The following is a 230686-nucleotide window of genomic DNA, read 5'->3' as shown; positions in this document are numbered from 1 at the left end:
AGTATAAGGTTAACTAATACATTCACGGAAGGACGAGTGAATGCGAGTTTTTCTACTAGTGCTCTATCTTTTGGAGCTCAATTCTTTGTTGTCATTATTGTCTTACCATCCTGTTGGATAACTTTGTTTTCCTTCATTAATTTTCCGAGTGCCCGTTTAAAAGCAGCCTTGCTGATATGAAAGGTACCACGTATATCATCTGGATCACTTTTGTCGGAAAAAGGAATTTCGCCTCCAGCTTCTTCTAAATATTCCATAATTAAATCAGCATCGTCAATCATACTCTCCTGTTTAAGAGGAAGAAGGGAGACATTTATGGTGCCATCATCTTTTACATCAATGACTCGGCCCTGAATAGTTTCACCGAGCCGTGGTTCACGTTTCCGTTCATTCGGGTGGATAAAAGCACGATACCCTTCTTCGGTAAGAGCAAATGACCCTGCCTTGGCAGCCCTGTATACCCTGGCCGTTATATTTTTCTTTAACAGAGATACAGGAGCCCGTTCAATGTCTTCCGTCACTTCTCCTTCTGTTATCGGCTTCGCCAGCAGCCGTCCTTTCTTATCTAATTCCAGGCTAACAAACAAATAGTCCCCTACAGTTGGCCAAACCCGTTCCATGACAGGAAGGTCATCTTTAGAAACAAGTATTTCTTTATCGATTCCGATATCAACAAAAACCCCGAGGTTTTTTACTACTTCAACGACTACTGCCCAACCGAATGATTCCAACGTTATATCCGGGAGCTGCATGGTTGCTATCTTTTCTCCTTTCTTATCAAAATAAAGAAATACTTCTATGGAGTCATCAAGCTCTATCCTTTCATCCGCATCTTCGTTTGGAAGCATGACCACTTCCTTACCTTTTGTCAGGACAAAGCCTTCTGTTTTCTTTTTCAGAACTGTTAATTTTTGTATCGTACCGATCTGCAATTCATTCATGTTCTTACCTACTTTCCATTTAAAAACTTGATACCTATTATAGCTTACCCTGATAATAGTGCAAAATAGCATCCCTAATTAAATCAGCAAAGTTCTAAGGGAGCCATCCCCTTAATTAAGTGGATGACTCCCTTTTTTCAGATAGGTTAAGTAAATTGGAGATTCCTGGTTTTATCTAATGCGATACCGGCTTCGATGTAACTTCTCACCAACTTCCAGTTTCGCTTATGATCGAGTTTAAAGGTTTCAAAAAAAAGATTACCCGTTTTCATGATATTTCCTTTTATTCGCAAAGTCGCTGTCAAAATAGACATAAATTCATCTTCCTGTATTGGAATCAGTGCCACTTCTTCAATTTCCCAATGAGCTTCATTCTCTCTGACAAACTTAAACCCTTGCTCCCAGCCTTCCAAAGATTCTTTGTAACCAAAATCAACGATCTGCCCATTTCTAACTTCCCTGGCCTGGTAATCTTCCGAAATCGTTTCCTTAAACCCTTGCAAAGAAGAATTTCGCCACATGGTAAGGAAGGATTCGTGGAATTTGGCATAGTCTTCCATTGGGGACCTCCTTAAATCAATCTACATGAATAATTCGATAAAGGCTGGCCAATTCCTTTTTTAAAGAAGAGATTCAGCTCCATCAATATAAATTTCTGTTCCTGTAATATGACTGGAATGCTCTGAGGCAAGGAAATACACCAAGTCTGCTATTTGCTCAGGATTTCCGGGAGCGTTTTCAAGTGGTTTGTCCCCATTTGGAAATTCAACCGGTATACGTACTTTATCAAGATTCCCTTTTTCCTCGGTGTTTTGCCCGATATTAGTGTCAACTGCTCCGGGACAAATGGCATTTACCCTAATCTTATATCTGGCAAGCTCTAAAGCTGCCATTTTCATAAAGGTTATTTGTCCTGCCTTAGAGCTGCTGTACGCAGAAAAACCAATATTAGAAAAGGTACGACTCCCATTAATGGAACTAGTAATAATGATACTTCCTCCAACTTCTTTCATATAGGGAATGGCATGCTTGACTAACAAGAAAGTACTTTTCAAATTGGTTTGGATAGTATGGTCCCAATCGGAAGCTTCCATTTCTTCAATAGGAGCGATGGTACCATTAATACCTGCATTGTCAAATAATACATCGATGCGCCCCCATTTTTCAAAAACGTGTCTGATTCCAGAGGCAACCTTTTCCTCATTCGACACATCAACATTTTCTATCATGTAAGTACCGCCACTACTGTCAATGAATTCTCCTACTTCCCTTGCTCTTTCTTCCTTTAATTCAAATAGTGCAACCCGGTATCCTTGTTCAGCAAGCTTTAAAGCAGCAGCTTTACCGATACCTGACCCCCCACCTGTTACGATTGCAGTTTTTTGTTCTCCCATTTGTAACCCTCCTTCTTTCTAGTTATGGTAGTTTTTCAGTGGTTTTGTAGCAGGTCCTTCAATGACTTCCCCACTTGGTGTAAATCTCGAACCATGACATGGGCAATCCCATGAACATTCAGCTGTGTTCCATTGAAGGTCACAGCCCATATGGGTACAAGTAGTGTCCACCAGGCTTACACCCCCGTTTGAAGCCTTGTATGCCCCTAGCTTTTTTCCACGGTAGTTGACGATTCCGCCTTCATTCGGCTGTAAATTTTCCATATCTGTTTCCTTACGATGCAATTTACCTTTGAAGAGCTCTTTGGCAACATCCATATTTTCTTTTGTGAAATTCTTAACATCCTGGGAGGCATTAAAACGGGATGGAGAAAAAAGTTTTTCATAAGGACTCCCATTTCCTGTTATCAAATCACTTATCACTTTTCCTGCCACTGTCCCATTACTCATTCCCCACTTAGCAAAACCTGTAGCGACATAGATATTCGGGTTATTTCTAGTAATTGGACCGATATAAGGAATCCGATCCAAAGTGCTGATATCCTGTGAGGACCATCTATAAGGAATATCCTTTACAGAAAAATTTTTTTCAGCGAATTCCTTAAGCTTTTCATAATGGTTATACGTATTTTCACTTTGACCACTGGTATGTCCTTCCCCACCAATCAGAAGTAACTCTTCTCCATTACTTCCTAGAGCATGCCGAAGTGACTTCTTTGGTTCTTCTGTACTTAAATACATACCTTTTGGGGGTGGCCCGTTTGTCTTTACTGCTATTGTGTAGGATCGTTCTACATGCAGACGTGCAAAGTACATTCCATTTAAATCTTTAAAAGGAAAATGGGACGCAATCACGACATGGTCGGATAAAACAGAATGGCCTTTTCTTGTTTTAACTTCAGGTAAAGTTCCTTTTTTAATATCAACGGCCCTGGTGTTCTCAAAAATATGCGTATCCTTTTGCTTCAAGTAAATAAGTAAGGACTTCAGGTATTTTAATGGGTGAAACTGTGCCTGTTGATTCATTTTGACAGCAGATTGTATTGGGAATGGTAAAACACTGTTATCAGCCAGCCCTCCATCTATCCCAAGATCCTTATATGCTTCTGCTTCTTTTTCAATTTTTCTGTTACCAGATGGGGCTGCTGAGTAGACAATGGAAGGCTGATAGGAAAAATCACAGTCAATCTTAAGATCTGTACGGATATCGTCAATATAGTGCAAACCTTCCTGGTTAGCGAGATAGTACTTCTTTGCTGTTTCCTTTCCGAATGTTCTAATCAGATGATCATAGATAAGTCCGTGCTGCGCACTTAACTTCGCTGTAGTATATCCGGTAGTACCATTGATAACTTTACCAGCCTCCAAAAGCACAACCTTAAAACCTTTCTTAACGAGAAAATAGGCAGTTGTTATTCCTGTAATACCAGAACCGATGACAGTAACATCGGTCTCCATGTCCCTGTCTAATTGCGGAAAGCTGTCTATTGTTGTATCCCTCCATAAAGGCTGGGGGGAATTTGGAATGCCATTCATGTCCATCCTCCTTGGGTAATTTATTATTACATACCCAATTGATGGAAATCTCACGCCATGATTTTTAAATATAATCGACATGAGAGTTAAACATGGTATAACTGATCACTTATAAATCTCTTTCATGATTTTATTTAGAATTTCTATTTGTTCTTCAAATAATAGGTGGTACCTTTTCTTCAAAATATCAAATTCTTCTTTCCCTGTATCTGTAAGAGAATACCAATATACCTTCTGTCTTTTTTTATCATGAGATTTATAATCTTCTTTCCGCCTGAGGAGTCCTTCTTCTGTCATGTCATGCAGGGTATCGAGTAAAGTAGATGGAGCAGGAATCCAGTTTTTTGTAAGCTTTTGAAATTCCTTCTTAAAATGTTCACTGATCATCGGCGGGTTAACTTGTAAAAGATGCATAATATAAAATTTGGTAAACTGTGCTGCAGTCATATTCAACGCAAATTTTTTCGGGTTATTTTTATGGGACATCCTTCTACCTCCTCCAATGTTAACTAATAAATAAATTAGAAATATTTACATATCTCCAGTATAAAAGCTTGCAATTCATTTAGATATTGATAAGCTTATTGCTGGAGATTTTTTTATTTAAAGTTCGGAGTTGCTACTAAGTTTGAAGTAGAATTATATAGTGATTGTGATTGCAATGAGATTAGGTTGTTGGTATGTGATCTAGTGAGCAATTCGAGGCGTATTAAAAGCTGGGTGAAAACCCAGCTTTTCTTTATAACTTCTGTTCGAACCATCTCAAAATATGATACAGTCTTTCCATTCGCAACGAGGGTTTTCCGGTTCTTGATAAATTATGATCCGCATCAGGTATACGTATGAATTCCGTTTCTTTCTCCTGACGTTTTAATGCAATGAATAGCTGCTCTGCCTGCTCAATCGGACAACGTAAATCGTCTTCGCTGTGCATAATAAGAAGTGGTGTAGTTATCCTGTCAGCATATGCAAGGGGTGATTGTTTCCATAGCTTGTCAAAATCCCTTAAATCGGCTTGTAATTGCCATTCACAGAAATAATAACCAATGTCGCTTACCCCATAGAAGCTGATCCAATTAGAGATGCACCTCTGTGTCACTGCTGCATTGAATTTGTTTGTATGACTGACAATCCAGTTGGCCATAAACCCTCCATAACTTCCACCGGACAGACCAAGGCGCTCCCTGTCAATAAAATCATAGGAATCCAGTATGTATTCCAATCCATTCATGATATCCATATAATCGTTCCCGCCATAATCACCACGTACTGCATCGACAAATTCCTGGTTATAGCCGTGTGAACCTCGCGGATTAATATAGCCTACGACATACCCTTTTGCAGCAAGCAGCTGCATTTCATGGAAAAACGTATTTCCATACATAGCGTGCGGTCCTCCGTGGACTTGATAGATAAACGGATATCTACTATTTTCATCGAAATTTACTGGCTTTAAGATCCAGCCATGTACCTCCCAACTGTCCGTACTCAGGAAAGTGAATTCTTCCGGGGTGGATAAGGTCATTTCGTTGAACCAATGGTCGTGATGATGTGTCACTTGTATCTTTTCATTCGAATTTTCTTTCCATAAATAGAGCTCTCCTGGTTTAACAGACGTTGTTATCGCAAAAATAAATTGACCAGAAGTACGATTGAAATCAAATCCATAAATGTGTTGCTTTTCGGACCAAAATAATTTAGTGTTTCCATCGGAAGTACCACTATAAATCACTACGTTCCCTTCAACACTTACTGCAAAATAAAGCAAATCGTCATTCTGCCATTTTATCCCTGGCATTCTGCTCCCCTGCTGTATGTCTGCGATGGTAAAATCACCAACTGGAAGATCCAAGTCAGCTGTTATGTTTTCCATACTTTTCGTTTCTGTACTATACAAAAGAATATCGGCATGGGTTGCATTTTTATAGGACACGCCTTCGAAGACAATTCCCAGCTTGCTTCCACCAGGGGACCAGCAGGCATAAGATACATATCCCTTTTCTGTTGGAATGGTTTCCCACTCATTCGCTGTCAAATGATATAAATAAAGCTCTGTATTAAATGAAAAGTCTTTGTTTTCAGCTTGATCTCCCGACATGGCAATTGATCTGCCATCAGGTGACCAGCAGTGTAGTTGAAAGCTGTGTTTCTCATTCGTGATCGGATGTATCATTTCCGTAGATAAATCAAGGATTCCTATCTGTTGTTCCACCCCCCTTAACAAACCTGAACCATCTGCTTTATATTTCATATCAGTGACTACTATTGCTGCTGGGTTCTTTTCTTCCTTATCTAATTCAACTGTTTTGTGAAAGGACTCATTCTTCTTTAAACCAGCCTGTAAGGCAATCGATTTCCCGTCTGGAGACCATTCAAATGTGGTGATGCCATTTGGACAGGCTGTCATCTGCTTTGCTTCTCCGCCGACAGATGACATAATAAATAATTGGCTTTGTTCATTCCTGTCTGATAGAAATCCAAGTTTTTTTCCATCCGGAGACCATTTTGGTAAAGTGTTTCGATTATTTCCGAATGTCCACTGACAGTTCTCTCTAGTATTGGAATCATAATAATAGAGATTGGATATGTATTTGTCCTCTTCTTCATCCAAATCGGTTTTGACATATATAACACCTTTGCCATCAGGTGACCATTGAGGGTCCGTTACTGATGACAGATTAAAAAGATCTTTCTCCGATATGAATCTATTGTCCGCTTCCATCGTCATTCCTCCCTTGTTTTCTTTTACATTGAATTCGCTAACAACGAGTAAACTCCTTCAAATGTTTCCCTTTTATGTAAATATACTTAAAACGTTAAAATTGCCGCTACTTCAAAACGCATCTTTTTATAAAAATCAATGCTTTTATAATCATTAAAACCCCATGGCAATTAGCCATGGGGGCGCCTCATTCATTTAGAAAGCCGATTTTTCCGAAGTTTTTTGTTTCTTTCAGATAATCAAATGCTTCTTTATACTGGGACAGTTTGAACATACGGTCGAGCTCTGGCTTAATATCATTTTTTTTGATAAATGCCAGCATATCCCGGAATTCTTCCCTGCTGCCCATTGTAGAGCCCAACAGGTTATACTGGCCGTAGAAAAACTTGCGGATATCAATTTTTACTTCATCCTCAGTCGTCGCACCGAATGTGACAATCGTTCCGCCTTTACGAATAATACCAAGTGATTTATCAAACGTTGCTCTCCCTATGCTTTCAACTAACACATCAACTGCTTCATTCTTTAATTCTTCCTGCCAGTCCGATTGTGTCAAAATCCCCACATCCGCGCCAAGTGCTTTAGCTGCTTCCAATTTTTGTTCGCTCCTTGACGTGACAATCACTCTTGCACCTGCTGCCTTGGCAAATTTCAATGCAAATGTTAAGACACCGCTCCCTATTCCAGGTAGCATGACCGTGTCATTCTGCTTGATTTTCGCTCGAGTGAACAACACACGATATGCTGTCAAAGCAGCAAGTGGCAATACTCCAGCTTCCTCCCAGGAAAGATGTTCCGGTTTCGTTTCTATATTCTCAGCAGGCACAACGATGTATTCCGCAAATGTTCCATGGTCAGGGAGTCCAAGAATCTCAAATCCTTCCGGCGGCGCCTCACTATTTTTCAACCATCCAAGTCCTGGATTAATGATTACCTCGTCGCCAGCTTGCCACCCGTTTACATCGTTTCCTACATCTGCAATTACCCCAGCCCCGTCAGAACCCAGGATGAGCGGAGGCTGGTCAGCCTTATGCCTTGTGGTAACGGCAACGTCCCGCCTGTTCATTCCAGAAGTTTTTAATTTAACTTTGACCGTTCCCGGTTTCGTTTCTAAATCATAGATATCCCGGAAACTTAGTCCGGGTATTCCTTCTGTTTTTTCATGCACGATAGCTTTCATGGTGACTCCTCCTTCATTAAATACTGTAAATGATCTGCGAATCGCTGCAATTTGTCCAAGTCGGAAACATCCTCTTCAAATAAAGGCACCCGCACAAGCTGCTTTTGTGAAAATATATCCTCTATCTGAGTAAGATAATCTAGTTCCTGTTTACGTCTTTTTGCGAGGAATTCCCCATCTGCGTGAGCAGGAAGCACTTTATTGACGATCAATGTTTCGATATGAAGATCGTGGCTGTCCAGTTGTTTTATTGCCTGCTTTGTTTCAAGAATTGGCAGCCGTTCAGGAATCAGAACAAATATGAACCCTGTCTTTTCCCCATCGAGGATTATTTCTCTTACTGCTGTAAACTTTTCCTTCCTTTTTTGCAGAATCTCATATATTGGATCATCAACCGGCTCCCCGTCATTAAGCAGCTGAGTATAATTATCATTGATTTTTTTTCTTTTTTCCAGCATGCCATCGATCCAAACACTCATCAATTCTGGTAAGGTTAACAGCCTGATTGTATGTCCGGTTGGAGCTGTATCAAAAATAATCTTGTCAAAGGAGGCAGCTTCTTCCAATATGATTGAAATAAGGCGGTCAAAGAGAGCTGCTTCGTCTGCACCTGGGGATGCGCTTGCCATATCAATCTGTCTGTGTACCTCTTCCACCATCCGTGAATGGACTAGTCCCTGAAGATTTTCCTTTACACCTTGGATATAACGTTTCGATTCTTTATGGGGGTCCACTTCGATACCATAAAGGTCGTTGGCAAGTTTAGTTTTTTCATGCTTTACTTGTTTATGGAATATATCACCAAGGTTGTGGGCAGGGTCGGTCGATACAATCAGTGTCTTATACCCGGCGTTGGCAAAAGCCATCGCAAGTGCAGCAGACGAAGTAGACTTGCCAACTCCTCCCTTGCCCCCTACGAATATGATTTTTTTGTTGTTTAAACCTTGCATAAATGTAATCCTTTCTTATTCGACTAACAGCACCTGATTCCGTCAAGAGGCGATTTTTCCATGCCCATGCGCAGATGCCAATCGTGAAATTTCTCAATGATAAATGGATAGAGTTCCAAGGTATAATAGAAAGCCGGGTTTGGTATCCCTAACATATCAGAGTAAACAAGCAGTAGAAATAAATCGTCTTCATCTCTAAGTTCCCTTGCTACTTCTGTTTTGTGAGGAAGGCTTAGCACTTCATCATACCATTCAATCAAACGCTTCAGGGAAAATTTCTTTTCATTCATATAAGCTCACTCCCTGCTGTTTATCTTTTTATTAATCAGTTTATCATAATCATTGAAATTTTTAATATATTCTCCATCAACGAAAATAGCGTTGAGTTTCATATGACAGCAGATATACTTGAGAGCTTCAGTGATGGATATATTAGATTTCCTGACATGTTTAAAGAAATAGGCTGCGAATGCGAATACATTTCTCGGGTCAAGAAAGGTGACATCAACTTGGCCCTCATATTTTTCCATTGTCCTGCAATATATTTCCCCCATTTTCTGCCGGTCTGATTCCTGGTGTTTGAATTCTTCATTCATTGTGATGAACCCGTCACCACTAATGCCTCCGCATCATCCTAAGCCAATTTCATTTTCACTGCGAATAATGATAATATCCACCATGGTCTAACCCTCCTTTAAAAAGAAAAACCGCACTGTTTCCATGCGGTTTTTCTTTCTTAGAATTTCAATGAAAGGATTTAAGCACTTTTTTCAATTTTACCGTCTTTATTCGACATGATAGCGGAGAACGCAGTCAATAAAATCCAGAAGGTAAATATTAGAATAATCGCACCAAAAGTGAACAGCATCCAGTCACTGCCCTCCACCCAAGGTGCCCATTGCGTAAATACCTGGTCGATCATCGCATATAGCGTCATAAACATGACAAAGATCATTGGAATGATAGTCGGAAGGTAATTCCTTCCAAGTCTTTTCAGCCATATAGATATCAACAACAGGCTGATACCCGCAAGAAGCTGGTTGGAAGTACCGAATAACGGCCATAACAGATAACCACCTGAGCCGAAGCCTTTTGGTCCTTGAGGAATTAATGTTAAAGCGGCACTGGAAACAACGGCAACAGTTGTAGCAACGTGCATTTTGGTAAGTGGTGTTACCTTATATTCCGCACCAAGCTCAGAAATGATATAGCGCATCAGACGGACAGAAGAATCGAGCGTCGTTGCTGCAAAGCTTACAACAATAACTGAAACAATGGTAGCTGCAACGGTCGCCGGAATTCCAAGTCCTGCTGCCAGTTGAGATGCACCCTGGATAAAGACATTAAGTCCGGAACCACTTGATGCAGTAAAGCTGCTGTAGGTGGCAGTAAACTCCCCTGCTGTCGGGAAGAATGTGACAACAGCTATAATGGCAATAAGTGCGAGCGCACCTTCCCCAATGGAACCCAGATATCCAACAAAGCGGGCATCTGTCTCCTTGTCCAGCTGCTTAGATGAAGTTCCTGAAGAAACCAAGCCATGAAAGCCGGAAATTGCCCCACAGGCAACGGTGATAAATAAAAGCGGGAACCAGGAAACATCATTTGCACTTGGATTAGTAACAGGTGCTGTCACTTCAGGGTTTGTGAATAATAATCCGAGGTACAGCAGTCCCAAACCGACTACAAGCTGATGGGAATTAATATAATCCCGCGGCTGAAGCAGTTTCCAAACAGGCAGTGTTGATGCAATATACACATATACCATTAAGACGATAATCCAAACGAGAAATGCCATAGAAGTGGCATTCAGGCCAAATAATGTTGTAGCACCTTCGCCTCCGAAGTAACTGACCAGGTCAATTTGCAAAGCTGGGACGTAGGTGGCTATGATTGCTGCAAGGTACATTACTGCAAGAGCAATAATGGATGGTAGCAGCATATTTCCTTTTTTCTTATATACGTTGTACCCAATCCAGACGGCCAACGGAATTTGAATGAATACAGACAGCACGCTTGCCGGGAAAGAAATAAACAGGTTGGCAATAACCCAGGCAAATACTGCATTGACCATCAGAACTAATAACAAGATAATGAATAAAAACAATATTTTGGCTCTTTGACCGATCAATTTACTTGCTAACGTACCTACTGATTGTCCTTTATTCCTGACAGATAACACCAGTGTACCGAAATCATGGACACCTGCAGCAAATACTGTTCCTAATAAGACCCATACCAATGCCGGGAGCCATCCCCAATAAACAGCTATAGCTGGTCCCACGATGGGGGCAGCGCCTGCGACAGAGGTGAAGTGATGTCCCCATAGGACGAACTTATTGGTAGGAACAAAGTCCACCCCATCCCTGTATTGATGGGCAGGTGTCTTATAGTTTGGATCAAGACGATATATTTTTTCAGCTATAAATTTCGAATAATATTTATAGCCAAGGAAAAAGACAATACCGCCTACTAACGCTAGCCAAATACCACTCATAAAACCCCTCCTTGATCATTTTCTGCAAGCATTGTACACGCTTACAATCATGTTCATTATACACTGGTAGTTTTCTCAATTTCAAGATAATTGACTGACTAATCCAAAAATTACCGCAATTTGAAATTCAGTCAAAAGTATTAGTTTTATGTAATGCTTCAACGGTTATAACTTTTGTAAGAAACAGCGAGAGACATCCTCTTGTTATCGAAAAATAAAAAAGAGACCGCCCTTTGAAAGGCAGTCTCTGAAACAATTAGTCTAGTATTTTAACGTCAACAGTTTGTACACCCCAGTCAAGGGCATCTTCACGATTTGGAATGAATACGTCGATTTTGTTTCCTTGGATTGCTCCACCCACATCACCAGCTACTGCATAACCGTAGCCTTCAACATAAACTTCTGTACCTAGCGGGATAACGTCAGGGTCAACTGCGATTACTTTTTTATCAGGATTAGCATTCAAATCGATACCTGTTGCTGTAACACCGGAACAGCCAGTGCAGTCAGCAGTATAAGCAGTAGCAGTTACAGTAATTTCTCTAGCTTCACTTGTATCATCTGAAGCAGTCTGCTCTACATCAGACTCAGTTGCTGTTGTCTCTTTATTCGTTTCTGTTTTCGTTTCTTTCGTGGTTTCTTTTGCTTCTTTTTTCATAGATCCATTTTCTGCAACTTTCAAGCTTAATTCATCACCAGGATAAATCAAGGTAGAAGACAGGTTATTTGCTTTTTGCAACTGATTAACTGTAATTCCGTAATTCTGGGAAATGCTCCACAGCGTGTCCCCGGATTTTACGGTATAGAAATCTGCACTTGAAACTGCAGGAGTAGAGTTATCTTTAGATACTGCCAATTTATCATTAGGGAAAATCAGATTAGAATTAAGATCATTCCAATCTTTCAATTCATTTACTGTAACGTTATATTTTTGAGAGATTCCCCAAAGCGTGTCGCCTTTGTTCACCACATATTCATCTGTGTGTGCATGGGCCTGAGCTGCTAGACCACCAGAGATTGTGGTAACGGCCGCTAATGATACTACTGTTTTCTTCACAGGAAAACCTCCTTGGTAAAATTGGATTAATTTTTCTTACAGACCCTAATTTAACACATGAGGAAAATTTGTTAAGAACAATCCGTTGACATTTATATTTCAGTATTGACATTCATATATCAAAAAGATTACAAAGTACCAATAATAACATTATTTGTTAATTTCAATTGATAATATCATGTCGAAAAAAACCATATAGCTCCAATTATTGTCGATTTTATAAAAAACTGGAGAAAAACAATTATTGTCAATAAAAATTAAAAAATAAAAAAACTGCTATTATAAAAAAGAGTCAACTGAAAAAGTCCTTTATAATCGATAGGAGTTGTTAAAGTTTGTTGTTGATTCTCGCGAATCGCTTGCCGGCGGATGCTTGCCGCGGGCACGGCCTCAGCTAACTTGGTCAAGAAGTTCGCTTGACCAAGTGGATCTTCGGCACGCGCTGTTCCCGCAGGCGTCACCGCCTCTCGCTCCTAGTGGAATCAACCGTAATATAACCGCTTATCATTATAAACTTTAACAGCGGCCAATTTAAAAAGGATGATTTTCTTTTATTTCAAAGAAAATCATCCTTTTTTCTAGTGCAAAAATCTATATAATATCTCATGAAGGTATAGAGGGTATAGAATCCCTTAAAAGTAAATCAAAAGCGGAACCGCCTTGCCCACCCCTGACAAGCTTAAGCTGATCCCCGTCGTGACGCTCTTATAACAGCGAGGCTCGACCGCTTTTTTTAAACCATATCTTTTCTAAATCTTCCGTTTTTCAGTGGACGATAAAAAAGGCAGTTTTTTTGATGGCTGACTTGTTGTCGTTTGCGAGAAAACCAGAAAGTGAGAGAACAGGCATTACTGCCAGCTGCCTGTCAGAAAATATTGCCATTCACCTAGACAGGGTTGGCTAGGTGAAGGAGCGTCTTTTTCGGTTATGGGCGGGCGAATACCTCGAGGCTCCCTTCGGAAAAACGGGCAATCCGAGACCCCGCAGTGTGAGTTACACGAGAAGGCTCGGGCGTTCGTCTGCGGAAAGCGAGTGGTATTCACCCGCACACACAAAAAAAGCTTGCAGAAAAACACATGGTTTCTCTGCAAGCTTGCTGCCTTTATAAAGAGGGCGGTTATTATTATTTCAATGCTTTTAATTGTTGTTCTACTTTTGGGTCTTCTAAATACTCATCATAGGTCATTTCTTTATCTATGATACCTTTAGGTGTCAGCTCGATGATCCTGTTGGCAATTGTTTCGATAAACTGATGGTCGTGGGAAGCGAACAATACGGATCCTTTGAATTTAATCAACCCATTGTTTAAAGCCGTGATGGATTCCAAATCCAAATGGTTAGTAGGTTCATCTAAAATAAGAACATTGGAACCGCTGAGCATCATTTTCGAAAGCATGCACCTGACTTTTTCTCCTCCGGAAAGAACACTTGCTTTCTTCAGTGCTTCCTCACCGGAAAATAACATTCTTCCTAAGAAACCTCTGAGGAAGGTTTCTGTTTCATCTTCCGGTGAATACTGGCGGAGCCATTCCACAAGGGTCAAATCACAGCCTTCAAAATAAGCTGAGTTATCTTTAGGGAAATAGCTATGGGAGGTTGTAATCCCCCATTTGTAGGTCCCTTCATCTGGTTCCAATTCTCCTGTCAGAATTTGAAACAGTGTCGTCTTGGCAATTTCATTGTCACCGACAAAGGCAACCTTGTCATCTTTATTTAAAGTGAAGCTGACTTTATCCAGAACTTTTTCTCCATCGATCGTTTTGGAAAGACCATCGACTGTTAACAGGTCATTTCCGATTTCACGATCAGCATTAAAAGCAATATAAGGATAACGCCGTGAAGAAGGCTGGATATCATCAAGGGTGATTTTATCCAAAAGTTTTTTACGGGATGTTGCCTGTTTTGACTTTGAAGCATTAGCACTGAAACGAGCAATGAATTCCTTTAAGTCTTTAATTTTTTCTTCTTTTTTCTTATTTTGTTCAGCGGCCATTTTTTGAGCCAACTGACTGGATTCATACCAGAAATCATAGTTACCTACATAAATTTGGATTTTACCAAAATCTAGATCTGCAATATGAGTACATACATTGTTCAGGAAATGTCTGTCGTGTGATACAACGATGACGGTATTTTCGAAGTTAATCAAAAAATCCTCCAGCCATTGGATCGCTTTAATATCCAGATGGTTCGTCGGCTCATCAAGAAGCAACACGTCTGGATTGCCGAACAGCGCCTGAGCAAGGAGCACCTTCACTTTTTCAGAGCCGCTTAAATCTTTCAATTGCTTCCCATGAAGTTCTTCTGAAATACCAAGCCCTTTCAATAGCCTGGCAGCATCCGAATCTGCCTCCCAGCCGTTCATTTCCGCAAATTCGCCTTCCAGTTCAGCCGCTCTGATTCCATCCTCATCAGAAAAATCAGGCTTCATATAGATGGCGTTCTTTTCTTCCATCACTTCATAAAGGCGCGTGTGCCCCATCATTACAACCTGAAGTACTTCCTGCTCATCATACTCGAAATGGTTCTGTTTCAGAACAGCCATGCGCTGTCCTGGCTTCATGGAAACATCACCAGTCTGGGGTTCAATTTCCCCGCTTAATATTTTTAAAAATGTCGACTTCCCGGCTCCATTAGCTCCGATCAAGCCATAACAGTTACCAGGGGTGAATTTTATATTGACGTCTTCAAACAGCTTCTGATCACCGAAGCGAAGACCAACATTATGCACGTTAATCATTTAGAATCCTCCATCTATCATAATTTCATCCAGGGAAAGTATATCATTATTGCTCGTAAGAAGATATATTTCCCGACAACAAAAAATCACGCCTGGAATCCAAGCGTGATCATAACTTATTTATAATAAATGCTGTTATTATCTACAACTTGCAAAACTTTCGTGGAAATACTCATTTCACTCCCGCACATCGGGCAGGTCGGTGTCTCTTCAATTTTAAAATTATCACGCATCCAGCACTTACAATCATCAGAGTTGCATTCCCACACCTTTGTTTCTTCTTTTATGATCTCTTCTTGATTCTTTTTTCCAAATGCCATTCCCGTACCTCCTCTGAAAAATGGGTAAAACTATGTAAAAGAGACTGACTTCCAAAAAGCCAGTCCCTTTTCCCGATTATAGTTTTACTACAATTATAGTTTAACTACATTTGCAGCTTGCGGTCCGCGGTTGCCTTCAGTGATTTCAAATTCAACTGCCTGGCCTTCTTCAAGAGTTTTGAACCCTTCACCTTGGATTGCACTGAAATGTACGAATACGTCGTCTTCGCCTTGCACTTCGATGAATCCGAAGCCTTTTTCTGCGTTAAACCATTTTACTGTACCATTTTTCATTCTTTGGTCCTCCAATGTTTCATAAAAATTAATATATGATTATAAAAAAATCACATATTATAAAAAGTATCAAATGAATTAATGATCACTCTTTATAATAGGTGATTTCCGGTCATTCATACTTCAAAGAAATAGCGGTCAAAATACAGTGACCTATATTAAAATTATGTGTTAATATTACTATGCAATAAAGAAAAAGTCAAGATAGAAGCATTCATCACCCCACTTCTTCCATTATACACATTTTAAGGAAAATTATTCGTGTTTTTACATCATTTGTATCACTCCACAGGCTAATCGCTTTCCGGCAGCTCCTGCAGGCTGGGACTTATAGTCGTCCGGTCCCTGATGGATGATGACTGCTTTACCTATTATATCTTTAACCTTGAAGCGATTGGTGAAAAACAGCATTTGACTGAAGCCATTATTTGAGAACAGCACTGGAAAATCACCGGCATGATTTCCATGAGGCTGTTGATCTGGATTCCAGTGCTCCCCTGCACTTTGGAAAGGATCCTTTTTATCTCCAACCGAACAAACACCTTTTTCATGGATATGAAATCCATGGGGACCCACCTGCTGGCCATCTTTCGTCCCTTTTTTAAATTCGGGAAGTCCCTGCACCTGGACAAATACTTCTACACCGTTAGGCAGCTCATAAAAATACACATCTCCTGACAGCCGTTCCGCTAAGGGACCTCCTGTAATTTTTGCATGAGCCCTTTTGCCATGCTGCTGTTGGCGATATTGAGCTGGATATGACCAACAAAGATTTGGCGGATAAGCGTAATAATACATTTCCTTCCTCCCCTCCTGTTATTTAAACTTATTCACAAAAAGTTCATTATATGAGCTAGAGGTTCTATTCGTTTATTTACATCCGAATTCTGGTATGCTACACTCCGAATATGCTTCATCATGTTCAATCAAAGGAGAGATGACACATGAACAAAAAAATGCTGTCAATGGTCTTCGGACTATTACTAGTACTAGCACTAGCCGCGTGTAGTGGTAATGGTGAGGAGGCAAAGCAGGAGGACAAGAAGTCTGATGCAGGCAAGGAACAAGCAACCGCTACGGAGGACCTGCCGGAAGTCGTTGCAGTCGTTAATGGAGAAAAGATTTCAAAAGACGAATTTACACAACGGTACAATACAATTAAGAAACAATATGAACAAATGGGCATGAATATAGATAAAAATAAGGGTAAAGTCCAGAAAAGTGTAGTTGATTTACTCGTAAATTCAGAGCTTTTAGTCCAATACGCCGAAAAATCAGGCATTAAGGTCGACGAAAAGAAAGTAGATGAAGAATACAAAAAGATTACCGACAAGATTAAGTCAGAAGATGAAATGAAAAAGTTTCTAGAAGCGAACAATATGTCATCAAAAGAAGAGCTGCGACCACGCATTAAGGAAAGCCTGGTAGTACAAAAATATATTGAAGAGAACACAGAAACACCTGAAGTTACAGAAAAAGAAATGAAAAAACAATACGATACCATGGTCGCTCAAATGGAAAAGCAAGGAAAGAACAGTGAACAGAAACCGGAAATACCTGCATACGAAGAAGCCAAACCTCGCATCAAACAGCAGCTGCAAAATTCAAAGCAGCAGGAACAAGTGAAGCAATTACTTGAAAAACTGCGTAAAGATAGTGAAGTAGAAGTCAAAATTTAATTTCACTTAAAAAGAGGATGCCTTAAAAAAGGCATCCTCTCAGCTTGTGGAGAAACCCCTGTTTCTTCGCAAGCTTTTTTCTTGCCGCCAGGAGCGAAAGCCCCTTGGAATTTCTAGAAAAAGACTCTCCTTCACCTAGCTCACCCTGGCTAGATAAAGGACAATCTTTTTCATGTTCTGGCAGGCAGTCGTCATCAACGCCTGTTCCTTCACTTACTCTTTTCCACGCAAGCGGCAATAGCGCAGTCCATACAGTTCTTTTGAATCTGCGAAGCTACGCTCGACTTTCTCTTTTCTCATACAGTATATCCACTTTCCTTCATTGAAAAGTCGGTTTAAGCTCGATTTCCATCTCATTTTGCCGTCTTTTTTTGATTGAATCAAAAAATCACCGCCTAAACAGATTCTTATCCATAGGATAACAAATGAGCGGGATGAAAAATGAAAGAAATCAAAAAAAATCAGGCTGTCGAGAGTTTCTCGACAGCCTTTTGTTTCGTTGTTATTCATACTCATTTAAAACCGAATCAAGCTGTTGACTTTTCCGTTTTATCATGCCGACATCAATAGGATTATCCAGACTATATCGCAAGCTTCGGTAAAATTCATCAATCTCCCTATCCCAATTTTTTCTTACCCCGCTTATCAAATCCTTCCATTCTGTAAGGTAAATTTGTTGATATTCTTGATGAGAGCTTTCCAGACATTTTTTTAATAAAGGATCGATTTGTCCTGCTAAAGTCTCTTTTAAATGTTCTTTCTCATTATTTTCAAAAAACCTCTTTGTCCCTCTGAAAAGTGGAAAGATTTCCCCCATATTCACTTCTTCATAGGAAATGTACCGTTGAAAAGAAGGCTCATTAAAATTCCTTTCTTCCATGGTTGCCAATTCAAAGTCATTTCTAACTTTATGAAGCTCTATGCCTGCCTCTTCTTTTACTTTGGAAGCAGTTTTATTCAGGTAGGCTTCCATACGCAAGGATACGGCACGAAGTTCCTGGTTTAACTCATAGGTAACGTCGGTTAACAGAGCATTTGTTGCTTGTATGATTTGCGTCTTACCTGCCTTTCCACTTGCTGTTATGGTGGCAGGGTTGAAATGCTGCTTGAACATATCATGTAAATTCAGCATCATCCGTTGATGAATATAATGAATTTGTTTTTTTATTTTCTGATCAATATCAGTTTCATATTTTTCAACTGCTAACTCATTAATGACCTGATGCATTTGCTGTTCCTGCTCTTGGAACTGGTCTTTCATCTTTTCACGTTCTTCTTGCTTTAATGATGCATTTTGTACGAAGTCTGTCATCATGTTCTTTGCCCTGCTAAAATCATGGTAGATTGATCTGACCAGTACTTCCGTCGCTTCTTCTTCTATAAAGGTATAAAAATGACGTTTTACTGCTTCGATTCCAGAAGATCCAATATTTTGCAAAGCCTGCAGGCTTGATACTGGAAATATGCGAGGGTTCCTGATCTGAAACTTGAGCAGCTGCTGCTCGATATAATCCCTAACCTGCTTCAATTCGCTTTCTGATTCAGCAAGATCACTTGCATTAATAATAAAAAACATCTTGTCCATACTGAAGACGTCTTTCACCCTTCCAAGCTGGGTAAGAAAGCTTTCATCTGCTTTGGAGAATGGGTGATTGTAGTATGTCACAAATAATATCGCATCAGCATTTTTGATATATTCAAAGGAAACATTGGTATGGCGTGCATTCACTGAATCGGCTCCTGGGGTATCTACCAGGGTAATGCCCTTTCTCGTCCACTCACAATCATAGTGCACCTGCATCCATTCCACGTAACAGGATTTCTTCTCATCGGCTACGTAATAAGGAAATTCTTCCAGAGTGATTGTCAATGTCTTGCCAATTTGCTCACGACTTTCTTCATAACCGGCGATTAACGCATGGAGGAATGCATGCTGCTTGTGTTCAAGCTGTTGTATATCTTTTTCATTCAAGTCGGATAGCTTCTGAAGCAAATCTCGAAAATTCTCGCCTTCTATGCCTAATACATCGCAAGCTTCGTTAACATCTTCGATCAGTTCCTCTTCCGATTTCATTTTTACCTGGATGGTTCCATGAGCATAGTTCTCGTCAGGCGGTGCGATTTTATTAATAGTTGCCGTAGTAGGATTAGGGGAAACAGGCAGCAGCTTTTGTTTTAACAATGCATTCGCAAACGAAGATTTACCCGCACTGAATGCACCAAACAAAGCAACAGTGAACTCTCTGTCACGGAGCCGCTCTTTTTTCAGTTCCAGCTGTTGAATGATCGATTGAAAACCTGGTACCTCCTGCAGACTGTCGACCACTTCGTCAACTGCAGCAAGTGCAGCTTTCCCCGACTGTCCTCGATGTCCACTGGTAGTTAGTAGTGCAGTATCCTCAGTTATGGTCGTATGGCTGGGCTGATTATTTTCAATGGCCCCGCCATGATACTTCACCTTTTTCTTTCTTGCCTCCAGCATCTTCTCCGCTGAAGCGGTGTATATAGCATGATCACCGGCGCTCTCGAATAAAGCTTTATTTAAAGTTTGGTAATGGGCATCCTTTTTTGTCTCCAGTTCTGATAACCTTGTTTCACTCTTTTCCAATTCATCCAACCATAATTGTGCATTTTCAAATTCTGCCATTTGTTCTGCTGTTTCAGCTTCAATAGTAGATTTCATTTTCTCCCATAATTCTTTGGTCAAGTGACGATATGAATCTTTTACATCTTTTGCCACCCTGTCCGTATAAACAAGAATATATTGTCCCGTTACTTCAGCTCCTGATTCTATCAGCTTTATCAGATTTTCGGGTGGATATTCTGCTTTCATGTTTTGTATTTCATCTACTATTTCCGGATGGAATATCTGATAACTTTCCATCAATTCTGTAAGACGATCACGTAGTGGCCAGATTAGATTCTTTTCAATAACTTGAAGAAGATGCTTGTGAAATTCCTGTTTACGAGCTTCTCTTTCCTCGTTGGTCTTGTTTTTCGTGAACATCCATCCAACCTTGAACCCTGGCTGCATAGCGATTAAAAATCGCTCAGCATCTTCTCTTAATGCGCTCGGCATCAAATAAGCATTTTTAAAGAAAGACAAGACCCGTTCCTGAAACATCCGTTCGGCATATTCCGACCGATTAGCTAATTCTTCTACAAGCTTCTTTGCATCTTCTCCTCTTGCTTCTTGTTCTATTTTGTCTTTAAGTTCTTTTATTCTGCTAGTAATTTCTTCTTCTTCTGCTATGAATGTTTCGGCAAAACTTTCTACACTATCTGTAAGAATGGTTTCCGCACTTGCCAGGATTTTAGCCATTTTTTCTTCATCTGCAATCTGGTAGATACTGTACATATCTTTTTTAAGTTTCCCTATATCATTCCATGACAGGTTTTCTTGTTTCATCGAGGTGTAATAAATGTTTTCTGGATGGATGCCCCAATTAGCCAGCGCCCGCTCGACGCTTTCTTTAAAATCCTTGATCGTTAACTCGTTATCTTGATGCTTGTCAACTTGATTAATGACAATCGAAAAAGCAATGTTTTTCCGTTGCATTTCCCGTAAAAAAGTGAGATTCACTTCAGATTGGACGTGATTATAATCCATTACATAATACATGTAATCCATTAAATGAATAGAGGATTCTGTTATCACTCGGTCTGCGTCATTCGTTGAATCGACTCCCGGCGTATCGAGCAAGGACACATTATGAGGAAGCTTGGCATCAGATTGACTGATTTCCAGGGACAGTATTTCGTCACCTTCACGGCAAAGTGCTTTGATGGTTTCTATATCGTGCTTACCATCAAAATGGGCAGGGTTTTCATTACGGTAAAAAACCCGCACATAATCATTCCCGCCTCTAAGTTTGACAACATTAGCACTGGTGGGTATTGGACTCGACGGAAGAATTTCTTCCTCGACCAATTTATTGATCATCGTTGACTTGCCGGCAGAAAAGTGCCCGGCGAAGCCGATCATTAATTCCTTGGATTCCCATTTTTCTATCAGATCAAGCACCTTGTCTGCCTGTACCTCCTGGTCATGCTGCCGGAGGGTTTCGTGAAATATACTGAGTTGTTCTTTCAAGCTAATTTCCGTAATAACGCTCATCTCAGGTGCTCCTTTTCAAAATTCTTTTCCATATGATGGCCATTCTATTATTTTAGCAGGTAAGCCTGAGGATGAACAGGCGCCGGGATTGCCGCAAATTTTACTACTGCTGTTTTTTGTTCCTGTTAGTCCCCTGGATATATTCTTTAAAGCCGTTTACATTGAATTTTTCCAGGAATTTCTTCTCAAGGCGTCCCATGTACGATTCAGATAAATAAGGAGCAGCTCCACGGTGGATCTCCCGTGCATAATGAAAAGGTGGAGATAAATCTTCCTTTTTATCAAGGACATAAAAGGTCATGACATTATTCAGGCACTGGTCTCCCAGTTTGACATCGACAACAGTAGGGCGGTAATGACCTGAATAGACCCCTTCTCGTTGAAAAAGATAATCCACTGCGTCTAGTGGAGTCTTGTACAGGATACCTTCTACTGTATCATCTGCTTCCACGATGTCAGCCCTCCCCCCATCTTCGACATGGTGGGAAAAGATCAATTTATACCCTTCCAATTCCCCTCTCCCCAGCTTTTCATGGAATAACGTTTCTACTCCTGCCAATTTAAACCTCTCATCGTCCATACACGAACCGAAGGCGAAGTAAATTACCTGGTCTTTTTTCAATAGTTGATGAACCCGCCAGTCCCCCTGCTCTATTGAATGCACAGCCATTTCTTTGTTCTCAGGGGAAAGGTAATAGACATATCCTTCGTAAGTGCCATGGTCCGTATATATGTTCCGGATAGACCGTTCGTACAGATTATCATGACCATTTTCGGTAAAACCCTCTAGCATATCAACTTCCTTAAGGATTTCACTGTTTACTTCGTAGAGTTCTCCATAAACAGTATCATCCTCGTCCAATAGCACAGGGTAATAACTTGGTCCTTCATATATTCTCCCTTTCGTCCAGGCCTGCTCGGAAATTAGTTTGGAATTCTCCATATAAAAGTGGTTAGCTTCATGTTTTCTTATTGTCCCATAGACGAAAAGATATTTATTCATAAATTTTTCTGATCCTCCTTCTTCAAGTCATTGTATCCTAACAGTCCATATGCACTGTCTGCTGATTTTACCGCGCACAGAACTGCTTGTTCTATTGTATTTGCGGCCAGAGATGATAAGGAGATCATATTCACTCGCTTTTCATTTGTGCTCATCGTAAAAACGGCATCTCCATCCACTTGAGAATGGGAAGGACGCATCGTACGAGCAAAACCATCGTGTGAGATTTCAGCCAGCTTATTGGCTTCAGCTTTTGTTATAGCGGCATTCGTCACTATCACAGCAAGGGAAGTATTCTCTGCTGGAAAGGATCGGCTTCTTTCAAGCATTCGCTCTGAGACTATCCTTTCTGTCTTTAACAGATGGTGGGTGTCCGAATCGTGAACACCAGCTACTATTTTTCCTGTGGTTGGATCAAAAATATCACCAAAACTGTTTACCACAGCTATTGCTCCGACCTGGAGCCCGTCAATCTGAATGGCATAGGCACCTATACCACCTTTCATAGCATGGGAACCTCCTAAAATCTTCCCGATGGATGCACCTGTTCCGGCTCCTGCATTACCTAAAGTAAAGTTATGATTACGATAGGCATTCAGACAGGCCTGATATCCCATGGTTTTATCAGGCCGAATTTGTGATTGAGAAACGGAGAGGTCATATAAAATTGCCCCTGGCACGATCGGTACCTTCCCCGCCAGCGTTTCGAAACCGATTGATTTTTCCTCAAGAAATTTCATTATCCCTCCTGCAGTGTCCAATCCAAAAGCACTGCCTCCTGCAAGAAATACTGCATGAATTCGTTCGACAAGGTTTTCGGAACGCAATAAGTCTGTTTCCCTTGTACCAGGCGCTCCACCTTTTATACTTACCCCAGCAACTGCTCCACGTTCACAAATAACGACCGAACACCCGGTTGCAGCGTCTTTATTTTGCGCTTGGCCTAATCGGAATCCATGAATATCTGTAATGCTGATTTCTTCCATAAAATGTAGCCTCCCCACATATGAATGGCTGTTCTAGGCATATTAAGGCATATACATCACATACTATCGATAAATAATATTGGAGGTAATCTCATGGACAATATGGTCGATCCGACTGAAGTAAATATCGGGGATGAAGTCTACGTCATCTATCGTAACCCCCACACACCAACTGTTGCGAATATTAAACAGGCTGAGGTGGTCCCGCACCCTCATCAGCCTGATAACAAGGCATTATTTCTGCATGATTCCTTCCATCTAATCGAAGAAAACGATGCCCTATTCAGTAATCAGCAGGAAGCACAGGCGTTCTTTAATGAAATGTTCCAAGATTGATGTTTCCCTTGTGGTCCTTCAGGTTATGGTATAACCAAGGACCATAGGAGGAAGGTGAGGAAATATTATGGCGTTTGCTCATATAATCGTACACGGCAGGGTTCAAGGTGTAGGGTTTCGTTTTTCCACGCAACAAGTCGCCAGCCAATATGATATCAATGGCTGGGTAAAAAACAACCCTGATGGTACTGTTGAAATTGAAGCGGAAGGAAAGAAACAGGATTTAGACGATTTCGTAAATAAAATCCAAAATGGCCCAAACCCTTATGCCAAAGTGGAGCATGTCGATATCTCTACTGATAATAATGAAAAAGGCCATAGCAAGTTTAAGATCATATGACCAGCCTGCCATTACGTATACTTAAGTAGGAAAAGCCGCTGATATCCAGCGGCTTTTTTTATTATTCCTTACGCTGCATAGGGCGTACTGTGACTTCGTTTACATTCACATAATCCGGCTGTGTCACTGCATAAGTAACTGCCTTGGCGATATCTTCTGCTGCAAGTGGACTCATACTCCGGTTTTTAAACATATCAAGTACTTCATCATCTGTGATATGGTCGGTCAACTCGGTATCGACAGCACCCGGGGAAATGTTGGTTACCCTTACGCCGGTACGGGAAAGTTCTTTCTCCATTCCGATTGATAACGCCCTTACCGCAAATTTCGTTGCACTGTAGACGGTACTGGATGGAAATACTTCCTGCCCAGCCACAGAAGAGATATTAATGATGTGTCCGCTATTTTGTTCAAGCATCTCAGGGAGAACAGCGTGAATGCCATAGAGGACACCTTTGATATTAACATCCACCATTTGCTCCCATTCTTCTACTTTATCGTTTTTCAAAAAAGATAAAAGCATCACACCAGCATTGTTGACAAAGAAATCAACGCTGCCAAAAGATTCTTTTGTTTCTTTGACAAGTCTTTCCACTTCTGTTCTGCTTGTGACATCCGTTTCGACTACTTTGATATGCACTGAGTGCTTCTGCTGTATTTTGAGAGCAATCTCATCGAGCCGGCCAGACCTTCTTGCAGCCAGGACAACATTCGCCCCTTCATTGGCAAAATGAAATGCAATAGCCTCTCCGATTCCACTGCTCGCCCCTGTAACTATGGCTGTTTTATTGTGTAACTTAGCCAATATTCATACCCTCCTTCAAAACTATCTGTAGAGGGTTTACCCACTAATCGTTAAAAATATGCCTATCTTCTATCTGTCTGATGGAATAAAAAAGCCATGCTGGGCAGCATGGCTTTTTTGAGAATATAATTATGCTATTTTAATCTTCAAAGAACTTCCTGTTCAATTCGATGTATTCCTTTTCTTCTTCCGGTACCTCATCCTCCATATAGATGGCTTCTACCGGGCAGACGGCTTCGCATGCACCGCAATCGATGCAGATATCCGGATCGATATAGAACATATCTTTTCCTTCATCTATGCAATCAACCGGGCATACATCGACACATTCAGCCGCTTTTTCATCTTTACAAGGTGATGTAATGACAAATGCCAAGTGAATCTCCTCCTTCTCATGTAGTGATTGGTTACTATTATTATAAAATACGGTGTGAATAGATCACTCCCATATAATATCTATTAGATAAGAAGAGCGTTAATTCCTGCCTTTTGAATAAAATACTCAAAAAAGGTTAACAGCATCAATCTCTCCAAATTCGCTGTACGACATATTTCCCTGCATGTTTTTCGACAAGATAAACATCAGGGTTAGTAATGTTTTTCCATTGGTCAAAATCAGCCTCTACCCCAAAAGTCTGTAAAAGGAGAGCCAGTAAATTACCATGGGTAACGAGGCAAATCGTATCATTATTTTCATCCTGTTCAAGCTCTGCCACTAATTCACTGACCCGTGTTTTGGCTTCATTGGAAGATTCCCCTCCAGGCATCTTGAAATCCAAGTCCTTAAAGGTATCTTCCAAATATTCAAGAAAGTCATCCAGTGGTTCTTTACTCAAAATCCGTTCTTTTAGCCGGTCGTCTATTTCAATAGTCAAACCTCTACTTTCTGCATATGGTTTGATTGTCTCAATAGCACGCAAATAGGGGCTTGATATGACACGGTCAATCGGATAAGAACCTTTATCAAGGAATACCGAGATTGCCTGTGATTGTCTGACCCCAAGCTTTGTCAACGGAGAATCCTGATGCTGTCCTTCTGTGGCACTGTGGCGGATGAGAAACAATTTCTTCAAATTATGACCACTCCTCTTATTACCTGCTTACATCTATTATGGGGCATATCCCCACCATTGACAAGCATCGTATTATGAGGAGTTTTTTTGAAAAACCTGTTTTCCACGAAACCAAGTTTCTTCTACCACTATGTCCTTTACCTGCTCAGGCGGAGTTTCTTTTGGATTACGATCAAGCAAAACAAAATCGGCTTGGTATCCTTCTGCAATTTTGCCTTTTTTATAATGGGAAGATTCTAATTCAGCAGGAATTACTGTAAAGCTGTTGTAAGCGTCATCCAAGGATATTTTTTCCTGTGGCATCCATCCCCCTTCTGGAGTTTCCTTTAAATCCATCCGAGTAACAGCAGCATATATGCTTTCCATCGGGTTAATCGATCCGATCGGGAGGTCAGAGCTTAAAGTAATAGGTATATGACTTTTCAGCATACTTTCATATGCATCACAATATGGCAGCAGGTCCTCCGGTGTCCATTTACCCTTATCCTGCCATTCTTCCATTAAAAAGGAAGGCTGGGTTTCAACAAAGGGCTTAAGTTTTTCCATTCGGGCAATAAGGTCCGGTGCCAAACATTGAGCATGAATAATGCGGTGCCTTAATGCTTTTGTTCGGGCTTCCGGCTGTTCTAATGCGGTAATAGCTTCCTCGACAGCCCTGTCACCGATAGCATGCATCGCCACCTGCATGTCATTTTCAGAGGCAGTCCGGATCATCTCATTTAGTTCATCCTGACTATAAACCAGCGTACCTTCTGTTGACGGATTAACAGGATAAGGATTTCTCATTGCGGAGGTGAACAGACGCTGGGTACCATCAAGGAAAATCTTGATTGCACCAACTTTTACCTGCTCGGTCCCATCTCCTGTTCTTTTATTGTCCCGCTCAATAAACCTGTCGAGGTCCTGTCTGTCAAAAATATAATGATGAAGGTGGACATCAATTGGCAATTCATTTTCTTTCTCAAGTTCTGTATATGCCTGCCATAGATTATCAAAAGACTTGATGAAATTAAGGTCATCAGTATGCACAGAAGTAATCCCATATTCAAGCAGGTAAGGGAACGCCTGTTTCAGAGCTTCTTTTGCATCCTTTACTGACCGTCCCCAAAAGTGCCGCTTGATATAATGGACGGCAGTATCCTTGAACCTTCCATTCCAATTCCCATCCTCGTCAGTTTCCTTAAAAAAATCAGGCTCTTTTTCAAACTCTTTTTCTTTTCTGACCAGGTTCAGTGCCTTCCTGCTGATAACACATTCGTGACCGTCCTGATGTAAAAAAAACATATATTTGTCAGGGAAAATCTCCTCTAAAGTATCAGCAGTCAGCAGGTTATCAATGTCATCGAAAGCGCCGTCATCGAAACCCTTACCAAAAATCCAGTCTCCTTCCTCCATTTCTTTATAATGATTTCGAACGGCATCTTTCATTTCGTCCCAGGAAGTCACTTCAGTCAAATCAAGCTCTTTTTTCAAGAGGCCATAACGAAGTAAATGCATATGGCTGTCATTAAATGAGGCGGTAAGTGTTCTTTCATGTCCATTCTTAACTTCTTGTCCGCTGCCTGTGAACCTCCCTTGATAGATTCCAATTATTTTACCGTCTTCTATTTCTACATGGTGAATACCTGTTCTTTCCGAGTCATATGGCTGGTATATATAAACATTATCTAAAATCACTACCATCAACCTGCCTTTTCTGTTATATATCTCTATGAAGTTACCCTAAGTAAATTGGACTAAAACATTCCCTTTAAATAGTTGGAATTCTGTATTTCAGGCATCCATACTGATAACTTTCTCGATTACAAAAAAACGGCCGGGACATGTGCCCGACCGCTGTTTTTTACTAGTTTTATGAGATTTCTTTGAAATAGAATTTATAGAATCCGCCGATTCTTCCGCTATTATCAATAAGGAAATAAAATTCTTCGGTTTCGTTCTTAACATCATATACTTTTCCGGGTGTCAGTACATATTCGACAACGAATTTTTTTGCTTCGTTATGAATGCATTCGACTTTTTTAATCGTAGCACCTGTTTCCCATTGTTTGTGAATCATAACACTCATCCTTTTTCCTTTTGTGTTTTCAATCATATCTGTTTTATTGGAACAACACAAATGATGCCTATCCTTGAGAAAAAACAATTTCGCCTTTATAACGAATTCCACTTGGATCCAATTTGCAGCCGATGGCTCTTATGTTTACACCGGCTTTCCTGGCAAGCTTGATTGCCGCTGCAAAGTCTGGATCAATCTCATCTGCAACAGTGACCGCGCAGATATCTTCCCGCTGGGCTACAAACAAAATGGCAGTATCCATATTATTATTTTTTTGGATAGCTGTTAATTTTTCCACATGCTTTTTCCCACGATCTGTTACTGCATCCGGAAATCTTCCTTCATCCTTGGTCTTCCATGTTACACTTTTCACCTCCAGCACCAGTTCCCGCCCATCCTTTTCCAAAAGAAAGTCGAAGCGTGAGCCTTCATACTGAAATTCTTTTCTTATAAAGTTCCAATCACGAAAAGATGGAATTTGTTTACCTTTCAAAAGTACCTCAACAAGTTGGTTGGCAACAAGGGTATTTAAGGATACCAACGCTCCTGAAGCAGGGTCTTCTGCCATAACAGCAGACCAGTTTGTTTTCCTGCCAGGATCGTTGTGGTGAGTTAAATATACTATCGTTCCTTTTATCAACAATTTCTTTAGTCGGCCCGGATCTGGCAAGTGCACCCTTACCTGTTTGTCAGCATCAATTAGTTGACAGTGAATGATAAATCGGTTGGGCCGTTCAACGAATATTGACTGGTAAAGCTTTTTATGTGCAAATGAAATACCTGTCATTCACCCACCCCTTTTTCTAAAGAAAGCTGTCTTTCCTGTTTGGTAAGACAGCTGAATCATAGCTAAACTTAAAACTTATCTTTATACCACACTTTAGCTTCATTTACTTCTTTTTCTGTCAGTTGATGCCCCCTATTCTCCCATAAAACCCGGACATCTGCCCCGGCATCCTGAAGAATTCGTTTAAGTTCTTCTGTTTCTTCTGGGGGACAAATCGGATCATTTTTTCCTGCCCCAATAAAAACAGGAGTATCGCCCAAATCTGGAAGTTCAATTCCGCGTCTTGGTACCATTGGGTGAAATAACACTGCCCCGTTTAGAACATCCCTATAATGGAATAACAAACTACCTGCAATATTTGCGCCATTTGAATAACCGACGGCAATTACATTGCTTCTATTGAACCCATATTCGTCGGCAGCTTCGTCCAAAAATTGATGCAGCTCATCCGTACGTTCAATCAAGTCTTCTTCATCGAAAACACCTTCACGAAGACGTTTAAAAAATCGCGGCATGCCATTTTCCAATACATTACCACGGACAGATAATACAGCTGCATCAGGATCAATCATTTCTGCAACGGGAATTAAGTCACGCTCGGTTCCTCCTGTTCCGTGCAGCATAAGGAATACCTTGTCATTATTTCCCTTTCCTTTATGAAATACATGTTTCAATTTCATCCTTCTACCTCCTTGTAATATCAGGGAGTAATTTTTCAATCATAGGTCGCTTCGGCTCTAACCATGCTGGCAGCTTCAAACGGTTACCCAATTCCTCTAAGGCTTCATCTGCTGTGAATCCAGGAGGATCTGTTGCTATTTCGAATAAAATCCCCCCGAATTCATGAAAATAGACCGATTTAAAATAGTCTCGATCCATGACAGGAGTTACCCTCAGGCCTAATGTAATTAAATATTGCTGCCATTTCTCCTGTTCAGCTTCATTTTTTGTACGAAAAGCTATATGATGAACAGTCCCTGCACCACTTTTAGCAGGCTTTCCACTTTCATTTTTAACCCATATAAAGGAACCGACGCTGCTTGATTCGGTAACTAATAAAGTCACATCATCATTTTTCATTTGCACCTGGTATCCCATTTTTGTCAATACATCTATTGTGCTGCCTGGAGATCGGCTATCCAGTACAGCTCCCTTGATGCCAAGAATATTATGCTGTTTAGGGAGAATGCTCGCATGCCTATCTTCAGTAGGATAATCTATTTCCGATACGGCCAGCTTCACCCCTTCTGGATCTTCGAACAATAAATCTTCTTTATATATATCTATTTCGACATTATTTTTGTGTAAATGATCTTTCCAAAAAGGCATGGATCCATTCGGAACAGCAAAGACGATACGATCCACCTGCCCTGTACCAGCTTTCCCCTTCACAGCCTGTGTAATCGGGAAAAATGTCATTATTGTGCCAGGATTTCCAAAATAATCACCAAAATATAAATGATAAACACCCGGGTCGTCAAAATTGACTGTCTTTTTAACCAGTCTTAACCCTAGGACATTTTCATAGAAGTCAATATTGTGTTGCGGATCTTTCACGATAGCTGTAATATGGTGGATTCCTGCTGTTTTCATACTCACCTTTCCACCTCCATTATATTTTCTATCAATATAAGCATAAATGTCTCAGTTTCAAACTTTATATTATCTTTAAATCAAGATAATGTCAAAGAGAATTGCTTTCTCTCATGAGTGTGCTGAAGCGCCTTTTGTCAGCTTAAAAACCAGCCAGGGCAACACTAGTGGTATCAGAAGAACAATGACCAGGAGCCTGATTATTTGGAGAGAACTGACAATAGATGGGTCACCACCTGCTTCTTTCGCCGTCAGAGCCATTTCAATCAAACCTCCCGGGGCAAGACTTAAAATCGCTGTAGGCAAAGACATGCCCGTCCAAATACTTAGTAGATATCCAAATCCAAAAGATATCCCAATTAGAAAGATAGACAGCGCAAAGTAATAGAGACAATAACTCCCAGCTTTCCATAAATCGATTATGGATACGGAATTTCCTAGATATACACCGAGACACAACTGTGCAAAAACAAATATGATATTCGGTACTTCAAATAATGGAAGTCCTGCCGTTTCGCAGCCACCGACAATCAGCATTGGGACAATTACTAGGGAGGCCGGAATCCTTTTCTGCAGGTAATAACCTACTATAATAGAGGTTAAATATATGGCAATAGTATACCATTCACCGTTTGGTTCTGGTGGTTGAGCTATATTTCCCTGGCTACTTTGGCCGAAAAACTCCGTTGCCACAAAAGGGATCGCAAACAGTACTGTGACCAGACGGATGGTATGCAATATAGTGACCAGGACTGTATTTCCACTCAGTGAATCACTCAAGGCTAGCATTGCGGACAGTCCTCCCGGCACACTCCCAAGCATACTCGTTTTCGCATCTATTTTTATCCATTTTGTAATCAGGTAAGCGTTTAATAGACTTACAAATATTAGTGTCAATGTAAGTATCGTGTAAGGCAATAGATATGGAGTTACGTTTGCAAAAGTGTGAGTAGTAAAAGTACCGCCAATCTGAATCCCGAGTAAACCAAAACTAACATTCCTTAGCTTTAGAGAGGCTTCAGTCTTGTATTTTGTTGTAAGTTTATAAAACAGTAAAAAAGTAACTGGTCCTAAGATCCATGGAAGTGGAAGCTTCATGATTTGGAAGGCCAGTCCACCTAAAACCGAAATTACATAAGACAAAATATAACGTTCAACTTTCATAGGTCCTATCCCTCTTTGAATTCTGCAAATGATTACTTCGTGTCCTTCCCCATCCCGTTATGAATCAGGCTGAAAAGCTGGTCAGCTAACAACTGCTCACCTATACCTTTCTGGCGGAAAAGAATAGAATGGAAGATCAAATCAGCTATTACGACAGTATGTATATCTGTCCTCCACCTTTCTTGATCCTTTGCTTCTTCAATCCAGGCGGTCATTTTTTTATAGGCATATTGATGCTGTTGAAACAGTTCCTTACGGTAATTGATGATGGAGGATTCCTCCTGGCATCTAACCTGTGCGATAATTTCATTTATATGATGGATCTGGGTGAATTCCAAAAAGATATGCAATAATTGATGCAACTTTTTTTCAGGTGGCTGATTATCCTCTATTTCATCTATTCGGTCATTGATTTTAACCATAAGATCTTTCATATACGACAGAATTAATTCATGTTTATTTGTATAATACTCATAAATGGTGCTTCTACTGACATTCAGCATCTCAGCTAAATCTTTGAAATGGAATGCGTGTATTCCATTTTCCACGAGTAATTCTTCTGTGGCCTGGAACAGTTCATCATTGGACAGTGCTTTTTTTCGACCCATTTTCTTATTCCTCCAAAACGAATACTGCTTTAAGTATAGCAGAAGCTTTTATGACATTGAAAAAAGGAACCCATATTTCAGGGTTCCTTTTTATCATCTTTATTTCTATCTGAGGAATAGAACCAGCCAACTAATGCGATAGCTGCCAGTATTACCCAAAATATCACTTTCCACCATACGGACTCTGGAAAATGTTTCGGGATGATTTTCAGATTAGGATGAGCGAGCACGTGCACCGCTAATTTGACACCCACCCAAGCAATGATTACATAGGCAGCATTTTCTAACCCGGGTTTACGTTCCAACAGCCTGATGAAATAAGATGCTGCAAAACGGATTAAAACTACACCTGTCATACCAGCAACAAATATTACCATAAATTTGGCACCATCCATTCCTCCTATTGAGGTAAAACCGGTATCAGGAAGCGTTGTAGCAAGTGCTACAGCAGCTAAAATTGAATCGATGGCAAAGGCGATATCCGCTAACTCCACTTTTAAAACCGACATCCAAAAACCCGAACCTTCATTCTTTTGTTTCTTCCCTGATCCATCTGAATCCTTTGATTTCTTTTTCTTATTTTTCCATAGGTTACGAACGGCTATATAAATCAAATAGGCAGCTCCAAGCGCCTGGATCTGCCAGATATCAACCAGGAACGAAATTAAAAATAAGGAAGCAAAGCGAAAAACTACTGCTCCCCCAAGCCCGTAAAGCAGTGCTTTTTTATGCTGGTCCTCAGGCAGATGTTTGACCATCATCGCCATAACCAGCGCATTATCTGCTGCAAGGACTCCTTCCAGCCCAATCAGAACCAAAAAAACCCAAGCATATTCAAGTATTATTCCAGAAATAGTAATCACTCCCTCCACTACTCCCTATATATCCCGAAGAGAACTCAAGTTAAACAAAAAAATCCTGCCAGCTTTTCTACTGACAGGTTAAAGGCAGGGTTAACGGAATAAATACTTATAGTCTTCATAGCCTTCTTTGTCTAATTCCTCTTTCGGGATAAACTTTAAGGCTGCAGAATTTATGCAATATCTTATACCGCCTTTATCTTCAGGTCCATCCTCGAACACATGACCAAGATGTGAATCAGCCTGTTTGCTTCGTACTTCCGTCCTGATCATCCCATGGCTTGTATCTGTATTTTCAGCGATTTGTTGTTTTTCAATCGGTCTGGTAAAGCTTGGCCAGCCACAGCCAGCATCATATTTATCCTTAGAACTGAATAGAGGCTCCCCGGAAACGATGTCAACATAGATCCCTTCTTCTTCATGATCATGGAAGTCATTTCTAAATGGAGGTTCTGTTCCATTTTCCTGGGTTACTTTATATTGCATATCTGTCAATGTCTCGCGTAATTTTTCTTTATTTTTTTTAATTCCCCAATTTTCTTTAATGAAATCTGCTCGCCCAGACCCTTTTTTATACAGTTTATAATGAAAGGACTGTTTTTTATAATAATCCTGATGTTTTTCTTCAGCAGGATAAAAGGGTTTTGCCGGCAATATTTTTGTAACAATAGGTTTTTTGAATTTTCCACTTAATTCCAATTCATGCTTGCTTTTTTCAGCTGTCATTTTCTGTTCTTCATCATGATAAAAAATAGCCGTCGTATAATGCTCGCCACGGTCGTTGAATTGGCCCCCGGCATCTGTAGGATCTATCTGCTGCCAAAATATTTCGACTAAGCGCTTATAAGGAAAGACCGATGGATTGTACGTAATTTCAACGGCTTCTACATGACCTGTATCTTTAGTGAAAATATCTTCATACGTAGGATTTTCCAGATCGCCGCCAGTATATCCAGAAAAGATGGCTTCAATCCCTGGAAGTTCATCAAAAGGTTCCACCATACACCAGAAACATCCGCCGGCAAATGTCGCCTTTTTTAGTTCATTCAGTGCCATAGCTAAGGCCTCCCTGTAGAAAGTTGTTGGGTTATTGTTCTTATTCTTCCTCCTTTATGAAAAAAAATCAAGTCACATGCACAGCTCAAATATATAACTTGGGCTGTGATGTACCTTGATTGTTTCGTCTGGATGATGCGGATACTTTTTCTGCACCTTCTGATTGGCTATTGTTTTTATACACTTTTGGACGATTGTCAGCAGGCTGGATAGATACTGGTTCACCTTTATCTTTTTCAACACCATTGTTAGGCGTACTATCTTCTTCTTGGTCTTCCTCATCAGGTTCACGCATAATTTTCCAGAGATTAAACAACATCGGCAAATTTTTGACCATCGGCCCATACTGCTGAATCATTGGTGTTGCTGTTTGCGCTACTTTCATAACCTGCTGCATATTGCCGAGCATAGAAGCAAAATCGGTTCCTCCTCGGGTCACTCCTGCACCAAGTCCCCCCTGGGCACCTCTTCCCGCTGCACCGGAGAAAAGTTTAGTTAAAAAGCCTTGTTTAGGTACAGCGCCATATGGATTCATTCCCTGCCCGATTTGAAAAGGAGTCCGCCCGAAAAATCCAGGACCACCGCCCATCGGAGTTCTACCAGGTGGAAACATAAACACCCCTCCGTACTAGTCATTATAGAATACTATATGCAACTGATATCGAATGGCATGGGCGTTCAATCAGGATTCTCTGGCAAGCGCCAATCAATCGGGTGTTCTCCGCTTTCAACAAGGAAGCGGTTGGCCTTCGTAAACGGTCGGCTCCCGAAAAAACCTCTGTGTGCTGATAATGGGCTGGGGTGAGGCGATTTGATAACAAAATGTTTTCTCTCATCTACAAAAGAAGCTTTCTTCTGTGCATGACGTCCCCAAAGTATGAAAACTACTGGCTTTTCTCGTTCATTAAGTACTTCTATTACTTTGTCCGTAAACTGTTCCCACCCTTTTCCCTGGTGGGAATGTGCCTGGTGGGCCCTGACAGTAAGCACATTGTTTAAGAGCAAAACACCTTGTTCTGCCCATGATTTTAAAAACCCATGATTCGGTGCAGTGATTCCCTGATCAGCCTCCAGCTCTTTAAAAATATTTTTTAAAGAAGGAGGAATATCAATGCCAGGTTGGACCGAAAAGCTGAAGCCATGAGCCTGCTCAGGTCCATGATAAGGATCTTGCCCAAGGATGACTACTTTTGTTTCTGCAAAAGGTGTTGAATGAAAAGCTTCATAAATATTATGCATGTCAGGAAAAACGGTCTGATTGTTATATTCTCTTTTTAAAAATTCTCTTAACCGCTGGTAATACGGCAGCTGAAATTGATCATTTAGTAAAGGTGCCCAATCATTATGTAGAATTTCCATTCCAATACATCCTTTCTATCCTGGAAATGGAAGGGGCTGTCCCATTAGTCTTAAATAGACATATGGGCAGCCCATTGTTTTTTACACTTTTAAAAAAGTTTAACTTTGTTAAATGATTAAAGTATAAGTAAAACTAAGGCTTTCGCCATAAGAATTTGGCGATAAGCCAAGTTTTTCTAATTGTTGATACCGGGAAAGTATGACAAGGAAACGATCCCTCTCCACAGGGAAGTAGAAAAGGCTCCTCGTCTGCCAAGACTCTCTGCCAAAGCCAGCAATCAACAATGCAAAAATTCTTCTACTTTCACATGCGAAAAAACTACAAAGAATAGTAATTCTTTGTGGTTTTTCATTCAGGATCTCATTGAAATAATGCTTTCAAAAACTATCAATATTTCCCGGGCAACCGCAGGATATGACCCATTTTGCCTAGTCTGTCAGAATTAATTGACACTATATAGCGAAATAAGTTGATATTTGCAAATGGTCCGTCCATCACGGAAGATGATTTCGACAATTTTCCCTATTCCAATTAAATCAGCCTTGTCATTTCGCTTTATTTCTATATTTTCTCCCATGGGAAATATACGGTATCCTTCAAAATCCATTTCAAAGATGTTATCAGCCTGATCAATGCGTTTTTCTTTCCCGTGGGTAATCAAATTCCATTCCATCGTAAATGGGGATGGCATGAGATGATTCCTCCATTCACATCTATTATTATCCTAGCCAAAACCTTTATAGGATACAAGTGTTTAGTGATGACCATAAGAATTTTCGTTAGGAAAATCAAAAACTGCTGTATCAAAGGGAAATGATAAACCGTGGGATTCTAATATCTGCTTGTTTTCATGGAATAATTTTTCTGACTGCAGCGACACATTCTGTCCGGGGAGTAACAGGTGAATGAGTGTCTGGAGGGCGATTGTCATTGAAATGATATCCCCCTGATCCTTAGCTTCAAGCTCTGGTAACAAAAAAATATCGGCTTGATCCAACTTCTCCATATAAGCTTGGGAAAAATAAGCAGGCAGAATGTTTTCTTGAAAATACGTCCATAGACTGGTTAATTCCTCAATTTGTTTATCTGTTGCACCATTAATCACTTTCATTGGAAACGTCCTCTCTGAATCTATCATTGCATCTAATAATATATCATGAGAAAGGGACCTGAATAAAAAGTAATTAATGGAATACGAATTTCACAGATGACCCTTCAGGGCTCGGAGTAATTTGAAGTTTTGCCCTTATTTCCTCTTTTAATTGCGGCACATGGGAAATAATACCGAGCAGCCGGTTTCCATCCTGGAGTTCTTTAAGACACCCAATCGCCTGCTCAAGTGACAATTCATCTAAAGTTCCGAAACCTTCATCAATAAACAACGTATCCAATTGGACACCTCCTGCATGAGCCTGCACGACATCCGCCATTCCCAGAGCCAGACATAACGCGGCCTTGAAACCCTCTCCTCCAGACAGTGTTTTTACAGATCGCTGTAAGCCTGTATGATGGTCCATCACTTCCAGATCCAAGCCACTTTGTGCTCCGCGCTTTGCTACCTGGTCACTCCTGATCAGTTGGTAGCGATGATCCGTCATTTGATCAAGTCGGATGTTTGCCTGCATAAGAATTTCATCGAGAAAAGAACTCAATACATACCTTTCAAACGATAACCTTAAATGATTTTCACCCTTTGCAAGATCTGCAAGCTCTCCTATGTCATAGTATTCCTCCTGAAGGTCTTTTATTTCCTCCCAGAGCATATGGACTTCCGAATGGACATTTTTAAGAGATTGAAGCTCCATTTGCACGGCATTTATATGTTTGCTCATATTCTCTTTCACTTGTTCAGCCTCTGCCCAATTTCTTTTTGAATCCTCAAGGTCAGGCTCTTCCCGATCTTGAACTAGAGTTTCCAATTCAGCCGCCTGGTCGGTTACTGCTCCCAGCCGTTGCTTATAATTATCAATTTTCTCTTTCATCTCTGAAACATTTTCCTTAGGCATCTTGCTTTGCTGATAATCATCTGGCGTCATGAATCCGTACTCTTTTAACAATTGTATAAATGTACCTTTGGTTTCCTCCACAGCATTATTAATGTCTGTCAGATGTGAAGTAGATTCTGAAACTTCTGCATCCATCCGCTGGACCTGTTCTTTCAACTTCTCATGCTGTGCCTGTGTCTCTTCCCATTGTTTTACTTGATTAATATAGTCTTTTTCCAACTCAACAACCTCTTTAGAAAGTTGCTCTTTCGATTCAAGTTCGTGGCTCAGACCCTCTTTCAATTGTTCCATCAGCGCTTCTAGCTTAATAGTTTCCTTTTGTAATAGGTGCTGCTTCTCTGTTTGCCGATTTATTTCCTTTTCTGTCTCTTCCATATCTTTTTCTAGTTTCTCAGCTTCCTCTGCCGCCTTGAAAATGTATGTCAGTTTTCTTTCAATACTTGCTTGCTCTTCTTTTATTGCCTTCACTTTTTCGCGCTGTTTCGCCAGTGCTTTTTTTATTGCTTCTTCCGTCAACTCTGGTAGAAGGTCTGCTACCTCCTCAAAGGCCGATTCTGTCAGCTGTTTATGGGAGCTACCGTCCGATTTTATTTGGATATAATCGTTTTCTTCCTGTTTGACAGCCTCTTCCTTCCATTTAACTTTGCTTTGCAGCTCCTCCACTTTCTCCAAAGTAGCAATTCCTTCTGGTCTATTAGCTGGAAATGGGTGATCGGTTGAGCCACACACAGGACAGGGCTCGTTCTTGTGGAGCGAATGACTTAATAAATAAGCATGATGTTCATTTAAACCGGCCTGCTCCTTCTCCAGCTGATGCTTTGCTTCTTCAAGTTCTGATTTATTCCGTTCATACCTGTTCTTAAAAACTTGGTAATCTCTTCTTAAGCGAACAAGCTTATCATGGAGTTTTTCAACCTTCTCTAACCCCGCCCGCTTTCTCTGTTCCTCTTGGAGCAACTCTTTTATTTCATAAAGAGATTTGTTGGCCTCGTTCGCCTGCTTAGCAATGGATTCTTTTTGGTTTTTTTCTTCTGTCAGGGCAGCTTTATTTTTTTCCATCTGTTCGAGTAATTTATCCTGTCTGGACAGTTCGTCAGTCTTTTGCACTGATTGCTTATATAAACTGCCAATTCGTTCTAACTTCTCTAACTCCCCTTTCTTCACCCTGATTTTTTCTTTTTGTTGTTCTCTTTCTTCTTCCTTGTCCGCTTCTTGCTTATAGTTGGAGCTGACAAGTTCAAAGTGTTCCCGTTTATTCTTCAAATCTCTTTTCTTTTCTTCGAGGTTTTTATTCAGCTTCTCGTATTCTTCCTGGCGCTTTCTCCAAAGTTCTTCATATGGGGCTATTTCCAATGCTTTCTGGGCATTTGTCCATTGTTTTTCGATATGTTGTATACTTTCTCTTCTTTCAAGAAGATTCTGTTTTTCTTTCTGGTATTCTCTTAAAAGGTTGAATTTTTCCTTGAGCTGTCTATCCTGATAAAATGCTTCCTGAGCTGATTCCACCGTTTTCGCCTGCTGTTTATATTCAGCTTCCAGCTTCGTAAGGTCTTTCAAATATCGCTCCATTATATTTGAGATTTTCTCCATCAGTTCTTTGTTATCACATTCTTCTATGTTCACTTCTTCCTGCTGCCAGTCTATTCGCCCTGCTGCCTGGGAAATTTTCCATTCGTGATTTTCAATATTCCCTTTTAATTCTTTTGCCTGGCGTTTCAAAGATTCCGTCAACTGCTCATAAAAATGAGTATGGAAAATACGCTGGAGAATTTCCTCCCGCTCCTTACTGTTCTCTGATATGAGTTTGCGGAACTCTCCTTGAGGGATCATTATCATTTTACGAAACTGTTCATAATCCAGGCTGATCATTTCTTCCAGCGATTCATTTACATCTTTGATTCGGGAAGCAACCAGTTTCTCCCCAGTTTCTTCAAGAATATATAACTCTGCCCGTGAAGGTTCTTCTGTAAAACCTTCTCCCCGGTCCTTTTTCTTTTGCTGCCTCGGGGATCGGATGACACGGTAGGTTTTCCCTCGAAGCTGAAAAACGAACTCCACCATTGTCTGTATTTGTATAGGGGCAAAGTGACTCCTTAACGTATCCTGATCCCGATCGCTTCCGCTTGCTTTCCCGTATAAAGCAAAACACATCGCATCGAAAATAGTTGTCTTTCCTGCACCTGTCGGACCTGTAACAAGGAATATAGACTCGTCTTTCAATTGATTAAAGTCCACTATCTGTTCATTACGATATGGGCCGAACGCAGCCACTTTCAGTTTCACTGCTTTCATACTATTTCACCCGCTCTTCTTGCATAAGATTGGAAATCAATTCTTGCATCTGCAATTTCCGTTTTTCAGGTATTGCTTCCCCTTTCATTTCTTCATAAAAGGAAGCAAATAATTCTGTATGAGACATTTCTTGCCTTTCTTTAATTTTCTTCAAGTCCTTTAATTGATTTTGGGAAACATTTACTTTTCTCTCCAACCGGAGAATATTAGGGTATTTTTTGCGGAGCTTTCCCATCGGATCTACTAATTGTCCATCATCCAACAAGCGAATATGAAGGTAATTTTCGTGATTTCCGGCGAGATTTTTTTCAAGCAATTCATCGAAATAACCTTCTACAATTTCCAGATCGCGTCTTGGTGTAAGGGGAATCTGACGCTGGTACTGTCCTTGTTCATCCAATTCAACAACCGTTACCCCTTTTTTCTGGTCAGCCTCTGAAAACGAATACTTCAAAAGTGAACCACTGTAACGTATGTGGTCATGTTTAACTCGCTGGGGCTGATGAAGGTGTCCTAAAGCCACATAAGAAAAATTCTTAAACAGCGAAGCATCCACATAGGGACTCCCACCAACCATAGTAAGCCTTTCCTCTGATTCCGTTTCCATTCCACCTGCTAAGAAACTGTGGCCCACCCACACATGACGGTCGTTCATATCATAATTAGATTCTATGTATTTCACAATGGCTTCCATGGCCTGATGATGTGTTTGAATAGTATCATCATCCATGAACTCCCTTACTTCTGCGGGTTCTATATAAGGGATAAGATGAAAGTGCACGGGGCCGTAATCATCTTCTAGAGTGACCGGACTGTACCCAGACCTTAACCTGGTATTAATATACAAATGATTGGCTCGGAATAGACTGGAACCGAATTCGAGCCTATCAGGGCTATCGTGATTTCCAGATATCGCCAAAACCGGTATTTTAAGCTCAAGCGTGAGCTTTGTCAATGTAGAATTCAGAAGCTCAACTGCTTCCCGCGGGGGGATAGAGCGGTCATATAAATCCCCTGCTATGATTATTGCATCCGGCTTTTCCTCTTCTACAACATTCAGGAATTGATTCAGGATAAAACGCTGATCTTCTGTCATATGTAAGTTATTTACAATTTTCCCCAAATGCCAATCTGCCGTATGTATCAGTTTCATGCTATCCCTCTTTTCTATATATAGAGCTGTCTATATACCATTATATACGAACATGCGCTCTGTTTCATTAGGCACCCTTACAAAAAAACGCACAGATTAGTCTCTGTGCGATCATAATTAAAATAAACTCTATTCCTCATCTATAATATAATCATCCCAAAGTCTGTCGAAAGCTTTTAAAGCATCAGGAAATGGGGCATTCCATTCCAGATACCTGCTTACTTCGTCATACGTTGTAGCCTGCTTAGGAAAGCTATGGTCTTCAAACATCCAGTCAGCAAGCTTTTTTTCATCATTCAGTTGCTTATTCCCTCGAAAGCGCATCATATAATGATAGAAAGAGCGCATGTAATGTTCCTCCTCGTTTAATGTATGCTATTATATTTATCACGCTACCCATATAAAATCAATGCCAGGAGTGATATATCTCACAGCGTAACTGTTGGAGAGTTGGTATATTTTAAATGCGCAAAGTGATACTCCTATGTTTTTAGCTTATCCTTAATGTTTGGGATAAGCTTTTTTATATAAAAGGTGCGGGACAAAAGATTTTATCTAAAGGAAAACCCGAACAATGAATTGAACAATTTGTCCGGGTATTTTTGTTCAGTAATTATTGTAATCACCGCTTCGTCAATATCCTTCGCTTACCTTGGGCACGGACTCTGCTACCTCAGAAAGCAAAAACTGTACTTTCCGGGTTCTTCGGCCCGTGCTGTTCCCACAGGAGTCTGCGGATATTGACTACGCACTAAATTCCCTACTGAATCCTCTTTATTTTATTGTTGGTCATTCGTCTGCTTTGAATTGTTCCAGCCTCTAAGCATCTTCTTCTGTTTCCATAAATTCTCTTTGCCGTTGTAATTTCTTTCGATAAACAATCCTGGATAGTATAATGCTGATTTCATACAAAATAATCAATGGTATGGCAACTACCAATTGCAGGACAAAATCAGGCGGAGAGATCATCGTTCCAATGATCACCAATATAAAATAGGCATATTTCCTGACCTTCACAAGAAATACCGGGTTAACAACACCAAGGCTGGTTAAAAACATCGTAATAACTGGTAATTCAAATAAAACAGCAAATGGTATGGTCACCTGGAATAGAAAATTGAAATATCGTTCCACCGTGAAAATCTCAGTAAACATGCCATCATTCAAAGATAACAGAAATGGCAGGATCATCTTAACGAAAATGAAATATCCGAAGGCAAGACCCCCAATGAACAGAAGAAAAATAGCTGGTATGTATGAAAGGGAAACTTTTGTTTCTTTCGGAGTCAAAGCAGGTTTGATGAACAACCAAATCTGCAGGCATAGCACTGGTAAAGAGCCGACTATTGCAATGATGCCCGCCATGGTAAAATAAATCCAGATGATTTCGCCAGGACTGGTTACATGAAGATCAAATGGCAGGTCTGTAACGAAAAACGCATAAATATCTTTTACGTAAACAAATCCGAGAATGAAAAAGCCTACAAACGCGATTAGCGTCCAAATTATCCTTTTCCTAAGCTCGCTCAAATGGTCCGTCAAATTCATTTCCATATCCTGTCTCTCCGACATACTCATCACCTCCTGCACACAGACCAAACCTATAGCATGAAGAAAGATGTAAGGTTATCCCTTACACCTTTCTATTTTACTTATTTAGCATTTCGATCATTTTCATCATTTTTTTTATCTTTATCGTCATCAGACATCATGTCATTTGTCGCTTTTTTAAATTCTTTTAAAGAGGAACCCACAGCTTTACCAATTTCCGGTAGTTTTGAGGGCCCAAAAATGACAAGCGCAATCACTAAAATCAATATAAGTCCGGGGACGCCAATGTTGCTCAACATTGTCTATCACCTCATTCATAAGTAGTAAATAACAAATTATTTATTATTGGTAACTGTATTCTTCACTTCTTTTACCTCTTCGGTCACATCTCCGGTCATTTCTTTGGTAGATTTTTTAAACTCACGCAGTGTTTGACCAGCTGCCTTTCCGATCTCTGGCAATTTCGAAGGTCCGAAAACAACTAAAGCAACTATCAGAATTAAAATCAACCCTGGTACGCCAATACTTGATAGCATTCTTTCACCATCCTTCTAATCAAAAAGGTCCGGTATGTTCCACCCTTGACCCATATCTTAATTATAACCACTGAGGGTAAGAAAAGACAGGCGGAAATCCGTTTTGTCAAAAAAAAGACGAATTTGCTTTTCAACATGCTCATTTTATCATGTCACGTACAACTTGTCTTTATTTACTTCTATCCTTAAGCATTTTCTTAGCCAGCTCATAATCCTTTTGTTCATTCATGTTAAAAAAATGTCTGCGCTGTTCTTCATGTGAACTGCCCGGATATTCGTAAATGTAAATAGTGTTGATAGTATCCAGCAGCGCCTTCATGCTATTGTTTCCTTCATGAAGTAAGTTTTCCAAGTGCGGAAAAACTTTCCTGCTGTAAATCCCGGACAAAGGATGAAATCTCCCATCAAAAACAGGAACAGCAGCATCATAACCATTTTTCTGTCTGAGAATGTCTTTATAAACTTGCGCTGATATAAAAGGTGTATCACAAGCGGATACAATGTAATTATCCGCTTCTATTAGGTTTATTACCGCATGCAGCCCGGCAAGAGGGCCTTGTGATTTGTAGATATCGGAAATTACTTTCCTACCCAAAAATGAATAATCATAAGGAGGATTCGAAACAACAGCAACCTGATCGGCAATGTTATCAAGGGTTTCGTCAACCCAATTGATTACATAACGACCATCCAGTATCAGATAGGCTTTGTTAGTTCCCATACGCCTCGACTCCCCGCCTGCGAGCAGAACGCCACAATTTTTCTCCATTAATTCCTCACTCGTTCATACGTTCGGAAATAGTAATCATATGGGTTATTCTTATCTTTCACACCTTTTTCTTCTTCCACCAGCTTCCATTCATGCTCAGAAATTGCTGGGAAAAAGGTGTCTCCTTCAAAAGAATCGTCAATGTATGTCACATACATCCTGTCTGCATCCTTCAGAATTTGCTCGAATAATACACTCCCGCCGATGACAAACCACTCTTTCTCCGGTTCCCGTTCATTCCATTTAAGGATTGTTTCGATATCATGGATAATCGTGCATCCTTGCTGCTGATAACTTTCGTTTTTCGTCAGGATGACATTCTCCCTTTTGGGTAGGGGGCGGTTAAAAGACTCAAACGTCTTTCTCCCCATGATTATCGTATTTCCCATCGTTTTTTCCTTGAAATATTTCAAATCATTGGGCAAATGCCAGGGCAGATCATTATCTTTTCCGATGACCCTGTTGCGATCCATAGCAAACATCAATGAAATCATGCTGACACTCCTTTCTAAACGGCTACAGGTGCTTTAATGGAAGGGTGGGGATCATAGCCCTCGAGTTTCATATCTTCCATATCAAATTCAAACAGGGAGTTTTTCTCAGAGTTGAGCCAAAGTTCCGGAAAATTTCTTTGTTCCCTGTTCAGCTGTGTATTCACTTGGTCCACATGATTTTTATAAATATGAGCATCCCCTAACGTATGGATGAATTCACCCGGCTCCAGGCTGCAGCTATGAGCCACCAGATATGTCAGAAGAGCATAACTAGCAATATTGAATGGCACACCTAGGAAAACATCACCACTTCGCTGATACAGCTGGCAGGAGAGTTTTCCATCCGCAACATAAAACTGGAACATTGTATGACAGGGAGGTAATGCCATATTGGAAGGGACATCTTCAGGATTCCACGCGGTCACGATATGACGCCTTGAATCAGGATTATTCTTTATATTTTCCACAACCTCTTTGAGCTGATCAATTGTCTCGCCTTGTGATGTTCTCCAGGCACGCCACTGTTTCCCATATACCGAACCCAAATTACCATAAGTCCCGGCAAAAGCATCATCCGTCAGAATGAGCTCTTTGAAGCGGGCCATCTGCTGTTGATAGCTTTGATTAAAACTTTCATCTGTCAAGCTGCGATTTCCAAAATCGGTCATGTCAGGCCCTTCATACTCGTCACTTTCCACCCATTTTTTGAATGCCCATTCGTTCCAGATGTTATTGTTATGTTCAAGCAAGTACCTGATATTTGTATCACCTTTAATGAACCATAGCAATTCGCTGGCGATCAGGCGAAATGGCACCCGTTTTGTCGTCAGTAACGGAAACCCTTCCTGAAGGTCAAAACGTAATTGTTTACCAAAGGTGGAAAAAGTGCCAGTCCCAGTCCTGTCTCCCTTTTCCGTGCCATGATTCAAAATATCTCGGCACATTTGAAGATATTGTTTCTCTCCATTTGCCATTTATTCTCACTCCTTGTAATTCTTTGTTGCAAGGGTATCTCTTAATAACGCTTGAGATTATGTAAAATTACTGTTTCGTTTCTTTATCAAAATAAAGATGATAATGATTTCTGCACCTTTCATTGAAAAGATTATTACATTTCGGGCATTTTTTGCTCTTCATATATACCGAAATTTCCATTTCACAACCACATACCCCACACAAAACCCCTTTTTCTCTCCAGCATTCTTGCGGCCATGTTTTAATAGGATGATCTGCGATTTCATCGTGGCAGCGATGACAGGAGTAGTATTCTCCACAGCAATAGAACTTGATCGCGATGATGTCTTCTAGCTTGTTATAATGCTTACACCTTGTATTTCCATCTAGATCACCAAGGACTTTGGGTTCATTCGGATCAATCATGCTGTTCGCCCACCTCCCATTCGGCTAAAAACTCAGCGAGATACTGTTTCAGAAAAAGGTGACGGTGGATAGCTTTCCGCTTTGCTTCTTCCGTATTCATCATCCCTTTTAACTTTAACAGCTTATCATAAAAATGCTTAATCGAAGTATTTTCCTTAGTATTTGTGTGTATCAGTTGATTCTTTGCTCCCCCAAAAGCAAAAGTTCTTGCGATTCCAATGGCACCTATCGCATCGAGGCGGTCTGCATCCTGTACTATCCTGCCTTCCAGCGAGTCGGGCAACTTACCCTTAGAAAAAGATACGTCGGCAACAATCTTCCTGATTTCTTGAATAAAAGATTTTGATAAACCAAGTTCTGTAAGCTTGGCTGTTACCATTTCCCAGGCAGAACCTGAGTCGGTGAATAGCTTTCTGTCTCCAATATCGTGCAGCCAGCCAGCTGCTTCAGACAGAAAAGGGTCTGCGCCTTCTGCGATTGCTATTTCTTTTGCCTGGAAAGCCACTCTTTTCATATGGTAGTAATCATGACCCGTCGCATCGCGCTCGAAAATTTCTTTGACTATTCCTTCAATTCCCTCTATTATGCGGCTTTCTTCCATGGTGCTCATTCCTTTTTAAAAATTAAATAGATCCATTTGCCGAGGGTTCAGCTCTGTATACTCAATTCCAAGCATTTCGATGAGCTGTTTAGCATTATGAGCGGCATCCCCACCAGAATTGTTATTGAAAAATACGGTGATTTCCGGAGTCTTTCTTTCTAATTCATGCAGATTATCTGCCCACTCCTTTAATTCCTGTTCATTATAACGATATAGGAACCGGACTTTCCGCCAATCCCGGCCATCTCTTCCATTCCTGTTCCACCCCTGGGTGTTTCTGCCATGCAAACGGATAAGCGTCTTATTCGGATGCGTTGGTTCAAGAACCGTAGGTACAGAGTTCTCCCCTGCCTGTGGTTCATCACAAATGGTATGGATCCAGCCTTCCTCTTTCATGAACTTGAGTGTTTGTTCCTTGTACTTTTCGTCAAACCAGGAACGGTTTCTGAACTCCAAAGCCAGCGGGAGATCCGGAAGCCACTCCCTCAGTGATTTCAATTTTTGAATATGTTCTTTCTTTACATCAAACCAAGGCGGAAACTGAAATAAAACTGAGTCAAGTTTTCCAGCCTGGATTACTGGCTCAATGGATTCCCGGTAATCTTTGATGAGTTGCTTCGCGTCATGGACGGAAAGTTTCGACCTGTCATGCCCTGTCAGCTGTTGGTAAGCTTTGATAACAAAAGAGAAGTTTTCCGGGGTTTGACTTACCCATTTCTGATAATTTTTTTGCGGCTGGATGGCATAAAAAGCAGTATCCACTTCAACTGCTGGAAAGTGAGAGGCGTAGACAGCGAGCTTTTCCCCAGGAGGAATCCCTTTTTCATAGAGAAGCTCGTGATCTCCCCAGCCGGTTACACCGATTTTGACAGCCACTCCGATTCACCTCACTTGTCTTTCTCTTATTTTTTCATTGTAGCAAAAAGCGATCTCCGCATGCCAATGGAAAGGGAGATCGCCTCATTTCTTAATTTGAGAAAGTGAACGGAACTATTCCTAAAATAAACCAGTTATATTCCCATCTTCCGTAACATCCATTTTTAAGGCCGCCGGCTTTTTCGGCAATCCTGGCATCGTCATAACGTCACCAGTCAATACAACTATGAATCCCGCTCCTACTGATGGCCGAAGTTCCCTTATGGTAATCGTAAAGTCTTTCGGGCGGCCGAGAAGAGTAGGATCGTCCGATAGAGAATACTGCGTCTTTGCCATGCAGACAGGCAGGGAACCAAAACCTAATTTCTCGTATTGGATCAATTGCTTCTTTGCCTTTGGAGTTAATTCGATTCCATTTGCTCCGTAAACTTTTTTCGCTATCTTAGTGATTTTCAGTTCGAGATTATCTTCAAGCTCATATACCCGTTGAAGTTCTCCTCTTTCAGCTTTACTAGCTTGTACAATTTTATCAGCAAGGTCAAGGCCGCCTTCTCCGCCTTTTGAAAAGACATCTACTAAGGATACTTTTGCGTTTCTTGATTCACACCAGTGATTGACGAAATTGATTTCTTCCTGGGTATCCGTAGGAAATTTATTTATCGCTATCACAAACGGCAGCCCAAAGTTTTCAATCGTTTCCATATGCTTTTTCAAATTTTCCATCCCACTTTTTAATGCATCCAGATCTTCCACTTCTAAATCCTTTTTATCTCTGCCACCATGCATCTTCAATGCTCTTATAGTAGCAACGATGACAACCGCATCCGGTTCAAACTCTCCAGCACGTGTCTTGATGTCAAGGAACTTTTCCGCCCCTAGATCCGCACCAAATCCTGCTTCAGTGACCACATAATCACCTAATTTTGCAGCGATTTTAGTGGCCATCACACTGTTACATCCATGTGCAATATTGGCGAAAGGACCGCCATGGATAATTGCAGGAGTATTCTCGAGGGTCTGGACGAGGTTCGGCTTGATTGCATCCTTTAACAGAAGTGTGAGCGCCCCTTCATAGCCAAGTTGGCCGACAGTTACCGGTTGTTTATCATATGTATATCCTATCAATATACGGGAAAGTCGTTCCTTTAGATCATCAAGACTCTTAGCAAGACATAAGATTGCCATTATTTCAGAGGCAACGGTAATATTAAAGCCGTCTTCCCGCGGCACCCCTCTTACCGGCCCGCCAAGTCCAACCACTATTTGTCTTAATGCACGGTCATTGATATCCATTACTCGTTTCCACTCTACTCTTCTTGGGTCAATATTCAACTCATTCCCCTGGTGTATATGGTTGTCAATGAAAGCAGACAAGGCATTGTTGGCAGTAGTAATTGCATGGATGTCACCTGTAAAATGAAGATTGATATCCTGCATCGGAACCACTTGGGAATAACCGCCTCCTGCAGCCCCGCCTTTCATCCCCATAGTCGGGCCGAGGGATGGTTCGCGCAATGCGATGATCGCTTTTTCACCCAACTTATTCAACGCCTGTCCTAAGCCGACGGTTACTGTGGACTTTCCTTCTCCTGCAGGAGTTGGACTAATCGCTGTCGTCAAGATGATTTTTCCATCAGGCCGGTCCTTCAATTTATCCAGCAGCTTATTGGATAACTTAGCCTTGTAGTGTCCATAGGGTTCCCAATCTTCCTTTGAAATCGCTAACATTTTTGTGATTTTTTCAATTGGCTTCATTTTAGCAGCCTGTGCTATTTCAATATCTGTTTTCATCATGATGCCTCCTTTTATATGTATCTCGTTATATTTTAACCTAAGGCAGTGTCTTTCGTTGACTAATATTAGAAAAAGCTCTGAAGTTTTAATTTTCAGAAAATATTAAAAACGAAAACCATCGCTTTGATTGGTGTATTTCTGTGAGACCTGCTTTTGATTTATTGATTATATAAAGAATTTCAGCAGTTTCTTGACAAATAACGCATAAATAAGCTATATTAAATGCAGGCAAAAAAGATGAGTATTTTCAGTGAAAAGGCATTTCAATTTTACTTGAATTTTAGCCTTCGATTGCTTTTATTCATCGGATTTGTAATTTTAACACGTGTTACGTGCAAGTTTTTAGGAGGATTTTTATCATGCAAAACGGTACAGTAAAATGGTTTAACGCAGAAAAAGGTTATGGTTTCATTCAAGTTGAAGGTGGCGACGATGTATTCGTACACTTCTCTGCAATCAATGAAGAAGGTTTCAAATCCCTTGAAGAAGGTCAATCTGTAACTTTCGAAATCGTCGAAGGCGACCGTGGCCCTCAAGCTGCAAACGTAGAAAAAAACTAATTTAAATGTCTAACCAAGCGGCAATCATTGTGATTGCCGCTTTTTTATTTTTTATAAAAGATACAGCTGTAGGTTAAAGTGCATATCTAACAGTCATTTCTCCTATTTCTTGTTTATGGAGAAGCAGGACAAGTATAATATAAAACGATGTAAAAAGTACCGCGGTTCGCAAACTCCCGCGTTATCAAAACTAAGGAGGAAAATGAATGAGTAACGAATGGATCTGGGTTCTTTTTGCCCTGGTAAATTTCAGCATGCTGCTGATTATCTATCGGATTTTTGGAAAGCCGGGCTTATTTGTTTGGATAGGTATGGCCACAGTAGTCGCAAATATCCAGGTGTTAAAAACAATAGAACTTTTTGGTATGACAGCGACTTTAGGAAATATCATCTATGGAACAATATTCTTAGCGACAGACATTTTAAACGAAAGATATGGTAAAAATGAAGCAAGAAAAGCGGTCTGGATGGGTTTCTCGACACTTATTGGTATGTCAATCATGATGCAGATAGCTTTAACATTCACTCCAGCAAGTGGCGATGTGGCACAAAAAGCTCTTTCCACTCTCTTCGGAATTGTCCCACAAATTGCAGTGGGCAGCCTTGCAGCATACATTGTCAGCCAATATATCGATGTTTGGATATATGCCATGCTAAAAAATCGTTTCAATGACCACAAGTGGCTTTGGTTGAGGAATAATGTCAGTACTATGACGAGTCAGCTCATAGACACGGCCATATTTTGCAGTATTGCCTTTTATGGTGTGTTTCCTTTTCATATTTGGTGGGAAGTGTTTCTCACTACCTATTTTATTAAATTCCTAGTGGCAGCGATTGACACTCCGTTCCTATATGCAGCTAGAAAATTCCCTAAGTAAATAAGTGGTGGATGGTGATTAGATGATAGAGATTTATACAGATGGCGCTGCAGCTGGAGATCCTGGTCCTAGCAGTGCAGGCGTCTATATAAAAAATGGAACAGACCATTATGAATACGCTTTTCCACTTGGTAATTTATCAAATCATGAAGCTGAATTTCATGCCGTTATTAAAGCACTGGAAATCTGCCGGGAAAAGTTTTCGGGAGAAATTCTGTCGTTTCGAAGTGACTCTAAATTAGTAGTGGAAACGATTGAAAAAAACCATAGTAAAAACAGTAAATACATTCCTTTACTAGCTGAAATCAACCGACTACAAACCGGCTTTCCATATGTGTTTTTTAAATGGATTCCTGAAAAAAATAATGGAAAGGCAGATAAGCTGGCACGACGCGAACTGAAAAAGCATCTATGACAGTACAAAAGCGGAAGCGCCTGTTTACCCCGACAAGCTTAAGCCAAGTCTCGCCGTGACGTTCTTTGTCACAGAGAGGACTGGCTTAAGACCTCTAGGGGGTAGGCGCTGGAGCTGGACGAAACAAAAGCGGATGCGCCTTGCACCCCGACAAGCTTAAGCCAAGCCTCGCCGTGACGTTCTTTGTCAAGAGCGCGAGGAGCTGCATACAATCATCTATAATTGTTAGACGGTAAAAAAGCCATTTCCTGCTTAGGACATGGCTTTACTTATGTTCTTTTATTCTATTGTAATCTCCGCGGATCGAACCGATTTCCCTGTCCAGGTACTTTTTTGATAATCCCTTTGTCTCTAATGCGCACCAAGCTTTTCTTCTTGTATCAATTTTCTCTCTGGTAATTAGCTCCAGTACGCTCATATAAAAACTGCCATCGAATTTATGTTGAAATTGCAATGTCGCTTTCAAAGCAAGGATAACTTTCCAAACGGGGGCATTTGTTGAATTCATCCCGAAATAAATGAAAACCACATCCTCGTCTGACAGCTTGAAACCTTTTGACCAGAGGTCCTCAAGATAGTAAGCCAGTGTGTATGTTTGTTTCATGCTCTGCCACCTTTTTACAACAGGGTTGAATATCTATATCAGACAATTCATCAGTCTGACACGGCTACCTCATTATCCGGATAAGAAATCCAGTCACTGAAACTTCCCACATAAAGTTTCACATTTAGAAAACCGGCTTCCCATAAACCAATAACGTTCGAAGCCGCTGTCACACCGGAACCACAATAAACAATCACTTCATTGGATGAGGAAATATCAGCATATAAAGCAGTTAATTCTGCTTTTGATTTCCAAGTCCCGTTCTCCCGATAGACATTCATCCATTCAAATTGTATTGCACCTGGTATATGCCCGCTTTTTACGTCAATCGGCTCCTCTTGACCCGAAAATCTTTTATAATTTCGAGAATCCACAAGAACGGCTTTCCCTTCCCCGCTTTTTCTCTTTACATAAGCTGCACCACATGCCATTTCGTGATGGATATTAAATTCAGGAAGTACTTCTTTTTTTGGAGTAGTTTCTCCTGGCTGTGTAGGATATCCGGCTTCCTTCCAGGCATCAAGACCGCCATCAAGTATGTATGCCATATCAAGACCACAGAATTTCAACATCCATAGAAGTCTTGCGCTCATTGCACTTTTGTTCTGATCATAAGCAATGACAATTTTATGTTGACTTATTCCTGCCTCTGCCAGGACATTCTGAAAATAGCCCAATTCCGGAAGCGGATGTCTCCCGCCATGTGTTATGACCGGTCCACTGAGATGTTTCTCTAAATCGAAATAAACTGCTTCAGGAAGATGTTCTTTAAGGTACGATTCCCTGCCGGCTTCTTTATCAGCTAAGTCAAATCGGCAATCAACAAAAACAACGTCTTTTTGATCACTCAGTTCTTTTGCCTTGGTTACTGAAATTATATTCGACATTATTCCACACCTTTCATCTCCTTTATTATAGCAGAAACAAAGAGCCAGGTGGGATGCCTGGCTCAAGGTGTTTGAATTTCTATTCAGTTCAGCAATTTTCAGGTGTATATCCGTTGGCTGATAGTTCCTCCAATGCTTTTTCTTCGGCAGGTATTCTAATTCCCATTAACAGAAGATGCAATGCCGGAAATATTATTGCTGTTGCGTAAGCCTGGAATATTAGCGGTATAACTATAAATTCACCTAGGACGATAAGATAATTCGGATGTTTCAAGTATTTATATGGGCCTTTGTTAACCAGTGTGTGCCCTGGGATCACAATGATCCTGGTGTTCCAGTACCTTCCCAGCGAAACGAGACACCATACCCTTAATACCTGAAAGGACAAGAAAATACATAGGAGGATCGTTTTTATAGTGGTCCAGCCTGTAAAGGAAAGATAGGATTCGATGATAAGCATGATAAAAAAAGCCCCATGGACAAGGATAAACCATTTATAGTGTTCCTCACCTATTTCTACACCGCCTTGTTTCATTGCCCATTCCTTGTTTGACTTTGCGATAATTAACTCAAGTATACGCTGGAGGACGATGAACATAAGAAGAAACGGCCAAATAATCAGCATCACACCCACTCCAGACTGATCAGTTCTGAACTAAAACCTGGGCCGAGAGCACCCATTAAAGATATCGTTCCTTTATCCGGGAAGCCTTTCATATATCGCTCCAAAACGTAACAAACTGTAACCGAGGACATGTTGCCGTGATCTTCGAGAACCCCATAAGAATGCTGCAATTTATCTTTTTTTATCTTGAGTACTTCTTCATAAGCTTCCAGTACTTTTTTGCCACCTGGATGGGCTACCAAGAATGGCAGAGCTTCGGATTTTATATCCTGTAACGCCGTGAATTGTTCTATGTGTTCTTTCCAGAAACTTTTCACCAAATGAGGAATACTTTTGTTAAAGATTACTTCGAACCCCTGGTCAGTAACATCCCACCCCATTACTGAAATGGAATCCTTTTTTGTTTTTGACCCCGTATCTGTAATAACAGGGGCAGTTCTTCTCTTTTTAGCAAAATGCCTGGATGACTGACCACACAGAAGAGTTGCGCTGATTCCATCTCCAAACAGGGCAGTCCCGACAAAATTGCTTTTTTTCGAATCTGTTTTTTGGAAAGTCAAGCCGCACAGCTCTACATTGACAACCAGTACACAAGATTCATCATGGGCTTTTAACCATTCATGTGCCCTGGCCATCCCACTAACCCCACCGGCACAGCCAAGTCCAAAAAGCGGCATTCGTCTGACATCTTCCCTGAAATCGCGATGATTCATAATGCGTGCTTCAATAGAAGGGGTAGCCATTCCTGTTGTAGAAACAAAAATAATCATATCAATATCATTATATTGTACAGGTGAGTCCAGGAAAACTTCATTATTTAAACAGTGATCAATAGCAGTAAGACCATGGTTTACGGCATGGTCAATATATATGTCATTCCTTTCCTTCAACCCGTGATTTTTTAGAAACCAGGAAGGGTTTACTACAAATTGTCTCTTTTTAATCAGCGAATTATCAAAAATAGGCATGTATCTTTCCTTTTCCCTGTCCGTAAGCGGAAACAGCTGTTCCACCAGAGAACTTACTTCTTTTTGATCCATTTCAAATGGAGGAATACTTTTACCGATAGATAGGATGCAGCTCATAAGCGACTCCTTTTTTCATTAGTGTGTCTTATAGGAGTAATAATATAAATAAATCGCTGATCCTAAATTTCAATCATCCATGAATTTAAGTAAATACGAAATGACCTGCAATCGTAAAAGCGAAGCCGATAAGATGTTAAGCAGTATAATAGCAATGAATACAATCACTGTCTCGGTAAAGAAGTTCAATTATTAATGATCCCCATGAACTGAAAACAGGATGTCGAATCTTCCTCGACATCCTGAAGTATGAATGCTTTTTCTTTTTTGTGCTTTGGATATCCCATTAAGTAATCCCATTGTTCATCGTAACATCTTTAAAATTGATAGATTTTCTTATACTTATCGGTCAAATACTTGATTAAATAATCAGGATTCAAACTCTCATTAGTTACATCTTTCAAAATCTCAAGCGGTTTTTTCATGGACCCGTGTTTGTGGATATGTTCCGTAAGCCAATTCTTGATTTTTGTAAAATCTCCGGCCCGGATGACTGCATCCATATCAATGTCGCGCTGCATCGTGTGATGGAATTGTGCTGCATACATAAACCCTAATGCATAAGACGGAAAGTAACCAAAACTTCCACCAGACCAATGGACATCCTGTAATACCCCTTCTGCGTTGTTTCGTGGACGGATGCCTAAATATTCTTCCATCTTATCATTCCACAATTCAGGAATATCTTTCACCTTAATTTCGCCGTTGATCAACGCCTTCTCCAGTTCATAACGAACCATGATGTGAAGGGGATATGTCAATTCATCCGCTTCAATTCGAATAAACGAAGGTTTGACTTCATTTATAGCACGATAAAAAGTATTCAATGGTAGGTCTGTGAATGAGGAAGGTGCATAGCTCTTAAACAAGTTGTAATGATTTTCCCAAAAGGCTTCACTACGGGAGATGAAATTTTCCCAAAACAAGGATTGCGACTCATGAATCCCCATCGAAGTCCCACCCGCAAGCGGGGTAAAAGACAATTCAGGATTGATGTTTTGTTCATACAAAGCATGCCCGCCTTCATGAATGGTACCAAATACTGCCGTACGGAAGTCTGCTTCATCATATTTTGTCGTCACTCTTACATCCTTGACATTCATCCCGATGGCGAATGGGTGTACTGTTTCATCCAGTCTGCCTGCTTGAAAGTCATATCCCATCCGTTCAAGAATTTCCAGACTGAATTTTCCCTGCATTTCTTTCGGAAAGTGCCCATGAAGTACGGAAGGATCAGGTTTGTTGGGAGAAAGCTCGATTTTGTCTACCAGATTGGTGAGGGAAGAACGGACTTTTGGAAAGACGTTATCCAGTACTTCCACCGTCACTCCAGGCTCATAATTATCGAGCAGAGCGTCGTAGATATGGTTTTCATAACCCCAATAACCTGCAAATTTTTTATTGTACTCGACCAGCTTTTCAAGATAAGGCTGGAAGGTATCAAAATCATCGTCTCCCTTAGCATCTTCCCAGATGGATTCAGCTTTTGAACGGAGCATTACATACTCTTTGTATTCCTCGTCAGGAATTTTGGCACTACGATCGTAGCTTTCTTCTGACTTTTCCACAGCTTTTTTAATCATTTCATTTTCCGAGACGCTTTTTAATTCATCAATGTAATGCTTCATGCGTTCGGAAGTAGTAATTTGATGTACTTTTTGAGATAACATTCCAATTACCTCTGTCCGGTTCTCTACAGCTTTTTTGGGAGCTTTTGTCCGTAAGTCCCAAAACATTAATGCCAGTGCTTCCTCATAGGATGCCTTTTCCTTTAATAAATCCAGAAAATCCCTTTCAATCGCTTTGCTCATAGCCCTTCCCCCTAATTAATTTCAGCGCTTCCCAAAAAATTGATAGTAATCAGTCCGGATGAACCCGTTAAAGAGTTTCCGTTTTTTAGAAGCTTTTTGACCATAAATGGTCTCAAAATCGGAGTGGGAAGTCAGTATATAAACACTCCAGGTCGGGTTATCTCTCATAATCATCCCGAGATCCCGATACATTGTTTCTACTTCCTTCCGCTCCCCAATTCGCTCTCCATAGGGAGGATTTGACACAAGATAGCCATTTTCCTGCTTAGGCCGTAAATCTTTCACCTGCATTTGTTTCCACTGAACAAGCTCGCCAAGTCCTGCCTCAAGGGCATTCGCCTGCGCTATTTCTATCATCCGATGATCGATGTCATAGCCAGTGATATTCAGCGGCTGATCATAATTCGCGAGGTCTTCTGCTTCTTCAAATGCTTTATCCCAAGCACTCTGCGGAATCCATCCCCAAGATTCTGATGCAAATTCACGATTGAAGCCAGGGGCAATATTCTGCCCTATAAGTGCGGCTTCAATCGCAATTGTACCGGACCCGCAAAAAGGATCAACGAAAGGCTTATCTCCTGTCCAATTTGTCAGTTGAATAAGAGCAGCAGCCAAAGTTTCCTTTAGAGGGGCTTCTCCTTGCCCTGTTCGATAACCGCGTTTATGAAGACCCTGGCCAGAGGTGTCAATAGTCAACAACGCCGTATCCTTATGAATAGCAATTTCCACCCTGAAAAAATCTCCACTCTCCTTAAGCCATGAAGCTACTCCGTGTTTTTGCTTCAGGCGTTCCACAATAGCTTTCTTTACAATCGACTGACAATCCGGAACACTATACAGTTTTGATTTGACCGATTTCCCGACAACAGGAAATTCACCATCTTCCGGTATGTACGTCTCCCAAGGAAGCGCTTTCGTCTGCTCAAATAATTCATCAAACGTTAAAGCCTTAAATTTTCCAACCTGCAGTTTGACGCGATCAGCGGTTCTTAACCATAAATTCAGCCTGGGGATCGCAGAAACATCCGCATCAAAAGTCACTCTTCCATTATCAACTTCCACATCTTCATATCCGAGATTCCTTACTTCATTCGCAACGATGGATTCGAGCCCCATTGCTGCCGTTGCAATCAATGTCACATTTCGTTTCATGGGCAGATGACAATCCTTTCCGTCATATAATAAAAAAACCTTTCTAACGCAATGCTGCATTTAGAAAGGGTTTATCACAATAATTGCGACCTTTGAATACTCTATAAGCCATGTTCTGTTCCATCGTACTGCAAGCGGTGGTCAACCTCGTACTCCGGTGATAATCATCTATCTACAAGTGTACTTGTCTCTTCTCCGGTTGAGTTCCCGTCAAAGAGTGCCCCTACCTTCATTTGGGTTGCTCGCTCATGGGGTTTACCGCGTTCCACTCAAAGCATTTCTGCTTTGACTACGTCACTGTGGCACTTTCAAGGTTGGGATACCATATCTGTTTAAGACTTAGGTATCTTCCCTGCCGTTAGCCATAAGGCTACCCTGACTTATGGTTTCGTCAGGCATGAACACTACAGGCGTCTCAGCCTGTGCGAGCATGGACTTTCCTCTGCATGGTGTTGCAGCGATTATCCGAGTATTCAAACATGCTCTATTATTGTAGCTATTTCATTTGTCTCCGTCAACGGAAAATTCATTATATCATACTTCTCTGTTATTGATAACTGGTAAATAAATGTAATAATCAGGAGTCGGCATACTTCTTGCCAAATACAGCTTTTTCCAAATTAGATAGTCGTTTCAATACATCGTAATTCACCTGATGATTCTGAACTGGTTCCGGCTGTGAGGTACGTGTTCTACTTGTTTCTCTTGTGGAATTTCTCCTTAAACGGTCGTTCTCCTGTTTCAGCCTGTCTAATTCCTGTTGGAACATATCATAGTCTTGAATAATCAAATCCAGGAACTCGTCCACTTCTTCCTGATTGTAACCGCGCATGGATGTCTTGAAGTCTTTTTCCAGAATCTTCTTACCGTCTAAATGAATTTTATCATTTGCCATTATTATTCACCTCTACTTAGACACCTTATAGTTTATTTTTCCAAAACATCTGGGGAATGTCAATTTTTTAAATACCATCACTGGCTCCAAAAGTCAGGCCTCGACATTTCTATTTCTTCCACAGTTTCCTGAAGATCGATAGGGGTGATGTAAAGTAAAAGATATTCAGTTTTTTCCTTAGCAGCAATTGCTTCTTTCCTGAAAAAATCCGGACTTCCTGGAGTGTCTTCGTCATATAAGAGTAATGCCCCGTCCGAATGCTCAACAAGAAATTTGTCTTTAGCCTTAAACTGGAATGGTCCTTCGTAGTCCTTTTCATAGATAGGTTTAAAGAAGTCAGCCATCATCGTCAATTCTTCATATTGCAGCTTCACTTCTTCCGGCCATCGTTCCTCCTGGTTAGTAAATGGCGGAAGAAATCCCAATTGGATATCGTAATGCTCCTTTAAATCAAGAACAACCTCGCCTGTCCATAATTCAACCCCCATTTGACCGGATATCAGCACCCACTCAAGTCCTTCTTCAATCAATCCTGTTAATTTCTTCTGTATGGCTTGTTTAATATAGTATACACGCTGGTCATCATTTTTATATATGCCTAATTCCATCGGTTTATATCCAGTGACAACCATCGTTTTCATAACATGCTCCTTCACTACTGTTATTCCCTTTTGATTATATCTTATTATACTGCCTGTATCCACTCTATAAGTAGAAAGTTAATTCTATGTAAAAACGGGCATTTTCTGTATGCCCGCTTACCTGGAGAGTGTTCAGTCCCGCCAGCATGGTTTGTGATAACCCATAACTCCCGGACGTGGACCTTTGCCATATGGTCCCATTTGTGGCTGTCCGTTGTACTGGGCTCCTGCAACCTGCGGCCCCATTCCCATCGGCCCTGGTCCATTACCATTATATTGAGCCCCTGCAACCTGGTTAGGCCCCATTGGTGGTCTAGGTCCCATTTGAGGAGACATTCCTTGCGGAGGCATCATGACATCTTCTGATCCGAAAGTATCGACAACTGACTGTGTTTGAGGGAAAAAATGTTTGTTCTGGGTCATATGATGATTATAAACCGTAGTGTGTGTAGGATGAATAAAGTCTACTTCCTTCTGGTAGAAGTTATGCTGGACACAATGTTTGGTCGGACAAACCACTTGCTGAGCAGGGCTTACTTGGTTCGGACCCATACAATGCTTGTGACGCATCTTCCATTACCCCTTTCTTTTGAAATTTCACCTTTCCCTAATAACCTATGTATGCAAAGGGGTACATGTACTAAGACAAATAACTATTTTGTATGATCAATGTCGCATGGTGTGCTTTTTTGCAAAAAAAATGCCTGACCGGCTAAGCCAGTCGGGCATTTTATGTACAGCCCTAATCCTTTGTAAGATCAGATTGGTTGAAAGAAAAAGGCAGCAGTTCCTCCATGGTCATCGACTTTATTTCTCCGGACAAGTTGCTCGTATAAATCGTCAAGTCGCTCGGAAAAAATTCACTCATAACCTGACGGCAGGAACCACAAGGAGGAACCGGGCGTGTGGTATCTGCAACCACTGCCAGTTCTGAAAAATCCCTTTCACCATCCGATACTGCTTTAAAAATAGCTACACGTTCAGCGCAACATGTTACAGGATACGCTGCATTTTCTATATTACAGCCTTCATAAATGACTCCTGATTTTGTCTTTAATGCTGCTCCTACCGGGAATTTCGAATAGGGAGTGTACGCTTTCTCACGTATTTGTTTCGCTCTTTCAATAAGTTCCTTATTTGGCACTATTATTTCCTCCCTTAACTTTGGGAAATTAATTATAAGCGATATAGTTCTTACTGTAAAGCGGTTTCAATAGCTTACCATATCAAAACTTTCGTACGCATATTGAAAATTGACAAAAGTGTCAAATAAACGTTTATAGTAATAATAGAATGGAAAAACATTACTTATTATAGATACGGGAGGTCATTTATTTGCGAACCATTATTCGATACCGCAAAATTGTCTGGGTATTTATTCTATTATTAATCCTTACAGGAGTTTTCACTTATTTTCAATTGCCAAAGAGGGAACTTCCTGAAATCAACGTCAACCTTGCTTCTATATCCACAGTGTTCCCGGGAGCATCTCCAGAGGAAGTGGAGGGAATGATAACCAACCCTTTAGAAGAAAGGTTACTTGATATTAATGGTATAGAAAAAGTGACCTCTGCATCAACCACTGGATTTTCATCAATAACAGCTACTATTTCCGACAAAGCAGATACCAGTTCGGTTCAGTCTAAAATCAGACAAACGATTACAGATGTCTCTAGGAGCTTTCCTGAAGGTGTACAGGACCCTGAAGTGGACACAGATTTAAGGGGGTCTGCTGTCGCTTCCTACCACTTGACAGCCAGCAATTACGACAACTTACAACAACTTCACGGAACAATAGATGATTGGAAATCAACACTTACATCCATACCTGAAGTGAAATCAGTGCTAGTCAAAGGTTTGCCAGATCCAGAAGTAAGACTGACACTAAATAATCAGCAGCTTAATGAAGCGAAATTGTCTTCATTTTCGGTACTGGAGGCGGTACGTAAGGAACTTTCCCCAGCCGCTATCGGAACGGAAAAACAAGATAATACCAGTTACCAGCTAGAGCTGAACAAATATAAGGAACTGGATGAATTGATAAAAACGCCAGTTGGCCAATCCTCCACAGGCGTGCCGATCACCCTTAGCGATGTGGGAACGATAGAAATCGTTAACCAGGAAGTAAAAGATTTGATTGCTTCTAATGGGAAGCCCGCTTTATCCTTGACTGTCTTTGCAAAAGAAGGAGCAGATATTTCCAAACTGCAGAACCAACTGACAGAACATATTAAAGACCACGAGAATACGCTGCCTTCTGGGGTTAAAATTGATCGTTTTTATACGCAAAGTACAATTATCGAAGAGGTCTTCACCAGTCTGATAACTTCTTTCGGTATATCTCTGGCGGCAGTATTAATCATCATTATGCTTGGTCTGCCATTTTTATCAGCCCTGCTCGTTGGATTAGCTGTACCTATTTCGATTGTTATAGGTCTTATCCCATTACCCTACGCAGGAGTAGACCTTAACCAGATTTCAATTATCGGAATGATCATTGCAATTGGAATCCTGGTAGATGACGCCATTGTCGTTAATGATAATATCCAACGCCGCTTTCAGCTTGGTGATAGCGCATTGGAAGGAACTATCAGAGGTGTAAAAGAAGTCTCAGTTTCTATTATCACTTCTACTCTGATGATCATATTCAGCTTTTTTCCGCTTACTTTCTTATCAGGAAGTAACGGGGAATTCATCAGAGCATTGCCCACTGTTTTGATCATGACCATACTGGCTTCGACAATTATGGCTCTTACCTTGATACCGACAGTCCAATACGTTAGGAAAAAGTACTCCAAAAAAGTTTCTAAAAAGAAGGTTGGGTTGCTTGGGGGCTCCTTCCATCGTCTGGAGAAAACATATGCGGATATCCTGCTGCCTAAAGTGACTAAATGGCCGTGGATAACTGGAATCGCCGGTTTACTAGTATGTTTGCTGCTTTCCCTACTGGTATTTAAAATTCCTTTTGAATTTTTCCCTCCGGCCGATCGGCAGGAAGTGACTGTATCCGTAAAGTACCCCCAGGGTACTCCTCTTAAAGAAACAAAGGATCAACTAGATCTGATGAAGAGTTTTTTGAAGGACAATGAGAGTGATATAACTGAGACAGCAGTTTATACGGGCAGTGGATTACCAAACCTTTTTAGTTCCAGTTTAAAGCGCTCAGGCGAAAACACCGGTCAACTGCTGGTAAGGATAGATAAAGAGGATACCAGCGCCACTGAATTTATGAACGAATGGGAAACAAAACTGAGGAACAAATTCCAGAATGCTGAAATATTTATGGATACAATTGTATCTGGACCGCCACCTTCTCCGCCAATCGAGTTAAAAATCCAGGGGACCGACTTGAAAAAACTTGTTGATATATCACAGCAATTCAAAGAACAGATGGAGAACATTAAAGGCGCTGAAATAGTTACATTGAACGCCGGAAACGGGCAGCCGTTTCTCAAATATAACATTGATCGGAAATTACTTGCAGAGAAGGGAATCCCAATCGACCAGGTTTCATCCCAGATCCAAATTGCGAATATAGGCATTCCAATCGGTAAATATAATAACGGTGGAAAGCAACTTCCAATTACCGCTGTTGTCGATGATGGTGACCATAACGGAATTAACTTACAAGCACTTAAATTAGCTTCCAGCAATCCAGGTAATTCTCAGGGAACCCCATCCTTCATTACACTGGATGAATTGATTACAGTTGAACAAACAGAACTTATCGGCGTGATACCCCATCAGGATGGCGAGCGGACGATAACCCTGGAAGCATACCCCAAGCAAAATATGTCTGCTTCTTTTACGCGTGCTGCCAACGAGTTAATTTCAGACGCAAAAGAAGATCTCCCTGATGGTTACACGCTATCAAAATCGGGAGAGACAAACGAACGCACAGAATTTTTCATAGAAGCATCGAAAATATTTGTTATCGTTTTGTTCCTCATTTACATGACCATTGCGATCCAATTTAATTCGTTAACGATGCCGCTATTGATTACCAGTTCCGTATTTCTGGCGATTACCGGCGCGATCATAGGCCTTTTCCTCACTGGGCAGCCCTTGAGCTTTCTTGCAGTGCTTGGAATAGTATCATTATCAGGGGTGGCAGTCAGAAACTCGGTAATCATCATTGAATTTATAGAAAAGAACCGAAGTAAATACAGCACATTGAAAAAAGCAGTGGTAGAAGCAGGAAGGGCCAGGCTGAGGCCAATCATTTTAACTTCCCTGACTTCAATCGCAGCACTTCTGCCGATTATCTTTACCGGTGACGTTCTGTTCCGGCCATTAGCGATTTCCATAGTGTCCGGACTGATTTTTTCCACTGTACTGACTTTATTACTGGTTCCCGCTTTCTATCTGATTTTGAAAAAGGGGATACGAAAAGTTTAAAATAACCAGGGGCTGTCCCATAAGTCTGAAAAATACTTACGGGCAGCCTCTTGTTTATTAGTTGATACCAGAAAGGGAAGTTTTTATGAGTAATTCATCAGCTACTATCATTAATTAAAACATGGGCGGTTGGCTCAACTAATGTCATTGATTTATATCTAATATGTTTTATCTCTCCAAAAAACATAGCGGAACAGCAAAAAAACTAAGGTCGGGAGAGGAAATTGAATTAAACCGATAACTCCCCATATCCAAGGGTTTCTTCCTGCTCTTCGTGCTGCCAGAAATAGCAAAGTGCTTTGTGTTAACAAGGTGAATATTATCAATATCCACGTCCAGACAGGCAGTTCATGTGGTTGTATATTGTTCATGCTCAGTCACCCTTTTCTTCTCCTGACAATACAGGAAGCAGAATACAAACAGCACGGCTACCTGTACCAGTATAAAGAAAACGGGCAAAAGAAACACACTGACAGTTAATCCAGTAAAAATGATTAGAGCAATTGCCCATAACAGCATTAAATCCTTCCACAACTGTTGACGGTGTTTTTTTTGCTCTCTTCTTACCAGGTCTTCGAACCACTCCCTTTCCGGAACATCAACCGATTGTTTTTGGTCCGCCTGAAAGGTTGTATTCTGGATTTTTTCTACGATTGGTTTTTTCCAATACTCTTTAGAGTCCCGGGGATCCTTATTTTTCATCAATTTGCTCCTCTCTTATCATCTGTAATGCATAATGGACCCTTGACTTGACTGTTCCTTCTTTTATTTGAAGCATTTCTCCGATTTCCCCATAGGAGTAACCATAATAATGCTTTAATAATAAGGGTATTTTCTGCTCTTCCTTCAATATTTTTAACAATTCATATAAATCCAGTAATTCCTCTTGCTGATTGACAAACCAATTATCACTTGATGCAGCCCGCTCCTTTTCCCAGTAGGTGTTAGCCGTCTTCTCTTTTCTTTTTAAATCAAAAAATAAATTTGTGGCAATGGTAATCAGCCAGGAAGAAAATTTCGATTTTTCTTTATACAAGTGTATCTTTTGAATTGCTTTCACCATCGTATCCTGAGTCAGATCCATAGCAGTTTGTTCATTCCAGGTAATTTTCAACAAATATTTATATATAAAGCTGTAATTTTCTTCTAATACCATGGCCAAGGCTCTAGGATCACCTCTTGTAGCAAGCTTCAAGGTTTGGCTATCCATATTTTTACCCCACCCTTATCTCTATTTCATTAGACGGTCATCCCAGCTGATTCGTTCATTTCCTCTCCTAAATTGAGGTCATTTAAGCCTTATTATAATTATATTCGAATGGAGATACTAACAGAAAAGGAGGTGAACCATATGGGCAGAGGGAAAGGATACCGTGTAAAAAGACAAGACCACGAGCACGAAAAACCTAAAACAGCAAAACGTTTTTCGGAAGCAGGAGAACAAACAAAAACCTATCCTGAAGGAACAGCCGCTAAAGAATAGAAAAAACAAAGGCAGCATTCCTCCTTCCATTCAGATATATCATTTAACCACCTAAAAAAGGGTCCCTGTTTAATGGGACCCCTCCTGTTCAGATAAACTTGTAAGAATCATATCCAGCACATAATGGACAGAGTGATGAAGTTCATTATAACGTTTCTTCTTTACGTCAAGATAGAAACTGTGCAGGATAAGCAACTCTATATTTTCATGTGTCGACTGCACCTGGTTAGGATGAACCTTCACTTCCCGGTCTTTGACAAATGCAGAGGCAGTATCCAGCCATTTATCATTTTTTTCGAACAATGGCATGGTTTCCTTTTTCACCATTTGAAAAAAATCATGATCTTTTCGATCAACCGGTCCTTCACCAGCAGCATAACGTTCTGCAAGGTGGTCGCTCAACCTTTTTAATTCCATAGTCTGAGCATACAAGTCAGTCATTCACTTTCTCCCCTTTCCCTTCTACAACCATAACATGGAGAAGGGACTTACGCATTGACATGTCAGTTGTTCAGGAATTTATTTGTAGATAATAAAAGGGTATTTTTATAATGAAGTTCTTTTTGAGTTCTTTTTAACTGTCTGACTTCCTCGTGTAATTCAATGATTTCATCCTGCAACCGGTCGATTTCTTTCCGATGGGATACAGCCATGGTGAAAACTACCTCATCAGCTTTTAGAGAAATCTTTTGCTCTAACCTTCTCATGTCCTCCATCATATCGACCAAAGCATCCTCCAAACACTGCCGCGGAACTCCTCCTGCATCTTTCACTCTTACGGGTATACCCATGAAAAGAACCTCCCCTTGTTCATTTATATCCTAATTCTCTGTCCCTTTCTCCCTCCCCTTCCCCCATGACAAAACTAGAAGCTATCCAACAAAAAAAGCTAATTACGGGAAAATAATATTGTCATTTCGACAAACACTAATATAAAAGGAGGGTAAGAATCATGAGCCGTAAAGAACAAAGAAGAAATAAAGAGCAAAACAGACAAAACAGTAAAAGTCGTCCCACTCAAACAGGAAACCCTAAGACGGATGGAGAAAACCGTCCATCGACCTAATAGCAACGGGGCAGGTTGATAAGTTAATTCTTAACCTCCCCCGTTCTATCATTTCTTCCTATTTCCAATTATGTCGATCAGCCGCTTTTTGACATAGTAATGTGAAATATCCTTCCTGGTATCTCTTTCATATTTCACAAGCCACCACTTCTGTTTGCACCCCCTGAATTTCAGCCAGTCCTGACGAATGATATCCTGATGGTCGACTTTGGGAAAAATGCTTCTTAAGGGTAGTGCTTGCTGTCCATTGATTGTTAAAAAATTTTCATACTCTTCCCTTGAACCCGTCGGTGGAACCATTAAAATGAAATTAATGAATTTCTGAAAGAGTTCTGGATTAAATAATATATCTGTAAGAGTATGCCCGACGGCAATTCTTTCGTCTAAGTGGGTGAAACGGTGAATTTCGATTCCGTAAAGTTCTCCTTCAACTGTTGGAAAAATAACAGCATTTAATTTTAGTATTGTTTCAAGCAGATAAGGGATGCTTTTAAACACCTGTTCACTGAAAAAATGCTGCCTTATGACAGGATTTTCAATAACGTTTTGTTCATTAATGATCAGTGCTTGAGTCAGCCTGTTCACATCTTTCGTTTCCCAAAATCGCTGCCATTCCCTGATCATAAAATAGGAAACATGATATTTCCTAAGCAGGTGAAACAAGGGCTGATTATTCTCTTTAGAGAGTTCATACATGAGCAGCTGCGGATAAGCATCTGAAAAAATCAGCCAATTCGCCCGTTCATATGTCATAAATAATCGCTGCCTAACCTTTTTGGTCAGTATTTTTTGAAAAGGCAAAAGGGAAAGATCAGTCATGTTCCACCCGGCATTACGGGATACCATGGAAGCAAGCAAGGCCCACCTGATTTCAGGATGCTTGAAGTAGAAGTTTTGATAAGCGACCGTTCGGGTAATGTTATCGGAGTTATGGCGTATTGTTATTTCAGCGATTCCATTTAAATCGAAGCTGTCTCTCAGGGACACCAGTTACCCCCTCCTCTGCTGATACTTAGTATGTGATTTGAGGTAACTTTCATTACTATTCAGCAACTTTAGTTCTCATAGAAGGCTGAAATTTGGTATGATACTTTCATGGTGATAGGGAGGTATGCATATGAATTATCCCAATGGCAGGAGGTCTTCGAGTTCCAGACCCGCAAGTAAATCCACGAGAAAACGGACAAATTTCAGTAACAGAGGAATGACTCTCGAAGAAGATATCAACACTACGAATGAATACTACCTGGCATCTGATACGGCGGTCATCCATAAAAAACCGACACCAGTCCAAATCGTAAAAGTAGATTATCCGAAAAGAAGTGCAGCTGTCATAAAAGAAGGTTACTTCAAACAAGCTTCCACGACTGATTACAATGGAATCTACAGAGGCCAATATATAGATTTTGAAGCAAAGGAAACGAGAAATAAAACGTCATTTCCTTTAGCAAATATTCATCAGCACCAGATCGATCATATGAAAGCTGTTCATTATCACGGAGGGATATGCTTTATGATCATACGATTCACCCCCCATGAAGAAACATTTTTTCTCTCTGCGGTGAAACTTTTTCATTGGTGGGACGAACAATATGAGGGAGGCAGGAAATCTATCCCCTATTCTTTTATTAAAAGAAATGGGCAGCACATCCCCTTCCACTATCAGGCACGAGTAGATTATTTAAAAGTACTTGATAAGCTTTTTTTCTAGAAATGGAGGATTAGAGTTATGGCAAACGAAAGCCAATCTCGCACAGCAAGAAGAAAACAACTGCAACAAAAGCAAAGCAAACGCAAAAAAAATAGCGGCAGTAAAAAACCGACGATCAAGAAAATAATCATGATCATGTTAATTGTTGGCCTAGTAATGATGATCGGTATTGGCGGATTATTCGCTTATTATATCTCCAACGCACCTAAAATTGATGAATCGCAATTATCTGATCCTATTTCATCGAAGATATATGATAGAAATGGAGATTTGTTCGCAGAATTAGGGTCCCAGGACAGAACGAAAATCAGTTACGATGAATTACCTCAAGTCATGATTGACGCGGTAATAGCAACCGAAGACGCGCGATTTTTTGAACATTCTGGTATTGACTTCAAACGGATACTAGCTGCAATCTGGGCAAATATCACTGAAGGATTCGGTTCAGAAGGGGCGAGTACGATTACCCAGCAGGTTGTCAAACGTTCGTTCCTTTCTCCAGAGAAAACATTAGAGAGGAAGGTCCAGGAGCAATGGCTAGCAATTAAACTGGATCAACAATACTCTAAAGAAGAAATCCTGGAAATGTATTTGAACAAGATTTATTATGATGCCGGTGCTTATGGCGTGGCAGAGGCAGCTCAAACGTACTTCGGCATCAGTGACTTGAGCAAACTGACATTATCTCAGTCCGCCCTTTTGGCAGGTCTTCCTCAGCGTCCTGCTGCCTATAACCCTTTCGAGCATCCTGAGAATGCAAAACACCGCAGAAATGTGGTTTTGAACTTGATGGTTCAACATAATAAAATTACCGAAGAGCAAGCGAAAAAAGCGAAACAGGTAAAAATTGAAGACATGCTTGCTCCAAAGCAAGAAGAAACGAATAAATATCAAGCATTTATCGACAAGGTCCAAAAGGAAGTCGAAAAAAAATTGGATGGCGCAAACATTTATAAAGATGGCCTCCGCATTTACACTACTCTTGATCCAAAAGCACAGGAACATGTGGAAATGCTATTAAGCAAAGAAAGCTCCCTCTCTTTCCCAGATAAGGAGCTGGAAACGGCAATATCAGTTGTGGATACACAATCCGGAGCCATCCGTGCTATCGGCGGAGGACGTAATAAGGCAGAAAATCCTGCAAGTTATAATTATGCCATACAAGGAGGCCGTCAAGCGGGGTCAACGTTCAAGCCAATCATGGCTTATGGGCCTGCCATTGAGAATATGAAGTGGTCAACTTATCACCAGTTCAACGATGATGGCCCGACAAAAGTAGGTAAATATACAATCGGAAACTATAATGAACAATATTACGGCTGGGTAACCATGCGTGAAGCTTTGTATCGTTCCTTGAATGGTCCTGCCATACAAACCATTCAGGAGGTTGGCCTTGAAAAAGCAGCTGAATTCGCAAGTGGCCTTGGATTCAATACGGAAGATGTAAATGTAGTGCCAGTAGATGCAATCGGCGGAGGACAAATTACGGTTAATCCAGTACAAATGGCAGGTGCTTATGCAGCATTTGGTAATGAGGGTATTTACAATGAGCCTTATGCCGTGAAAATGGTAAAGCTTCAAAATGGAGAGGAACTTGACCTAACTCCAGAACCACATGCAGCTATGAGCGAATATACAGCTTATATGATTACGGATATGCTGAAAAGTGTTATGAAAAATGAAAATGGTACAGGCAATTCTGCAAATATTCCTGGTTTACCAGTGGCCGGTAAAACCGGTACTACCAACAGGGGTGAAGAAATTGCTCCTGACTCATGGTTTACAGGTTATACAACGAATTACACAATTTCAGTCTGGACTGGCTATGGGGAAGGTAATGCCAGAGACATTCCTGATGCCGGAAAAAGAATACCACGAGAAGCATTCCAGTCGACAATGAGCACGTTATCAGAAGGTGAAGAAACCAAGGACTGGACCAAGCCTGATACGGTTAAAGAAGTAAAAGTCGAACAAGGTACGCGTCCTGCTAAGCTCCCGAGCGAGTACACACCAGAATCTAAAGTCATCACTGAACTGTTCCATGTTGACAACCTCCCAACAAAACAGTCAGAGGTATATGACCAGTTGGATCCGGTGACAGACTTAACTGCTAAATATAATAAAGGTAAGCATATCATTGAGTTGTCATGGAAACACAAAGAAGATGTGAACTTTGAAGTAGCAGTTTCCGTAAATGGTTCTGAGCCGAGGTCTATCACTACGATGAGTGATAAAAAATTAGAAGTTACTCAAATCAAGCCTGGTTATGACTATACTTTCTATGTCACAGCGGTCGGAGAGGACAGTAAAAGTGAAACAGCTTCTGCCCAAGTAACTGTCCCTGGCGGTGAACAGGAGAAACCAGAAGATGGTGAAGGCAGCGGAGGCGAAGGAAATAACGGAGAAGACGATCAAGGTCAAGGCGAAGGTAATGGCCAGGACGGTGGCAATGAAGGCAATGGTAACGGGCAAGATGGCCAGGGAAATGGGAATAACCCCCCTGAAGATGGTAGTGGTAGTGAAGGTGGTGGAGGCGAAGACGGTAGTAATTCCGGTGACGATGAACAGGGCGGTGACGGCGCTGGAACAGGTGATGGCGGCGCTGGCGGATCGGAAGATGGAACCGGAGATGGAACCGGATCGGGTGATGACACCGATGGCAATACCGGTGGCAGCTCCGATCAAGGCGATTCCGATCAAGGCGGCCAGAATGATGACGAGGCATCCACAAGTGATACTACCGCTTCCTCTGCCAATACTAAAGATGGACAAAGATCTTCCAGTAATGGAGGGTCTTCCCCTAGTGGCGGATCCGATAACGGATCTTCCCCTAGTGGTGGATCCTCCGATAAGAAAAAAACCAAGGATAAAGATAACCTTGATAAGAAAAAACAATCTAACTGATTCTAAAAAAACCCGGACGGGCTGTGCTATAGCACTTTCCGTCCGGGTTTTACATTTATTAACCGCTTACTTTTCGCATCCGTTTTTTCCCTTCCCTGCACAAAGCCAATAACTTACATTGCTCACAATTTGGCCGCTGTGATTTACAGTGGTATCTCCCAAAAAAAATCATACGGTGATGAGACTCACTCCATCTTTCTTCAGGGATCTTACGCATCAAGGTCTTTTCCACTTCCAATACAGAATCCTTCCATCGGCAGATACCCAGCCTTTTGGAAACTCGTTCGACATGGGTGTCCACCGCGATAGCAGGCTCATCAAAAGCGACAGATGCGACAACATTAGCCGTCTTTCTGCCCACACCCGCAAGACTCTCCAATTCTTTTTTGGTGTTAGGTACTTCCCCATCGAATTTATCAATCAATGTTTGACAAAGCTTCCTGATATTTTTTGATTTATTCCTATACAATCCGATCGACCGGATATCCTCCTGTAGCTCTTCCAGAGGGACTGCTAAATAATCTTCAGGTGTCCTGTATTTCTGAAAAAGGTTTTTAGTGACCTTATTGACAAGGGCGTCTGTACACTGGGCCGACAAGACAACTGCAATTAACAAATCGAAAGCATTTCTGTGATTTAATTCACATTCAGCATCAGGAAACATTTCTTCAAACACATCTAGACAAAAAGCCACTTGTTTCTTATTCAGCAATTGCTCCCCTCCTTTCTCCTCAATCATCCTCCAGCCAATTATAATAAAGGGAAATATCCCTTTTATTCTCCTGGCTAGGGCGGTCCGCTTTTTTCTGACCACGAAATTGCTTTCCAGCTTTTCTTGCCTGATCCACACTCATTATCCCTTTTTTCTTCCACTCACGCAGAATCCGGTCAATATATTTGAAATTTAATTTTCCCATAAGTACGGCCTCTCTTAGGGCAGCTTTGATTAGTGAAGGCTGCTGTTCTTCCTGATCCAGCCATATATTGATCGTTTCAATTTCAAACGGGGATAAAAGACGACCGAATTCCTGTTCAAACAAAACAAAAATATTTTCGTGTGAATCATTTCCGCTCGGAACATTCTCCTTTACTTCACCATTATAAATAGTCTCCCATAAGGGTTCTAAGGAATAATATTCGTTTATGATACCATCTTCGTTGTGTTTTTGCTCTATCACCAAAAACTTTTTTTGGATAAGGCAGCGCAGCAATTTGGAACATTCCTGCTCCGTGCAGCATAGATACTCAGCGATTTCCGTCGGGGTCGGGAAGGTATTACCTTCGTGGAAAAAACGCTGGATTTGGAGTAACAGCACTAATTCCGATTCATTCAGACCAAGTGTTTTATAACACTGAAGCAGGCGTTTTGATACAGTCATCTGATCGTTTACAATTCTTTGGTATTGCTGATAATTGCTCATACGTTCACACCTTAATTGTCATCATTCTCCTGTTGCATGATTCCGAAAAACAGACCATGCTCTTCTCCTAAAAGAACATGGTCCGGCCATCACTTTCGGTTATGGGTATAGTCGATTAAGAAGACGTGGGAATGGAATGGTTTCTCTAACATGTTCCACGCCGGAAATCCAGGCTACTGTACGTTCAAGCCCTAACCCGAACCCAGAATGCGGAACACTGCCATACTGGCGGAGCTGCAGGTACCATTCATAGGCTGGTCCAGTAAGCTCATGTTCCTCATATCTCTGTTTCATCAGCTCTAAATCATCTATTCTCTGGGATCCTCCAATAATTTCTCCGTAACCTTCAGGAGCAATTAAATCGGCGCATAAGACTACTTCTGGTCGTTTAGGATCAGGCTTCATATAGAAAGCTTTGATTTCAGCCGGCCAGTTTATGATAAATACTGGTTTGTCGAAGCTTTCTGCTATAGCTGTTTCGTGCGGAGCACCGAAATCATCTCCCCATTCCACATCATCAAACCCTTTTTCTTTCAGGAGCTGGATAGCTTCATCATAAGTTATGCGCGGGAATGGCGCTGCAATTTTTTCCAATTGGGTGATGTCTCTGTCCAAGGCTTGTAATTCAAGCTTGCAATTGGACAGGACAGACTGCACCACATGTGCAACATACCGCTCCTGAACCTCCAGACTGTCATCATGATCCATAAAAGCCATTTCTGGTTCAATCATCCAGAACTCAATCAAGTGGCGACGTGTTTTTGATTTTTCAGCCCGGAAGGTGGGCCCAAAGCTGAACACTTTTCCAAATGCCATTGCTGCAGCTTCCATATAAAGCTGGCCAGATTGTGATAGATAAGCATCTTCGTCAAAATATTTCGTGTGGAAAAGTTCAGTTGTACCTTCTGCTGATGCCCCTGTCAATATTGGAGGATCGATTTTAACATATCCTTGTTCATTAAAAAATTCATATGTCGCGCGTATGATTTCATTACGGATTTTCATGACGGCATGCTGTTTTTTGGAACGTAGCCATAAATGTCTGTGATCCATCAAAAATTCTGTGCCATGGTTTTTAGGGGTGATCGGGTACTCTACTGCTTCTTGAATCAATTCAAAATCTGTTACTTGAATTTCAAAGCCTACCGGAGAGCGTGCATCCTCCACTACCTTCCCAGTTACGTATATGGATGATTCCTGAGTCAGAGCCTTAGCTTCCTGAAACTTTTCTTCGCCAATATCCGCTTTTACTACAACTCCCTGGATAAACCCAGTCCCGTCACGAAGCTGAAGAAAAGCGATTTTACCGCTTGATCGTTTATTCGCGAGCCAGGCTCCAATCGTCACCTCTTCCCCTATATGCTTATGGACTTCTGTTATCGTCGTTTTCACAATGTTCCCTCCAACTACTTGGTATGATTTTCTACGAAACGCTTGATTCTTCTCGCTGCTTCTTCCAAATGGTCAAGTGATGTTGCGTAAGAAAGACGCACATTATCAGGCGCACCAAAGCCAGATCCCGGTACAAGTGCAACTTTTTCTTCTTCCAGCAAGGCTTCGACCCAGTCGTCGACATTTTCAAAGCCATTAAGCCGGCTTGCTTCTTTAACATTAGGGAATAAGTAGAATGCTCCCTTCGGCTTAACGCAATCGACACCTGGAATATCAACCAGCCAGTCATATAGCTTTTCCAGACGTTCTTCGAAAGCCTCTCTCATTTTTTCCACTTCATTCTCATCCGTAGTATAAGCAGCAAGTGCTGCATATTGAGCAATAGAGGTTGGATTGGATGTGGAATGAGATGCCATATTGGTCATCGCTTTGATAATCTCGGGATTTCCCGCAGCAAATCCGATCCTCCATCCTGTCATGGAATGAGATTTCGAAACTCCATTGATAATGACTGTATTGTTATAAAGCTCTTCTGATAAAGAAGCGATGGAAACATGATCCTGCTCAGTATAGATTAATTTTTCATAAATTTCATCGGAAACGACCAGCACACCATGCTCCAGACAAACTTTCCCCAACTCATTTAATTCTTCTCGTGAATACATCATACCAGTCGGGTTATTCGGAGAATTAATGATGACTGCTTTTGTTTTAGAAGTGATCGCCTTTTCAAGCTGTTCTGGCGTCAATTTGAAATCATTCTCTTCTTTCGCCTGCGTCAGGACCGGGTTCCCTCCGGCAAGTTTAACTTGTTCCGGATAGCTTACCCAGTAGGGAGCAGGGATGATTACCTCTTCCCCCGGATTTAACAAGACCTGAAAAAGTGTATATAATGCATGTTTAGCTCCGGTAGTAACAATGATTTGAGTATCCTTATATACAAGATTCTGATCTTTTTGCATTTTTTCGATGATTGCCTGTTTCAAGTCCGGAATTCCACCAGAGGGGGTATATTTGGTCAACCCCTTTTTCATGGCGTAGGATGCGGCTTCGAGGATATACTCCGGAGTATTGAAATCCGGTTCACCAGCTCCCAGGCCTATAACGTCATGTCCGTCTGCCTTTAAAGCTTTAGCCTTTGCAGTAATGGCTAATGTGCTTGAAGGTGTCAATGCTTGTACTCTTTTTGCTAATTCCACTTTCTCCACTCCTTTTTATGAACGCTTAAAAGCAAACAGCTGCTTCCGTTTTCCTGATTTCACATCAAAATAAGCAAATACGTAACGCCCCTGGTCATCTATGTACGTGATTTCCCATAAAGGTACTTCGTTCTCCATACCCAACTGTACCTCAATCATCTGACAATTTTCACAGCTGCTTTGCCACGCTTTTTTCATATCTGCTTTATTCAGAATTTCACTCTGTTGTATAAATTTGATTATCTTATCCTTTTCTGGATTGACGAAGGCGTAGCCTTTAATATTCTTTTCTGTTTTCCCTGTCACAATATGTACAGCACGATCGCCATTATAGTTCTGGACGGATATAGCTTGTGTAAGTGAAGTTTCTGCAAGAGCCAGCTCTTTTGCTTTTTGAAATCCGGCTGTTTTTTCTTCCATGATACCGGTGTAAACCCAATACGAAAAACCGAAAACCAGAAGTCCGCATAATGCCAAACCTGCCAGTAACCATTTCACCCAATCAGGTACGGTAAATCGTGAAGATCGCGGTGTCCTTATCATCTTCATCAAGTGCCAATCCGAACATTAAATTTTCTTCTTTCAATGTCCTGTTTAGAGTATCGACAATCTTATACAGATCATCTGCATGTTTGACTTTGACCGTGGAAAGTGTCTCAATTTTGTTCCCCATTTTTATCCCCCCAATAATATCAGTTCATCTCAAAATTTGCTATACATACAGGCAGGGTTTTGACGAATAATATCAATTAAGAACCAAGTATCACCTTTTCCATTATAACAGTTTGGCCTACAATTTTTGATGGTGAATTGAATTAAAATAAAAACCTAACCCACAACCATTCCTGTGCCCTTGATGGGCACAGGTTTTTTTCTTACTTTAATCAGAAGGTACTGAATATTGTTCCTCATTTATTTCAATGGTTGTCGTTCCTGTTTGTTTCAGCCGATAAAGGTCCATCCAATACCCTTGCAACCTTTCCATTAAGCCATCGTTGACCGCTATGCCTCTTCTTGAAAATACAATTCCCAGATGGGGATCTGTTTCATCCAAAAACTGTCCGCTTGGTGATTGTCCAGAACCATAGGCACCGACTTTTAGGATTTCAAAAGGCAGATTCTTTTTTAAAATGTGCAGTTCTTCCTCGATATTACCCTTTGTCAGAAATAAAACCCCGGTGTTATAAATAGTCAGGAGTACATCCATTACCTGTTCATCTGTATAGACAACTTGTACATGAACTTCTCCCCACTGTACTTGGTCGTTTTCAGACCATCTAATATGTTTTATACTTGCACCTTTGGTACATTCCCTCTCCCATTTACCAGTATGAAAAACGGTTTTCACCTTGTAAGTTTCAATCAGTTTGGCTAAATTCCCACAATAATCGTCCGTTTCCCCGGTAAGGATAATACCATTAATCTTCTTGACACCTAGTTCATCTAATTCTGCAGTCAGATTATGGTAACTTTCTTCATCGCCTGTATTGATCAAATAATTATCCTGCTGATCAGTTTCCAGTAAAGTGGCTTCTCCGTCAGGCAGACCGAAAAAAGTAATTCTGGCTTCGTTGCCTACATACGGTTCAAGCAGAGACTGAGAGTTCGGACTAGTCCCGATAATCAGGATAAGAAGGGAAAGTATTGTATTTTTTAGCATCTGCATCCCTGCCATCAGTCATTTATTTTTCATTTATTGATAGCATGTGCAGCTGATAAAATCATAACCATTCCTGCGCTTTTTGCATTAAATTTGTTGTACTATCGACCGTAATAGGCACCTCAGGAATGGATTCGATGAAGTACTTTCCATACCGGGCATTAATCAGGCGTTGATCACAAACGAATACGATTCCTCTGTCAGTGCTGGAACGGATCAATCTTCCGAAACCTTGTTTGAACCGGATGACAGCTGGAGGCAATGCCTGCTCCATAAAAGCATTCTTTCCATTTCTTTTCATATAATGCGTTCGTGCCTGATAAACTGGGTGATTAGGCGGCTGAAATGGGAGACGAACAATTACCAGGCATGAAAGATCCTGACCCGGAATGTCTACACCTTCCCAGAATGAACTTGTTCCGAGCAATATCGATTGATCAAACGCCTGAAAATTCTTCTTCAAACGCTCCCTGCTTCCGCTTGAAATACCTTGGGCGAAAAGCATAAATTCCTCCGGAAGGATTATCTCCTTTAACAGATCATAGGATTTCTTCAGCATATCATAAGAAGTAAACAAGACAAGCATACGCCCATCTGTAATATGAGCTAGAGAATAGATGGCTTCACAGGTTGCCGATATGAAATCTTCCTGATTTGTTTTAATGTCAGGAAAATCATTCGGAACCATCAGCTGCACTTGCTGGTCAAACGGATAAGGTGAGGGTATTTTTGTTTTTAACAAGTCCTCGCCTGTTACCCCAAGTCGATCTGTGATGTATTTGAAAGAGTGTTTCATCGTTAAAGTTGCGCTGGTTAACACTACGCTTTTCTTTTGGTTGAAAAGCGATTGCCGAAGGTTTTCAGAAATATCTATCGGTTCACTGTAAAGATAAACAGCATTATGTGCGCCATTCGCATCAATCTCCAGCCACTTTACCTCGCTGTCATCATCATTTAGTAAATAATCTTCCATTTCATTTTTCATGCTCTCAAGCTTTTCCATATGATTGGTCAATTCTTTATGATCCGATTCAAGCATATTCCTATCTGCAGCATTCGTTTCGATTAAAAATTGCGCATTAAATATTTCCATTGTCCTGACCATTTTATTAATTCGTGATTTAAGCCTGAAAAACATTTCCCGTATCGTAGAAATTTGCTTGTTTTTCATATAATCGTGCCGGAAAGTGAATTGGACTCTTCCAATATCGTTTTTGTCCACATTATTTTTGTTGTAAGAAATTACTACATGGAATAAATAGCGGAATAACCCATCCAATTCTTCTTTCATTTCTTGTAAGATAGGATCACAGCGCTTGATCTCAGAAATTAACTTTTCAGGCCATACTTTTTCCTTGGCAGCATAAAACGATTCAAGCTGAGTAAAGAAGTTCTGCCACTGAATATAATCCATCTGCAACCCGAAATATCTGCTTGCAGTGGAGTCCAAATGATGAGCTTCATCTACAACTATATAATCGTAGTCGGGTAAAAAGGCGTGTTCAAGTGTCAGGTCCGTACATAATAAAGAGTGATTCGTAATAATGATATGGGCATTTTCCGCACTTTCCCGGGCACGACGATAAAATGATGCCCTGTTAGCGGATGACCACGTTTCTTCAATATCTTCCTGATCTGTAGAAATGCGGTTCCATAGCACTTTGCCACTAGGTGGTAACTGGATTTCATCGATATCACCTGTTACTGTTTCAGTCAGCCAGACAAGCAGCATGCCCTTTGATAAAACTATATCGTAATTATCAAGGGAACGTTCTTCCATTTCTTTGCTGAATCTCAGTGTGCTTATATAATGTTCTTTCCCTTTTAGAATTGCTGTTTTTAACGGAAAATCAAACAGTCTTTCAACCTGAGGTATTTCTTTTTCCAGTAATTGTCGCTGCAATTGTGTAGTAAACGTACTAATAACAACCTTGGCTTTATTTTTGACTGCAAAATATGCAGAGGGAATCAGGTATGCCAAAGATTTACCCGTGCCTGTTTCCGCTTCGATCATTGCATGATGATTAGCATTAAATGCATCATAAACAGATTCTGACATAACCCTTTGCCCTTCGCGAAATTCATACCCAGGTACAACCGAAGCAAGACCGTTTTTAGTGCCGAACAGTCTGTCTAAATAGGAACCGAAGGACTTGGATGGCACATTTGGCTCAGAAGCAGGCTGAACAGGGGCCTTAACAGCTAGTCCGTGAATAATATCTATTCCTTTGCTGAGCTCCCCGCCGTAAAATTTTCGATGGATTTCGTCATTCAATAATCCATCCAGGTCACTTTTAAGGTTATGTTCCAGTGTCCGCAATTGTTGGAGAGTATGTAATGGCAGTTCAGTGAACTTGTTCAGAAGCTTTTCCAGCAAACTAAGGGTGACCTTGGTGTCAGATAAAGCACGATGGGGCTCATCATGCTTTATATCCAGCTGCTCGGCAAGATGACCTAATTTAAAACTGTTCGCCTGGGGAAACAGAATCCTGGATAATTCTACTGTATCAATAACGGGATTTCGCAAAGCTTTTAAGCCGCAAGCGTGAAATTCATGATTGAGGAACCTTAGGTCAAATTGAATGTTATGCGCTACAATATAGGCATCTTGAAAAAAGCTATGCACATCTTCAGCAATTTCGGAAAAAAGAGGAGCGTTCACTACCGCTTCTTCTGTAATACCTGTCAAGTTTGAGATAAAAGCCGGGATAAAGACTTCCGGATAAATGAGAGATGAAAATTCATGAGTGACTTCCCCGTCCTCCCATACCATCAGGCCTATCTCGATTATCCTGTCCCCTTTTGCCGGGGCATTACCAGTTGTTTCTAAATCAACTACTGTAAACTTAGCCATGAAGCTACCCTCTTTTCCTTATAACCTACGAAAAATAAAGGATTCCGCTTCTTAGCAGCGTGAATCCTTTCCAAATACGAATTTTGATTACCAGTCCATTTATGAAGGGATGACAGTCAACGGCGGTTCTTGTTCCATTATCTCTGTGATGTTATTATTCTCATCCATCAAAGCAACCCTTGGCTTAAATTCGCTCAATTCTTCTCTGGACACCAATGCATAAGCAACAATAATTACTATATCATCTGGTTGAACAAGCCTTGCAGCTGCACCATTCAAGCAGACAACGCCGCTACCCCTTTCACCGGGTATAACATATGTTTCCAAGCGTGCACCGTTATTGTTATTGACAATCTGAACTTTTTCATGGGGAAGGATATCCACTTGCTCCATGATGTCTTCGTCTATTGTTATACTTCCAACGTAGTTCAGGTTTGCTTCCGTTACCCTTGCGCGGTGAATTTTTGATTTCATCATGGTGCGAAACATGATTCTCCTCCTATACGTTACCCTATCTGCTCAGTCGCCTGCCTCCATAACTAGATTGTCGATCAGCCTTGCTTTATTAAACTTTACAGCAGCAGCCAGAATGATCCGCCCCTTGATGGAAGCAACTGATTCTAATTCAGGATAGGATAGTATTTCTATATAATCTATTTTACCATGAGTATGTTTTTCAATAAAACTTTTAACCGCATTGTTTACTTTTTCAGGATTCCTGCAGCCATCCTGGATTAACACCTTACCATGTACAAGCCCTTTATGGATAAACGGCGCTTCTTTCCTTTCGGCAGCAGACAGGTTCACATTCCTGCTGCTCTTCGCAAGGCCATCGGGCTCCCTGACCGTCGGAACAGGCACTAATTCTACAGGAAAATGAAAGTCCTTTATCAACCCATCCACCACTGCAACCTGCTGGGCATCTTTCATTCCAAAATAAACACGTGTGGGCAGCCCTAGATGAAACAGTTTGGCAAGAACCGTGACAACACCGTCAAAGTGTCCAGGTCTGCTTCTCCCGCATAATACATCCGTTCTTCGTATCACTGTCAGTTTTATTGCAGGTTCATGCGGATACATGGACTCCACATCAGGATGAAAAAGTAAGTCTACCCCTAAACGACTGGCTACTTTACGATCATGCTGCTCATCCCTGGGATAATGATCAAGATCATCATGTGGCCCAAATTGTAAAGGGTTAACAAAAATACTCAATAATACTATATCATTTTCTTTTCGGGCTTCTTCTATTAATTTTTCATGACCTTCATGCAAAAAACCCATCGTAGGGACAAAGCCAATTGTTTTTCCTTCATTTTTATAAGATATAGCTACTTCTTGCAATTCGTCAGGGGAATGTATAACCTTCACGTTTTATCCCCTTCCTTTTTTGGCAAAAGACCTTTATCCATAGTGAATGAATGTTTTTCTTCAGGGAAGATGCCCGATTTTACATCTTGGACATATCCGCTTAGCCCAGCAGAGAACGATTCATTACCATCAAGATAACTCTTCACGAATTTCGGCAGGCGATTCACTCCATAACGGAGGATATCATGATAAACAAGGACTTGACCATCACAGAAAGGCCCAGCCCCGATACCGATTGTTGGAATCGACAGTTTTTCAGAAACAAGTTCCGCCAATTCTTTTGGAACACATTCCAGTACCAGCGCAATAGCTCCGCTTTCCTCTATTGCAACAGCATCCTCGATGAGCTGTTTAGCGGTTTCCTGGTTTTTACCCTGGACTTTATACCCGCCAAGGACATTGACCGTCTGGGGGGTCAAACCTAAATGTCCGATCACCGGGATTCCTGCCACCTTTAGTCTTCGGATCGACTTAAGGACTTCACCGCCCCCTTCTAATTTCAAAGCTTGTGCACCTGTCGATTGAAAGATTTCTGCCGCATTCCTCATTGTCTCTTCCATGGATACATGGTACGACATAAACGGCATATCCACGACTAAATAAGTATCTGTTGCTCCCCGTTGCACTGCCTTTCCATGGTGGACCATATCTGCAACGGTCACTGGCACTGTCGAGTCGTATCCCAGTACAACCATTCCCAATGAGTCTCCCACCAATATCATATCAGCACCTGCCTGCTCGGCAAGTTTTGCCGAAGGATAGTCGTATGCCGTAATCATTGCAATTTTTTCATTGCTGTTCTTCATCTCCATCATCCGTTTAAGCGTCAGCATTATAACCCCCCTCTCCCCAATGGATTTCAGCAGAATAAAGCTTTTCTTCCCGTCCATCAATCCCTTTTACCAGCAGCGCACCATCCGCTTCTATGCCAAGTAATGTTGCCTCCCAGGTTTTTCTCATTGTGGAAATGGTTACTTGCTCACCGATTTTATAACCATATTGCTCCCAAGTTTTTTTTACTGTTCCAAAACCTTCGTGTACAAATTGCTCATATGTATTCTCAAAGGTTTCTAAAATCAATTGAATCAGCCAGGTGATATTCCATGTTTCCCCTGTTTCCTGACGCAGGGAAGTCGCTTTTTTCTTAATCTCATCCGGAAATTTTCCTGGATCCTGGTTGATATTGATTCCCATACCAAGGACGACATACTGAATCTGATCTTGTTCAGCCTGCATTTCAGTAAGTATCCCCGCCATTTTCTTATGGTTGATTAACAGATCATTCGGCCATTTAATTTGTGGCTCTACCTGTGATGCGGACGCAATTGCTTTTGCAAGTACAGTGGCAGCCAATAAGGTGATTTGGGGAGCCTGGACCGGGGGAAGATCCGGCCGTAACAGCAGACTCATCCAAATGCCGTCTTTCTTCTGGGAATGCCAAGGTCGCGCCATCCTTCCTTTTCCTTTGACTTGCTCATCTGCTACCACTAGTGTTCCATGGGGATGACCTTCAGCAGCAAGCTTGTGAGCGATTTCCTGTGTTGATGCCACCTGATTATAATGAAACAGCTCCTGACCTGCCCACGTAGTGTTCAACCCCCATCTCAGCGTGTTCTGGCTGACTTTATCGGGAAAGTCGATAATGCGGTAACCCTTCTTAGGAGCGGCTTCTATAATATAGCCATCTTTCTCTAATTCTTTCATATGCTTCCATATAGCAGTTCTTGATACGGATAACTGTCTGGAAAGCTCCTGGCCGGAAATGTAACCAGTACGGTTATTTGCCAGTAACTTTATCATTTTCTGCCGGGTGGATTCCATTTGATCAGCCACTCCTTTATTTCATTATAATCATTCCGAAGTTCTTTGGATACCACCTTCTCTTCCACCTTATCCAGTATTTCCGCCATCCATGGACCGGGTTTCTCATCTGGATAGAGTGCCAACAGGTCTCCCCCTTGGAACTCCAGCTCATTCCGCTTTTGAATTGGCAGGCTAAGTTTTGCTGCACTCACTCGATCACTCAAACTGTAAAATTCTTCATCAAAAATCATTGCTGCGAGCCTGGAAAAACCCTCTGTCAGATGTTCTGGCAATGAATAGAGCACTATGTTGCGTAACCCCATCTTTTTGTATTGATCAAGGGCGATCATCAGTGCTTGAGCATCGTTCTTTGTCCTTTTAGACAACTTCCACAGTTTCGCCCATTCCCCTGTCGAAAAAGAGTCAAATGTATAGCAGTAGTACGCCACAATTTCAGCGAAACTTTTAAGGGGATGCTTGAAGTTTCCAGACTGCTCTAACCAATTTGGATATTCCTGAAAAACAGGAAGGCTTTCATGAATCCGAGCATGCAGACAGCAGTCAATGGCCTGTGTTACATGGAGACCGGCGTACATCTTCTCAAATTCGATGGCAATCCGCTCGACAGCGATTTTTTTTAGCCAGCCTGCCTGCTTTTTGATAGCTGTATATGTTTCCTTTTCAATCTCATATCCTAACTGACTGACAAAACGGACTGCACGCATCATGCGTAGAGGATCTTCTTCAAACCTTTCCAGGGGATCACCTACAGCCTTAATCACTTTATTTTCAATTGCTTTCTGCCCTTCGAAAGGATCTACCAGATCTCCGTTTTTATCCATCGCTATAGCGTTAATGGTGAAATCACGCCGTGACAGATCCTCTTTCACATCGTTTATAAATTCAACTTTATCCGGGTGTCTATGATCCTGGTAGTCTTCTTCCGTACGAAAGGTTGTTATTTCGTAGGACTCCCCCTTATGTCTTACCATCACTGTGCCATGGTCAATACCGATAGGAATGACTTTATCAAACAAGGAAATGATTTCTTCTGGTTTGGCTGAGCTTGCAATATCAATATCTCCGATAGGTCTTCCGATCAGTAAGTCTCGTACCGAACCACCGACAAAAAAAGCATCGTGACCATTCTCAACTATTTTATCAATTATCGGGATCGCCTTTTTGAACTCTTCATACGAATTAATATCATACTTCATGGCCCAACACCCTGTCGTATAAAGCTTCATATTGCTTCAATATCTGCTTTGACTGAAACTCTTGTTTCACTCTATCTTCTCCACTCCTGGAAAAACGGAGCCAGAGATCACGGTCAGTTAATAATTGAATTGCTTTTTGACTTGTAGCTTTTACATCACCAACTTCAGTGATGAAACCTGTTTCACCATCACTGATGACTTCTGGTATGCCCCCAGCATTTGTCCCGATGCATGGTACACCACATGCCATTGCTTCCAAAAGTACAAGACCAAAACTTTCCTTCTCAGACAATAATAGCTTTAAATCTGAAATAGACAGCAGCTCGGATACATTTTCTTGCTTTCCTAAAAACCTGACGTTCTCCTCCATACCATACTCCTGAACCATTTGATAACAGGTTGAGAATTCAGGCCCATCTCCGACGAGAAGTAATTTCGCAGGTAAATTTTCCTGAATTTCTTTAAAGGTCAATATCACATCCTGCACGCGTTTTACTTTTCTGAAATTGGAAATGTGAATAATGACTTTTTCGTGCTCTTCGATATGGTATTGCTTTTTTAAATCCTGATTACAGTGCCGATAATATTCTCTCTCATCAACAAAGTTATAAATGACTTCCATATTTTTATCAATTGTAAGCATTTCCTGAGTTTGATCAACCAGGCTTTTGGAAACAGCAGTGACACTATCTGATTGTTCAATTCCGAACTTGATTAAATTTTTCATGCTCGGGTCAATTCCGAGCACAGTGATATCGGTTCCATGAAGTGTAGTAATAATTTTCACATCATGATCTGCCATTTGCTTAGCTAAAATAGCACAGACCGCATGAGGCATAGCGTAATGCACATGCAGTATATCTAACTTTTGCCTGTTGATGACCTCCGCCATCTTATTGGCAAGGGCAAGATCATAAGGAGGATGCTTGAAGACTGGGTAGCTGGTTACCTCCACTTCGTGATAAAAAATATTAGAATAAATGCGGTTTAACCGGAAGGGGAGCTGGGAGGTAATAAAATGTATTTCATTACCTTCTTCAGCGAGAAGTTTTCCCAGTTCTGTCGCGATCACTCCTGAACCTCCGACGGTTGGATAACAGGTAATTCCTATTCTTTTCACCATATCACCCTTGCTCTTTTCTGTCCTTAATAATTTTTCTCCAATCAAGGTCCCCTCGGTCCATAGCCCTGACCAGAATTTCAGCTGCTGCAATGTTTGTCGCTAAAGGGACCTGATAGACATCACATAGCCGCATTAGTGCACTGATATCAGGTTCATGAGGCTGGGCTGTAAGAGGATCCCTGAAGAAAATGACGATATCCATGTCGTTTTCAGCAATTTTTGCACCAATCTGCTGATCGCCGCCTAGCGGGCCAGATTGAAATCGGATAACTTTCACCCCGGTTGCTTCCTGAATCCGACTTCCAGTCGTGCCTGTGGCAAATAGTTTATGTTTTTTAAAAATAGGCTCATAGGCTTGCACGAACTGGAGCATTTCAGCTTTCTTTTCATCATGTGCAATCATTGCGATATTCATGTATTTTACTCCCCTACTCTAAAATGTTTTCCAATCCATATGCGAGAACATCCATTCCCATTACTGTCTCCACTGACAACTTCACACCAGTCATAAAGGATTCACGGTTAATGGAATCATGACGAATTGTCAGTGTTTCTCCAGTACCACCAAATACAACCTCCTGATGTGCTACAAGTCCAGGAAGACGGACACTATGGATTTTTATACCATCCTTATCTGCTCCTCTGGCGCCCTGTAAGGTTTCTTTTTCGTCTGGATGTCCCTGTTGTCTTGGTTCCCTCTCTTCACGGATCAGTTCAGCTGTCTTATAGGCGGTTCCTGAGGGAGCATCCAACTTTTGGTCATGATGCCGTTCAATTATTTCAACATTTGGGAAATGCTTCGCAGCCCATTTGGAAAATTGCATCATTAATACTGCCCCGACAGCAAAATTCGGAGCAATCACACCTCCAAGCCGTTTCTCTTCGGACATCCGTGTAAGTTCTGTTAATTGTTCCTCTGTAAAACCGGTCGTACCAATAACTGGCCTTATATGATGTTCAAGAGCAAGCTTCGTATGTTTGTAACCGACTTCTGGTGTAGTCAAGTCAATCAATACATCCGCATCCACTTCTGAAAAACATACAGCAGGGTCTTCATAGATGAGTGCATCTAAGGTTGGCATATCCTCCAAATCCAATACCCTGTGACCTCCGAACTTCCTGTCAAGACAAGCAGCAAGCTGCAGATTATCGGATCCTGCAATCATATTTAAAGCAGCTCGTCCCATTTTCCCACGAGGTCCGGCTACAATTACTTTTATTATTTCCATTAATTATCCCTCTCCTTCTTCTTTTGGAGTCCAGCGATTCTTATCCCTCGTTTCTATCTTTCCCATTGAGCGTTCAAATGCATCAGATAGATCAATATCAACGGAATTGGCAAAGCAGGTTAATACAAACAGGACATCACCCAGCTCTTCCTCAAGTGCTTTTTCCTGTTCCGTATTTTTCTTAGGCTTTTCACCATAATGATGATTGACTTCACGAGCCATCTCACCAACTTCCTCTGTCAGCCTTGCCAGCATACTTAATGGAGAAAAATAGCCTTCTTTAAATTGTGATATGTAACGATCGACGCGCTGCTGAATTTCCATTGTCGTATATTCAAGTTTATCAGTCATTATACCAATCCACTCCTATCGTTCATTCTGTCTTCCTAAATGGTAGCCAAAACAATCTGCTTTGACAAATTATTTACTCGAAATAACAAGTGTATTGTCGCCTGGTCGGCGGTTGATTATAATGGAATACATGCGTGGACTATTCGGGGAGGGATCACCTGTGAAAATGTTAAGATTAAAATTCAAAAATATATGTTTCATACTGATAGGGTCAGCCATTTTTTCTTTCGGGCTTGTTCACTTTAATATCCAGAACCATCTGGGCGAAGGTGGATTTACTGGAATTACACTGCTATTACTTTTCCTGTTTGATTGGGATCCTGGTGTGATGAACATCGTGTTGAATGTTCCTGTGCTAATAATCGGCTGGAGGATGCTTGGCCGGAGTACCTTTTTTTATTCATTAATTGGCATCTTCGCTGTTTCCCTTTTCCTATGGGTTTTTCAGATTTACACATTTGATATTGGTCTTCAAAATGATATGACACTTGCAGCATTATTTGCCGGAGTTTTCGTTGGAGTGGGATTGGGCATTATCTTCCGTTATGGAGGGACAACCGGAGGAATCGACATTATTGCACGCCTGATCCATAAATATTGGGGATGGTCAATGGGCAGGGCTATGTTTCTGTTTGATGCAGCGGTTATATTCACCTCCATCATTACTTATTTAAACTACATTCAAGGTATGTATACCCTGGTCGCTGTGTTCATTGCTGCTAGAGTAATCGATTTCATTCAGGAAGGGGCCTATGCTGCCAGGGGTGCTACTATCATCTCGGAAAAAAGTGAGGCCATTTCGGCAAGAATCATGGAGGAAATGGACCGTGGGGTTACCGTCCTTCAAGGAAAAGGATCCTATACAGGAAAGAGAAGAGACGTTTTGTACTGTGTAGTAGGCAAGAACGAAATAGTCCGTTTGAAAACAGTCATCGATTCAATTGATCCCCACGCTTTCGTTGCCATGAGTACAGTCCATGATGTACTGGGCGAAGGGTTTACCCTTGACGAAAATAAAAACCCACTGCACGAATAAATCTAGCAAGCAGAACAATTGTGGAAGCGCCTTGCTCACCCCCCGCCAGCTTAAGCCAAGCCTCGCCTTGATGGTCTTCGTCACAGAGAGGATGGCTTAAGAGCTCGAGGGGGGAAGTGCTGGAGCTGAAAGTAACCTGCTGTCGAGGTCAATTCACAACCTTCATTTTTTAGAACAAAAAAAGCTGTCGAGAACTTTCCCGACAGCTTTAAACAACCTATAAAAGGCGACTATTGCTTTGTTTAATCCTCATTCATACCGACAAACATCAGAATGAAACGGATCAATTCAGCTAATGCAACTAGTGCAGCTGCTACGTAAGTCAAAGCGGCAGCGTTCAGAACTTTCTTTGTTGACCGTTCTTCATTATTTCGAATTACTCCTGAAGAAACCATTTGCGCCATAGCGCGGTTAGAGGCATCAAATTCAACAGGCAAGGTGATCAATTGGAACAATACTGCAGCTGCAAAGAAAATGATACCCAGAAGGAATAATCCGGAATAACCTAAAAGTGCTCCTCCAATAATCAGGAAAATTGAAGCATTTGAACCAAAACTTGCTACAGGCACCAGCGCATGTCGAAATCGAAGGAAGGCATAATCCTGTGCATCCTGGATCGCATGTCCTACCTCATGGGCGGCTACTGCGGAAGCAGCCATTGAATGTCCATGATAGTTATCAGTAGATAAGCGGACAACTTTTTTTCTGGGATCGTAGTGATCAGACAGCTTTCCTCGAGTCTCTTCAATGCTAACATTATATAAACCGTTCTCATCAAGGATTTTGCGAGCAACCTCGGCTCCTGTCATATAGGAAGATGTCGCTACCTTTGAATACTTCTTATAGGTACTTTTCACTCTTGACTGGGCCCAGAGTGGAATAATCAACAAGAGGGCAATATAAACCAAATATGAACCTAAACCCATTTTCCATTCCTCCGTCTATGTTGTTTAAAATACTCTTTCTTAAGGTCAATTTTAGTCAATCTTCCCTCAAAAATCAACTATTTAATTTTTTGTAAAGGGCTTTTTGCTTTTCAGCTTGGTATTTCTTATAACCTACATAAGATAACGTAACTATGATGCATCCGCCTACAATTATAATTGTCCATAGCAATGCATCCAGCTCGAAAACTTTCGAATCCGGTGCATTTTTAGACATCAACTCCAGGGATAAACTCAGTGTTCTTTCGATTTCTGCGGGAGTATCGGATTTTACGAGCATCTGATAATAGGTTTCAAATTGATCGTAAACTTCCTTTGTGAATACAATTTCCGCAGCTGGAAGCATAATTTCCCAATTACTAATAATGGAAGTTACATCCAGGGAAGCACTTGGGACTATGCTGTTATGATATTGGTCGATCACTTCTGCCAGTCGATTTTTTTCATGTTGGAAATAACGTGCGTCTTCATGTATCAGGACATCGAGCAGCAACACCATTTGTGAGTGGCCTGTACCTGTTTTTCCCTTTAAACTTCCCTTCTGCCTGACTATTTTGTTCTTTAGCTCTAAGAACTTCTCCATATACATTGGCTGGTGCTCTTGTATATATTCTTCCAAACCCTTTTCATTGTATCGAAGTAAATTATAGGAAAGTGTCAAATCGCCATCTTTCACTGCCGAATAATACTCCTCTACAAATTGTGTCAGATAGCCGGGAACCGGCTTGGCTTCCACCCGATGCCAGGAAACCATGAAAAGGAAGACAAGCATCAAGATGGTAATTCTGCGCAACATAATGTCACCTCTCCCCTATGTTCTCTAACCATTTTATGAGGAGAAGGACAAGTTTAGACCTATGAAGGCGTATACTTGATGTGGAGTCTGGGACGGATAGCAAGGTAATAGGTAACTGCAATACTTACCATACTCAGCCAGAAAGTAAAATACCCAATGGGATTCAGGTATTCCATTAACGGACCGTAAATCGGCATCTGTTCGAAAACGTAATCAATAACATCATTATGGAGGGTCCAGACAGCAGCGAAAACCAGATGCCGAAGTTGTAAACGATAATAGGGAGCGTACAATAAACCCTGGATGGCCATGGCACCATGGGAAATAATCAGCATATAGCCGGTCCAATGTAAACTGCCCTCAACTATTAAAGTCAGAATATTCATAGCCACAGCCCATGTGCCATATTTGAACAAGGTTACCATAGCCAAAGCACTGATATAAGGTACATGCTTTCCGAAAAGGTAGAAACCTAAAAATATGGTGAAAAAAAGGCTCGCAGTCGGACTGTCAGGGACAAAAATAAGATATTTCGCTTCAGTTATCTCCAATTGATATCCATACCAGATATATCCGTAAACACTGCCAGCGAGATTGATGATGAAAAGCATCATCAGAATTATACGGCTATTCAAAAAATAAGATAACATGATCCCACCTCATCAATAAAAAATACAAGAGAAGCCGCGCTACTTTTAGCGCGGCTTCCTGAATGGATATATAGTAACGGATTAATGGCCTGAACCTGAATCAGATCCACCTTCACCCTCGCCTCCAGAGCCTTTTTCTCCACCTTTACCGCCGCCTGTGGCAGCACTGTGAATAAATTCGGCAAGCTTCTGTAATTCTTCCTCAGAGCCATTAAATACACCTGAAGGCATATTACCAATACCATTTTTTGCAATATGTTTAATTTCTTCGACTGATTTTTCGGTTTTCAATAGTGACGGGTTGCTGCCTTGTCCTTGTAATGTATCCCCATGACAACTCAAACAGTTTGCTTCATAGACGGCGTAACCAGGATGGTCCGTGTTAATATCCGGTCCTTCTCCTTCTTCTTTTACACCGTACTGCTCAGAACGTTGTTCGTAATCCACATGGGAAACGGATTCATACGTAAGCCAGAAAGTAGCAATAACACCCAAAAGCATCAAGCCAGTTGCGATTGGTCGGCGTGTCGGGCGACGTTCAGGGCCTCTGTCCAAAAATGGAGCCAAAAGCAATGCACCGAATGCCAGACCAGGCATTACAATCGCTCCAAGCACAATAAAATCGCCACCAGCATATTGATATTTCAAAAATTGATATAAAAATAGGAAATACCAGTCCGGCAACGGGATATATGATGCGTTTGTCGGATCAGCCTGCTGCTCTAACGGAGACGGGTGAGCGGCCGTAGCGACGAGGAAACCGATCAAAAACACGGCTCCAACAAGCCATTCCTTTAACAGGAAGTTTGGCCAGAAGGCTTCCGTACGTCCCGGGTATTCAGAATAGTCCTTAGGTATGTTAGGTTTGCGTTCGGCCGGTATACGTGAGTCTCCGACGAACTTCATGCCTTTTCCCCTATGCACAGCGTTCCCTCCTTTTCAAATGCATGTTCTTATAGTGGTCCAGAAATACCTTGCTTACGAATCATGATGAAGTGGGCAGCCATCAGGCCGAACAATGCAGCTGGCAGGAAAAAGACGTGGATGGCGAAGAAACGAGCCAGTGTCTGTGCCCCTACAATTTCAGGGTCTCCAGCTAATAGAGTACGGATCTGATCACCAATAAATGGCGTTGCGGCTGCAATCTCAAGACCTACCTGAGTTGCAAAGTAAGCTTTGTTGTCCCAAGGAAGCAAGTATCCAGTAAAACCAAGACCGAGCATGACGAAAAATAATAGCACACCAACGACCCAGTTCAGTTCACGTGGTTTCTTATAGGCTCCCTGGAAAAATACGCGCAATGTATGTAGGAACAACATTACTATTACCAGGCTTGCACCCCAGTGGTGCATCCCACGTACAATTTGTCCATGGGCAACTTCTTTCTGCAGATAGTAAACAGACTTCCATGCATTTTCGATATCAGGCACGTAATACATAGTCAAGAACATGCCGGATAAAACCTGGATGACTGTTACAAAAAATGTCAAACCGCCGAAACAGTACACGAATGCTGAAAAGTGATGTGCGGGGTTGACATGTTCTGGGACTTCGTGATCAGCGATATCACGCCATAATGGTGTGATATCCATGCGCTCATCTACCCAATCATAAATTTTCTGAAGCATGATTAAACCCCTCCTCCTCTGTCATGGGCTCTCCCCAGGTAAAGCATGTCTTCCTCCACTTTATGCTCATAAATCGGCAATGGAGCAGTTGGAGGAGTTCCAGGGACATTCACCCCGTCTTTTGTGTAACGGCCACCGTGGCATGGGCAATAGAACTGGTCTGGATACTGTTCATTCGAACTCCAGTCAACTACACAACCGAGGTGGGTACAGATTGGTGATAGGGCTACGATTTCATCATTTTTATCGACATAAACCCAGGCACTCTTCTGAACCATGGATTCATACCATGCATCTTGCTGTTTGACTTCCCATTCGAACCGTTGAGGGGTGTTTGTAATTTTACTTACTTCCACCACAGGGTGCATTTCCCCTGATGCTGAGGGCTTCAACACAGGATCAATTGCAAATCGGACCATCGGAGCAAGCATGCCGGCAGCCATGAAACCGCCTACACCAGTCAATGTGTAGTTCAAAAATTGACGACGGGATACTTGTTTTTTACTCATTATTTTCCCCCCTCTATGCTGTAATCCATAGGATATGGATGATTTACACACAGTTTACTAGGACATTACCATGATAGCGCAAACTGTTTGTCCGGTCAATAAAATATCGAGTAAACGACAAACTTTTAAATTACCAATAAGACCTTATCATTTCAGTGATTTGTGAAGTTTGTTCCTTGACAAAAGATATCGTTTCTGAGGACTGCAAGCTTCCGTTCTTCCTGCCGGGAAGCCAGATTAATTCTCCTGTAAGATCTTTGTCCAGTCGCTTCCATTTTACATCGAAGGTGAAGAGAAAGAGGTGTTCGAATGGCTGCTGCTGGAATTTTTCACACCAGCTGTTGATTCGAGGGATTTCCTGTTCTCTATTGTCCTCTATGTAATAGTATTCTGGTGAAAGCAGCACCCGTCCTTTGAACTCTTTATCGATTTCTCTCATGAACAATCCGAGCAGTTCACTTTGGAACGCCTGCTCTTTTAGCCCATGCTCGACAGATGGATCAAAGGGGATCAAAGGTACGATCAGAGTGTCGATGTATTCCTTAGCACCCATAAATAAAGAAATGTCTTCTTTGTTCCATTGCACGTCACATCACTATCCTTTCCATAACATACCCATTTTACTAGAAAAGAATGCTTTTTGAATAGTAAAAAGAATAAGAGCATGTCCCAAAAATGAAACTTATAGGTAAGAATCATGACTTTACGCATTCGGCAATTCCTGATAAGTGCTGCTTTCTAATAGTGTCAGCGGGAATCGATTGGTTTTTCTGAAGATCTTATCACAATTGGAGGAGTTGGAAATCAGCGCTTATCATTACAGCTCTACTAGTGTACCAACGAAAAAAATACCTCTGAGAAATGATTGTTTTCTCGAAGGTATTTTTCCATTATCAAGGGCATATAGAAACTTTAATGATTCATAATTCCATCCAATTCCTCTTTCACGTGCTGCAAAAGTCCGGAAAGACGCACAAATGATTTCCGATCCCCTGTATCCAGTGCTTCATCGATCTCTCTTTCCAACTGCTGCCGCTGATGCTCTAACAAACTAATGTCCAAAAGCCGTCTGGCCAACCGTCTGTCCTTGGATGTAAGGTAATGGTTGACAGGGACAAATGGGTTTTCTTCCAGAACTCCTGCATACCTTGCACTTTGGTTGGATTGATCGAAATTCAATTGGATATACAGTGGTTCGTTCTGGTTAAGACGGATATCATGAAAAGACTTTTCTGCATCAGTAGTCATCACTTTATCTTTATAAAACCTGAAAGGCGGAGCTTTGACACCTTGCGCGCTGATTAGAATGCCCCGAGGGCAAAATTCAACTTCATCCACAAAATGAGCATATTGTAATATGGCCTCGTGGTTGATCAAATAATTCAATATCCAGACACTTTCCCTTTTCTTTAACTGGTAATGATTAAGAAACCACCGGACAAAATCCTTTTTATCTTGAACGGATATAGGTGTTTCCATCTACACTCCTCCCGCACCGTGTTATGTGATTTCATCTTCCCTATTCTTCAGACGATGAATGAATTCCTCTACTTCACTGTCAGTCGGTTCGAGTTCCAGATAATCGTGCAGCACACTTTCGGCTTGCTCCATCCTCCCTTCTTCTACTAAAAAGTAGCCATATTCCTTAAGGAAATCGCTATCCTCTTTAAAGGAATTATATGCAAGTTCATAGTGTTTTATAGCATCAGAATACTTTTCTAATGAATCATAAGCTTTTGCCAGTTCCCAGTGGTAGCTGGGATCCTCTTCGCCAAGGTCCAGAACATGCTCGAGAAGGTCAACAACAGCTTCTTCATCCTTATCTAGCTTATAATTTTCAATCAAAAACAAAATAGCTTCCTTGTAACCTGGATCGAGGCTGACAGCTTCTTTCATAGATTGGTAAGCCTCTTCTTTTTTGCCCTGTCTGAACGCAAGCATTCCCACCAGGTGATGAAGCTCTTTGTTAAATTCATCCTTGGCTAGTCCACGCTTAGCCATTTCGTAGGCTTCTTCCACCATACCCTCTGCTTCATAAACCTGTGCCAATAAAGGATATACAGATTGATAATATGGATCCTTTTCAATAAGGTCTTCCCATACTTTTATGGCAATATCACTACGGTTCGCCTGGTATGCCACAAAACCATATCTGAATTTAATGTCTGGATTCTCTTCTTCTACTTTCTGGAACTGTGTAAGGGATTGTTCGAAATCTCCAGTAGCTGCATAAGCTTCTCCAAGTCTGGCTGCCACTTCGATATCACCTATAATCGGTTCACGCTGGTAAGCATTTTCATAAAACGGGATACTTTTATTATATTCACCATTAGAAAAAGATAATTCACCTAAAGCAAAATCGATAATCGCTTCGTTGGGAGCCGCCTGCTTGGCAGCTAAAAGTTTTTGTTCGGCTACCTCAAACAGACCCTGTGACTGATAGAGATCTGCTAGCTGCATCAATGATGGCAAATAGTCTTCATCTTCAGGTTCAAATTGATTCAAAATGCTGATAGCTTCATCATCTTCTTCCAGATCAATGTGAATTTCTGCAAGCATGATCTTCAATTCATTTTCCTTAGGATAACGTTGCAGCAACTCTGTAAGAATCATTTTCGCTTCTTCTAGCATCCCCCATTGGATATACAATTCCGTAATAGTGAAGCGTTCTTCTTCATCAGCTTCAGGAAGGTAGTTTTGTAGTGTTTTCAATGCTTCATCCGTCCGGTTGGCCTCCATCAGCCGGACTGCTTCTTGTATTTCCTCCATAAGGACACCCTTTCTGAATCTATAAAAAATGTTTCGGTATGGAAACTTTCAAATGTGTTCCTTTCATTTCTTTACCTGTAAGCTTTTGACTGGCTTGGACTACACGTCCACGCAGAATTGTTGCATTTGGAACAGACCCATGATAACTGAATTCTTCCGGATCATCAATCACCTTGCTTCCATCATGCAGAAAGAGGTTGAAATCTCCGAACCCCCCCGGAACTAACGCCCCTTTGGCCGGATATATCCCACTTATACGGAGGTTTCTAGAAGAAAGTGGAAGGTCAGTGATTGGATCGTTCAACGTTATCATACCACAATGGTCCACTATCTTTTTCCAAATCATGTCCATTTTTTGAAAATCTTCTGCTTCAGGTGAGAAAAGCGGAGCGATTGGTATTCTCGAATACCCTTGGGCCTGGGCTAGCCATTCCCAGGCTACTTCTTTAAGTTCTCTTGCTTTATCAGCCTCAAAGAGGATAAATGGACATTTCATCAGACCAAAATAACGTACCATAGCAGGCTGGAGAATTTGCGGGGGAATGACAGGAGCTACCATATAATCGACTGGTAATTCTTTTAACTGCTGTAAAAAAGCTTCATATTTATTCTTATATTGAAGACTCGATCGTATGGGCAGCTGTACAATGAGCAAAGTACACCCTCGTTTCATATATTCCTCCCCCAATTGCACTTTTGCCAAAGAGGTATAGAGGGGATAAGCAATATCGACGAAGACAAAGCCTGGTGCTACGTGGAAGGCGTCCAGATTCAGCTCGAATGGGCTCTGTGCAGGACGAAATCGCCTTACAAATAAGCCCTCTTCGACCATCAATTCCTTTTTCCGCCAATTTTCATTGTTCCATGTATGCTGGTAAAAATAGTAAGCTCCCATACTCGTCCACCTCCAACTGGGTTTCTATAAGGTATGAGAACTTACAGGCATGTATGAATGAAACTCATTTTTTGATGATATATTCCAGATCTTTAAAAAAATCAGGGTAGGAAATTGCAATGCATTCACTGTTAGTCAATTGAATATTTCCCTCTGCTAATAAAGAGGCTATGGCGACCATCATTCCGATACGATGATCCATATAAGAGTCTACTTCCGCGCTTCTCAAAACAGATTTACCATGAATTATAAGTCCATCAGGCTGTTCTGTTACATCCGCCCCAAGTTTGGTCAGCACATCTGCAACAGCAGCAATCCTGTCAGTTTCTTTTACACGCAGCTCTTCTGCATCTTTAATGATCGTTTTTCCTTCTGCTTGTGTGGCAGCCAGGGCTAAGATAGGAAGTTCGTCTATTAATGCAGGAATTAAGTCTCCTTCCATTATACTTCCTTTAAGTGGGGCATACTTCACTTCAATATCTCCCACCGGCTCCGAACCAATCGTTCTTGTAACAGTAGTTTGGATGTTGGCTCCCATTTTTTCAAGAGCCGTGATAATACCTGTCCTGGTCTCATTCAAGCCTACATCCTTAACTGTGATATGGCTTCCAGGAATAACAGCAGCCGCAACCAGGAAAAATGCCGCCGAAGATATATCTCCCGGCACGGCAATATCAGCTGAATGCGGACGCTGCCCACCTTTAATCGTAATTTTTAATCCTTCCACTTCAACACCTACACCAAAACGGGGCAGCATTTGTTCCGTATGATCCCTCGTTTTGACCTGCTCAATTACAGTTGTTTCGCCTTCTCCAAGCATTCCAGCAAGTAAAATGGCAGACTTGACTTGAGCACTTTTTACTGGCATTTCATATGTTATACCTTTTAGTGTTTTTCCACTTATCGCTATAGGAAGCAGCCTGTTGTTGTCCCTCCCTTGAATATTGGCACCCATTTTTGATAACGGGGTAATCACTCGATCCATTGGCCGATTAGATAAAGAGGGGTCGCCATAACATGTAGTGAATAATGGGAGTGACGCCAGCACACCTGTAACCAGCCGGGCAGTAGTCCCGGAATTACCGAAATATACAGGACATTCAGCTTCTTTCAGTCGCCCTACACCGTCGCTTTTGATAGATACTTTCGTACCATCCTGATCTATGTTGACACCCAAGGAGCGAAAAACATTTATGGTACGAAGACAGTCCTCCCCTGCCAGAAAATTTGTTATGGTTGATGTTCCTGAAGCAAGTGATGCAAAAATTACAGAACGGTGGGAAATCGATTTGTCCCCTGGAACAGTAATTTCTCCCGTAATGCCCTGGTCAATTGGTCTTAAGGTCATAGACTTCACTATCATTTCCCCCTTATTGTTGGATGGTAACTTCATAGTTTTCTGCTTCCAGAATAAGCTTACTTGCTTTTTGCTCACGACTAGATTGGAAACTAATTCGAAGGACACCGGTAATTCCTTCCCGAACCTCCAGAATCTCTATGTTTTTTATCGAAATTTCCCGTTCTGCCAAGTGCCCCATTACATGAAGTAATGCACCTGGCTGGTCTGTGATATCCACATAAATGTCATAAAAAGAAGGAATGGCCCCCCGCTTCTTGACCGGAAGACCATCTCGGTATTGTTTGGCAGTTGAAAGGTATTCTTGTGTAGCCTCATGATTTTCCGAGGAAAGTAATTGTTTTACTTCTTCCATTTCCTTCACCCAGTCATCAATCATACTTAATAGAATACTGCGATTTTGAAAGAAAATGTCTTTCCATAAAACAGGGTTGCTTGAAGCTATTCTCGTAATATCACGAAAACCTCCTGCCGCAAGATCTTCTAAATAAGGATGCGTCTCCTGCCAATGCCTTGCTTGATGGACCAAGGAAGATGCTATTAAATGTGGAAAATGGGAGACCACCGCAGTCATTTCATCATGCTCTTCCCGATTAAAAGTTAGAAACCTGGCCTTCGTAGATATAAGTATCTTTTTGATATATTCAACATCTCGGTCGGATGCATTCCTGGATGGTGTCAAAACATATATGGCATTTTCAAATAAATGGCTTTTAGCAGCTGTAAATCCTTGTTTATGAGACCCAGCCATCGGATGTCCGCCGACAAATGATACATGTGGATTCGTAATGCTGTCTGCCGTTTCCATTACTTTCTCTTTTACAGATGATACATCCGTTACAATCAGTTTTTTGGTTAATTTCAGCTTATCAAGCTTTTTTAAATAATCAATGGTTATGGGGATAGGAGTGGCAAGGATTAGGTAATCTGCCTGTTTAACTCCTGATTCAAAGTCAGTTGATTCCGATATGGCACCTTGCTCTTTTGCCAATTCCTTGGAGGAAATGTCGGAATCACATCCTATAATATGATATTTTTTTTGCTTGCTTAAACCCAGGGCCAGGGAACCACCGATTAAACCCAGCCCAACTATCATGACTGACTCTTTCATTACTCTACACCCGTTTTTGTCGATTCAAGGAAATTGAGCATCTCTTGCTGGATTTCTTTCATGACCTCTTTACTGCCAATAGTTAGACGGATGCTGTTCGGAATGCCAAGTGCTTCCCCTGATCTGACAATGAAACCTTTTCTTATTAAGTGTTGAAAAAGGGAGTCACCGCTAACAGGCAGATGTATAAGCATGAAGTTCGCCTGGGTATCATAAAATCCCAAATCATTCACCTTACAAAACTTCATCATCATTTCCCTGTTTTCTTTGTTTCTTGCTATAGAATCGTTTAAGAATTCTTTATCATCAAGCGCAAGGATAGCAGCTGCTTGCGCAATCGTCGAAGTGTTAAAAGGCTCACGCGCAGGGTCAAGTGTTGCGATCAATTCTTTAGCAGCAATTCCATAACCGATTCTGAGTCCTGCCAATCCGTATGCTTTGGAAAAGGTACGCAAGACTATTAAATTAGGATGTTTGCCAATAGCACCTACAGCATCAAAGGCATCCGATGCATCCATATACTCGTAGTAAGCTTCATCGATTACAATTAGTACATGTTCTGGACATTCAGAAAGCACCTTTTCCATTTCATCAGAGGAGATGTGAGCCCCTGTCGGATTGTTAGGAGTACAGAGCCAAAGAACTCGTGTATTGTTGTCCACTTGATGAAGCATTTCATCCAGATCATGGTACCCTTCCTTTGTAGGTACTTCCCTCAATTCAGCTCCTTCTATCAATGCATTATGCTTATATTGAGGAAATGTCGGAGTTGCCATGACTGTGTTGGTACCAGGCTCTAGAAACGTACGACAGATTATTTGCACAATTTCATCTGAACCGTTACCGAAAATGAGCTCTTCTTCTTTAATATTCAATTCTTGACTTAATTTCTTGCGTAATTCAGTACCGTAACCATCTGGATATTTTTCCAATCCAGTAATTAAATTAGGTAATTCTTTTTTTACTTGAGGAGAAAAACCGAACGGATTTTCGTTCGAAGCAAGTTTTACAATCTTCTCCAGACCAAATTCTTTTTTCACTTCATCGATTTGCTTCCCTGGCTTATATGGACTCATTGATTTCAAAATCTCTTTTGCCTTCATGCTTTCTCTCCTCCCAATACCTTCAAATCAGGTCGTAATTTCCTTGCTTCATGATGATAAATGTGCTCTATTTCTTCTTGGCCAGCCTTCGTTTGGACTGTCATCATAACCCTTATACACTTGCCAAGAGAATCTGGAACATCTATTTCCTGCATACACATAACAGGCACAAACGTCCAGCCTTTTAACTTCCTCAATGATTTAGCCGGAAATGCCTGATTTAAATCAGGCGTTGCTGAAAATAATACAGATACTACATCTTCCGCCTTTACATCATTAGCATCGATCATTTCTTTAATTAAGTTATAGGAATGATCGATGATCTCCTCACTGTCGTTATCCCTAACTGTGGTTGCACCTCTTATCCCTCTGATCATCGATTCATCACCTCACTGATAAAACTCGAGAGCATGGATTGAATATCTTCTTCCTCTAATTCTAACACTATCGGGGATCCTAACTCCCGTAATAGCACCATATGCACATTACCATTGATTGCCTTTTTATCTTGTTTCATTTTTTTCATTAAGCCTGTAACCGAAACTTTCGGGAGAGTATGAACAGGATAGCCGTTATTTACCAGCCATTCCGTTAATTCTTTATATGGTAAATCAGCCTCGAGCTTCCTTTCGCTTACATACATGGCAAACAGCATGCCGACTGCCACTGCTTCTCCGTGAGTAACTTTACCATACCCCAATTCAGCCTCTATAGCATGACCTAGCGTATGACCAAAGTTTAAGTGCTTCCGCACCCCGTTTTCTTTTTCGTCCAATTCCACTATTTCCGCTTTGATCGATATCCCTTTGATCAGATGACCTGTCAGTATATCCGGGTCCATCATACCTTTTAAATCCTTAGTGAGAATATCGTAAAAAAGTTGGGGGGATGAAAGACATCCGTGTTTGATTACTTCTGCGTATCCAGAGCGAATTTCATGCTCTGGCAGAGTACGCAATGTTTCTACGTCATAAATGACCGCTTTTGGACTATGGAAGCTCCCGATCATATTCTTGCCTTGCGGATGATTTACAGCTACTTTTCCACCAACACTGCTGTCATGAGCAAGGATTGTTGTCGGAAGCTGAACATAATCGATACCCCTCATAAAAGTCGCAGCAACAAAACCAGCCAAATCTCCGACTACTCCCCCTCCGAGGGCGATTATCAGTGACTGCCGATCCAATCCGTACTCAAGACATTTTGTTATAAGCTGTTCATATTCTGCCAGATTCTTAGATGCTTCCCCTGCCGGAACCGTTCCTGTAAAAACTTCCGATTTTGTAAAAGAAGCTCGAACATCCCTCAAATATAAAGGTGCAACACTAGTGTCTGTAATGATCAGAATTTTACTGTATTCTCTTTCAAGTAATTCACCGGCCTGTTGTCTCAGTTGTGGGCCAACGCTTACCTTATATTTATGATGGCTTGATTGGACAGTCAACTGTTTCATTTAGAAATTTTTCACCTCTTCACGGTAAGCCTCCACAGCCTGTTTCATTCGTGGGAAGTAATCACCCGGGAATTGCTCTAATAACGCACGAGCCAGTTCGAATGCGACTACATGCTCCATGACAACAGAAGCCGCCGGGACGGCACAGGAATCCGAACGCTCTATACTGGCAGCGAAAGGTTCCTTCGTTTCTATATCAACGCTTTGTAATGGTTTATAAAGAGTCGGTATCGGTTTCATTACCCCTTTTACAACAAGTGGCATTCCAGTAGTCATTCCACCTTCAAAACCTCCGAGTCTATTCGTTTTACGGTAGTAACCACGGGAAGGTTCCCAGGCAATCTCATCATGTACCTTGCTGCCATTTCTACGTCCGGCTTCAAAGCCAATCCCAAACTCTACCCCCTTGAAGGCATTGATACTTACGACACTTCCTGCAATCCTGCTGTCAAGCTTACGGTCATACTGGACATAAGAGCCTACCCCTGGCGGCATACCTTCTACGTATACTTCTACCACTCCTCCTATGGAATCTCCTTCTTTTTTGGCCTGGTCAATTGCTGACATCATCTTTGCTTCCGCTGATTTATCAAGTGTCCGTACAGGTGATTGTTCAGAAGACTCAATCCTGTCCTTTAATGCCATAGTCTCATCAAATTCACTTACTATTCCGGCAATTTCCCTTACATAAGCTCCAATGGATACGCCTAACTCCTTGAGCAGGACCTTAGCTACGGAACCAGCTGCCACACGTGCTGCTGTTTCCCGGGCGGAGGAGCGCTCAAGAACATTACGTAAATCTCTGTGGCCGTATTTCATCCCGCCATTCAAATCCGCATGCCCTGGTCTTGGACGGGATATCGTCCGGCGTACTTCTTCATCTTCCGGAATAGGCTGTTCGCCCATTATGTTTTGCCAATGTTTAAAGTCATCATTGTTAATCACTAAGGAAATCGGTGAACCTAGCGTATAACCGTGACGTACACCAGCCGTTATTTCAACCAAGTCCTTTTCGATCTGCATCCGCCGCCCACGGCCATAGCCACCCTGGCGTCTGATTAAGGACTCGTTAATCTGATCACTCAATAATGGTAAATGGGATGGTAATCCTTCTATAATAGTCGTCAATTGTTTTCCATGTGATTCTCCTGCAGTTAAATAGCGCATCGGAGTCCCTCCAGTATCGAATTTTACGTTCTACTATATCATATCTTTTCGCACTTGTGTGCAAGAAATGTTTTAACAGGTTAAAATATAAAAGCGATAAAGCGCTGGATGGACTGCCATCAAAACAAAAATAGCCCGCTGGAATGATTTTCGCAGCAGGGCTTTTTTCATTTTACTTTCTGGTAGAAAAACGTATCAAATAACTTTAAATCATATTTTTCAGGAGAGAAAATCTGCTCTGTACTGCCGACGAAAAAAATCCCGCCTGTGATTAGGGAATTGGTGAAATTATGATAAATATTTTGCTTAGCTTCTTCGGTAAAATAAATCATGACATTTCTACATACAATCACATCAAAGTTTCGTTCGAAACGGTCTGCGAGCAGGTTATGTTTCTTAAAGGTCACTGCCTGCTTGATAGAATCATCCAGGCTGTATAATGCACCGTTTCTTTTGAAGTGTTTAACTTTTATATCATTTGGCACCTCATTTAAGGAACGCTCAGGATAAATACCTTTTTTTGCACGAACAAGAGCATTTTCATCCAGGTCAGTCGCTGTGATATGGATATGGTGGGGAGGAAGGTACTTTCTTAGTATCATTGCTATCGTATAAGGCTCTTCTCCTGTAGAACAGGCTGCACTCCATATTTTCAATTTCAGTTTATTTTGAAGCAGATGCGGCACAACCTTCTCCTCAAAAACCTTCCATCTGTTATAATTACGAAAAAACTCCGATACATTGATAGTCATACGGTCTAGAAATTCCTCAAGCAATAGCGGATCATCTGTCAGTGCTTTATGATAAGAATAGAAATTTTTATATCCTCGTTTTTCTCTTAAAGAGGTCAGCCGGCGTTTCATCTGCGCTTCTTTATATAAAGAAAGGTCAATACCAGTCTTGGTTTTTATACTTTTGATGAATTCTATGTAATCGTTCTCCATCTATTTTTTCCCTTCTGCTCCTTTTGCTTAAGATTACCCGAACTTCTCTGGAGTGTAAAGATTTTATTAGAGTAGTTACCGTTAATAAACGGTATTTTCACAATAGAAATAAAAAACATTCTGATAAAGTCCTTTATTTTCGAGATGTTAAAGTTTGTTGTTAATTCTCACGAATCGCTTGCCGGCGGATGCTTGCCGCGGGCACGGCCTCTGCTAACTTGGTCAAAAAGATCACTTGACCAAGTGGATCTTCGGCTCGCGCTGTTCCCGCAGACGTCACCGCCTCTCACTCATCGTGGAATCAACCATGATGTAACCTTATATCGTTATAAACTTTAACAGCAGCCAATATAAAAAGGGGATTTCCTTGTTAAAAAACTTTTCTTTCCCAATGGTGTCTCATTGTTTCCCTGCCCAAATTGGCAATCATCGTTGCAATAATCTTCTTTTTACATACAAAAAAATTGCTGCATTAGCTATAATGTCCACAACTCCTGAAACAGACGGAGTGGTCCGCATGTCCATTAGCTAAAAACAAAAAAACTACGAAGAAAAATCAATTTCTTCGTAGTTTTTTATATCAAAACGGCTTTTTGCAACAGCCGCTTCTATTAAAGTTTTAGTAGACCCAGTTTTGATCATTTTTATCATACGAAAGGATTTGTTCGTTTTCAAAGAACAAACTTATTTCACGCTCTGCGCTTTCAGGTGAATCAGAACCGTGGATGATATTTTTACCTACTGTGACACCAAAGTCGCCGCGAATTGTACCTGGCAGTGCATCTTGCGGGTTAGTTTTACCCATCATTTGACGGGCGCCAGCGATGACATTCTCCCCTTCCCACACCATTGCGAATACTGGGCCTGATGTAATAAATTCTACCAGTTCACTGAAGAAAGGCTTATCGCTATGCTCACCATAATGTGTTTCGGCAAGTGACTGAGGAATATTCATCAATTTTGCTCCAGCTAATTTAAAGCCTTTATCTTCGAAACGTGACACGATTTCACCAATCAAGTTCCGTTGTACTCCATCCGGCTTAACCATTAAAAAAGTTTTTTCCATTGTCAACACCTCATCATATGTATTTGTGTAAGCGCTTAAAACTATTACCGTAGAAGATTCTACCAGATAATAGGGGCTGTGGCAATCTCGTTATGACCTTCTTTTTCCAATGTATTTTGCAATGTCCCTCAATGTCTGCTTATTCCTGCCTGCTGGTAATACTTCAAGAGACTGGTAAGCTTTCGCCAAATAGCGGTCGCTAAGCTGCAGAGAGCGTTCAATAGCGTCACTATTTTTTATTTTACTTATTACAGGCTGTAAATCTCTATGGGTCAAACCCTCTGGATCTCCGGAAAACAATTCTCTCAAGTCATGCTTGAATTCAGCATCTTCCATTGCATACAAAACCGGAACAGTTATATTCCCTTGAAGCAAGTCGCCTCCTGCAGGCTTTCCCAATTCCGACTCAGAAGCAGTAAAGTCGAGAACATCGTCAATTATTTGGTAGGACATTCCCACATTATAACCATAATGAAATAGTGCCTGTTCATAATCCTTAGGAGCATTCGATGCTATCGCACCAAGACGGCAGCTTACTGCAATTAGAAGTGCCGTCTTGCGTTTAATTCTTCTCAAATAGTCACGCAAGTTCTGATCAAGGCGGTATTTATCCTTGATTTGCTCGATTTCTCCTACACAAACTTCGACAATTGTTTTGGCCAGTGTCTGGTGTGCTCTTGGTTCTTCCAAAACAGATAAAGCTTCCAATGACCTTGCAAAGATGTAATCTCCTGTATACATGGCAATCCGGTTGTCCCAGCGAGCTTTGATGGTCGGTTGTCCGCGCCGCAGTTCGGCATCGTCGATTACGTCGTCATGGACCAATGAAGCCATATGTATTAATTCCAGTGCTACGGCAACTGCTTTCATCCTGTCCAGGCGATAATCCCCGAATTTTCCCGCAAGAAGGACAAAGACGGGACGGATCCGTTTCCCGCCGGCCTGTAATAGCTGAGTGGATGCTTCACGCAAAACAGGATGCTGAGCCTGAATGGTATGGTTGATCGCTTCTTCTATTTTAGTTAAATCCTGCTTTAAAAATGAATATATCATTGCTAGCTTCATGGAGTTCACCCTTGTGGTATCATGTTAATTTCTCACCCATATGCATGGCAGCTACACCGCCGGTATAAGACTTTACTCTTACGTTCTCAAGGCCTGCTCCTTCAAATAAGGCAGCAAGCTCAGACTTTCCAGGAAAGTCTTTCGCTGATTCGTGCAGCCAACTATATTCCTGGTAGCTCTTTGCAAACAACCTGCCAAACAAAGGCATGATATATTTAAAATAAAAATAATATCCCTGCCTGAATCCAGGGATTGTCGGCTGGGATGTCTCTAAGCATATTACTTTTCCGCCAGGTTTGACTACGCGCGTCATTTCTTTCAATACTTGCATATACTCCGGTACATTCCGCAAACCAAACCCAATGGTCACATAATCGAAGCTATTGTCTTCAAAAGGTAATTCCATAGCATTGCCATGTTGAAATTCCATTTGTGACAAACGGCCGGCCAGCTTTTTCCTGATTCCGACTGACAGCATATTCAGACTGAAATCCAGACCAATCACTTTTCCTTCCGGCCCTACTTTATCAGCTAGGGCTACCGTCCAATCTCCTGTACCACAGCAGACGTCCAGTGCTTTATCACCCGGTTTCACATTCATCTGTTTCATTACATCCTTCCGCCAGGCTTTATGGCGTTGAAAAGATATCACAGAATTCATGATATCATATCGTTTATATATTTTTTCAAAGACATGGTGGACGCGTTCTTCCTTCGTTTGCTGCATGTTTATCCCTCTTCTGCTACTTGGTTCTGATAGTGTTGTTCACTCAATGTGGTATGAACATAGGATTTCAAATTGTTGAAATGCAGGGGTAGATGGGAAATGGTCACTTCAAGACGAGAAAGATTCCTTTGAATCATCAGATCAACACTCTTCATGATTTGAGAGTAGGTAGTATTGGTCAGCCTGTCTTTTACTAACAGATCCAGCAATGGGGAATAGCCATCCTGTTGTACATTCCTCTGCTCATTCAATAATTTCTTTGTGAGTAGCCATTCACCTGCTACATCATTTATGCTGGCACGTTTTACATACTCGGCAACACGTTGAATTAAGAGGGATTCCACAGTTTTAAGCCCATTCATGAATTCCTGGAATGATTCGACATCTTTATAATAAAGTTCCATTTTCTGCTCGTTGATATCTTTTATTGCTGAAGCCAGTGTATGGATCATTGGTATATCATCCAGTTGGGAAAGCAGGTAGTAATACATTCCGCTGTAATAATCGCCAGCCAGAACAGTTAGTTGCCGATTTCTGACAGTCACTTGATCTTCACCGGAGTCAGACAACGAAACCAGATCATGGGTATCCAGTGCAATCTGTACGAGCATCGTAGTGATGATATATTGTTCTTTTTTGATTGGAGAGAGCCCCGTGTTGTCCATAATAGAGGTCAATATTACCAGCTTGTCTTCATCTATGATTGGGTCAGAGACGAATTTTGCTAAAAAAGGATGGCGAACTTTATCGGCTATTTTTTGTTTTAAGTGCTTAATATCAAGTTCTACTGTAGTCACCTGGATCACCTGAGTCCTTTCTGATAGACGAATTGAACCACAATCATTATAGCATAAATCGTTGTCCCCCGCCTTTGATATGTATTGGCAGATATACTTGTTAATCTGCTTCGTTTGTGACTTCCCCGTGACTTGTCTGGATTAACGCTTTCCCTCTGACCTTTACAGCAGAGGTATGTTCCGTGAATTGGGCAATCATTACTTCACCCTTATCCAGTTTTTCTGAATGATGAAACCGTGTATCCGTTCCTCTGGTCAATCCGATTACATTAACCCCATTTTCCAACGCCTTGATGACGAAAAAATCATTACCGGATAAATTCATATCCTCCACTCCCTTTATGTAATTTACTATCGCCTACATCCAGCTGGATGTCAAACCACAATATTATTTTTCACTCACCTGTCTAAATGATACATATATAACATCTATGAAAGGCACTTCATGTTCATAGAAAGGAACAAAAACGCAAGTGCTTTGCTCACCACCGACAAAGTTAAGCCAAGACTCGCCGTGACGGTCTTTGTCACAGAGAGGACCGGCTTGTGAGCGCAAGGGGCAGGCTCTAAAACTGGATGCAGCCCACTGTAGAGAGGCCTTCATAACCACTATTTTTTTATTTTCCAGAAAGTAAAAAAGGGTGCTCGGATGGCACCCTTTTTCGCTGGCCCTATGTAGATGATTATTTTACTGCATCTTTTAGGGCTTTACCTGGTTTGAAAGCAGGTACTTTGCTGGCAGAAATCTCGATTTCTTCACCAGTTTGCGGATTACGGCCTTTACGAGCAGCACGCTCACGTACTTCGAAGTTACCGAAACCGATCAATTGTACTTTGTCACCATCTTTTAGTGAATCCATGATTGATTCAAATACAGAATCAACTGCTTTCGTTGCATCTTTTTTAGAAAGATCCGCTTTTTCAGAAACAGTATTGATTAGATCTGTCTTGTTCATGACATTCACCTCCTCTCGGGCGATAATCTATTCTCAGGACTTGGTTCTGCTACCAATCCAGGAATATTCTGTACATGCTGCCATCCTTGTTGGGATGACATGCCTTATATTAAACGAGTTTCAGGTGAAATTCAATACATATCTTCCCCAAAAACCGCTTAATACCGCAATTTGACTGCATTTTCCTTGCTTGCAGTACATGAAGAATACCATATTCATAATTAAGATGCAAGAAAGCTCGAACCCTTGATATGACTAGGATTAACCCGATTTCTCACAACTCTCTTTACGATAATACGACATATTGATACATTTATCCTGCAAAAAAGAAAAAATATTCCTGCTAAATGCAAAAAAAACGTGTTAATAGGCTTATTTAAACCCATTTCTAAAAATATCGCCCGTTTTCCAAGAAAACAAAAAAACGGCCCTATATAAGAGCCGTCACAGGATAATAGCGATTAAACCACCTGATCCTTCATTAATGATTCTTTCGAGTGTTTCTTTCAATTTATATCTGGCGTTTTCTGGCATTAAAGCGAGTTTGGCTTGAATACCTTCCCTAACAATCGAGCTGAGGGAACGTCCAAAGATATCAGAATTCCAGATTGACAATGGATCTTCTTCAAAATCCTGCATAAGATACCTGACAAGCTCCTCACTCTGTTTTTCGGTTCCGATTATCGGGGAAAATTCAGAATGAACATCCACTTTTACCATGTGGATAGATGGAGCTACCGCTTTCAGCCTGACACCGAAGCGAGAACCCTGACGGATGATTTCAGGTTCTTCCAGTGCCATATCATGCAAAGTCGGTGCAGCGATACCATATCCGGTCTGTTTCACCATATTAAGTGCATCAGCGACTTGGTCATATTCGCGCTTCGCATGGGAGAAGTCCTGCATAATTTGCAATAAATGGTCTTTGCCTCTTATTTCTTCCCCGACAATTTCTTTTAGTACCACATCATATAAGTGATCCGGTGCCTGAAGATCAATTTCGGCTACCCCTTCACCAAGTTCCATTCCTGATAAATTAGCTCCTGAAATGTATTCATAGGCATCGAAATTCCCCACTACCCTGCTAACATCCCTGAGACGCTTGATGTCTTGAACCGTTTCTTCAATAGCTGACTGAAAACTTACCCGCAACCAATGCTCGTGGTCTAGGACCATTACCCAGCTAGGCAAGTTAACGTTGACTTCCAGGACTGGAAACTCATATAGTGCCTCTCTTAAAACACTATAGACATCATCTTCCCGCATTCCTTCAACAGACAGGGCCAGGACAGGGATGTCGTATTTTTCAGAGAGCTGCTGCCGTAAGATCTCTGTATCCTGATGATATGGCTGAACTGAATTGATGATCATGATGAAGGGTTTTCCCACTTCCTTCATTTCATTGACAATTCGTTCTTCTGCCTCCACGTAATCACTTCTGGCAATTTCACCGATCGACCCGTCCGTTGTGACCACCACACCTATCGTAGAATGATCCTGTATTACTTTTCTTGTACCGATTTCCGCTGCTTCATGAAATGGAATAGCTTCTTCATACCATGGCGTATGGATCATCCGCGGACCGTTCTCATCTTCATAGCCAATAGCACCGTTGACCGCATAACCCACACAGTCTACCAGACGGATATTCACGTCGAGCCCTTCCTCCACTGGTACGGAAACTGCCTGATTCGGAACGAACTTAGGCTCTGTGGTCATAATCGTCTTTCCTGCTGCACTTTGCGGAAGTTCATCCATGGCTCTTTCTCGTTCTGATCCTTCAGCCATTTGCGGTAAAACTACAAGCTCCATGAACTTTTTGATGAAAGTTGATTTACCTGTCCGTACAGCGCCGACAACACCCAGATAAATATCCCCATTTGTCCGTTTGGAAATATCCTTGAAAATATCGACTTTTTCCAAAAAAGATCCCCTCCTGATCTGCCTCGACTCTTAAATCTTACACGAGCTATGACATTATGATTCTATGATGTTGTCCTATTTAAATATGACTGGTCTTTCATATTTTATCGTTTTTATTTGAAGGAAAGGCATGGATTGTCGATAAGCAACGGCAATAGTTTCTTATATACTCTTTATCAATATCAAAAAAGCATAAGAAACGGTGTTGTTCGACCAGTCTCTTATGCTTATGAGCCATGATGCCCGCCTATGACTCCGACATGAAAACAGGTTCACCGTTTTCAATCGTATAAGGAGGTGAATAAGCTGGAACAAATGGAGAGTTATTGACCAATATATATCGGATATCCTCACCCGTCTGGAAATTATGCTCGTATTTTTGTAAAAAGTCATACAAATCCTTGCGGTAATCTATCAGCAATTCTCCTTTACCATTGAGATAGATTGGCAGCAACTTGTCTGAATAAGGGCTATTGACAGTAGGACGGGCTTCTAATCCCAATTGTTCATACTTGATTTCAAATACTCCTTTGGCTACTTTACTGCCATAAGGCACGTACTTATTTTTCGCCTGATACCGCTGAATTTTGAATTGCAGGGACCGAAGTTGATCGGCAAGCCTTAAGTCAATAAGCTTTACAGTTGGATTGTCCTCTGGATAAACAATGACGTATTGATATACACCGCCATTTTGAAAAGCGTTTCCAGGTATATCAGAAATGAGGTTGTTTTCTTTCAATTTCTGGAAATCAACGAGATATTTCTGGAATATCGGGGTATCTTGTGGTTTTGTTTGGATCGGTATCAATCCTTGTTCCTGTTCTTTATACTTACTCACAGCTTCCTGCACGTTCTCAAGCTGCGCCTGATTGGATATTTGATTTTTGGAAAGGCGGCTTTCCGGATAAAGACACCCAGTCAGCAACATTAAAACAAGAGGTGCCATCACAATATGAATTACTCTCATAATTTTCCTCCTTGCCTATTATCCCGTCGGCCCGCTGAAGACGATATAAATAATAATAATACCGGACAAAAACATGAATATGTAAGCGAATAACGCCACAATTCCTGCTGCAATTCCTTTCAATTTATGGCGGCTCAGCAAGATGAGCCCAATCGCCAATACCATAAAAAGGATACCGGCAAATGATATATACATATTTAACATTGCCACAGACATTTTGTCATCTCCTTTAAAACAGTAGCTGTCTACGACAGGTATTATACCATAGAGCCTGTCCCAGTCATCATTGTTTCTAACCCATGGGAAAAGAGACTATAACAAAGCTATGAAATGAAGTTATCTCTATTTTTTACTGGCCTTGTTTTCCTGAAAGGAAGAATAAAAGAGAGCTTCCCAGTGCAGTTCTGATAAAGGCCCAGCGTTTCATTCCATGTCGGTTTTGTTACAGCCTCTCGACTAAATAATTCCCATGTCAGCTCAAATAGAATTGTTGCTGCGAGTTATACTATGCAGTTGATGGTATGCCCGTATCCTCACGTGCCTAACAACTGATTATTTTTTAAATAATTGGTTTAGACTATTCATATCAAGTGGCATATTCTGGTTGATAATCGCTTTAACAATTTTGTCTTCCTTCGCTTTGGAAACTGGTTTATTAGCCATTTTCGATAATTGCCTGACCAAATTACGAATTGTCTGTTCATTAGTAAAATCTGCGTTTTTCACGGAATCCGCTACCTTGAATATTTCATCAGGCGTAACATTTGCATTCTTCTGAATTTGATCAAACAAATTCTTTTGGAAACCACTCACTAAAAGTCCCTCCTCGTGCATAACATTCAAGATATTATATGCATGCAGGGAGGGAGTGTGAGTGAGATCGCTGATTGAAATCAGGAGTAGCGTTCACCGAGAAGGTTGCTTAAATCTTCCATTTCATGACGCCGGCCTCTTGTCATTAATTCGTCAACAACGTCCTTCGGCTTTGCACCCTCAAACAAAATCCGATAAATACCGTCTGTAATTGGCATTTCCACGGATTGTTCTTTGGAAAATTGATAAGCTGCCTTTGTCGTTCTTACACCTTCTACCACCATGCCCATTTCTTCAAGGACTTTTTCAAGGTCATTCCCTTTACCCAGTAAATTGCCGGCACGCCAGTTACGACTGTGTGGACTGGTACAGGTGACAATCAAATCACCCACTCCTGACAACCCTGCAAAGGTAAGTGGGTTTGCTCCCATAGAAGTTCCCAGTCTGGCTATTTCAGCCAATCCGCGGGTGATCAATGCAGCTTTAGCATTGTCCCCGTACCCGAGACCGTCTGATATTCCAGCACCTAATGCAATGATGTTTTTCAATGCACCGCCTAATTCTACTCCTACAATATCCGGGGAAGTGTAGACACGAAATTTTTCATTGATAAAAATATCCTGTACTTGCTCAGCTGTTACAAGATTTTCTGATGAAACAGTAACCGTAGTAGGCTGGCGCTGTACCACTTCTTCCGCATGGCTTGGACCGGAAAGAACAACGATTCCCTCAAGCTTATCAGCTGGAAGTTCCTCGGAAATCACTTCGGAAACCCGTTTGTATGAGGAAGGCTCAATTCCTTTTGATGCATGCGTAAGCGTTACCGAATGGCTCAATGTGCTTGAAAGGCGCTGGCAAACTTCACGCATTGCTTTCGTAGGCACTACCAGAATGATATGGTCAGCACCTTCGACGGCACTATCGAGTACATGATGGGCAACAATAGCATCTGGAAGCTTTACTCCTTTAAGGTACTTATTATTGGTGTGCTTCTGATTAATTTCTTCTGCTTGCTCTTTACGGTGTGTCCATAAACGTACATCATTTCCGTTATCGGCAAGAACGAGTGCAAGGGCAGTTCCCCAGCTTCCCGCTCCCAGTACTGCAACTTTTTCCATCTCCATTCTCCTTTCATCAAGTCCGTTTTCTGGCTAATATCTTGATTGGAGTACCTTCGAAACCGAAAGCTTCCCTGATCCGATTTTCCAGGAACCTTTTATATGAGAAATGCATTAATTCGGGTTCATTAACAAATACGACAAAGGTTGGCGGCTTGACTGATACCTGGGCCGCATAAAAAATTTTCAAGCGTTGGCCTTTCACTGTCGGTGTAGGGTTCATTGCCAATGCATCCATGATAACTTCGTTCAATATATTGGTCTGCACCCTTTTAGCATGATTTTCACTGGCCTGAAGCACTTTCGGAAGCAACGTGTGGGTCCTCTTTCTCGTCTTGGCAGAAAGAAAAACAATCGGCGCATAACTTAAATACTGAAAATGAGCACGAACTTTCTCCTCGAATTCTTTCATGGATTTTTCGTCTGTATCGACCGTGTCCCATTTGTTCACGACAATCACGACTGCTTTTCCTGCTTCATGGGCATAACCGGCAATTTTTTTGTCCTGTTCGATAATACCTTCATCTGCATCAATAAGCGTCAAGACAACATCTGAACGCTCGATCGCTTTTAATGCACGAAGAATGCTGTATTTTTCTGTAGATTCATATATCTTACCTTTTTTTCGCATGCCGGCTGTATCTATAATAACGAAATCTCTTCCATCTTTAGTAAATGGTGTATCAATCGCATCCCTGGTAGTACCAGCAATATCGCTGACGATTACCCTGTCCTGGCCAAGAAGCGCATTTACTAAGGAAGATTTCCCTACGTTCGGCCGTCCGATCAAACTGAACCGAATGATATCATCTTCCTCTTCTTCTGTGGACATTTCCGGAAAATGTTTGACAACTTCGTCAAGCAAATCTCCAAGCCCCAGCCCATGTGTTCCTGAAATTGGGAATGGCTCTCCGAATCCAAGCGAATAGAATTCATAGATATTTTCCCGCATTTCAGGATTATCGACCTTATTAACCGCAAGTACTACTGGTTTATTTGATTTGAACAATATTTTTGCAACTTCTTCGTCCGCTCCAGTGATACCGTCTCTGCCATTTACCATAAATATGATGACATCAGCCTCGTCGATGGCAACTTGGGCTTGTTCACGCATCTGGACAAGCAATGGCTCGTCCCCTATTTCTATTCCACCAGTATCAATGACATTAAAGGTGGTAGTCAGCCATTCACCCTGGGCATAGATACGATCCCGGGTAACCCCTGGAATATCTTCAACGATCGAAATCCGATCGCCTACTAATCGGTTGAAGATAGTAGATTTACCAACATTTGGCCTGCCAACGATTGCAACTACTGATTTTCTCATGAAAGGGTCATCCTTTCTTTCTACATTTATCTGCAATTATTTTAAATATTTATACCGCAAAATTCGACATGTATAAATTAAAATGGAGGTGACCCCTAAAGCTGATGACCCATGGCTTGAATAGGCAGCTTCCAATTATTATGGAGGCATGCCGTGGGTCTTGCGCTTTTATGGAGTCAACCCCCCATGTGTCGATGCTGTATGTTTCCTTCATTATTTTAGCAAACATGCGGCTTTGAAACAATTACTTTCCCTAAACCACTTAGCGCATTAAGCTGTGTGTTTTTTCATCTTGATGAGTCTGGCAGAATTTTTGATTCGGTGCTTCCAAGTCCGCAGGGCAAACAGCATAATGAAAATAACTATTCCTTTTACACACAATACCAGATCATCAGTGGAGCCTATCACCGACTGAAGCCCATAACTGTATAATATATAGTCACTTGTAAACACGCCAGTAGATGAAATAAACAGCCACATTTTCATACGTAAGAGCGTATCAGCGGTTAAAATTGATAACATCAGATATCCTGCTAAGATAATGAATAAATCGCTTGCTAACATATACCAGACTGGGTTAAGGAATATAAATAATTGCACACTGGACATACTCAGGCTGAACAAAAGCAGATATGTCCACTTTTTGGTGGACAAGGAATTTCCCATCACCATAAAGAGACTACTTCCCCAAAGGTAGACAAGTGTCCAAGTAATGGAAACATCATCCATACTTAAGAGATGTCCAGTAAGAATGATGGCAACCATTAACCATATGGAATAGATACGGCCTTTGATTGGATTTTGATAAAAAAAGATTACAATAATCCAAATCATCCATAAATACCAGTAAAATTGAAAACTCATTTCCGGTGCCCTTTCCTGCCTTGTAGAACATCTTGGCATAATGTCATTGTATTGTTTACCTTTATCATTATGGTTGATTAAAAGGCTTTTTAAACAGCAAAGTCCCTGATGCACGTGCTTGTTTAAGCCAATTAGGTTACAGTGGTAACGCCGAGGGCTTTATTTTTTTAACTTATACTCGCTAAACGTATAAAAAAGATGCCCTGAAGTACTTATTCAGGACATCTTTTCGTTCCTTCTCTGGGTGATCCATTCTCTGGTTCTCCCGAAAAAAACATGAGGCTTGCCGCTCAGTTCATTAATATATTCAGCTTCTAACAGCATCATCGCAATCTTTACCTCCTGGTGAATGGTATGGATTTTTTCGATTAGTGCTTCTTGCCCTTCCTCCACTAAAACCTCCAAAAGACTGCCTGCCATTCCGAATGCCCGAGCACCTAATACAAGAGCTTTAACGCCGTCAAGCCCATGTCTGATTCCGCCAGAAGCGATAATATGGCTTTCCGGAAAAATATCGTTCACTTCCATGATAGAAATAGGAGTAGGGATACCCCAATCATCGTATGCAGACAAGGGCTTGTCTCTTCTTTTGTTTTCCACCATCGAAAAGTTAGTGCCGCCACGGCCACCGACATCGATATAGCTGACACCTAGTTCTTTCATTTTGATGGCAGTTTCCCGTGAAATACCAAAACCGACCTCTTTAATGAGGACAGGTACCTCAACCTGGTCGACTATTTGACTGATATTTGACATACGACAGCTGAAATCACGGTCTCCTTCCGGCATGACCAATTCCTGTAAGGGATTCAGATGGATTTGCAAGGCATTGGCTTCAATCATATCCACTGCTTTTTTCGCCTGATCTAAAGTGGCTTCACTACCTACATTCGCAAAAATTATCCCATGGGGATTTACTTTTCTGGTTATCCGGTAGCTAGACTCTTCTTCCGGGTTTTTAATCGCTGACATTTGCGATCCTACTGCCATAGCGATACCCGTTTCATGTGCTACTTCCGCTAAACTTCGATTGATTGCTTCCGTTTTCTTTCCGCCTCCACCTGTCATCGCATTGACGAAAAGAGGCGAACTTAAATTAAGTTCGCCTACTTCCGTGCGGATATTTAGCTTTTCCCATTCAGATGAGGTATGACTCTGATGGATGATTTGCACCTCATCAAAATGGTTGAGTACACTTTTCGGATGACTGAGGGCATGGCGGATATGGTCGATCTTACGTTCTTCTCGAGACATATCCTTCCCACCAACTTAGTTTTTATATTTGTCCAGTTTATTTCCAATCATATCACCTAATTGGAAACCAGAGTGATCGTCTTCTTTTTCATACTGTTTAAGCTCTTGGCGGCTTTCATCACGTTCAAGCTCTTTAATGCTTAATGATAGTCGTTTTGCCTGCTCATCAACATCAAGCACCTTTACTTTTACTTCCTGTCCGACATCAAGCACCTCGTCTGGTGTCCCAATATGACGGTTGGCAATTTGAGAAATGTGCACCAGCCCCTCAACGCCAGGGAAGACTTCAATGAAAGCGCCAAAGTTAACAAGACGTTTAACTTTACCTGACAACACAGCTCCACGCTCAACGCGAGATTCCAAGTCATGCCACGGACCTGGTTGTGTTTCCTTGTAAGATAAAGAAATACGTTCATTATCCCGGTCGACAGATAAGACCTTCACTTCGATCTTCTGCCCTTCTTCTACTACGTCTGATGCTTTTTCTACGTGTGAGTGGGAAAGTTGGGAAATATGCACAAGTCCGTCAATTCCACCCAAATTAACGAATGCACCAAAATCAGTGATTCGCTGTACTGTGCCTTCGATGACCTGACCTTCTTCTAGTGAGTTAAGAATTTCTTGTTTTTTGGAGGACTCTTCATCTTCTACCACAGCACGGTGAGAAAGGATGACACGATTTTGCTCACGGTCCAGTTCTACTACCTTGAGCGTTAAAGGCTTACCTTTATATTCATCGAAATTTTCGACGTAATAGGTTTCTACCAAGGATGCTGGTATGAAGCCCCGAAGTCCTACATCAACTACCAGACCGCCCTTGACGATATCTTTGACCTCCGCTTCGAAAACTTCACCGCTCTCGTACTTTTGCTCAAGATCATCCCATGCTTTATCTGCATCCACAGCACGTTTGGAAAGTACAATCTCATCATCTTCTACTTTCTTGACTTGAAGTTTGATTTCATCCCCTTCACTCACCACGTCTGCCGCTTTCTCTACATGGAGACTGGAAAGTTCACTGATAGGAACGATACCTTCCACTTTATATCCAATATCAACAAGCACTTGTTTTTCTTCCACTTTTACTACTTTCCCTGTGACGATGTCACCTGTAGAGAATTCCTGCATTCCTGATACTTCTTGATTCATTTCATCCATACCAAGCTACCTCCTTCAAAATCCGACACTACATCACTTCTATTAATGTCCTTTTGTCTAACTTCTAATATTTAAGTACTTTTGTCAAGTAATTACTTATTGGAATTATTGATTTTTTGTTAATTTTTTGATTTCTTTCATAATCATATCAGTTGTTTCTCTTGCAGTTGCTTTTCCATCCCTGTAGCTTTGCATATCAATCGGTGGCCCGTATACTACTTTCAACCGTTTGAATGGTTTATATGGACCGATAATGGCACAAGGCACGACCCAGGCTGTTGATCTTAATGCAAAAAAACCTGCTCCAGCGAGCCCTTCTCCTACTTCCCCGTTCTTACTTCTAGTTCCTTCCGGGAAAAGTCCAAGCACCTTATTTTCTTCTAATATTTTCAACCCGCCCCTTAGAGCATTACGATCACGCATTCCTCTTTTAACCGGGAAAGCATTAACATTGAGAAGAATAGTGCCAATAATTTTTTTTCTGAACAACTCCTCTTTAGCCATAAAATGTATATCACGAGAGCTAGTTATTCCAACGACGGGCGGGTCAACATTTGATATATGATTGGAACAAATGATTACCGGACCTTCCTTAGGTATGTTTTCCCTGCCTACGACTTTAATGCGGTATAAAGGATAAAAAATAACACTGCATAAGAATTTCCCTACTTTATATAAATTCATGTCGACTGCTCCTTAGCTCGATTTCCTTTCTACAACCTCAATAATACGTTCCACTACTTCATCAATAGAAAGGGAGGTTGTGTCGATTTCAACAGCACCGGCTGCTTTGACCAACGGGGCAACTTTTCTTTCCGAATCTATTTCATCCCTTTTTCTGATCTCTTCTTTCAATTCGATAAGATCAGAAGGAAATCCTTTTTCCAGATTTTCCTTATGCCTTCTTTCTGCACGCTCTTCTACCGAAGCGATCATGAAAATCTTAACTTCTGCATCGGGCAGCACATGTGTGCCTATATCTCTTCCATCCATGACCACACCACGCTTACCAGCCAGCTGCTGCTGACGCTTGACCATCTCATGACGTACTTTCCCATGTTTTGCTACGAGGGAAACATTATTTGTCACTTCCTGGGTTCGAATCTCATCAGTTATATCAACATTGTTAACAAACACCCGTTGCCCGTCCTGTTCCATTTCAAGAGCAATGTCAGTTCCCGATAATAACTCCTTGAGATCATCTTCTGATTCCAAATCAGTCTTTTTTTTAATTGCGGCCCAAGTTAATGCGCGATACATAGCCCCAGTATCGATATATATGTATCCAAGCTGTTTTGCCACTTTTTTTGCTACTGTACTTTTTCCGGCTGCTGCCGGTCCGTCTATCGCGATTGCTAGCTTTGTCTCCAAATCATCCACCACTCTCTTTCTCATCACTTGAAAAAAGACGCCTTTCCAGCAGAAGAAAGCACGTCCAATAAACCGTCATTTGTATTTTTATCATCGTGTCTATACGTGATTCCTTCAAGAACATCCTATTCATTTATCCTTAAAAAGAATAACATAAATCACCTTTAAAAATCCATTACATCCCCGGAACCATCCTGCTGAATATATACCCCTATATAGTCATAAACAGGCTGTATCTGGATAAACCATTCCGTATTTAGAAGTAGAAACTGTGCTATGATCAGAAGTAACCCATGAGCCAACAGTGCTCCAATGATGATTTTTTCCGTTTTCTTTAGAATTCCCACTTGCCCGCCTCCTGATTTTTTTATTGAACACCCTTCCTCTTCATGTAGAGCTGGCGCTCAAAACAAAATTGAATCACCGACTGACGGTCTTGATCCGAAATGTCTAAAAATTTAACCGAAGCTATATCTCTGCCATTTTCACTTTGCTTGATACGGACAATTCTCCCCGAAGCATCCACATAACGCATTTTACCGTCATACATAGGAAGCACAAGCATCATATCAATCTCCTGGAAGGCTTGAAGATTATGTAACGCTGGCAATACTACTGCAGCTCCACCACCACTTATATCCAACGTTATAGTGGAAACAGGTGAAGTAACTTCTCCATAAGGTTCTATGGCGATATCAACAGCAGTTTCCACCCTTACATACTCTCTTCGTTGTATTCGGATGATTTTATCCGGCTCAGGTAAATGAAAAACAAGAACAGGAATTTTTATTTTCTTTCGAGCCATAATCTCTGTATCGAACATATAAGCAGTCTGATCCTTACCGACGAATTTCAATCTGAATGGAGTACCTTCAAAAAAAATCCCGGTCTTTCCAGTCCTCTCGCTAATCGGATAAGTCAGATAAAGGAATTGTCCTTTAATCTCAACCACTTTACTTTTAAATCGATCCATTTCTTTATCCATGGTTATTTGTTCTAGACTCACAGAAGTTCCGATTCCTATCATCTTGAACCACTTCTTTCTGACTGGGTAATTAGTAATGCTTCTCTTATTATCTCAGAAAGAATAAAAAAGGGGAAGGGAATTATCCCCTTCCTCAGACTTCACTGGAAAATTTTATTTCTGTTGCTTTTAACTGTTCAACTTTTTCTTCTGAACCATCCATCGCATTTATAAAAATTCGATAGGTATTTCCATTCATGGTACCCAAGAACTCATAGCACAATACTTCTTCTGCAAGGTCACTTTCAATGATGGCCAAATTATGTTCTCTTATTTCGACATTTGGATTCACTTTAGACCTGGCTTGCTCCTCTGAAATTGCGGGTTTTTTGATATCCCTTTTCTCATGATTCATGAAATAGTCTCTTGAGGTCATTGCAAGTATATCTCCATTATCCAAGGCTGCTTTCACATGAATGGAATCGGGATAAATCCTTACCCCATCGATAGTACTTACATAGGTAAATACCCCTTCTTTTTCATACTGTCTGCTCTGAATTAATTCTAAACCAGGTAATTTGAATTGCTTCAAGTATTCTTCTGCTTTTTGCTGCCCCTCGTGAAGGCTTATTTTTGTTTTATTGACCGGACGTTCCACCATGACGTTCAATGGGTGTCCACCTTTAACTGATATATCAGCGTAGCCGTTTTCGTCACCTTTCTGATAAGAAACCATATAGGTTTGTACGTCTGCACCTTTGCTCGTTTTAGTCACATTCAGCTTCTGCCCCTTGTCAAGAGCAAATAGTTTTCTGGCAATTTCTAATGCTTGCTTTTCAGTGATTTCTTCCCCGTTCAAGCCGCGGAACTCATGATTTTCGCGAGAAACCCCTGTTAAAGTAGGTCCAGCATCTTCTTCACCGAAGCCTGCTACGGACTTTTCAACTGTTTGGAAACCATCAATGATGGTGTTATCTCCCTGTGTATCATTAGTAGCCAAAGCCAATTGTACATCCATCCACCTGAGATTATTCTCGAGAACCATATGCTGTACTTTTCTTAGTTCATTCTTAATCACACCACTTTGTTCATATAGTTGTTCCAGTGTTTTAACCTCTTCATCTGTCAGTGGTTTGTTGGAAAGATCACGGATAGCTGCCCGATACGTAAAATCACCTATATCATGAAGGAACTCCTCTGTCTTATTAAACGGGAGCAATGCCAGTGGCAATTGTCCTACATCTGCCTGAGCCTCTGAGGCCAGCCTCCAAATTTTTGCCAACTGAGGCGATAACTGCTGTTGAGTATTCATTGCTAAAACTGTCCCTATCTTGTCATGTAATAAGTCGGTATGATAGGACAAGTCGTGGAAAGCCCGCTGGTAAGAGTTTTCTGCCTGAATCAAAATCGCATTCTTATCCTGATGCTCCTGATACCCCCATACCCCTGCTCCGACAAGCCCAAGAGTTAAAATGGAGATTAATATCCATCGTGCCATGTTTGTCACCTCCTATTTACAGAAAATGTGTTTTCCGATTTGTTTGATTTGCGGTCTCGACCATATCCAGTTGGATGTCGCCGTTTTCGGATTAAAGTAATAAATCGCATTACCGGAAGGGTCCCAGCCATTGATTGCATCCATGACTGCACGTTTTGCTGTTTCATTTGGGGTAAGCCAAATCTGACCATCCGCTACTGCAGTAAATGCTCTCGGCTCGAATATCACTCCTGCAACCGTGTTGGGAAAACTGGCACTTTCAATACGGTTAAGTATGACTGAAGCGACTGCAACTTGTCCGACATAAGGCTCTCCCCTGGCTTCTCCATATACCGCATTTGCCATGAGTTGAATGTCGTTTTGTGAATAGCCGTTTGGGACATTGACAGCAGTATTGCTTGGCTGGTCAGCTTGCTGCTGTTTTTTCTCCTTGGGCTGCTGTTGACCTCCAGTATTTTTTTTCTCTACTTGTTGCTTCTTTGGAATACCACCATAATAAGTAAAGTCTCTACCTTTTCTGATTTGTTTTTTCACGAAGTTTTCATCGTACTTGCTAGCATCAGCCAGCTTTTGTTTTGTCTCTGACCCGGCAAGGCCGTCGATTTCCAACCCAAATTCGTATTGGAAATTACGCAGGGCCCAGTAGGTTCCCCACCCAAAAACCCCATCAATATTACCATTATAAAATCCAAGGTATTGTAATCTAGCTTGCAATTCAATAACATCGTCGCCAACTGCCCCTTGCTGGATCACTTGATTCGAAAAAGCTTCCACAGGTTTACCTGGGTACGAAGTGGTCATTATTATCATCATCAGCACTGCTAAACCAACGTACAGGAATGATCGCTTCTTGGACATTACTTGTTCTCGCCTCCTGGACCTTCTATTTTCATAAATACTAATGATAGCTTTTGAATGAAAGCATATTTTATACACAAAAAAATGCTGCTGCCTGAATTAGCTTCTGTAAATAGACTTCGGTTATAGCAATAACATCAGACACAAAAATCCGTCATCATGTGGCCACTACATCGAGGGGCAGGCGCTGGAGGTGACCGCTTCAGAGGTTATCCATCAACATCCATTTTTACCACATCAAAGACAAAGCGGTCTGTATGGAGGTAAAACTCCATACAGACCGCTCTTTCAATCACATCTTCTCTATTTTTTTATTTCCAGCCTCATCACCAGTAAGTCTGTTTTTACTCACTTTCAGCATCTGCAGCCTACTCTGCTTTCTGTTTCAAATACGACTCCGTATGATGGTTGGCCAGCTTGATTTTCTTTAATCCTAAGAACCACAGTCCGATCATGAAAGGGATCATCAGCATCATCCAGATATTAGTTGTAGTAGTTAAAATCATATCGTAAAGACCATGCAGAGCAACCGGAATCCACAATGCAAAGGCAAGACACAGTTTGGTTTTTTCCGTGTTGAATTTCGCCTTACCAACATAATATCCCATTAAAATTCCAAATAAAGCATGGGAAGACACAGGGAATATCGCTCTTCCCCACGCATATTCCACCCCATGAGAGAGAAGATACAGTATGTTCTCTACGGTGGCAAATCCCAGGCTGATTGCGACTCCGTAAATGATGCCATCATAAGGATGGTCGAACTCCCTATGTTTATATACAGCAAATAAGAATATGAACCATTTAAAAAACTCTTCCAGTAAACCAGCAAGAATGAATGATTGTAAGACGGGAGAAGGGATGATACCTTCAGCCTTGAACACATACTGCATGAACATTAACGGAAATACAAGGACTGCCCCTAATAAAAATGTACGTATGATCATTGGCAGCGGCTCCAGTTCGATTCGTTTCTTCAAATAGATAAATGTCATCAAACCTAAAGCAGGCGCTATCGCGAATGTCAATATGGTAAACATCCTCTTCTCACCTCCCTTTCATTCTAATTAAAATAATCGTATCATGTAGAAGAGAGAAAAGGAATATTTGATATGGAGCAGGTGATCGAATGAAAAAAATATTAATTATCCATACAGGTGGCACGATATCTATGAAAGAAAATAAAGAGACAGGTGAAGTAGACACCGGGGACGGCCACCCACTGCAAAAAATCGCTGCGGCGAACATTGAATCTGTACAAATCGAAGAAGAAATACTATTCCATATCCCATCCCCGCATATCACCCCGGACCACATGCTTACCCTTGGCAGGAAAATTCATGAACAGCTTGCCAAGAATGAACTTGACGGAGTGGTAATCACCCATGGAACAGATACATTGGAAGAGACTGCTTACTTTTTGGATTTATTTCTGCAAACGAGAAAGCCGATAGTGGTTACAGGAGCGATGCGTTCCAGTAATGAAATCGGTGCAGACGGACTCTATAACCTAATTACTGGCACCAGGGTTGCAGCGAGTGACGAAGCTCAAGATAAAGGTGTACTAGTCGTCATGAATGATGAGATCCATACCGCAAAAAATGTAACAAAAACGTCAACCAGCAATGTGGCCACTTTTCAAAGCCCCCAATATGGACCAATTGGCATTACAACAAAGCGGGATGTATTTTTCCACCATAAGCTTTCCAATCGTGATTCCTATCCAATCCAACAGATTAATAAGCATGTGTCTCTTGTCAAAGCATATGCAGGTATGGATGGAACCATATTCAAGGCTCTAATGAATAACCCGCTTGATGGGCTTGTAATTGAAGCACTGGGCCAAGGCAATTTGCCTCCTGACACGGTCCAGCCATTGAAAGAAATACTGGCTCAAGGAATTCCTGTTGTACTAGTGTCGCGTTGTTATCAGGGAATCGTGCAGGATACTTATGCTTATGAAGGTGGTGGAAGGAAATTACGGGAAGCAGGCATCATATTTGCGAACGGGCTGACTGGACCTAAAGCAAGAATTAAACTCTTGGTAGCTCTGGAAATGACTAAAAATCCTACAGAATTAGCACCTATGTTCGATTATTGAAATATAGTAAAAAACGAAAGAGCTTGCGGTTTTTCGCATGCTCTTTCGTTTTATTTAACTTCTTTTGGTAACAGCTTCTGCTATCTGCTTTCCGTGATGGCGTCCGTTTTCAATAAAAATTTCATTATTATTATAGCCAGCTGCAATGACTCCAGCGATAAAAATCCCTGGTACATTCGTTTCCATCGTATGCTCATCAAACGTTGGCCTTCCTGTGTCCGAATCCATTTCTACCCCCATTTTTGTAAGAAATTGATGGTCTGGCTGGTATCCGGTCATAGCGAAGACAAAGTCGTTGGAAATTTCATGTCTTTTACCTTTACATTCATAAATTACTTTATCTTCTGTGATTTCTCTAACATCTGCACAGAATTCCATGTTTATTACATCTTTCCGGACAAGTGCTTCGAATTCTGGCAGAATCCAGGGCTTTATGCTTTTCGAATACTCTTCTCCTCGGTAAAGCACGGTGACATGTGCACCTGCCTTAACAAGTTCGAGCGCTGCGTCAACCGCAGAGTTTTTCCCCCCGATTACGGTTACTTCCTTATCATAATAAGGGTGAGATTCTTTGAAATAGTGCTTTACTTTGCTCAGTTCTTCGCCTTCGACTCCCATCATATTCGGTTGATCATAATACCCCGTTGCAATTACAATTTGTTTTGCCTGGTAAACATCATTATTGCCATTCTTTTTTTTAGTGTGAAGGATAAAACCATTCTCCGATTTTTCTACTCTGTTCACTTTTTCAAAGGCATTTACTCGTAATTGCTGGCGTTTTGCGACGGTCCGGTAATAAGCAAGTGCCTGATTCCTTACCGGCTTCTGGCGTTCTGTTATAAATGGGATATTGCCGATTTCAAGCTTTTCACTTGAACTGAAAAAAGTCTGATGAGTGGGGTAATTGTAAATGGAATTGACTACATTACCTTTCTCTATAAGTAACGGTGTTATGCCGCGATTTTGCAACTCAATTGCTGTACTCATTCCACATGGGCCGGCACCGACGATGATTACTTCTTCCTGTTGCACGTTTTTCCACACCTCTTCACTGAAAATTATATTGGATAGATGTATTGTTTACTTTAGTACAATAAAATATCTCCTACCATATTACATGATAGGAGATATGTGTATAACAATCAAATTAAACCCATCCACGGAAGCGGGAGGCCTCGGCCATTTTGCGGACTCCAACCATGTAGGCGGCTAGCCGCATGTCCACCCTTCTCGTTTCAGCAGTATTATAAACAGAATTGAAGCCCTTCACCATGACCTTCTGGAGTTTTTCCTCTACTTCTTCCTCTGTCCAGTAGTACCCCTGGTTATTCTGTACCCATTCGAAGTAAGATACAGTCACGCCGCCCGCGGAAGCGAGTACGTCTGGTACGAGAAGAATTCCCCTGTCAGAAAGAATCTTGGTTGCTTCTAACGTTGTCGGCCCATTTGCTGCTTCTACGACGACGTTTGCTTTTATATTATATGCATTATCTTCTGTAATCTGGTTCTCGATTGCCGCAGGTACAAGGATGTCACAATCGAGTTCAAGTAACTCCTTATTCGTAATAGTCGTTTTAAACAGGTTAGTCACTGTTCCGAAACTATCCCTACGGTCCAGAAGATAATCGATATCAAGACCTTCCGGATCATGCAACGCACCATAAGCATCGGAGATCCCAATGACTTTTGCGCCTGCATCATGCATGAATTTCGCCAGAAAGCTGCCAGCGTTACCGAAGCCTTGTACGACAACTCGTGCACCTTTTACATCAATGCCCTTCTTTTTACACGCCTCTTCAATGCAGATGGTAACGCCCTTCGCTGTTGCCGATTCCCTGCCGTGGGAACCTCCCAGCACTATCGGCTTCCCAGTGATGAAGCCCGGGTTATTAAACTCATCAATCCTGCTGTATTCATCCATCATCCATGCCATGATCTGAGAGTTAGTGAATACATCCGGTGCAGGAATATCCTTTGTAGGTCCTACGATCTGACTGATGGAACGAACATACCCCCTGCTTACACCTTCCAGTTCACGGAATGACATTTCCCGGGGATCACATACAATTCCGCCTTTTCCGCCGCCATAGGGTAAATCCACGATTCCTGCCTTGAGACTCATCCAAATAGACAGGGCCTTCACTTCTTTTTCCGATACATTGGGGTGAAATCTCACTCCACCTTTTGTTGGTCCGACTGCGTCGTTATGCTGAGCTCTGTATCCTGTAAATATTTTTATGGAATCGTCATCCATCCTGACAGGAATTCTGACTGTCATCATTCTTACAGGTTCTTTCAACAGTTCATATACCTCTTGGGGATACCCCAGTTTATCTAGGGCTTTTTTCACTACAGTCTGTGTTGATTTAAGTACATCCAATTTATCGTTTGTAGAATCTGCTGGCTTATCGGCTACCATCAGTTTACCTCCTATATCGATCCGTTAAAAACTTAGCTTTCAGAGATTAGTATACACCTTCAATATGATTATGCAAACAACTAAAAATAGTTATTTTGTCGCTAATTGAATTAAAATTGTTAAGACTTTGTTTTAGGGCTGTTTTGGCTGATTGTCAGCTCTACGAACTTCTCAATCATATCTTCGTAGCTCCAGCCGACTTCCTTTGCTGAATCAGGGAAAAGACTTGTCGGAGTCATACCAGGAAGTGTGTTCACTTCCAATATAACTGGTTCATTCTTCTCTGTTACGATGAAATCCACTCGGGAATATATATCGCAGCCTAATAACTGGTGGGCAAGCACAGCTTGCTTCTGCAGCTCTTCAGTTACTTCTTCAGATAATCGGGCAGGAACTATATGCTCACTTCCTCCCGGTTTATATTTTGAATCAAAATCATAATACTCACTCTTCGGAATGATTTCAATAACCGGAAGAGCCTGCTCCTGTCCTTGTTTTCCAATAACAGGGACGGTCACTTCCCTTCCAGCAACATAGTCTTCAATCAGTACAGTATCATCTGATTGAAAGGCGCTTTCTATGGCTGCTTTAACCTGGCCCTGATCCTTGATGATTGTCAGTCCCAATGTCGAGCCTTCCTGATTTGGTTTTACCACAAACGGAGGCATAAATTTTTCCGTTACAAGCTTGGCTATTTCATCGGTGCTGCTGTACCGGCTGATTGTATAGGCTTCACTTCTAGCAGTAGAAATACCATTCAAGCTGAAGATCTGTTTCGATTTTGCCTTATCCATCGCCAGCGCCGAAGCAAGCACCCCAGACCCGACATAAGGTAAATCTAACATGTCAAGAAGACCCTGGATTCTTCCATCTTCACCATAGCGTCCGTGAAGTCCGATCACTACAAGGTCTACTTCAAGATTAATGATTTCCTCCATACGTGCAGGATGAAAATCTATCCCTTTTACATCATGTCCATTATTCTCGAGTGCTTCTATCATACCTTTCCCTGTAGAAAGAGATACCTCCCTTTCTCCGGAAGTTCCACCATATAAAACCGCTATTTTCAATTGTTACACTCCCCAATCCCCATTATCTGCACTTCCGGTGCAGAGTCAACTTCATATTAACACGTTCAGTTCAAAGCTTCTATTTAAATTCATTTAAAAAACATAAAGATGAACGGTGCATGGGTAGCCACCGTTCTTCAATTCTCTAATTCCGGCTGAATAAAGTAGTGATGAATCTGATTTACAGCCTGTTTTGCCAGAATTGTTTTCCCGTATTCATCTAAACGATAAGAAGTGATAATGCTCGGAGTACCGAATTCAGACATCAATGCAATGATATATTCCTTATCCATTGTCTCGATATCCTCTTCTTCAAGGCGCATGTAATATAGGTCCTGGTAGTAATCTACACAGCCTCCCCGTACTCCTAAATTATATAAAGAATGACTGACTTGGATAATATCTTCAAATTCACAGAAGGAAAAAATCAGTTCTTTGCTTTCGTCCAATGTCACTTTCATTTCAATGTAATCTTCATCCTCTTCGTCCAAATCGCTTTCTGTTTGGGTTACAACAATGAACATTCCCTGTGCTTGCAACAGGTACACCTGGACCAGTAAAGTACCGTCGAGTTCAAAGCCGAGCTCATCACTGGCCTCATACATCATGTCACTGAACAATTGATGGACTCGTGGTAAATCATGCCAAAGGTCTTCTTTGGTGAGCCCTCTTTCTATTAAATCATCAAAGGTGAGGAAAATTTTGAACTTCTCATTGGACATTCGTTCCAGACGCATCCCATCGCCCCCTGAAATCCTCGGTTTATCTTTATCTTATGCTATTATTTATCTTTTGGTACTTCTTTATGCTCCACAGGGATTCCCTACGAACTCATGAATGCATGGTTACATTATTTATCGGTTTTGTCTACCTATTTTTCAAGTGGCTGCATGTTTTTAATTAGCCATTTGTCCCATTCCTGTTTTGAATTTCCAACAAGATACGGTTTAAGCGTTTCCTTTTGTTTATCGGGCAATTGATTGCAGGCATGGCCGCCTAATCCGATACGAAGGGAGGGAAATTGTTCATGTAAAGCTCCGGCTAATTGGAGGGATAAGTTTATATTTTTCTTGAGGGTACAAGACATGAAGAGAAAGTGTGGCTCGATCTCCTCAATTACTACATCAATATCTCCTTCTGCAATGCTTTGACCCAGATAAATAACCTCATGTCCTTTCCTTTTCAGATACATAGCGAAAATTAACAACCCCAGTTCATGCCGTTCATTTGGACCACAGACAAGGAGCGCCTTAGGAAGCAGTTGATCGGAAGGAACCGATAACAGCATCATCCCAATTCGTGAACGGAGAAAATTAGAAGCAAAGTGCTCATGCGCGCTTGTAATACGGTTATTTTCCCAAAGATCCCCTATTTTGACTAACAGCGGTCCCACCATATCCATTACTATAGTTTCTGAAGTAAACAAACTGAAGGCATGATCCAAATGTTGTTGGGCGGACCTCTCATCAAATGATATTAATGCCTGAAGCAACTGCTCGCTTTTTCTTGATAGTTCATTGGTTTCTCTGCCCTCCATCGACGTCTCGAAAATCAACTGTTCATTATTTTCCAGCAACGATACTGCCTGAGAAATAGTAAAGCCCTTGTCCACCTTCTGGACGAGCCACCTTAAAATTTTAATATGTTCGTCGGTATACAGACGATGCCCAGCTTCATTACGGATCGGACGAATCATCTGGTACCTTCTTTCCCAGGCTCTTAGCGTGCCAGGCTGGATGCCAAGTATATTAGAAACTGCTTTAATGTTATATTTACCGTTTGTGGTCGCCATAAGCTTTCCTCCACATACACCATTTTACTAAATTATATACATCTGCATCCCCTTGTGTAAAATATGTATATTCTTTTTTTAACATTTGAATAATCACTTCACCGATTTTATCGTGATTACATGACACTCTGCCTGTGTACCGAGCCTCAATGGTAAAAGCCTTGTACCATACCCTTCACTTACAAACACGGGGGTGTCCCGATCTTTCTTCAGCCCACCCTTAGGCATGGGTCCCCAGCCAAATAACCTTATCTGCCCACCGTGAGTATGACCGCTTAATACAAGGTGTACAGCATTCTTTTGCTCTGAAGAGAAAGCCTGAAGCATAGCAGGATCATGGATGACTAGTACTTTAAATTCTCCTGTCGCATCTTCATAAGCATATTTCAGATTTTCTTCGGGGTGGTGATAAAAATCAACCCCTAGTATACTGATTTTTTCTCCTTCTGCTGATTCAAGATTAGCTGCAGTATTGCCTAGAATGTGGACTCCGAGAGACAACAGTGTGGCATCCAGTTCGTGGTAGTCACCCTCATAATCGTTATTTCCCCATATGAAGTAGACCGGTGCTCCCCATTTTTTCAGTTTTGTGATGTTCTGTTTGACATTCTCCATTCGGACTCCCTTTTCAATCAGATCACCGCCAATGATAACCAAATCGATAGAATCTGTTACTTTGGAAAGTGTTTCTTCCTGGAGAGTTCTCCGATGAATATCGGATAGGAAGAATATATTAATTTCTCGAAAACTTGCCGGCAGAAACTCGGAAGATAGTACCTGCCTGTCGATGACGTCAGTATGTGCTTTTCTATACATATGAAAGAGTAATAAAATCCCAACAACCATTACCGACAATCCAATATACATCATGTCTCCCATTCACGCCCCAGTCTTTTACGTTTCAAATGAAAATCTATCGTGATAATACCATAGATGATAGCCAGGACATAGAAAACAATTACTATTTTGAAGGAAAGAAAACCTAAAGGAACTGGTATGAATGCTGTGCTGCCAATAAGTATTCCTTTTTTCAGTTGGTTGTAATGGAATATCTCATGGAAACTCTTGCGAAAAAGGTAAGACTCTCCGATAACGCCAGCTAACAAACACCCAGCGCCTAATATAAATGTACCTGGCTGCATGATCGTATAGATGAACATACTCGGTTCAAGAGGCAAGCCGGCAAATGGCAGCCAATAGATTGCCAGGAAACAACCGCTGAATGCTAGCAAAACATTCATGAATGTTTTCAAAAAATCCCCTCCCAGACAAATTTATGCCATAGTAAGGGGAAAAAGAAGCCTTAGTCTTTATGGATATCAAGAACACGGAATCCTGTTTTCTCTAATTTTTGTGCAAATTTCTCGATATTATCATTGGGGTCTACTTTCAAAACTATCCGCCGTGCCAATTTATCCGTTTCATCAAATGTAGCAAGAGAAATGACATTTTCGTGATACGTTTTCAAGATATCTCCCAACCGTTCGATCCTTCCGGCAGACTCTTCGGAAGTAAAAGCAATTCTGACACCTTTTCTTTTTACACCAAAAGCGCTTTCAAACTGTTCAAGCACATCAAATCGAGTCACAATACCAAGGAACTGACCGGAATCATTTGTAACAGCAAGAATGGGAAAACCTTTAAATACAGGTAAAGTACGTTCAAACACTTCATTTTCTTTTATGCTTAAATCTTTATATCCACATATCTCTCCTGCTGTTGTTGTCTCTAAAAAGATATCCTTTTGCTGATTACTTTCAAAACAGGCCTGATAAAGTAACTCTTTCGAAATCATCCCGATGAACCTTTCCCCATCCAAAACAGGCATCGCCTGTATATCTTTTTCACTTAAAGTACGGAGGATATTGGTTAAAATATCATCCTTATCTGCGACGAAACATTTGTGTGGTGAAACCATTATACTTTTAACGAACATTGACATCCCTCCACCTTATTTTTTTCTTCCCTCACTATAATTCTCGTTCCACTCCCATAAACCCTGCATAATTCTCGCATAGGACGGCCTTCCTTTTTCATACAATTGCATTAGCCTAATTAAGGAAGGTGATTGTCTTGTACACGCAGCAAAAATGTTACCGGCCTTTTTATGGTCCGCATGATCCTTGTCCTCCAAAATTAATCAAGTGTTATTCCACTCCGCCAAATCTATATATGGGCTTCCAGCCGCCTGGCCTTCAACAATTCGAACCAAGGGTCGCGCTGATGAAAGGAACATTATGGCCAGCCTTCTATGACCCATATCCAAAACCGAAGCCAGCCAGGGAGGTGGAAATGGATGAACAAACTAACTCCTGAGTACTATCAGCAGTTAGAAGCCATCCAGGCAGTTGATTTTGTGCTGGTGGAATTGACACTGTATCTGGACACGCACCCCAATGATGCCCAGGCAATTGAACAGTTCAATGCTTGTGCAAAAGAAAGCAGGCGGCTTAAGAAGATTTTTGAACAGCAGTTCGGCCCGTTAATGCAATACGGTAAAAGCTACTCAGGCTGTCCATGGCAATGGGATGATACTCCTTGGCCATGGCAGGTATGAGGTTTTAGGAAATTGGAAAAGGAGGGGATGAAAACTTATGTGGTATTATGAAAAAAAGCTTCAATACCCGGTAAAAGTAAGCAGCTGTAACCCTAGGCTCGCTAAATTTTTGATCGAACAATATGGTGGTGCGGACGGTGAGTTGGCAGCTGCCCTGCGATACTTAAACCAACGTTACTCTATTCCTGATAAAGTCATTGGGCTGCTGACAGACATCGGTACAGAGGAATTCGCCCACTTGGAAATGATTGCCACTATGGTTTATAAACTGACCAAAGATGCTTCTGCCGAACAAATGGAAGAGGCAGGCTTAGGTGCGCATTATGCCAACCATGATAATGCTTTGTTCTATCATAATGCCGCCGGAGTCCCCTGGACGGCATCCTATATACAAGCTAAAGGGGACCCTATTGCTGACCTGTATGAAGATATTGCGGCGGAAGAAAAGGCCAGAGCAACCTATCAATGGCTCATTAATATGTCAGATGACCCCGATTTGAATGATGGATTAGCCTTTTTAAGGGAGCGGGAAATTATCCATTCCCAGAGATTCAGGGAAGCAGTTGAAATACTTAAGGAGGAAAGAGGAAAAAAACAATTCTTTTAAAGGAAAGAAGACCTGTGATTTCTCAGGTCTTCTATTTCATTTACATAAGATAATTTCTGACAACTGTAGATATTGACAAGAATAAAAAATAATATATCAATTCCAGCTACATGTACCCAGATACCCTCACTTTTTGAATCGGATCAACAGAGCCAATAAAAAGTCAATGACAAAATGAGCCAGGATAGTTGCTGTCAGGTTACCTGTCAATTCATACATGTACCCAATAAAAAAACTTACAAATAAGACTGAAATAAGCAAGACTATTTTTTTCAAGTAACGAATATGCATGACTGCAAACAAAATGCTCGCTGCAGCATATCCGAATTCGGAATGGATGACACCCCGAAACAGAAGTTCCTCACTGACTGCAACTACTAACACCAGGCCAATAATACTTGGTATAGACCGGGTTTTGAATACCTTACTGTTTATACCCCCATCATCATAGTGCTTCTCTGGTAAAAGTGTCATTAATAGTAAATCAGCAGCCACCACAATCAGTCCTGGAAAGACACCATAAACCAATAATTCTTTACCATTTAAATCGAACTGCTGCAGCCAACCTTCCCAAAAAGAATCAAATAACCACCAGCTGCCGATTACAGCAGTGATGAATATGATTATCTGGGTCAGCATCAAGTGAAAGGTAATTTCCCTGTCTGTCATCTTCTCGATTAATTCAGCTTGTCTGGATTTACCCATTAGCTTCTCCCTGTAAAAACAATCTGTTTAGGCGTGCTATCCAATCCAATGTTTCCGGATTTCTTTTGGCGATGTCAAAGCGGACCTTCTGCCATGCAAATCCGCAATGATCGCAGCAGGGTACTACAGGTTCCTTGATGTCTTTTTGAAATGGTTTATATAACATTACTCTCCTGCATCCTTGTGTTTGAAGAGACATGATTAGTTCAGACAGCTTCATCATTTTATACGTATACCTGTCACGGACCACACGTTCCACTTCCTCTTTCATTACTTCCCACTTGTCTCGGTTTGTAATAAGAATATTATCCTCCAATAACTGATGCCGCTTAAGGTGATGCTTGATAAAACGCCATTGAATTTCTGGAAGCCCGGTTTCTTCCATTACAACAGCATCTACAGGAAGCGGCTGGTCCTCATGGGTAATGGTATGCAAATAAGAAAATATACAATCCAAATCACTTGTGGACGGAAGTTCACTTTGAATCAGCTTTTTCGGGAGCATATCATCGGATGGAGCGTATAGAATTATACTGATGCTATGATTTCCATCCCTTCCTGCCCGTCCTACTTCCTGGATGAAAGATTCCAACTGCGGCGGTATATGATAATGAATAACTAAGCGGATATCTTTTTTATCAATTCCCATACCGAAAGCGCTTGTACAACAGATCACATCTAATTGGCCATTCATGAATTGCTGTTGGATCAAAAGCCTGTCGGTATGTTCCATTCCTCCATGGTAATAAGCAACTTGCCGGTCAGAAAGCCTCCTCATTAATTCATGGGCGGTGTTTTCCGCCTGCAGTCTGCTTGAAAAATAAATCATTGCTGGCGCATGGTTGTGAGCTAGTAATTCAGTAAGTTTATCTACTTTCTGATCGGAATGATTCACGTGTTCAACTACAAAGGATATATTCGCTTTATCCATCGGGTAAATATGTAATTGCATACCTTCACAATCAAGCTGCCTGATGATATCGCTTTGCACCTCGGGCGTTGCTGTCCCGCTCAATGCCAGGACAGGCGGTCTTCCCATTTTCCCAATCATATCACCAAGCCTCAGGTAGTCCGTCCTGAACTCATGCCCCCACTGTGAGATACAATGAGCTTCATCAACAACAAATAAAGCTACGTCCATGATCCCAAGCCGATCTGCTACATGTTGGTTCTGCAGCATCTCCGGAGACAAATATAATAGCCTGTAGTGAGACAGACGATCCAGTACCTGTCTTTTTTGCCTTGGATCCAAAAAGCTGTTTATTGCAGCCACTCTTTTAAATCCTGCCGCCTTAAGCTGCCTTACCTGATCCACCATCAATGATACCAGAGGGGATACAACGACTGTAATACCATCAAGGAGCATTGCCGGCAGCTGATAGCAGATTGATTTTCCTGTACCTGTGGGGAGTACTCCCAAAACGTCATAGCCATTTAAAACATCCGAAATGATTTCCTTTTGGCCCTCACGAAATGTATCGAAACCGAAATGTGTTTTCAAATATTTTTCCAAATCATATGTGTTCATACAACTGCCCCATTTTTATCAGGTTGATTCCGTGCCATTACTAATCTTATCGTAAAATAATCGTATTTTCCCTCAAGCACATCGTATATTTCTTTCAACCGCTTCGTCTTAAGACCATCCATCGCTTCATTGATTTCTTTTATAGCAGAAATTGATATATATTTTTCAATTGCAAATTCCGGGATGCATAAGGCAACCTCCACTACATGGTCATGGATGGTACTCATTTTTAAACCCCTATTCATCGAAATATCCTCAAGATCCATTCCATTTAACAGCATCTGATAAGTCCGCTTTGCTGAATGTGTAATCAGAGGATTATCATTATCATCGCCGAGAAGCAAGGAAAGCTCTTTGTATTTCTGCGGTTTTTTTTCAACTACCCGATACATTAAGTGAAGGGTGTGTTGAAGATGAAGATGGACATCGTGGATATCCATGTTAAATTGTTTTGCCAGCTGCTGCTTGCTTAAACCGATTAAGTCCGCTCCTGTAACACGGTAAGTGAAAATTTCGGACTCCCTACTGTCTATCTGTGATAAAAAGAGTTCGAGCTCATGGTAAAGACGATTGACAGCTTCCGGCAGTTTCCTTTTTTTTGTTTTATAATGATTCTTCACCCATTGAAGCACATCATTTGTGTCAGATAAAGGTAAAAAATCTTTTTTGCCATTAACCAGACTGGTAATGGTCTGGATGTATAAGAACAGCCGCTCTTCAAAAATATGGATAATGGCATGAAGACGCATCCCGTCAAAGTACAACGGGCCCTGGTCATTTTTCATTTCCTTAAATGTACTAATTCCCTTATGAGTGAGCTGAGGCTTCTCACCATTAACGATTAATATGTCTTCCGACTGTAAGTTTTTGATTAATTCCATAAAGGAATCCCGTTCCAGCTGCTTATAAATGCCGAAGAATGCAGTAAGCTGATAAGTATAGGAATCCTGCAGGGTCTGAGTGGACCTTTTACCAGTTAATAGGTTATAGATCCCTCCAATAGATCTTTCACCGTTTAATTGATTGATACAGGTCATTAAAATATATACAAACAAAAGCACTTCCCCCTTTTTAAAGATGAGATAATTTTCAGTCAATTCCGGGAAATCGCAACGTGATATAAATCACACGGAAACCCTTTAGCTGCAAGGTTTGTCGGTGATTTCCATGTTGAAATATTTTAATAGAAGAAGTACAATTAATTCAAGGCGGATGTATCCAGAAAATATAGAGATAACAGTTGTATGTTCCATTTTTGAGGAGCTGTATTATTTAGGAGGGAATAGGTCATGGCGAAATATACCATTGTTGATAAAGAAACATGCATTGCTTGTGGTGCCTGTGGTGCAGCTGCACCGGATATTTACGATTATGATGATGAAGGCATCGCCTATGTAGTGCTTGATGATAATGAAGGTATCGTTGAAATACCTGAAGTATTAGAAGAAGATATGGAGGATGCATTTGAAGGTTGTCCTACTGATTCCATCAAAGTTGCGGATCAGCCATTTGAAGGAGATCCTCTGAAATTCGAATAGAACATTCGTCAAAGCCCATTGCGCACCTGCAGTGGGCTTTTACTTATGCTCCAGCTCCATCAGTTTTTCCATTGCATCCTGCTCATCAAAGCTGCTGTACCACCTGTAATGTTGGTTGTCTATGATTCTGTAATGCTTGCTTATCAGATTTTGCTGAAGTGTAAAGAACTGTCTTTCTTCGATGTTGTTCCACCATATTTTCCCTCCTAAAGTCTTATCCCTTGGCCGTTCAATATATTCGTGGGCCACGGTTTCAATCACTTCCATCGGATCTTCACCAAGCATGTTCCTCAGGGTTTCGCTATCCTGAAACAAAGCACAGACAGCCACTATCGTTGTCCAGCTTGCTTCTGTTCTTTCCTTCTCAATCTGGACTAATGTCTTTTTAGAAATACCTAATATATCAGCCATTTTATTCTGGGTATAACTTTTTTCTACACGGATCAATTTTATCTTTTTTGAAATTTGCCTGATTAATTGCTCTTTGTCCATCACTGATCTATCCTTTCGGTTTCATCCCCTTTCTATTTTAACATGACCATCGTTTTTCTCCTATAATACATTGTTAGCGTTTAACAGTCAGTAAAAATAGTTTTTTCAGCAATGTTTTCCCGTGAATATGGGAATTTTAAAATTTTCACTACGTCGGGAAGCTTCTTTATTATACTTTTATTACTAAAAAATCTCCTCCCATCGCATCAGCGCAAGGGAGGAGATTTTTCTTTACTGACATCGTCGTGTCATTTACCTAAAAACGAAATTCGTATTCTTTTACTTTTTTAACTCTATATAATCTAAGGGGTTAACGGCTATTGGCACATCAAGTGGTCTGGTTAGATTATATGGACCTATCCTTTTTATATCATTACCTGTAAACTGGACTTTTTCCATATGGTAAGTACCAGCAGTGGCAAGAACGGCCTCTACCATGTTCAAGGTTTGTTGGTCTTGTTGAAGGGAACCTTCATTAATATTGACTTCTAATGTTCTTTCATCAATTTTCTTTGCTTGAATTCTGACATTCTCCGGTATTGGAGATGAAATCAACTTGCCCTCACTTTTGTGCATAGCCTGGATAGCCTCGTCAATTTTTAAATCTGGTCTGGTTTCTGTGCTTATCAGGAATGTCGGATGATTTGGACTATATTGATATAATTTATATACTGCCGGTTCCGGTTCCACTTGGAGTTGATCCAGTTCACCGTAGTGCCCTACCTCAACAGGTCCCCCTCCTTCTTTTTTTAATTTCACTTGCTTGATACCATATGGACGAAAAGCTGACTGGATGCTCTTAACGAGCACCTGATCTGCGCTTGAACCTCCATTATTGCGGTATCCACTCATAAATAACGCAGTTCCTTTACCTTCTTCTTTGTTGATAGATAAAGCAATATTACTTAAAGGGTAATTACCTAACCCCAAGGATTCCAGCTGTGAGGAGAGGTTACGCAATGAACTCCAGGTGTCCGTAATACTTCCATGATTAGGAATTATGATAGATAATGGTACGATATGTTCCGCATTTTTCCCAGGTACACCGATATGAACAAGTTGTGTATCCGGATCGTCATAGAGAACCAGGTGGCTTTCCGAGGCAATCTTTTGTTCGTATAATTGTGCCTCCTCTCCGGCATCCTCCAATATTCTGGCGGCATCTCCGGAGTCTTTATTAGAATTTTCCTGAGCAGCCTGATCTGTACTATATTCTCTGTTTTTTAGTTCTTGCTGGTTCATAAACAACATAGGAATGATAAGTGCTAGCAGCAGTATGACAGTAGCAGAAGCAACGACAGGTATTGCCCATGGCTTGTTTTTCCGTGTTTTATCATCCTCTGAACGGGAGGAAACTTTTCTGTATAAGTCATCTTTTGTTTGTCTGTCTTTTATTTCCGGCATATTCTTTAATGCATGTTCGAGTTTTTTGTCTGCATTTTTTTTATTGCTCATGGTGCTTCTCCTCCTCTCGCTGCTTTTCCATCTGACGCTGTAATGCTTTCATTCCCCTGTGCTGAGTTGTTTTTACTTTACTGGCACTCCACCCGAGTATATCAGCAGTTTCCTGGATGGACATGGATTGTATGTAACGGAGGACGATGACGCTTTTTTGGTCGACTGTCAATTGCTCCATACATCGGTATACTTCCCGAATGGTTTCACCTTGCTCTATGATTTCATCAGGAAGGGGACGTTCATCCTGTAACTGTTCCCCATGATTACTCCAATCAAAGAAGTCCATCAGCCGTTTCTTTTTCCGCTTTTGTTTTCTGAAATAGTCTATTGTCACATGACGTGCGATAGAAAAAAGCCATGTTTTTTCACTGCTCTCCCCATTAAAACGGGAGTAAGAATTAATAACCCGGATATAAACATCCTGAACGAGATCTTCTGCTTGTTCCCGATCCTTGACCATATAAAAAACAAACCGGTAAAGATCGGTGTGGTATTGATCATAAAACCTTTCGTATACCGATCGCACTTTTTCTGCCTCCCGTTCACTTGAATAGTCGCTTTTCCATTTAAAAAGTTACACTAACCATAATAATACTTCCCATTAAAAAATACCAACCGGCAATGAGGCCACTTAAAAGTCCTTTCGTATCTAGTAGAGCTTTTTAAAGTTGATTCCAGCGAATCGTAAAGCGGTGGCTGCTTGCCGTGGGCACGGACTTAAGCCTTTCTTGGTCAAAAGGATCACTTGACCAGGTATATCTTCGGCTTGCGCTGTTCACACAGGCGCCCCCACCGAACGCTCATCGTGGAGCAGAAGTTAAACGAAAAAGAGTGTAAGGAATAGATGACACAAACCACTTGAAATTAAATAAAAAGCGGTCTGAATGGAAATTAAATTTCCCACAGACCGCTTTTTTAAAATTCTGCTTTTTCTAAGGGCTTCCGTTTTTCAGTAGTCTCACAGCAATTGGCTGGTATTTAAGTCAGAATCCATTGCTTATTATAACGCTGGAACAATTTACTGAGGACAGGGGATAAGACAAAAATAAATACCGCATTTCCTATCGCATGATACAAGTCGAACGGCAGACCTGCAAGGTAATATCCCCAAAAAGATCCTGCGTAAGAATACATAGTGAGAGAGATTATAAATCCATATAACAAACCGCTGAAAGCACCAAATATCGATAGTAAGGGCAGTGGAATCTCCCTCCAGCATTTACCGAGAATACCACTCATAAACCCGATTAATCCCCACGCTACAATTTGCCATATTGTCCAAATTCCCATCCCTAGTAAGACATTGGATAAAAAGGTGATCAACAAAGCCAGGATTACCGCAGAAAGCGGACCAAGCCAAATACCTCCAAGTATGATAATCGCGGTCACCGGCTGGACATTCGGAATAAATGCAAGGGCATACCTTCCAACAACAGCTAATGATGCCAATAAAGCAATCAGAGTGATCTTATAAGTATTCATCGGTATCATTCCCACTTATGGAAATCAAAAACCACTTCATCGCCTTCTTTAAGTTCATACTCCTTAGCACCTACTTTTGCTGTTTCCCCATTAATAGTAAAAAACCAGGCTTTTTGCTCTCCATCTTTTGCTTTGATACCTTCAATTTGGGTGATAAAACCGTCTTTTTCTTTTACGCCCTCGAAGTTTTCTTTCAGAACTTTCATCAAAGATGTTCCTTCTTTAACTTCAAGTTCTTTTTCTGCAACGCTTTTTTCCCCATTGTTCTGAGATATAGTTATCTGTACTGAAAATTCCTCTTTTGCCTGTTGTTCTGTCTGCTGCTGACCATCATTACCCGGGCTTTCTGCCTGACAGCCTGCCAGGATACCCAAGCTGAGAAAGATAGCTGATACTATACGATACCATTTGCCCATTTCTTTCCTTCCCTTCTTTCCACATAGTATTGGCTAAGCTTAGAAGGGATTCATTATCGACAACCGTACTGTTGGTCCATGTAAAAAACCCATCCCTGGACGGATGGGTTTGAAGACAAACCAGCATTATACCTGATAGATTATACATGCCCGGTTGTCTCAAACGCTCAATCCCCGAAGCTTTGAAACGATGCAAAAAGGCAGGTCTACTGGCTCGTGTTCATTCTACTGCGGACCCTTCCCATATCATCAGATACAGTGGTAAATCCGGTTCGTCACACTTACAGTTGCGAGGACAGCTTTGGCATTCCACCAAATTCCCTTTAACTCATAAAGAGTACCTTCATGCGAATATTCGATTATACTATTCTTATATTATCATAAGCCTATCGAATGTAAAGAGTGTGTTTCACAAGGAACAAGAATATATTACAAATCCTGTGAGGTTTCGCAATTTAATGGCAGTTTAAAGGAGAATGTTGTCCCAATACCTGCCTTACTGTGAACTTCAATAATGCCATGATGTGCTTCCACTATATTTTTAGCAATCGCAAGTCCAAGACCTGTCCCTTTTTTACTTTTATCTCTTTTTCGCGATTTGTCGGCTTTATAAAATCGTTCAAACACAAAGGGAAGATCTTCTTCCGGAATCCCGGATCCCGAATCCTTGACAGATACTAATAGATTATTGTTATCAAGTTCAAGATTTACCGATACTTCACCGCCCCGGTTAGTATGCCTGATCGCATTATCCACAAGATTAGTAAGTACCTGTTCTACTCTATCAGGATCAAATTCAGCTTGACCGATTTGGTTAATCGCATGATGAGTAAGCAGTATTTCTTTTTCTTGAGCAAGCCCCTGAAATTTTCGGACCACTTTTTCGGTGAATGGTACGACATCAACTTCTTCCTTATTTAAGGAGATGTGTCCAGCCTCCATTCGGGCAAGGTCCAGCAGTTCATTTACCAGCCTCCCCATCCTTAATGATTCCTCATAAATGATTTGGGCCAATTCATTCTTTTCTTCCTTACTCTCTGCAATATCATCAACGATTGCTTCACTATACCCTTGCATCATTGAAATAGGTGTCCTCAATTCATGTGACACATTTGCAATAAAATCTTTTCGTAGTTTATCCAGTCTTCTTTCTTCTGTCATGTCACGCAGCACTGCAACTGCACCCCTGACATACGTCCTGTCATATAATGGAGTCATGATAATCACCCAGTTCCGCCCTTGGACGTCAGCTTCCGTCATTACTTCTGTTTCGCTCTGGATGACTTCATTAAAAATTTCTCGAAGTTTATCAGGGAGAACAGGATGGGTTTGATAGTCTCCTGCTTCCTTCTGTTCAAATTCAAGTGCATCCAGGTATTGTTCTGAAGGTGGATTGGTGATCAGTACTTCCCCTTGCCGATTTATGGTAATAACACCGTCTGCCATGGAGCTGAGAATTCCGGACAGTTGCTCTTTTTCCTGGTTCAAAGCATTAATATGGAATTTCAGTTGCCTGCCCATCCGGTTAAATGCCATTGCAAGTTCCCCAATTTCATCATGGGTTAATATCGGGATTTTCGTATTGAACTCCCCTTTAGCAAGCTCAAGGGCACCTTCTCTCATTTTTATAAGGGGTGCTGTAATCCTTGTGGATAGGAAAAAGGCGAAAATGGTGGTTAATATGATCGCTATACCAGCTGCCAGGAAGATGATTTTTGTCGTCTGCCGCGTAGTTTCTTCAACTCTTTCGAGTGACTGATAGACATAGACAGCACCAGAGGCTTTGTCTAGCGGAGAACCGACAACCATCACACCATGCTCAAGGGTTTCAATTTCAGCAATTTTTTTTACCTGGTCTTTATTCGTCAATACGTTTGATAACTCTTTATCCTGCATAATCCAGTTTTTGTCAATTTCTGGTAAGGAATCTTCTGAAGGGGAACTCCACATATCACCCTTATCAAACATGATGACTACTCGGCTGGACGGATCTTTCACCCTGGTAGCCATATCAAGCACAAGTGAACGTTCATCAAAATCCTCAACGATCTCTGATATCTGGCTGGCTGTCTGGAGCAACTCTCGTTCTGCATCTTCAATATGATAATTTTCAAAGAACTCTAGCAATAAAACGGTTAGGATGAAAAGGACGAATGATACAAGCAATAAAATAGTGAACCATAGCTTACCTACGACACTACGCCAAAACATTAATCACCACTTACCTCGAATTTGTATCCTACACCCCACACGGTCACAATCATTTTTGCGGCATCAGTGGAAACTTTGCTCAGTTTTTCCCGCAGCCTTTTCACATGGGTATCGACCGTCCTCAAGTCGCCAAAAAATTCATACTGCCAGACTTCTTTCAACAATTGCTCCCGCTCAAACACCTTATCGGGGGCTTTGGCGAGAAAATGAAGCAGTTCATACTCTTTAGGGGTCAAATTTACGTCCTCATCATCTGCTGTTACACGATGGGCATCATTATCTATGGTCAAGTGCGGAAATACGAGCACATTTTTAGTAGTCGTTTCTGTCTGCAAGAACTTTGTGGAAGAAGAACGACGCAGTAATGCTTTTACACGGAGAACAACTTCACGCGGGCTGAATGGCTTGACTATATAATCATCCGTACCCACCTCGAAGCCCTGGACACGGTTAGCTTCCTCCCCCTTAGCTGTCAGCATGATCACCGGGGTCGCTTTCTTTTCCCTTAATTCCCTGCAAACTTCTACACCATCTTTACCTGGCATCATGATGTCCAGCAAGATGACATCATAATCCTGCTCCAATGCGAGCGCAAGACCCTCTTCCCCGTCTTCGGCTTCCTCCACAGAAAAGTTTTCCCGTTCCAAATACATCCTGATCAGCCTTCGGATACGTTCTTCATCATCTACTACTAATATTTTCGGTTCATTTTCCAATTAAATTACCCCCTTTGGAGTTTATATGCTTATATCTTTTTTTTCGCTGTTATCTCAATTATTCCCTGTTTATCCAATTATGAAAAGTACAGTATATACGAGAGACCATCAGAGTATATATTCTCCGATGGTCTTCTTAATCAAGCGTAGGAATGTAGGCCTGCAATAACTAGATTGACAGCTATGAGGTTAAACATAATGATGGCAAAACCACCTACAGCAAGCCACGCAGACTTAGTTCCATGCCACCCTCTTGAAAGACGTAGATGGAGGAAGTAAGCGTAAAATAACCAGGTGATCAATGCCCAAACTTCCTTCGGATCCCAGCCCCAGAAACGATTCCAGGCTTCCTGGGCCCAAATCATCGCAAAAATGAGTGCGCCAAGAGTGAAGACCGGGAAACCAATCGACACTGCGCGGTAGGAAACTTCATCGATCAAGTCTGGGCTTACTTTTTGCAGCTTCGGCTGAATGGCTGCAGCTACACGTTTCCGCAAAATCAACCGAACAATGCCATAGATAACCAATCCTGTAAGCAAGGACCACAACAGCGTATTGAATTTGCTTGACGCTTCCTGTCCTCTCATCCATTCAGGTGTTTCGAATAAAGGTCCTATTGTACTTTCGGAAACTGATTCGCCATCATGAGGACCAGCAATTGCCGGAAGGTGATAATCCATGGTGACGACCTGTCCATCAAGCGGGGCTTCAAATTTTGTCTCGTAATCCATCGCTCCGAATGCTGTAGTAATAAGGACGAATCCCAAAGTCGAGAAAATAGCATAAATCACGAATTCCAGCCAGAAGGTATGCTTGGACTTTTTGGTCTGATCGATTTGTCTGATTAAAAATATCAAACCAGCAGCAAAACTGACTGCTAAAATCGCTTCCCCAATTGCCGCTGTCGTTACATGGATATAAAGCCAATGGGATTTCAATGATGGTACCAGTGGCGATATCTCCCTGGGAAACATACTTGCATAGGCAATGATCAGTAAAGCAACCGGAAGGGTAAACAATCCTATTACATTCAAACGGTAAATGAAATAAATGATGATGAATGCGAAAACCATCATCATACCGAAAAATGTTGTGAATTCAAACAAGTTACTGACTGGGGCATGTTGGCTGGCTATCCATCTCGTAATGAAATAGCCTACCTGTGTCAGGAAACCGATAATGGTCAAAGTGATTCCGATTGTTCCGGCCTTACTTTTTCCATCCTGTTTCTTTGTTCCTACAGTTGCCCCGAAAAAGAACGTGGCAACCAGATATATGATGAAAGCCGCATATAATAAGTTACTGCTAATCGTGACTAAATCTCCCATGTTCATCCTCCTTGAGCTTCAGCGGGTGCTCAACCTTTTAACTGTTGTTGATCTTCAGGCATTTCTATCCCAGTTCCTTCAATAACTTTTTCAATATCCCTTTTAATGCCGTACCAATTCTTATTTGTGTGACCTGCAATCCAAACTTTGTCTTTACTTTTTTGAAGCCAAATGCGTCTATGGTTCCAATACATGCCCTGGATGACACCAATCATAAAGATTAGTCCTCCAATGCCAAGGAATGGTAATGTATAATCTTTCTTAACCGTAAGGCCAGTCACATCACGAGTATCAAAGCCTGCAAGATTTAACTTATAATCATTCTCGCCTGTAGCATCAATATTCATGCCGATTCCCGCAAAACTGATTTCAGGCTTTTCTTCACCGGGAGGATAGACATAAAATACAAAAGCAGGATTTTTTGGGTATTTAGATTTGGAACGAGGTTCTCCGTTATCAAGGTAATATTCGGGATAATATTGGTCGATGACCACTCTGGCTCCACTGTCCAATTCATACTCTGTTTTTGGGGAGGTCAGGTCGATCGTGAATTCTCCCAACACCTTTTCTTCGTTACCGGTTTCATGAAGCTTAAATGACATCTTGGTGAATTCGTTTTGCTGGAAGCTGGATTGATAAAGGGCAAATCCATTAAATTTTGCTGGTTCATTTACCCGGATTTCAGCTTCATTAATCGGCTCGAGCTCCGGCTCTGCCCCGACTACTCGAGGATCAGTACGTTTGTAAATAACAGCATTTGTCTGGTAATTGCTTGGTACGGGTGCAGCCTCCTGCTGTAAAGCAGCCTGGAATCGTTCATTTTCTTTTTCATTATATGTTTCCAGAATGAAGTTTTTGTTTTTTACGTAATACTCACCATGAGTGGAAGGAATAACAACCGTTTCGCCTTCCCTTACCCAGACGAAATCATCCACATACATTGCAGGTATAAACCTTAGTAGAGCCCCCAATAAAAAGATGATCAAACCTATATGGTTGACATAGGGACCCCATCTGGAAAAACGCCCCTTTTCAGCAAGAATGCTATCATCCTGACGGGTTACTCTATAACGCTGTTTTTTTAATCGAGAGATGAATTTTTCTATATCCACATCGCCTTCTGTCTGACTGAACAGACGTTGACGCTTTAAAAAAGTATGATGCCTCTTCGGCTTCTGTTTTTTCAAGGCCCGATGAAGAGGAACTACCCGGTCGATACTGCAAATGACCAATGAAACGCCAATAAGAGCAATTAAAAGCATATACCATAATGAGCTGTATAAATTATGAAAACCCAACTGATAATATATTTGCCCGGCAAGTCCGTATTGTTCTTCATAATGGGTAGCTGGATCTGCACCTGGCGGGATATACATTTCCTGCGGGAAAATCGTACCTAATGAGGATGCAATTAAAGTTATAACGATAAGCCAGACGCCAACTTTTACTGATGAAAAAAAGTTCCAGGTTTTATCTACAAGGTTCCGGTTGTAAGTCTTTGAACGACGCGCACTACCTTCATACCGCATATTCAACAGCTTGTCTTTTTCATTTCCATCAATATGCTGATTGCCTTCCACCGGTTTTCCGCAGGCTTCACATAAAACTGTACCCTCCGGGTTAACGTGACCGCACTCACATTTAATTCTATTCATAAAAAAACCTCTCAGTTTCTAAAAGACTTATCCTTTTGGCTGTATTTGCTGCAAATAACTATCCAGTTTTTCTAATGTCAAAGGTCCTACCACCTTTTCAACGACAACACCATCCTCATTAATGAAATAGGTGGAAGGTATCTGTCCGACATTGTATAAATCCATCACTTGTCCACCTTCGTCATGAAGGTTTGGAAAGGTTAGATCATATTCATCAATAAATTTGTTTACGATCATTTTCGTGGCATCTAAATTAACACCGACGATTTCTACGCCTTTATCTTTATATTTTGGATAAAGCTTTTGCATATAAGGCATTTCCGCTTCACAAGGTTTACAATATGTAGCCCAGAAATTCAGCATGACACCTTTGCCTTCCAAATCTTCCAGGGACATTGTTTTGCCATTCGTACCAAACTGTTTAAGTTGAAAATTAGGCGCTTCCTCTCCTTCAGCTACTACGGCATTATCTTTGGAGAGGTTCCCAATAACCGCGAAGGCGACTAGACCTAGCAATAAGACTAGTACTGCTGAGCGGAAAATCAATCGCTTACGTTTTTTCTTGGTTTTGTCCACTCTAATCACTCCTTTCGCAATTATAACACTGATCGGCAAAGCTAAATTTGAAAATTATTTAACATTTTTTTCAGCCAGCTGCCGCAATTGTTTTACTTCATGAGGTGTAAGTTCTCGTGTTTCTCCAGCATTCATTCCATGAAGGTCGAGAAATCCATATCTCTCTCGCTTCAATTTATCTACAGGAAAGCCGATCTCTTCGAACATTCTCCTTACCTGCCTGTTTTTACCTTCATGCAAGGTTACTTGTATAATTGCCGTATGTTTCTTTTTATCGACAGAGAGTGTTTTAACATGGCTAGCTTTTAAAAGTTCACCCTCAGATTTAATTCCTTTTTTAAACCTTGACAGATCCTCTCTAAGTGGTATTCCTTTTGTTTTTGCGATATACACCTTTTCGATTTCATGCTTAGGATGCATCAGAAGGTTAGCAAAATCACCATCATTGGTCAGAAGAAGAATGCCTGAAGTATCATAATCGAGCCGACCGATAGGGAATACGCGTTGTTCTACTTCCGGAAGGTAATCTGTAACTATTTTTCTGTTTTTGTCATCCTTGACACTGGAAATGACACCACGGGGCTTGTATAACAAAAAGTAGACAGGTTCTTCTTTAGTAACAGGGACTCCTTCTACTTCTACTTTGTCATCCGGTGAAACCTTTGTACCAAGTTCAGTTATTATCTCGCCATTAACAGCTACTTTCCCATCTACGATCAGTTTCTCCGCTTTCCTTCTTGATGTTATCCCACTCTGAGCAATCACTTTTTGCAATCTTTCCAACTTCATCGCCACCTTTTCACATGGTAAGCCTTTATTAGACAAATCTCGCGCTAAACACATTACGAAGCCACGCTGACCCTTTCCAGCGCGGCTTTATGGTATTCCCAGTCTACTCACCATACATACTTTCCATACGTCACCCAAATACAATGGTAACAATAATTATTGAAGCTATTATACCAACTAGGTCTGCTAATAGTCCAACCTTTAGCGCATCGCCCATCTTTTTTATTCCTACTGCACCAAAATAGACAGTAATAACGTAAAAAGTAGTATCTGTACTGCCTTGCATAGTGGAGGCAAGGTTGCCGATAAAGGAATCTGGACCATATGTCTTAATCAGTTCACTTGTCATCCCAAGGGCGGCTGTACCTGACAAGGGCCTGATGAATGCCAAGGGCAGCAGTTCTTTAGGCATACCAATTAAGGCAGTCACCGGTTCGAATATTGTAATAATCGCTTCCATTGCCCCAGATGCCCTGAATACAGCAATCGAAACCATCATTCCTATTAAAAATGGCAGCAGGGAAATCGCAAGTTCAATCCCCTCTTTCCCTCCTTCAACGAATCGTTCATAGGTAGGAACTCTCTTATACGTTGCAGTCAATAAAATCAGTAGGATGAGGCCAGGTATAATCCAAATACTTAATGTCATGATCTTCTCACCCTGGTTCTCTTCCAATGAAAATACCTGTCTATGATCAGTGCTGCGGCAGTGGAAAAAATCGTAGCAGCAATCGTAGTACCAATGATAGCCGTAGGATCAACGGAGCCATATTTCATGCGGATAGCAATAACTGTTGTAGGTATGAGAGTGATAGACGATGTATTGATTGCCAAAAAGGTAATCATGGAACGGCTCGCCTTTCCTGAAGAGTCCAGTTCCTTCATTTCCTTCATCGCTTTCAACCCCATAGGAGTTGCAGCATTACCTAGCCCAAACATATTTGCCGTCATATTAGAAAGGATGTAACCAAGCGCAGGATGATCAGCCGGTATTTCAGGAAATACTTTTTTTACGACTGGGCGAAAAAGGTTGGTCAGTCCCTGAAGCAGACCTGCAGATTCCGCTATCCGCATCAGACCCAGCCAAAAGATCAGGACACCCATCATGGTGAGGGTGATCATGACAGCATCATCAATCGTGGCAAAAATCGCTTCGTTCACTTCCTTCATCGTTCCATTGAACGCTGCAAAAATGATGCCGATCACAGCAAGCATAGCCCAAATAATGTTTACCATAGGGAAATCCCCATAAAATGGTGAATGCGTCTGATCCAATGATCGACCAGAGTGGGAGTGAACGGTTCATCCAGCACAGCTGTTTCAAGAATCGGTTCGTTGTTTAAGTATACGATGTGCTTCCCTGCAAGCTCGTCTGCTGTTGGCGGATAGAGTTTTAACTTCGAGGACAGAGCTTCTTTTTCTTTCTCAGTAACTGGCATTATCACATCTCTTGTAAAATATAAGTTTCCAGTCCCCTCTAACTCAAGAGGAACTTTCCCTTCTTCCTGTATGGATACTTGTTCATAGTTTTTAAAGCCCCATTCAAACATCCGCTGGTGATCATTCCAGTCACTAGAAGCATTCAAAGTGACTGCCACCAATTCCATTTTTCCTTTTTTTGCAGTCGATACTAACGTTCTTCCAGCTGCTTTTGTAAAACCGGTTTTTCCTCCTGTACAATATTCATAGTATTTAGTCAGCAATTTGTTCTTATTAAACCAATAATAATCTCTGTTATCGGATAAATACCTTTCTGCACCTGTAACTTCACGGAAGTTATCATTTCTCATGGCATAGCTCATCAACAGCGCTAAATCATAAGCTGTGGAATAGTGTGTATCAGAATCCAGCCCATGCGGGTTATCAAAATGCGAGTTATTCATACCTAGCCACGCCGCTTTTTCATTCATCAGAAACGCGAACCCTTCTTTACTCCCCCCTAAATGTTCAGCAATAGCCATTGCAGCGTCATTTCCCGATCGAAGCATCAGGCCGTAGACCAGATCCTTGAGGGTCATTTTTTCGCCTTCCTTCAGATAAATAGACGAACCTTCTGTATGTACGGCATTATAGCTGGCCTTTACTTTTTCATCGAGCCGTCCTGACTCAACAGCAAGTAACGCTGTCATGATTTTTGTTGTGCTTGCAATCAGCTCCTGGTCATGTGCATTTTTCTGGAATAGTACCCGTCCTGACTGCATGTCCATTAAGACGGCATTATTTGCAGAAACCCCAATGGATGCTTCTGCCCCATTCGGGTGAAACAAACTAATGAAAAGAAAGCATATGATTGATGATCTGCCCAGCCATTTTTTCAATGAGGCCCCTCCTCCAAAACAATTGCTTTATACTAATCTATGCGGTGAAGACAAGCGTATGATTGAGTAAGCACAAACACCCTGAGTATTTTGTATAAAAAATACCGCCCAATCTATAAAACGTGCTGCCCCATAAGTCTGTAATAGACTAATCGGAACAGCATTTTCTGTATTGTTGATACCGGAAAAGCGGGTCAGGGAAAGAAGACAAGTCTCCTTGGGCTTTGACCTGCGGGGCATTGTCAGCCTTGCCTCTATCGTAAGAGTTTTTTCTTGCCCAAATTGGCAATCAACAATGAAAAAACGGTCTGTGGGGAATTTTAATTTCCTCACAGACCGCTTTATTATATCAATCTTCCAGATATCTTCAGTTTTCAGCCCATTACAGGAGTATGCAATTACCTTATGAGGCTGGACCTTCTTTATCAGAGCGAATATTTTGCTGCGTAAGGTAATCGCTTTCATAAAATTCGAGATTCATTCGGATATCCTGAAATGGCCTTTCCAATTTCGAAAATAATACTCTCATGGATCGGGGTGGTTCTTGCTGAAATTGGATGGAGCTTTCTCCAGTGTAGGCTGCACGACTATTTTCCATCCAAGTGTCACTCTTCGGGGAAAAAAACTCTGCTATGCATTGATGGTAAATACCATAAAGCGTTCTTTCTACTGATGCTTTCCGAAAAGCTTCCAATTTAGCAAGACCGCTGATTGTATCGTGTGCTTCCTTACAGAATACCTCAAGTCTTCTCAGAGAATGAAGTAAATCCCGATAATATTCTCTATCCCGGCTTCCTTCCTCTTCCAACAAACTGTTCAATGGATAATAATCCAGATAATCACTTAGCTGAGTCACTGCAAATTCCAGAAAATCACCTACTTCGTGCAATTGCGTACGAATGAATCGCTCACTCATAACCTGGCCTCCTGTGCTGTTTCTTCCCGTTTGCTGTCATTATGCACGTATGAAGTCAAGTGTTGATTCCATTTCAAAGCTTTTCCCATCACTCAACTTCAAATAGGCTTGCTTAACTGCTTCCCAGTTTACATCTGAAAATAGCTTTTTATAGTCCTCATATTCATTAATGTATACTTTCTTACGATGTTTATAACCTGGATTTTTTATAAATGCAATAAAAGCAGCAACATCTTTAAGCTCAACATCCACATCTCCGTAAGTCATGATCGGGTTGCTTTCAAACGGTGTGAATTCATGGACTTTCTCATCAAAGTAACGCAAATAAAGTAAAGAAAATTTTCTTTCGGTACCCTTGTCTTCATAAACGATGTCAGACCGATTGAAAAAATCTTCTGGAGAATTTTTCAGTGTCTTTTCCAATTCGACTCCCTTTGAAACTCTTATTTCCATCGAATTGCCCCCCATTTCCTGCATGATAAGCCTATCTTATCATATCCTATGTTAAAAATCTGAACCTTTCTTAACCCTCCTGGGAGTGCTTCTCGTTATCTTCTTTGGTATGAATGTTTTCAAAGAAAAGATCCGCCTCCTGTTCTAAATCTTCCTCGGTACCCTCTGGCAGAGGTGGAAGCTCATCAAGTGACGTTATACCAAAATAAGTAAGAAAATCAGTAGTGGTTCCATATAGGATCGGGCGTCCAATTCCTTCTCTTCTTCCGACTTCTTCAATCATGGAACGGACGACAAGTGTATGGATGGCACGATCACTTTTTACCCCCCGTAGTTCTTCTACCTCTACACGTGTAATCGGCTGCTGATAAGCGATGATGGCAAGTGTCTCTAGGGCAGCCTGGGATAACTTGGGTGTTTGAGGAGATTCCAGCAGTCTCTTAAGGTAAACAGAGTGTTGTGGTTTCGAGGAAAGGTAGAGAGTTTTTCCAGACTCCATCAGAGTAATTCCTCTCCCCTCATGCTTATAATCCTCTTGAAGGTCCTTCAGAATTTCCTCTAGCTCCGAAGCTTCAAGCTCTGCAAGCTCTGCCAGCTTTGACCGTGTGATCCCCTCTTCACCGACTACAAATAATAACCCCTCTACAATTCCTTGATATTTTTTATTCATGGTGTTTCCTCCATTTTATATACAATCAGCTCATCGAAATGATGCTCCTGTACACAGTAGATTTCATTTCCTTTCATCAGCTCCAACAGAGCCATAAAAGTCACCACCACATGAGGTTTGGAGCGCTGTGGAAACAAATCATTGAATTTTGTTCCATCTTCTTTTTCGCTGATATGATCAAGTATTTCTGTCATTCTAGTTTGGATTGGGATTTCATCTCGCTGAACGGTTGTTTCTTTCGGTTCCACCCATGTTTTTCTTTGTAACAGCTTCTCCATTGCTCCAATCATATCAAAAATTGAAGCTTCACCAGGGCGGATCTCAGGCTTAGTATCCATGTACTCTTCCATACTGGAGGGAGGCCGTGTGAATATACGATCTGCTTGTTCTTCCTTTTCCTTCAAAATTCCTGCAGCACTTTTATATCTCCTGTATTCAATCAGCCGACGCATCAACTCATCTCTCGGATCATCCTCTATCTCTTCCTCATCTTCCAGATCAACTGGCTGGTTAGGAAGAAGCATTTGGCTTTTGATGGCAAGGAGTGTTGCTGCCATAACCAAATACTCGCTTGCAATATCCAGCTCCAGTTGTTGCATCGTTTTAATAAAAGCCATATACTGTTCCGTTATATCAGCTACAGGTATGTCATATATGTCAATCTCGTATTGGTTGATCAAATGCAATAAGAGATCCAGTGGTCCTTCAAAAGCATCTACCTTCACTTGATAACTCTGTTTCATACAGTTTCTTCCCTCCGGACGGAAGTTGCAAATCCGCCCATACATTTTTGTAATAGCTACATATGTTAATACCGTAAGATAAATCTTACCAAAAAAATATATATCCGTTAACAGCAAAAAGGAGGAATATCAGAATGAGTTACGGTTATGGCGGCGGCTTTGCGTTAATCGTTGTATTGTTCATTCTATTGATCATCGTAGGGGCTGCCTGGTGGTATTAAGCCGCCCCATGATGACATAATCAGAAAAGGACCACAAGGTCAGGAAGCACCCGTCTTGCTGGCCAGGTTCCTTTTTTATACTGATCAGTGATGGACGAGTTATATGAGAGGGAAGGTAAGAAGGTATAATTGAAGGCACCAGACTCCTACATATGTTACACTTTCCTTAAAGTTACGAAGGAGATTTGGATATGATTTATCCTGAAGCCTACATTGATTACCTGGCTCATTTCAATGGTACAAAAGATTATTTTGAATGCCATGAAGTTTTAGAAGAGTATTGGAAAGATTACGAACCAGGTGTGAGAGATTCTGTCTGGGTGGTGCTCATTCAATTAGCTGTAAGCATTTACCATTATCGCCGCGGAAATATTGCAGGTGCTGCTAAATTACTTAAAAGTTCACAGAGAAAATGGCCGAAACGCAAAGAAGAATTGGAGAAACTCGGGCTAGATGGCAAGGAAATAGAAAAACTGTTCATCCGTTTAAATGGGAATTATCAAGAACATATTCCCTACCAGGCAATTCACCTGCCCATTAAAGAAAGGATTCTGGAAGAGAAGGTGAAAGAGAGGTGCCAGGAGTGGAAGACTGATTATAAAAAATGTGATGATATAAACGACTATTATTTGATCAATAAACATCGTCTGCGCGATCGTTCTTCCGTAATTCAAGAACGCCTGGATAATCTGTCTGATAAAAATAAACCATTATACTAATTTTTATATTATTGCCATAAATAAAAAGGGCTGACCCCTTTCAAAGTCTGATTTAGACTTAAGGGTCAGCCCTTTTCGACATTAAGCTTCGGCTGAAGCTGTTCCGGCATCTGCATTACATTTCTTTAAAAAGGCGTCAGTAGCTTCGTCCGCACATACGTGGTACTGATCCTTATAGAACCCTTTAACGCCCTGGACCATCTTTCTGCCAATCCCCATATTTCGATGAGACGGATTGACAGTGACATGCTGAACTACGGCATGCGTACCGTTTTCCAAACGCACCCCTACAGCTCCGAGGATATCTTCTTCCTTCCACAGGAATAATTGCCAATCCTCATTAGTCTCATATTCTTTTATCGTTTGCTGGAGCTTCTTGACATCCTTTTCTTCAGGCATGAAAGACAGCAGCCCCATTGCGATTTTTTCAAATGATTTTTTATAACGAATTAACATAGTAACCCCTCATTATGAAAATAACTTTCCTATCATTGATAACAGGAACAAGGCTGCTACGGCCATAATCAGCCAAAACAACACTCTTTCTTGTTTATTGCTGTTTTTCAAGCAAACCACCTCATACCAGATTTGTTATTTCATAATTTAATTCCCTTTCAATCTGGATTTAAAAAACGATAACAAACCAGTAGTATAATCCCCATAGTATGCTAACTGCCAACAAAATGGCAAACAAAATCCAATTTTTCTTTCTCAATTGTGTCTTCCCCCACAAACAAATGCTTGTTTACTTCAACGAATAGCATAATGCATAAACAAAAATTATTCAAGGTTAGTTGGAATCAGTTTTGAAAAACGCTTTCATAAAACGGTAACCATCTGACTTTCTTTCCTTGAATTTGATGGGAATACAATTGAAGACAGCAAGGTAAAGATTGAACAGCATAAACGTATGTATTGAACCATCTTTTCCTATGTCAACAAATTTATACAGTATCATAAAAACGATGCCGTTAAAGAGCGGACCTCCGATACTGATGGCTGCTTCTTGCCACTTTTTAAAACCTACGCTACTTTCACTCGTAGTAAAGCCGCCAAGCATGAAAAAAAGGCCAATTCGCAGGGTAAGACGCTTAAACCTTAATTTTAACACAGGAGTCCCTACTCCAAGGTTCATAACAGCCTGCCCCTTGAATAACAGAGCGGCCACAGCATGACCAAGCTCATGAATCAGCAAACCAAGAGGCGCAATCCAGATCATGGCCAATAAAAAGCTTAACACATCAAACTGCTCCTCTCTAAAAACAAACCGGAGGGAAAAAACCAGTGAGCTGCACTGACTCACTGGTTTAATCGTTAATTATTCATCCCAAACCTTCACTTCTTTCATTTCATCGCCTGGCTTGATGGTTAACACTGTATCCATTCCATCAACCACTTGTCCAAACACAGTGTGGACGCCATCAAGATGCGGCTGAGGCTCGTGGACAATAAAGAACTGACTGCTGCCTGTATCTTTACCTGCATGGGCCATTGATAGAGATCCCGCTACATGCTTGTGCGGATTCCCTTCTGTTTCGCATTTAATAGTCTTGCCGGAACCTCCCCGGCCAGTTCCGGTTGGATCTCCGCCCTGTGCTACGAAACCTGGAATGACACGATGAAAGGTTACACCATTATAAAACCCGCTGTTTGCTAAACTCTCGAAATTCTCCACGGTTTTAGGTGCTGCTTCAGGATAAAATTCGATTAAAATTTTCTCCCCATTTTCGAATGCGATGCTTCCTTTTTTCATTTTATTGACTCCTCTCCAATTTTGTATGAACGATCCAACCTTGTCAGATCTTCATGACTTTCCCGTTCTATGACAAGTTGATGTTCTCCTTTTTCCACAAACACCACTGCCGCTTTAGGAAAACGATTATAATTATTAGACATGGAATAGCCATAGGCTCCAGTGCTTAATACAGCCAATATATCGTTAGGATTGATTTCCGGAACCTCCACATCCCATATTAGCATATCTCCTGACTCACAGCATTTTCCGGCGATTGAAACTTTTTCTGTCAATGGCGAAGTCATTTTGTTGGCAGCCAGCGCTTCATATTTTGCGCGGTATAATGCCGGACGTAGATTATCTGTCATTCCTCCATCAACCGAAACATACTTCCTTACGCCGGGGATATTTTTTATTGAACCAATGGAATATAAAGTAACAGCGGCGTCACCGACAATAGCCCGTCCTGGTTCAATCCAAATCTCCGGTACAGGATAGTCGTATTCCTCCGAACGAGCGCTCACTTCATCTATCAAAGCTTCCGCATAGGCATTTAGTCCAAGAGGATCATCTTCTTCTGTATAACGGATGCCGAAGCCGCCTCCAAGGTTTAAAACGCTGGCAGTAAAACCGAATGATTCGCGCCATTCTTCAAGAGAAGTAAACAGCTTTTTAGCCGCCAATATGAATCCGCTTGTTTCAAATATCTGTGAACCGATATGGCAATGAAGTCCTATCAGGTTTATTCGGCTTTCAAGAGCCAGACGCTTAAAGGCCTCCTCTGCCTGCCCGCTCGTCAAGTCAAAACCAAACTTGGAATCTTCCTGTCCAGTAAGGATGTAATCATGTGTGTGTGCTTCTATTCCCGGAGTGACCCGGAGTAATACGTCTACTTCCTTTTCCTGTTCTTCTAGAATAGCCGACAACAACTCAATTTCATAAAAGTTATCGATGACGATGCAGCCGATCCCTTTTGAAACTGCCATCTCGAGTTCCTCAACAGATTTATTGTTACCGTGAAGATGAACCTTGTCTAAGGGAAAACCAGCTTTGATGGCTGTATGCAACTCTCCCTGGGAGACAACATCGAGGCTCAGTTCTTCCTGCTTTGCTACCTGAAGCATAGCTACAGAGGAAAAAGCCTTGCTTGCATAAGCGACTTGTGCTTTTACCCCTCTTTCTTTGAACGTATTGACAAAAGCCCGCGCATTCTCCCTGATCCGTTCAACATCGTACACAAATAAAGGGGTGCCATACTCCTTTGCCAATGAGACTGCGTCCACTCCACCTATAAGTAAATGTCCTTGCTCATTATAGGGACGAATCATTGGTTTCCTTCCTTTCTGATCGTCATTCCATTAAATTTATTGTAAATATATTGGAATAGTAATGAAAAAGAATGTCCTTACCTTCTCTGAAAGGGGACATCCTTTTTTCGATTATTTATAAGGTATCACAAGGCTGGCCGCCGGGCAATGAAATATTATTACGGCTGCCTGTGATTGTTTTGCGGATGAACGATACTAGGACGTATTTTGGTAAGTGGAATGGTCATCCTTAATATGATCGACTGCAACGCTTTTCCATTAAATGGAATCAAAGGCCATAAATATGGCGTATTAAGGGAATTGGTTCTTGCGAGCATAAGTGTATATAGGGTAAAGCCGATAACAAATCCTTTCACAGCAAAGAAAGAAGTCAGCAGTATAATGATTAGGCGGCTCATCTTGTTGGCTACACTCAATTCATAGCTTGGTGTTGCAAAAGTTCCAATTGCCGCAACTGCAACATAGAGAATGACTTCAGGGATGAACATCCCCACATCAATGGCAATTTGACCGATCAAAACAGCAGCTATCAGACCCATGGCAGTAGAAAGAGGGGTCGGTGTGTGGATAGCTGCTATCCTTAAGAATTCAATTCCAATATCAGCTAGTATTATCTGGATTACAACAGGTACAGTGCCTTCTTCATTCGGCCCTATAAAAGACAACTCCTGTGGCAACAACGAAGGTTCAATTACCATCAATAGCCATAACGGGAGCAAAAACACAGACGCAAAGATACCTATGAATCTGATCCAGCGGATAAATGTACCCACTAAAGGGGATTGACGGAACTCTTCGGCATGCTGGACATGGTGAAAATAAGTAGTAGGAGTGATGATCATACTGGGGGTCGTATCAACCATAATCAGCACATGGCCTTCGAACAAATGAGCAGCGGCAACGTCAGGCCGTTCGGTATACCTGACCAGAGGAAACGGATTCCTTCCCTGCCTTACGATGAATTCTTCGACCGTTTTATCGGCCATGGAAAGTCCATCAATGTCGATTTTTTTTATCTCTTCTTTTATCAGTTTAATTAGGCCAGGATCCGCGACATCCTCTAAATAGGAAATACATATATCAGTTTTGGACCTTTTTCCGACTTTGATCAGTTCATGCCGTAAACGTTCGTCTCTGATCCTTCTCCGTGTTAGTGCAGTATTTTCAATAATATTTTCGGTGTATCCGTCCCTTGATCCACGAACAACTTTTTCTGTATCCGGCTCTTGAGGAGTACGGCCGGGGTAATATCGTACATCAATGACGAATGCTTTCTTTTCACCTTCCACAAAAATAACAACCAATCCAGAAAGAATCTGGGTGATGCACTTTTCCATTGAATCAATTGTTTCCACTTGCTGATGGACAAGGTGTTCATGAACCGCTTCAAAAGTCTTTTTCGTTCTTGACTGTCTTGCATCCAGCTCCATTAATTGCTTCATCAGTTCAATTATATATTCGGTATCACATAGGCCGGTCACATAGTAAAGGTCAAGCTTTCTATCTAATACGGTGAACTGGCGAAAACCCACATCAAAGGAAGTACCGATGCCCATATGTTCTTTCATGAACTTCTCAACCTCTTCAATTTTTGGGCTGATCGGTGATTTTTCCTCTTTTCTCACATTTATCATCTCCTTTCCTGGCATACTGCTTTGGTTACCCTTTCGGTTTAAAAATTACAGCCACTAAAAAGCCGAACAGGATAGCTGATGCGATACCTGCTGAAGTCAGCTGAAATATGCCAGTGGCAATACCGATAAATCCATGTTCTTTTGTCTGTTCCATTGCGCCATGAAGCAAAGAATGGCCAAAGCTGGTAATTGGAACTGTCGCCCCGGCACCAGCAAATTTGATCAGGTTGTCATACAGATCGAATACATCTAGTACAGCTCCAATCACAACGAAAGTAGACATTACATGTGCCGGGGTAAGCTTCGCTACATCAAGTAATAATTGACCGATAATACAGATTCCCCCACCGACGACAAACGCCCACACATAATCCATCACTCTTCCTCCTCTCGGACAAAGACTACTGCATGTGCAATCGTAGGGATAGTTTCTTTTTGTTGTACCATGGTAGGACTCATAAGTGCTCCAGTAGCTACTACCATTATTCTTTTATAGATACCATCTTCCAAATCGCTAAGTAATTTTCCGTAAGTAACGACCGCAGAGCACCCACAACCACTTCCGCCACTGAACACTGGCTGGTCACTGTGATAAATCATCAGACCACAATCATTATGAATTTCATCAACATCATATCCGTCCTCTTTCAGCATATCTCTTAAAATTGGCGTCCCGACACCTGATAAATCACCCGTAGCTATCAGATCATAATCCCCAGGCATCCGTCCTAAATCTGAAAAATGCGTTTTGATCGTGTCATACGCAGCAGGCGCCATGGCAGACCCCATATCAAAGGGATCAGTAGCACCATAATCCATTACACGCCCGATCGTTGCCGCTTCTATACGGATCGATGACTTCTCTTTGGAAATTAATGCAGCACCACTGCCGGTAACGGTAAAGGTAGCCGTCTTTGGCTTTTGCCCTCCATATTCAGTCGGGTACCGGAATTGCCGCTCAGCGGTAGCATTGTGGGAGCTTACCACCGCCAGCGCCTGGGCAGCGAAACCTCCTTCAATCAATGCAGCACCTGTGGCCAGAGTTTCCATGGAACTAGAGCATGCTCCAAACATACATAAAAAAGGAAGACCCAGTTCTTTTGCAACATAGTTAGACGTTACATTCTGATTTAACAGATCACCTGCCAGGATCACATCAATTCCGCTTTTATCTTTACCTGCTCGTTGCATGCAGGCATCAATAGAATCTTTCATAAGCTGTCGTTCAGCAAGTTCCCAGTTATCCTGATTACAATGAAGCTCGTCGTATTTTTTATCGAATGTATTGGATAAAGGACCTTGTGCCTCAAGTGGACCTACCGCTGTACCAGTCGAATTTACATAAATTTGCTGGTTATATAACCAGGTTTGTTTTCCGATTTTAGCCATACTTGATCCTCCTAGAACATATGCTGCAGTGCATATCGCAGCATTCCCAATATATAGGCAGCAACCACACCAAATACGATGACTGATCCTGCCAATTTGAATAAATTCGTAGCAACGCCAAGCACCAGTCCCTCACTCTTATGCTCAAGAGCAGCCGAGGTGATAGAGTTAGCAAAACCTGTTACTGGAACAGCAGACCCTGCACCTGCAAACTGGCCAAGTTTATCGTAAACCCCGAATCCAGTCATGAGGGCGGCAATTAATATCAGAGTAGTTACCGTTGGATTACCTGCCTCTTTTTCCGAAAAGTCAAATACTTTCATATAAAAATCAGTTAAAGCTTCTCCTATGACACAGATCAGCCCACCAACGATAAATGCCTTGATACAGTTGGCAAGATAATTCGGTTTCGGCTGGTAGGTCTTGATTGTGTTTTGATATTGTTTCTGATCAAATTTATCGCTCATCATGTACCTCCGTTATTTAACAAAAATAAGCCAATGAAATAATGAACCTGAAATTTTCCCTAAGACTATTGCCATAAGCAGGATCATAAGCTGGTCATCCATACCGATCCGCTTTGTGATAAGTGGAAACACATTCAAAACTTCTGTTAATGCCGCTGCAAGCATTCCAATGAAAACTCCATGGAATAAGCCCCAAAACGCTAGCAGAACATTCGGAAATGTTACGGTAATATCCCCAAAGGAAAGGTAAATACCAGCAACTGTTCCAAGGATAACAGCAGCTTCATACCAGTGAATATAGGAGGCAGATCTGCTTAACTGCATAAGTCTTGGGATAATTCCCAGCACTGTCAAAAATGCGACGAATCCAGTACCAACAGCAATTCCAGCACCTAAGCCGATGATGATTTCAATTACGTACGTCATCATCTTTTTCCACCTTGTTCTCGTAGACAGCCATATAGGCGTCCATGCTTTGCTGGTATTTAAATACTTCGACTTCAAGCGGGCTAGGTTCTTCATTGAATTTCTTATTGAAAAGATGATTAAAAAACAAAATCATCCCTAGACCAAGACCAATGGAATACGGTACTTGAATCCAAAATGGGTGCTCTTTCTCTTCCCCACTCAGCATGAAATGTAGCTTTTGCTGGACCGCCTCCATACTGACATCATAATGAAAATTCATAATGGCCATTGCTGCTCCGATATAAAGCAGCAACCATATACCGGCAATCATCCAGAAAGCAGCTTTTTTCTTTTTCTGAGTGATTAAAATGATCGATTGAGCCGGGCCCAGAATTTGTACATCAATATTCTTGTGATGTTCTGCCATTTTCTCAATTACAGAAAAACCATCGACAACTATCACGTTTTTATCCTTTTTGGTGATGTAATGCAGAGGTAAATACTCCAGTCTATTTTTAAGTTCGGTTGAACAGGACAGTAAAGCAATGTCCTTGACATAAATGGGTCCACTGTTAGGCATCTCCACTTTTCTCAGCAGCCTTACATAAACAATTTCTGACATATACACCACCCTCAGATTGCTTCTTGTTGTATGGATTAGTATTAGTAGTAAGATAAAAATCATTCACCGCCATTTACTTGTGACTATCGGTAAAAAAACCATAAAAAAAACGGACATTTGGAATGTCCGCTTTCCTGTCAACTTGAATCCATTTGTTCTTTGATATCCTTCAAAATTTTCTTCTCTAATCGTGACACTTGCACCTGGGAAATCCCCAGCCTCTGGGCAACTTCCGTTTGGGTCTGATCCTTAAAATAACGGAGATATATAATCAGACGCTCTCGTTTATCCAACTGCCTGATCACATCCTGCAGCATCATTTTGTCGAACCATTTAGTATCATCATCGGCCATCTGATCCAACAAAGTAATTGGGTCCCCGTCATTTTCATAAACCGTTTCATGTATCGATTGCGGTGCCCTTCCAGCCTCTTCGGCATGTACAACTTCTTCTGGTGACATATCAAGCGCTTTTGCCATTTCATCGATAGTAGGTGATCTGCCAAATTCTTTAGTAAGTTCTTCCTTTTTCTTGCGGATTTTATGATTCATTTCCTTCAAAGAGCGACTTACCTTCACACTTCCATCGTCACGAATAAACCGCTGGATTTCTCCAATGATCATCGGAACAGCATAAGTGGAGAACTTGACATCATAACTCAAATCAAATTTGTCTACTGATTTTAACAAACCAATACAACCAATCTGAAAGAGGTCTTCCTGATCATAACCTCTATGGATATAACGCTGGACAACTGACCAAACCAGCCTGACGTTCCTTTCTACTAACAGGTCTCTGGCTGACTGATCGCCTTCCTGACTGCGGGCGATCAAATCCCTGACATCTTCATCGGTCAGCCGTTTATGTTTTTGACTCACATCGACATTCATGGCTTCCCCTAATTACAGTAAGCTTTATTTTTACTTAGGTGCTTAGTTAGTCGGACAGTCGTGCCTTGGTCAGGGCTGGAAATGACATCGACTTTGTCCATAAAGTTCTCCATGATTGTAAAACCCATACCCGAGCGTTCCAGTTCAGGCTTCGAAGTGAACAAGGGCTCACGAGCTTCCTCGATATCCTTGATGCCAAGTCCATGGTCCTGGATAATCAGCTCCATACCCCCATCATCAATTGTGCAGGAAATAAAAATCTTCCCGTCTTGTTTTTCGTGATATCCGTGAATAATCGCATTTGTGACGGCTTCGGATACAACTGTCTTGATTTCCGTCAGTTCTTCCATCGTCGGGTCAAGCTGACTGACAAAAGCAGCTACCGTGACACGAGCAAACGATTCATTCTGACTGACGCTTAAAAATTCCAGATTCATCTGATTTTTCATGAAGCCACCCCCAGCATCTCTAAAGCAAATTCTTCATTATCGACAAGCTTCATGATTTTAAACATTCCGGAGAGGTCAAACAGTCTTTTCACTTCTGGTGAAATAGAACAAATTACCATTTCACCGCCAATAGCATTGATTTCCTTATACCTGCCTAAAATGACTCCAAGACCCGAACTGTCCATAAATGACAAACCCTGTAAATTCAAAATAACATTTTGTACATTGTGCATATTTAGAATTGCTTGCCACTCTTTTTTCAAATTTTCTGCTTCGTGATGGTCCAATTCACCGACCAGCCGTACCAACAGGACATCTTTTTTTCGTGCAAAATCTACCGTCAGACTCACTTTGCAACCTCCTCTTTCTTTTGCATTAGTGAATCATTCTTTAGAGGATGCGATTTTTCCTGCCGGCTGACAAAAGTAGTGGATTATTGCTAAATGAATGTAAAAAGTGACAGCATGTCTGTTTTAATGGTGCAGCATTTGCCCTAATGTACGCTTATATAACTGCCATACGGAAGCTTTTTTAGCAGTTTCAGCAGCCACTAACGGCACTTCAGTCAGTGTTTTGTCCTTTTTTGTAACCTTTAACATTGCCAGTCTTGTTCCTTTTTCAATTGGTAACTGTATATCAGACTCATATTCAATAGATACTTTCATATTATCAAGCTTTTCCCCTTTTTTCTTGAGAAGAGAAACAGGACGTTCGGTTACGACATCAAGGTTCTGTATATCACCACGAGATAACTCTATGGAATCCATTTTATGATTTTTCTTATATAACTCTTCTGTTGCAAACTGGTTATAGGCATAGTCAAGCATTCCAGCGACGTTAGCATTTCTCTCTTTTGGTGTTTTTGCACCCATGACTACGGCAATAACACGCATCCCATTTTTCTTGGCAGTTGCAGTTAAGCAGTATTTCGCCTTGCTTGTATATCCTGTCTTTAATCCGTCTACACCAGGATAATGTCTGACAAGTTTATTGGTATTAACAAGCCAAAACTCATTTTCCTGCCCTTTTCGGAGATAGTCTTCATAAATGCTTGTATATTTAGTGATATCCTCATACTTCAATAACTCCTGGGCCATAACAGCCATATCATAAGCAGTGCTGTAATGATCTTCTTCTGGCAAACCGGTTGTATTTTGAAATTTTGTATTTTTCAACCCCAGCTCTTTTACTTTCTTATTCATATCTTTTACAAAGCCTTCAACACTTCCAGAAATCCTTTCTGCAAGCGCAACACTGGCATCGTTCCCTGAAGCGACTGCAACTCCTTTCAGAAGGTCATTTACCGTCATTTCTTCCCCTGCTTCAAGAAAAATTTGCGAACCTCCCATTGATGCAGCCCGCTCACTGATCCTGACCTTTTCATTTAATGAAAGTTTATCCTGATGGATAGCTTCCATGATCAAAATGAGCGTCATTATTTTGGTCATGCTTGCGGGTGGTAATTTTTCATGGGCATTTTTATCGTATAAAAGTGTCCCGCTGCTATGCTCCATCAAAACCGCAGATTTTGCTCCCTCCGCCAATTCTATTTGAGAGGACTCCTGTCCATGGATAACTGACACATTTGAAACACATACCATCATTAGTACTGTAAGATAAACGACTAACTTTTTCATTTGTGGTCCCTCCAATCGTAGTTATAGTTATTTTTTCCAATCCTTCCACTTTTATTACGAGCTGTCTAAAAAACATCTGTAGGAGGATGTAATTTCCTGTATTAATATTATGTAAACTTAGTTTCGAAAAAATTTTTTGAGAATCAATTTGTAATGATCGTTTGATTTAATAATAGAAAAAATGGCTGTCGAAATTATTTTCCGACAGCCATTTTCTATTTAAACTTTTTTGGTTATTTTATTACTTTATGAATCAAGGTTGTGTCTGTTGGTGCATTTTCTATAATCGTATATGCTGCTTTAACTTTATCCCTGGAATCATTTGCAGTTTCTTTCTCACTATGAAGGACGACAAGAGTTTCCCCTGCTTTCACAGTGTCCCCGATTTTCTTTTTTAAAGTAATGCCAACCCCATGATTGATTACGTCATCTTTTGTTGCTCGTCCTGCCCCCAGGTACATGGCTGCAACTCCGATGGATTCGGCATCAATTTCTGCTACGTATCCATCCTGTTCTGCTTTAACTTCAATGTGATAGTCAGCTTTTGGCAGCTTAGTCAGATCATCGATCATTTCTACGTTTCCACCTTGAGCACTTACAAAGCTTCGAAACGCTTCGAAAGCTTTTCCATTTTCAAGGTTTGCTTCAAGAGCTTCATACGCTTCCTCATAGCTGCTGAATACCTCAGCCAATACGGTCATATGAGAAGCAATTTCCAAGGATAGTCTGCGCAGATCCTTGACATTCTTCCCTTGCAGTATCTCCACTGCTTCCTTTATTTCATTGGCATTTCCAACCTCATAGCCAAGCGGCTGATTCATATCACTAATTACTGCCACCGTATTTTTACCAAGGTTTTTACCGATGTTAACCATTTCTTTTGCCAGTGCTTCTGATTCTTCTAAAGTTTTCATGAACGCGCCGGACCCAGTCTTAACGTCAAGAACAATACTGTCTGCTCCAGATGCAAGCTTCTTGCTCATGATGGAACCTGCAATAAGCGGGATGGAATCCACAGTAGCTGTCACATCACGCAATGCATAAAGCTTCTTATCTGCAGGTGCAAGGTTTCCCGTCTGTCCTGCGACGGCAAGTTTATTTGTGTTGACGTTATTAACGAACACATCCTTGGAAATTTCAATATTGAAACCCTCGATGGATTCGAGCTTATCCAATGTCCCACCTGTATGACCGAGTCCTCTGCCTGACATCTTAGCAACAGGTACTCCGACAGAAGCAACAAGTGGTCCGACGATAAAAGTAACTTTATCACCGACTCCGCCGGTAGAATGCTTATCGACGATATGTCCTTCAATTGCTGATAAATCTATTGTTTCTCCAGAATCTACCATTGCTTGCGTTAATGTAGCCGTTTCTTTTTCATTCATTCCTCTAAAATAAATGGCCATCATTAATGCAGATGCCTGGTAATCAGGAATACTGCCTTCTGTATAGCCTTTTACAAAAAATTGGATTTCTTCCCCTGTCAGTTCTTCTCCGTTTCTCTTTTTCTGAATCACATCAACCATTCTCATGACGTGACAGTCACCCCTTTTCTATTTATGCCGGCAAGGATTGCAGGACTTTTTTTACAAAACCGAGAAAGTCTTCACGTACTTTGGCTGTCGTTTCAATTACTTCATCATGGGTAAGTGGTTGATCCAGAATACCTGCAGCCATATTGGAAATACAGGATATACCAAGCACTCTGATTCCGGAATGACTTGCTACGATTACTTCTGGTACGGTAGACATACCGACAGCATCACCACCGAGAGTACGAATCATTCTTACTTCGGCCCCAGTTTCATATGCTGGACCTGTATTGCCTACATATACTCCTTTTTTGACTTTCAAGCCGAGCTTATCTGCGCTTTTTTGTGCCAGTTCAAGTAAATCTTTGCTGTACGCCTGGGACATGTCCGGGAATCTAGGTCCCAGCTCCTCATCATTTTTTCCAATCAACGGACTGTCTCCCATATTGTTGATATGGTCTGTGATCAGCATCAAATCACCAGGTTCAAAGCTTTCATTAACTCCACCTGCTGCATTAGTGACCAATAATGTTTCAATACCCAGCTCTCTCATCACACGTACAGGAAACGTAACCTGCTGCATGGAATATCCCTCATAATAATGAAAGCGGCCCTGCATGGCAATCACTTGCCGCCCCTGTAATTTTCCAATGACAAGCTGCCCTTTATGTCCAGAGACTGTTGATACAGGAAAGTGAGGTATTTTGTTGTATGGAATAACAACGGCCCCATCTATATCATCCGCCAAAACCCCTAAACCTGAACCAAGTATCAGACCAACTGTAGGATCGCTATCTAATTGTTCTTTAATAAAAGCCGCTGCTTCTGTAATATGTGTTTTCTCCATTATTCACCCTCCGTTACTTTATATCTTTTAAAAAACTTGTTCCATATTGTGGCATCTTCACGTCGAAAATGTCTGCTACCGTTGCCCCGACATCCGCGAAAGTCTCCCTTTGTGCCAGATGATTGCCTGTTTCTATTCCCTTATGATAAGCAAGTAATGGAACCAGCTCCCTTGTATGGTCGGTTCCATGATGGACAGGATCATTACCATGGTCAGCTGTAATCAGCAACAGGTCATCTTCACGCAATTTGTCGAGTACCTCAGGGAGCCTGGCATCGTAAGCTTCTAATGCTTCCCCATAACCTTGAGGATTTCGGCGATGTCCATGCTTAGCGTCAAAGTCCACGAGATTAAGGAAATTCAATCCATGGAAAGATTTATCCATCGATTCTACCAGCTTATCCATTCCATCCATATTATCTGTCGTCCGGATAGCTTCCGTGACGCCTTCCCCATCATAAATATCAGAAATTTTCCCGAGGGCAATAACATCATAACCTTCATCCTTTAAATCGTTCATGACAGTCCGTCCAAACGGTTTCAAAGCGTAATCATGCCGGTTAGGCGTACGCTCAAATGCACCTGGCTTTCCTATGAACGGGCGGGCGATGACTCGGCCAACCATGTATTGTTCATCACGGGTTAATTCACGGGCAATCTCACATATTTTATACAGTTCATCTAATGGGACAACTTCTTCATGGGCAGCAATCTGGAGCACAGAATCCGCTGAGGTATAAACGATCAACGCACCTGTCTCCATATGCTCTTTCCCAAGTTCATCAACGATTTCTGTTCCCGAAGCAGGTTTGTTTCCGATGATTTTTCTTCCCGTCTTTTCTTCCAATTGAGATAGTAATTCTTCAGGGAATCCGTCCGGGAAAGTCCGGAATGGTTTATCGATATATAAGCCCATGATTTCCCAATGACCTGTCATCGTATCCTTTCCATGGGATGCTTCTTTCATTGTTGTATGATGCGCCAGTGGATTTTCAGCTTTATCAATCCCTTTGATTTCTCTAATATTACTTAGGCCGAGTTTTCCCATAGTAGGCATGTCAAGCCCATTCATATGGTCAGCTATGTGTCCCAGCGTATCAGCCCCTTCATCATTAAAGGCAGCCGCATCTGGAGCCTCTCCTATTCCGACTGAATCCATCACTATTAAAAATACACGTTTAAACTGACTCATTGATAATCCCTCCTGTGTGTTTACATTCCCTAAGGTGATTGTTTTTATGCCTTTTCTATCTAGAGGTAGGATGTCAGACAACTACCCGCCTAAAAAATGTTTATGCCCGTGGGTGGTACGAGCGATAAACATCTTTTAACCTTGTTTTGGATACATGAGTGTATATCTGTGTAGTCGAAATGTCTGCGTGCCCCAGCATTTCCTGTACAGCTCTCAAATCTGCGCCATTTTCCAGCAAGTGGGTGGCAAAAGAGTGACGTAATGTATGGGGAGTAATTGGTTTGGTGATACCCGCTTCCCTGGCAACCGCTTTCAAGATCTTCCAAAACCCTTGCCTGGATAATGGATTCCCATGGTGATTGACAAACAGCTGCTCTGTTCGCTTTTGTTTGACCAGTTCGCTTCTTCCCCGATCCAGATAATCTTCCACGGCATCTTTAGCATGATCACCAAGCGGAATAATCCGCTCTTTGGATCCTTTTCCGACACAACGGACAAAACCCATCGTCAAATGAAGGTCACCAGTTTCCAAAGAAACCAGTTCTGACACTCTAAGTCCTGTAGCATACAACATTTCCAGCATAGCTTTATTGCGGATGGACAGCGGATCCCTGCCGGAAAGCTCGAGCAGCCTGTCCACTTCCTCGGAGGAAAGAACCTTGGGAAGTTTTCGTTCTTTCTTCGGAGTATCAATATGTAAACTTGGATCGTGATCACTTACTTTTTCCCTGACAAGAAACTGATGCAACAGCCTTACTGATGACAACAGTCGTGCAAGAGTTGCAGACGACCGGCCTTCATCATTCAAGTGGTAAAGATATTTCATAATGGTTGATCGTGCTACATCATTCCAATCCTTGACCCCTTGTTCTTCGAGAAAGGCACAATATTGTTTCAAATCTCGTCGATATGATTTGATTGTATTATCCGACAATCCTCTTTCTACTGTCAGGTAATGAAAAAAATCTTCCAATGCATGCTGCAGCATTCGCCTCTACTCTCCCAATTGAAAAAAGATTGATAACCTTTCCGTCCAATCGATCTGCTCTTGATTAAAAACCTTCACTGCTGTCCCTTGAGGCTCATCATAACGGTGAAACCGCTCATATTCCTCATGAACCATCCTCAAAGCAACATAAAAAAAGGACGTACAAAGGACGAAAATGATCAGCACTTTCATAGTATCTTTCACAAACTTCATCACTTGTTTCATAAGCAAGTCCCCTTTGTTAATCTCACTAACAAGGTATGCCATCCGAAACAAAAAATATACATTAGAAAAACCTGCATTCACACCTTTTTTCGTAAATGTGTACGTTTTTCATATGCTTGGAACTTTTAAAATTTTTTATTACTATAAGCGATTTCTTCGCAAAAGTATTTATGCTTTCCTACGTGTAAATAAAGACACCAACCTACACTAAAAGTACACCAAAACCCCAAGAAAGTAAAGAAAACTTAGCTGGCGTTCTTTGACAGCTTAGTTGCACTTATACTCCATCCCTTCAAATTTCAACGCCGTCGAATCAGCTTCCCTGTTGAGATTTCATGAAAGACCTGGAGTGTAAAGAAAACTTAGCTGGCGTTCTTTGACAGCTTAGTTGCACTTATACTCCATTCCTTCAAATTTCTTTTTTGATTTAATGCTGATTTCACCAACAAAAAAGTGAATACGATTGCCGTACCCACTGTTCTGCTGCATATATTAATTGTTAACTTTTGACGGTTTCTTTTTGGCAGACCCTGCATATGCCATGGAAAGTCAGGCGATGATCTTTCACTTCGAATCCCCACTGGCTTTCAATCAGCTTCTCAACATCTCCAAGCAGGTCTTCTTCAATTTCCTCAACCGCTCCGCACTCAATACACACGAGATGGTGATGAAAATGCTCAGCACCTTCTTTTCGGAGGTCATACCTGGATACGCCGTCGCCAAAGTTAATTTTGTCGACTATTTTCAATTCAGAGAGCAGCTCCAATGTCCGGTATACGGTGGCTAAACCGATCTCGGGCGCCTTCTCCTTTACGAGGAGGTAGACATCTTCTGCACTTAAATGATCTTCTTCATTTTCTAATAGCACGCGTACGGTCGCTTCCCTCTGAGGTGTCAATTTGTAGCTCTGAGAGTGCAATTGTTTTTTTATCCGCTCGATGCGATGCTCCATGTAGCGTCCCTCCCTCGCAATTCCAATTTAATTATAAGCAGAGAAGGAACCAGTGTCAAATTGAAATTATTATAATCTGTTATCAATAATCATTCTAATTTATTGTTGTTTTTATATTATTGCGAATAAATCCATTTAACGACCATTTCCATTGCCTGACTTGATAAAAATGCTTCAATAAATGCAGCAATTACGAGACAGGCAAACAATAGCAGAAACAGAACGCCATATTGCATGAACACTTTCATGACAGGCTGATGCATTCGTTTGGAAAACAGCTGTTTAAATAAGGTTATTGAGAAAATCATCGCGATAGCACCAGCAATGAGATATACCGGAATTACAAGCAAATTCTGTGGGGCAATGGATACAGAAGAAATAAACAGACCATACCAGCCCATCTGATTGACGAGAAAACCAACAGAAAATCCTACCACAAGTCCTTTGATAAATAACAGGACTGTTATCACGGGCATACCGATTACTGATATACCCAAAATAAAAATCAAGAGCATATATTTAAGATGATAGCTCAGGCTATCCCAGAATAACATCGGCTGGGATATTGAATTGGTATCGATCGTTTGCTTAAAAAACTGGTTCAAATAAAAGTATAAATCTTGTTTTTGGATGAAATTCATACTATTAACGATAATCGCCCCGAATATGATACCGATCAAGAACAATACTGAAATGAAAACATAAATATTAATGTAACTAGTAAAGTGATTCTTTAATAGACGTTGCTGGAGATACATTTTCCCACCCCTTCATCGAGCTTCTATTACAACTCTATGAACCAAAGGTAGAAAGTAGACCTCCCTTTCTATGAATCCCCTTTTAGTTTTCCATATCTTCCGCCGCCTCCCGCTTCAATGGCAACATCTCCATTTCTCAGGCGTAATATGGCACCAGCCAATTTTTCGGGTACTACCTGCTGTAACTCTTCTAAAGAAGCATGGTGGATGACGTCCATTTCCGTCCCAAAACGTTCCAATAGCTTTTCATAGGTTTTCGGCCCAAGAGAAGGTAAATATTCCAGTGGAACTTGATAAATATAAGGTGGTCGCGACGGATGGTTTACTGAATTCGTTGAGAGCTCATTTATTCTCTCTGCAACTCCTTTAATTACCTTTTTAGATCCGCAGTTTGGACAAGGTGTCTGATAAACGGAAAGATTTTTCTGGCAATGATTACATACTGTTTGATGATATTTTCCCAGTCGTGGATTCATGCCATAATTGTGGTTGATTTTCCTTTCGCTTTTCCCCTTGATCGCCAGCCCAAGTTCATAAAAAGAAAGCTCTTCCAGTAATACTTCCTGATATTCCCTTCCTATTTTATTCAGCGAATGGGCGTCCGAATTCGATAAAAATGGGAAGACATGGAGCTCGGAGATCTGATCAGCCATTTCTGTATCAGAACTGAGGCCTAATTCAACAGCATCTATCATAGTAGCGTCAAATACATCTGTCAAAGATTTATCGACTCCCTTTCCATACATGCTTTTAAAGGGGGTGAAAACATGGGCGGGTATAAACCACCCACCAAAATCTTTCACACATTTCTGCAGCTCCTCGGCAGTACCATAGAACCGCTGGGAACTCAAATTTATATTCGTCATCCTAGTCGCAAGCCAGCTGGAAAAATCCTTCATCACAGAAAGAAAAGGGAAAAAACATAATACATGAATTGGCCCCCGACAATTAATATCATATATTTCAATTTCCGATCCTAATATCAGTAAGGTGTTCTCAAAGCATACACCACCATCCTTGTGCTCTTTCGCATGCCCTTTTGTAAGGAACTCCTCTAATTCAGCCTGCACTTCAGGCACGTGGGCATCGATGACTCCGACAATATCCATTCCTTTACGTCTGCTCGCTTCCTTCAGAACGTTGGTCACCGTCAAAGATTTGCCGCCACTGATTTTTACCGGCCGCCCGTTCCAGTCTTTGCCGATATGTATGTGAAGATCTGCAAAATAAGATTGCAAGTCCATAATTAAACTCCTTTTAGTTTTAGAAAAAGCACTGCATATGCCGTCTTGGCATCATGAATTCTCTGTTCTTTTACCATTTGTTCGGCTTCGTCGACAGTAAGTTCCATAAGTTCCACAAACTCATCATCATCCCCTGCTACTTTGTCTTCCATTTGCACCAACTCGTCTGTAAAATAGAGGTGAACGAGCTCATCAGCAAATCCTGGGGAAGTGTAGAACGAAGTCACCCATTCAAGCTTGTCTGTTGTATAGCCAGTTTCTTCTTCTAATTCACGTTTCGCTCTTACAGCAGGTTTGTCTTCCACGCCTTCAAGCTTTCCGGCAGGTATTTCTATGATGCTTTTTTCAAGCGCCTTCCGGTATTGCTCAACGAACAAAATTTTATTATCTTCCGTAAGAGCAATGATTGCCACCGCTCCCGGATGTTTAATGATTTCTCGTTTAGATGTGTTTCCATCGGGTAAAGTAACACTGTCCACTTGGAGTTTGACGATTTTTCCATCAAAGATTTTTTCTGTTTCTGTTGTTATCTCTTCAAACTTTTTCAAAACAATAACTCCTTTCTTCTCCATAAACTAAAACTATTCTAACATAACAGCAGATTTTTCTGGATACATAGCGTCTCACTAATAGAAAGGATGATTCTATGAATAAACGACAGCTTGGAAGCTCTGACTTGCACATTTCTGAGATTAGTCTGGGGTGCATGAACCTTGGGACAGATGAGCACAAAGCAAAGAACATGATCGAGCGTGCACTTGAAGCGGGAATCAATTATCTGGACACTGCCGATTTATATGATTTCGGGGAAAATGAAAAAATTGTAGGCAAAGCCATCAAACATCGCCGCGAGGATGTCATCCTCGGCTCAAAGGTCGGAAACCATTTTGATAAAGAAAAAAAGGACTGGTTCTGGGATCCTTCCAAGGACCATATTAAAGAAGGCGTAAAAGAAAGCCTCCGCAGACTGAACACCGATTATATCGACCTTTATCAACTGCACGGCGGGACAATCGAAGATAATATTGGTGAAACAATCGAAGCTTTTGAGGATTTGAAACAGGAAGGGTTAATCAGGGAATATGGAATTTCTTCGATTCGTCCGAACGTTATCAGGGAATACGCGGAACGCTCCAGCATGGTGAGTGTGATGATGCAATATAATATCTTTGACCGGCGTCCCGAAGAGGAAATACTTGATTACCTCTATCAGAATAATATCAGCGTGCTTGCCCGCGGTCCACTTGCGAAAGGCATGTTGAGCGACAACGGAGCAAAGGTAGTCGAATCCAAAGCGAATGATGGGTTCCTGGATTACAATTACGAAGAGATGCTCGCATTAGCGGAAAAACTCGAGGATTATTCCAGTGAAGAACGGACGTTAAATGCCCTTGCACTTCAATATGTCCTTCATCATCCGGCGATTGCTACTGCAGTATTTGGGGCAAGTTCTTTAAAGCAGCTGGAAGATAACCTCCGTTTTCTTGAAGCTAAGCCATTAACGGAACAGATTTTCGGAGAAATCCAGGCACTGACAAAACCGATCACTTACCAAAAACATCGTTAATTAAGACATGCACTTGAGCTGTCTGCTCTGGTGCATGTCTTCTTTGTATCCTATTTATATTTTTTCCAATCGATATCGCTTTCCTCGAGCAATTCTTCAAAACTCTTGTTCGCTTCTCTTTCCTTTCTCTCTCTTACCAGACGCTGGCGTTCCTTTTCCTGTTGTTCCTTCTCTGCTTGTTTCCATTCCGTTTTCTTAGACTGGAGCTGGTTCCATAAATCCGGGTTCAGGCGATCTTTTAATGAGCCGCTTCCGGAAACTCGCTCTTTTTTGCTCACATTTCTTCCTCCTTTACTATTTCCCGACCGGAAATGGCGGGATTAAGAATACCTTCCGGGCTCGAAAGTCGAAGAGCCCCGCCGTAAGCATCCAGCTTTAGTTTTTCTGAAAAAAAGATTGCCTGTTGTTTATGAACAATCACGCTGTAGTCGGTGCTCTCTATACTTTTATCCCATTCCGTACGATGGGACGTCCAGCGAACCGTGGGTACGCCGTTGACTCCACATCCACAATCATCCGTATCATAAAACAGGCGAAGGTATGGATGTTCCTCTCCTCTTAATGATTCCAGCTGTATTTTCGCGCTATCTGTGATGGTCAATTTCATTTTCCCATCCCTCCTATTAACTCCATCATAATTATTTTTTCTTATTCGGGCAAAGACCAGGCTTGCATTACTCTGCAAAGTGTCCGCCAACCAATTTACTGCGGTGGAGCGCGGTTCCGGCTTCCGTATAGGAAACCGCACGAAGCAAAGCATCGCTCCCATATTTATCCCGAATCGCATCCATGACATAGCCGAGCTCACGCTTTCGGGTCCTGTTGGAATCAAACAAGTCCAGCTGGATGCTCGAATCTTCACTGATATTCGATAAAGAGATGGAAATACTGCGCACAGTTTTTTCCTCAAAAAATTCCTTGAACAGCTGAAGGCAGACCGCGTAGATATCCATGGTGACGTTTGTGGGCTGATCGATACTTCTTGAGCGATGAAAGCCTCCTCCCCCTTCGGTTTTACTGTAACCGATACCGAGGCTGATCGTCTTTCCTGCTTTATCATTGTTCCTTGCTCTTCTGGCGACTTCTTCGCACATTTCCAGCATTACGTGCTTAACGTGGGTGGGGTCATGATAATCCCGTAACAGAATCTGACTTTTACCATAGCTGATCTGCCCCTGGATGATCGGTGCGCCAAGCTCGGACAAATCAACTCCATGGGCATGATAAAACAACTGGTTCCCCATCACCCCGAAGGTCTTTTCTAAACGTTCCAGCGGGTACTTGGCGAGCTGGCCGACGGTCGTTATTCCCATTCGGTTCAGCCTTCGTTCGAGACGGGGACCGATTCCCCACATTTCCCGAAGCGGAGAAACAGGCCACAGTTTCTTCTCTACATCTTTGTACTCCCATTCTGCCACCCCTTTTTTCTTTGCTTCTAAATCGAGGCAGAGCTTGGCCATAAGCATATTGGGGCCGATCCCGATTGCCGCCTTTAAATGAAAGGTATCCTCCAGCTCCTCTAGAATCATTTGGGCAATTTCACGGGCGCCTCCTCCAAACATCCGCTCACTTCCACTCACTTCTAAAAAGCTTTCATCGACACTGTACGTATGAATCGCTTCTTTTGGTACATATTTATGAAACAGCCGGGTCACCTCAGCAGAAATTTCCAAATACGTGCTCATTTGGGCAGAAACGATTACAATGTCCGGCTCATTCGGAATTTCAAACAATCGGCTTCCTGTACGAATGCCATAATCCTTTTTCATTGCAGGAGATGCAGCGAGTACCACGCTTCCCCTGCGGTTAGTATCAGCCACAACGGCGAGATGGCAGGTCATCGGATCAAGCCCCCTTAAGATAGCGGCACAGCTCGCATAAAAGCTTTTCATATCCACACATAAAACCCGGCGGTCCGGAAACAGCCGATAGTCAATCTCAGGGTTTTCCATTTCCATCACACCCCTTCTCTCTCACTTATTATTATGCGAATATACGTTCGTGTATGCAAGAGGGAATCACAGGAAAAAGCCTGCCGGATAATGAGGCACTGAAAAACAGAAGCGTATAAAAAAATGGCCAGTAATGGAGTTTCAAGTCCATACTGACCGTTTTGTCTTTGTCTAGCTTAGGCCGTGCCCAGTGGACTCCGGATAAGGGAGGTCATTTTTTATTAAATTGGGAACGCAGCATTTTTTCTGTCACACTCGGAAATAATTGATGGACCTTACTGCCTGCATCCATCCAGGTCGGAAGATTGATTTCCCTTTTTGGAATAAATAACTGTTTGACAATCCTGTTTGCTACCTGATTAGCATCAAGCATCAGATGCTCTACTGCAGTTTCGTAGTTCCCAGTGGGATCAGCCTGTTTAAAAAAGTTTGTGCGGACAGGCCCTAAATTTACTGTGGTCACAAGAATCCCCCATCCTTCCACTTCCATACGAAGAGCATTGGAGAAACCGAGTAATGCATGCTTTGTAGCGGAATAGACAGCAGATTTTGGTGTAGCCATTTTCCCCGCCTGGGAAGCAATGTTGATAATATGCCCCGATTTCTGAGCGATAAAATGAGGCAGGACCTGATGGGTAATTCTAAGTGGAGCATGGACATTCACTTGCAGCATCCGTTCGATGTCCTGCCATTTGGAACCACAATAGTTTTCAAAAATACCCATTCCTGCATTATTGATCAAAGCATCAATCGAATCATGGTCATAAAAAATAATATCACTGACATCTTTCCATTCGTTTCCATTGGTAAGGTCGGCTTTATACCAATAACAGTCTGTATCGAATTTTTCTTTCAGTATTTTGGCGATAAGCTCAAGCCTATTACCTGAGCGGGCTACTAAAATGGGGTGCCCGCCATTTCTCGCTACATGAATCGCCAAGTATTGACCGATTCCACTCGAGGCGCCTGTGATAAGCACTTTTTTCCCTTTCAGATGTTCATTCATTTTTAACCCTCCAAACGGCTATACACCAGTGCCTCATCCTCTTTTTCAGCTTTAAGTGCACCGATGCTCAACAAATAGTCAAGCTGGCCGATTGTTTCTGACATCGTTAAACCGAATTCCTTTTCCATCTGGCTCGGGAATAGGAGTTCACACACTTGAAAAGCAGTAAGCGCTTTTTTTCCAATAAGTTCACAAACGTGAAAGGCTCGTGCCTTTTGCTTTTCTAGACGCTTTTTAATCAAGTCATGTGGCGCAGTGAAGATATCTCCGTGGCCCGGGTAAACTGTATTAAAATCAATGTTCAACAATTTGGCCAACGTATCACGATATTGCAGTTGGGGTATTGGCCTTGGTTCTCCTTCTTGTAAAGGCGGTTCCAATAATGGATTGGAGGAAATATGCTTAAGAAGTACATCTCCTCCAATTAAAGCCTTTTCCCTGGAGTGATAAAAAGCGACATGGCTCTGTGCATGGCCGGGTACCGCCACGACTTCCCAGCCGGGATGACCAGGAAGCTGATCCCCCTCATCGATTTTTATTGTCAGCTGTGATTTCGGCGCAGTGACTAAAGGCTTCCGCAAGCTCTTAAGGAATTTACGGAAACGGTCAGGAACACCAGCTTCCTTGTAAAGCCCGGTAAAAAATGCTTCATAACTTTGCAGAAAAGACTCCTCTTTTCTCAGCCACGGGTCAATATAATGGTGACCCACTACATCGGTAATACGGGGAAAGCGTTCAATCAATCCAATATGATCTGGATGATGGTGGGTCAGAATTATCTGTTCAACATCCTCCGGACCATAGCCCATTTCCTTTAATTGATAGAGTACAGCTTCCCAAGCTTCATCTGTATTGACGCCGGCATCTATGATGGAAAAACGCTCGTCTTTAAGCACATACATATGAACATCTCCGACAGCGTATGGGGTTGGTACAGTCAACTGACTTATTTTTTGTGTCAACATTGTCATTCTGCATCCTCCATTTATCTGAATCATCATTCATTTTCTAAATTGTAGCATTTTTCTTCCAGTAATCCCACTTAATAGCTGAGGCGCTCTATAAAAAGGGGGGTAACGCCCATATTTTCCTGGAAAACAAAAAAACTGCCCCCGTCTGTTATCCGGGGGGGCAGCCATAATCATTTCCTAAACATTGATTGCAGGGTATGGTGCAGCATATCTGGCAGGTATTCAAAAGAATATGTCAGTTCCAGTCGTTCTGTCCATTGATGGGGGTCTTTCCCTAATGGGCCGATATTAATGACCGGCATGTTGGTAGCCTGCATCAAATCACTTGAGAGTTCAAAGCCGCGTCCCTGAATAGGCATCTGCTTCAAAAGGTCTCCCAGAGGGGAGTCGTCGGCTGTAGGTCCGATAAAGCTTAGGTCGGAAAGTCCTGTGAAATATTCGGTGTTTTCGATTTGAAGACTGTATTTTTCTCTAGCATAGTTTTGACACGCCTGGACTGCCGCTTCGATATAAGGATCCTGGTTGGATGAAACCGAAGGATAAAACGGCGGACTGTAAAATAATATAATCATCGGTCCTATATCCTTACAAAGAGATGCAAGATCATGGACGAGAAGTGTAGAAAAATCTCTGTCTCCTTTATCTCTGTGGGAAATGAGCAAATTCTGCCTGCGCTCTACTTCCCTTTTTCCAAACCGCTTTTCAGCTTCTCTGTACAGCTCTTCAAAAGTTAGGACGGTAATATCCATATTCAGTGGCCGATGTTCTGTTTCAGCCATATAGTAAGAAGATTTTTGTTTATAATGCGCGATTGCTTTTTGGCTTGCTCGATGTGCTGCAGCCAGCAATTTCTCGTTAATGCTGGAGAGTGTCTGCTTCATATACAGAACATTGTACATGGCGACTGCTGCCTGGGGGGTCTGGACAGAATAAGCGTCTTTCAAATCTTTTTGCATCAAGCTTATCGGTGGCGGGGTAGTCTCATCCCCCACCGTTTCAATAAAGTCTTCACTTAATTCGAGTTCCTGTGTGAGGTAACTTACCATCAGATTTGCATTCAAACCGGCAAATGGTTCTCCAACGTGAGTTTCTTTTCCGTAACACAGGAATCCAGGCAGTACTTTACCAATGGATCCGGAATATAGATAATAGGTACGGTCACCAGGATATTTGCTGAACATCGGCTCTCCATTCATGGTGGCCTTAAATTCTAATTCATGTTGCTGCTTCAGCTCATTTAAAACAGGCAAGGCAGTAATCATCCCAAGTGAATTAGCTTCTTCATCCGGCACAGCTAAAAGAAGGATATTTCCGTCAAATTCCCCTTCCATCGCTTTTTCCAATAAGGAGAGGTGTACGGTGGTTCCTGATTTCATATCCATTGTTCCGCGGCCGAACAGCCAGTCACCGGTTTTCAAATCGTTCGCAGCTTCTTTAGGAAGCTCTTCTATTCTTTTTTGAAGCTCCTGGGTCAGCTCCTTCGGGTGAAAGGCTAAGTTTTGCAGAGAGCCATAATCCTCAATACCGACCACATCGATATGGGACAATAAAATGATCGTTTCTTTGGCATCATTATTCTTTACGAGAGCCGTCAGCAGCTGCCTGCCATCTTTTAATGGATGCAATTGAAGATGGTCGGAATTCTGCCGAAAATAATCCTGCCCCTCCAAGAGGTGGTGTATGTATTCGACCATAGCAATTTCATCTTTCGTACCAGTAACACTAGGATAATTTACTAGAGAGCATAGAAGGTCCGTTAACTGCTCTTTAGTTTCCCATTTTCGTGCCATGTAGATCCACTCCTTGTAAATTGACTTTTAGAATAAAATGCCACACAATCAAAAAGAGTATATTTGAGAGGTGAAGCAATTGGGAACGTTGATTTATGCCCATCGGGGTGCGAGTAAATTGGCACCAGAAAACACCATGCCTGCCTTCGAATTGGCTTACCATGCAGGTGCTGACGGCATTGAGACAGATGTCCAGCTCACTAAAGACCGTGTTCCGATTTTAATTCACGATGAGAATCTCAGGAGAACGACAAATGGAACAGGGTTTGTCCAGGATTATACATATGACGAAATAAAACGGTTAGATGCAGGGAGCTGGCTGTCGAGCAAATTTTCAGATACTCCCATTGTATCATTAGAAGAATTTTTAAGCTGGGTACAAGATAAATCCATGTACCTGAATATAGAACTTAAGACGAAAGTAATTGCTTATAAGGATATCGAACAAAAGGTATACGAACTACTATGTCATTTTGGGCTAGTAGAAAAGACAGTAATATCATCCTTTAATTCCGACAGCATTAAAAGGATGCAAGCTGTTGCACCGGAGATAGCTACAGCCTTTTTAACCTCACAAAACATAAAGGACCTGCCCTCATTCGCCAAACAGCTTGGAGTGAGTGCACTGCATACGAAGTATCGCTTGTTGAACCAGAAGCTTGTCGATAACTGCCGGAAAGAAGGTATCGATTTAAGAATTTATACGGTAAATAAAGCGTCTCCATTAAAAAAATGTTACAAGCTCCAATGTGACGGAATATTTACCGATGTCCCACATCTTGCCATTGAATACCGCAAAGTGTGCCAATGAGATACACAGGAGGCGTCATATTATGAGCAAACTATTTTCCCCATATACCATTAAAGATTTGACTCTGAAAAACCGGATAGTTATGTCACCGATGTGCATGTATTCTTCGGTTAATCAGGATGGAAGGATTATGCCTTTTCATCTGACCCATTATGAAAGCAGGGCTGCTGGCCAAGTGGGATTGGTTATGACAGAGGCTGCAGCGGTCCTTCCTGAAGGCCGGATTTCGCACGATGATCTCGGCATATACGCAGATGATCATATCGAAGGATTAAAAAAAACGAATGAGGGAATCCATCGACATGGTGCTGCATCGGCAATCCAGATTGCACATGCTGGTCGAAAAGCTACAGTAAAAGAAGACATCTTCGCACCTAGTGCCATCCCTTTTAATGAGAAATACAAAACACCGATCGCAATGGAAAAACACGATATTGATAAGGCAGTGGAAGCTTTTGCTGACGCAGCACGACGTTCCAGACAAGCCGGTTTTGATATTATAGAATTGCACGCTGCTCATGGCTATCTGATCAATCAGTTTCTATCCCCTCTAACCAACAGGAGAAGTGACATTTATGGCGGCAGCAGGGAAAATCGCTATCGATTTCTTAAGGAAGTGATAGAAGCAGTCACCAAAGTCTGGAATAAACCGCTATTCGTAAGGATTTCCGCTGACGAGTATAATCGAGAAGGCAATCAAATGGAAGACTTCTATTATTTTACCGAAGAAATGAAAAGACAGGGTGTAGATTTAATAGATGTCAGCTCTGGAGGAGTAGTTCCTGCATCTATCAACCCTTACCCTGGCTATCAGGTCACCTATGCAGAAAGAATCAAGAAGCAATGCAGCATAGCCACAGGAGCTGTAGGTTTGATTACAACTGGTATTCAGGCAGAAGAAATATTAAAAAATGATCGTGCAGATTTAATCTTCATTGGACGGGCATTACTGCGGAATCCATATTGGCCGAAGCAGGCAGCAAATGAACTGGGAGTCCTGTTACAGGGTCCAAAACAATACGAACGCGCCTGGAATTGACTGCTCCACTCTATATGCTGGTCCAACCGCAAAGTAATAGGAGGGATTGTAATGGAATTACTCTTTCTAGGTACAGGTTCCGGGGTGCCATCAAAAGAACGTAATGTAGCAGCACTTGCCTTGCAAATGCTGGAGGAACGCCAGTCCACCTGGCTTTTTGATTGCGGGGAATCCACCCAACACCAAATACTCAAAACCAATATCCGGCCACGCCGAATTGAAAAAATTTTCATTTCACACCTGCATGGAGATCACATTTACGGTCTTCCGGGTTTATTGAGCAGCCGCTCTTTCCAGGCAGGAGAAACACCTTGCACCGTTTATGGTCCGAAAGGTTTGAGAGAGTATATTGAAACAGCCCTTCGTGTCAGCGGAACAAGGCTTACTTATTCCCTAGCTGTCAAAGAAATATCAGAAGGGATTATATATGAAGATGACTCTATCCACGTGACCGCCGTGCCAATCGAACATGGCCTTGAAAGCTTCGGTTATATCATCGAAGAAAAAGAACAACAAGGAAAGCTTTTGGCGGACAAACTCAGAGCGGACGGAATTAATCCTGGTCCTGTCTATCAGAAGATAAAAGAAAACGAGACCACTCAACTGGACGATGGAACAATCATTTACCGAAAGGATTATATCGGCCAACCGAAATCCGGTCGAAAAATCGCCATCATGGGGGACACCCGTTACAAAGAAAGTCTTCGTCACTTTATCAATGGAGCAGATATTCTAGTCCATGAAGCTACCTTTGCCGGGAATGACGAACACCTTGCCCATGATTACTATCATTCTACTACCAGGCAAGCAGCAACGCTTGCAAAACTTTCTAACGTGAAACAATTGATCTTGACGCATATTTCTTCACGTTATCAAGGGGCAGAAAGTAATATACTTCTTGACGAGGCACGAGAAATTTTTCCAGACACGGTAATTGCCCGTGATTTTTACAGTCATCCCGTCCCGGCAAATAAATAAAGGAGGGTGCAGGATATGACAGACATCAATGGAACAGTTGCTATGCAAAAGCCTATTTCCAGGAAGGACTTACGAGAGATTACAAATTCAGGATCAAACAGCTTAACCTGTTAACAAAAATGCTGAAAGATTACGAATCGGATATCCTGGACGCTCTGCACCGCGATTTAAATAAATCTGAGTATGAAGCTTATGCTACTGAAATAGGATTTCTGTATGGTGAAATTGACTTGCATAGAAATAGGCTGAAAGAATGGATGGAACCTGCAAAAGTTAAAAACCCCCTATCCCATAAAGGCTCAAAAAGTTATATCATAAAAGAACCTTACGGGACAGCTCTCGTCATTTCTCCGTGGAACTATCCAATAAACCTCGCCCTTGCTCCTGTGATAGGAGCTATTTCAGCAGGAAATACGGTCGTTCTTAAACCCTCGGAATTAACACCTAACGTTTCAGCACTGTTGAACAAAATGATAGCAAATACCTTTGATCCTGCTTTATTTAAGGTCATTGAAGGAGGAAAAGAAACAAGTGAAGAGTTACTCGATCAGCATTTCGACTATATTTTCTTCACCGGAAGCGTCCAGGTCGGAAAAAGTGTAATGGAAAAAGCAAGCAGGCATTTGACCCCTGTCACGCTTGAGCTCGGCGGAAAAAGTCCTGCCATTATCCATAAAGACGCGAAGCTGGATCTTGCTGCAAAAAGGATTGTTTGGGGAAAATTCATGAATGCAGGGCAAACATGTATAGCTCCTGATTATCTGTATGTTCACCGCGATGTAAAAACAAAGCTGTTGGCTAAAATCAAAAAATATATCAAGATTTTCTATGGAAGACAGCCACTCGAAAATAATCATTTCACAAAAATTGTAAATAAACAGCACTTTGACAGGCTTTCAAACTATCTGAATAATGGCACCTTGATAACTGGCGGTAATACGGATCGAGAAAACCTTAAAATGGAGCCTACTCTACTTGATAACATTGGTTGGCAAGATGAAGTGATGAAAGAAGAGATTTTCGGACCAATACTTCCTGTATTAACGTATATAGATTTGAATGAAGCGATTGACAACATTCGTGACCAGGAAAAACCTTTAGCCTTATATTATTTCGGCGAAAAAGAACACGAACAGAGATTGGTCACTGAAACCCTTTCGTTTGGCGGCGGCTGTATCAACGATACACTGTTACATATAGCCAATCCCAACCTTCCTTTTGGCGGGGTTGGCATGAGCGGAATTGGTTCCTACCATGGTAAAGCAAGCTTTGATACCTTCAGTCATGCCAAAAGCATGACTAAACAAACAACAAAGTTCGATTACGGATTTCGTTATCCGGGTTCAAAACTGGGACTTAAACTCATTAAAAAAATTATGAAGTAACGGAAATGATCCGGAACCATTTTTACTTCACAAAAAATTAAAAACCAGCCCGTTTTTTAGTGACCCGTCCATTTGTAAATTATTTACAATTTAAAATCTGAATAAATTTTTACTTTTTTGACCATGAATAAATCTTTTGGGAACTTTCGTACATACTAACGATAAAAAGGGATTGAGAACATGGTCATCAACATCCTATGCGGAACCATCATACCGTTGATTATATTGTTCATGTTTTTTAAAAAGTACCCTGAGTTAGTCATTCTAATCTACCCTGTCGGTATCTCTATCGCTTTTCTCGCTAACGACTGGGGAGCAGATTTATTTTGGCAGGTCATGCCAAAACACGAAAACCCTTCTTTGTCAATGATGCCATATAACATTGGTTATTTTCCTTTGATGGCCGTTGCATTCAGCTACATCAAAGTCAAGAAAAGTATTAAGAGTGGAATATTAATTTTGTCATTTGCCATAACCACTACTTTCATTGAGTTTCTCGGGCTTACTGTTGGAAAGATCCAATATTATAATAATTGGAACATCTTTTATACGTTTTTTATCTATTTAAGTGGGTTCATTGCTGCCTCCATATATGTAAATTTGTTATGGCGGTATAAGATTATCTTAAAATAAACCATTATAAAAACTAAGACTTGTCGCCAAGTCCTTATGGCGAAAGCCTTAGTTTTACTTATACTTTAATCCTTTAAAAAAGTTAAACTTTCTTAAAGTGTCAAATAGGGCTGCCCCATGGGAACAGCCCTTTTGATCTATCAGTTATACAATTTTTCGATTCCAGTGTCGATGCATGGCGACCGCTTCCACAAACTCTTTCACAAATGGTTTCATTTCGCGCCCAGTAATCACTCCAGGACTATCGTTAATTGCTGCCTTCTCAATTAACTGGATACCGTCATGTGTAGCTCCAATCGGTTTGAAATGGGAGTATGCTTCCTTAATGAAATACATGGCATCGTTCGTAAACTTATTGTCAGTACCGCTACCTCCGACCACATAGAGTCCATCGAACAGTACAGATTCTCCCGTCAAGAAAGTGTGGTCTGCTTCCACTTCCACTCCATCATCTGCTGTTTTGAGCCCGAGTGTGTCACTGACGATTTCCGGCTGGATTCCTGCCGCTTTCAAAGCTTCCAGGACATTCGTCACTTCCTCCCCATCAAAACCTTCCGCAAGCAGAACCGCAAGCTTTCTGGTATGAGGTGTCTTGACTGTATTTTCCTGGCTTAAAGCGGGAGATGATTTCGTTACGTTGGAACCTCCCTGTTCAGGTACATCTGCTCCAATCGCTTTTGCCACAGGTTCTGCCAAGTCCAGACTAACATTGGCGAACATATCCACTACCTGCTGCTGTACAGATTTACTTCCGACTTTACCAAGTTCAAAACTGAACGCCTGAATAATATGGTCTTTTTCAGGGTTACTCATGCTATTCCAGAATAGTGTTGCCTGGGAAAAATGATCTTTGAAACTGTCGCTGCGAGCCCGGATTTTATAACCTTCCACTTTCTCTTGATAATGGGTATAACCGCCTTCTTCCTCCGTGGCCGGTGTCGGAGTATTGTCAGCAAGCGAATTTTTGTGATAACTCACTTGCCCTTTGTTTATAGTCATACGATGCATGCCATCACGCTGATTATTATGGAAAGGGCAAACCGGTCGATTAATTGGAATCTCGTGGAAGTTCGGTCCCCCAAGCCTGCTTAATTGTGTATCGGTATACGAGAATAGCCGCCCTTGAAGCAATGGGTCATTGGAAAAATCAATCCCAGGTACTACATGACCGGGATGGAAAGCTGCCTGCTCGGTTTCAGCGAATACGTTGTCCACATTTCTGTTTAAGGTCATTTTACCAATTAACTTCACCGGAACTTCTTCTTCCGGCCAAAGCTTCGTTGGATCGAGTATATCAAAATCAAATTTGAATTCATCTTCTTCTTTAATGATCTGCACACCCAATTCGTATTCTGGATAATCGCCATTCTCGATTGCATCATACAAATCTCCTCGATGGAAATCTGCATCCTTACCTGAAATTTTTTGTGCTTCATCCCATACGATAGAGTGCGTTCCTAATACTGGTTTCCAATGGAACTTAATGAAATGAGCTTCCCCTTTATCATTAACAAATCGGAATGTATGCACCCCGAACCCTTCCATCATCCGAAAACTGCGTGGAATGGCACGGTCTGACATGGCCCACATGACCATATGAGCGGATTCCTGATTGTTGGCAATGAAATCCCAAAATGTGTCATGTGCTGACGCTGCCTGTGGCATTTCATTATGCGGTTCGGGCTTCAAAGCGTGGACAAGGTCAGGAAACTTGAGAGCGTCCTGAATAAAGAAAACAGGTATATTATTGCCTACAAGATCAAAATTCCCTTCCTGCGTGTAAAATTTAGTGGCAAATCCTCGCGCATCACGCACTGTCTCTGATGAACCCCGGTTTCCGGCAACAGTTGAAAAGCGAACAAACACCGGTGTCTTTTTCGATGGATCCTGAAGGAAACCTGCTTTCGTATACTCTTTCATGGAATCATATACTTCGAATTCCCCATGCGCTGCAAAACCTCGGGCATGTACAATCCGCTCCGGTATCCGCTCATGGTCAAAATGTGTCATTTTCTCACGGAAATGAAAGTCTTCCATCAACGTAGGGCCACGCTCGCCGGCTTTTAAGGAAAACTCATCTTCTGATACTTTTGTGCCTTGATTGGTAGTCATTTTTTTATTAGAATCATCTGTTCGAAATTGCTCGAGCTGCTCATCTTTACGTTTATGATTTTTGCTCATTGCTCTCCTCCTAGATAATATGTAATCTCTTACAATTACCTAGTTACCCTGTTTAAAATTGTTATAAACAAACTTTGTCAAAGAATGGAACATTGCGTCAATAAATACCCCGAATGAATAGGTTTCACCATGGTTCATTACTATAGTGATTAAATCAGCCAGCCCTATTTATAAATATATTATTTTTTATAATCATCAAGAAAATCTTTTTGAAACGAAGTACTGATTCTTGTGGAATCATCACGATAGCTGGAGACAATCTGGAAAGGATTCTTACCATAACGTTCACTTAGATCGTCGATGACTTTATAGAGATTTTCCTTTTCAGCATATTGCTGATAACTGAACAAATCTAACTGCTGAGTGATTTCCTTTTGCTCTGCAAGGTCATGGGCTGTCACTCCCAGCAATCTGATCGGCTCCTGGTTCCAATGCTCATCAAACAGGCGTAGACTTGTTCGAAAGAGATCATCAGCTTCAGCAATGTAATCGGAGAGCTGTCTGCTTCTCGTTATGGTCTTCCAATCATGATAGCGGATCATCAGCTGAACATTTTTTGCGGAAACTTTTTTTCTTTCCATACGTGCTGCCACCTTGTTGGACAGCTTGCGAAGTACCTGCCGGACCTCCAAATCATCGGTTGTATCTTCTGATAAAGTTGTGGATGATCCGATACTCTTGAATTCATTTACCGCATCTGGGTCAACAGGGCGATTGTCAATTCCATTGGCCCTGTTTTGCAGCCGTTCTCCATTAACCCCAAGCACTCGCTTCAGCTCTAACACGTCATGCTTAGCCAGACCTTCTATTGTTGTTATGCCATATCTCCTCAGTTTTTGGGCAGTTTTTTCACCGACTCCGTACATTTCTTCTATCGGAAGCGGCCATAATTTTTCAGGTAAATCCCTCTTTCTAAGGACAGTGATCCCCATCGGTTTTTTCATGTCGGATGCCATTTTTGCGAGAAATTTGTTCGGAGCTATTCCAATACTGCAGGGAAGATCAAGTTCTTCCGCTATCCTGTGTTGTATATTAGCTGCTATATCCAGAGGGGAACCTAAGTGTCCACAGCTGGTAATGTCCATGTATCCTTCATCAATAGATACGGGCTGGATCACATCTGTCACATCAGCCAGGATTTTAAACATTTCCCTGGATGCAGTTCGGTAACGGTCAAAATTTGGCCGCATAACTATAAGCTCCGGGCAATGTTTTTTTGCTTCCCATAAAGGCATCGTTGTTTTCACACCGTGTTTCCTTGCTTCATAGCTGCTTGTCACGACAATTCCTTTACGCTCTTCTGGATTGCCGGCAATGGCCAGTGGTTTACCTTTTAGTGTTGGATCAAAGGCCATCTCCACTGAGGCATAGAAGCTATTCATATCGACATGGAATATGACACGGCCGTTTTTTGGGTACCATTTGCTCATGGGAATCCTTCCTTTACGAACGGTTGTTCCTTTATTATATCATGACATCCATTTTAAGATAAACTCGCATTTACCCATCTTCTCTTGAATGTGATGGTTTTAAAAATAGTCAATACCTCAAAAAGCTTCGCTGTAGAAAAAAAGCCCCTGAAAAAAGTCCTTTTTTAACCTGAAGGAGCTCTAATAGTTTGTTGTGGATTCTAACGAACTGCTTGCCGCGGGTACATACTCAAGCCTTCTTGGTCAATAAGATCACTTGACCCAGTGGACCTTCGTCTCGCGCTATTCCCGCAGGGATCATCGCCTCTCGCTCAACCCAAGAATCTACCATGCTTCAACTATGTGACCAGGTAGATCACAACAGTTGCCTATATAATAAAAAGTGATTTTTTTGAAAGAACCATGTGAAGGAAGACCGCTCCGAAGAGTTATCTGTCACCATCCATTATTCAGGGTATAGTTCATAAAATTCTATACAGACCATTTTTTAAATCATATATATTCTAAACCTTTCGTTTTACAGTAACCCTGTAAAAAAACTTATGTTTCTGAGAGAAAAAACGCGGCTGCCCTATAAGTCTAAACTAGTAAAGGCACACGCGTTTTTGAGTAAAGCATATTTTTTTATTGTTGTTGATATCTTCTATGTCAGCGGGGTAAACATTAAGCTTTGGCTGCTTCTAAGACGATGGCCGTGACCAATTCTGCTACTTTCTCTAGTTCCCCGACTGGCATACGTTCCTTTGTTGTATGAATTTCTTCATATCCTACAGCAAGGTTGACGGTAGGAATGCCGTAACCGGCAATAATGTTGGCATCACTGCCACCACCGCTTGTCAACAACTCACTCTCACGTCCGATATTCCTTGCAGCTGCACGGGCAATTTCGACTACCTTATCTCCTGCTCCATGCTTGAAACCGGGGTACATGACTTCTACCTCCAAGTCCACTTCGCCACCCATTTCTTCTGCAGTTTCCTCAAAGGCACGCTTCATTTTTTCTACCTGTACTTCCATTTTCTCTGGTACAAGGGAACGGGCTTCCGCCAGTATTTCCACATGATCGCAGACAATGTTTGTCTGTCTTCCACCTTCAAAACGTCCAATATTCGCGGTCGTTTCATCATCGATTCGACCCAGCGGCATCCTTGCAACCGCTTTGGCAGCAAGAGTGATGGCTGATATTCCTTTTTCAGGAGCTACTCCTGCATGAGCAGTTTTTCCCTTTACAACTGCATTGATTTTCGTTTGTGTTGGAGCTGCAATAATGATGTTTCCTACTTGTCCGTCACTGTCGATCGCATAGCCATAGTCTGCTTTTAATAATGATTCATCGAGAGATTTCGCACCTACAAGTCCGCTTTCCTCCCCGACTGTTATGACGAATTGGATATCTCCGTGTTCAGCATCATTCTCTTTTAAAACACGGATGGACTCAAGCATTGCAGCAAGACCAGCTTTATCATCTGCACCGAGAATAGTAGTTCCGTCAGTAACTATATAACCATCTCTTATAGAAGGCTTGATCCCATTGCCCGGAACAACAGTGTCCATATGGGAGGTGAAATAGATCGTGTCGCCACCATCCTTGTTTCCTTTCAGGTTACAGACCAGGTTGTTGGCATCATGATCTGTATTTGATTTTGCTTCATCCTCAAGAACTTCCAGTCCAAGTTCAGAGAATTTTTGTTTCAACACTTCTGCAATCTTTGCTTCATCTTTTGTTTCTGAATCTATCTGGACCAGTTCAAGAAATTCATCCAGTAAACGCTGTTTATTGATTTTGAGCATGTCAGCTCCTCCTCATATGTAAAAATAAATTCATTAAGTACGTTAGCGGAATGGTAATTCCCTGTCAATGACAGGGAATTGTTATTTAATTGTTATAGCGGGATGTTCCCATGTTTTTTCTTCGGACGTTCTTCCCGTTTGTTTTTTAGCATATCAAGCGCATTGATCAGGGTGGATCGAGTTTCCCGTGGATCGATGACATCATCAACCATACCGAGCCCGGCAGCAACGTAAGGATTAGCAAACCTTTCCCGGTATTCATTAATTTTATTTTGCCGTGTTTCCTCCGGATTGTCACTTTCCTTAATTTCTTTGGCAAAAATGATGTTCGCTGCACCTTCCGGACCCATGACAGCAATTTCGGCATTTGGCCAAGCGTAGACAAGATCTGCTCCTATTGATTTACTATTAAGGGCAACATAGGCCCCGCCATATGCTTTTCTCGTAATAACAGTCAGCTTTGGTACGGTCGCTTCCGAATAAGCATACAGAATTTTCGCTCCGTGACGGATGATCCCCCCGTGCTCCTGTTTGATTCCTGGAAAGAAACCAGTCACATCTTCGAATGTAATAATCGGGATATTGAAAGCATCACAAAATCGTATAAACCTGGATGCCTTATCGCTTGAATCGATGTCCAGGCCGCCGGCCATATATTTTGGCTGGTTGCACACAAGTCCGATGGTTTTCCCGTTCAGCCTGGCAAAACCGACAACAATGTTTTTTGCAAAATCTTTATGAATTTCAAAAAACGAATCTTTATCCACCACTTCGTCGATAATGACGCGGACATCATATGGGCGAACGGGATCAAATGGTATTTTGTCGGTGATGTCTGGACGGTAATGATCTGAAACATCCGTATTCTTTACAGGAGCCTTCTCTTCGTTGTTTGACGGCAGGTAACTGATCAGCTCCTTAACAGAGTCAAGTGCAGTTTCTTCGTCCTTTGTTTTTAAATGGGCATTTCCGCTTTTCGTATTATGTACGTAAGCGCCTCCTAAATCCTCAGAGGATATATTCTCACCGGTAACAGTCTCAATCACTTTAGGGCCGGTAATGAACATTTGGGAAGTTTCTTCCACCATGATAACGAAATCGGTGATGGCTGGCGAATATACGGCTCCGCCCGCGCATGGCCCCATAATTACGGATATTTGTGGAATCACTCCGGAATAAATGGAGTTACGGTAAAATACGTGACCATATCCATCAAGGGAGGAGACACCTTCCTGAATCCTGGCTCCGCCTGAATCATTCAGCCCGATAAACGGGGTACCATTCTTGGCAGCCAAGTCCATTACCGCTGCGATTTTCTTCCCATGCATTTCACCAAGAGCGCCACCAAAGACTGTAAAATCCTGGGCAAAGAGATAGACATCTCTGCCATCTATTTTACCGAATCCGGTAACTACCCCTTCTCCTGGTGCTGATTGTCCATTCATTCCGAAATCATCCCCACGATGCTCGATGAATGGATTTAATTCGATGAAAGTCCCATCGTCCAACAAATAATCTATTCGTTCCCTGGCTGTCATTTTGCCCTTTTGGTGCTGCTTGTCGATCCGCTCATCTCCGCCACCGAGTTCGGTTTTTCTGCGTTTATCATATAACTCACTTATTTTATCGTATATATCCATGCTGTTATCACTCCTTATGGTTATGCTGGCATAACTCGAACAGGACTCCGTTTGCCGCTTTCGGATGCAGGAAAGCAATCTGGCTGTCTTGGGCTCCCTGTTTCGGTGAATCGTGGATTAAGGCTATTCCTTCTTGTTTAAATTGGGCAAGCCTTGCTTCTATGTTATCAACCTCGAGGGCGATATGATGGATGCCTTCCCCGCGTTTTTCCATAAATTGATGAATAGCCGATTCGCTGTTCAAGGGTTCCAACAACTCAATCATTGTTTCTCCAAGTCTTATAAATGCCACTCTGACATGTTCAGAGTCAACTTCCTCAACCCCCTCCAGTTCCAGGCCAAGTGTGTCTTTATAAAAAGGCAGGGAAGCATCAATGCTTTTTACAGCTATACCTATATGCGCAATTTTCTGCGGCGGGGGCATGACTTCCATTTCAGGATCGATCAATTTCTGGATATATTTTGCGATAGCTTCAGTTGGTGTTCCGCTTGTGAAAATTTTGGTGACACCATGCTCCTCCAAATATGGGATGTCTTCAGCGGGGATGACACCGCCGCCGATTACAGGTATATCTGATGCACCTTTGTCCCGTAGTGCCTGTACTACTTTTGGGAATAAAGATTTATGCGCCCCTGATAAAGAAGATAACCCTACTACATCAACATCTTCCTGGATTGCCGCCTGCGCAATCTGTGCAGGTGACTGACGTAAGCCTGTATAGATGACCTCCATGCCATGATCGCGTAAGGCCTGGGCTATGATAAGCGCTCCCCGATCATGACCATCAAGCCCCGGCTTTGCTATCAGTGCTCTAATTTGTTTTCTCATCCCACGTTCCCCCTTTTACGTTCCCACATATTCACCGAACTCATCCCGAAGTATATTTGCAATTTCTCCAACGGTTGCATATGCTTTAACTGCGTCCAGGATATATGGCATAAGGTTCTTGTCTTCTGTTTTGGCGGCTTCGCGCAAATCGGTAAGACATACTTCGACCCGCTGATTATCCCGTGTATTTCTTACTTCTTTTGTTTGTGAAACTTGTCTTGCTTCCAATTCTTCGTCTACTCTTAATAGATCAGGATTTATTTCTTCCTCCACTTGGAAAGCATTCATACCAACAACGACATCCTCCTGGGATTCAATCCGCTTTTGTGCATCATAGGCTGATTGGTGGATCTCGCGCTGCATGAAGCCGTCTTCTACAGCTTGCACAGCCCCGCCAAGGTTGCCTATCCTTTCCAGATAGGCTTCTATTTCTTCTTCCATTTTATCCGTAAGGGCTTCAACATAATAGGATCCGCCAAGAGGATCAACGGTATCAGCCACACCGCTTTCATTTGCAATGATCTGCTGGGTACGCAGGGCAATTCTTGCAGAATCTTCCGTAGGCAATGCCAATGCTTCATCTCTCGAATTAGTATGAAGACTCTGCGTTCCGCCCATAACAGCTGCAAGCGCTTGCAAAGTGACGCGAACAATATTATTATCGGGCTGCTGAGCGGTCAATGTAGAGCCGCCAGTCTGAGTGTGAAAGCGCAGCTTCCAGCTTTTTGGATTTTCCGCTTTATAATGCTCCTTCATTATTCGTGCCCAAATCCTGCGTGCGGCACGGAATTTAGCGACTTCCTCAAAAAACTGGTTGTGGGCATTAAAGAAGAATGCCAGCCTAGGTGCAAATTGATCTACTTCCAGCCCTGAATCTATAGCTGCATCAACATACGCCATCCCATTCGCAATCGTGAAGGCTGCTTCCTGTACAGCTGTAGAACCAGCTTCCCGAATGTGATAACCTGATATACTGATTGTGTTGAATTTAGGGACATTTTCCTGACAATAACCGAAAATGTCTGTAATTAGGCGCATTGATTGTTTTGGTGGATAAATGTAAGTCCCCCGGGCAATATATTCTTTCAAAATATCATTTTGAATGGTGCCAGTCAGCCTCTCCATCGGTACACCTTGTTTTTCTCCAACAGCTATGTACATACAAAGTAAAATGGAAGCTGGTGCATTAATTGTCATAGAGGTACTGACCTGATCCAATGGAATCTGGTCGAACAACTGCTCCATATCCTTAAGAGAGTCAATGGCGACTCCCACTTTTCCGACTTCCCCTTCCGACATCGGATCATCGGAATCATACCCTATTTGTGTCGGAAGATCAAAAGCGACCGAAAGTCCTGTCTGTCCCTGTTCCAGCAAATAGCGGAACCGTTTATTCGTTTCCTCTGCTGAACCAAAGCCGGCATACTGCCTCATTGTCCAATACCTGCTTCTGTACATTGTCGGCTGTATGCCTCTGGTATATGGATACTGGCCCGGGAAGCCCAGTTTTTTATCGTAATCGAATGTAATTTCCTCAGGATTGTATAAACGTTCGATTGGTATGTCGGAACTCGTCACAAAAGACTCTTTTCTTTCAGGAAATCGTGCAAGCGTTTTTTCGACGTCTTTTTCCCACTTTTCCCTTTGTTGTTGAAATTCTGATTTCTTTTTCACCACAAAACCTCCTCCAAAAAACCCTCTGTTACTAGCTTATCAATTTTTGCTGGCTTTTTCAGCAAAAACCCGATAAGTTAACCTTGGGAGAATAGACTTAATTCTATTTTTAAGCATTTACGTCTACTTGTCCAATCTTTCATTTACATGTAAAATACAAGTAGGGATATATGCGAAAAGGAGGTTTATAGCCTTGGCAAAAGCACGTAAAAAATCAAAGCGTGAACGACGTATGAAAATAATCATTTATTTGATGATCCTATCCATGGTATTATCCAGCCTGCTCGTTGGTGCGGGAATGTTTTTATAAAAAAGACATGAAAGAAAGGGGCTGTCCCATGAGTCTGTAACAGACTAATTGGGACAGCCCCTCCTTTTAATTAGTAATTAAATTTATTTTGCACCTGTTCTTGGAGATAATTTTCATAAAGATCTTTAAAGCTTTTCCCGGTATCTACTACCAGGATTTTGCTTCCAGTCGGCACACGCTCATACAGAGATTCCACCTGTTTATTATACATGCGAATACAGCCATTTGATACATACTTGCCAACAGAATCAGGCTGATTGGTCCCATGGACACCAAATATCCTTCCATCCGTACCCTCTGCATCAAAACCAACCCACCTGGTACCGAGTGGATTATTCGCGTTCCCGCCAGGTATGTCTTTTTTCCGGTAATAAGGATCTTTTGCTTTTACCGTTATGGTAAACAGCCCTGTAGGGGTCAATTCTTCGGTTGCCCCACTTGCGACCGGGTAGACTTCTTCAAGCTTTCCGTCATCAAACAATGCCAGTTGATTGATCGATTTATTGACAATGATAAAAGGCTCTGATACTTCAGGACTGTAGGGCAGGAGGAATGCAGTCAACATAGTGAAGACAAGAATTTTCATCGCCCGAACTCCTTTTCCCTTATGTTTCCCGCCTGACCACTAAACTTATACGTCACTTTTTTTAAAGGAACGTTTGATAATCAGATATTGTTCTATTTCATTCAAAAGGTTGAATAGATTCGCTCTGGATTCGAACTCCTCTCTTGTTTCTGGTAAATCAGCTTTACGAAACTCCTTTTTCATTTCCTGAATTTGTTTTAAATAAAGGACAGCTGTATTTCCAGGATGAACGGCTTGTGACAAACCCTCAAAGAAAGCTGATATCCGGGACGCATGTATATAAGAACCTGATACGCGGCTGACCAGCGGCAGCATCCTTTCTAATAATTCAAATTGTTTCATTCTCATATTGAAATAATGATAATGCTGACTATGAGAGCGAAGAAGATGATTTTCTACATCCTGAAAGGCGAGGGATTTGGCTTCCTCTAAGAGCTGGGCGGTTTCTGTCAATTCGGTTCCCGGCCAGTCATTATGACCGTCCCGCAAATAAGTGGCGAGTTCACTAAGTATAATGGAAAAATTCTCTTCAATCTTGTCCTGATATTGATAAAGCCTTCGTTCAAGACTCGGCATATACAAGTTAAGTAAAAGTGCTGTACCGATACCAACGATGATTAATAGTAACTCATTGATCAATGTAGACAGTTCAATATTCTTCGACCCATATAAATGCAGGATAATGACCGAGCTGGTAACGATCCCTGGAGTAATCCGAAATGCTACAGTAGCCGGTATGAAGAAGAAAAGCATCAAACCAATCGCAATCGGATTGTAACCGAACAGCTCAAAGAATGCATAAGAAAAAACCATAGCCAACAAGCAGGCTGCTACTCTATGCCATGCTGACAGGAACGAACGTTTGCGAGTCACCTGTATGCATAATATCGTCAGAATTCCCGCTGAGGCGAAGTTATTCAGTTGGAGTATCTGTGCAACCCAGATGGCAAAGGGTGTTCCGATAGCTGTTTTTATCGTACGGTAACCAATTTTCACTAAAAAACGCTCCTTGCCCTTAATGAAATCCTCAAGTACCCGAAAAGGATAACATTTCCACCACAGCTTGAAAAGTGTATGCTGATTCGCTCCATCATGATTAAGCTACCGATGCTCCACAGCATCTTTATACCGCTGCCTGTATGCTGGGACATTATTTAGTAATAACAGTTCCGTATAAAGATAACTTTTCATATTGAAATCATTAAAATCGATATTCGTCAGTTCCTGAATCTGTTTCAGCCGATAGTTGAGTGTATTCGGATGGATAAACAGATCATTGGCGGCCTGCTTTCCTTTACCGTTGCTTGCCAAATAGACCTCAAGCGTCCACAAAAGATCCGTCTGGCTTTCCATGTCTTTTTTCATCAGACGCAGTAAATCTTCACTGAAAAAATCTTCGGAACTATTTTTTTCATAAAGTGTCGCCAAATAACGGAATACACCTAACTTTGCGAATTCCCGGGGCATCGTCTCAGGTCGTGGAGAAACGAAGTTGGCTGTTTCAATAACTTCCAATGCTTCCAGGAAGCTTTTCCGCATATGGATCAACTCCCGATATTCCTTCCCGATCCCAATCAAAAAGTGATAAAAGGCTTCCTCGGAGATTCCCTCCTTGAGCTCTTCGATAAACGAACGGGCGATATTCCTGGAGGAAAACTCCTGTTCTGCATACCCATGGACAATAAGCACCATCTGGTATTCTGTCTTCAAAAATTGTAATTTATCCCTCAAAGGAAACTTTTCTACCGCTCTCTCCAGGTAATCCAACTGATATTTATACTGCGGAGCCGTCACGGAAAAAACTAAAATCGAATAACGTTCCGGGAGTTTTAATTTAGCAAGTGTTGCATCATGACGAAATTGACTTTCACTGCCATATTCATGATGTAACACTTTCCACAAAAGCTCTTCGCGTCTTCCTTCCCTGGCATTGATCCGGGCATACGTATCATAGATCAATTTACCTAGATGCGGGGCAACATCAACGAGAAATTCAAACTCCGAATTCTCAAGTAAATGATCGGATTCCTGTACCCAAAGATATCCCATTGTATGACCAAGATGCTTCGCCGGTACAACTACGCGCTGATAAAATCCAAGCTCTTCCATAGGTTCTACACGTATTGGGGTTGGCTGCTTTTCAAGCCTTTGAACGATACCCTCTTTTTTCAAGCGGTCAATTATAAAAATTGGGCACTTTTTCGATAGAATCGTTTTTTGTTGTGTCTGATCAAAGTCATTGAATGAGGAACTGTAAGATACCAGTTCGAAATTTTTATTTTCAATTATAACCGGCTTATTCAGCTTCGAACTGATCAGCTCTGTCGCCTTATGGATATCATCCGTCTGCCATATTAATTCTTCAACATTCATGTGCCCCTCCCCCTCCCAAGTAACTTAACAAAAGATGTGAGTTTTCGACCTGAAACCAACTCCTTATGTTATGCCCTATTATATAGATTTCACTCTAAAAGCAAAAGGAGAAGCAATTATACCATTACAATAGCTTTGCCAAGGCCTTTTGGCAAAAGCCTCCAGTTTACATATAATTTTATCCTTTCACAAAGTTAAACTCTTTTAAAGTATAAAAAAGCAGCACCTCTGTAAAGAGATGCTGCTGCTTGAACGATATTAATATTTCTCAGAAATGGTCTTCGCTTGCATGTGAAGAGTGAGATAGTCAGGTCCACCTGCTTTGGAGTCTGTTCCAGACATATTGAATCCGCCAAATGGCTGGTAACCGACAATAGCACCTGTACAGTTACGATTGAAATATAGGTTACCGACATGGAAATCTGTTTTAGCTTTGTCCAAATGGGCGCGGTTGTTGGAAATAACTGCACCTGTCAAACCATATTCTGTGTTATTAGCAATATCCAGGGCATCATCAAAGTCCTTCGCTTTCGTGAAGCATACAACAGGACCGAAAATTTCTTCTTGTTGCATCCTGGAATCTGGTGCAAGATCAGCGAATATTGTAGGGTCGATGAAATAACCTTTAGAATCATCGCCTTTACCACCGGTTACAAGGCGACCTTCTTCTTTACCGATTTCAATATAGCTCATCACTTTGTCATAGGCACCTTGATCCACTACTGGCCCCATGTAAACGTTGGATTCGGCAGCATTACCTACTGTAAGTTCCTCTGTACGTTTTTTCACACGTTCCAATACTTCATCATAAACATCTTCATGGACTACAGCTCTTGAACCAGAGGAGCATTTTTGCCCAGAGAAACCAAAGGCAGAGACGACGATAGCTTCTGTTGCAGTCTCAAGATCTGCTTCTTTATCAACAACAACCGTATCTTTACCGCCCATTTCCGCAATCACTTGTTTTAAGTGCTGCTGTCCTGCCTGTACTTCCGCTGCACGCTTATAAATTCTTGTCCCCACTTCACGGGAACCAGTAAAGGAAATCAACGCTGTCTTCGGATGATCGACAAGGTAGTCCCCAACTTCTCCGCCGCTTCCTGGTACAAAATTCAAGACACCTTTTGGAAGTCCAGCTTCCTCGAGTACTTCAACAAATTTGGCTGCGATAACCGGGCTGTTACTTGCCGGCTTCATTACCACAGTGCTTCCAGTTACAATCGGCGCGATGGTAGTACCGGCCATGATTGCAAATGCCAGGTTCCATGGAGGAATGACAACGGAAACACCAGTCGGAGTGTAAACGTAACGGTTCTGTTCTCCAGGACGGCTTTCTACCGGCTTTCCATCTTTAAGTTCAAGCATCTGGCGACCGTAGTATTCGAGAAAGTCAATGGCTTCAGCAGTATCAGCATCTGCTTCTTTCCAAGGTTTACCTACTTCGTACACAAGATAAGCAGAAAACTCGTGCTTACGGCGTCTCACGATATTTGCAGCACGGAACAGAATTTCAGCACGTGCACTTGCATCCCATTTTTTCCAGCTTTTGAATGCTTTGTCAGCGGCCTGTACAGCTTTCTCCGCAATTTCCTGATTCGCCTTTGAAACATTTCCGACCACTTGTTTCGTGTTAGCGGGATTAGTTGAAACGATTTTTTCATCGGTACGAATTCGCTCACCGTCTACTACTAAATCGTAAGTTTTGCCCAGTTCTTCTTTCACTTGTTTCAAAGCGTCCTCAAAAGCCTTTTTGTTTTCCTCGATTGTAAAGTCTGTGAATGGTTCGTGTTTGTATGCAGTTACCATGTAAAAATCCCCTTTCTCTACGATATTATTTACTAAAAATGCCCTTGATGGCGAAAGCAATATTCGCCGGGCGTTCTGCTAACCTTCTCATAAAATACCCATACCAGTCATCGCCATAAGGCAGGTAAACACGGACGGTATATCCTTGTTTTACAAGGTCCAGCTGGGTTTGATTCCTCATTCCGTAAAGCATCTGGAACTCAAACTTCTCTTTCCCTATGCCATGCTCTTCAGTGAGTTTCTTCGTGAAATCAATGATGGCGTCATCATGACTTGCAATTGCAGTATAATGGCCATTCAGCAAATTTTTCTTGATCAAATGCTTTAAATTTGCATCCACTTTTTCCTTTTCAATAAATGCCACTTTCCCTGATTCCTTGTACGCCCCTTTTACAAGCCTTAAATAGGGATCATATTCGTTAAGGTCATCCAAATCTTCATCTGACCGATACAAGTACGACTGAATGACTGTACCAAGATTCGGATAATCTTTTTTGAGGCGCTTATAAATTTCAAGCGTCCTCCCGCATCGGGAGGAGTCTTCCATATCAATCGTTACGACCACATTATACTTTTGTGCTTCTTCCATGATCCGCTGCATATTTTCTGCTACCAGTTCCTCGCTTATATCGAGACCCAGTGAGGTAAGTTTCAATGATAGCTCGGAACCTAAACCGTTTTCATAAATTGTTCGAATGGTTCCTAGACACTCTTGACAGCGCTTTCTTGCTTCCGATTCTGAATGTACGAATTCGCCAAGATGGTCTACTGTCACCTGAAGTCCCTGACGATTCAAACCTTCGATTAAAGGCACTGCCTGTTCAAATGTCACGCCACCTACAATTTTATCGGCGCCGAACTTCGGTCCCCATTTCTTTGCCAAATGATCCAGCATCTTGTTGTTTGATAAGTAAAGGAAAAAATTCTTGCTTATGGCTTCGAATGTCACCACATCCCTTCAGTCACTACATCATTTTGGCAGCGGCTCACCAGTCATTCCAATAATGGAATTTTTACTGTTAAGAAAATTATAACGACTATCCCCCGATCATTACAACGTGGCAGAAGTACAAACATCCCCCCACCCTTTTGTGGCAGAAACACAAAAGGCCAGCCTCCTATGTACTTTTCAGATTGGGCACGGGCTATTTTCCATTTCCTTAGGAGATACAATGATACTAGAAAACTAAAGCGCAAACGCCTTGTTCACCACAGACAAGCTTAAGCCAAGCCATGCCATCGAATAGATTGATATAAGACCTCGAAGGTGCATGCGCTGAAGCTGGCTGTCCCCGTAGATATCTATCCACAACGATCATTTTTTAATCTTATAAAAAAACGGGAAGCAGCAATTGCTTCCCGGTAAATATCATATACTCCATTAAATCTCTTCACAGTGTTCTTCGAAAATGTTTTGTAATTTCCCGATGACTTCCATCGGTTCAAAGCCTTCAATATCATGCCTTTCTACCATGGTGACAATCTCCCCATCTTTTAACAGGGCAAAGGAAGGAGAAGAAGGCGGATAACCCACAAAAAATTGGCGGGCGCGTTCTGTAGCTTCTTTATCCTGTCCTGCAAATACAGTGACTAGATGATCTGGACGCTTATCGTAATGGATAGAGTTGGCTGCTGCTGGACGGGCGACTCCACCGGCACATCCACACACAGAATTGATCATGACCAAAGTAGTTCCCTTTTGTTTCAACGCCTCATCTACTTCTTCTGGATTCGTTAACTCCTGATAGCCAGCTTTTGTAATTTCGTCACGGGCCTGAGTGACGATATCATTCATGTAAATATTGAAATCCATTCGTATAACCCCTTTATCAATAGAGTGATTTCTTTTTTAATCTTATCAGTATTCCAACAGTCATTCAAACAAATGGAACTAATAAAGACTCCCGTAAATGTCATAGAGACTCTACGGAAGTCTTGGCTTTTTTAATCAGTAGATAGGAGTATTTTCTTTGGAGACTTTTTCTAAAATCTCTTTTACTCTCGCCAAGAAATTACCTGCTACCAGTCCATCAAGCACACGGTGATCCAGAGAAAGGCATAAGTTGACCATATCACGTGCTGCAAACATGCCATCTTTAATAACCGGCTTCTTCACGATGGATTCCACTTGGAGAATTGCCGCCTGTGGGTGATTGATTACTCCCATAGACTGCACGGAACCGAACGAACCAGTGTTGTTGACAGTAAATGTGCCGCCTTCCATGTCAGCTGATGTCAGCTTGCCATTCCGGGCCTTCATTGCAAGATCTGTGATATCTTTTGCGATTCCTTTAATGCTTTTGTCATCCGCATCCCGAATGACAGGTACAAACAATTGATCTTCCTTGGCGACAGCAATATTCAGGTTAATTGCTTTACGCTGGATGATTTTGTCCCCTGCCCATGTACTGTTCAGCTCTGGGAATTCTTTTAACGCCTGTGCCACTGCTTTTACGAAAAAAGCAAAGAAAGTAAGGCTGTATCCTTCTTCCGCTTTAAATTTATCCTTAAGGGAATTGCGGTATTCAACAAGGTCGGTAACATCTACTTCTACCATCATCCAGGCATGTGGAATCTCAGTTTTAGATTTGACCATATTTTGCGCAATCGCTTTACGAACGCCAGTCACCGGAATTTCTTTATCTCCTGCCTGAGTTTGCACTGCAGCTGCCGGTTGGCTTTTCGGAGCTTGTTCTTCCGCTTGAGGAGCGTCCGTCTGCTGTGGTTCAGTTTTGGCTGGTGTGCCGCCATCAGCGATAACTTTTTCAATATCTTTACGGGTAATCCTTCCGCCTTTTCCTGAACCTTCTACCTGAGTCAAATCAATATCATTTTCCTGTGCCAGTGTCATGACAGCCGGAGAATACCTCTTTTTGTTAGATGTATCCTGGTTGGCAGCCGGTTTTTTCTTGTCTTCGTTGGCAGGTTCTGATTCCGGTTTAGGCGCTGGTGTATCGGCTGTCTTTTCCTGTTCAGGTTCTTCTTTAACAGAACCTCCGCCTTCGACTTCGATATAGCACATCAATTCGCCTACTTCGATAGTGTCTCCTTCTTGTGCTACCAGTTCTTTGATCACTCCTGTAAAAGAAGAAGGGACTTCGGCGTTGACTTTATCTGTCATTACTTCTGCTATCGGATCATATTTGTTTACTTTGTCACCAACTTGGACGAGCCACGTACTGATTGTTCCTTCCGTGACACTTTCACCAAGCTGTGGCATGTTGATTTTTTCTACACCCACAGAGACTCCTCCTTTGGATTAAAATTCAGCAAGCTCCCTCATGGCTTTTTCTACTTTATCTGGATTCATCATAAAGTATTTCTCCATCGTCGGAGCATAAGGCATGGCAGGTACATCAGGACCAGCCAGGCGTTTGATAGGAGAATCCAAATCAAACAGACAATTTTCACTTATAATGGCAGACACTTCACTTATGATGCCGCCTTCTTTATTATCCTCTGTAACGAGTAATACTTTACCTGTTTTTGATGCAGCTTCAACAATAGCTTCCTTATCCAATGGATAAACAGTGCGAAGATCGAGGATATGGGCATCAATACCTTCTTCAGCTAGCTTTTCGGCTGCCTGAAGAGCAAAATTGACGCATAAACCGTATGTAATTACGGTAATATCAGAACCTTCCCTCTTAGTATCCGCCTTTCCAATCGGAAGGGTATAATCATCTTCAGGAACTTCACCCTTGATCAGGCGGTAAGCTCGTTTGTGTTCAAAGAAGAGAACAGGGTCCGGGTCACGGATGGCTGCTTTCAATAGTCCTTTTACGTCATAAGGTGTCGAGGGCATGACGATTTTTAAACCAGGCTGATTGGCGAAAACAGCCTCCACTGACTGGGAGTGATACAATGCGCCGTGTACCCCTCCTCCATATGGAGCCCGAATCGTAATTGGACATTCCCAATCATTATTCGAGCGATAACGGATTTTAGCTGCTTCCGAAATGATCTGATTCACCGCCGGCATAATAAAATCAGCAAATTGCATTTCTGCAACAGGACGCATTCCATACATGGCAGCGCCAATGCCGACCCCGGCAATTGCTGATTCAGCCAATGGTGTATCCAACACCCGGTCCTCACCAAATTCGTCATAAAGGCCATCTGTGGCACGGAATACGCCGCCACGCTTACCGACGTCTTCTCCTAAAATAAAAACCTTTTCATCACGCTGCATTTCTTCCCGGAGCGCTTGTGTAACTGCTTGTATATAAGACATTACTGGCATCGTTCTTTCCCCTCCTTACTCTTTATAGACGTGCTTCAATGCAGATTCAGGTTCTGCGTATGGCGCATTTTCAGCATAGTCTGTCGCTTCATTCACCAGGTCGGTAATTTCTTCGTTTATTTCTTTTTCCACTTCCTCCGTCAAAATTCCCAAACCACGAAGGTAGTTACCGAATGTAATGATGGAATCTTTTTTGCGGGCTTCATCCACTTCTTCTTTTTCCCGGTATGTGCGGTCATCGTCATCACTTGAGTGGGCAGTCAGTCGGTAGGATACCGCCTCGATCAATGTCGGGCCTTCCCCGTTCCGGCCACGTTCGGCTGCATCTTTCACCACTTCATAAACAGCAAGCGGGTCATTTCCATCTACGGTGTAACCAGGCATACCATACCCTTGAGCACGGTCGGATACTTTCTCACAGGCAACCTGTCTGGACACAGGAATGGAGATGGCATATTTATTATTTTCCACCATAAAAATAACAGGTAATTTATGCACACCGGCAAAGTTTGCCCCTTCATGGAAATCTCCCTGATTGGAAGAACCCTCCCCGAACGTAACGAGAGAAACAAAATCTTTTTTCTCCATCTTTCCGGCTAAGGCGATACCTACTGCATGGGGAACCTGTGTCGTAACGGGAGATGAGCCAGTGACAATCCTGTTTTTCTTTTGTCCAAAATGTCCGGGCATCTGACGGCCGCCGGAGTTAGGATCCTCTGCTTTTGCAAAAGCAGACAACATCAATTCTTTAATTGTCATCCCAAACGCAAGTACGACACCCATGTCCCTGTAATAGGGAAGAGCATAATCTTTGTTACGGTCAAGGGCGAATGCAGCCCCTACCTGCGCCGCCTCTTGACCCTGACAGGAAATGACGAATGGGATTTTCCCTGCACGGTTCAACAGCCACATGCGTTCGTCAATCTTCCGGGCTGTTAACATTACCCGATATATTTCCAACACTTGTTCATCAGTCAATCCAAGTTGCTCATGGCGATTTTCAGCCATATAAACCCCTCCTTCTCATTTATCCGTGAATTTGTTTTCCGTCAACTGCCATTGCTGCTTCCCCAATCGCTTCTGACAATGTCGGATGAGGATGGATTGTTTCTGCGATTTCCCATGGCGTGGCATCGAGTACTTTTGCAAGGCCGGCTTCTGATATCATATCGGTCACGTGTGGGCCGATCATATGAATACCGAGCAAATCATCTGTCTGTTTATCTGCAACAATTTTCACAAATCCGTCTGTCTCTCCAAACACCAGCGCTTTACCAATAGCTTTAAACGAAAATTTACCCGTTTTGACTTCATAACCTTGTTCTTTTGCTTGTTCTTCGGTTAATCCGACACTGGCGATTTCAGGATTGGAATATATACACGTTGGAACATGTTCTGCTTTTAAAGCGTGTGGTTTCTTGTCCGCCATGTGCTCAACAGCAATCATGCCTTCATGGGAAGCAACATGGGCAAGCTGTAATCCTCCAATGACATCACCAATTGCGTAAATGTGACTTTCCTTCGTTTGATAATACTGATTGGTCTGGATAAAACCATTTTCTACCTGGATGTCTGTGTTTTCGAGACCGATGTTGTTAACATTCGCTGAACGTCCTACAGAAACAAGCAGCTTGTCCCCTTGGTAGGTTTCAGTTTCCCCGTTTACTTCTGCCTGAATTTCCACATTGTCATCTTTCTTCAATGTTTCAGGAAGAACCTTAGCACTAGTCACTACCTTGATTCCTTTTTTATTAAGCAAGCGTTTCATTTCCTTGGAAACTTCCTGATCTTCAGTAGGAAGTATGTTCGGTAAATATTCAAGCACAGTCACTTCAACACCAAAGTCAGCAAGCATTGAAGCCCACTCGATGCCAATGACTCCTCCTCCGACAATTATGATGGAATTTGGAAGCTCTTCCATTTCTAAAGCTTCATCGGAAGTCATTACCATTTCTCCGTCTACCTCTAGTCCCGGTAAAGTTCTTGGTTTGGATCCGGTTGCAATCAGCACATTTTTGGGAATCAGCATTTCATTTTCATCGCCATTATTCATTTCAACAGAAATGGTGCCAGGCATTGGTGAAAAAATCGAAGGCCCTAGTATACGTCCGAAACCTTCATAAACCTCAATTTTCCCTTTTTTCATCAATCCTTCTACACCCTTATGTAAGGTGTCAACAATCGATTGCTTACGCTCCTGAACGCGATCAAAATTGATTTCTGGTTCTTGTGTTTTGATTCCGTAATCTCCAGCTTCTTTCGTCTGACGAAAAACTTCAGCACTGCGAAGCAATGCTTTAGAAGGGATACAGCCGCGATGCAGACATGTACCGCCCATTTTACCTCTCTCAACGACAGCAACTTTCAGTCCGAGCTGGGAAGCACGAATCGCTGCTACATAGCCCCCGGTACCACCGCCGAGTACGACTAAATCATATTCTTCAGCCATGAATGACTCTCCTTTCTATTCCGTAAAGTTCGGGTATTGTTTCGGTAATTCTTCTTGTCGAAGGACCCTTAAAGTTCCTGCATTCAGGGCTTCCAGCTCATTCTCACCAGGATAGACCAAGACATCTGCAACCCATTTCACCCGTTCTGAAATAAGCTCGACAAACCCTTTCCCATAGGCAAGTCCGCCAGTAAGCACTACAGCATCGACTCTTCCTTCCAGAACAGTGCTCATGGAACCAATTTCTTTAGCTATCTGATAGGCCATCGCCTCATAAGTCAGTGCAGCTTTCTCGTCGCCATTTTCTATACGTTTTTCAATCTCAACAGCATCATTACTGGAAAGATAAGCAACTAATCCACCTTGTCCTACCAATTTTTTCATGATTTCCTCCCGATAATATTGACCGGAAAAACATAGAGATACCAGGTCACCGGCAGGTACGGTTCCTGCCCTCTCTGGTGAAAAGGGTCCGTCTCCGTGAAGACCATTATTGACATCGACAACACGCCCGTCTTTATGAGCTCCTACTGTAATACCTCCGCCCATATGAGTGACGATTAGCCGTGATTCTTTGTAGGTTATTTTCAGATCTTTCGCTGCACGGCGGGCTACTGCTTTCTGATTCAATGCATGAAAGATGCTTTTTCTCGGAATTTCCGGAACTCCTGAAATTCTTGCAATATCAGAAAGTTCATCGACGACCACCGGATCCACTATAAAGGCTGGGATATTAAGACCGCCAGCAATTTCCTGCGCGATGATCCCCCCAAGATTAGATGCATGTTCGCCGTTATATCCTGCTTTCAAATCTTCAAGCATGGCCTCATTGACTTCGTAGGTACCTCCTTCAATAGGACGAAGCAGGCCTCCCCGGCCACAAACAGCACTGAGTTTATTGATATTGATACCCTCGACATCCAGTTCATGGAGTATAACTTGTTTACGGAACTCATATTGCTCGATGACGCTTTTAAAACCTGCCAATTCATCGTTTGAATGGCGAATGGTCTTTTCAAAGATATTAGCCTCATCTTCAAATACTCCGATTTTCGTAGATGTTGAGCCTGGATTGATTACAAGTATTCTGTTAGTTTGGGGCACTGTCTTAAACCTCCGTTCAACCAAAAATATTACCTTCTGCTAAGGGTGTGATGTCCATTTTGTAAAAACTGGCTTCGTGATTGACGGAGCCTGGAAATTCGCTCTTCTGCCATGCGGTCGGCTGCCGCATATGTTGGTATATTGTCTCTTCTTGATATTTCAAAAACTTTTTCCATATTGCTGTAAATGGTTTCCACCCGTTTCATGGCACGTTCTTTATTGTAGCCGTTCAGTTCATCGGCAACATTAATGACGCCCCCTGCATTAATGACATAATCCGGAGCATATACGACACCTTTTTCATGGAGAATGTCCCCATGTGTGGTATCTTTGAGCTGATTATTGGCAGCACCTGCAATGACTTTAGCAGTCAATTTTGGGATGGTATCATCATTTATTGTTGCTCCTAAAGCACACGGGGCATAAATATCGCATTCAACAGTGTAGATATCATCTGGATCAACTGCTTTCGCACCGAAATCATCGACCGCTCTTTTTACAGCTTCTTTATTGATATCAGTTACGATTAAATTGGCACCCTCCTCATGAAGATGGCGACAAAGATTATAAGCAACATTGCCTACTCCCTGAACTGCTACAGTTTTTCCTTTCAGAGAATCAGTTCCAAACCCTTCTTTAGCTGCGGCTTTCATGCCACGATAAACACCATAAGCAGTTACAGGCGATGGATTACCGGAAGAGCCAAAGGCAGGTGAAATCCCGGTTACATAATCTGTTTCTTCGTGGATAAGGTCCATATCCTGAACTGTTGTCCCAACATCCTCCGCTGTAATATATCGGCCATTCAAACCCTGGATAAAGCGGCCGAACGCCCGGAACATTTCCTCGTTCTTGTCTTTTTTAGGATCGCCAATGATTACAGTTTTTCCGCCGCCCAAATTAAGTCCTGCTGCGGCGTTTTTGTAAGTCATCCCTTTAGCCAGACGTAATGCATCCTCAATAGCGTCTTCTTCGCTTGAGTAAGTCCACATTCTCGTACCACCAAGTGCAGGCCCAAGCGTCGTATCATGAATTGCAATGATTGCTTTCAAGCCTGACTGTTTATCCTGACAGAACACCAATTGTTCATAATCATACTCTTCCATATAACCAAAAATCTGCATCTCGTATTCCTCCTAATATTAATTTGCTGATAATAAAGAAAGCGATAGGGAATATAATTTGCTCTCTGCAGAATCTGCACGGGAGGTAAGTACTATCGGAGCTGCTGCTCCGCTTATTATCCCTGCAACCTTTGCATCAGCAAAGTACATGAATGATTTATATAATGCATTTGCTACCTCAATAGCAGGTACTACTAAAATATCAGCCTCACCTGAGACTGGTGAATCTATTCCCTTTTGCTGTGCCGCATCTCTGCTGACAGCATTATCGAACGCCAGCGGCCCATCCACAATACAATTCTTCAGCTGGCCACGTTTATTCATTTGCGTCAGTGCTGCTGCATCCAGTGTTGCAGACATTGCAGGGTTCACCACTTCTACAGCAGCAAGCAGAGCAACTTTAGGAATCTTTATACCAATATTCTGTGCCACTGAAACTGCATTTTCGATGATCTGTGCTTTCTCTTCCAACGAAGGTTCAATATTCATAGCTGAATCTGTCAGAAGGATCAGCCGAGTTTGATTAGGTATTTCAAACAATGCTACATGAGACAGTACGTTCCCGGTCCGCAGTCCAAATTCTTTATTCAGTACTGCTTTTAAAATGTCCTTTGTGGAAACATTACCCTTCATAAGTACGTGAGCATCCCCATTATTGACAGCCTTCACAGCTTGTAGTGAGGCTTCCCTTTCATTACAGTGCAATATTTTTATGGCGGGATGACCAACCTCAATACCAATTTCTTCAGCCACCCGCTGAATTGCAGTTTGGTCCCCAACCAATAAGAAATCACACAGTTCTCTCTCCACCCCGAGCATGACCGCCCTCATAACTTCAGTATCCGCAGCCTGTGCAACTGCCACTACTTTTTTATCTGCTTGATCAACTTTCTCTAACAATTCTTTTAAAGTCTGCAAAAAAACACCCTCTTCAACATTTAATTGCAAGATTCATGCCAATCCACGATCCCTGTAAGCGCTTAATCTGTTTTCCTGAAAAAATGCAAAACTTTGCATGAAAGAAATTTATTGCATGTCATTTTTGTCTAAATTGTATTTGTCCAGTTTGTAATATAAATTCCGGATAGATATACCGAGTGATTTAGCTGTTTTTGTTTTATTGAAATTCGCAGCTGCAAAAGCCTGTGAAATAAGGTTGCGTTCAAGGTTTTCAACAGCGACCTGGAGTGTTTCCCCTAACCAGGGCTGCATATCCTCGGCCTGGGCAGCGTAATCCGACTTTTCTGACCTGAGCGGCGGTATATGGGATGGCATAATGATTTCTTCCTGGTTTTCCATATAGATCATTGCCCGTCCGAGAATATTTTCCAATTCTCTGACATTGCCTGGCCAATGGTATCTTTTCAGCCGTTCGAGCGCTCTGTCATCGATATCTTTGACTGTTCGTCCATAATTTTCATTCAATTTCTGGATGAGGTGGTCAATCAATAATGGCAGGTCGCTTATCCGCTCCCTCAATGAAGGTATATAAATTGGGAGACGATTTAAACGGTAATAAAGATCCTCCCGAAATGTCTTATTCATAATTGCCTTTTCCAGATTCACATGTGTTGCGGTTATAATTCTCACATCTACAGGAATTGGCTTGGTGCCACCTACTCGGACGATTTCTTTTTCTTGTAAGACCCTCAGAAGTTTCGCCTGCATCTGTAATGTAAGTTCCCCTATTTCATCAAGGAAAATACTTCCGTTATTAGCTTCTTCGAATAACCCTTTCTTTCCGCCTCTTTTCGCACCGGAGAACGCTCCTTCTTCATAGCCGAAAAGTTCACTTTCCAATAATGATTCTGCAATGGAAGCACAATTGACCCGGATAAATTTATTATGACGCCGGTCACTTTCATTATGGATTGCATGGGCAAACAACTCTTTCCCCGTTCCGGACTCCCCCCTGAGGAGTACAGTAGCGGGAGTCTTGGCGCCAACTTTTGCCTGTTCCAGTGCCAACGTCATTTCCTGTGAATCACCGATAATGTCATCAAAGGAATACTTCGCTTCAAGCTTGCGGATTATTTGTCTGGCCCGCTTTAGCTCGCTTGTCAGGGACTTTATTTCAGATACATCATGAAGGACACCAACACTTCCTTCTAACTTGCCGTCAACAATTACTGGTGCTACATTTACGATTACATCCTTTTTGGCTGGACCAACCTTCATTCTTACCCCTCGTACAGGCTTCCTCGTCTGCAGCACTTTCATATGCATACTTTCACCTTCAGATATATCCACCGTTGCAGGCTTTCCAATTATTTCTTTTTCGGTAAGACCTGTAATTCTTGTATAAGCAGGGTTTATCATAAGACCGATACCGTTTTCATCAACTACGGAAATCGCCTCGTCGGAAGATTGGATGATCGCCTCCAACATGGTTTGGACTTCTTTTAAGTCGGTTATTTCCTCTGCAAGGTCGACCACTTCCGTAATATCTTTAAATACTGCGAATGCCCCCATTACCTCGTGATTGGAATTGATAATCGGAATACGTGTTGTTATAAGCTTCTTCCCATTCTCCAGTTCAAGCTTCTGGTTGACTTCTTTTCGTCTTGATTTGAGTATGTGAGGGAGTCTTGAGGAACGGATGATTTGATTTACGTATCGGTTCAGTGCTTCCTCTTTTGGAATTCCAAGTATTTTAGATGCACTTTTGTTCAAAAAACTTATTTTCTCGTTTTCATCGATGACGATCATTCCATCATGGATGCTATTGAGAATCAGCTCTTGGCTCTTAGTCTGATCCTTTACTTCATTAAGCAATGTTTCCTTTTCTTCTAACAGTTCAGCTGTTATATACGCGACTGAACCAGGTATGACCACTGTCTTGCCTTTTCGCATAGCCACAATTTTTTCGAAAGTATCTTCATCGCCTGTTGCTTCGATAATGATATCAATATCTTTATGTATCCACTCCCGCCAGTCTCCACCTGTTGCAATACCCATTTTTTTTGCCAGCACCAATCCATGTGCACTGGAATCAATATCAACAATGGCTACTATTTTCATTCGGTCGGTAGCTTTCAATAATTTAAGTAATGCGGTGCCTCCTTTTCCGGCACCTACGATCAATACTCTTTTCACCATACCACATCCTGCAATAATTTGCGCACCTTCATCATACATATTCCTGCACACTTTGGCAAGTATGATTATATTTTCACAAGCCCGGTGTTTTGCTATACTGTAGTTGAATTAATAAAAAGGAGCATCCTATATGCGGTTACTAGCATTGATTATTCTTGTAATACCGGCTGTTGCTGCCACTCTCGGCATAAAGCTGATACGAGATACATTGTTCGGCATCACCCACCCGATTTTTTTTCATATATCTATTCAATTGATCGCAGCACTGGTCTTTCTTATTGGAGGCATTGCCTTTATTGGCGGATTCATACGCTATCGTGATAAAAAAAGAAAATCTTCAAACAGTAAATATTAAAATAGAGCAGGCAAAAGCTCTATTTTTTCTGGTAAAAAAACAGATAGACGGCAGAAAGGAAGTTTTTCTTATGGATCTGTCCACAGAGATATTCAAATCCCAATACCCTTTTAACCTCCTGACGGATGCTGAATTCCAAGATATTTTTAATAATGCTGAAATTGTTACCTTTGAAACAAATGAATTTATTCTTCATGAGGATCAGGATGAAGAAACCGTTGAAATTCACTTTTTACTTTCTGGTCTGGCTAAAAATATCATGCATCGTTTAAATGGCCAGCAATTATCTGTACGGTTTTACTATCCGGGTGACCTTATCGGTGTCATGATTCTTCTGACAAGCGGGGAGATGAAGTTTTCAGTCCAGGCTTTGGAACCTATCAAGACACTCAAATTCGATAAAGCGAAGTTCTTTAAAGTTATGGGGGAAAACAGTCACTTCTCTAAAGTAGTTGTAGATGAAATCAGTAACCTTATGAAATCTCTTTATAATGAAATCATCTACAAAAGTTCGTCTGCGGACGATGATGAGAAAGAATTGTTTAAAAAACGGGCAGATACATTCATGGAGCCTCCTATTTTCATCTCCCCCGAAGTATCGATTGTGGAAGCTGCGCGGATGCTTCAGACTAAAAAGGTTGAAGCCTTAATTGTTAGTAATGATGAAAAGACCTTGGAAGGAATGGTAGGGTATTCAGAAATCCTAAAAGCTTACTTTGAAAACGACCATGCCAGACCAGTCAGAGATTATATTGTAGAAGCCCCTTTTGTAATTGCTGATCAAAGCTTCATCTATGATGCGCTAGGTTATTTAAAATACCATCCTACTGAACTGATCCCAGTCATGCACAAGGATACAGTAGCTGGGGTGTTAAGACAGTCCTCCTTTTTTGAAATTAAAAATTCCGTCTATTTTGATCTGACTTACCGGATTTCAAATGCAACAGACTTAGAGGTGCTGAAAGCTCTGTCTCCAGTAAACAATGATCGGTTCCAGCAGTTTGTTTACAATTTACTGAAAGAAGATATGTATGCTTTTGATATAACTGAATTGATATCCAATTACAATGAACGGCTTCATAAGCAAATTATCGAGATAGCCGAAGCTGAAATGGTCAAAGAGGGGTACGGTTTACCACCAGTAAATTATTGTTTCATCGCTATGGGAAGTCTAGGAAGAAAGGAACAGGCTTTCAGCACGGATCAGGATAATGGCCTGATACTTGCTAACTATGCACATCTGCCCCATGCCAACAAGGTGGAGGAATATTTCCGCCTGCTTGCGGAAAAAGTGAATCGTATGCTTGATGAGTGTGGGTTTCCCTATTGCACTGGTAATATAATGGCGAAAAACGATAAATGGCGGAAATCACTGGATGATTGGTATGACAGTGTGAAGCAATGGATTGAGATTATGGATGCCGAAGAAATTCGTGATTTTACTATTTTCGTGGATTTCCGGCCGATTTTCGGTGACTTTTCCCTTGCTTATGAATTAAGAAAATATGTAGTCTCAAAAATACAAAGGTCTTTTAAACTTCAGCAGCTGTTAATGAAAGATACTTTGAGGTTTCGAGTTCCAATACAACCATTTGGCCGAATTACAGGAGCAGGAAAAAAAAGAATACTGAATCTCAAAAAATCTTCCATAATGCAAATTGTCAATGCTATTCGGATTTATTCCATTAAATACGGCGTTGAGGACGTCAATACGGTGAAACGTCTGGGAGTGCTGACTGAGCATGAGCGTTTTCATCCACGTGATGCAGAGAATGCCAAGTTAGCATTACACCGTTTATTAACATTCCGTTTAACAGAAAATTTAAAGCAGCTCAGGGAAAACGAAAAATTATCAAGTGAGCTGCATCTCGGGCAGTTATCCCGGGATGAGAAAAAAATGCTTCGTGATGCACTAATGATAGCGAAACGGCTTCAACAAGTACTAGAACTTAGTTATAACAGGAACAGGGTGGTATAATGCTTCCTGTCGATTTACAAATACTCAGGTACCTGCTTCTCGACAAAGTAAAATTCCACTATAAAATTAAGCCTTACCTTAATCAGCATCCTTATAAAGACCTTAACAACCGTCTACAGAAGCAGCGAATAAAGGAAGAGCTTTATCATATCCCTCTGAATCAAGTCCCTTTTACGGTGTTTGATCTAGAAACAACTGGTTTTTTTCCTGAAGTGGGTCACGAAATAATTTCCATTGGCGCCATCCGTATAAACGGACTTGAATCGTGCAGTAGGAAAAGGTTCCATAAAGTTATTCAACCGATCCGTTCCGTCGGGACAGGTACATTGAATTTGACAGGGATAACAAAGCAACAGTTAGAAAACGGGGAACCATTCATTTCCGCATTCCATGAATTTTTGGATTTCAGTCAGGATTCTATACTTGTCGCGCACCCAGCTAAGTTTGACATGCACTTTTTAAAAAGCCTGTTAAAGCGTTGGAAGCTGCCTGATTACCATCCTTTGGTTGTTGATTCCCAATCAATGGCCAAATGGCTTCTTCCGGACGAGAAACATCAGCTTGATCCGCTATTGAAATACTTTGATATTGATAGGCGGATTCGTCACCACGCTCTTAATGATGCGATCATGACCAGTGAACTATTTGTTTGTCTGTTACAGGCTACTTTAAATCGTGGAGTTAATAATTATCAGGAACTTCAGCCTCTTTTAGAAAGAAGTGTGAAGGATTCGAAGAGAACAAAAGCTGGAAGGGCTTAACTCACCCCGGCAAGCTTAAGATAAGCCATGCCGGGATTCACTTAGGAGTCTTAAGACTTTGAAGATATTTCAAAAAACTCTTTGTATGATTCTCTTCTACACAAAAAAGAGGTTCTAAAAAGATTGTTTTTTTATAAGTGAAAGTTGTTGTACATTCAGTGGCTAACCCTTTTTTCTTGTATCAAAGTAAATACAAAGCGGTCTGCATGGACACAAAATTACATACAGACCGCTTTGTAAATCATCTCCTGTCGGTCTTCATCGTGGAAAGATAAGCGGCTCACAGTACCATTTTCCCGGTATGAACCACAGTAAAATAATAAAAAAGGGCTGCCCCATAAGGTCTAATACAAACTTATGGGGCAGCCCGATTTTTATATGTTTAATTGGTAAAAAACTCTTTGTATAACGCCTGAACTGCACGTTCCATCCCTTCTTCATCTACACCAAACATCAATGAAACTTCAGAAGAACCCTGGTTGATCATTTCAATATTTACGTTAGCTGAACTGATTGCAGTAGCAGCCCGGCTGGCTAAACCTACTGTGCTGTTCATTCCTTCTCCTACTATCATTATCATGGCCATATTTCTGTCAATATTGACTGTGTCAGCATCGAGCTCATTTTTGATTCTTTCGATCACTCTCTTTTCCGATTCACTGTCCATTTGATAATCACGCATAATGACTGACATATCATCAATTCCTGATGGCGCGTGTTCAAAGGAAATATTTTCATCCTCTAATATTTGCATCAGCCTCCGGCCAAAACCGACTTCCCTGTTCATCAAGTATTTACTGACATAAAGCGTCAAGAAACCTTTATCGCTCGCTATCCCTGCTACTTTTCCATAATCCGCCTCGTTTTCAGCAACAATCATCGTGCCTGGTGCTTCTGGATTATTTGTATTTTTTATGCAAACAGGAATCCGTTCTCGAAAAGCTGGTATAAGCGCCTCATCGTGAAATACGGAGAAACCTGCATAAGATAGTTCCCGCATTTCTTTGTAAGTCAGTTGATTGATTTGTCGCGGCTCGGAAACAATAGTCGGATTGACACAGAAAACGGAGTCGACATCAGTAAAGTTCTCATATAAATCCGCTTTTACTCCTGCTGCAACGATTGACCCTGTTATATCTGAACCACCACGCGGAAATGTTACGAGCCTGCCTGACTTGCTGTATCCGAAGAACCCGGGAATCACCAATATTCCTGTCCGTTCTCGTAACTTGTATAGCTTTTCAAAACTTTCATCAAGTACCTGGGCCTGGCCAGGCTCATCACTGACAAGTATTCCTGCATCTTCTGGATTTACGTAAGATGCATCGATTTCTCTAGTGCGTAAGTACTCACTGAGTATCAAAGCAGTACCATCTTCTCCACATGCCTTTAAAGCATCGAGGGTCCATTCCTCTGTTTCGTGGGAACTGATGATCCCTTCAATTTTAGTACGTATCTCATCAAGTAAACCATCTGTTAATTCCAATTCCTGAATAATATTATGGAACCTTTCCAGTACATTATTCAAGGCTTCATCGTAATTTTCTTTCCCGATCACTTTGTTAGCTAATTCAATAAGTAAATCCGTCGTTTTTACATCGCCGCTGAATCTTTTCCCCGGCGCCGAAACGACCACGACTTTTCTGTCTTGGTCATCTAGAACGATGTTTGCTACTTTTCTTAACTGCGTTGCTGTGGCTACGGAGCTTCCTCCGAATTTAACTACTTTCACTTCAATACAACTCCCTATTATTTCTATAGTAGCTGACATTTTAAAATTGTAACATACACTTTCCGGGAATCTCCACGGATTTTACGAATAATTTCGATAATTCCCATAAAACGAAAAAAAACCCCGAATTTGTTAAAAATTCAGGGTTTAGCTAGTTCTATTCTTTATTTTTCTTTGTTTACTAAATCAACTGGCTTTATGCTCCAGGCGCAGACGATCAGCGACCATCGCAATAAACTCAGAATTGGTTGGTTTGGCTTTGGTATTGGAGATCGTATATCCGAATAAGGAAGAAATAGAATCAACGTTTCCACGGTTCCAGGCTACTTCAATTGCATGTCTGATGGCACGCTCGACACGGGACGCGGTTGTCTGGTATTTTTTGCAATATCCGGGTAAAGCACTTTCGTAATAGAGCCAAGCAATTCGATATCATTATAGACCATGGATATAGCTTCCCTTAAATACATATAACCTTTGATATGAGCAGGTACACCAATTTCATGAATAATATGGGTAATGCTCGTATTCAAATCCGGTTTTTGTCCCGACTTGGAACTAGTTCCGATTGCCTTACTGATCGGATCATTTGAACCATGAATCTGACGGATCTGATCAGTTAAAGAATCCAGGTCAAATGGCTTCAACATGAAATAAGATGCTCCTAGATCGACAGCCTTCTTTGTCACTTCTTCCTGTCCAAAAGCAGTCAGCATAATGACACTTGGCTTCTTCTTTAATTCCAATTGCTTCATTTGACTTAGAACAGCCAATCCATCCATATGCGGCATGATAATATCTAATACCAATACATCCGGCTTAGCTTCTGTCAGCATTTCTAAACATTCTTTTCCATTATAAGAAGTCCCCACTACCTCGACGTCTTTAATATCAGCAAAATACTCCTCAAGCAGCTTGATCAATTCACGATTATCGTCTGCTAAACCAATTTTAATTTTTTCCACTTTATTTCCTCCTTAGCAATTCCACCTGCTTTTCAAGTGTAGTATTCGACAATCGAGTTAATATCCCTTTTTATTTAACGAAAAAATTTAAATTATTTTTAAAATCCTCACGTATTCTTAACTATTCTCCTGTTTTCGATGTAATTCAACAAAAAAAGCAGCAATTATTTCCTGTTTGTCGAAAAATCTTTATCTGATTAACCATACCACGAATCACCGGATTTTTAAACTATTAGAAAAACTTGGCTTCTCCACTCCCATCATCCTGGCCATAAAAAAAAGCCGTAAAAGTTACGGCTCAACTTGCTTTCTTTTGGTATATGTCAATTCCTGCTTCTTGCAGCATCCATTCAATGTGAACCCCATAACCCGAGGTAGGGTCATTGACAAACACATGTGTGACTGCTCCAATCAATTTTCCATCCTGTATGATCGGGCTTCCGCTCATCCCTTGAACGATCCCGCCCGTTCTCTTTAACAACTCAGGGTCTGTTATTTTGACGATCATTCCTTTTGTGGCAGGATGCTTCTGTGGTACCGTACTTACTACTTCTACCTCGAACTCCTGTACTTCTTCCCCTTCAACGACTGTAAGGATTTTTGCTGGTCCTTCTTTGACTTCGTGAGACAAAGCTATTGGAAGCGGCTTTTTGTTAATTCCATTGCTGATGTCTTGTTCCAGTGTTCCAAATATTCCAAAGGGGCTATTTTTCGTAATATCACCTATCCTGTCTCGTGTAGCAGAAAATTCCGCCCTTTTCTCACCTGGAACTCCTTCACTTCCTTTTTGGATGGAAGTAACATTCGAACGTACAATCGTACCTTCATGGATTTCAATCGGCTTTCGTGTATCCATATCTGATATGACATGACCCAAAGCACCGTATTTCTTCGATTTAGGGTCATAAAAAGTCATCGTACCGATACCTGCAGCCGAATCTCGTATATAAAGACCAATTCTGTACTTTTCATCTTTTACGTCATATGTGGGCGACAATTTTGTTTCAAAAGTTTTATCGCCACGTTTGACTGTCACTTGCAGATCCTTATTTTCCTTACCGGATTCCTTCACTATTGGAGCCATGTCAGCCATTTCCTTAAGTTCTACACCATTGACTTTGAGAATGATATCTCCAACTTTAATACCAGCTGCTTCACCTGGGGAAACCTGTGCTTCCCCTGTTCTAACCTGATGATGCCCAACAACTAAAACTCCTTTGGTATGGAGTTTTACACCTATCGATTGACCACCAGGCATTATTTTGAAGTCCTCCAAATAATCAACATTTATTTTCTTCAATGGAAGACCTGCAAAATTATAAAATACTTCATCACGCTGCTGTTCGGAAATATTTTCTTTACTTTTAACAGCATGGATAGCATCAGACTGTGATGCGCTAATATCACTTATAGCGGGGACAGTTGAAAGTCCTTGTTCTTCAAAGGTAGTCCATTCAGTCGGAATGGATAAATATTGCTGTACAGGGCTTAGAAACGGCAATAATATCATGCTGAGCAGCAGGATTGAACCTATTGCATTTTTCCATAGTTGTCTGTTTCTCAAAAGTTCCACTCCTCGCTTCTAACCCACACCATTATCGAATGGTTTACTTTTAATGTGGTCTAAGGATGTGCTTTTTAAACACACTGCCAATCAGAAAAAAGAGGGAACGTTTCCTTTAAAAATCCATTGTGAATAAAAGGATATAGAGGGAGCTAAAATAAGGTAAAAAAGAATCACGCCCGCCATTGAATTAGCTTCAGCGTGATTCCATCTGTTCCTTGGCTTTATGCTTCCTGGCCAGCTCAAGAAGCTCCCTTGCATGCTCCCGAGTAGTTTCTGTCAGTTCAGCGCCGGTTATCATCCGGCTGATTTCATCTACTTTATGCTGGTCGGTCAATTCCACTACAGAGGTAGAAGTTCGATCTTCAATAACATGCTTTTCAATTTGCAGATGTGTATCAGCCATTGCCGCCACTTGGGGAAGGTGAGAAATGCATAGCACCTGGGAGCCTTCTGAAATACCATGGATTTTTTCAGCTATCGCCTGTGCCACTCTGCCGCTTACTCCAGTGTCCACTTCATCAAAAATAACACTGGTCACGCCCTGGTGCTTAGAAAATATATTCTTTAATGCAAGCATGATTCGGGAAAGCTCCCCTCCTGAAGCAACCTTATGGATATCTTTTAATGGCTCTCCTGGGTTTGTTGTAATTAAAAATTTAACCAAGTTAAATCCATTAGGCATCAGTCTGACATTTTTACCATCAAGAATTGGTTCCTGATTAGAACCTTCTCGTATTTGAATATCGACCGCAAATGATGCTTTATCTAAATATAAGTCTTTTAACTCGTTATGAATGTCCCCAGCAAGTTCCTTGGAGGCTTTCATCCTGATATCATGAAGATGTTTCGCTTCTAAAGCCGCATCTTCCCCATGTTCATCGATTTCATTCTCAAGCTTTGCTAAATGGGAATCTTTATTTTTTATTTCATCAATTTCTTCTTCAATACGGGAGAGATATTCGAGAATTTCTTCCACAGTCTGTCCATATTTTTTCTTTAAACGATTAATTTCATTCAGCCTGGCTTCGATTTCATTTAAGCGTTCAGGATCAAATTCCAGTTGCTCCATCTGAGAGCTGAGCTTGAAGGTCATTTCTTCAATCAAATAATAATGATTGGACATTTCCTCGGACATTTTAGCGATTTCTTCATCAAAATCCTGTGCTCCTTCAAGTGCAGTCAGTGCATGGGAAAGCCAGTCCAACCCTTTTTGTTCTCCATAAAGCGCCTGGTAGGCATCATGAATGCTTTCATATATTTTTTCATAATTGACCAGTCTGCTTCTTTCTTCAGTCAAATGTCCGTCTTCTTCAGGCTGAAGTTCCGCTTCGTGTAACTCACTTGATTGAAATTCAAGTAAATCCAGACGCTGTGCCATTTCTTGCTCATTTTCACTAAGATCCTTGAATCTTTTTACAAGTGATCGATATTTGGTGTATATTCGTTGATATTCCAATTTCGCTTGAGCAAGCTCTCTCGCGGCAAATAAATCCAGGAGGTCTATATGTCTGTCCACATCCATCAGCGACTGTGTTTCATGCTGACTGTGAATATCTATGAGCGACTTTCCAAATTCCCGTAAAATTCCTAATGTCACCAGCTTACCATTTACACGACAGATACTTTTCCCTTGGGAAGTAATGGTCCGGTTCAGTACCACCATGCCATCTTCCTCTATTTCTACACCGAATTCCTCTCCAACTGTATAGACGGTATGGGTATGGTCAATTACCTGGAAAAGTCCTTCTATTTCTGCTTTTTTACTGCCATGACGGACAAATTCCACTGAACCCCTTCCACCGGCTAATAGCTGGATTGCATCAATAATAATGGACTTCCCTGCTCCTGTTTCTCCTGTTAATACAGTCAATCCTTCCTGGAAGTTAATAGAAATTTGGTCGATGATAGCAAAATCCCGAATCGAAAGTTCCGTTAACATAGTAAAAGCCACCCCAATTTCCACTTATAGCATTTCGAGTAATTGTTCTGACAATGTTTCTGTATGTTCTTCGCTTCGACATATGATTAGACATGTATCATCTCCGCAAATTGTTCCCATAATTTCTTCCCAATCAAGATTATCAATCAATGCTCCCACCGCATTCGCATTCCCAGGCAGTGTTTTCAGAATAATGAAGTGGCCAGCACGGTCGATACTGACAAAGGCATCCATCATTAGGCGGTGAAGTTTTTCAAGCGGATTGAAACGCTGGTCGGCTGGAAGGCTGTATTTATATCGTCCGTCAATCATCGGCACTTTAACAAGGTGTAATTCTTTTATATCCCGTGATACGGTTGCCTGAGTGACATTGTAGCCAAGGCTTTTTAAACGGTCGACCAACTCATCCTGTGTTTCGATGTCATTATTGGTGATGAGTTCACGAATTTTGATATGACGTTGTCCTTTATTCACTGGGTTATACCTCCATTCACCAAAACCTTACTGGAGACTCCATCTGTGATACAGTCTGGCAGTCGAAAAAGTGGTTGGTTTTTCAAATATATGTCCTTCTAAACATGATTTCCCAAATAAGAAGGGCTACACCTGGGCAGCCCTTCTTTATTCAAGCATTCTTCCGATGTTTTTCGTGCGCTTCATACACGATGCTGTTAATTTCGACATCCGTGATGCGTTTACCTGCTTCTTGATTACCCCATTGTAAATGGGCCAAAAATTCAATATTGCCATCTCCCCCTGTAATCGGGGAAAAGGACAAGCCAGCCACATGATAGCCTTTTTCCTGAGCAAGAGTTAATATTGCTGAAATCACTTCTTTATGGATAAGAGGATCACGGACGATTCCTTTTTTGCCAACCTGTTCTCTGCCCGCCTCAAACTGCGGCTTGATTAAGGCAACCACATCACTCGACTCAGCTAGAAGTGTACACAAGACCGGAAGGATAAGTTTGAGGGAAATGAATGATACATCGATTGAAGCGAAACTTGGTATGCCCTCAGTTAAATCATCAGCTGTGACATAACGGAAATTCGTCCTTTCCATCACCCGCACCCGAGGATCATTACGAAGCTTCCAGTCCAGCTGGTTATACCCTACATCGATGGCATAACTGCTCTTCACTCCATTTTGTAATGCACAATCAGTAAAACCGCCGGTAGAAGAACCGATGTCAATCATTATTCTATCCTTTAACTCAATCTTAAAGACATCTAGTGCTTTTTCAAGTTTTAACCCGCCCCTGCTTACATAAGGGAACAACTTGCCTTTCACCGTCAGTTTTATATTTTCTTCGACTTTCATCCCTGGCTTGTCCAGACGTTCATTCTCAGAATAAACAAGGCCAGCCATAATTGTCCGTTTTGCCTTCTCCCTTGTTTCGATCAATCCTTTCTCCACAAGAAGAGTGTCCAGTCTTATTTTTTTGCTCATATCTTCATGCCCTTTTTTGTTTAGTTGGAATAAGTTCTTTCAAATTTGCAATAACCGCTTCTTTTGTCAAGTCAATTTCTTTGAGCAAGTCTGACACATTCCCATGTTCAATATAACGGTCAGGAATACCCATACGTTTAATTGTTTGTTCCTGATAGAGGTTCTCTTCAGCAAATTCCAAGATACTGGAACCGAACCCGCCTTTTAATACGGCTTCCTCTATTGTAATAATCGGCAGCTTCTCCTGCATTATTTCATGGAGCATGTCTTCATCCAGTGGTTTAATAAAACGAGCATTGACAACCCGGATAGATGCACCTTGCTTTTCCATCTCTTCACTCGCTTCAAGTGCCATGTCGATAGTGGAACCAAAGGTCAGGATCACTGCATCGTTTCCTTTCTTGAGAACCTCCCAGCTGCCGATGTCGATCTCTTTCATTTCCGGATCCATCTGTACACCTTTTGCATTTCCACGGGGATAGCGAATGGCAATTGGTCCCTCGTCATAGCAGAAGGCTGTGTGGACCAGGTGCTGGGCTTCATTTTCATCTTTAGGCATCATCAGCACAATATTTGGCAGATGTCTTAAAAATGCTATGTCAAAAACACCCTGGTGGGTCTCCCCGTCCGCTCCGACAAGACCAGCACGGTCAATACCAAAAAAGACATTTAAGTTCTGCCTGCAGACATCGTGGACCACCTGATCGTAAGCCCGCTGGAGAAACGTCGAATAAATCGCGAGAAATGGCTTCATTCCCTGTGTAGCTAATCCAGCAGAGACAGTGGTTGCATGCTGTTCTGCAATTCCTACGTCAAATAATCGATTCGGAAACTCTTCTCCGAATTTTTCCAGTTTAGAACCGAGTATCATGGCAGGAGTGATTGCTACAATCCGATTATCCGTCCTCGCTTTTTTGCTTAGGGCTTCCGTGATGACTGCACTCCAGGCAGGCGGGGCAGCCTCTGGTTTAATTTTTTCGCCGGATTCAATTTTATAAGGTCCTACTCCATGCCATTTATCCTTCAAATCGGACTCGGCAGGATGATATCCTTTCCCCTTCTGGGTCATGACGTGTACGATCACAGGGCCTTCCGTTTTCTTGGCATAATTTAAATTCTCGAATAAATCATGAAAATCATGGCCATCGACAGGTCCATAATAGGTAAAACCCAGTTCTTCAAAAAACATACCAGGCAAGACAAAATATTTCATGCTGTCTTTTAAACGTTCTGCAGCCTGAGCAAGCTTACCGCCAACAGCTGGGATTTTTTTGAGAAGCCACTCTAAATCGTCTTTAGCACGGTTATATTTACCGGCACTCCGCATTCTTCCCAGTGCATTATGCAAGGCACCGACATTTTTCGCAATCGACATTTCATTATCATTCAGGATAACGGTTACATTCTTATTCTCATGACCAATGTGGTTCAATGCTTCCAGAGCCATACCACCAGTCAAAGCACCGTCCCCGATGATAGGTACGATGGAATGGTTTTCCCCGCGGACATCACGGGCAATAGCCATACCCATGGCAGCGGATAAAGAAGTGGAGCTATGACCGGTTTCCCATAAGTCATGCTCACTCTCACAGCGTTTTGGAAAACCACATAAACCTTTATATTGACGCAAGGTACTGAATTGTCCGGCACGACCTGTCAGTATCTTATGAATATAAGATTGGTGACCGACGTCAAATATAAAGCGGTCCTTCGGGCTCTCAAATACTTTATGAAGGGCAAGAGTCAACTCGACTACTCCGAGGTTGGCTCCTAGATGCCCGCCTGTTTTAGAAAGGTTTTCAATCAAAAATGTTCGTATAGTTGAGGCTAGCTGTTTCAAGTCCTCGTCGGATAGATCCCTGAGAAACGAAGGATCTTGAATTTTAGTTAGATCCATTAATGGACCTCCTTATCTTTAGCGTGATTTTCTGGAAGCCTCGGCCGGGTTTGATAGGAGTTTTATTTTCGTCTTATCCTCTACTATTGCAATCAACCTTGCCGCAAAAAAAATAATTTTTGTTGAAGAATGGATGGCAAATGTTTTACCAAGTGCTTTACCGCCGACCGTCAATGCGGCCACGGTACTCGTCATCAGGACTGAAATTACAATTTGTAAAGTTGATCCATCATCATGGCCAAATGTATTCACTAGTTGAATGACGACAATTGCAGATGCAGTCCCACTGACGATTCCTGAAATGTCACCAATTACATCGTTGCAAAAGCTTGCAAACCGGTCTGCATTTCTTACAATTATGATCGCCTGTTTAGCACCAGGGACCTTTTCCGCCGCCATTGCATGGAAAGGCGGTTCCGAAGCAGCTGCGGCCGCTATCCCCAGCATATCAAATATAACACCGATCAGGACGATTATTAAAACGATAACTAACCCGAAAATCCATATAAATCCACTGAGAAGCGAAGATGACACGACTGAAAAAATAGCCGCTAACACGAAAGTGATAACGGCAATACTTATACTAAATCTCAATGATTTTTGAAATTGGTTTAACATGTATGATACCCTCTGTTTCATTTGGCTTCAGATATATGTAGAAAAGAAGGAATGGTCAATCAACAGGTAAAAATTACGGCTTAGGTCCAGTAGGTTTTCCCAACCAGGTACCGAGTGTCACCACTCTGGCGGTTCCCCTTTAAACCTGGCTCGACTCCGTTTCCGAAAGCCGGACTGGATTACCACTTAGTCCGTACTATAATTCCTATTGAAAGTCTTCCAAACAGTCTAGGAGATTTCCTCAACAGCCTTTAGCCGTCCCTTAGCCTCTTTTGCAGTCTTGATTTCATATGGCGAAAAATTCAAGTGAAGGTGGCCATCCGTTCGCTCGCATTTTAATTCCATAATCCCCTCAATACCACTCAAGGCAGGCTACGCTGCTCATACAGAATTCCTCCATATAAAGCAGGTTCATACCCCATTCCATCATGGTTTCCGGCTAAGAAACCATCACAGATATGGGCCTCCGCGGAAGCAGGGTCAACGCCCACATGCCTTTGTGGATCGCCCCGCTACCTTAACTCCCAGCACCAACCCAAGGCTGGGCGCCTCAAGCCGGCACAAGGAACTTCATCGATATGCCCTTTGGCAGATTTTTAGGCCCGCCTTCAGGAACGGAGGGCTGACTAGAATACTGCACCATTCCTTTTGTAAATTAAATATAACACAATCCCATTCTCTCCTCAATATTAAGGCATTAGCTGGCCAGGCAGCCATGGAATTGTTTTACATTCATGTATGTTAATGATCACGATGACTTAGGTGATCAATGAGTAACGACAGCATAGTATTATCAACTGCCGCTTGTGATAAGGATTTCTTAGCAGACATGACATGTTCTTCTTTCTTCCTTTTTGCACCAACTAAACCAAGCAGCTGAGGATAAGTGCTTTTCTTATTTGTAGTATCACTTCCGACAGGTTTTCCTATTTTTTCTTCGTCTCCACTTACATCAAGAATGTCATCCTGGATCTGAAAAATAATACCAAGCTGCTCGCCTGTCTTTGTAATATTAGTGAGCTGTTGTTCATTTGCATCACCAAGATAGGCTCCTGCAGATATAGCAAAACTGATTAATTTGCCTGTTTTGCATTGATGGATTTTCTCCAGCAGATCCAACTCAATTTCCTGATTTTCACTTTCCATATCCAATATTTGACCGGCAACCATGCCAGAGGCACCACTCGCCTGGGATAACCGTTGTGCCAGATAAATTTTCTGGTCACTTGTCAAAGCTTCCGTTTCCATTATTACCTGAAAACTGAGCGTCAACAAAGCATCTCCAGCAAGGATTGCTGTCGCTTCCCCGAATTTCCGATGGTTTGTCGGCATTCCCCTGCGAAAGTCATCGTTATCCATTGCAGGTAAATCATCATGAATCAAGGAATAAGTATGAATCATTTCCAGTGCGGCTGCAGCAGGCAGCACTTTTTCCGATTTCCCGCCGACTGCTTCTGTTGCTGCCATCATTAAAATTGGACGAAGTCTCTTTCCCCCAGCCCGAATAGAGTAAAGAATGGAGGATTTTAATTGGTCTGGCATTTTTACCTTATTCACATAAGCGATCAGAAAATCATTAATCATTTGCTTTCTGATTTCCAGATAGGAGTTGAGACTGCTATCCACTACTCTTCCTCCTGCACAGAGAATGGCTCGAATTCACCGTGCTCATTCAGAATTTGCTGCATCTGCTCTTCTACCCGGGAAAGCTTTTCACTGCACGTTTTGGACAGTTTCATACCTTCCTGATAATAATTGATGGCTTTCTCTAAAGGAACATCTCCTTCTTCAAGTTTCTCGACAAGAGCCTCCAATTGTTCCATTGCTTCTTCAAAGCTCAATTCTTTTTGTTCAGACATTGTCATCCTCCTCTATTCCCCAAACCTGACAATCGAGACTTCCGTCTTTCATTTTCAAGGTCAATGCTTCCCCCGGCTGTATAGATGTCACTGTCTTAACCAAATCTCCATCCTTCTTAAACGGGATTGCATAACCACGTTTCATGATATCCAATGGATTTAATAAAGAAAGTTTTTCCAGGGTCGTGTCAAACCGTTTTTCCTTTTCCTTTATCTCTTTTGAAAAAGAGCGGAACAGACGGTAATGTGCCTGCTTCAGGTTCTGTTTTTCCTGCTTTATTTGTTTATCCGGATGCTGTTGCAGTAGTCGTGCACGCAGCTTGTTCCACTCTTCCTGTTTGCTCGTTTTTTGAATATCCATCCTTCGATTCAGACCGTCTAAAAGCCTGTCCAGTTCTTGTTCCTTTTGTCTCATCAACTGAGCAGGATATTTAAATGCATAAGCTTTCCTTAACCGTTCTAAACGCTGACTTGATTCTTTATGTTTACGGTAAAGAATCCTTTCCAATCGCTTGGTAAAGGATTCAATCCGATCTTTTAGTTCAATCTGGGAAGGTACAGCAAGTTCCGCCGCCCCTGTTGGAGTTGCTGCTCTCACATCTGCTACAAAATCACAGATTGTATAATCTGTTTCGTGGCCGACTGCTGAAATGACCGGTACGGTAGAAGCTGCAATCGCTCTTGCTACAATTTCTTCATTGAAACTCCAAAGGTCTTCAATGGACCCTCCGCCTCTGCCTATGATCAATACATCAAACTGGTTAGATTGATTAGCATATTGAATTGCTTTCACTAATGAATCTTTGGAACGCTCCCCTTGAACGGAAACTGGCAGTACTGTTCTTTTTACCATAGGATATCTGCGATGAATAGTTGTCAGAACATCACGGATTGCTGCTCCTGTAGGGGAGGTGATAATTCCTATATGCTTCGGGAATGCTGGTATTGGCCTTTTTCTTTCTTGAGAAAAAAGCCCTTCTTTTTCCAATTTTTCTTTCAATTGTTCATAAGCAAGGTATAAGGCGCCTATACCATCAGGCTGCATGTCATGCACATACAGCTGATACTGACCCATTGGTTCATATACACTGACTTCTCCACGGATTAGCACATTCATTCCGTTTTCCGGAAGGAACTTCAAATTACGGTTGTTACCAGCAAACATCACAGACTGAATCCTTGCCTTTTCATCTTTTAAAGAAAAATACATATGACCGCGGCTGTGGTGTTTAAAGTTAGATATTTCACCTCTGAGCCAAACATTTTTCAAGTGAGGGTCAGAAGCGATTTTTCTTTTAATGTACTTTGTCAGTGCTGTCACCGTCAAATATTGATCATCCATACAGAATATCCCCTTTTAAATCAGGCCATGGGTTTTTTTAGCTGCCTTGATCGTATTGTAAAGCAGCATAGTGATGGTCATTGGCCCTACCCCTTTTGGTACAGGAGTGATATAAGACGCTTTTTGTTTGACAGAATCAAAATCCACATCACCAGTCAGCTTGCCATCGACCCGGTTGACACCAACGTCAATGACGACTGCCTCTTCTTTAATATGCTCATCAGTAATCAGCCCTGCTTTTCCTGCCGCAACAATGACAATATCTGCCTGCTTTGTGTGGTAAACTAACTCTCTTGTTTTTGAATGACAATATGTAACAGTAGCATTCTCATTCAGCAGCAGCTGGCCGACGGGTTTTCCTACCAGATTACTCCTTCCGATAACAACTACATGTTTTCCAGCAACATCGATCTTCGCTTTTTCCAGCATCACCATGATACCGTATGGTGTACATGGGAAAAACGTATCCTGGCCAGTCATTAAACGGCCTACACTGACAGGGTGGAAACCATCCACATCCTTAGAAGGTTCAATTGCTTCTATAATTTCCTGTTCTTCAATGTGGTCTGGCAGCGGTAATTGAACCAATATTCCATTTACTTTATCATCGTTATTCAGCTCAGAAATCAAAGATAGCAGTTCAGCTTGGGAGGTTGATTCTGGAAGTTCAATCAAGTCTGATTCCATGCCCACTTTTTCTGAAGCTTTTTGTTTCCCTCTAACATAGGAAAGAGACGCAGGGTCCTCTCCAATCAATATAACAGTCAAACCAGGAGTGATTCCGTTTTCCTTTAGCCTGGTTACTTCCTCTTTCATTTCATTTCTCAATTCAGCCGCCAAATCTTTCCCATAGATTACAGTTGCGGTCACATGAAACAGCCCCTTTGTTAAATCGTCATTTTGGACAAAACACCATTGATGAATTTGCCGGATTTTTCATCTCCAAACACCTTAGCAAGCTCGACAGCCTCATTTATTGCGACTTGGTGAGGCACATCTTCCATGTATTCCATTTCATAAGCAGCCATCCTTAACAGCGTCTTCTCTACTAAAGGAAGACGATGGATGCTCCATTTTTCCAGGTTCTTCGCAATTTTTTCATCAAGTGTGTCTTTATGGTCATTTACACCTTGTACTAATTGTTCCATGAAGGCATCACTTCCCGTGTCTTCGATTACATGGGCGATCGCATCCTCAATATCTATGTCATTAATGTCTATCTGGAATAAGGCCTGGAATGCCTTTTCACGGGCTAGATGTCTTTTCATGTCCATTCTCCTTTTAGGTAATATCCGTTAGAATGATAACATTTTAAACCTTTAAACGCCATTATAAACCAAACAGACGATAAAGAAAGAGTTAAAAAACTTGGCTTGTCGCCAGACCTTATGACGAGAGCCTTAGTTTTTTTATACTTAAATCCTTAACTATGTTAATCGTTCTTAAAGTATAAAAAAGGCCCGAGGGCTTAGTTTCAGCTCCCTGGCCTTTCAATTACTGTTCTTGTTCGATCATATCTTCTTCTTTTAATTCCATTTGGATACCGACAACATGAATATTAATTTCTCTTATTTCCAATGCTGTCATATTTATTAATGCCTGACGGATATTATCTTGGATCTTCTGGGCAGCAGTCGGAATTGAGATGCCATAGTCCATAACAACGTAAACATCGATAACAATGCCTTCTTCCTCTAACTCAACTTTCACGCCTTTACCGTGATTCTTTTTACCAAGACGTTCAACGACTCCGGAGGCAAAATTCCCCCTCATCGCTGCTACGCCATTAACTTCTGCGGCGGCGATACCTGCAATGACTTCGATTACCTCGGGTGCTATCTCCACATTACCAAGGGTTGTGTCACTGCTTACATTCAATAGGCGTTGTTCACTCATTCCTGCTCACTCCTTCCTACTACTCTTCTTTCATTATATTATACTTCTCCAAGAATTTAGTATTAAAATCTCCATCAACAAAAACTGGATGATCCATCATCCGTTGATGGAAAGGAATAGTAGTCTTCACACCTTCAATGATATATTCATCAAGGGCGCGCTTCATCCGCTTAATCGCTTCTTCCCTTGTCTTTCCATAGGTAATAAGCTTGGCAATCATCGAATCGTAGTAAGGAGGAATCATATAATTCTGGTAAGCGGCTGAGTCGATACGGACACCAAGTCCACCAGGAGCCAAATAAACATCGATCTTTCCAGGCGATGGCATGAAGTCTTTGAAAGGATCTTCCGCATTGACGCGGCATTCCATTGCCCAACCTGTAAAGGTGATATCTTCCTGGCTATAGGCCAGTTTTTCATCGGAAGCGACAAGAATCTGCTCTTTTATAAGATCAACGCCTGTCACCATTTCCGTTACAGGGTGTTCCACCTGGATTCTTGTATTCATTTCCATGAAGTAATAGTTGTCCTTTTGTTTATCATATATAAATTCAACCGTACCAGCACCGGAATATTCAACTGCTAATGCTGCCTTTACAGCTGCTTCTCCCATTTCTGCACGCTTTTCTGGCGTAATTGCAGGAGATGGGGTTTCTTCAATCAATTTCTGCAGACGTCGTTGAATTGTACAGTCTCTTTCTCCAAGGTGAATGGCATTTCCAAAGTTATCAGCTAATACCTGGATCTCCACATGGCGGAAGTCTTCAATGAATTTCTCAATATATACACCTGGATTTCCGAAAGCTTTTTCAGCTTCATTTTGTGTAACACGAATACCTTTAATTAATTCCTCTTGATCCCTGGCGACACGGATCCCTTTACCGCCACCACCAGCAGTCGCCTTAATGATTACCGGGTAGCCGATTTCTTCTGCAACTTTCTTCCCTTCATTCTCATCAGCAACGATACCATCGGAGCCAGGAACGACAGGCACACCTGCCTCTTCCATAGTTTTACGTGCAACATCCTTTGTACCCATTTTGGAAATAGCATGAGCAGATGGACCAACAAAGATTACATTGCACTCTTTGCACATATCGGCAAACTCAGCATTCTCGGCAAGAAAACCATAGCCCGGATGAATTGCATCAACGTCCGTAAGCTTTGCAAGACTCATGATATTTGTATAATTCAAATAAGAATCTTTACTAAGTGTCGGGCCGACACAATAAGCTTCGTCTGCTATCTGCACATGAAGTGCGTCTTTATCTGCCTCCGAATAAATGGCTACAGTTTCAATATCCATTTCTTTGCATGCCCTGATAATCCGGACAGCAATTTCTCCTCTGTTTGCTACAAGCAGTTTCTTAATCATAAAGACACCCCCATTAAATGGACTTTACCCTGAATAGTGGCTGGCCATACTCTACGAGTTCGCCATCCTCTACTAGTATTTCTACGATTTCACCGGATACCTCCGCCTCGATTTCATTAAAAAGCTTCATTGCTTCGACAATACATACAACAGAGTCCGGTTTCACTTTATCTCCGACTTGCACGTATGGATCTTTGTCTGGGGATGATGCCGCATAGAAAGTTCCTACCATCGGAGATTTCACTTCTGCATCATAACCAGTTTCTGGTTGTTTGCGATCCTCTTTTTCTTCTTGTGCCGGCGCTTCTTGTTTAGTTTCCTGGGTTTCTGCAGGTTCTGCCTGTTCTTTCTTGTCCTCCACTTGTGGAACCTGATTTACAGGCTCCTGGACTGGCTGCTGGACAACCTGCCCACCCTGTTTTTTCATAGAAACTTTAGTTCCGTTCGTTTCATAGCAAAATTCTTCGATATCAGATTTGTCGATAAGTTTAATCAATTCACGTATTTCTTGCACTTTTAACATGTATGGCACCCCTTGTCTTTGATTAATGCTTTAATAACAGGTACTAATAACTCCTTCTAACATTCTACGATAAAACATGTCTAAACTTCAACTTTCGCTAAATTTCACGTTAAGAATGGAAATCCTGCTTCAAGAAAATACCCTTCCCTTTCCGCGGACGTGCGACCGAGCTTCCTCGCTCAAGCCCCACTCAGCGATTTCGGCTCCCTCGTCCTTCCGCAGGAGTGGAAATCCGAATCGTTCGATTTGGCAAATAACCACTTTCAGGACCGGTTCACTGACTTTTACTTCTTTGGTTTTCTCCCCCCGCTCTTTTTCTTTGAGAGGCTTTTTTCTGATCCACCCGATCCTGAAGGAAGGCTTCATTCAACTCTTCGATATAGGCAGCAGTTTCTACGTGAACTTCTCATCAAAGACCGCATGTTCAACGATTTAAACTGATCGTGTTTCCGGAACCAGCTCTTCAATCGTTCCCATTTCCATTTCGTTTTGTCGTTCTTTCCTTGATTGAAACAAACATTTCACCGCCTCTAATGATTTCCTGTCTCTGGAATAACAAGCGTAGACACATGAATTTGGGAAAAGCACCAAAAAAAAATCAGGTTGTCGAGAAAGTCTCGACAACCTGAGGACCCTTAATGGATCCTAACTTGATTAATTATATGGTTGGAATTCGACCTGGACTGGTTTTTCACCAAATTCGTCGACTGCAAGTTTTGTTATTTCATTCGCTTCCTGCGGGGAAAGTTCATCCGCTTTTACTGTGACATAAATGACATCTTCTTCTGCACGCACCAGAACATCTTCATACTGAGCATTCGACTGGATGGTTGTTTCTAAAATGGATTCTTTTGATTGAAGCTCCTGGAGTTGTTGCATTTCCTTTAAAGCATCATTTTTTTCTTCCGCTGAGTATTCACTGGAAGCTACAATTTCTGATAATTGCTCCTGGTGTTTATCTCGCTCATTCTTTTTTTCCATGCGGATTGCTGCGAACATTTCTTCTGTTGACATTTGAGAAATTGCCGTATCACCATTGGAATCAGCTGCAGTATCCTGCGCTCCATCCTTTTCTGTTTCCTGATTATTAATGAATGCCATGTCCTCTCCCTCTGGTGCAGTCATGTAATATACACTTAATACGAT

General features: G+C 41.6%; 242 protein-coding genes, 1 other RNA gene, 2 pseudogenes and 1 riboswitch (1 of these 246 running past the window's edge). Of the genes and pseudogenes, 28 read left to right on the top strand and 217 right to left on the bottom strand.

Annotation, left to right across the window (positions count from 1 at the left end; all coding sequences use genetic code 11):
• Positions 1-77 precede the first annotated feature (77 nt).
• From JOC33_RS07290 to JOC33_RS07210, 17 genes are all read right to left on the bottom strand, one after another.
• Positions 78-941 carry a CvfB family protein gene (locus tag JOC33_RS07290; RefSeq protein WP_205091839.1) on the bottom strand — a complete coding sequence of 288 codons (864 nt, stop codon included), beginning with the start codon at positions 939-941 and terminating at the stop codon, positions 78-80.
• 146 nt (positions 942-1087) lie between these two features.
• Positions 1088-1501, bottom strand: coding sequence for a flavoprotein (locus tag JOC33_RS07285; protein WP_205091838.1), 414 nt, complete (start codon positions 1499-1501; stop codon positions 1088-1090).
• A gap of 60 nt (positions 1502-1561) precedes the next feature.
• On the bottom strand, positions 1562-2335 hold the full coding sequence (locus JOC33_RS07280; protein ID WP_205091837.1) for an SDR family oxidoreductase: 774 nt from the start codon (positions 2333-2335) through the stop codon (positions 1562-1564).
• Positions 2336-2353: 18 nt separating this feature from the next.
• Positions 2354-3871 carry an FAD-dependent oxidoreductase gene (locus JOC33_RS07275; RefSeq protein WP_239534057.1) on the bottom strand — a complete coding sequence of 506 codons (1518 nt, stop codon included), beginning with the start codon at positions 3869-3871 and terminating at the stop codon, positions 2354-2356.
• A gap of 105 nt (positions 3872-3976) precedes the next feature.
• On the bottom strand, positions 3977-4357 hold the full coding sequence (locus JOC33_RS07270) for a PadR family transcriptional regulator (protein ID WP_205091835.1): 381 nt from the start codon (positions 4355-4357) through the stop codon (positions 3977-3979).
• Between the two features lie 253 nt (positions 4358-4610).
• Positions 4611-6593, bottom strand: coding sequence for a S9 family peptidase (locus JOC33_RS07265; protein WP_239534056.1), 1983 nt, complete (start codon positions 6591-6593; stop codon positions 4611-4613).
• A gap of 187 nt (positions 6594-6780) precedes the next feature.
• Positions 6781-7773 (bottom strand): zinc-binding dehydrogenase, encoded by a 993-nt coding sequence (locus JOC33_RS07260; RefSeq protein ID WP_205091834.1) that lies wholly within the window; start codon positions 7771-7773, stop codon positions 6781-6783.
• The gene (locus JOC33_RS07255; RefSeq protein ID WP_205091833.1) at positions 7770-8723 is read right to left on the bottom strand and encodes an ArsA family ATPase; all 954 of its coding nucleotides are present in this window, start codon (positions 8721-8723) and stop codon (positions 7770-7772) included. The genes JOC33_RS07260 and JOC33_RS07255 overlap by 4 nt, the downstream gene beginning before the upstream one ends.
• Positions 8724-8746: 23 nt before the next feature.
• Positions 8747-9013, bottom strand: coding sequence for a cory-CC-star protein (locus JOC33_RS07250; RefSeq protein WP_205091832.1), 267 nt, complete (start codon positions 9011-9013; stop codon positions 8747-8749).
• Between the two features lie 6 nt (positions 9014-9019).
• Positions 9020-9319 (bottom strand): hypothetical protein, encoded by a 300-nt coding sequence (locus JOC33_RS07245; RefSeq protein WP_205091831.1) that lies wholly within the window; start codon positions 9317-9319, stop codon positions 9020-9022.
• 161 nt (positions 9320-9480) lie between these two features.
• Complete coding sequence (locus tag JOC33_RS07240) at positions 9481-11220, bottom strand: carbon starvation CstA family protein (protein WP_205091830.1); 1740 nt, start codon at positions 11218-11220, stop codon at positions 9481-9483.
• A 256-nt stretch (positions 11221-11476) separates the two neighbouring features.
• On the bottom strand, positions 11477-12277 hold the full coding sequence (locus JOC33_RS07235; protein WP_205091829.1) for a LysM peptidoglycan-binding domain-containing protein: 801 nt from the start codon (positions 12275-12277) through the stop codon (positions 11477-11479).
• Between the two features lie 257 nt (positions 12278-12534).
• Complete coding sequence (locus tag JOC33_RS07230) at positions 12535-12738, bottom strand: hypothetical protein (protein WP_205091828.1); 204 nt, start codon at positions 12736-12738, stop codon at positions 12535-12537.
• A 662-nt stretch (positions 12739-13400) separates the two neighbouring features.
• Positions 13401-15017: an ABC-F family ATP-binding cassette domain-containing protein gene (locus JOC33_RS07225; protein ID WP_205091827.1), complete on the bottom strand. Its 1617-nt coding sequence runs from the start codon at positions 15015-15017 to the stop codon at positions 13401-13403.
• A gap of 116 nt (positions 15018-15133) precedes the next feature.
• Positions 15134-15337: a cold-shock protein gene (locus JOC33_RS07220; RefSeq protein WP_205091826.1), complete on the bottom strand. Its 204-nt coding sequence runs from the start codon at positions 15335-15337 to the stop codon at positions 15134-15136.
• A gap of 93 nt (positions 15338-15430) precedes the next feature.
• The gene (locus tag JOC33_RS07215; RefSeq protein WP_062446130.1) at positions 15431-15631 is read right to left on the bottom strand and encodes a cold-shock protein; all 201 of its coding nucleotides are present in this window, start codon (positions 15629-15631) and stop codon (positions 15431-15433) included.
• Positions 15632-15898: 267 nt separating this feature from the next.
• A complete protein-coding gene (locus JOC33_RS07210; RefSeq protein ID WP_205091825.1) occupies positions 15899-16429 on the bottom strand; it encodes a superoxide dismutase family protein in 531 nt (176 codons plus the stop codon).
• Positions 16430-16575: 146 nt separating this feature from the next.
• On the opposite strand from JOC33_RS07210, the gene JOC33_RS07205 reads away from it, so the two are divergent.
• Positions 16576-17310, top strand: a complete 735-nt coding sequence (locus JOC33_RS07205; protein ID WP_205091824.1) for a SurA N-terminal domain-containing protein — start codon at positions 16576-16578, stop codon at positions 17308-17310.
• A gap of 135 nt (positions 17311-17445) precedes the next feature.
• Here the strand turns inward: JOC33_RS07205 and JOC33_RS20295 are convergent.
• The 4 genes and pseudogenes from JOC33_RS20295 to JOC33_RS07190 form a co-directional block, all read right to left on the bottom strand.
• A pseudogene (locus tag JOC33_RS20295) lies at positions 17446-17628 on the bottom strand (transposase); the annotation flags it as partial.
• 184 nt (positions 17629-17812) lie between these two features.
• Positions 17813-21427, bottom strand: a complete 3615-nt coding sequence (locus JOC33_RS07200) for a dynamin family protein (RefSeq protein WP_205091823.1) — start codon at positions 21425-21427, stop codon at positions 17813-17815.
• 103 nt (positions 21428-21530) lie between these two features.
• Positions 21531-22430, bottom strand: coding sequence for a gamma-glutamylcyclotransferase family protein (locus JOC33_RS07195; protein WP_205091822.1), 900 nt, complete (start codon positions 22428-22430; stop codon positions 21531-21533).
• Positions 22427-23416, bottom strand: coding sequence for a P1 family peptidase (locus JOC33_RS07190; protein ID WP_205091821.1), 990 nt, complete (start codon positions 23414-23416; stop codon positions 22427-22429). The genes JOC33_RS07195 and JOC33_RS07190 overlap by 4 nt, the downstream gene beginning before the upstream one ends.
• A 93-nt stretch (positions 23417-23509) precedes the next feature.
• On the opposite strand from JOC33_RS07190, the gene JOC33_RS07185 reads away from it, so the two are divergent.
• Both JOC33_RS07185 and JOC33_RS07180 read left to right on the top strand, forming a co-directional pair.
• The gene (locus JOC33_RS07185; protein ID WP_205091820.1) at positions 23510-23752 is read left to right on the top strand and encodes a transcriptional regulator SplA domain-containing protein; all 243 of its coding nucleotides are present in this window, start codon (positions 23510-23512) and stop codon (positions 23750-23752) included.
• A gap of 67 nt (positions 23753-23819) precedes the next feature.
• On the top strand, positions 23820-24092 hold the full coding sequence (locus JOC33_RS07180; protein ID WP_205091819.1) for an acylphosphatase: 273 nt from the start codon (positions 23820-23822) through the stop codon (positions 24090-24092).
• Between the two features lie 61 nt (positions 24093-24153).
• Here JOC33_RS07180 and JOC33_RS07175 read toward each other — a convergent pair whose 3' ends face one another.
• The 29 genes from JOC33_RS07175 to JOC33_RS07035 all read right to left on the bottom strand — a co-directional run bounded on the left by JOC33_RS07175 (position 24154) and on the right by JOC33_RS07035 (position 48906).
• Entirely contained in the window at positions 24154-24897 is a 744-nt protein-coding gene (locus JOC33_RS07175) for an SDR family oxidoreductase (protein ID WP_205091818.1), read from the bottom strand.
• Positions 24898-25036: 139 nt separating this feature from the next.
• Entirely contained in the window at positions 25037-25273 is a 237-nt protein-coding gene (locus JOC33_RS07170) for an indolepyruvate ferredoxin oxidoreductase subunit alpha (protein WP_205091817.1), read from the bottom strand.
• Between the two features lie 145 nt (positions 25274-25418).
• Positions 25419-25970: a histidine phosphatase family protein gene (locus tag JOC33_RS07165; protein ID WP_205091816.1), complete on the bottom strand. Its 552-nt coding sequence runs from the start codon at positions 25968-25970 to the stop codon at positions 25419-25421.
• Positions 25971-26042: 72 nt separating this feature from the next.
• Positions 26043-27653: an amidohydrolase gene (locus JOC33_RS07160; RefSeq protein WP_239534055.1), complete on the bottom strand. Its 1611-nt coding sequence runs from the start codon at positions 27651-27653 to the stop codon at positions 26043-26045.
• A gap of 169 nt (positions 27654-27822) precedes the next feature.
• Positions 27823-28029 carry a DUF6501 family protein gene (locus tag JOC33_RS07155; RefSeq protein ID WP_205091815.1) on the bottom strand — a complete coding sequence of 69 codons (207 nt, stop codon included), beginning with the start codon at positions 28027-28029 and terminating at the stop codon, positions 27823-27825.
• A gap of 67 nt (positions 28030-28096) precedes the next feature.
• On the bottom strand, positions 28097-28816 hold the full coding sequence (gene sfsA, locus JOC33_RS07150) for a DNA/RNA nuclease SfsA (RefSeq protein ID WP_205091814.1): 720 nt from the start codon (positions 28814-28816) through the stop codon (positions 28097-28099).
• 68 nt (positions 28817-28884) lie between these two features.
• Positions 28885-29496 carry an alpha/beta hydrolase gene (locus JOC33_RS07145; RefSeq protein WP_205091813.1) on the bottom strand — a complete coding sequence of 204 codons (612 nt, stop codon included), beginning with the start codon at positions 29494-29496 and terminating at the stop codon, positions 28885-28887.
• Between the two features lie 4 nt (positions 29497-29500).
• Positions 29501-30409: a VOC family protein gene (locus JOC33_RS07140; RefSeq protein WP_205092455.1), complete on the bottom strand. Its 909-nt coding sequence runs from the start codon at positions 30407-30409 to the stop codon at positions 29501-29503.
• Between the two features lie 111 nt (positions 30410-30520).
• Positions 30521-31573, bottom strand: coding sequence for an AbrB family transcriptional regulator (locus tag JOC33_RS07135; RefSeq protein WP_205091812.1), 1053 nt, complete (start codon positions 31571-31573; stop codon positions 30521-30523).
• A gap of 32 nt (positions 31574-31605) precedes the next feature.
• Complete coding sequence (locus tag JOC33_RS07130; protein ID WP_205091811.1) at positions 31606-32181, bottom strand: TetR/AcrR family transcriptional regulator; 576 nt, start codon at positions 32179-32181, stop codon at positions 31606-31608.
• Positions 32182-32258: 77 nt separating this feature from the next.
• The gene (locus tag JOC33_RS07125; protein WP_420825702.1) at positions 32259-33044 is read right to left on the bottom strand and encodes a TerC family protein; all 786 of its coding nucleotides are present in this window, start codon (positions 33042-33044) and stop codon (positions 32259-32261) included.
• Positions 33045-33134: 90 nt separating this feature from the next.
• Positions 33135-34097 (bottom strand): peptide-methionine (R)-S-oxide reductase MsrB, encoded by a 963-nt coding sequence (msrB, locus tag JOC33_RS07120; protein WP_205091810.1) that lies wholly within the window; start codon positions 34095-34097, stop codon positions 33135-33137.
• A gap of 85 nt (positions 34098-34182) precedes the next feature.
• Positions 34183-34710 carry a VrrA/YqfQ family protein gene (gene vrrA, locus JOC33_RS07115; RefSeq protein WP_205091809.1) on the bottom strand — a complete coding sequence of 176 codons (528 nt, stop codon included), beginning with the start codon at positions 34708-34710 and terminating at the stop codon, positions 34183-34185.
• A 65-nt stretch (positions 34711-34775) separates the two neighbouring features.
• Complete coding sequence (locus tag JOC33_RS07110) at positions 34776-35456, bottom strand: uracil-DNA glycosylase (protein ID WP_205091808.1); 681 nt, start codon at positions 35454-35456, stop codon at positions 34776-34778.
• Positions 35457-35899: 443 nt separating this feature from the next.
• Positions 35900-36148: a DUF2584 family protein gene (locus tag JOC33_RS07105; protein WP_205091807.1), complete on the bottom strand. Its 249-nt coding sequence runs from the start codon at positions 36146-36148 to the stop codon at positions 35900-35902.
• Between the two features lie 63 nt (positions 36149-36211).
• Positions 36212-36568 carry a DUF5365 family protein gene (locus tag JOC33_RS07100; protein WP_205091806.1) on the bottom strand — a complete coding sequence of 119 codons (357 nt, stop codon included), beginning with the start codon at positions 36566-36568 and terminating at the stop codon, positions 36212-36214.
• 73 nt (positions 36569-36641) lie between these two features.
• On the bottom strand, positions 36642-39755 hold the full coding sequence (locus JOC33_RS07095) for an AAA family ATPase (protein ID WP_205091805.1): 3114 nt from the start codon (positions 39753-39755) through the stop codon (positions 36642-36644).
• Position 39756: 1 nt separating this feature from the next.
• Positions 39757-40908, bottom strand: coding sequence for an exonuclease SbcCD subunit D (locus JOC33_RS07090; RefSeq protein WP_205091804.1), 1152 nt, complete (start codon positions 40906-40908; stop codon positions 39757-39759).
• 129 nt (positions 40909-41037) lie between these two features.
• Entirely contained in the window at positions 41038-41256 is a 219-nt protein-coding gene (locus tag JOC33_RS07085; protein ID WP_205091803.1) for a YozE family protein, read from the bottom strand.
• A gap of 471 nt (positions 41257-41727) precedes the next feature.
• A complete protein-coding gene (gene tatC / locus JOC33_RS07080) occupies positions 41728-42480 on the bottom strand; it encodes a twin-arginine translocase subunit TatC (protein ID WP_420825701.1) in 753 nt (250 codons plus the stop codon).
• Positions 42481-42560: 80 nt separating this feature from the next.
• Positions 42561-42758: a twin-arginine translocase TatA/TatE family subunit gene (locus JOC33_RS07075; RefSeq protein ID WP_205091801.1), complete on the bottom strand. Its 198-nt coding sequence runs from the start codon at positions 42756-42758 to the stop codon at positions 42561-42563.
• Between the two features lie 36 nt (positions 42759-42794).
• Positions 42795-42995 carry a twin-arginine translocase TatA/TatE family subunit gene (locus tag JOC33_RS07070; RefSeq protein WP_205091800.1) on the bottom strand — a complete coding sequence of 67 codons (201 nt, stop codon included), beginning with the start codon at positions 42993-42995 and terminating at the stop codon, positions 42795-42797.
• Positions 42996-43164: 169 nt separating this feature from the next.
• Complete coding sequence (gene mobA / locus JOC33_RS07065) at positions 43165-43764, bottom strand: molybdenum cofactor guanylyltransferase (RefSeq protein ID WP_275576974.1); 600 nt, start codon at positions 43762-43764, stop codon at positions 43165-43167.
• Complete coding sequence (locus tag JOC33_RS07060) at positions 43764-44258, bottom strand: dihydrofolate reductase (RefSeq protein ID WP_205091798.1); 495 nt, start codon at positions 44256-44258, stop codon at positions 43764-43766. The genes mobA and JOC33_RS07060 overlap by 1 nt, the downstream gene beginning before the upstream one ends.
• A gap of 14 nt (positions 44259-44272) precedes the next feature.
• Positions 44273-45232, bottom strand: coding sequence for a thymidylate synthase (locus JOC33_RS07055; RefSeq protein ID WP_205091797.1), 960 nt, complete (start codon positions 45230-45232; stop codon positions 44273-44275).
• A gap of 67 nt (positions 45233-45299) precedes the next feature.
• A complete protein-coding gene (locus tag JOC33_RS07050) occupies positions 45300-45638 on the bottom strand; it encodes a CHY zinc finger protein (RefSeq protein ID WP_205091796.1) in 339 nt (112 codons plus the stop codon).
• Positions 45631-46239 carry an HD domain-containing protein gene (locus JOC33_RS07045; protein ID WP_205091795.1) on the bottom strand — a complete coding sequence of 203 codons (609 nt, stop codon included), beginning with the start codon at positions 46237-46239 and terminating at the stop codon, positions 45631-45633. The genes JOC33_RS07050 and JOC33_RS07045 overlap by 8 nt, the downstream gene beginning before the upstream one ends.
• A 15-nt stretch (positions 46240-46254) precedes the next feature.
• The gene (locus JOC33_RS07040) at positions 46255-47115 is read right to left on the bottom strand and encodes a DUF72 domain-containing protein (protein WP_205091794.1); all 861 of its coding nucleotides are present in this window, start codon (positions 47113-47115) and stop codon (positions 46255-46257) included.
• 120 nt (positions 47116-47235) lie between these two features.
• A complete protein-coding gene (locus JOC33_RS07035; protein WP_205092453.1) occupies positions 47236-48906 on the bottom strand; it encodes a formate--tetrahydrofolate ligase in 1671 nt (556 codons plus the stop codon).
• A 362-nt stretch (positions 48907-49268) separates the two neighbouring features.
• Between JOC33_RS07035 and JOC33_RS07030 the strand changes: the two genes are divergently transcribed.
• The 3 genes from JOC33_RS07030 to JOC33_RS07020 all read left to right on the top strand — a co-directional run bounded on the left by JOC33_RS07030 (position 49269) and on the right by JOC33_RS07020 (position 50762).
• Entirely contained in the window at positions 49269-49469 is a 201-nt protein-coding gene (locus JOC33_RS07030; protein ID WP_028782982.1) for a cold-shock protein, read from the top strand.
• Between the two features lie 206 nt (positions 49470-49675).
• The gene (locus JOC33_RS07025; protein WP_205091793.1) at positions 49676-50347 is read left to right on the top strand and encodes a queuosine precursor transporter; all 672 of its coding nucleotides are present in this window, start codon (positions 49676-49678) and stop codon (positions 50345-50347) included.
• 22 nt (positions 50348-50369) lie between these two features.
• Complete coding sequence (locus JOC33_RS07020) at positions 50370-50762, top strand: ribonuclease HI family protein (protein WP_205091792.1); 393 nt, start codon at positions 50370-50372, stop codon at positions 50760-50762.
• A gap of 265 nt (positions 50763-51027) precedes the next feature.
• Here JOC33_RS07020 and JOC33_RS07015 read toward each other — a convergent pair whose 3' ends face one another.
• The 11 genes from JOC33_RS07015 to cdd form a co-directional block, all read right to left on the bottom strand.
• Positions 51028-51366 carry a DUF6123 family protein gene (locus JOC33_RS07015; RefSeq protein ID WP_205091791.1) on the bottom strand — a complete coding sequence of 113 codons (339 nt, stop codon included), beginning with the start codon at positions 51364-51366 and terminating at the stop codon, positions 51028-51030.
• A 50-nt stretch (positions 51367-51416) separates the two neighbouring features.
• On the bottom strand, positions 51417-52253 hold the full coding sequence (locus JOC33_RS07010) for a sulfurtransferase (protein WP_205091790.1): 837 nt from the start codon (positions 52251-52253) through the stop codon (positions 51417-51419).
• Between the two features lie 88 nt (positions 52254-52341).
• Positions 52342-52878, bottom strand: coding sequence for an isoprenylcysteine carboxyl methyltransferase family protein (locus JOC33_RS07005; protein WP_205091789.1), 537 nt, complete (start codon positions 52876-52878; stop codon positions 52342-52344).
• Entirely contained in the window at positions 52878-53963 is a 1086-nt protein-coding gene (locus tag JOC33_RS07000; protein ID WP_205091788.1) for a type III polyketide synthase, read from the bottom strand. Before JOC33_RS07000 ends, JOC33_RS07005 begins: the two co-directional genes overlap by 1 nt.
• Positions 53964-54280: 317 nt before the next feature.
• Positions 54281-55774 carry a carboxypeptidase M32 gene (locus JOC33_RS06995; RefSeq protein WP_205091787.1) on the bottom strand — a complete coding sequence of 498 codons (1494 nt, stop codon included), beginning with the start codon at positions 55772-55774 and terminating at the stop codon, positions 54281-54283.
• Between the two features lie 21 nt (positions 55775-55795).
• A complete protein-coding gene (locus tag JOC33_RS06990) occupies positions 55796-56926 on the bottom strand; it encodes a THUMP domain-containing class I SAM-dependent RNA methyltransferase (protein ID WP_205091786.1) in 1131 nt (376 codons plus the stop codon).
• Positions 56927-57025: 99 nt separating this feature from the next.
• Positions 57026-57399: RNase P RNA component class B (rnpB, locus tag JOC33_RS06985), an RNA gene on the bottom strand.
• A gap of 104 nt (positions 57400-57503) precedes the next feature.
• Entirely contained in the window at positions 57504-57821 is a 318-nt protein-coding gene (gene gpsB / locus JOC33_RS06980) for a cell division regulator GpsB (protein ID WP_205091785.1), read from the bottom strand.
• Positions 57822-57898: 77 nt separating this feature from the next.
• Positions 57899-58462 (bottom strand): SLOG family protein, encoded by a 564-nt coding sequence (locus JOC33_RS06975; RefSeq protein ID WP_205091784.1) that lies wholly within the window; start codon positions 58460-58462, stop codon positions 57899-57901.
• A 132-nt stretch (positions 58463-58594) separates the two neighbouring features.
• Positions 58595-59032 (bottom strand): CotD family spore coat protein, encoded by a 438-nt coding sequence (locus JOC33_RS06970; protein ID WP_205091783.1) that lies wholly within the window; start codon positions 59030-59032, stop codon positions 58595-58597.
• A gap of 172 nt (positions 59033-59204) precedes the next feature.
• Entirely contained in the window at positions 59205-59606 is a 402-nt protein-coding gene (gene cdd, locus JOC33_RS06965; RefSeq protein WP_205091782.1) for a cytidine deaminase, read from the bottom strand.
• 191 nt (positions 59607-59797) lie between these two features.
• Between cdd and JOC33_RS06960 the strand changes: the two genes are divergently transcribed.
• Positions 59798-62860: an efflux RND transporter permease subunit gene (locus tag JOC33_RS06960; RefSeq protein WP_205091781.1), complete on the top strand. Its 3063-nt coding sequence runs from the start codon at positions 59798-59800 to the stop codon at positions 62858-62860.
• A gap of 348 nt (positions 62861-63208) precedes the next feature.
• On the opposite strand, the gene JOC33_RS06955 is transcribed toward JOC33_RS06960, so the two are convergent.
• Complete coding sequence (locus tag JOC33_RS06955; protein ID WP_205091780.1) at positions 63209-63562, bottom strand: YxlC family protein; 354 nt, start codon at positions 63560-63562, stop codon at positions 63209-63211.
• On the bottom strand, positions 63552-64070 hold the full coding sequence (locus tag JOC33_RS06950; protein ID WP_205091779.1) for a sigma-70 family RNA polymerase sigma factor: 519 nt from the start codon (positions 64068-64070) through the stop codon (positions 63552-63554). Before JOC33_RS06950 ends, JOC33_RS06955 begins: the two co-directional genes overlap by 11 nt.
• Positions 64071-64211: 141 nt before the next feature.
• Between JOC33_RS06950 and JOC33_RS20520 the strand changes: the two genes are divergently transcribed.
• Positions 64212-64343 carry a hypothetical protein gene (locus tag JOC33_RS20520; RefSeq protein ID WP_275576973.1) on the top strand — a complete coding sequence of 44 codons (132 nt, stop codon included), beginning with the start codon at positions 64212-64214 and terminating at the stop codon, positions 64341-64343.
• Positions 64344-64412: 69 nt separating this feature from the next.
• Here JOC33_RS20520 and JOC33_RS06945 read toward each other — a convergent pair whose 3' ends face one another.
• From JOC33_RS06945 to JOC33_RS06935, 3 genes are all read right to left on the bottom strand, one after another.
• Positions 64413-64784 carry a DUF1798 family protein gene (locus tag JOC33_RS06945; protein ID WP_205091778.1) on the bottom strand — a complete coding sequence of 124 codons (372 nt, stop codon included), beginning with the start codon at positions 64782-64784 and terminating at the stop codon, positions 64413-64415.
• 62 nt (positions 64785-64846) lie between these two features.
• On the bottom strand, positions 64847-65134 hold the full coding sequence (locus JOC33_RS06940) for a hypothetical protein (protein ID WP_205091777.1): 288 nt from the start codon (positions 65132-65134) through the stop codon (positions 64847-64849).
• A gap of 323 nt (positions 65135-65457) precedes the next feature.
• Positions 65458-66396, bottom strand: coding sequence for a DUF2515 family protein (locus JOC33_RS06935; protein WP_338054486.1), 939 nt, complete (start codon positions 66394-66396; stop codon positions 65458-65460).
• 130 nt (positions 66397-66526) lie between these two features.
• Between JOC33_RS06935 and recU the strand changes: the two genes are divergently transcribed.
• Both recU and JOC33_RS06925 read left to right on the top strand, forming a co-directional pair.
• Positions 66527-67120: a Holliday junction resolvase RecU gene (gene recU / locus JOC33_RS06930; protein WP_205091776.1), complete on the top strand. Its 594-nt coding sequence runs from the start codon at positions 66527-66529 to the stop codon at positions 67118-67120.
• An 18-nt stretch (positions 67121-67138) separates the two neighbouring features.
• Positions 67139-70024, top strand: a complete 2886-nt coding sequence (locus tag JOC33_RS06925; protein WP_205091775.1) for a transglycosylase domain-containing protein — start codon at positions 67139-67141, stop codon at positions 70022-70024.
• Positions 70025-70082: 58 nt separating this feature from the next.
• Here JOC33_RS06925 and nth read toward each other — a convergent pair whose 3' ends face one another.
• From nth to JOC33_RS06840, 17 genes are all read right to left on the bottom strand, one after another.
• Complete coding sequence (gene nth / locus JOC33_RS06920; protein WP_205091774.1) at positions 70083-70736, bottom strand: endonuclease III; 654 nt, start codon at positions 70734-70736, stop codon at positions 70083-70085.
• Between the two features lie 19 nt (positions 70737-70755).
• Complete coding sequence (locus JOC33_RS06915) at positions 70756-71445, bottom strand: DnaD domain-containing protein (RefSeq protein WP_205091773.1); 690 nt, start codon at positions 71443-71445, stop codon at positions 70756-70758.
• 99 nt (positions 71446-71544) lie between these two features.
• Complete coding sequence (gene asnS, locus JOC33_RS06910; RefSeq protein ID WP_205091772.1) at positions 71545-72837, bottom strand: asparagine--tRNA ligase; 1293 nt, start codon at positions 72835-72837, stop codon at positions 71545-71547.
• Between the two features lie 14 nt (positions 72838-72851).
• Positions 72852-74036 (bottom strand): aminotransferase class I/II-fold pyridoxal phosphate-dependent enzyme, encoded by a 1185-nt coding sequence (locus JOC33_RS06905; RefSeq protein WP_205091771.1) that lies wholly within the window; start codon positions 74034-74036, stop codon positions 72852-72854.
• Positions 74037-74051: 15 nt separating this feature from the next.
• Positions 74052-74585, bottom strand: a complete 534-nt coding sequence (locus JOC33_RS06900) for a cell wall elongation regulator TseB-like domain-containing protein (protein ID WP_205091770.1) — start codon at positions 74583-74585, stop codon at positions 74052-74054.
• Positions 74539-74709 (bottom strand): YpmA family protein, encoded by a 171-nt coding sequence (locus JOC33_RS06895; RefSeq protein WP_205091769.1) that lies wholly within the window; start codon positions 74707-74709, stop codon positions 74539-74541. Before JOC33_RS06895 ends, JOC33_RS06900 begins: the two co-directional genes overlap by 47 nt.
• A 207-nt stretch (positions 74710-74916) precedes the next feature.
• Positions 74917-75696: a ComEC/Rec2 family competence protein gene (locus tag JOC33_RS06890; protein WP_205091768.1), complete on the bottom strand. Its 780-nt coding sequence runs from the start codon at positions 75694-75696 to the stop codon at positions 74917-74919.
• 61 nt (positions 75697-75757) lie between these two features.
• Positions 75758-78550: an ATP-dependent DNA helicase DinG gene (gene dinG / locus JOC33_RS06885; protein ID WP_205091767.1), complete on the bottom strand. Its 2793-nt coding sequence runs from the start codon at positions 78548-78550 to the stop codon at positions 75758-75760.
• Between the two features lie 99 nt (positions 78551-78649).
• Entirely contained in the window at positions 78650-79039 is a 390-nt protein-coding gene (panD, locus tag JOC33_RS06880; RefSeq protein WP_205091766.1) for an aspartate 1-decarboxylase, read from the bottom strand.
• 30 nt (positions 79040-79069) lie between these two features.
• Positions 79070-79921: a pantoate--beta-alanine ligase gene (gene panC / locus JOC33_RS06875; RefSeq protein WP_205091765.1), complete on the bottom strand. Its 852-nt coding sequence runs from the start codon at positions 79919-79921 to the stop codon at positions 79070-79072.
• A complete protein-coding gene (gene panB, locus JOC33_RS06870) occupies positions 79918-80754 on the bottom strand; it encodes a 3-methyl-2-oxobutanoate hydroxymethyltransferase (protein WP_205091764.1) in 837 nt (278 codons plus the stop codon). The genes panC and panB overlap by 4 nt, the downstream gene beginning before the upstream one ends.
• Positions 80741-81742, bottom strand: a complete 1002-nt coding sequence (locus JOC33_RS06865) for a biotin--[acetyl-CoA-carboxylase] ligase (RefSeq protein ID WP_205091763.1) — start codon at positions 81740-81742, stop codon at positions 80741-80743. Before JOC33_RS06865 ends, panB begins: the two co-directional genes overlap by 14 nt.
• Entirely contained in the window at positions 81718-82941 is a 1224-nt protein-coding gene (locus JOC33_RS06860; protein WP_205091762.1) for a CCA tRNA nucleotidyltransferase, read from the bottom strand. Before JOC33_RS06860 ends, JOC33_RS06865 begins: the two co-directional genes overlap by 25 nt.
• On the bottom strand, positions 82931-84064 hold the full coding sequence (bshA, locus tag JOC33_RS06855; RefSeq protein WP_205091761.1) for an N-acetyl-alpha-D-glucosaminyl L-malate synthase BshA: 1134 nt from the start codon (positions 84062-84064) through the stop codon (positions 82931-82933). The genes JOC33_RS06860 and bshA overlap by 11 nt, the downstream gene beginning before the upstream one ends.
• Position 84065: 1 nt before the next feature.
• The gene (gene mgsA / locus JOC33_RS06850; RefSeq protein ID WP_205091760.1) at positions 84066-84479 is read right to left on the bottom strand and encodes a methylglyoxal synthase; all 414 of its coding nucleotides are present in this window, start codon (positions 84477-84479) and stop codon (positions 84066-84068) included.
• A 13-nt stretch (positions 84480-84492) separates the two neighbouring features.
• On the bottom strand, positions 84493-85293 hold the full coding sequence (gene dapB, locus JOC33_RS06845) for a 4-hydroxy-tetrahydrodipicolinate reductase (RefSeq protein WP_205091759.1): 801 nt from the start codon (positions 85291-85293) through the stop codon (positions 84493-84495).
• Between the two features lie 3 nt (positions 85294-85296).
• A complete protein-coding gene (locus tag JOC33_RS06840; protein WP_205091758.1) occupies positions 85297-85644 on the bottom strand; it encodes a nucleotide pyrophosphohydrolase in 348 nt (115 codons plus the stop codon).
• A 166-nt stretch (positions 85645-85810) separates the two neighbouring features.
• On the opposite strand from JOC33_RS06840, the gene JOC33_RS06835 reads away from it, so the two are divergent.
• A complete protein-coding gene (locus JOC33_RS06835; protein ID WP_205092451.1) occupies positions 85811-86680 on the top strand; it encodes a YitT family protein in 870 nt (289 codons plus the stop codon).
• A 242-nt stretch (positions 86681-86922) separates the two neighbouring features.
• Here the strand turns inward: JOC33_RS06835 and JOC33_RS06830 are convergent, their stop codons facing one another.
• From JOC33_RS06830 to prsW, 39 genes are all read right to left on the bottom strand, one after another.
• Entirely contained in the window at positions 86923-87606 is a 684-nt protein-coding gene (locus JOC33_RS06830) for a zinc metallopeptidase (protein WP_205091757.1), read from the bottom strand.
• 73 nt (positions 87607-87679) lie between these two features.
• Positions 87680-88420 carry a sporulation protein YpjB gene (locus JOC33_RS06825; protein ID WP_205091756.1) on the bottom strand — a complete coding sequence of 247 codons (741 nt, stop codon included), beginning with the start codon at positions 88418-88420 and terminating at the stop codon, positions 87680-87682.
• A gap of 59 nt (positions 88421-88479) precedes the next feature.
• Complete coding sequence (gene lhaT / locus JOC33_RS06820) at positions 88480-89070, bottom strand: lipoprotein heptaprenylglyceryl N-acetyltransferase LhaT (protein WP_205091755.1); 591 nt, start codon at positions 89068-89070, stop codon at positions 88480-88482.
• An 81-nt stretch (positions 89071-89151) separates the two neighbouring features.
• Positions 89152-89994 (bottom strand): c-type cytochrome, encoded by an 843-nt coding sequence (locus tag JOC33_RS06815; protein ID WP_205091754.1) that lies wholly within the window; start codon positions 89992-89994, stop codon positions 89152-89154.
• Positions 89995-90023: 29 nt separating this feature from the next.
• Entirely contained in the window at positions 90024-90698 is a 675-nt protein-coding gene (gene qcrB / locus JOC33_RS06810) for a menaquinol-cytochrome c reductase cytochrome b subunit (RefSeq protein ID WP_205091753.1), read from the bottom strand.
• 2 nt (positions 90699-90700) lie between these two features.
• Positions 90701-91207 (bottom strand): QcrA and Rieske domain-containing protein, encoded by a 507-nt coding sequence (locus JOC33_RS06805; protein ID WP_205091752.1) that lies wholly within the window; start codon positions 91205-91207, stop codon positions 90701-90703.
• Between the two features lie 130 nt (positions 91208-91337).
• Positions 91338-91793, bottom strand: a complete 456-nt coding sequence (locus tag JOC33_RS06800; RefSeq protein ID WP_205091751.1) for a DUF2487 family protein — start codon at positions 91791-91793, stop codon at positions 91338-91340.
• A 326-nt stretch (positions 91794-92119) separates the two neighbouring features.
• Complete coding sequence (locus JOC33_RS06795) at positions 92120-92686, bottom strand: ReoY family proteolytic degradation factor (protein WP_205091750.1); 567 nt, start codon at positions 92684-92686, stop codon at positions 92120-92122.
• 21 nt (positions 92687-92707) lie between these two features.
• Entirely contained in the window at positions 92708-93976 is a 1269-nt protein-coding gene (locus JOC33_RS06790; RefSeq protein WP_205091749.1) for a tetratricopeptide repeat protein, read from the bottom strand.
• A gap of 19 nt (positions 93977-93995) precedes the next feature.
• Entirely contained in the window at positions 93996-94871 is an 876-nt protein-coding gene (locus JOC33_RS06785) for an amidohydrolase family protein (protein ID WP_205091748.1), read from the bottom strand.
• A 64-nt stretch (positions 94872-94935) separates the two neighbouring features.
• Positions 94936-96234, bottom strand: coding sequence for a 3-phosphoshikimate 1-carboxyvinyltransferase (gene aroA / locus JOC33_RS06780; RefSeq protein ID WP_420825700.1), 1299 nt, complete (start codon positions 96232-96234; stop codon positions 94936-94938).
• Between the two features lie 7 nt (positions 96235-96241).
• Positions 96242-97339, bottom strand: a complete 1098-nt coding sequence (locus JOC33_RS06775; protein WP_205091746.1) for a prephenate dehydrogenase — start codon at positions 97337-97339, stop codon at positions 96242-96244.
• The gene (gene hisC, locus JOC33_RS06770) at positions 97339-98442 is read right to left on the bottom strand and encodes a histidinol-phosphate transaminase (protein WP_205091745.1); all 1104 of its coding nucleotides are present in this window, start codon (positions 98440-98442) and stop codon (positions 97339-97341) included. The genes JOC33_RS06775 and hisC overlap by 1 nt, the downstream gene beginning before the upstream one ends.
• Positions 98439-98819 carry a chorismate mutase gene (gene aroH / locus JOC33_RS06765; RefSeq protein WP_205091744.1) on the bottom strand — a complete coding sequence of 127 codons (381 nt, stop codon included), beginning with the start codon at positions 98817-98819 and terminating at the stop codon, positions 98439-98441. The genes hisC and aroH overlap by 4 nt, the downstream gene beginning before the upstream one ends.
• The gene (aroB, locus tag JOC33_RS06760; protein ID WP_205091743.1) at positions 98816-99895 is read right to left on the bottom strand and encodes a 3-dehydroquinate synthase; all 1080 of its coding nucleotides are present in this window, start codon (positions 99893-99895) and stop codon (positions 98816-98818) included. Before aroB ends, aroH begins: the two co-directional genes overlap by 4 nt.
• Entirely contained in the window at positions 99896-101062 is a 1167-nt protein-coding gene (gene aroC, locus JOC33_RS06755; RefSeq protein WP_205091742.1) for a chorismate synthase, read from the bottom strand.
• Positions 101063-101229: 167 nt separating this feature from the next.
• Positions 101230-102006, bottom strand: coding sequence for a CheR family methyltransferase (locus tag JOC33_RS06750; RefSeq protein WP_205091741.1), 777 nt, complete (start codon positions 102004-102006; stop codon positions 101230-101232).
• A 619-nt stretch (positions 102007-102625) separates the two neighbouring features.
• Complete coding sequence (gene ndk / locus JOC33_RS06745; protein WP_205091740.1) at positions 102626-103072, bottom strand: nucleoside-diphosphate kinase; 447 nt, start codon at positions 103070-103072, stop codon at positions 102626-102628.
• Positions 103073-103162: 90 nt separating this feature from the next.
• Positions 103163-104137, bottom strand: a complete 975-nt coding sequence (hepT, locus tag JOC33_RS06740) for a heptaprenyl diphosphate synthase component II (RefSeq protein ID WP_205091739.1) — start codon at positions 104135-104137, stop codon at positions 103163-103165.
• Between the two features lie 19 nt (positions 104138-104156).
• Positions 104157-104864 (bottom strand): demethylmenaquinone methyltransferase, encoded by a 708-nt coding sequence (locus tag JOC33_RS06735; protein WP_205091738.1) that lies wholly within the window; start codon positions 104862-104864, stop codon positions 104157-104159.
• Positions 104865-104866: 2 nt separating this feature from the next.
• The gene (locus JOC33_RS06730) at positions 104867-105661 is read right to left on the bottom strand and encodes a heptaprenyl diphosphate synthase component 1 (protein ID WP_338054485.1); all 795 of its coding nucleotides are present in this window, start codon (positions 105659-105661) and stop codon (positions 104867-104869) included.
• 100 nt (positions 105662-105761) lie between these two features.
• On the bottom strand, positions 105762-105986 hold the full coding sequence (gene mtrB, locus JOC33_RS06725; RefSeq protein WP_205091736.1) for a trp RNA-binding attenuation protein MtrB: 225 nt from the start codon (positions 105984-105986) through the stop codon (positions 105762-105764).
• A 358-nt stretch (positions 105987-106344) separates the two neighbouring features.
• Positions 106345-106617, bottom strand: coding sequence for an HU family DNA-binding protein (locus JOC33_RS06720; RefSeq protein WP_037985717.1), 273 nt, complete (start codon positions 106615-106617; stop codon positions 106345-106347).
• A 444-nt stretch (positions 106618-107061) separates the two neighbouring features.
• Positions 107062-108540 carry a stage IV sporulation protein A gene (gene spoIVA / locus JOC33_RS06715; RefSeq protein WP_205091735.1) on the bottom strand — a complete coding sequence of 493 codons (1479 nt, stop codon included), beginning with the start codon at positions 108538-108540 and terminating at the stop codon, positions 107062-107064.
• Between the two features lie 247 nt (positions 108541-108787).
• Positions 108788-109507, bottom strand: coding sequence for a hypothetical protein (locus JOC33_RS06710; RefSeq protein ID WP_205091734.1), 720 nt, complete (start codon positions 109505-109507; stop codon positions 108788-108790).
• A gap of 18 nt (positions 109508-109525) precedes the next feature.
• Positions 109526-109723, bottom strand: coding sequence for a DUF2768 domain-containing protein (locus JOC33_RS06705; protein WP_205091733.1), 198 nt, complete (start codon positions 109721-109723; stop codon positions 109526-109528).
• Between the two features lie 336 nt (positions 109724-110059).
• The gene (locus JOC33_RS06700; RefSeq protein ID WP_205091732.1) at positions 110060-110320 is read right to left on the bottom strand and encodes a stage VI sporulation protein F; all 261 of its coding nucleotides are present in this window, start codon (positions 110318-110320) and stop codon (positions 110060-110062) included.
• Positions 110321-110400: 80 nt separating this feature from the next.
• Positions 110401-111438: an NAD(P)H-dependent glycerol-3-phosphate dehydrogenase gene (locus JOC33_RS06695; RefSeq protein ID WP_205091731.1), complete on the bottom strand. Its 1038-nt coding sequence runs from the start codon at positions 111436-111438 to the stop codon at positions 110401-110403.
• A 16-nt stretch (positions 111439-111454) separates the two neighbouring features.
• On the bottom strand, positions 111455-112765 hold the full coding sequence (der, locus tag JOC33_RS06690; RefSeq protein ID WP_205091730.1) for a ribosome biogenesis GTPase Der: 1311 nt from the start codon (positions 112763-112765) through the stop codon (positions 111455-111457).
• Positions 112766-113035: 270 nt separating this feature from the next.
• The gene (locus tag JOC33_RS06685; protein WP_205091729.1) at positions 113036-113629 is read right to left on the bottom strand and encodes a YphA family membrane protein; all 594 of its coding nucleotides are present in this window, start codon (positions 113627-113629) and stop codon (positions 113036-113038) included.
• 216 nt (positions 113630-113845) lie between these two features.
• Positions 113846-114883, bottom strand: a complete 1038-nt coding sequence (gene fni / locus JOC33_RS06680; RefSeq protein ID WP_205091728.1) for a type 2 isopentenyl-diphosphate Delta-isomerase — start codon at positions 114881-114883, stop codon at positions 113846-113848.
• A 15-nt stretch (positions 114884-114898) separates the two neighbouring features.
• Positions 114899-116041 (bottom strand): 30S ribosomal protein S1, encoded by a 1143-nt coding sequence (rpsA, locus tag JOC33_RS06675; protein WP_205091727.1) that lies wholly within the window; start codon positions 116039-116041, stop codon positions 114899-114901.
• Between the two features lie 105 nt (positions 116042-116146).
• The gene (locus JOC33_RS06670) at positions 116147-116725 is read right to left on the bottom strand and encodes a lysophospholipid acyltransferase family protein (protein ID WP_205091726.1); all 579 of its coding nucleotides are present in this window, start codon (positions 116723-116725) and stop codon (positions 116147-116149) included.
• Between the two features lie 12 nt (positions 116726-116737).
• Positions 116738-117412 (bottom strand): (d)CMP kinase, encoded by a 675-nt coding sequence (cmk, locus tag JOC33_RS06665; RefSeq protein WP_205092450.1) that lies wholly within the window; start codon positions 117410-117412, stop codon positions 116738-116740.
• Between the two features lie 164 nt (positions 117413-117576).
• Positions 117577-117759 carry a DUF5359 family protein gene (locus JOC33_RS06660; RefSeq protein WP_205091725.1) on the bottom strand — a complete coding sequence of 61 codons (183 nt, stop codon included), beginning with the start codon at positions 117757-117759 and terminating at the stop codon, positions 117577-117579.
• Between the two features lie 20 nt (positions 117760-117779).
• On the bottom strand, positions 117780-118418 hold the full coding sequence (locus JOC33_RS06655) for a flagellar brake domain-containing protein (RefSeq protein WP_205091724.1): 639 nt from the start codon (positions 118416-118418) through the stop codon (positions 117780-117782).
• A gap of 112 nt (positions 118419-118530) precedes the next feature.
• Positions 118531-119874, bottom strand: a complete 1344-nt coding sequence (gene ypeB / locus JOC33_RS06650) for a germination protein YpeB (protein ID WP_205091723.1) — start codon at positions 119872-119874, stop codon at positions 118531-118533.
• A gap of 12 nt (positions 119875-119886) precedes the next feature.
• Positions 119887-120687, bottom strand: a complete 801-nt coding sequence (gene sleB, locus JOC33_RS06645) for a spore cortex-lytic enzyme (RefSeq protein WP_239534098.1) — start codon at positions 120685-120687, stop codon at positions 119887-119889.
• Positions 120688-121100: 413 nt separating this feature from the next.
• Positions 121101-121772 carry a glutamic-type intramembrane protease PrsW gene (prsW, locus tag JOC33_RS06640; protein WP_205091721.1) on the bottom strand — a complete coding sequence of 224 codons (672 nt, stop codon included), beginning with the start codon at positions 121770-121772 and terminating at the stop codon, positions 121101-121103.
• Between the two features lie 89 nt (positions 121773-121861).
• Here prsW and JOC33_RS06635 point away from each other — a divergent pair, with 89 nt between their 5' ends.
• Positions 121862-122833, top strand: a complete 972-nt coding sequence (locus JOC33_RS06635; protein WP_205091720.1) for an asparaginase — start codon at positions 121862-121864, stop codon at positions 122831-122833.
• A gap of 54 nt (positions 122834-122887) precedes the next feature.
• On the opposite strand, the gene JOC33_RS06630 is transcribed toward JOC33_RS06635, so the two are convergent.
• From JOC33_RS06630 to JOC33_RS06595, 8 genes are all read right to left on the bottom strand, one after another.
• Positions 122888-123865: a YpdA family putative bacillithiol disulfide reductase gene (locus JOC33_RS06630; RefSeq protein ID WP_205091719.1), complete on the bottom strand. Its 978-nt coding sequence runs from the start codon at positions 123863-123865 to the stop codon at positions 122888-122890.
• Between the two features lie 115 nt (positions 123866-123980).
• Entirely contained in the window at positions 123981-125252 is a 1272-nt protein-coding gene (locus JOC33_RS06625; RefSeq protein WP_205091718.1) for a Glu/Leu/Phe/Val family dehydrogenase, read from the bottom strand.
• 119 nt (positions 125253-125371) lie between these two features.
• On the bottom strand, positions 125372-126322 hold the full coding sequence (locus JOC33_RS06620; RefSeq protein ID WP_205091717.1) for a D-alanine--D-alanine ligase family protein: 951 nt from the start codon (positions 126320-126322) through the stop codon (positions 125372-125374).
• A gap of 137 nt (positions 126323-126459) precedes the next feature.
• Complete coding sequence (locus JOC33_RS06615) at positions 126460-127059, bottom strand: genetic competence negative regulator (RefSeq protein WP_205091716.1); 600 nt, start codon at positions 127057-127059, stop codon at positions 126460-126462.
• Positions 127060-127193: 134 nt separating this feature from the next.
• Positions 127194-128114, bottom strand: coding sequence for a MerR family transcriptional regulator (locus JOC33_RS06610; RefSeq protein ID WP_205091715.1), 921 nt, complete (start codon positions 128112-128114; stop codon positions 127194-127196).
• 93 nt (positions 128115-128207) lie between these two features.
• Positions 128208-128984, bottom strand: coding sequence for a metallophosphoesterase (locus JOC33_RS06605; RefSeq protein WP_205091714.1), 777 nt, complete (start codon positions 128982-128984; stop codon positions 128208-128210).
• Positions 128981-129367 (bottom strand): hypothetical protein, encoded by a 387-nt coding sequence (locus JOC33_RS06600; RefSeq protein WP_205091713.1) that lies wholly within the window; start codon positions 129365-129367, stop codon positions 128981-128983. Before JOC33_RS06600 ends, JOC33_RS06605 begins: the two co-directional genes overlap by 4 nt.
• A 50-nt stretch (positions 129368-129417) precedes the next feature.
• Positions 129418-130050 carry a CBS domain-containing protein gene (locus tag JOC33_RS06595; protein WP_205091712.1) on the bottom strand — a complete coding sequence of 211 codons (633 nt, stop codon included), beginning with the start codon at positions 130048-130050 and terminating at the stop codon, positions 129418-129420.
• 137 nt (positions 130051-130187) lie between these two features.
• Here JOC33_RS06595 and JOC33_RS06590 point away from each other — a divergent pair, with 137 nt between their 5' ends.
• The 3 genes from JOC33_RS06590 to JOC33_RS06580 are packed head-to-tail and all read left to right on the top strand — an operon-like array spanning position 130188 to position 131278.
• Positions 130188-130430 carry a spore coat associated protein CotJA gene (locus JOC33_RS06590; RefSeq protein ID WP_205091711.1) on the top strand — a complete coding sequence of 81 codons (243 nt, stop codon included), beginning with the start codon at positions 130188-130190 and terminating at the stop codon, positions 130428-130430.
• Complete coding sequence (locus JOC33_RS06585) at positions 130411-130671, top strand: spore coat protein CotJB (protein ID WP_205091710.1); 261 nt, start codon at positions 130411-130413, stop codon at positions 130669-130671. Before JOC33_RS06590 ends, JOC33_RS06585 begins: the two co-directional genes overlap by 20 nt.
• Positions 130672-130708: 37 nt before the next feature.
• The gene (locus tag JOC33_RS06580; RefSeq protein WP_205091709.1) at positions 130709-131278 is read left to right on the top strand and encodes a manganese catalase family protein; all 570 of its coding nucleotides are present in this window, start codon (positions 130709-130711) and stop codon (positions 131276-131278) included.
• Positions 131279-131404: 126 nt separating this feature from the next.
• Here JOC33_RS06580 and JOC33_RS06575 read toward each other — a convergent pair whose 3' ends face one another.
• Genes JOC33_RS06575 through JOC33_RS06565 form a run of 3 tightly spaced genes read right to left on the bottom strand, consistent with a single transcriptional unit; the run spans position 131405 to position 134566 of the window.
• Positions 131405-131983 (bottom strand): CPBP family intramembrane glutamic endopeptidase, encoded by a 579-nt coding sequence (locus tag JOC33_RS06575; RefSeq protein ID WP_205091708.1) that lies wholly within the window; start codon positions 131981-131983, stop codon positions 131405-131407.
• The gene (locus JOC33_RS06570; RefSeq protein ID WP_205091707.1) at positions 131976-133511 is read right to left on the bottom strand and encodes a RecQ family ATP-dependent DNA helicase; all 1536 of its coding nucleotides are present in this window, start codon (positions 133509-133511) and stop codon (positions 131976-131978) included. The genes JOC33_RS06575 and JOC33_RS06570 overlap by 8 nt, the downstream gene beginning before the upstream one ends.
• Entirely contained in the window at positions 133508-134566 is a 1059-nt protein-coding gene (locus JOC33_RS06565; protein WP_205091706.1) for a YpbB family protein, read from the bottom strand. The genes JOC33_RS06570 and JOC33_RS06565 overlap by 4 nt, the downstream gene beginning before the upstream one ends.
• A gap of 234 nt (positions 134567-134800) precedes the next feature.
• Here JOC33_RS06565 and JOC33_RS06560 point away from each other — a divergent pair, with 234 nt between their 5' ends.
• A complete protein-coding gene (locus JOC33_RS06560) occupies positions 134801-135049 on the top strand; it encodes a ferredoxin (RefSeq protein WP_205091705.1) in 249 nt (82 codons plus the stop codon).
• A gap of 39 nt (positions 135050-135088) precedes the next feature.
• Here the strand turns inward: JOC33_RS06560 and JOC33_RS06555 are convergent, their stop codons facing one another.
• The 18 genes from JOC33_RS06555 to JOC33_RS06470 form a co-directional block, all read right to left on the bottom strand.
• A complete protein-coding gene (locus JOC33_RS06555; RefSeq protein ID WP_205091704.1) occupies positions 135089-135541 on the bottom strand; it encodes a helix-turn-helix transcriptional regulator in 453 nt (150 codons plus the stop codon).
• A 279-nt stretch (positions 135542-135820) separates the two neighbouring features.
• Complete coding sequence (locus JOC33_RS06550; protein WP_205091703.1) at positions 135821-136996, bottom strand: GerMN domain-containing protein; 1176 nt, start codon at positions 136994-136996, stop codon at positions 135821-135823.
• The gene (sigX, locus tag JOC33_RS06545) at positions 136986-137525 is read right to left on the bottom strand and encodes an RNA polymerase sigma factor SigX (protein ID WP_205091702.1); all 540 of its coding nucleotides are present in this window, start codon (positions 137523-137525) and stop codon (positions 136986-136988) included. The genes JOC33_RS06550 and sigX overlap by 11 nt, the downstream gene beginning before the upstream one ends.
• 452 nt (positions 137526-137977) lie before the next feature.
• Entirely contained in the window at positions 137978-138481 is a 504-nt protein-coding gene (locus tag JOC33_RS06540) for an ECF transporter S component (RefSeq protein ID WP_205091701.1), read from the bottom strand.
• 5 nt (positions 138482-138486) lie between these two features.
• On the bottom strand, positions 138487-138897 hold the full coding sequence (locus tag JOC33_RS06535) for a DUF4430 domain-containing protein (protein WP_205091700.1): 411 nt from the start codon (positions 138895-138897) through the stop codon (positions 138487-138489).
• A 182-nt stretch (positions 138898-139079) separates the two neighbouring features.
• A riboswitch (cobalamin riboswitch) is annotated at positions 139080-139257 on the bottom strand.
• A 69-nt stretch (positions 139258-139326) separates the two neighbouring features.
• Positions 139327-141108 carry an ATP-binding protein gene (locus JOC33_RS06530; RefSeq protein WP_205091699.1) on the bottom strand — a complete coding sequence of 594 codons (1782 nt, stop codon included), beginning with the start codon at positions 141106-141108 and terminating at the stop codon, positions 139327-139329.
• Positions 141108-141824, bottom strand: coding sequence for a response regulator transcription factor (locus tag JOC33_RS06525; protein ID WP_205091698.1), 717 nt, complete (start codon positions 141822-141824; stop codon positions 141108-141110). Before JOC33_RS06525 ends, JOC33_RS06530 begins: the two co-directional genes overlap by 1 nt.
• A 140-nt stretch (positions 141825-141964) precedes the next feature.
• On the bottom strand, positions 141965-143152 hold the full coding sequence (gene ccsB, locus JOC33_RS06520; protein WP_205091697.1) for a c-type cytochrome biogenesis protein CcsB: 1188 nt from the start codon (positions 143150-143152) through the stop codon (positions 141965-141967).
• 29 nt (positions 143153-143181) lie between these two features.
• Entirely contained in the window at positions 143182-144807 is a 1626-nt protein-coding gene (gene resB / locus JOC33_RS06515) for a cytochrome c biogenesis protein ResB (protein WP_205091696.1), read from the bottom strand.
• A 27-nt stretch (positions 144808-144834) separates the two neighbouring features.
• Complete coding sequence (resA, locus tag JOC33_RS06510) at positions 144835-145383, bottom strand: thiol-disulfide oxidoreductase ResA (RefSeq protein ID WP_338054483.1); 549 nt, start codon at positions 145381-145383, stop codon at positions 144835-144837.
• Positions 145384-145437: 54 nt separating this feature from the next.
• Positions 145438-146166, bottom strand: a complete 729-nt coding sequence (locus JOC33_RS06505) for a pseudouridine synthase (protein WP_205091695.1) — start codon at positions 146164-146166, stop codon at positions 145438-145440.
• Positions 146167-146302: 136 nt separating this feature from the next.
• Positions 146303-146821, bottom strand: coding sequence for a spore maturation protein (locus JOC33_RS06500; RefSeq protein WP_205091694.1), 519 nt, complete (start codon positions 146819-146821; stop codon positions 146303-146305).
• Positions 146818-147408, bottom strand: coding sequence for a nucleoside recognition domain-containing protein (locus JOC33_RS06495; RefSeq protein WP_205091693.1), 591 nt, complete (start codon positions 147406-147408; stop codon positions 146818-146820). The genes JOC33_RS06500 and JOC33_RS06495 overlap by 4 nt, the downstream gene beginning before the upstream one ends.
• Positions 147402-148490, bottom strand: coding sequence for a D-alanyl-D-alanine carboxypeptidase family protein (locus JOC33_RS06490; protein WP_239534053.1), 1089 nt, complete (start codon positions 148488-148490; stop codon positions 147402-147404). Before JOC33_RS06490 ends, JOC33_RS06495 begins: the two co-directional genes overlap by 7 nt.
• A gap of 403 nt (positions 148491-148893) precedes the next feature.
• Positions 148894-149406, bottom strand: a complete 513-nt coding sequence (locus JOC33_RS06485; RefSeq protein WP_205091692.1) for a DUF3907 family protein — start codon at positions 149404-149406, stop codon at positions 148894-148896.
• Between the two features lie 39 nt (positions 149407-149445).
• On the bottom strand, positions 149446-149859 hold the full coding sequence (locus JOC33_RS06480; RefSeq protein WP_205091691.1) for a hypothetical protein: 414 nt from the start codon (positions 149857-149859) through the stop codon (positions 149446-149448).
• Positions 149860-149929: 70 nt separating this feature from the next.
• Positions 149930-150529: an SMC-Scp complex subunit ScpB gene (gene scpB, locus JOC33_RS06475; protein ID WP_205091690.1), complete on the bottom strand. Its 600-nt coding sequence runs from the start codon at positions 150527-150529 to the stop codon at positions 149930-149932.
• On the bottom strand, positions 150526-151272 hold the full coding sequence (locus JOC33_RS06470; RefSeq protein WP_205091689.1) for a segregation/condensation protein A: 747 nt from the start codon (positions 151270-151272) through the stop codon (positions 150526-150528). The genes scpB and JOC33_RS06470 overlap by 4 nt, the downstream gene beginning before the upstream one ends.
• A 134-nt stretch (positions 151273-151406) precedes the next feature.
• Between JOC33_RS06470 and JOC33_RS06465 the strand changes: the two genes are divergently transcribed.
• Together JOC33_RS06465 and JOC33_RS06460 are read left to right on the top strand one after the other, a co-directional pair.
• Positions 151407-151493: a YjcZ family sporulation protein gene (locus tag JOC33_RS06465; RefSeq protein ID WP_205092447.1), complete on the top strand. Its 87-nt coding sequence runs from the start codon at positions 151407-151409 to the stop codon at positions 151491-151493.
• 191 nt (positions 151494-151684) lie between these two features.
• Complete coding sequence (locus tag JOC33_RS06460) at positions 151685-152212, top strand: DUF309 domain-containing protein (RefSeq protein WP_205091688.1); 528 nt, start codon at positions 151685-151687, stop codon at positions 152210-152212.
• Positions 152213-152293: 81 nt separating this feature from the next.
• Here the strand turns inward: JOC33_RS06460 and JOC33_RS06455 are convergent, their stop codons facing one another.
• From JOC33_RS06455 to JOC33_RS06345, 23 genes are all read right to left on the bottom strand, one after another.
• Positions 152294-152668, bottom strand: a complete 375-nt coding sequence (locus tag JOC33_RS06455; RefSeq protein ID WP_205091687.1) for a GNAT family N-acetyltransferase — start codon at positions 152666-152668, stop codon at positions 152294-152296.
• A gap of 334 nt (positions 152669-153002) precedes the next feature.
• Positions 153003-153452 carry a site-2 protease family protein gene (locus JOC33_RS06450; RefSeq protein WP_205091686.1) on the bottom strand — a complete coding sequence of 150 codons (450 nt, stop codon included), beginning with the start codon at positions 153450-153452 and terminating at the stop codon, positions 153003-153005.
• Between the two features lie 78 nt (positions 153453-153530).
• Positions 153531-153965 (bottom strand): peptidylprolyl isomerase, encoded by a 435-nt coding sequence (locus JOC33_RS06445; protein ID WP_205091685.1) that lies wholly within the window; start codon positions 153963-153965, stop codon positions 153531-153533.
• Positions 153962-155275, bottom strand: coding sequence for a diaminopimelate decarboxylase (gene lysA, locus JOC33_RS06440; protein WP_205091684.1), 1314 nt, complete (start codon positions 155273-155275; stop codon positions 153962-153964). Before lysA ends, JOC33_RS06445 begins: the two co-directional genes overlap by 4 nt.
• 158 nt (positions 155276-155433) lie before the next feature.
• Complete coding sequence (locus tag JOC33_RS06435; protein WP_239534052.1) at positions 155434-156909, bottom strand: spore germination protein; 1476 nt, start codon at positions 156907-156909, stop codon at positions 155434-155436.
• A gap of 25 nt (positions 156910-156934) precedes the next feature.
• On the bottom strand, positions 156935-157285 hold the full coding sequence (gene spoVAE, locus JOC33_RS06430) for a stage V sporulation protein AE (RefSeq protein ID WP_205091682.1): 351 nt from the start codon (positions 157283-157285) through the stop codon (positions 156935-156937).
• Positions 157285-158298 carry a stage V sporulation protein AD gene (spoVAD, locus tag JOC33_RS06425; RefSeq protein WP_205091681.1) on the bottom strand — a complete coding sequence of 338 codons (1014 nt, stop codon included), beginning with the start codon at positions 158296-158298 and terminating at the stop codon, positions 157285-157287. The genes spoVAE and spoVAD overlap by 1 nt, the downstream gene beginning before the upstream one ends.
• 11 nt (positions 158299-158309) lie before the next feature.
• The gene (gene spoVAC / locus JOC33_RS06420) at positions 158310-158765 is read right to left on the bottom strand and encodes a stage V sporulation protein AC (RefSeq protein WP_205091680.1); all 456 of its coding nucleotides are present in this window, start codon (positions 158763-158765) and stop codon (positions 158310-158312) included.
• A gap of 12 nt (positions 158766-158777) precedes the next feature.
• Complete coding sequence (locus JOC33_RS06415; RefSeq protein ID WP_205091679.1) at positions 158778-159194, bottom strand: stage V sporulation protein AB; 417 nt, start codon at positions 159192-159194, stop codon at positions 158778-158780.
• Positions 159175-159795 (bottom strand): stage V sporulation protein AA, encoded by a 621-nt coding sequence (locus JOC33_RS06410; RefSeq protein WP_205091678.1) that lies wholly within the window; start codon positions 159793-159795, stop codon positions 159175-159177. The genes JOC33_RS06415 and JOC33_RS06410 overlap by 20 nt, the downstream gene beginning before the upstream one ends.
• Before the next feature lie 137 nt (positions 159796-159932).
• Positions 159933-160685: an RNA polymerase sporulation sigma factor SigF gene (gene sigF, locus JOC33_RS06405; protein WP_205091677.1), complete on the bottom strand. Its 753-nt coding sequence runs from the start codon at positions 160683-160685 to the stop codon at positions 159933-159935.
• Between the two features lie 8 nt (positions 160686-160693).
• A complete protein-coding gene (gene spoIIAB / locus JOC33_RS06400; protein ID WP_205091676.1) occupies positions 160694-161134 on the bottom strand; it encodes an anti-sigma F factor in 441 nt (146 codons plus the stop codon).
• Positions 161131-161484 carry an anti-sigma F factor antagonist gene (gene spoIIAA / locus JOC33_RS06395; protein ID WP_205091675.1) on the bottom strand — a complete coding sequence of 118 codons (354 nt, stop codon included), beginning with the start codon at positions 161482-161484 and terminating at the stop codon, positions 161131-161133. Before spoIIAA ends, spoIIAB begins: the two co-directional genes overlap by 4 nt.
• 123 nt (positions 161485-161607) lie before the next feature.
• A complete protein-coding gene (locus JOC33_RS06390; protein ID WP_205091674.1) occupies positions 161608-162771 on the bottom strand; it encodes a D-alanyl-D-alanine carboxypeptidase family protein in 1164 nt (387 codons plus the stop codon).
• 233 nt (positions 162772-163004) lie between these two features.
• Positions 163005-164306 carry a pyrimidine-nucleoside phosphorylase gene (locus JOC33_RS06385; protein ID WP_205091673.1) on the bottom strand — a complete coding sequence of 434 codons (1302 nt, stop codon included), beginning with the start codon at positions 164304-164306 and terminating at the stop codon, positions 163005-163007.
• Between the two features lie 25 nt (positions 164307-164331).
• Entirely contained in the window at positions 164332-165153 is an 822-nt protein-coding gene (locus JOC33_RS06380; RefSeq protein ID WP_205091672.1) for a purine-nucleoside phosphorylase, read from the bottom strand.
• A 13-nt stretch (positions 165154-165166) separates the two neighbouring features.
• A complete protein-coding gene (gene deoB / locus JOC33_RS06375; RefSeq protein ID WP_205091671.1) occupies positions 165167-166345 on the bottom strand; it encodes a phosphopentomutase in 1179 nt (392 codons plus the stop codon).
• A gap of 100 nt (positions 166346-166445) precedes the next feature.
• The gene (xerD, locus tag JOC33_RS06370; protein WP_205091670.1) at positions 166446-167333 is read right to left on the bottom strand and encodes a site-specific tyrosine recombinase XerD; all 888 of its coding nucleotides are present in this window, start codon (positions 167331-167333) and stop codon (positions 166446-166448) included.
• 6 nt (positions 167334-167339) lie between these two features.
• On the bottom strand, positions 167340-167558 hold the full coding sequence (locus JOC33_RS06365) for a DUF4227 family protein (protein WP_205091669.1): 219 nt from the start codon (positions 167556-167558) through the stop codon (positions 167340-167342).
• Between the two features lie 499 nt (positions 167559-168057).
• Positions 168058-168510: a ferric iron uptake transcriptional regulator gene (gene fur / locus JOC33_RS06360; RefSeq protein ID WP_205091668.1), complete on the bottom strand. Its 453-nt coding sequence runs from the start codon at positions 168508-168510 to the stop codon at positions 168058-168060.
• Between the two features lie 116 nt (positions 168511-168626).
• A complete protein-coding gene (gene spoIIM / locus JOC33_RS06355; protein WP_205091667.1) occupies positions 168627-169268 on the bottom strand; it encodes a stage II sporulation protein M in 642 nt (213 codons plus the stop codon).
• 68 nt (positions 169269-169336) lie between these two features.
• Complete coding sequence (locus JOC33_RS06350; RefSeq protein WP_239534051.1) at positions 169337-170512, bottom strand: endonuclease Q family protein; 1176 nt, start codon at positions 170510-170512, stop codon at positions 169337-169339.
• A gap of 2 nt (positions 170513-170514) precedes the next feature.
• Positions 170515-171060, bottom strand: coding sequence for an NUDIX hydrolase (locus tag JOC33_RS06345; protein WP_275576971.1), 546 nt, complete (start codon positions 171058-171060; stop codon positions 170515-170517).
• 98 nt (positions 171061-171158) lie between these two features.
• Here JOC33_RS06345 and JOC33_RS06340 point away from each other — a divergent pair, with 98 nt between their 5' ends.
• Positions 171159-172079, top strand: a complete 921-nt coding sequence (locus tag JOC33_RS06340; protein ID WP_205091665.1) for an aldo/keto reductase — start codon at positions 171159-171161, stop codon at positions 172077-172079.
• Between the two features lie 50 nt (positions 172080-172129).
• Here the strand turns inward: JOC33_RS06340 and JOC33_RS06335 are convergent, their stop codons facing one another.
• The 6 genes from JOC33_RS06335 to JOC33_RS06310 form a co-directional block, all read right to left on the bottom strand.
• The gene (locus JOC33_RS06335) at positions 172130-172357 is read right to left on the bottom strand and encodes a DUF3886 domain-containing protein (protein ID WP_205091664.1); all 228 of its coding nucleotides are present in this window, start codon (positions 172355-172357) and stop codon (positions 172130-172132) included.
• The gene (locus tag JOC33_RS06330) at positions 172354-172686 is read right to left on the bottom strand and encodes an iron-sulfur cluster biosynthesis family protein (RefSeq protein WP_205091663.1); all 333 of its coding nucleotides are present in this window, start codon (positions 172684-172686) and stop codon (positions 172354-172356) included. Before JOC33_RS06330 ends, JOC33_RS06335 begins: the two co-directional genes overlap by 4 nt.
• A 67-nt stretch (positions 172687-172753) precedes the next feature.
• Positions 172754-174031: a Y-family DNA polymerase gene (locus tag JOC33_RS06325; protein WP_205091662.1), complete on the bottom strand. Its 1278-nt coding sequence runs from the start codon at positions 174029-174031 to the stop codon at positions 172754-172756.
• 211 nt (positions 174032-174242) lie between these two features.
• Positions 174243-175037 (bottom strand): SDR family NAD(P)-dependent oxidoreductase, encoded by a 795-nt coding sequence (locus tag JOC33_RS06320; protein WP_205091661.1) that lies wholly within the window; start codon positions 175035-175037, stop codon positions 174243-174245.
• Positions 175038-175039: 2 nt separating this feature from the next.
• Positions 175040-176008: an MBL fold metallo-hydrolase gene (locus tag JOC33_RS06315; RefSeq protein WP_205091660.1), complete on the bottom strand. Its 969-nt coding sequence runs from the start codon at positions 176006-176008 to the stop codon at positions 175040-175042.
• 170 nt (positions 176009-176178) lie between these two features.
• Positions 176179-177798 carry a M20/M25/M40 family metallo-hydrolase gene (locus tag JOC33_RS06310; RefSeq protein WP_205091659.1) on the bottom strand — a complete coding sequence of 540 codons (1620 nt, stop codon included), beginning with the start codon at positions 177796-177798 and terminating at the stop codon, positions 176179-176181.
• A gap of 70 nt (positions 177799-177868) precedes the next feature.
• Here JOC33_RS06310 and JOC33_RS06305 point away from each other — a divergent pair, with 70 nt between their 5' ends.
• From JOC33_RS06305 to JOC33_RS06285, 5 genes are all read left to right on the top strand, one after another.
• Positions 177869-178609, top strand: coding sequence for a glycerophosphodiester phosphodiesterase (locus JOC33_RS06305; RefSeq protein WP_338054482.1), 741 nt, complete (start codon positions 177869-177871; stop codon positions 178607-178609).
• A gap of 22 nt (positions 178610-178631) precedes the next feature.
• Positions 178632-179648: an NADPH dehydrogenase NamA gene (namA, locus tag JOC33_RS06300; RefSeq protein ID WP_239534050.1), complete on the top strand. Its 1017-nt coding sequence runs from the start codon at positions 178632-178634 to the stop codon at positions 179646-179648.
• Between the two features lie 51 nt (positions 179649-179699).
• Positions 179700-180626, top strand: a complete 927-nt coding sequence (rnz, locus tag JOC33_RS06295; protein WP_205091657.1) for a ribonuclease Z — start codon at positions 179700-179702, stop codon at positions 180624-180626.
• Positions 180623-182011 carry an aldehyde dehydrogenase family protein gene (locus tag JOC33_RS06290; protein ID WP_205092444.1) on the top strand — a complete coding sequence of 463 codons (1389 nt, stop codon included), beginning with the start codon at positions 180623-180625 and terminating at the stop codon, positions 182009-182011. The genes rnz and JOC33_RS06290 overlap by 4 nt, the downstream gene beginning before the upstream one ends.
• A gap of 180 nt (positions 182012-182191) precedes the next feature.
• Positions 182192-182644, top strand: a complete 453-nt coding sequence (locus JOC33_RS06285; RefSeq protein WP_205091656.1) for a hypothetical protein — start codon at positions 182192-182194, stop codon at positions 182642-182644.
• Positions 182645-182788: 144 nt separating this feature from the next.
• Here the strand turns inward: JOC33_RS06285 and JOC33_RS06280 are convergent, their stop codons facing one another.
• The 6 genes from JOC33_RS06280 to JOC33_RS06255 all read right to left on the bottom strand — a co-directional run bounded on the left by JOC33_RS06280 (position 182789) and on the right by JOC33_RS06255 (position 192189).
• A complete protein-coding gene (locus JOC33_RS06280; RefSeq protein ID WP_205091655.1) occupies positions 182789-184825 on the bottom strand; it encodes a catalase in 2037 nt (678 codons plus the stop codon).
• Between the two features lie 179 nt (positions 184826-185004).
• Positions 185005-186255 (bottom strand): DNA polymerase IV, encoded by a 1251-nt coding sequence (locus JOC33_RS06275; protein WP_205091654.1) that lies wholly within the window; start codon positions 186253-186255, stop codon positions 185005-185007.
• Positions 186256-186918: 663 nt separating this feature from the next.
• Positions 186919-188046: a M20/M25/M40 family metallo-hydrolase gene (locus JOC33_RS06270; RefSeq protein ID WP_205091653.1), complete on the bottom strand. Its 1128-nt coding sequence runs from the start codon at positions 188044-188046 to the stop codon at positions 186919-186921.
• 92 nt (positions 188047-188138) lie between these two features.
• Positions 188139-189686, bottom strand: a complete 1548-nt coding sequence (locus JOC33_RS06265) for an acyl-CoA carboxylase subunit beta (protein WP_205091652.1) — start codon at positions 189684-189686, stop codon at positions 188139-188141.
• Positions 189687-189693: 7 nt separating this feature from the next.
• Complete coding sequence (gene mce / locus JOC33_RS06260; protein ID WP_205091651.1) at positions 189694-190515, bottom strand: methylmalonyl-CoA epimerase; 822 nt, start codon at positions 190513-190515, stop codon at positions 189694-189696.
• Between the two features lie 15 nt (positions 190516-190530).
• Complete coding sequence (locus tag JOC33_RS06255) at positions 190531-192189, bottom strand: methylmalonyl-CoA mutase family protein (protein ID WP_205091650.1); 1659 nt, start codon at positions 192187-192189, stop codon at positions 190531-190533.
• Between the two features lie 193 nt (positions 192190-192382).
• On the opposite strand from JOC33_RS06255, the gene prli42 reads away from it, so the two are divergent.
• Positions 192383-192499, top strand: coding sequence for a stressosome-associated protein Prli42 (prli42, locus tag JOC33_RS06250; protein ID WP_239534049.1), 117 nt, complete (start codon positions 192383-192385; stop codon positions 192497-192499).
• 70 nt (positions 192500-192569) lie between these two features.
• On the opposite strand, the gene JOC33_RS06245 is transcribed toward prli42, so the two are convergent.
• From JOC33_RS06245 to JOC33_RS06180, 14 genes are all read right to left on the bottom strand, one after another.
• The gene (locus JOC33_RS06245) at positions 192570-193085 is read right to left on the bottom strand and encodes a L,D-transpeptidase (RefSeq protein ID WP_205091649.1); all 516 of its coding nucleotides are present in this window, start codon (positions 193083-193085) and stop codon (positions 192570-192572) included.
• Positions 193086-193130: 45 nt separating this feature from the next.
• A complete protein-coding gene (locus JOC33_RS06240; protein WP_205091648.1) occupies positions 193131-194081 on the bottom strand; it encodes an aromatic acid exporter family protein in 951 nt (316 codons plus the stop codon).
• A 105-nt stretch (positions 194082-194186) separates the two neighbouring features.
• On the bottom strand, positions 194187-195458 hold the full coding sequence (locus JOC33_RS06235; protein WP_205091647.1) for a PucR family transcriptional regulator: 1272 nt from the start codon (positions 195456-195458) through the stop codon (positions 194187-194189).
• 258 nt (positions 195459-195716) lie between these two features.
• Entirely contained in the window at positions 195717-197264 is a 1548-nt protein-coding gene (gene pruA, locus JOC33_RS06230; RefSeq protein WP_205091646.1) for an L-glutamate gamma-semialdehyde dehydrogenase, read from the bottom strand.
• Positions 197265-197289: 25 nt separating this feature from the next.
• The gene (locus JOC33_RS06225; RefSeq protein WP_205092442.1) at positions 197290-198159 is read right to left on the bottom strand and encodes a proline dehydrogenase family protein; all 870 of its coding nucleotides are present in this window, start codon (positions 198157-198159) and stop codon (positions 197290-197292) included.
• A gap of 486 nt (positions 198160-198645) precedes the next feature.
• Positions 198646-199077, bottom strand: coding sequence for a BrxA/BrxB family bacilliredoxin (locus tag JOC33_RS06220; protein ID WP_205091645.1), 432 nt, complete (start codon positions 199075-199077; stop codon positions 198646-198648).
• Between the two features lie 135 nt (positions 199078-199212).
• Entirely contained in the window at positions 199213-200505 is a 1293-nt protein-coding gene (locus JOC33_RS06215; protein WP_205091644.1) for a 2-oxo acid dehydrogenase subunit E2, read from the bottom strand.
• An 18-nt stretch (positions 200506-200523) separates the two neighbouring features.
• A complete protein-coding gene (locus JOC33_RS06210) occupies positions 200524-201507 on the bottom strand; it encodes an alpha-ketoacid dehydrogenase subunit beta (protein ID WP_205091643.1) in 984 nt (327 codons plus the stop codon).
• Positions 201508-201522: 15 nt separating this feature from the next.
• Positions 201523-202515, bottom strand: coding sequence for a thiamine pyrophosphate-dependent dehydrogenase E1 component subunit alpha (locus JOC33_RS06205; RefSeq protein ID WP_205091642.1), 993 nt, complete (start codon positions 202513-202515; stop codon positions 201523-201525).
• A 19-nt stretch (positions 202516-202534) separates the two neighbouring features.
• A complete protein-coding gene (lpdA, locus tag JOC33_RS06200) occupies positions 202535-203956 on the bottom strand; it encodes a dihydrolipoyl dehydrogenase (RefSeq protein WP_205091641.1) in 1422 nt (473 codons plus the stop codon).
• 15 nt (positions 203957-203971) lie between these two features.
• Positions 203972-205060: a butyrate kinase gene (buk, locus tag JOC33_RS06195; protein WP_205091640.1), complete on the bottom strand. Its 1089-nt coding sequence runs from the start codon at positions 205058-205060 to the stop codon at positions 203972-203974.
• A 29-nt stretch (positions 205061-205089) separates the two neighbouring features.
• Positions 205090-206184, bottom strand: a complete 1095-nt coding sequence (gene bcd / locus JOC33_RS06190) for a branched-chain amino acid dehydrogenase (RefSeq protein WP_205091639.1) — start codon at positions 206182-206184, stop codon at positions 205090-205092.
• Positions 206185-206202: 18 nt separating this feature from the next.
• Entirely contained in the window at positions 206203-207102 is a 900-nt protein-coding gene (gene yqiS, locus JOC33_RS06185; RefSeq protein WP_205091638.1) for a phosphate butyryltransferase, read from the bottom strand.
• A gap of 108 nt (positions 207103-207210) precedes the next feature.
• Positions 207211-209280 carry a sigma 54-interacting transcriptional regulator gene (locus JOC33_RS06180; RefSeq protein ID WP_205092441.1) on the bottom strand — a complete coding sequence of 690 codons (2070 nt, stop codon included), beginning with the start codon at positions 209278-209280 and terminating at the stop codon, positions 207211-207213.
• A 133-nt stretch (positions 209281-209413) separates the two neighbouring features.
• Here JOC33_RS06180 and JOC33_RS06175 point away from each other — a divergent pair, with 133 nt between their 5' ends.
• The 3 genes from JOC33_RS06175 to JOC33_RS06165 all read left to right on the top strand — a co-directional run bounded on the left by JOC33_RS06175 (position 209414) and on the right by JOC33_RS06165 (position 212377).
• The gene (locus JOC33_RS06175) at positions 209414-209638 is read left to right on the top strand and encodes a DUF2627 domain-containing protein (protein ID WP_205091637.1); all 225 of its coding nucleotides are present in this window, start codon (positions 209414-209416) and stop codon (positions 209636-209638) included.
• A gap of 70 nt (positions 209639-209708) precedes the next feature.
• Entirely contained in the window at positions 209709-211616 is a 1908-nt protein-coding gene (locus tag JOC33_RS06170) for a DUF294 nucleotidyltransferase-like domain-containing protein (RefSeq protein ID WP_205091636.1), read from the top strand.
• A complete protein-coding gene (locus tag JOC33_RS06165) occupies positions 211616-212377 on the top strand; it encodes a 3'-5' exonuclease (RefSeq protein WP_205091635.1) in 762 nt (253 codons plus the stop codon). The genes JOC33_RS06170 and JOC33_RS06165 overlap by 1 nt, the downstream gene beginning before the upstream one ends.
• A 382-nt stretch (positions 212378-212759) precedes the next feature.
• On the opposite strand, the gene JOC33_RS06160 is transcribed toward JOC33_RS06165, so the two are convergent.
• The 17 genes and pseudogenes from JOC33_RS06160 to JOC33_RS06080 all read right to left on the bottom strand — a co-directional run.
• Positions 212760-214109: an aspartate kinase gene (locus JOC33_RS06160; RefSeq protein ID WP_205091634.1), complete on the bottom strand. Its 1350-nt coding sequence runs from the start codon at positions 214107-214109 to the stop codon at positions 212760-212762.
• 186 nt (positions 214110-214295) lie between these two features.
• Positions 214296-215074: pseudogene (spo0A, locus tag JOC33_RS06155) on the bottom strand (sporulation transcription factor Spo0A).
• A 298-nt stretch (positions 215075-215372) separates the two neighbouring features.
• A complete protein-coding gene (gene spoIVB, locus JOC33_RS06150; RefSeq protein ID WP_275576970.1) occupies positions 215373-216638 on the bottom strand; it encodes a SpoIVB peptidase in 1266 nt (421 codons plus the stop codon).
• 196 nt (positions 216639-216834) lie between these two features.
• The gene (gene recN, locus JOC33_RS06145) at positions 216835-218580 is read right to left on the bottom strand and encodes a DNA repair protein RecN (RefSeq protein ID WP_205091632.1); all 1746 of its coding nucleotides are present in this window, start codon (positions 218578-218580) and stop codon (positions 216835-216837) included.
• Between the two features lie 24 nt (positions 218581-218604).
• Positions 218605-219054, bottom strand: coding sequence for a transcriptional regulator AhrC/ArgR (gene ahrC / locus JOC33_RS06140; RefSeq protein ID WP_205091631.1), 450 nt, complete (start codon positions 219052-219054; stop codon positions 218605-218607).
• 151 nt (positions 219055-219205) lie between these two features.
• Positions 219206-220030, bottom strand: a complete 825-nt coding sequence (locus JOC33_RS06135) for a TlyA family RNA methyltransferase (protein ID WP_205091630.1) — start codon at positions 220028-220030, stop codon at positions 219206-219208.
• 4 nt (positions 220031-220034) lie between these two features.
• On the bottom strand, positions 220035-221927 hold the full coding sequence (gene dxs, locus JOC33_RS06130; RefSeq protein ID WP_205091629.1) for a 1-deoxy-D-xylulose-5-phosphate synthase: 1893 nt from the start codon (positions 221925-221927) through the stop codon (positions 220035-220037).
• A gap of 18 nt (positions 221928-221945) precedes the next feature.
• Positions 221946-222545, bottom strand: coding sequence for a hypothetical protein (locus tag JOC33_RS06125; protein ID WP_205091628.1), 600 nt, complete (start codon positions 222543-222545; stop codon positions 221946-221948).
• Positions 222546-223286: 741 nt separating this feature from the next.
• A complete protein-coding gene (locus JOC33_RS06120; RefSeq protein WP_338054480.1) occupies positions 223287-224171 on the bottom strand; it encodes a polyprenyl synthetase family protein in 885 nt (294 codons plus the stop codon).
• Entirely contained in the window at positions 224171-224404 is a 234-nt protein-coding gene (locus JOC33_RS06115) for an exodeoxyribonuclease VII small subunit (protein ID WP_205091627.1), read from the bottom strand. Before JOC33_RS06115 ends, JOC33_RS06120 begins: the two co-directional genes overlap by 1 nt.
• On the bottom strand, positions 224397-225746 hold the full coding sequence (xseA, locus tag JOC33_RS06110) for an exodeoxyribonuclease VII large subunit (RefSeq protein ID WP_205091626.1): 1350 nt from the start codon (positions 225744-225746) through the stop codon (positions 224397-224399). The genes JOC33_RS06115 and xseA overlap by 8 nt, the downstream gene beginning before the upstream one ends.
• Positions 225747-225761: 15 nt before the next feature.
• Positions 225762-226616 carry a bifunctional methylenetetrahydrofolate dehydrogenase/methenyltetrahydrofolate cyclohydrolase FolD gene (folD, locus tag JOC33_RS06105; RefSeq protein WP_205091625.1) on the bottom strand — a complete coding sequence of 285 codons (855 nt, stop codon included), beginning with the start codon at positions 226614-226616 and terminating at the stop codon, positions 225762-225764.
• 17 nt (positions 226617-226633) lie between these two features.
• Positions 226634-227014 (bottom strand): transcription antitermination factor NusB, encoded by a 381-nt coding sequence (gene nusB, locus JOC33_RS06100; RefSeq protein WP_205091624.1) that lies wholly within the window; start codon positions 227012-227014, stop codon positions 226634-226636.
• Between the two features lie 226 nt (positions 227015-227240).
• A complete protein-coding gene (locus tag JOC33_RS06095) occupies positions 227241-227642 on the bottom strand; it encodes an Asp23/Gls24 family envelope stress response protein (RefSeq protein ID WP_205091623.1) in 402 nt (133 codons plus the stop codon).
• A 19-nt stretch (positions 227643-227661) separates the two neighbouring features.
• The gene (accC, locus tag JOC33_RS06090) at positions 227662-229017 is read right to left on the bottom strand and encodes an acetyl-CoA carboxylase biotin carboxylase subunit (protein WP_205091622.1); all 1356 of its coding nucleotides are present in this window, start codon (positions 229015-229017) and stop codon (positions 227662-227664) included.
• A 13-nt stretch (positions 229018-229030) separates the two neighbouring features.
• Complete coding sequence (gene accB / locus JOC33_RS06085; protein ID WP_205091621.1) at positions 229031-229540, bottom strand: acetyl-CoA carboxylase biotin carboxyl carrier protein; 510 nt, start codon at positions 229538-229540, stop codon at positions 229031-229033.
• A 654-nt stretch (positions 229541-230194) separates the two neighbouring features.
• Positions 230195-230686, bottom strand: partial view of a SpoIIIAH-like family protein gene (locus JOC33_RS06080; RefSeq protein WP_338054479.1) — the 3' portion only. 51 nt of this gene lie beyond the right edge of the window; 492 of the gene's 543 nt are visible here — the last part of the coding sequence; the start codon falls outside the window, past its right edge; its stop codon occupies positions 230195-230197.

Source organism: Thalassobacillus pellis, assembly GCF_016908295.1.
Lineage (GTDB): Bacteria > Bacillota > Bacilli > Bacillales > Halobacillaceae > Thalassobacillus > Thalassobacillus pellis.
Note: the sequence above shows the minus strand (reverse complement) of the source record. Positions and strands in the feature narration are given on the sequence as shown.

Excerpts from the sequence above, each read along its gene's own strand:
- spoVAE (WP_205091682.1), bottom strand. The coding sequence starts at position 157,285 with ATGGATTATGTGTGGGCGTTTGTCGTCGGTGGGGGAATCTGTATTATC.
- JOC33_RS07155 (WP_205091815.1), bottom strand. The coding sequence starts at position 28,029 with ATGATTCACAAACAATGGGAAACAGGTGCTACGATTAAAAAAGTCGAA.
- JOC33_RS07210 (WP_205091825.1), bottom strand. The coding sequence starts at position 16,429 with ATGTATTATTACGCTTATCCGCCAAATCTTTGTTGGTCATATCCAGCT.
- aroB (WP_205091743.1), bottom strand. The coding sequence starts at position 99,895 with ATGAAACAGTTGACTGTCCAATCAAGCCATCATAAATATAAGGTAAGC.
- JOC33_RS07100 (WP_205091806.1), bottom strand. The coding sequence starts at position 36,568 with ATGAAAGTGATTAATGGTGCAACAGATAAACAAATTGAGGAATTAACC.
- JOC33_RS06385 (WP_205091673.1), bottom strand. The coding sequence starts at position 164,306 with ATGAGAATGGTTGATGTGATTCAGAAAAAGAGAAACGGAGAAGAACTG.
- JOC33_RS06380 (WP_205091672.1), bottom strand. The coding sequence starts at position 165,153 with ATGGAGAAAACACATATTACAGAAGCAGCGGCTTTTATTAAAGAACAA.
- JOC33_RS06330 (WP_205091663.1), bottom strand. The coding sequence starts at position 172,686 with ATGAAATTGACCATCACAGATAGCGCGAAAATACAGCTGGAATCATTA.
- JOC33_RS07005 (WP_205091789.1), bottom strand. The coding sequence starts at position 52,878 with ATGCTGATTATTTGGCCGTTTCTTCTTATGTTCATCGTCCTCCAGCGT.
- deoB (WP_205091671.1), bottom strand. The coding sequence starts at position 166,345 with ATGAGTCAGTTTAAACGTGTATTTTTAATAGTGATGGATTCAGTCGGA.
- sigF (WP_205091677.1), bottom strand. The coding sequence starts at position 160,685 with ATGAATGTCGATGTGAGTCAAAAACATAAACGGCTGACCGATGAAGAT.
- JOC33_RS07060 (WP_205091798.1), bottom strand. The coding sequence starts at position 44,258 with ATGATTTCATTGATGTTTGCTATGGATCGCAACAGGGTCATCGGAAAA.
- JOC33_RS06805 (WP_205091752.1), bottom strand. The coding sequence starts at position 91,207 with ATGAGTAAAAAACAAGTATCCCGTCGTCAATTTTTGAACTACACATTG.
- JOC33_RS06220 (WP_205091645.1), bottom strand. The coding sequence starts at position 199,077 with ATGGATTTCAATATTTACATGAATGATATCGTCACTCAGGCCCGTGAC.
- mtrB (WP_205091736.1), bottom strand. The coding sequence starts at position 105,986 with ATGAATTTATCCGGTAATGATTTTTTCGTCATCAAGGCGTTGGAAAAT.
- JOC33_RS07190 (WP_205091821.1), bottom strand. The coding sequence starts at position 23,416 with ATGGAAGAAATCAGCATTACAGATATTCATGGATTCCGATTAGGCCAA.
- JOC33_RS06480 (WP_205091691.1), bottom strand. The coding sequence starts at position 149,859 with ATGGAAATAAGAGTTTCAAAGGGAGTCGAATTGGAAAAGACACTGAAA.
- JOC33_RS07085 (WP_205091803.1), bottom strand. The coding sequence starts at position 41,256 with ATGCGCTCTTTCTATCATTATATGATGCGCTTTCGAGGGAATAAGCAA.
- JOC33_RS07015 (WP_205091791.1), bottom strand. The coding sequence starts at position 51,366 with ATGAAACAAACATACACACTGGCTTACTATCTTGAGGACCTCTGGTCA.
- JOC33_RS06495 (WP_205091693.1), bottom strand. The coding sequence starts at position 147,408 with ATGGTAAACATTATTTGGGCTATGCTTGCTGTGATCGGCATCATTTTT.
- JOC33_RS07030 (WP_028782982.1), top strand. The coding sequence starts at position 49,269 with ATGCAAAACGGTACAGTAAAATGGTTTAACGCAGAAAAAGGTTATGGT.
- JOC33_RS06275 (WP_205091654.1), bottom strand. The coding sequence starts at position 186,255 with ATGAGCAAATGGTACCCAAAAAACGGCCGTGTCATATTCCATGTCGAT.
- msrB (WP_205091810.1), bottom strand. The coding sequence starts at position 34,097 with ATGGCACTGAATGAACTAAAAAAGGCGACATTTGCCGGCGGATGTTTC.
- JOC33_RS07095 (WP_205091805.1), bottom strand. The coding sequence starts at position 39,755 with ATGAAAGCAGTGAAACTGAAAGTGGCTGCGTTCGGCCCATATCGTAAT.
- JOC33_RS06830 (WP_205091757.1), bottom strand. The coding sequence starts at position 87,606 with ATGGGTTTAGGTTCATATTTGGTTTATATTGCCCTCTTGTTGATTATT.
- bcd (WP_205091639.1), bottom strand. The coding sequence starts at position 206,184 with ATGCAGATTTTTGGTTATATGGAAGAGTATGATTATGAACAATTGGTG.
- dxs (WP_205091629.1), bottom strand. The coding sequence starts at position 221,927 with ATGGATCTAACTAAAATTCAAGATCCTTCGTTTCTCAGGGATCTATCC.
- JOC33_RS06945 (WP_205091778.1), bottom strand. The coding sequence starts at position 64,784 with ATGACTGACTTGTATGCTCAGACTATGGAATTAAAAAGGTTGAGCGAC.
- JOC33_RS07035 (WP_205092453.1), bottom strand. The coding sequence starts at position 48,906 with ATGAAAACAGATATTGAAATAGCACAGGCTGCTAAAATGAAGCCAATT.
- JOC33_RS07245 (WP_205091831.1), bottom strand. The coding sequence starts at position 9,319 with ATGAATGAAGAATTCAAACACCAGGAATCAGACCGGCAGAAAATGGGG.
- qcrB (WP_205091753.1), bottom strand. The coding sequence starts at position 90,698 with ATGCTTCAGAAAATTTATGATTGGGTAGATGAGCGCATGGATATCACA.
- JOC33_RS07260 (WP_205091834.1), bottom strand. The coding sequence starts at position 7,773 with ATGAAAGCTATCGTGCATGAAAAAACAGAAGGAATACCCGGACTAAGT.
- JOC33_RS06175 (WP_205091637.1), top strand. The coding sequence starts at position 209,414 with ATGCGGTTACTAGCATTGATTATTCTTGTAATACCGGCTGTTGCTGCC.
- JOC33_RS07180 (WP_205091819.1), top strand. The coding sequence starts at position 23,820 with ATGGCGTTTGCTCATATAATCGTACACGGCAGGGTTCAAGGTGTAGGG.
- lpdA (WP_205091641.1), bottom strand. The coding sequence starts at position 203,956 with ATGGCTGAAGAATATGATTTAGTCGTACTCGGCGGTGGTACCGGGGGC.
- tatC (WP_420825701.1), bottom strand. The coding sequence starts at position 42,480 with ATGTCGGAGAGACAGGATATGGAAATGAATTTGACGGACCATTTGAGC.
- JOC33_RS06720 (WP_037985717.1), bottom strand. The coding sequence starts at position 106,617 with ATGAACAAGACAGATCTAATCAATACTGTTTCTGAAAAAGCGGATCTT.
- JOC33_RS06705 (WP_205091733.1), bottom strand. The coding sequence starts at position 109,723 with ATGTCTGTGGCAATGTTAAATATGTATATATCATTTGCCGGTATCCTT.
- JOC33_RS06835 (WP_205092451.1), top strand. The coding sequence starts at position 85,811 with ATGTTAAGATTAAAATTCAAAAATATATGTTTCATACTGATAGGGTCA.
- JOC33_RS06225 (WP_205092442.1), bottom strand. The coding sequence starts at position 198,159 with ATGCTGGATCATTTGGCAAAGAAATGGGGACCGAAGTTCGGCGCCGAT.
- JOC33_RS06390 (WP_205091674.1), bottom strand. The coding sequence starts at position 162,771 with ATGAAAAAGTTAGTCGTTTATCTTACAGTACTAATGATGGTATGTGTT.
- mce (WP_205091651.1), bottom strand. The coding sequence starts at position 190,515 with ATGAGAAAACAAATTAGAGCACTGATAGCAAAGCCGGGGCTTGATGGT.
- JOC33_RS06325 (WP_205091662.1), bottom strand. The coding sequence starts at position 174,031 with ATGGAAAACCCTGAGATTGACTATCGGCTGTTTCCGGACCGCCGGGTT.
- JOC33_RS06925 (WP_205091775.1), top strand. The coding sequence starts at position 67,139 with ATGGCAAACGAAAGCCAATCTCGCACAGCAAGAAGAAAACAACTGCAA.
- JOC33_RS07225 (WP_205091827.1), bottom strand. The coding sequence starts at position 15,017 with ATGATTAACGTGCATAATGTTGGTCTTCGCTTCGGTGATCAGAAGCTG.
- JOC33_RS06950 (WP_205091779.1), bottom strand. The coding sequence starts at position 64,070 with ATGGATAGCCAAACCTTGAAGCTTGCTACAAGAGGTGATCCTAGAGCC.
- JOC33_RS06735 (WP_205091738.1), bottom strand. The coding sequence starts at position 104,864 with ATGCAGCAAACGAAGGAAGAACGCGTCCACCATGTCTTTGAAAAAATA.
- scpB (WP_205091690.1), bottom strand. The coding sequence starts at position 150,529 with ATGAATAAAAAATATCAAGGAATTGTAGAGGGGTTATTATTTGTAGTC.
- JOC33_RS07200 (WP_205091823.1), bottom strand. The coding sequence starts at position 21,427 with ATGAGCGTTATTACGGAAATTAGCTTGAAAGAACAACTCAGTATATTT.
- JOC33_RS06485 (WP_205091692.1), bottom strand. The coding sequence starts at position 149,406 with ATGAGTGAGCGATTCATTCGTACGCAATTGCACGAAGTAGGTGATTTT.
- JOC33_RS07240 (WP_205091830.1), bottom strand. The coding sequence starts at position 11,220 with ATGAGTGGTATTTGGCTAGCGTTAGTAGGCGGTATTGTCTTTTTCCTT.
- lysA (WP_205091684.1), bottom strand. The coding sequence starts at position 155,275 with ATGATTCGTCCCTATAATGAGCAAGGACATTTACTTATAGGTGGAGTG.
- JOC33_RS07020 (WP_205091792.1), top strand. The coding sequence starts at position 50,370 with ATGATAGAGATTTATACAGATGGCGCTGCAGCTGGAGATCCTGGTCCT.
- panD (WP_205091766.1), bottom strand. The coding sequence starts at position 79,039 with ATGTTTCGCACCATGATGAAATCAAAAATTCACCGCGCAAGGGTAACG.
- JOC33_RS06315 (WP_205091660.1), bottom strand. The coding sequence starts at position 176,008 with ATGACAATGTTGACACAAAAAATAAGTCAGTTGACTGTACCAACCCCA.
- pruA (WP_205091646.1), bottom strand. The coding sequence starts at position 197,264 with ATGGTAACTGCATACAAACACGAACCATTCACAGACTTTACAATCGAG.
- ndk (WP_205091740.1), bottom strand. The coding sequence starts at position 103,072 with ATGGAAAAAACTTTTTTAATGGTTAAGCCGGATGGAGTACAACGGAAC.
- JOC33_RS06825 (WP_205091756.1), bottom strand. The coding sequence starts at position 88,420 with ATGTTGCGCAGAATTACCATCTTGATGCTTGTCTTCCTTTTCATGGTT.
- JOC33_RS06975 (WP_205091784.1), bottom strand. The coding sequence starts at position 58,462 with ATGAAAACGATGGTTGTCACTGGATATAAACCGATGGAATTAGGCATA.
- JOC33_RS06465 (WP_205092447.1), top strand. The coding sequence starts at position 151,407 with ATGAGTTACGGTTATGGCGGCGGCTTTGCGTTAATCGTTGTATTGTTC.
- prsW (WP_205091721.1), bottom strand. The coding sequence starts at position 121,772 with ATGTTTACCATATTGACATTCGCGATAGCGCCTGCTTTAGGTTTGATG.
- JOC33_RS06970 (WP_205091783.1), bottom strand. The coding sequence starts at position 59,032 with ATGCGTCACAAGCATTGTATGGGTCCGAACCAAGTAAGCCCTGCTCAG.
- JOC33_RS06410 (WP_205091678.1), bottom strand. The coding sequence starts at position 159,795 with ATGTCAGAAATTGTTTATGTAAGGCTGCTGAGAAAAGTGGAGATGCCT.
- JOC33_RS06210 (WP_205091643.1), bottom strand. The coding sequence starts at position 201,507 with ATGCCAGTAATGTCTTATATACAAGCAGTTACACAAGCGCTCCGGGAA.
- JOC33_RS06135 (WP_205091630.1), bottom strand. The coding sequence starts at position 220,030 with ATGAGCAAAAAAATAAGACTGGACACTCTTCTTGTGGAGAAAGGATTG.
- JOC33_RS06245 (WP_205091649.1), bottom strand. The coding sequence starts at position 193,085 with ATGAAAATTCTTGTCTTCACTATGTTGACTGCATTCCTCCTGCCCTAC.
- JOC33_RS07045 (WP_205091795.1), bottom strand. The coding sequence starts at position 46,239 with ATGGAAGAAAGCCGCATAATAGAGGGAATTGAAGGAATAGTCAAAGAA.
- JOC33_RS06695 (WP_205091731.1), bottom strand. The coding sequence starts at position 111,438 with ATGGAAAAAGTTGCAGTACTGGGAGCGGGAAGCTGGGGAACTGCCCTT.
- JOC33_RS07195 (WP_205091822.1), bottom strand. The coding sequence starts at position 22,430 with ATGAATAAATATCTTTTCGTCTATGGGACAATAAGAAAACATGAAGCT.
- JOC33_RS06865 (WP_205091763.1), bottom strand. The coding sequence starts at position 81,742 with ATGGAATCCACCCGGCAGAAAATGATAAAGTTACTGGCAAATAACCGT.
- JOC33_RS06775 (WP_205091746.1), bottom strand. The coding sequence starts at position 97,339 with ATGAAAGAGTCAGTCATGATAGTTGGGCTGGGTTTAATCGGTGGTTCC.
- JOC33_RS06895 (WP_205091769.1), bottom strand. The coding sequence starts at position 74,709 with ATGGGGAACAAAATTGAGACACTTTCCACGGTCAAAGTCAAACATGCA.
- JOC33_RS06460 (WP_205091688.1), top strand. The coding sequence starts at position 151,685 with ATGATTTATCCTGAAGCCTACATTGATTACCTGGCTCATTTCAATGGT.
- JOC33_RS06955 (WP_205091780.1), bottom strand. The coding sequence starts at position 63,562 with ATGAAAAATAAGGATCCCCGGGACTCTAAAGAGTATTGGAAAAAACCA.
- namA (WP_239534050.1), top strand. The coding sequence starts at position 178,632 with ATGAGCAAACTATTTTCCCCATATACCATTAAAGATTTGACTCTGAAA.
- ypeB (WP_205091723.1), bottom strand. The coding sequence starts at position 119,874 with ATGGCACGATGGATATTAATCTCCATTTTAACTCTTGGGCTTGTCGGA.
- JOC33_RS07135 (WP_205091812.1), bottom strand. The coding sequence starts at position 31,573 with ATGAAAGTTGAACGTTATATTTTGTCTTATGTAATTTCGGTTTTAGGT.
- JOC33_RS07185 (WP_205091820.1), top strand. The coding sequence starts at position 23,510 with ATGGACAATATGGTCGATCCGACTGAAGTAAATATCGGGGATGAAGTC.
- JOC33_RS06555 (WP_205091704.1), bottom strand. The coding sequence starts at position 135,541 with ATGGACAAAGAGCAATTAATCAGGCAAATTTCAAAAAAGATAAAATTG.
- JOC33_RS06095 (WP_205091623.1), bottom strand. The coding sequence starts at position 227,642 with ATGAGTGAACAACGCCTATTGAATGTAAGCAGTGACACAACCCTTGGT.
- JOC33_RS07280 (WP_205091837.1), bottom strand. The coding sequence starts at position 2,335 with ATGGGAGAACAAAAAACTGCAATCGTAACAGGTGGGGGGTCAGGTATC.
- nusB (WP_205091624.1), bottom strand. The coding sequence starts at position 227,014 with ATGAAAAGACATCTAGCCCGTGAAAAGGCATTCCAGGCCTTATTCCAG.
- JOC33_RS07220 (WP_205091826.1), bottom strand. The coding sequence starts at position 15,337 with ATGGCATTTGGAAAAAAGAATCAAGAAGAGATCATAAAAGAAGAAACA.
- JOC33_RS06280 (WP_205091655.1), bottom strand. The coding sequence starts at position 184,825 with ATGAGCAAAAATCATAAACGTAAAGATGAGCAGCTCGAGCAATTTCGA.
- JOC33_RS06890 (WP_205091768.1), bottom strand. The coding sequence starts at position 75,696 with ATGCTAAAAAATACAATACTTTCCCTTCTTATCCTGATTATCGGGACT.
- dinG (WP_205091767.1), bottom strand. The coding sequence starts at position 78,550 with ATGGCTAAGTTTACAGTAGTTGATTTAGAAACAACTGGTAATGCCCCG.
- JOC33_RS06995 (WP_205091787.1), bottom strand. The coding sequence starts at position 55,774 with ATGAGCAAAGCGATTGAAAGGGATTTTCTGGATTTATTAAAGGAAAAG.
- JOC33_RS06205 (WP_205091642.1), bottom strand. The coding sequence starts at position 202,515 with ATGGCTGAAAATCGCCATGAGCAACTTGGATTGACTGATGAACAAGTG.
- spoVAD (WP_205091681.1), bottom strand. The coding sequence starts at position 158,298 with ATGGCTAAAATCGGAAAACAAACCTGGTTATATAACCAGCAAATTTAT.
- recU (WP_205091776.1), top strand. The coding sequence starts at position 66,527 with ATGAATTATCCCAATGGCAGGAGGTCTTCGAGTTCCAGACCCGCAAGT.
- JOC33_RS06560 (WP_205091705.1), top strand. The coding sequence starts at position 134,801 with ATGGCGAAATATACCATTGTTGATAAAGAAACATGCATTGCTTGTGGT.
- JOC33_RS06615 (WP_205091716.1), bottom strand. The coding sequence starts at position 127,059 with ATGCGTCTGGAACGAATGTCCAATGAGAAGTTCAAAATTTTCCTCACC.
- mobA (WP_275576974.1), bottom strand. The coding sequence starts at position 43,764 with ATGGAGAAAAATTGTGGCGTTCTGCTCGCAGGCGGGGAGTCGAGGCGT.
- rpsA (WP_205091727.1), bottom strand. The coding sequence starts at position 116,041 with ATGGATGAAATGAATCAAGAAGTATCAGGAATGCAGGAATTCTCTACA.
- JOC33_RS06635 (WP_205091720.1), top strand. The coding sequence starts at position 121,862 with ATGAAAAAAATATTAATTATCCATACAGGTGGCACGATATCTATGAAA.
- rnz (WP_205091657.1), top strand. The coding sequence starts at position 179,700 with ATGGAATTACTCTTTCTAGGTACAGGTTCCGGGGTGCCATCAAAAGAA.
- JOC33_RS07025 (WP_205091793.1), top strand. The coding sequence starts at position 49,676 with ATGAGTAACGAATGGATCTGGGTTCTTTTTGCCCTGGTAAATTTCAGC.
- fur (WP_205091668.1), bottom strand. The coding sequence starts at position 168,510 with ATGGAGCATCGCATCGAGCGGATAAAAAAACAATTGCACTCTCAGAGC.
- JOC33_RS07050 (WP_205091796.1), bottom strand. The coding sequence starts at position 45,638 with ATGATTGATCCGAATGAACCCAAAGTCCTTGGTGATCTAGATGGAAAT.
- JOC33_RS06795 (WP_205091750.1), bottom strand. The coding sequence starts at position 92,686 with ATGGAAACACCTATATCCGTTCAAGATAAAAAGGATTTTGTCCGGTGG.
- der (WP_205091730.1), bottom strand. The coding sequence starts at position 112,765 with ATGAGAAAATCAGTAGTTGCAATCGTTGGCAGGCCAAATGTTGGTAAA.
- JOC33_RS07055 (WP_205091797.1), bottom strand. The coding sequence starts at position 45,232 with ATGGCAAATGGAGAGAAACAATATCTTCAAATGTGCCGAGATATTTTG.
- mgsA (WP_205091760.1), bottom strand. The coding sequence starts at position 84,479 with ATGAATATCGCAATGATTGCACATGATGAAAAGAAAGCTGAAATGCTC.
- spoIIM (WP_205091667.1), bottom strand. The coding sequence starts at position 169,268 with ATGTATCTCCAGCAACGTCTATTAAAGAATCACTTTACTAGTTACATT.
- JOC33_RS06550 (WP_205091703.1), bottom strand. The coding sequence starts at position 136,996 with ATGAGCAATAAAAAAAATGCAGACAAAAAACTCGAACATGCATTAAAG.
- aroH (WP_205091744.1), bottom strand. The coding sequence starts at position 98,819 with ATGATCAGAGGGATAAGAGGTGCAACCACAGTTAGGGATAACGACAGT.
- JOC33_RS06710 (WP_205091734.1), bottom strand. The coding sequence starts at position 109,507 with ATGAGAGTAATTCATATTGTGATGGCACCTCTTGTTTTAATGTTGCTG.
- JOC33_RS07090 (WP_205091804.1), bottom strand. The coding sequence starts at position 40,908 with ATGAAACTGATACATACGGCAGATTGGCATTTGGGGAAAATTGTAAAT.
- JOC33_RS06585 (WP_205091710.1), top strand. The coding sequence starts at position 130,411 with ATGAACAAACTAACTCCTGAGTACTATCAGCAGTTAGAAGCCATCCAG.
- JOC33_RS06540 (WP_205091701.1), bottom strand. The coding sequence starts at position 138,481 with ATGAATACTTATAAGATCACTCTGATTGCTTTATTGGCATCATTAGCT.
- JOC33_RS06165 (WP_205091635.1), top strand. The coding sequence starts at position 211,616 with ATGCTTCCTGTCGATTTACAAATACTCAGGTACCTGCTTCTCGACAAA.
- JOC33_RS07275 (WP_239534057.1), bottom strand. The coding sequence starts at position 3,871 with ATGAATGGCATTCCAAATTCCCCCCAGCCTTTATGGAGGGATACAACA.
- accC (WP_205091622.1), bottom strand. The coding sequence starts at position 229,017 with ATGATTAAGAAACTGCTTGTAGCAAACAGAGGAGAAATTGCTGTCCGG.
- JOC33_RS07270 (WP_205091835.1), bottom strand. The coding sequence starts at position 4,357 with ATGTCCCATAAAAATAACCCGAAAAAATTTGCGTTGAATATGACTGCA.
- aroA (WP_420825700.1), bottom strand. The coding sequence starts at position 96,234 with ATGATAGTGAAGTCTATGACCTTAAGACCAATTGACCAGGGCATTACG.
- JOC33_RS07110 (WP_205091808.1), bottom strand. The coding sequence starts at position 35,456 with ATGGAAATTCTACATAATGATTGGGCACCTTTACTAAATGATCAATTT.
- ccsB (WP_205091697.1), bottom strand. The coding sequence starts at position 143,152 with ATGGGAGATTTAGTCACGATTAGCAGTAACTTATTATATGCGGCTTTC.
- JOC33_RS07255 (WP_205091833.1), bottom strand. The coding sequence starts at position 8,723 with ATGCAAGGTTTAAACAACAAAAAAATCATATTCGTAGGGGGCAAGGGA.
- JOC33_RS06265 (WP_205091652.1), bottom strand. The coding sequence starts at position 189,686 with ATGGATATATACGATAAAATAAGTGAGTTATATGATAAACGCAGAAAA.
- JOC33_RS06270 (WP_205091653.1), bottom strand. The coding sequence starts at position 188,046 with ATGCTCAAAATCAATAAACAGCGTTTACTGGATGAATTTCTTGAACTG.
- sleB (WP_239534098.1), bottom strand. The coding sequence starts at position 120,687 with ATGATGATAATAATGACCACTTCGTACCCAGGTAAACCTGTGGAAGCT.
- JOC33_RS06445 (WP_205091685.1), bottom strand. The coding sequence starts at position 153,965 with ATGAAAAAAGGAAGCATCGCATTCGAAAATGGGGAGAAAATTTTAATC.
- gpsB (WP_205091785.1), bottom strand. The coding sequence starts at position 57,821 with ATGGCAAATGATAAAATTCATTTAGACGGTAAGAAGATTCTGGAAAAA.
- JOC33_RS07285 (WP_205091838.1), bottom strand. The coding sequence starts at position 1,501 with ATGGAAGACTATGCCAAATTCCACGAATCCTTCCTTACCATGTGGCGA.
- JOC33_RS07205 (WP_205091824.1), top strand. The coding sequence starts at position 16,576 with ATGAACAAAAAAATGCTGTCAATGGTCTTCGGACTATTACTAGTACTA.
- JOC33_RS06115 (WP_205091627.1), bottom strand. The coding sequence starts at position 224,404 with ATGTCTGAACAAAAAGAATTGAGCTTTGAAGAAGCAATGGAACAATTG.
- JOC33_RS20520 (WP_275576973.1), top strand. The coding sequence starts at position 64,212 with ATGGGCAGAGGGAAAGGATACCGTGTAAAAAGACAAGACCACGAGCAC.
- JOC33_RS06415 (WP_205091679.1), bottom strand. The coding sequence starts at position 159,194 with ATGATGACGTACGTAATTGAAATCATCATCGGCTTAGGTGCTGGAATT.
- JOC33_RS07010 (WP_205091790.1), bottom strand. The coding sequence starts at position 52,253 with ATGTCGAATATAATTTCAGTAACCAAGGCAAAAGAACTGAGTGATCAA.
- JOC33_RS06570 (WP_205091707.1), bottom strand. The coding sequence starts at position 133,511 with ATGAACACATATGATTTGGAAAAATATTTGAAAACACATTTCGGTTTC.
- JOC33_RS06530 (WP_205091699.1), bottom strand. The coding sequence starts at position 141,108 with ATGTTTTGGCGTAGTGTCGTAGGTAAGCTATGGTTCACTATTTTATTG.
- resB (WP_205091696.1), bottom strand. The coding sequence starts at position 144,807 with ATGAATAGAATTAAATGTGAGTGCGGTCACGTTAACCCGGAGGGTACA.
- JOC33_RS06470 (WP_205091689.1), bottom strand. The coding sequence starts at position 151,272 with ATGAAACAGAGTTATCAAGTGAAGGTAGATGCTTTTGAAGGACCACTG.
- JOC33_RS06625 (WP_205091718.1), bottom strand. The coding sequence starts at position 125,252 with ATGGTAGCCGATAAGCCAGCAGATTCTACAAACGATAAATTGGATGTA.
- JOC33_RS06365 (WP_205091669.1), bottom strand. The coding sequence starts at position 167,558 with ATGAAACAAGTGATGAAGTTTGTGAAAGATACTATGAAAGTGCTGATC.
- JOC33_RS06350 (WP_239534051.1), bottom strand. The coding sequence starts at position 170,512 with ATGGACTTGCAATCTTATTTTGCAGATCTTCACATACATATCGGCAAA.
- JOC33_RS07265 (WP_239534056.1), bottom strand. The coding sequence starts at position 6,593 with ATGGAAGCGGACAATAGATTCATATCGGAGAAAGATCTTTTTAATCTG.
- JOC33_RS06310 (WP_205091659.1), bottom strand. The coding sequence starts at position 177,798 with ATGGCACGAAAATGGGAAACTAAAGAGCAGTTAACGGACCTTCTATGC.
- JOC33_RS06790 (WP_205091749.1), bottom strand. The coding sequence starts at position 93,976 with ATGGAGGAAATACAAGAAGCAGTCCGGCTGATGGAGGCCAACCGGACG.
- JOC33_RS06785 (WP_205091748.1), bottom strand. The coding sequence starts at position 94,871 with ATGGGAGCTTACTATTTTTACCAGCATACATGGAACAATGAAAATTGG.
- hepT (WP_205091739.1), bottom strand. The coding sequence starts at position 104,137 with ATGAAGCTAGCAATGATATATTCATTTTTAAAGCAGGATTTAACTAAA.
- JOC33_RS06320 (WP_205091661.1), bottom strand. The coding sequence starts at position 175,037 with ATGAATGAACATCTGAAAGGGAAAAAAGTGCTTATCACAGGCGCCTCG.
- JOC33_RS07215 (WP_062446130.1), bottom strand. The coding sequence starts at position 15,631 with ATGAAAAATGGTACAGTAAAATGGTTTAACGCAGAAAAAGGCTTCGGA.
- spoVAC (WP_205091680.1), bottom strand. The coding sequence starts at position 158,765 with ATGAGCGATAAATTTGATCAGAAACAATATCAAAACACAATCAAGACC.
- JOC33_RS06500 (WP_205091694.1), bottom strand. The coding sequence starts at position 146,821 with ATGACATTAAGTATTTGGATTATACCTGGCCTCATCCTACTGATTTTA.
- spoIIAB (WP_205091676.1), bottom strand. The coding sequence starts at position 161,134 with ATGAAAAATCAGATGAATCTGGAATTTTTAAGCGTCAGTCAGAATGAA.
- JOC33_RS06610 (WP_205091715.1), bottom strand. The coding sequence starts at position 128,114 with ATGGCGACCACAAACGGTAAATATAACATTAAAGCAGTTTCTAATATA.
- bshA (WP_205091761.1), bottom strand. The coding sequence starts at position 84,064 with ATGGTGAAAAGAATAGGAATTACCTGTTATCCAACCGTCGGAGGTTCA.
- JOC33_RS07140 (WP_205092455.1), bottom strand. The coding sequence starts at position 30,409 with ATGAAAACAGCAGGAATCCACCATATTACAGCTATCGTGAAAGATCCG.
- hisC (WP_205091745.1), bottom strand. The coding sequence starts at position 98,442 with ATGAAGGCAAAAGAGATTTTGAAATCAATGAGTCCATATAAGCCAGGG.
- JOC33_RS06285 (WP_205091656.1), top strand. The coding sequence starts at position 182,192 with ATGGTCATCAACATCCTATGCGGAACCATCATACCGTTGATTATATTG.
- JOC33_RS07250 (WP_205091832.1), bottom strand. The coding sequence starts at position 9,013 with ATGAATGAAAAGAAATTTTCCCTGAAGCGTTTGATTGAATGGTATGAT.
- JOC33_RS07145 (WP_205091813.1), bottom strand. The coding sequence starts at position 29,496 with ATGAAATTGAAACATGTATTTCATAAAGGAAAGGGAAATAATGACAAG.
- JOC33_RS07105 (WP_205091807.1), bottom strand. The coding sequence starts at position 36,148 with ATGCCATCCCCATTTACGATGGAATGGAATTTGATTACCCACGGGAAA.
- vrrA (WP_205091809.1), bottom strand. The coding sequence starts at position 34,710 with ATGTTTCCACCTGGTAGAACTCCGATGGGCGGTGGTCCTGGATTTTTC.
- aroC (WP_205091742.1), bottom strand. The coding sequence starts at position 101,062 with ATGCGCTATTTAACTGCAGGAGAATCACATGGAAAACAATTGACGACT.
- JOC33_RS06340 (WP_205091665.1), top strand. The coding sequence starts at position 171,159 with ATGAATAAACGACAGCTTGGAAGCTCTGACTTGCACATTTCTGAGATT.
- JOC33_RS06575 (WP_205091708.1), bottom strand. The coding sequence starts at position 131,983 with ATGGGTAAATCCAGACAAGCTGAATTAATCGAGAAGATGACAGACAGG.
- JOC33_RS06990 (WP_205091786.1), bottom strand. The coding sequence starts at position 56,926 with ATGAAACGAAATGTGACATTGATTGCAACGGCAGCAATGGGGCTCGAA.
- JOC33_RS06900 (WP_205091770.1), bottom strand. The coding sequence starts at position 74,585 with ATGAAGATGATAAGGACACCGCGATCTTCACGATTTACCGTACCTGAT.
- xseA (WP_205091626.1), bottom strand. The coding sequence starts at position 225,746 with ATGGATGATCAATATTTGACGGTGACAGCACTGACAAAGTACATTAAA.
- JOC33_RS07160 (WP_239534055.1), bottom strand. The coding sequence starts at position 27,653 with ATGGTAGTGATTTTAGATAATGTTTATATATACCAGCCATATGACTCG.
- JOC33_RS06750 (WP_205091741.1), bottom strand. The coding sequence starts at position 102,006 with ATGGAGAACGATTACATAGAATTCATCAAAAGTATAAAAACCAAGACT.
- JOC33_RS06940 (WP_205091777.1), bottom strand. The coding sequence starts at position 65,134 with ATGGGTATACCCGTAAGAGTGAAAGATGCAGGAGGAGTTCCGCGGCAG.
- JOC33_RS07290 (WP_205091839.1), bottom strand. The coding sequence starts at position 941 with ATGAATGAATTGCAGATCGGTACGATACAAAAATTAACAGTTCTGAAA.
- JOC33_RS06685 (WP_205091729.1), bottom strand. The coding sequence starts at position 113,629 with ATGAGTTTTCAATTTTACTGGTATTTATGGATGATTTGGATTATTGTA.
- xerD (WP_205091670.1), bottom strand. The coding sequence starts at position 167,333 with ATGCTGCAGCATGCATTGGAAGATTTTTTTCATTACCTGACAGTAGAA.
- JOC33_RS06435 (WP_239534052.1), bottom strand. The coding sequence starts at position 156,909 with ATGATAAATGTGAGAAAAGAGGAAAAATCACCGATCAGCCCAAAAATT.
- JOC33_RS06170 (WP_205091636.1), top strand. The coding sequence starts at position 209,709 with ATGGATCTGTCCACAGAGATATTCAAATCCCAATACCCTTTTAACCTC.
- JOC33_RS06580 (WP_205091709.1), top strand. The coding sequence starts at position 130,709 with ATGTGGTATTATGAAAAAAAGCTTCAATACCCGGTAAAAGTAAGCAGC.
- JOC33_RS06670 (WP_205091726.1), bottom strand. The coding sequence starts at position 116,725 with ATGAATTTATATAAAGTAGGGAAATTCTTATGCAGTGTTATTTTTTAT.
- lhaT (WP_205091755.1), bottom strand. The coding sequence starts at position 89,070 with ATGTTATCTTATTTTTTGAATAGCCGTATAATTCTGATGATGCTTTTC.
- JOC33_RS06595 (WP_205091712.1), bottom strand. The coding sequence starts at position 130,050 with ATGTTCGTTAAAAGTATAATGGTTTCACCACACAAATGTTTCGTCGCA.
- JOC33_RS07130 (WP_205091811.1), bottom strand. The coding sequence starts at position 32,181 with ATGGGTCGAAAAAAAGCACTGTCCAATGATGAACTGTTCCAGGCCACA.
- JOC33_RS06915 (WP_205091773.1), bottom strand. The coding sequence starts at position 71,445 with ATGAGCAATTATCAGCAATACCAAAGAATTGTAAACGATCAGATGACT.
- JOC33_RS06840 (WP_205091758.1), bottom strand. The coding sequence starts at position 85,644 with ATGACTGATAAACTTGAATATACGACAATGGAAATTCAGCAGCGCGTC.
- JOC33_RS07075 (WP_205091801.1), bottom strand. The coding sequence starts at position 42,758 with ATGTTGAGCAACATTGGCGTCCCCGGACTTATATTGATTTTAGTGATT.
- accB (WP_205091621.1), bottom strand. The coding sequence starts at position 229,540 with ATGTTAAAAGTGCAAGAAATACGTGAATTGATTAAACTTATCGACAAA.
- JOC33_RS07070 (WP_205091800.1), bottom strand. The coding sequence starts at position 42,995 with ATGCTATCAAGTATTGGCGTACCAGGGTTGATTTTAATTCTGATAGTT.
- dapB (WP_205091759.1), bottom strand. The coding sequence starts at position 85,293 with ATGGAAATAATAAAAGTAATTGTAGCCGGACCTCGTGGGAAAATGGGA.
- JOC33_RS06235 (WP_205091647.1), bottom strand. The coding sequence starts at position 195,458 with ATGAATGTTGAAGAATTAATATGGCAGACGGATGATATCCATAAGGCG.
- JOC33_RS06455 (WP_205091687.1), bottom strand. The coding sequence starts at position 152,668 with ATGTTAATTCGTTATAAAAAATCATTTGAAAAAATCGCAATGGGGCTG.
- JOC33_RS07000 (WP_205091788.1), bottom strand. The coding sequence starts at position 53,963 with ATGAGCTGCATCCTATCTATCGGTAAAAGTATTCCTCCATTTGAAATG.
- sfsA (WP_205091814.1), bottom strand. The coding sequence starts at position 28,816 with ATGACAGGTATTTCATTTGCACATAAAAAGCTTTACCAGTCAATATTC.
- JOC33_RS06860 (WP_205091762.1), bottom strand. The coding sequence starts at position 82,941 with ATGAAGTATGATATTAATTCGTATGAAGAGTTCAAAAAGGCGATCCCG.
- JOC33_RS06605 (WP_205091714.1), bottom strand. The coding sequence starts at position 128,984 with ATGATGTATATTGGATTGTCGGTAATGGTTGTTGGGATTTTATTACTC.
- JOC33_RS06125 (WP_205091628.1), bottom strand. The coding sequence starts at position 222,545 with ATGTTAAACCAATTTCAAAAATCATTGAGATTTAGTATAAGTATTGCC.
- fni (WP_205091728.1), bottom strand. The coding sequence starts at position 114,883 with ATGTCTCGAGAAGAACGTAAGATCGACCATATCCGCCATGCCCTCAGT.
- panB (WP_205091764.1), bottom strand. The coding sequence starts at position 80,754 with ATGCTGACGCTTAAACGGATGATGGAGATGAAGAACAGCAATGAAAAA.
- JOC33_RS06535 (WP_205091700.1), bottom strand. The coding sequence starts at position 138,897 with ATGGGCAAATGGTATCGTATAGTATCAGCTATCTTTCTCAGCTTGGGT.
- recN (WP_205091632.1), bottom strand. The coding sequence starts at position 218,580 with ATGTTAACGGAACTTTCGATTCGGGATTTTGCTATCATCGACCAAATT.